Annotated in this window: 218 protein-coding genes (1 of these 218 only partly in view); 140 read left to right on the forward strand and 78 right to left on the reverse strand. The window is 57.3% G+C overall.

The features are described 5' to 3' along the window. Together kdpD and HFD92_RS12610 are read left to right on the forward strand one after the other, a co-directional pair. Positions 1 to 256 carry the 3' end of a two-component system sensor histidine kinase KdpD gene (gene kdpD / locus HFD92_RS12605; RefSeq protein ID WP_111207838.1) on the forward strand. Its footprint begins 2,420 nt before the window's first position, so 256 of the gene's 2,676 nt are visible here — the last part of the coding sequence; its start codon lies off the left edge, out of view; the stop codon is at positions 254 to 256. Positions 257 to 310: 54 nt separating this feature from the next. After that, entirely contained in the window at positions 311 to 808 is a 498-nt protein-coding gene (locus HFD92_RS12610; RefSeq protein ID WP_009087908.1) for a TIGR00645 family protein, read from the forward strand. A 93-nt stretch (positions 809 to 901) separates the two neighbouring features. Here HFD92_RS12610 and HFD92_RS12615 read toward each other — a convergent pair whose 3' ends face one another. Further along, complete coding sequence (locus HFD92_RS12615) at positions 902 to 1,858, reverse strand: LysR family transcriptional regulator (RefSeq protein WP_150030132.1); 957 nt, start codon at positions 1,856 to 1,858, stop codon at positions 902 to 904. Positions 1,859 to 1,951: 93 nt separating this feature from the next. Here HFD92_RS12615 and HFD92_RS12620 point away from each other — a divergent pair, with 93 nt between their 5' ends. From HFD92_RS12620 to HFD92_RS12635, 4 genes are all read left to right on the forward strand, one after another. Then, on the forward strand, positions 1,952 to 3,154 hold the full coding sequence (locus tag HFD92_RS12620) for an MFS transporter (RefSeq protein WP_009087904.1): 1,203 nt from the start codon (positions 1,952 to 1,954) through the stop codon (positions 3,152 to 3,154). Between the two features lie 62 nt (positions 3,155 to 3,216). Then, positions 3,217 to 4,563 carry a sodium:proton antiporter gene (locus tag HFD92_RS12625; protein WP_009087902.1) on the forward strand — a complete coding sequence of 449 codons (1,347 nt, stop codon included), beginning with the start codon at positions 3,217 to 3,219 and terminating at the stop codon, positions 4,561 to 4,563. A gap of 22 nt (positions 4,564 to 4,585) precedes the next feature. After that, positions 4,586 to 4,930 carry a hypothetical protein gene (locus HFD92_RS12630; RefSeq protein ID WP_009087900.1) on the forward strand — a complete coding sequence of 115 codons (345 nt, stop codon included), beginning with the start codon at positions 4,586 to 4,588 and terminating at the stop codon, positions 4,928 to 4,930. 167 nt (positions 4,931 to 5,097) lie between these two features. Beyond that, positions 5,098 to 6,015 carry an alpha/beta hydrolase gene (locus HFD92_RS12635; RefSeq protein WP_033736095.1) on the forward strand — a complete coding sequence of 306 codons (918 nt, stop codon included), beginning with the start codon at positions 5,098 to 5,100 and terminating at the stop codon, positions 6,013 to 6,015. A gap of 104 nt (positions 6,016 to 6,119) precedes the next feature. Here the strand turns inward: HFD92_RS12635 and HFD92_RS12640 are convergent, their stop codons facing one another. The 7 genes from HFD92_RS12640 to HFD92_RS12670 all read right to left on the reverse strand — a co-directional run bounded on the left by HFD92_RS12640 (position 6,120) and on the right by HFD92_RS12670 (position 13,172). Continuing rightward, positions 6,120 to 7,199, reverse strand: a complete 1,080-nt coding sequence (locus HFD92_RS12640; RefSeq protein WP_167429045.1) for a porin — start codon at positions 7,197 to 7,199, stop codon at positions 6,120 to 6,122. Positions 7,200 to 7,397: 198 nt separating this feature from the next. Next, complete coding sequence (locus HFD92_RS12645; RefSeq protein WP_167429046.1) at positions 7,398 to 8,144, reverse strand: glycerophosphodiester phosphodiesterase family protein; 747 nt, start codon at positions 8,142 to 8,144, stop codon at positions 7,398 to 7,400. A gap of 37 nt (positions 8,145 to 8,181) precedes the next feature. Next, entirely contained in the window at positions 8,182 to 9,285 is a 1,104-nt protein-coding gene (locus tag HFD92_RS12650) for an extracellular solute-binding protein (RefSeq protein WP_167429047.1), read from the reverse strand. A gap of 31 nt (positions 9,286 to 9,316) precedes the next feature. Further along, complete coding sequence (locus HFD92_RS12655) at positions 9,317 to 10,153, reverse strand: ABC transporter permease (protein WP_140925612.1); 837 nt, start codon at positions 10,151 to 10,153, stop codon at positions 9,317 to 9,319. Continuing rightward, a complete protein-coding gene (locus HFD92_RS12660) occupies positions 10,153 to 11,019 on the reverse strand; it encodes an ABC transporter permease (protein WP_167429048.1) in 867 nt (288 codons plus the stop codon). Before HFD92_RS12660 ends, HFD92_RS12655 begins: the two co-directional genes overlap by 1 nt. Beyond that, positions 11,016 to 12,116 (reverse strand): ABC transporter ATP-binding protein, encoded by a 1,101-nt coding sequence (locus HFD92_RS12665; protein ID WP_167429049.1) that lies wholly within the window; start codon positions 12,114 to 12,116, stop codon positions 11,016 to 11,018. The genes HFD92_RS12660 and HFD92_RS12665 overlap by 4 nt, the downstream gene beginning before the upstream one ends. 282 nt (positions 12,117 to 12,398) lie before the next feature. Further along, positions 12,399 to 13,172: an inositol monophosphatase family protein gene (locus HFD92_RS12670; protein ID WP_167429050.1), complete on the reverse strand. Its 774-nt coding sequence runs from the start codon at positions 13,170 to 13,172 to the stop codon at positions 12,399 to 12,401. A gap of 299 nt (positions 13,173 to 13,471) precedes the next feature. Here HFD92_RS12670 and HFD92_RS12675 point away from each other — a divergent pair, with 299 nt between their 5' ends. Then, the gene (locus HFD92_RS12675; RefSeq protein WP_033736475.1) at positions 13,472 to 14,602 is read left to right on the forward strand and encodes an ROK family transcriptional regulator; all 1,131 of its coding nucleotides are present in this window, start codon (positions 13,472 to 13,474) and stop codon (positions 14,600 to 14,602) included. A 62-nt stretch (positions 14,603 to 14,664) separates the two neighbouring features. Here the strand turns inward: HFD92_RS12675 and gorA are convergent, their stop codons facing one another. Next, on the reverse strand, positions 14,665 to 16,017 hold the full coding sequence (gene gorA / locus HFD92_RS12680; RefSeq protein ID WP_009087879.1) for a glutathione-disulfide reductase: 1,353 nt from the start codon (positions 16,015 to 16,017) through the stop codon (positions 14,665 to 14,667). 127 nt (positions 16,018 to 16,144) lie between these two features. Here gorA and rnz point away from each other — a divergent pair, with 127 nt between their 5' ends. Beyond that, on the forward strand, positions 16,145 to 17,056 hold the full coding sequence (gene rnz / locus HFD92_RS12685) for a ribonuclease Z (protein WP_167429051.1): 912 nt from the start codon (positions 16,145 to 16,147) through the stop codon (positions 17,054 to 17,056). Here rnz and HFD92_RS12690 read toward each other — a convergent pair. After that, on the reverse strand, positions 17,053 to 17,871 hold the full coding sequence (locus tag HFD92_RS12690) for a CPBP family intramembrane glutamic endopeptidase (protein ID WP_167429052.1): 819 nt from the start codon (positions 17,869 to 17,871) through the stop codon (positions 17,053 to 17,055). The genes rnz and HFD92_RS12690 overlap by 4 nt on opposite strands. A 14-nt stretch (positions 17,872 to 17,885) precedes the next feature. Then, positions 17,886 to 18,728, reverse strand: a complete 843-nt coding sequence (locus HFD92_RS12695) for a 23S rRNA (adenine(2030)-N(6))-methyltransferase RlmJ (RefSeq protein ID WP_009087873.1) — start codon at positions 18,726 to 18,728, stop codon at positions 17,886 to 17,888. A gap of 112 nt (positions 18,729 to 18,840) precedes the next feature. Here HFD92_RS12695 and HFD92_RS12700 point away from each other — a divergent pair, with 112 nt between their 5' ends. The 3 genes from HFD92_RS12700 to rsmJ are packed head-to-tail and all read left to right on the forward strand — an operon-like array spanning position 18,841 to position 21,838. Further along, positions 18,841 to 19,023 carry a hypothetical protein gene (locus HFD92_RS12700; protein ID WP_058956941.1) on the forward strand — a complete coding sequence of 61 codons (183 nt, stop codon included), beginning with the start codon at positions 18,841 to 18,843 and terminating at the stop codon, positions 19,021 to 19,023. Positions 19,024 to 19,034: 11 nt separating this feature from the next. Then, entirely contained in the window at positions 19,035 to 21,077 is a 2,043-nt protein-coding gene (gene prlC / locus HFD92_RS12705; protein ID WP_111207843.1) for an oligopeptidase A, read from the forward strand. An 8-nt stretch (positions 21,078 to 21,085) separates the two neighbouring features. Next, positions 21,086 to 21,838, forward strand: coding sequence for a 16S rRNA (guanine(1516)-N(2))-methyltransferase RsmJ (rsmJ, locus tag HFD92_RS12710; protein WP_046100774.1), 753 nt, complete (start codon positions 21,086 to 21,088; stop codon positions 21,836 to 21,838). A 120-nt stretch (positions 21,839 to 21,958) separates the two neighbouring features. Here rsmJ and HFD92_RS12715 read toward each other — a convergent pair whose 3' ends face one another. Both HFD92_RS12715 and uspA read right to left on the reverse strand, forming a co-directional pair. Further along, positions 21,959 to 22,201, reverse strand: coding sequence for a hypothetical protein (locus HFD92_RS12715; RefSeq protein ID WP_167429053.1), 243 nt, complete (start codon positions 22,199 to 22,201; stop codon positions 21,959 to 21,961). A gap of 305 nt (positions 22,202 to 22,506) precedes the next feature. After that, on the reverse strand, positions 22,507 to 22,944 hold the full coding sequence (uspA, locus tag HFD92_RS12720; RefSeq protein ID WP_009087866.1) for a universal stress protein UspA: 438 nt from the start codon (positions 22,942 to 22,944) through the stop codon (positions 22,507 to 22,509). Between the two features lie 413 nt (positions 22,945 to 23,357). On the opposite strand from uspA, the gene uspB reads away from it, so the two are divergent. Then, positions 23,358 to 23,693, forward strand: a complete 336-nt coding sequence (uspB, locus tag HFD92_RS12725) for a universal stress protein UspB (RefSeq protein WP_009087864.1) — start codon at positions 23,358 to 23,360, stop codon at positions 23,691 to 23,693. 35 nt (positions 23,694 to 23,728) lie between these two features. Here the strand turns inward: uspB and pitA are convergent, their stop codons facing one another. After that, on the reverse strand, positions 23,729 to 25,231 hold the full coding sequence (gene pitA, locus HFD92_RS12730; RefSeq protein WP_009087862.1) for an inorganic phosphate transporter PitA: 1,503 nt from the start codon (positions 25,229 to 25,231) through the stop codon (positions 23,729 to 23,731). Between the two features lie 243 nt (positions 25,232 to 25,474). Here pitA and HFD92_RS12735 point away from each other — a divergent pair, with 243 nt between their 5' ends. Next, positions 25,475 to 26,659, forward strand: a complete 1,185-nt coding sequence (locus HFD92_RS12735; protein WP_140029788.1) for an NAD(P)/FAD-dependent oxidoreductase — start codon at positions 25,475 to 25,477, stop codon at positions 26,657 to 26,659. Between the two features lie 7 nt (positions 26,660 to 26,666). On the opposite strand, the gene HFD92_RS12740 is transcribed toward HFD92_RS12735, so the two are convergent. Then, on the reverse strand, positions 26,667 to 27,653 hold the full coding sequence (locus HFD92_RS12740) for an aldo/keto reductase (RefSeq protein WP_167429054.1): 987 nt from the start codon (positions 27,651 to 27,653) through the stop codon (positions 26,667 to 26,669). A 293-nt stretch (positions 27,654 to 27,946) separates the two neighbouring features. On the opposite strand from HFD92_RS12740, the gene HFD92_RS12745 reads away from it, so the two are divergent. Continuing rightward, a complete protein-coding gene (locus HFD92_RS12745; RefSeq protein WP_033736089.1) occupies positions 27,947 to 28,144 on the forward strand; it encodes a hypothetical protein in 198 nt (65 codons plus the stop codon). A gap of 1 nt (position 28,145) precedes the next feature. Further along, entirely contained in the window at positions 28,146 to 28,973 is an 828-nt protein-coding gene (locus HFD92_RS12750) for a hypothetical protein (RefSeq protein WP_033736088.1), read from the forward strand. A 33-nt stretch (positions 28,974 to 29,006) separates the two neighbouring features. On the opposite strand, the gene HFD92_RS12755 is transcribed toward HFD92_RS12750, so the two are convergent. Next, positions 29,007 to 30,089: a type I restriction endonuclease gene (locus tag HFD92_RS12755; RefSeq protein ID WP_140925618.1), complete on the reverse strand. Its 1,083-nt coding sequence runs from the start codon at positions 30,087 to 30,089 to the stop codon at positions 29,007 to 29,009. Between the two features lie 508 nt (positions 30,090 to 30,597). Between HFD92_RS12755 and HFD92_RS12760 the strand changes: the two genes are divergently transcribed. Then, a complete protein-coding gene (locus tag HFD92_RS12760) occupies positions 30,598 to 31,275 on the forward strand; it encodes an SDR family oxidoreductase (protein ID WP_167429055.1) in 678 nt (225 codons plus the stop codon). 15 nt (positions 31,276 to 31,290) lie between these two features. Here HFD92_RS12760 and HFD92_RS12765 read toward each other — a convergent pair whose 3' ends face one another. Next, positions 31,291 to 32,679, reverse strand: coding sequence for a sugar porter family MFS transporter (locus HFD92_RS12765; protein ID WP_046100768.1), 1,389 nt, complete (start codon positions 32,677 to 32,679; stop codon positions 31,291 to 31,293). Positions 32,680 to 32,940: 261 nt separating this feature from the next. Between HFD92_RS12765 and HFD92_RS12770 the strand changes: the two genes are divergently transcribed. Further along, positions 32,941 to 33,597, forward strand: a complete 657-nt coding sequence (locus HFD92_RS12770; protein ID WP_009087852.1) for an epoxyqueuosine reductase QueH — start codon at positions 32,941 to 32,943, stop codon at positions 33,595 to 33,597. On the opposite strand, the gene HFD92_RS12775 is transcribed toward HFD92_RS12770, so the two are convergent. Further along, positions 33,598 to 34,101, reverse strand: coding sequence for a helix-turn-helix domain-containing protein (locus HFD92_RS12775; RefSeq protein ID WP_167429056.1), 504 nt, complete (start codon positions 34,099 to 34,101; stop codon positions 33,598 to 33,600). Positions 34,102 to 34,401: 300 nt separating this feature from the next. Between HFD92_RS12775 and HFD92_RS12780 the strand changes: the two genes are divergently transcribed. Further along, positions 34,402 to 35,433, forward strand: coding sequence for an alpha/beta fold hydrolase (locus tag HFD92_RS12780; protein ID WP_167429057.1), 1,032 nt, complete (start codon positions 34,402 to 34,404; stop codon positions 35,431 to 35,433). Between the two features lie 26 nt (positions 35,434 to 35,459). Here HFD92_RS12780 and HFD92_RS12785 read toward each other — a convergent pair whose 3' ends face one another. From HFD92_RS12785 to uxuA, 5 genes are all read right to left on the reverse strand, one after another. Next, positions 35,460 to 36,428 carry a diguanylate cyclase gene (locus tag HFD92_RS12785; protein WP_009087845.1) on the reverse strand — a complete coding sequence of 323 codons (969 nt, stop codon included), beginning with the start codon at positions 36,426 to 36,428 and terminating at the stop codon, positions 35,460 to 35,462. A 103-nt stretch (positions 36,429 to 36,531) separates the two neighbouring features. Then, entirely contained in the window at positions 36,532 to 37,509 is a 978-nt protein-coding gene (hemB, locus tag HFD92_RS12790; protein ID WP_009087843.1) for a porphobilinogen synthase, read from the reverse strand. A 126-nt stretch (positions 37,510 to 37,635) separates the two neighbouring features. Further along, positions 37,636 to 39,141 (reverse strand): glycine betaine/L-proline transporter ProP, encoded by a 1,506-nt coding sequence (proP, locus tag HFD92_RS12795; RefSeq protein ID WP_009087842.1) that lies wholly within the window; start codon positions 39,139 to 39,141, stop codon positions 37,636 to 37,638. A 435-nt stretch (positions 39,142 to 39,576) separates the two neighbouring features. After that, positions 39,577 to 41,166, reverse strand: coding sequence for an EAL domain-containing protein (locus HFD92_RS12800; RefSeq protein WP_140925620.1), 1,590 nt, complete (start codon positions 41,164 to 41,166; stop codon positions 39,577 to 39,579). A 288-nt stretch (positions 41,167 to 41,454) separates the two neighbouring features. Further along, positions 41,455 to 42,639, reverse strand: a complete 1,185-nt coding sequence (gene uxuA, locus HFD92_RS12805) for a mannonate dehydratase (protein WP_140925621.1) — start codon at positions 42,637 to 42,639, stop codon at positions 41,455 to 41,457. 147 nt (positions 42,640 to 42,786) lie between these two features. Here uxuA and HFD92_RS12810 point away from each other — a divergent pair, with 147 nt between their 5' ends. Beyond that, on the forward strand, positions 42,787 to 43,470 hold the full coding sequence (locus HFD92_RS12810) for a FadR/GntR family transcriptional regulator (RefSeq protein ID WP_167429058.1): 684 nt from the start codon (positions 42,787 to 42,789) through the stop codon (positions 43,468 to 43,470). On the opposite strand, the gene HFD92_RS12815 is transcribed toward HFD92_RS12810, so the two are convergent. Next, positions 43,459 to 44,514, reverse strand: a complete 1,056-nt coding sequence (locus HFD92_RS12815) for an AI-2E family transporter (protein WP_009087834.1) — start codon at positions 44,512 to 44,514, stop codon at positions 43,459 to 43,461. The two genes, HFD92_RS12810 and HFD92_RS12815, sit on opposite strands and share 12 nt — an antisense overlap. A 256-nt stretch (positions 44,515 to 44,770) precedes the next feature. Here HFD92_RS12815 and HFD92_RS12820 point away from each other — a divergent pair, with 256 nt between their 5' ends. Further along, a complete protein-coding gene (locus HFD92_RS12820; protein ID WP_167429059.1) occupies positions 44,771 to 45,994 on the forward strand; it encodes an MFS transporter in 1,224 nt (407 codons plus the stop codon). Between the two features lie 50 nt (positions 45,995 to 46,044). Here the strand turns inward: HFD92_RS12820 and HFD92_RS12825 are convergent, their stop codons facing one another. Continuing rightward, positions 46,045 to 46,860 (reverse strand): TIM barrel protein, encoded by an 816-nt coding sequence (locus tag HFD92_RS12825; protein WP_167429060.1) that lies wholly within the window; start codon positions 46,858 to 46,860, stop codon positions 46,045 to 46,047. Between the two features lie 420 nt (positions 46,861 to 47,280). Here HFD92_RS12825 and HFD92_RS12830 point away from each other — a divergent pair, with 420 nt between their 5' ends. Both HFD92_RS12830 and iolB read left to right on the forward strand, forming a co-directional pair. Next, the gene (locus HFD92_RS12830) at positions 47,281 to 48,786 is read left to right on the forward strand and encodes a CoA-acylating methylmalonate-semialdehyde dehydrogenase (protein WP_009087827.1); all 1,506 of its coding nucleotides are present in this window, start codon (positions 47,281 to 47,283) and stop codon (positions 48,784 to 48,786) included. 127 nt (positions 48,787 to 48,913) lie between these two features. Further along, positions 48,914 to 49,729 carry a 5-deoxy-glucuronate isomerase gene (gene iolB / locus HFD92_RS12835; protein ID WP_009087825.1) on the forward strand — a complete coding sequence of 272 codons (816 nt, stop codon included), beginning with the start codon at positions 48,914 to 48,916 and terminating at the stop codon, positions 49,727 to 49,729. Between the two features lie 76 nt (positions 49,730 to 49,805). Here the strand turns inward: iolB and HFD92_RS12840 are convergent, their stop codons facing one another. Both HFD92_RS12840 and iolC read right to left on the reverse strand, forming a co-directional pair. Further along, a complete protein-coding gene (locus HFD92_RS12840) occupies positions 49,806 to 50,648 on the reverse strand; it encodes a MurR/RpiR family transcriptional regulator (protein ID WP_167429061.1) in 843 nt (280 codons plus the stop codon). Between the two features lie 400 nt (positions 50,649 to 51,048). Then, positions 51,049 to 52,962, reverse strand: coding sequence for a 5-dehydro-2-deoxygluconokinase (gene iolC, locus HFD92_RS12845; RefSeq protein WP_009087822.1), 1,914 nt, complete (start codon positions 52,960 to 52,962; stop codon positions 51,049 to 51,051). Positions 52,963 to 53,510: 548 nt separating this feature from the next. Here iolC and iolD point away from each other — a divergent pair. The 3 genes from iolD to iolE all read left to right on the forward strand — a co-directional run bounded on the left by iolD (position 53,511) and on the right by iolE (position 57,468). After that, a complete protein-coding gene (gene iolD, locus HFD92_RS12850; protein WP_140925627.1) occupies positions 53,511 to 55,451 on the forward strand; it encodes a 3D-(3,5/4)-trihydroxycyclohexane-1,2-dione acylhydrolase (decyclizing) in 1,941 nt (646 codons plus the stop codon). A gap of 62 nt (positions 55,452 to 55,513) precedes the next feature. Beyond that, positions 55,514 to 56,524, forward strand: a complete 1,011-nt coding sequence (locus HFD92_RS12855) for a Gfo/Idh/MocA family protein (protein WP_009087818.1) — start codon at positions 55,514 to 55,516, stop codon at positions 56,522 to 56,524. A gap of 47 nt (positions 56,525 to 56,571) precedes the next feature. Beyond that, positions 56,572 to 57,468 (forward strand): myo-inosose-2 dehydratase, encoded by an 897-nt coding sequence (gene iolE, locus HFD92_RS12860; protein WP_167429108.1) that lies wholly within the window; start codon positions 56,572 to 56,574, stop codon positions 57,466 to 57,468. A 52-nt stretch (positions 57,469 to 57,520) separates the two neighbouring features. Here the strand turns inward: iolE and HFD92_RS12865 are convergent, their stop codons facing one another. Together HFD92_RS12865 and HFD92_RS12870 are read right to left on the reverse strand one after the other, a co-directional pair. Then, complete coding sequence (locus HFD92_RS12865) at positions 57,521 to 58,075, reverse strand: DcrB family lipoprotein (protein WP_009087815.1); 555 nt, start codon at positions 58,073 to 58,075, stop codon at positions 57,521 to 57,523. Positions 58,076 to 58,192: 117 nt separating this feature from the next. Further along, positions 58,193 to 58,858 (reverse strand): 7-cyano-7-deazaguanine/7-aminomethyl-7-deazaguanine transporter, encoded by a 666-nt coding sequence (locus HFD92_RS12870; protein ID WP_167429062.1) that lies wholly within the window; start codon positions 58,856 to 58,858, stop codon positions 58,193 to 58,195. 204 nt (positions 58,859 to 59,062) lie between these two features. On the opposite strand from HFD92_RS12870, the gene tusA reads away from it, so the two are divergent. Beyond that, positions 59,063 to 59,314 carry a sulfurtransferase TusA gene (gene tusA, locus HFD92_RS12875; RefSeq protein WP_046100752.1) on the forward strand — a complete coding sequence of 84 codons (252 nt, stop codon included), beginning with the start codon at positions 59,063 to 59,065 and terminating at the stop codon, positions 59,312 to 59,314. 52 nt (positions 59,315 to 59,366) lie between these two features. On the opposite strand, the gene HFD92_RS12880 is transcribed toward tusA, so the two are convergent. Continuing rightward, a complete protein-coding gene (locus HFD92_RS12880) occupies positions 59,367 to 61,655 on the reverse strand; it encodes a zinc/cadmium/mercury/lead-transporting ATPase (RefSeq protein ID WP_167429063.1) in 2,289 nt (762 codons plus the stop codon). A 93-nt stretch (positions 61,656 to 61,748) separates the two neighbouring features. Next, positions 61,749 to 62,378 (reverse strand): lysoplasmalogenase, encoded by a 630-nt coding sequence (locus tag HFD92_RS12885; RefSeq protein WP_009087807.1) that lies wholly within the window; start codon positions 62,376 to 62,378, stop codon positions 61,749 to 61,751. A 145-nt stretch (positions 62,379 to 62,523) separates the two neighbouring features. Here HFD92_RS12885 and HFD92_RS12890 point away from each other — a divergent pair, with 145 nt between their 5' ends. Further along, positions 62,524 to 62,880 carry a DUF2500 domain-containing protein gene (locus HFD92_RS12890; RefSeq protein WP_058956962.1) on the forward strand — a complete coding sequence of 119 codons (357 nt, stop codon included), beginning with the start codon at positions 62,524 to 62,526 and terminating at the stop codon, positions 62,878 to 62,880. Positions 62,881 to 62,906: 26 nt separating this feature from the next. On the opposite strand, the gene HFD92_RS12895 is transcribed toward HFD92_RS12890, so the two are convergent. After that, positions 62,907 to 63,179 (reverse strand): DUF1145 family protein, encoded by a 273-nt coding sequence (locus HFD92_RS12895; protein WP_009087803.1) that lies wholly within the window; start codon positions 63,177 to 63,179, stop codon positions 62,907 to 62,909. Continuing rightward, entirely contained in the window at positions 63,169 to 63,768 is a 600-nt protein-coding gene (gene rsmD, locus HFD92_RS12900; protein WP_009087801.1) for a 16S rRNA (guanine(966)-N(2))-methyltransferase, read from the reverse strand. Before rsmD ends, HFD92_RS12895 begins: the two co-directional genes overlap by 11 nt. Positions 63,769 to 64,000: 232 nt before the next feature. Here rsmD and ftsY point away from each other — a divergent pair, with 232 nt between their 5' ends. The 4 genes from ftsY to rpoH all read left to right on the forward strand — a co-directional run bounded on the left by ftsY (position 64,001) and on the right by rpoH (position 68,446). Beyond that, positions 64,001 to 65,701, forward strand: a complete 1,701-nt coding sequence (ftsY, locus tag HFD92_RS12905) for a signal recognition particle-docking protein FtsY (protein WP_167429064.1) — start codon at positions 64,001 to 64,003, stop codon at positions 65,699 to 65,701. Between the two features lie 5 nt (positions 65,702 to 65,706). Next, the gene (gene ftsE / locus HFD92_RS12910; RefSeq protein WP_009087798.1) at positions 65,707 to 66,375 is read left to right on the forward strand and encodes a cell division ATP-binding protein FtsE; all 669 of its coding nucleotides are present in this window, start codon (positions 65,707 to 65,709) and stop codon (positions 66,373 to 66,375) included. Beyond that, a complete protein-coding gene (gene ftsX / locus HFD92_RS12915; RefSeq protein ID WP_167429065.1) occupies positions 66,365 to 67,348 on the forward strand; it encodes a permease-like cell division protein FtsX in 984 nt (327 codons plus the stop codon). Before ftsE ends, ftsX begins: the two co-directional genes overlap by 11 nt. Before the next feature lie 240 nt (positions 67,349 to 67,588). Beyond that, positions 67,589 to 68,446: an RNA polymerase sigma factor RpoH gene (gene rpoH / locus HFD92_RS12920; protein ID WP_009087795.1), complete on the forward strand. Its 858-nt coding sequence runs from the start codon at positions 67,589 to 67,591 to the stop codon at positions 68,444 to 68,446. Between the two features lie 53 nt (positions 68,447 to 68,499). Here rpoH and panM read toward each other — a convergent pair whose 3' ends face one another. After that, entirely contained in the window at positions 68,500 to 68,922 is a 423-nt protein-coding gene (gene panM / locus HFD92_RS12925; protein ID WP_167429066.1) for an aspartate 1-decarboxylase autocleavage activator PanM, read from the reverse strand. A gap of 395 nt (positions 68,923 to 69,317) precedes the next feature. Between panM and HFD92_RS12930 the strand changes: the two genes are divergently transcribed. From HFD92_RS12930 to ugpQ, 10 genes are all read left to right on the forward strand, one after another. After that, positions 69,318 to 70,430 carry a branched-chain amino acid ABC transporter substrate-binding protein gene (locus HFD92_RS12930; RefSeq protein ID WP_009087791.1) on the forward strand — a complete coding sequence of 371 codons (1,113 nt, stop codon included), beginning with the start codon at positions 69,318 to 69,320 and terminating at the stop codon, positions 70,428 to 70,430. Between the two features lie 134 nt (positions 70,431 to 70,564). After that, positions 70,565 to 71,491, forward strand: coding sequence for a high-affinity branched-chain amino acid ABC transporter permease LivH (gene livH, locus HFD92_RS12935; protein ID WP_009087789.1), 927 nt, complete (start codon positions 70,565 to 70,567; stop codon positions 71,489 to 71,491). Continuing rightward, positions 71,488 to 72,759: a high-affinity branched-chain amino acid ABC transporter permease LivM gene (locus tag HFD92_RS12940; protein WP_009087787.1), complete on the forward strand. Its 1,272-nt coding sequence runs from the start codon at positions 71,488 to 71,490 to the stop codon at positions 72,757 to 72,759. Before livH ends, HFD92_RS12940 begins: the two co-directional genes overlap by 4 nt. Then, entirely contained in the window at positions 72,756 to 73,523 is a 768-nt protein-coding gene (gene livG / locus HFD92_RS12945; protein ID WP_009087785.1) for a high-affinity branched-chain amino acid ABC transporter ATP-binding protein LivG, read from the forward strand. Before HFD92_RS12940 ends, livG begins: the two co-directional genes overlap by 4 nt. 1 nt (position 73,524) lies before the next feature. After that, positions 73,525 to 74,238, forward strand: coding sequence for a high-affinity branched-chain amino acid ABC transporter ATP-binding protein LivF (gene livF, locus HFD92_RS12950; protein WP_033736083.1), 714 nt, complete (start codon positions 73,525 to 73,527; stop codon positions 74,236 to 74,238). Positions 74,239 to 74,816: 578 nt separating this feature from the next. After that, positions 74,817 to 76,133: a sn-glycerol-3-phosphate ABC transporter substrate-binding protein UgpB gene (gene ugpB, locus HFD92_RS12955; RefSeq protein WP_154929101.1), complete on the forward strand. Its 1,317-nt coding sequence runs from the start codon at positions 74,817 to 74,819 to the stop codon at positions 76,131 to 76,133. 57 nt (positions 76,134 to 76,190) lie between these two features. After that, entirely contained in the window at positions 76,191 to 77,078 is an 888-nt protein-coding gene (gene ugpA, locus HFD92_RS12960) for a sn-glycerol-3-phosphate ABC transporter permease UgpA (RefSeq protein ID WP_009087778.1), read from the forward strand. Beyond that, the gene (gene ugpE, locus HFD92_RS12965; protein ID WP_046100748.1) at positions 77,075 to 77,920 is read left to right on the forward strand and encodes a sn-glycerol-3-phosphate ABC transporter permease UgpE; all 846 of its coding nucleotides are present in this window, start codon (positions 77,075 to 77,077) and stop codon (positions 77,918 to 77,920) included. Before ugpA ends, ugpE begins: the two co-directional genes overlap by 4 nt. A 1-nt stretch (position 77,921) precedes the next feature. Then, complete coding sequence (locus HFD92_RS12970; protein WP_167429067.1) at positions 77,922 to 78,995, forward strand: sn-glycerol-3-phosphate import ATP-binding protein UgpC; 1,074 nt, start codon at positions 77,922 to 77,924, stop codon at positions 78,993 to 78,995. Next, positions 78,992 to 79,735, forward strand: coding sequence for a glycerophosphodiester phosphodiesterase (gene ugpQ, locus HFD92_RS12975; RefSeq protein WP_058956966.1), 744 nt, complete (start codon positions 78,992 to 78,994; stop codon positions 79,733 to 79,735). Before HFD92_RS12970 ends, ugpQ begins: the two co-directional genes overlap by 4 nt. On the opposite strand, the gene HFD92_RS12980 is transcribed toward ugpQ, so the two are convergent. Further along, positions 79,732 to 80,019 carry a DUF2756 domain-containing protein gene (locus HFD92_RS12980; protein ID WP_009087771.1) on the reverse strand — a complete coding sequence of 96 codons (288 nt, stop codon included), beginning with the start codon at positions 80,017 to 80,019 and terminating at the stop codon, positions 79,732 to 79,734. The genes ugpQ and HFD92_RS12980 overlap by 4 nt on opposite strands. 206 nt (positions 80,020 to 80,225) lie before the next feature. Between HFD92_RS12980 and ggt the strand changes: the two genes are divergently transcribed. Next, entirely contained in the window at positions 80,226 to 81,977 is a 1,752-nt protein-coding gene (gene ggt, locus HFD92_RS12985; protein WP_033736081.1) for a gamma-glutamyltransferase, read from the forward strand. A gap of 237 nt (positions 81,978 to 82,214) precedes the next feature. On the opposite strand, the gene HFD92_RS12990 is transcribed toward ggt, so the two are convergent. Beyond that, positions 82,215 to 82,709: a GNAT family N-acetyltransferase gene (locus tag HFD92_RS12990; RefSeq protein WP_009087767.1), complete on the reverse strand. Its 495-nt coding sequence runs from the start codon at positions 82,707 to 82,709 to the stop codon at positions 82,215 to 82,217. 350 nt (positions 82,710 to 83,059) lie between these two features. Between HFD92_RS12990 and HFD92_RS12995 the strand changes: the two genes are divergently transcribed. The 4 genes from HFD92_RS12995 to gntU all read left to right on the forward strand — a co-directional run bounded on the left by HFD92_RS12995 (position 83,060) and on the right by gntU (position 86,877). Continuing rightward, a complete protein-coding gene (locus HFD92_RS12995) occupies positions 83,060 to 83,755 on the forward strand; it encodes a pirin family protein (RefSeq protein WP_009087765.1) in 696 nt (231 codons plus the stop codon). A 103-nt stretch (positions 83,756 to 83,858) separates the two neighbouring features. Beyond that, positions 83,859 to 84,854 carry a gluconate operon transcriptional repressor GntR gene (gene gntR, locus HFD92_RS13000; protein ID WP_167429068.1) on the forward strand — a complete coding sequence of 332 codons (996 nt, stop codon included), beginning with the start codon at positions 83,859 to 83,861 and terminating at the stop codon, positions 84,852 to 84,854. Between the two features lie 140 nt (positions 84,855 to 84,994). After that, a complete protein-coding gene (gene gntK / locus HFD92_RS13005) occupies positions 84,995 to 85,531 on the forward strand; it encodes a gluconokinase (protein ID WP_009087761.1) in 537 nt (178 codons plus the stop codon). A 2-nt stretch (positions 85,532 to 85,533) separates the two neighbouring features. Beyond that, entirely contained in the window at positions 85,534 to 86,877 is a 1,344-nt protein-coding gene (gene gntU, locus HFD92_RS13010) for a gluconate transporter (RefSeq protein ID WP_009087758.1), read from the forward strand. Positions 86,878 to 86,924: 47 nt separating this feature from the next. Here the strand turns inward: gntU and HFD92_RS13015 are convergent, their stop codons facing one another. Next, entirely contained in the window at positions 86,925 to 87,518 is a 594-nt protein-coding gene (locus HFD92_RS13015; RefSeq protein WP_009087757.1) for a YhgN family NAAT transporter, read from the reverse strand. 217 nt (positions 87,519 to 87,735) lie between these two features. Here HFD92_RS13015 and asd point away from each other — a divergent pair, with 217 nt between their 5' ends. Further along, positions 87,736 to 88,845 (forward strand): aspartate-semialdehyde dehydrogenase, encoded by a 1,110-nt coding sequence (asd, locus tag HFD92_RS13020; RefSeq protein WP_009087755.1) that lies wholly within the window; start codon positions 87,736 to 87,738, stop codon positions 88,843 to 88,845. 101 nt (positions 88,846 to 88,946) lie between these two features. On the opposite strand, the gene HFD92_RS13025 is transcribed toward asd, so the two are convergent. Further along, positions 88,947 to 89,087, reverse strand: coding sequence for a hypothetical protein (locus HFD92_RS13025; protein WP_167429069.1), 141 nt, complete (start codon positions 89,085 to 89,087; stop codon positions 88,947 to 88,949). A gap of 118 nt (positions 89,088 to 89,205) precedes the next feature. Between HFD92_RS13025 and glgB the strand changes: the two genes are divergently transcribed. The 6 genes from glgB (at position 89,206) to HFD92_RS13055 (ending at position 99,770) form a co-directional block, all read left to right on the forward strand. Continuing rightward, positions 89,206 to 91,389: a 1,4-alpha-glucan branching enzyme gene (gene glgB / locus HFD92_RS13030; protein WP_009087753.1), complete on the forward strand. Its 2,184-nt coding sequence runs from the start codon at positions 89,206 to 89,208 to the stop codon at positions 91,387 to 91,389. Beyond that, a complete protein-coding gene (glgX, locus tag HFD92_RS13035) occupies positions 91,386 to 93,368 on the forward strand; it encodes a glycogen debranching protein GlgX (protein WP_167429070.1) in 1,983 nt (660 codons plus the stop codon). Before glgB ends, glgX begins: the two co-directional genes overlap by 4 nt. A gap of 10 nt (positions 93,369 to 93,378) precedes the next feature. After that, positions 93,379 to 94,671 (forward strand): glucose-1-phosphate adenylyltransferase, encoded by a 1,293-nt coding sequence (gene glgC, locus HFD92_RS13040; protein ID WP_009087751.1) that lies wholly within the window; start codon positions 93,379 to 93,381, stop codon positions 94,669 to 94,671. Between the two features lie 63 nt (positions 94,672 to 94,734). After that, the gene (glgA, locus tag HFD92_RS13045; protein WP_009087749.1) at positions 94,735 to 96,168 is read left to right on the forward strand and encodes a glycogen synthase GlgA; all 1,434 of its coding nucleotides are present in this window, start codon (positions 94,735 to 94,737) and stop codon (positions 96,166 to 96,168) included. A gap of 19 nt (positions 96,169 to 96,187) precedes the next feature. Continuing rightward, a complete protein-coding gene (gene glgP, locus HFD92_RS13050; RefSeq protein ID WP_009087747.1) occupies positions 96,188 to 98,635 on the forward strand; it encodes a glycogen phosphorylase in 2,448 nt (815 codons plus the stop codon). 199 nt (positions 98,636 to 98,834) lie between these two features. Next, the gene (locus HFD92_RS13055; RefSeq protein ID WP_154929094.1) at positions 98,835 to 99,770 is read left to right on the forward strand and encodes a LysR family transcriptional regulator; all 936 of its coding nucleotides are present in this window, start codon (positions 98,835 to 98,837) and stop codon (positions 99,768 to 99,770) included. Here the strand turns inward: HFD92_RS13055 and mdcH are convergent. The 9 genes from mdcH to glpD all read right to left on the reverse strand — a co-directional run bounded on the left by mdcH (position 99,751) and on the right by glpD (position 108,618). Further along, on the reverse strand, positions 99,751 to 100,653 hold the full coding sequence (gene mdcH / locus HFD92_RS13060) for a malonate decarboxylase subunit epsilon (RefSeq protein ID WP_167429071.1): 903 nt from the start codon (positions 100,651 to 100,653) through the stop codon (positions 99,751 to 99,753). The two genes, HFD92_RS13055 and mdcH, sit on opposite strands and share 20 nt — an antisense overlap. Then, positions 100,650 to 101,267 (reverse strand): malonate decarboxylase holo-ACP synthase, encoded by a 618-nt coding sequence (locus HFD92_RS13065; protein ID WP_167429072.1) that lies wholly within the window; start codon positions 101,265 to 101,267, stop codon positions 100,650 to 100,652. Before HFD92_RS13065 ends, mdcH begins: the two co-directional genes overlap by 4 nt. A 1-nt stretch (position 101,268) precedes the next feature. Then, a complete protein-coding gene (locus HFD92_RS13070) occupies positions 101,269 to 102,228 on the reverse strand; it encodes an AEC family transporter (protein ID WP_167429073.1) in 960 nt (319 codons plus the stop codon). 130 nt (positions 102,229 to 102,358) lie between these two features. Beyond that, entirely contained in the window at positions 102,359 to 103,159 is an 801-nt protein-coding gene (gene mdcE / locus HFD92_RS13075; RefSeq protein WP_167429074.1) for a biotin-independent malonate decarboxylase subunit gamma, read from the reverse strand. Continuing rightward, positions 103,159 to 103,992, reverse strand: a complete 834-nt coding sequence (locus HFD92_RS13080; RefSeq protein WP_167429075.1) for a biotin-independent malonate decarboxylase subunit beta — start codon at positions 103,990 to 103,992, stop codon at positions 103,159 to 103,161. Before HFD92_RS13080 ends, mdcE begins: the two co-directional genes overlap by 1 nt. Next, positions 103,985 to 104,284, reverse strand: coding sequence for a malonate decarboxylase acyl carrier protein (gene mdcC / locus HFD92_RS13085; protein ID WP_009087734.1), 300 nt, complete (start codon positions 104,282 to 104,284; stop codon positions 103,985 to 103,987). Before mdcC ends, HFD92_RS13080 begins: the two co-directional genes overlap by 8 nt. Before the next feature lie 8 nt (positions 104,285 to 104,292). Next, positions 104,293 to 105,153 (reverse strand): triphosphoribosyl-dephospho-CoA synthase, encoded by an 861-nt coding sequence (locus tag HFD92_RS13090; RefSeq protein ID WP_167429076.1) that lies wholly within the window; start codon positions 105,151 to 105,153, stop codon positions 104,293 to 104,295. Continuing rightward, positions 105,154 to 106,809 (reverse strand): malonate decarboxylase subunit alpha, encoded by a 1,656-nt coding sequence (mdcA, locus tag HFD92_RS13095; RefSeq protein ID WP_167429077.1) that lies wholly within the window; start codon positions 106,807 to 106,809, stop codon positions 105,154 to 105,156. A gap of 303 nt (positions 106,810 to 107,112) precedes the next feature. Then, positions 107,113 to 108,618, reverse strand: a complete 1,506-nt coding sequence (gene glpD, locus HFD92_RS13100; protein WP_009087728.1) for a glycerol-3-phosphate dehydrogenase — start codon at positions 108,616 to 108,618, stop codon at positions 107,113 to 107,115. A gap of 225 nt (positions 108,619 to 108,843) precedes the next feature. Between glpD and glpE the strand changes: the two genes are divergently transcribed. The 5 genes from glpE (at position 108,844) to malQ (ending at position 115,461) form a co-directional block, all read left to right on the forward strand. Further along, entirely contained in the window at positions 108,844 to 109,170 is a 327-nt protein-coding gene (gene glpE / locus HFD92_RS13105; RefSeq protein ID WP_009087726.1) for a thiosulfate sulfurtransferase GlpE, read from the forward strand. Positions 109,171 to 109,199: 29 nt separating this feature from the next. Further along, on the forward strand, positions 109,200 to 110,021 hold the full coding sequence (gene glpG, locus HFD92_RS13110; RefSeq protein WP_009087724.1) for a rhomboid family intramembrane serine protease GlpG: 822 nt from the start codon (positions 109,200 to 109,202) through the stop codon (positions 110,019 to 110,021). A gap of 30 nt (positions 110,022 to 110,051) precedes the next feature. Continuing rightward, complete coding sequence (locus HFD92_RS13115; protein ID WP_009087722.1) at positions 110,052 to 110,810, forward strand: DeoR/GlpR family transcriptional regulator; 759 nt, start codon at positions 110,052 to 110,054, stop codon at positions 110,808 to 110,810. 154 nt (positions 110,811 to 110,964) lie between these two features. Further along, positions 110,965 to 113,370 carry a maltodextrin phosphorylase gene (gene malP / locus HFD92_RS13120; RefSeq protein WP_167429078.1) on the forward strand — a complete coding sequence of 802 codons (2,406 nt, stop codon included), beginning with the start codon at positions 110,965 to 110,967 and terminating at the stop codon, positions 113,368 to 113,370. 9 nt (positions 113,371 to 113,379) lie between these two features. Continuing rightward, positions 113,380 to 115,461: a 4-alpha-glucanotransferase gene (gene malQ, locus HFD92_RS13125; protein ID WP_167429079.1), complete on the forward strand. Its 2,082-nt coding sequence runs from the start codon at positions 113,380 to 113,382 to the stop codon at positions 115,459 to 115,461. Positions 115,462 to 115,509: 48 nt separating this feature from the next. Here malQ and nfuA read toward each other — a convergent pair whose 3' ends face one another. Together nfuA and gntX are read right to left on the reverse strand one after the other, a co-directional pair. After that, on the reverse strand, positions 115,510 to 116,085 hold the full coding sequence (gene nfuA, locus HFD92_RS13130) for a Fe-S biogenesis protein NfuA (protein WP_009087718.1): 576 nt from the start codon (positions 116,083 to 116,085) through the stop codon (positions 115,510 to 115,512). Between the two features lie 58 nt (positions 116,086 to 116,143). After that, positions 116,144 to 116,824 (reverse strand): DNA utilization protein GntX, encoded by a 681-nt coding sequence (gene gntX, locus HFD92_RS13135; RefSeq protein ID WP_111207878.1) that lies wholly within the window; start codon positions 116,822 to 116,824, stop codon positions 116,144 to 116,146. Between the two features lie 34 nt (positions 116,825 to 116,858). Between gntX and bioH the strand changes: the two genes are divergently transcribed. Together bioH and HFD92_RS13145 are read left to right on the forward strand one after the other, a co-directional pair. Further along, a complete protein-coding gene (gene bioH, locus HFD92_RS13140) occupies positions 116,859 to 117,635 on the forward strand; it encodes a pimeloyl-ACP methyl ester esterase BioH (RefSeq protein WP_167429080.1) in 777 nt (258 codons plus the stop codon). A gap of 170 nt (positions 117,636 to 117,805) precedes the next feature. Further along, on the forward strand, positions 117,806 to 118,075 hold the full coding sequence (locus tag HFD92_RS13145; RefSeq protein ID WP_009087712.1) for a YdgH/BhsA/McbA-like domain containing protein: 270 nt from the start codon (positions 117,806 to 117,808) through the stop codon (positions 118,073 to 118,075). Here HFD92_RS13145 and HFD92_RS13150 read toward each other — a convergent pair whose 3' ends face one another. The 4 genes from HFD92_RS13150 to yjbE form a co-directional block, all read right to left on the reverse strand. Continuing rightward, on the reverse strand, positions 118,076 to 119,761 hold the full coding sequence (locus HFD92_RS13150) for an alpha-amylase family glycosyl hydrolase (RefSeq protein ID WP_167429081.1): 1,686 nt from the start codon (positions 119,759 to 119,761) through the stop codon (positions 118,076 to 118,078). 128 nt (positions 119,762 to 119,889) lie between these two features. Next, positions 119,890 to 122,217 (reverse strand): Tex family protein, encoded by a 2,328-nt coding sequence (locus HFD92_RS13155; RefSeq protein WP_140029822.1) that lies wholly within the window; start codon positions 122,215 to 122,217, stop codon positions 119,890 to 119,892. A 103-nt stretch (positions 122,218 to 122,320) separates the two neighbouring features. Further along, on the reverse strand, positions 122,321 to 122,794 hold the full coding sequence (greB, locus tag HFD92_RS13160; RefSeq protein ID WP_009087707.1) for a transcription elongation factor GreB: 474 nt from the start codon (positions 122,792 to 122,794) through the stop codon (positions 122,321 to 122,323). A gap of 179 nt (positions 122,795 to 122,973) precedes the next feature. Further along, on the reverse strand, positions 122,974 to 123,222 hold the full coding sequence (yjbE, locus tag HFD92_RS13165; RefSeq protein ID WP_009087705.1) for an exopolysaccharide production protein YjbE: 249 nt from the start codon (positions 123,220 to 123,222) through the stop codon (positions 122,974 to 122,976). 536 nt (positions 123,223 to 123,758) lie between these two features. On the opposite strand from yjbE, the gene ompR reads away from it, so the two are divergent. Together ompR and envZ are read left to right on the forward strand one after the other, a co-directional pair. Continuing rightward, positions 123,759 to 124,478 carry a two-component system response regulator OmpR gene (gene ompR / locus HFD92_RS13170; RefSeq protein ID WP_003853014.1) on the forward strand — a complete coding sequence of 240 codons (720 nt, stop codon included), beginning with the start codon at positions 123,759 to 123,761 and terminating at the stop codon, positions 124,476 to 124,478. Then, positions 124,475 to 125,845, forward strand: coding sequence for a two-component system sensor histidine kinase EnvZ (envZ, locus tag HFD92_RS13175; protein ID WP_009087704.1), 1,371 nt, complete (start codon positions 124,475 to 124,477; stop codon positions 125,843 to 125,845). Before ompR ends, envZ begins: the two co-directional genes overlap by 4 nt. Before the next feature lie 36 nt (positions 125,846 to 125,881). Here envZ and pckA read toward each other — a convergent pair whose 3' ends face one another. The 5 genes from pckA to HFD92_RS13200 form a co-directional block, all read right to left on the reverse strand. Next, positions 125,882 to 127,501, reverse strand: coding sequence for a phosphoenolpyruvate carboxykinase (ATP) (gene pckA / locus HFD92_RS13180; RefSeq protein WP_111207882.1), 1,620 nt, complete (start codon positions 127,499 to 127,501; stop codon positions 125,882 to 125,884). A gap of 367 nt (positions 127,502 to 127,868) precedes the next feature. Beyond that, entirely contained in the window at positions 127,869 to 128,735 is an 867-nt protein-coding gene (gene hslO, locus HFD92_RS13185; protein ID WP_009087701.1) for an Hsp33 family molecular chaperone HslO, read from the reverse strand. Between the two features lie 49 nt (positions 128,736 to 128,784). Next, positions 128,785 to 129,186 carry a ribosome-associated heat shock protein Hsp15 gene (gene hslR, locus HFD92_RS13190; RefSeq protein ID WP_009087700.1) on the reverse strand — a complete coding sequence of 134 codons (402 nt, stop codon included), beginning with the start codon at positions 129,184 to 129,186 and terminating at the stop codon, positions 128,785 to 128,787. A gap of 13 nt (positions 129,187 to 129,199) precedes the next feature. Next, the gene (yrfG, locus tag HFD92_RS13195) at positions 129,200 to 129,847 is read right to left on the reverse strand and encodes a GMP/IMP nucleotidase (protein ID WP_009087698.1); all 648 of its coding nucleotides are present in this window, start codon (positions 129,845 to 129,847) and stop codon (positions 129,200 to 129,202) included. Positions 129,848 to 129,903: 56 nt separating this feature from the next. After that, positions 129,904 to 132,039 carry an intracellular growth attenuator family protein gene (locus HFD92_RS13200; protein WP_167429082.1) on the reverse strand — a complete coding sequence of 712 codons (2,136 nt, stop codon included), beginning with the start codon at positions 132,037 to 132,039 and terminating at the stop codon, positions 129,904 to 129,906. A gap of 391 nt (positions 132,040 to 132,430) precedes the next feature. On the opposite strand from HFD92_RS13200, the gene nudE reads away from it, so the two are divergent. Continuing rightward, positions 132,431 to 132,994 carry an ADP compounds hydrolase NudE gene (nudE, locus tag HFD92_RS13205; protein WP_167429083.1) on the forward strand — a complete coding sequence of 188 codons (564 nt, stop codon included), beginning with the start codon at positions 132,431 to 132,433 and terminating at the stop codon, positions 132,992 to 132,994. 54 nt (positions 132,995 to 133,048) lie between these two features. Here nudE and mrcA read toward each other — a convergent pair whose 3' ends face one another. Then, entirely contained in the window at positions 133,049 to 135,598 is a 2,550-nt protein-coding gene (gene mrcA, locus HFD92_RS13210; RefSeq protein WP_009087693.1) for a peptidoglycan glycosyltransferase/peptidoglycan DD-transpeptidase MrcA, read from the reverse strand. Between the two features lie 116 nt (positions 135,599 to 135,714). Between mrcA and pilM the strand changes: the two genes are divergently transcribed. From pilM to trpS, 12 genes are all read left to right on the forward strand, one after another. Beyond that, positions 135,715 to 136,533: a type IV pilus biogenesis protein PilM gene (gene pilM / locus HFD92_RS13215; RefSeq protein ID WP_167429084.1), complete on the forward strand. Its 819-nt coding sequence runs from the start codon at positions 135,715 to 135,717 to the stop codon at positions 136,531 to 136,533. Beyond that, on the forward strand, positions 136,524 to 137,063 hold the full coding sequence (locus HFD92_RS13220; RefSeq protein WP_167429085.1) for a PilN domain-containing protein: 540 nt from the start codon (positions 136,524 to 136,526) through the stop codon (positions 137,061 to 137,063). The genes pilM and HFD92_RS13220 overlap by 10 nt, the downstream gene beginning before the upstream one ends. After that, entirely contained in the window at positions 137,056 to 137,544 is a 489-nt protein-coding gene (locus HFD92_RS13225) for a hypothetical protein (RefSeq protein ID WP_167429086.1), read from the forward strand. Before HFD92_RS13220 ends, HFD92_RS13225 begins: the two co-directional genes overlap by 8 nt. Continuing rightward, positions 137,534 to 137,914 (forward strand): DNA utilization family protein, encoded by a 381-nt coding sequence (locus tag HFD92_RS13230; RefSeq protein WP_167429087.1) that lies wholly within the window; start codon positions 137,534 to 137,536, stop codon positions 137,912 to 137,914. The genes HFD92_RS13225 and HFD92_RS13230 overlap by 11 nt, the downstream gene beginning before the upstream one ends. Further along, positions 137,856 to 139,124: a DNA uptake porin HofQ gene (hofQ, locus tag HFD92_RS13235; protein ID WP_167429088.1), complete on the forward strand. Its 1,269-nt coding sequence runs from the start codon at positions 137,856 to 137,858 to the stop codon at positions 139,122 to 139,124. Before HFD92_RS13230 ends, hofQ begins: the two co-directional genes overlap by 59 nt. Positions 139,125 to 139,487: 363 nt before the next feature. Beyond that, positions 139,488 to 140,009: a shikimate kinase AroK gene (gene aroK / locus HFD92_RS13240; protein WP_003852989.1), complete on the forward strand. Its 522-nt coding sequence runs from the start codon at positions 139,488 to 139,490 to the stop codon at positions 140,007 to 140,009. A 38-nt stretch (positions 140,010 to 140,047) separates the two neighbouring features. Beyond that, complete coding sequence (aroB, locus tag HFD92_RS13245) at positions 140,048 to 141,136, forward strand: 3-dehydroquinate synthase (RefSeq protein WP_009087678.1); 1,089 nt, start codon at positions 140,048 to 140,050, stop codon at positions 141,134 to 141,136. A 72-nt stretch (positions 141,137 to 141,208) separates the two neighbouring features. Continuing rightward, a complete protein-coding gene (locus tag HFD92_RS13250) occupies positions 141,209 to 142,240 on the forward strand; it encodes an SPOR domain-containing protein (protein ID WP_009087676.1) in 1,032 nt (343 codons plus the stop codon). Between the two features lie 93 nt (positions 142,241 to 142,333). Then, positions 142,334 to 143,149 (forward strand): adenine-specific DNA-methyltransferase, encoded by an 816-nt coding sequence (dam, locus tag HFD92_RS13255; RefSeq protein ID WP_009087673.1) that lies wholly within the window; start codon positions 142,334 to 142,336, stop codon positions 143,147 to 143,149. A gap of 67 nt (positions 143,150 to 143,216) precedes the next feature. Continuing rightward, positions 143,217 to 143,900 carry a ribulose-phosphate 3-epimerase gene (gene rpe, locus HFD92_RS13260; RefSeq protein ID WP_009087670.1) on the forward strand — a complete coding sequence of 228 codons (684 nt, stop codon included), beginning with the start codon at positions 143,217 to 143,219 and terminating at the stop codon, positions 143,898 to 143,900. Next, a complete protein-coding gene (locus tag HFD92_RS13265; protein WP_167429089.1) occupies positions 143,884 to 144,561 on the forward strand; it encodes a phosphoglycolate phosphatase in 678 nt (225 codons plus the stop codon). The genes rpe and HFD92_RS13265 overlap by 17 nt, the downstream gene beginning before the upstream one ends. Before the next feature lie 16 nt (positions 144,562 to 144,577). After that, complete coding sequence (gene trpS / locus HFD92_RS13270) at positions 144,578 to 145,579, forward strand: tryptophan--tRNA ligase (protein WP_167429090.1); 1,002 nt, start codon at positions 144,578 to 144,580, stop codon at positions 145,577 to 145,579. Positions 145,580 to 145,635: 56 nt separating this feature from the next. On the opposite strand, the gene cysG is transcribed toward trpS, so the two are convergent. From cysG to nirB, 3 genes are read right to left on the reverse strand one after another with little or no spacing between them, the layout of a single operon-like run. Next, a complete protein-coding gene (gene cysG, locus HFD92_RS13275) occupies positions 145,636 to 147,000 on the reverse strand; it encodes a siroheme synthase CysG (protein ID WP_167429091.1) in 1,365 nt (454 codons plus the stop codon). 44 nt (positions 147,001 to 147,044) lie between these two features. After that, the gene (nirD, locus tag HFD92_RS13280) at positions 147,045 to 147,371 is read right to left on the reverse strand and encodes a nitrite reductase small subunit NirD (protein WP_009087662.1); all 327 of its coding nucleotides are present in this window, start codon (positions 147,369 to 147,371) and stop codon (positions 147,045 to 147,047) included. Beyond that, a complete protein-coding gene (gene nirB / locus HFD92_RS13285) occupies positions 147,368 to 149,908 on the reverse strand; it encodes a nitrite reductase large subunit NirB (RefSeq protein ID WP_167429092.1) in 2,541 nt (846 codons plus the stop codon). Before nirB ends, nirD begins: the two co-directional genes overlap by 4 nt. 215 nt (positions 149,909 to 150,123) lie before the next feature. Between nirB and HFD92_RS13290 the strand changes: the two genes are divergently transcribed. Beyond that, on the forward strand, positions 150,124 to 151,401 hold the full coding sequence (locus HFD92_RS13290; protein WP_304623154.1) for a cytosine deaminase: 1,278 nt from the start codon (positions 150,124 to 150,126) through the stop codon (positions 151,399 to 151,401). A gap of 35 nt (positions 151,402 to 151,436) precedes the next feature. Here the strand turns inward: HFD92_RS13290 and tsgA are convergent, their stop codons facing one another. After that, a complete protein-coding gene (gene tsgA / locus HFD92_RS13295) occupies positions 151,437 to 152,615 on the reverse strand; it encodes an MFS transporter TsgA (protein ID WP_167429093.1) in 1,179 nt (392 codons plus the stop codon). 263 nt (positions 152,616 to 152,878) lie between these two features. Here tsgA and ppiA point away from each other — a divergent pair, with 263 nt between their 5' ends. From ppiA to HFD92_RS13320, 5 genes are all read left to right on the forward strand, one after another. Further along, positions 152,879 to 153,451: a peptidylprolyl isomerase A gene (gene ppiA, locus HFD92_RS13300; RefSeq protein WP_111207891.1), complete on the forward strand. Its 573-nt coding sequence runs from the start codon at positions 152,879 to 152,881 to the stop codon at positions 153,449 to 153,451. A gap of 99 nt (positions 153,452 to 153,550) precedes the next feature. Further along, complete coding sequence (locus HFD92_RS13305) at positions 153,551 to 153,721, forward strand: YhfG family protein (RefSeq protein ID WP_009087653.1); 171 nt, start codon at positions 153,551 to 153,553, stop codon at positions 153,719 to 153,721. Then, entirely contained in the window at positions 153,711 to 154,304 is a 594-nt protein-coding gene (locus HFD92_RS13310) for a putative adenosine monophosphate-protein transferase Fic (protein WP_009087652.1), read from the forward strand. Before HFD92_RS13305 ends, HFD92_RS13310 begins: the two co-directional genes overlap by 11 nt. A 41-nt stretch (positions 154,305 to 154,345) precedes the next feature. Next, a complete protein-coding gene (locus tag HFD92_RS13315) occupies positions 154,346 to 154,921 on the forward strand; it encodes an aminodeoxychorismate/anthranilate synthase component II (RefSeq protein ID WP_009087650.1) in 576 nt (191 codons plus the stop codon). Between the two features lie 81 nt (positions 154,922 to 155,002). Then, positions 155,003 to 156,223 (forward strand): aspartate aminotransferase family protein, encoded by a 1,221-nt coding sequence (locus tag HFD92_RS13320; protein ID WP_009087648.1) that lies wholly within the window; start codon positions 155,003 to 155,005, stop codon positions 156,221 to 156,223. Here the strand turns inward: HFD92_RS13320 and HFD92_RS13325 are convergent. Then, complete coding sequence (locus HFD92_RS13325) at positions 156,213 to 158,300, reverse strand: YccS/YhfK family putative transporter (RefSeq protein ID WP_167429094.1); 2,088 nt, start codon at positions 158,298 to 158,300, stop codon at positions 156,213 to 156,215. The two genes, HFD92_RS13320 and HFD92_RS13325, sit on opposite strands and share 11 nt — an antisense overlap. Before the next feature lie 57 nt (positions 158,301 to 158,357). Further along, complete coding sequence (gene crp, locus HFD92_RS13330; RefSeq protein ID WP_003852956.1) at positions 158,358 to 158,990, reverse strand: cAMP-activated global transcriptional regulator CRP; 633 nt, start codon at positions 158,988 to 158,990, stop codon at positions 158,358 to 158,360. A 303-nt stretch (positions 158,991 to 159,293) separates the two neighbouring features. On the opposite strand from crp, the gene HFD92_RS13335 reads away from it, so the two are divergent. After that, entirely contained in the window at positions 159,294 to 159,698 is a 405-nt protein-coding gene (locus tag HFD92_RS13335; RefSeq protein WP_009087644.1) for an OsmC family protein, read from the forward strand. A 589-nt stretch (positions 159,699 to 160,287) separates the two neighbouring features. Here HFD92_RS13335 and HFD92_RS13340 read toward each other — a convergent pair. The 3 genes from HFD92_RS13340 to HFD92_RS13350 all read right to left on the reverse strand — a co-directional run bounded on the left by HFD92_RS13340 (position 160,288) and on the right by HFD92_RS13350 (position 162,458). Continuing rightward, positions 160,288 to 161,157 (reverse strand): phosphoribulokinase, encoded by an 870-nt coding sequence (locus HFD92_RS13340; protein ID WP_009087643.1) that lies wholly within the window; start codon positions 161,155 to 161,157, stop codon positions 160,288 to 160,290. 61 nt (positions 161,158 to 161,218) lie between these two features. Next, positions 161,219 to 161,437: a YheU family protein gene (locus HFD92_RS13345; protein ID WP_009087640.1), complete on the reverse strand. Its 219-nt coding sequence runs from the start codon at positions 161,435 to 161,437 to the stop codon at positions 161,219 to 161,221. A gap of 4 nt (positions 161,438 to 161,441) precedes the next feature. Then, the gene (locus HFD92_RS13350; protein WP_167429095.1) at positions 161,442 to 162,458 is read right to left on the reverse strand and encodes a hydrolase; all 1,017 of its coding nucleotides are present in this window, start codon (positions 162,456 to 162,458) and stop codon (positions 161,442 to 161,444) included. Between the two features lie 58 nt (positions 162,459 to 162,516). On the opposite strand from HFD92_RS13350, the gene HFD92_RS13355 reads away from it, so the two are divergent. Further along, entirely contained in the window at positions 162,517 to 163,119 is a 603-nt protein-coding gene (locus HFD92_RS13355) for a LysE family translocator (RefSeq protein ID WP_167429096.1), read from the forward strand. 1 nt (position 163,120) lies between these two features. Here HFD92_RS13355 and HFD92_RS13360 read toward each other — a convergent pair whose 3' ends face one another. Next, positions 163,121 to 164,101 carry a LacI family DNA-binding transcriptional regulator gene (locus HFD92_RS13360; RefSeq protein WP_167429097.1) on the reverse strand — a complete coding sequence of 327 codons (981 nt, stop codon included), beginning with the start codon at positions 164,099 to 164,101 and terminating at the stop codon, positions 163,121 to 163,123. Between the two features lie 240 nt (positions 164,102 to 164,341). Here HFD92_RS13360 and tauA point away from each other — a divergent pair, with 240 nt between their 5' ends. From tauA to tauD, 4 genes are read left to right on the forward strand one after another with little or no spacing between them, the layout of a single operon-like run. After that, a complete protein-coding gene (tauA, locus tag HFD92_RS13365) occupies positions 164,342 to 165,319 on the forward strand; it encodes a taurine ABC transporter substrate-binding protein (protein WP_009087634.1) in 978 nt (325 codons plus the stop codon). Between the two features lie 9 nt (positions 165,320 to 165,328). Next, complete coding sequence (gene tauB / locus HFD92_RS13370; RefSeq protein WP_009087632.1) at positions 165,329 to 166,096, forward strand: taurine ABC transporter ATP-binding subunit; 768 nt, start codon at positions 165,329 to 165,331, stop codon at positions 166,094 to 166,096. Beyond that, a complete protein-coding gene (gene tauC, locus HFD92_RS13375; RefSeq protein WP_150030070.1) occupies positions 166,093 to 166,920 on the forward strand; it encodes a taurine ABC transporter permease TauC in 828 nt (275 codons plus the stop codon). The genes tauB and tauC overlap by 4 nt, the downstream gene beginning before the upstream one ends. Then, positions 166,917 to 167,756 carry a taurine dioxygenase gene (gene tauD / locus HFD92_RS13380; protein ID WP_009087629.1) on the forward strand — a complete coding sequence of 280 codons (840 nt, stop codon included), beginning with the start codon at positions 166,917 to 166,919 and terminating at the stop codon, positions 167,754 to 167,756. Before tauC ends, tauD begins: the two co-directional genes overlap by 4 nt. A gap of 42 nt (positions 167,757 to 167,798) precedes the next feature. Here tauD and HFD92_RS13385 read toward each other — a convergent pair whose 3' ends face one another. Further along, entirely contained in the window at positions 167,799 to 169,703 is a 1,905-nt protein-coding gene (locus tag HFD92_RS13385; RefSeq protein WP_167429098.1) for an ABC transporter ATP-binding protein, read from the reverse strand. A 112-nt stretch (positions 169,704 to 169,815) separates the two neighbouring features. On the opposite strand from HFD92_RS13385, the gene kefG reads away from it, so the two are divergent. The 4 genes from kefG (at position 169,816) to slyD (ending at position 173,149) form a co-directional block, all read left to right on the forward strand. Further along, complete coding sequence (gene kefG / locus HFD92_RS13390; RefSeq protein ID WP_009087624.1) at positions 169,816 to 170,367, forward strand: glutathione-regulated potassium-efflux system ancillary protein KefG; 552 nt, start codon at positions 169,816 to 169,818, stop codon at positions 170,365 to 170,367. Further along, a complete protein-coding gene (gene kefB, locus HFD92_RS13395) occupies positions 170,368 to 172,173 on the forward strand; it encodes a glutathione-regulated potassium-efflux system protein KefB (protein WP_009087622.1) in 1,806 nt (601 codons plus the stop codon). Between the two features lie 23 nt (positions 172,174 to 172,196). Beyond that, positions 172,197 to 172,391 carry a YheV family putative zinc ribbon protein gene (locus tag HFD92_RS13400; RefSeq protein WP_046100701.1) on the forward strand — a complete coding sequence of 65 codons (195 nt, stop codon included), beginning with the start codon at positions 172,197 to 172,199 and terminating at the stop codon, positions 172,389 to 172,391. Between the two features lie 197 nt (positions 172,392 to 172,588). Then, positions 172,589 to 173,149: a peptidylprolyl isomerase gene (slyD, locus tag HFD92_RS13405; RefSeq protein ID WP_009087618.1), complete on the forward strand. Its 561-nt coding sequence runs from the start codon at positions 172,589 to 172,591 to the stop codon at positions 173,147 to 173,149. Positions 173,150 to 173,241: 92 nt separating this feature from the next. Here slyD and HFD92_RS13410 read toward each other — a convergent pair whose 3' ends face one another. Continuing rightward, positions 173,242 to 173,460 (reverse strand): SlyX family protein, encoded by a 219-nt coding sequence (locus HFD92_RS13410; RefSeq protein WP_009087615.1) that lies wholly within the window; start codon positions 173,458 to 173,460, stop codon positions 173,242 to 173,244. Between the two features lie 269 nt (positions 173,461 to 173,729). Between HFD92_RS13410 and fkpA the strand changes: the two genes are divergently transcribed. From fkpA to bfr, 11 genes are all read left to right on the forward strand, one after another. Then, the gene (fkpA, locus tag HFD92_RS13415; protein WP_111207896.1) at positions 173,730 to 174,575 is read left to right on the forward strand and encodes an FKBP-type peptidyl-prolyl cis-trans isomerase; all 846 of its coding nucleotides are present in this window, start codon (positions 173,730 to 173,732) and stop codon (positions 174,573 to 174,575) included. 166 nt (positions 174,576 to 174,741) lie between these two features. Next, positions 174,742 to 175,464: a transcriptional regulator gene (locus HFD92_RS13420; protein WP_009087612.1), complete on the forward strand. Its 723-nt coding sequence runs from the start codon at positions 174,742 to 174,744 to the stop codon at positions 175,462 to 175,464. Then, complete coding sequence (tusD, locus tag HFD92_RS13425; protein WP_058957833.1) at positions 175,464 to 175,850, forward strand: sulfurtransferase complex subunit TusD; 387 nt, start codon at positions 175,464 to 175,466, stop codon at positions 175,848 to 175,850. The genes HFD92_RS13420 and tusD overlap by 1 nt, the downstream gene beginning before the upstream one ends. After that, the gene (gene tusC / locus HFD92_RS13430) at positions 175,850 to 176,209 is read left to right on the forward strand and encodes a sulfurtransferase complex subunit TusC (protein WP_167429099.1); all 360 of its coding nucleotides are present in this window, start codon (positions 175,850 to 175,852) and stop codon (positions 176,207 to 176,209) included. The genes tusD and tusC overlap by 1 nt, the downstream gene beginning before the upstream one ends. A gap of 9 nt (positions 176,210 to 176,218) precedes the next feature. Next, entirely contained in the window at positions 176,219 to 176,506 is a 288-nt protein-coding gene (gene tusB, locus HFD92_RS13435; RefSeq protein WP_046100699.1) for a sulfurtransferase complex subunit TusB, read from the forward strand. A gap of 124 nt (positions 176,507 to 176,630) precedes the next feature. Continuing rightward, a complete protein-coding gene (rpsL, locus tag HFD92_RS13440) occupies positions 176,631 to 177,005 on the forward strand; it encodes a 30S ribosomal protein S12 (RefSeq protein ID WP_003852912.1) in 375 nt (124 codons plus the stop codon). Between the two features lie 96 nt (positions 177,006 to 177,101). Beyond that, positions 177,102 to 177,572: a 30S ribosomal protein S7 gene (rpsG, locus tag HFD92_RS13445; RefSeq protein ID WP_009087603.1), complete on the forward strand. Its 471-nt coding sequence runs from the start codon at positions 177,102 to 177,104 to the stop codon at positions 177,570 to 177,572. Positions 177,573 to 177,665: 93 nt separating this feature from the next. Further along, positions 177,666 to 179,780 (forward strand): elongation factor G, encoded by a 2,115-nt coding sequence (fusA, locus tag HFD92_RS13450; RefSeq protein ID WP_009087601.1) that lies wholly within the window; start codon positions 177,666 to 177,668, stop codon positions 179,778 to 179,780. Between the two features lie 68 nt (positions 179,781 to 179,848). Further along, positions 179,849 to 181,033 (forward strand): elongation factor Tu, encoded by a 1,185-nt coding sequence (gene tuf, locus HFD92_RS13455; protein ID WP_009087599.1) that lies wholly within the window; start codon positions 179,849 to 179,851, stop codon positions 181,031 to 181,033. A gap of 171 nt (positions 181,034 to 181,204) precedes the next feature. Then, entirely contained in the window at positions 181,205 to 181,399 is a 195-nt protein-coding gene (gene bfd / locus HFD92_RS13460) for a bacterioferritin-associated ferredoxin (RefSeq protein ID WP_009087597.1), read from the forward strand. Between the two features lie 98 nt (positions 181,400 to 181,497). Beyond that, positions 181,498 to 181,971 carry a bacterioferritin gene (gene bfr / locus HFD92_RS13465; RefSeq protein ID WP_009087595.1) on the forward strand — a complete coding sequence of 158 codons (474 nt, stop codon included), beginning with the start codon at positions 181,498 to 181,500 and terminating at the stop codon, positions 181,969 to 181,971. On the opposite strand, the gene HFD92_RS13470 is transcribed toward bfr, so the two are convergent. Continuing rightward, positions 181,958 to 182,728, reverse strand: coding sequence for an A24 family peptidase (locus tag HFD92_RS13470; protein WP_167429100.1), 771 nt, complete (start codon positions 182,726 to 182,728; stop codon positions 181,958 to 181,960). The two genes, bfr and HFD92_RS13470, sit on opposite strands and share 14 nt — an antisense overlap. A 393-nt stretch (positions 182,729 to 183,121) precedes the next feature. Between HFD92_RS13470 and rpsJ the strand changes: the two genes are divergently transcribed. The 32 genes from rpsJ (at position 183,122) to HFD92_RS13630 (ending at position 199,770) form a co-directional block, all read left to right on the forward strand. Beyond that, a complete protein-coding gene (rpsJ, locus tag HFD92_RS13475) occupies positions 183,122 to 183,433 on the forward strand; it encodes a 30S ribosomal protein S10 (protein ID WP_001181005.1) in 312 nt (103 codons plus the stop codon). Between the two features lie 32 nt (positions 183,434 to 183,465). After that, positions 183,466 to 184,095 carry a 50S ribosomal protein L3 gene (gene rplC, locus HFD92_RS13480; RefSeq protein ID WP_006120583.1) on the forward strand — a complete coding sequence of 210 codons (630 nt, stop codon included), beginning with the start codon at positions 183,466 to 183,468 and terminating at the stop codon, positions 184,093 to 184,095. Positions 184,096 to 184,105: 10 nt separating this feature from the next. After that, positions 184,106 to 184,711, forward strand: a complete 606-nt coding sequence (gene rplD / locus HFD92_RS13485) for a 50S ribosomal protein L4 (protein ID WP_009087590.1) — start codon at positions 184,106 to 184,108, stop codon at positions 184,709 to 184,711. After that, positions 184,708 to 185,010: a 50S ribosomal protein L23 gene (gene rplW / locus HFD92_RS13490; protein WP_003850708.1), complete on the forward strand. Its 303-nt coding sequence runs from the start codon at positions 184,708 to 184,710 to the stop codon at positions 185,008 to 185,010. The genes rplD and rplW overlap by 4 nt, the downstream gene beginning before the upstream one ends. Positions 185,011 to 185,027: 17 nt before the next feature. Then, positions 185,028 to 185,849 (forward strand): 50S ribosomal protein L2, encoded by an 822-nt coding sequence (rplB, locus tag HFD92_RS13495; RefSeq protein ID WP_009087588.1) that lies wholly within the window; start codon positions 185,028 to 185,030, stop codon positions 185,847 to 185,849. Positions 185,850 to 185,865: 16 nt separating this feature from the next. Continuing rightward, positions 185,866 to 186,144: a 30S ribosomal protein S19 gene (rpsS, locus tag HFD92_RS13500; RefSeq protein WP_001138115.1), complete on the forward strand. Its 279-nt coding sequence runs from the start codon at positions 185,866 to 185,868 to the stop codon at positions 186,142 to 186,144. 13 nt (positions 186,145 to 186,157) lie between these two features. Further along, the gene (gene rplV, locus HFD92_RS13505) at positions 186,158 to 186,490 is read left to right on the forward strand and encodes a 50S ribosomal protein L22 (RefSeq protein WP_008927136.1); all 333 of its coding nucleotides are present in this window, start codon (positions 186,158 to 186,160) and stop codon (positions 186,488 to 186,490) included. 17 nt (positions 186,491 to 186,507) lie between these two features. Beyond that, entirely contained in the window at positions 186,508 to 187,206 is a 699-nt protein-coding gene (gene rpsC / locus HFD92_RS13510; RefSeq protein WP_009087585.1) for a 30S ribosomal protein S3, read from the forward strand. Positions 187,207 to 187,218: 12 nt separating this feature from the next. Further along, positions 187,219 to 187,629 (forward strand): 50S ribosomal protein L16, encoded by a 411-nt coding sequence (gene rplP / locus HFD92_RS13515; RefSeq protein ID WP_002438716.1) that lies wholly within the window; start codon positions 187,219 to 187,221, stop codon positions 187,627 to 187,629. Next, positions 187,629 to 187,820, forward strand: coding sequence for a 50S ribosomal protein L29 (gene rpmC / locus HFD92_RS13520; protein WP_003850146.1), 192 nt, complete (start codon positions 187,629 to 187,631; stop codon positions 187,818 to 187,820). The genes rplP and rpmC overlap by 1 nt, the downstream gene beginning before the upstream one ends. Continuing rightward, complete coding sequence (gene rpsQ / locus HFD92_RS13525; protein ID WP_003850147.1) at positions 187,820 to 188,074, forward strand: 30S ribosomal protein S17; 255 nt, start codon at positions 187,820 to 187,822, stop codon at positions 188,072 to 188,074. Before rpmC ends, rpsQ begins: the two co-directional genes overlap by 1 nt. 358 nt (positions 188,075 to 188,432) lie before the next feature. Further along, complete coding sequence (locus tag HFD92_RS13530) at positions 188,433 to 189,785, forward strand: 8-oxoguanine deaminase (protein ID WP_140925504.1); 1,353 nt, start codon at positions 188,433 to 188,435, stop codon at positions 189,783 to 189,785. Positions 189,786 to 190,033: 248 nt separating this feature from the next. Continuing rightward, on the forward strand, positions 190,034 to 190,405 hold the full coding sequence (gene rplN / locus HFD92_RS13535; protein ID WP_006120590.1) for a 50S ribosomal protein L14: 372 nt from the start codon (positions 190,034 to 190,036) through the stop codon (positions 190,403 to 190,405). Positions 190,406 to 190,415: 10 nt separating this feature from the next. After that, positions 190,416 to 190,730, forward strand: coding sequence for a 50S ribosomal protein L24 (rplX, locus tag HFD92_RS13540; protein ID WP_003850150.1), 315 nt, complete (start codon positions 190,416 to 190,418; stop codon positions 190,728 to 190,730). 14 nt (positions 190,731 to 190,744) lie between these two features. Continuing rightward, positions 190,745 to 191,284, forward strand: coding sequence for a 50S ribosomal protein L5 (gene rplE, locus HFD92_RS13545; protein WP_003850155.1), 540 nt, complete (start codon positions 190,745 to 190,747; stop codon positions 191,282 to 191,284). Between the two features lie 14 nt (positions 191,285 to 191,298). Beyond that, the gene (rpsN, locus tag HFD92_RS13550) at positions 191,299 to 191,604 is read left to right on the forward strand and encodes a 30S ribosomal protein S14 (RefSeq protein WP_008927132.1); all 306 of its coding nucleotides are present in this window, start codon (positions 191,299 to 191,301) and stop codon (positions 191,602 to 191,604) included. A 32-nt stretch (positions 191,605 to 191,636) separates the two neighbouring features. Further along, entirely contained in the window at positions 191,637 to 192,029 is a 393-nt protein-coding gene (rpsH, locus tag HFD92_RS13555; protein WP_003850158.1) for a 30S ribosomal protein S8, read from the forward strand. A gap of 13 nt (positions 192,030 to 192,042) precedes the next feature. Further along, positions 192,043 to 192,576, forward strand: coding sequence for a 50S ribosomal protein L6 (gene rplF, locus HFD92_RS13560; protein WP_009087581.1), 534 nt, complete (start codon positions 192,043 to 192,045; stop codon positions 192,574 to 192,576). Between the two features lie 9 nt (positions 192,577 to 192,585). Next, a complete protein-coding gene (rplR, locus tag HFD92_RS13565) occupies positions 192,586 to 192,939 on the forward strand; it encodes a 50S ribosomal protein L18 (RefSeq protein WP_003850163.1) in 354 nt (117 codons plus the stop codon). Between the two features lie 14 nt (positions 192,940 to 192,953). After that, positions 192,954 to 193,454 carry a 30S ribosomal protein S5 gene (gene rpsE / locus HFD92_RS13570; RefSeq protein ID WP_003850164.1) on the forward strand — a complete coding sequence of 167 codons (501 nt, stop codon included), beginning with the start codon at positions 192,954 to 192,956 and terminating at the stop codon, positions 193,452 to 193,454. A gap of 5 nt (positions 193,455 to 193,459) precedes the next feature. Then, positions 193,460 to 193,639, forward strand: a complete 180-nt coding sequence (gene rpmD, locus HFD92_RS13575; RefSeq protein ID WP_003850166.1) for a 50S ribosomal protein L30 — start codon at positions 193,460 to 193,462, stop codon at positions 193,637 to 193,639. A gap of 3 nt (positions 193,640 to 193,642) precedes the next feature. Then, complete coding sequence (gene rplO, locus HFD92_RS13580; RefSeq protein WP_009087579.1) at positions 193,643 to 194,077, forward strand: 50S ribosomal protein L15; 435 nt, start codon at positions 193,643 to 193,645, stop codon at positions 194,075 to 194,077. A 7-nt stretch (positions 194,078 to 194,084) separates the two neighbouring features. Then, positions 194,085 to 195,416 (forward strand): preprotein translocase subunit SecY, encoded by a 1,332-nt coding sequence (secY, locus tag HFD92_RS13585; RefSeq protein ID WP_009087577.1) that lies wholly within the window; start codon positions 194,085 to 194,087, stop codon positions 195,414 to 195,416. Positions 195,417 to 195,448: 32 nt separating this feature from the next. Then, on the forward strand, positions 195,449 to 195,565 hold the full coding sequence (gene rpmJ / locus HFD92_RS13590; protein WP_010252805.1) for a 50S ribosomal protein L36: 117 nt from the start codon (positions 195,449 to 195,451) through the stop codon (positions 195,563 to 195,565). Between the two features lie 146 nt (positions 195,566 to 195,711). Further along, positions 195,712 to 196,068: a 30S ribosomal protein S13 gene (gene rpsM, locus HFD92_RS13595; protein ID WP_003850176.1), complete on the forward strand. Its 357-nt coding sequence runs from the start codon at positions 195,712 to 195,714 to the stop codon at positions 196,066 to 196,068. A gap of 16 nt (positions 196,069 to 196,084) precedes the next feature. Then, complete coding sequence (rpsK, locus tag HFD92_RS13600; protein WP_004160563.1) at positions 196,085 to 196,474, forward strand: 30S ribosomal protein S11; 390 nt, start codon at positions 196,085 to 196,087, stop codon at positions 196,472 to 196,474. Between the two features lie 33 nt (positions 196,475 to 196,507). Continuing rightward, positions 196,508 to 197,128, forward strand: coding sequence for a 30S ribosomal protein S4 (gene rpsD / locus HFD92_RS13605; protein WP_008927131.1), 621 nt, complete (start codon positions 196,508 to 196,510; stop codon positions 197,126 to 197,128). Positions 197,129 to 197,153: 25 nt separating this feature from the next. Continuing rightward, on the forward strand, positions 197,154 to 198,143 hold the full coding sequence (rpoA, locus tag HFD92_RS13610) for a DNA-directed RNA polymerase subunit alpha (protein ID WP_003850179.1): 990 nt from the start codon (positions 197,154 to 197,156) through the stop codon (positions 198,141 to 198,143). Between the two features lie 40 nt (positions 198,144 to 198,183). Beyond that, positions 198,184 to 198,570, forward strand: a complete 387-nt coding sequence (gene rplQ / locus HFD92_RS13615) for a 50S ribosomal protein L17 (protein ID WP_009087575.1) — start codon at positions 198,184 to 198,186, stop codon at positions 198,568 to 198,570. 94 nt (positions 198,571 to 198,664) lie between these two features. Next, complete coding sequence (locus tag HFD92_RS13620; protein ID WP_167429101.1) at positions 198,665 to 199,036, forward strand: DUF1992 domain-containing protein; 372 nt, start codon at positions 198,665 to 198,667, stop codon at positions 199,034 to 199,036. Beyond that, positions 199,037 to 199,483, forward strand: a complete 447-nt coding sequence (zntR, locus tag HFD92_RS13625) for a Zn(2+)-responsive transcriptional regulator (protein WP_167429102.1) — start codon at positions 199,037 to 199,039, stop codon at positions 199,481 to 199,483. It abuts the gene before it with no gap. Positions 199,484 to 199,512: 29 nt separating this feature from the next. Further along, positions 199,513 to 199,770, forward strand: a complete 258-nt coding sequence (locus HFD92_RS13630) for an alternative ribosome-rescue factor A (protein ID WP_167429103.1) — start codon at positions 199,513 to 199,515, stop codon at positions 199,768 to 199,770. On the opposite strand, the gene mscL is transcribed toward HFD92_RS13630, so the two are convergent. The 5 genes from mscL to def all read right to left on the reverse strand — a co-directional run bounded on the left by mscL (position 199,745) and on the right by def (position 204,500). After that, positions 199,745 to 200,155 (reverse strand): large-conductance mechanosensitive channel protein MscL, encoded by a 411-nt coding sequence (gene mscL, locus HFD92_RS13635; RefSeq protein WP_009087564.1) that lies wholly within the window; start codon positions 200,153 to 200,155, stop codon positions 199,745 to 199,747. The genes HFD92_RS13630 and mscL overlap by 26 nt on opposite strands. A gap of 121 nt (positions 200,156 to 200,276) precedes the next feature. Further along, the gene (trkA, locus tag HFD92_RS13640) at positions 200,277 to 201,653 is read right to left on the reverse strand and encodes a Trk system potassium transporter TrkA (protein WP_009087562.1); all 1,377 of its coding nucleotides are present in this window, start codon (positions 201,651 to 201,653) and stop codon (positions 200,277 to 200,279) included. 18 nt (positions 201,654 to 201,671) lie between these two features. Beyond that, on the reverse strand, positions 201,672 to 202,973 hold the full coding sequence (rsmB, locus tag HFD92_RS13645; RefSeq protein ID WP_167429104.1) for a 16S rRNA (cytosine(967)-C(5))-methyltransferase RsmB: 1,302 nt from the start codon (positions 202,971 to 202,973) through the stop codon (positions 201,672 to 201,674). 49 nt (positions 202,974 to 203,022) lie between these two features. Then, a complete protein-coding gene (gene fmt, locus HFD92_RS13650; RefSeq protein ID WP_167429105.1) occupies positions 203,023 to 203,967 on the reverse strand; it encodes a methionyl-tRNA formyltransferase in 945 nt (314 codons plus the stop codon). A 20-nt stretch (positions 203,968 to 203,987) separates the two neighbouring features. Further along, positions 203,988 to 204,500, reverse strand: coding sequence for a peptide deformylase (def, locus tag HFD92_RS13655; RefSeq protein WP_009087556.1), 513 nt, complete (start codon positions 204,498 to 204,500; stop codon positions 203,988 to 203,990). 115 nt (positions 204,501 to 204,615) lie between these two features. Here def and dprA point away from each other — a divergent pair, with 115 nt between their 5' ends. From dprA to HFD92_RS13685, 6 genes are read left to right on the forward strand one after another with little or no spacing between them, the layout of a single operon-like run. After that, positions 204,616 to 205,740 (forward strand): DNA-protecting protein DprA, encoded by a 1,125-nt coding sequence (dprA, locus tag HFD92_RS13660; protein ID WP_167429106.1) that lies wholly within the window; start codon positions 204,616 to 204,618, stop codon positions 205,738 to 205,740. Continuing rightward, a complete protein-coding gene (gene smg, locus HFD92_RS13665) occupies positions 205,712 to 206,185 on the forward strand; it encodes a DUF494 family protein Smg (protein ID WP_009087552.1) in 474 nt (157 codons plus the stop codon). Before dprA ends, smg begins: the two co-directional genes overlap by 29 nt. Positions 206,186 to 206,209: 24 nt before the next feature. Beyond that, positions 206,210 to 206,758 carry a topoisomerase DNA-binding C4 zinc finger domain-containing protein gene (locus HFD92_RS13670; protein WP_046100690.1) on the forward strand — a complete coding sequence of 183 codons (549 nt, stop codon included), beginning with the start codon at positions 206,210 to 206,212 and terminating at the stop codon, positions 206,756 to 206,758. Positions 206,759 to 206,761: 3 nt separating this feature from the next. Further along, complete coding sequence (tsaC, locus tag HFD92_RS13675) at positions 206,762 to 207,334, forward strand: L-threonylcarbamoyladenylate synthase type 1 TsaC (RefSeq protein WP_046100689.1); 573 nt, start codon at positions 206,762 to 206,764, stop codon at positions 207,332 to 207,334. Between the two features lie 3 nt (positions 207,335 to 207,337). After that, a complete protein-coding gene (aroE, locus tag HFD92_RS13680; RefSeq protein WP_167429107.1) occupies positions 207,338 to 208,156 on the forward strand; it encodes a shikimate dehydrogenase in 819 nt (272 codons plus the stop codon). After that, positions 208,153 to 208,410: a DUF1488 domain-containing protein gene (locus HFD92_RS13685; RefSeq protein ID WP_009087545.1), complete on the forward strand. Its 258-nt coding sequence runs from the start codon at positions 208,153 to 208,155 to the stop codon at positions 208,408 to 208,410. The genes aroE and HFD92_RS13685 overlap by 4 nt, the downstream gene beginning before the upstream one ends. Here HFD92_RS13685 and HFD92_RS13690 read toward each other — a convergent pair. Next, positions 208,377 to 208,931 (reverse strand): gamma carbonic anhydrase family protein, encoded by a 555-nt coding sequence (locus HFD92_RS13690; RefSeq protein WP_009087543.1) that lies wholly within the window; start codon positions 208,929 to 208,931, stop codon positions 208,377 to 208,379. The two genes, HFD92_RS13685 and HFD92_RS13690, sit on opposite strands and share 34 nt — an antisense overlap. Between the last annotated feature and the right edge of the window lie 397 nt (positions 208,932 to 209,328).

The following is a 209,328-nucleotide window of genomic DNA, read 5'->3' on the forward strand; positions in this document are numbered from 1 at the left end:
GCTGGAGATCTCGGTCTGGGATGGCGGGCCGGGCATCGCTGAAGGGGACTTAAGCCGGATATTCGATAAGTTTTCGCGCGGTGATAAGGAGTCTGCCGTACCGGGCGTCGGGCTGGGGCTGGCGATCTGTAAAACCATCATTGAGAGCCACGGCGGCCAGATCTGGGCGGAGAATCGGACCGAAGGCGGCGCGGCCTTTCGTCTCTCGCTCCCCCTGCCGCCGGTTCCGGAAATTTCTGACGACGAGCTGAAATAACTTCACAGTGAATCGGTTATACTCCCGGACCTGTCTGATTACGTGTGGGATTGTATGGAACGTTTTACCGAAAACCTGATGTATGCATCGCGCTGGTTGCTGGCCCCGGTTTACATTGGACTTTCGCTGGGATTGCTGGCGCTGACGATTAAATTTTTCCAGGAAATAGTCCACCTGCTGCCCAACATTTTCAGCATTGCGGAAAACGATCTGATCCTGCTGCTGCTGTCGCTGGTCGATATGACGCTGGTTGGCGGTCTGCTGGTGATGGTGATGCTGTCAGGCTATGAGAACTTTATCTCGAAGCTCGATATCGACGAAGACAAAGAGAAGCTGAGCTGGCTGGGCAAGATGGACTCCGGCTCACTGAAGAACAAAGTGGCCGCCTCTATCGTCGCCATCTCTTCAATTCACCTGCTGCGGGTGTTTATGGAAGCGCGCAACGTCGATAATGATAAGCTGATGTGGTACGTGATTATCCACCTGACCTTCGTGCTCTCCGCCTTTGTCATGGGCTGGCTGGATAAGCTGTCGCGCTACGATAAAAAGTAAGTCATTTCCTTTCCGGCGCGCCGCTGATGCGGGCGCCTGCTCTGCCTCCTCCTCCCGCGTCTCCCTGCCCAAATCCGCTAGCTGTGTCCGCTGTTACTCCGCCCTGTCTGAGCGGGCCGGTTGTGAGGCCGGACGGGTGCCGGTCAGCTGCGGCATCACCTCTTTGATCATGGCAAAGAAGTGTTGCAGCCTGGCCGGGTAGTAACTCGCCCACGGATAGGTCAGCCACACCGGCAGCGGCGGGGCCTGCCACGCGGGCATCAGCTGAATCAGTTTGCCCTCCGCCAGATCGTCCTGCACCGCCCACGATGAGACAATCGCCGCCCCCATGCCGGCCAGTGCCGCTTTACGCACGGCGTAAAGGCTGTCGCTGCTCAGCCGCGGCATAATCGGCAGGTTCAGCGGCTGGCCGTCATCTATTTTCTGCAACGCCACTTCATTACGGTAGAAGCTGGTGAGCGCCAGCCACGGCAGATCGCCCAGCTGTTCCACCCGCTCAATCGGCGGAAACTGGTCCAGCAGGCGCGGCGCCGCCACCACGAAACGCGGCACTTCTGCCAGCAGGACCGCCACGACCGACGGATCGCTGGGCGCGCCGACCTGAATGGCACAGTCCACATTCTCCGCGATGAAGTCGGGTGTGCGGTCATTCAGCATCCACTCTATATTGAGTCGGGGGTAGCGGTGCAGATAGTCCACCAGGGGATCGATCAGCTGATCCTGACCAAAGGCGTGCGGGGCGCGAACCCGCAGCGTGCCGATGGGATCGTCACTGGCCCCGGTCAGCTCATCTTCCAGCGCATGCCACGTGGCCAGCAGCTGCCGCGCCTGGGCGTAGCAGCGTTCGCCATCATCGGTGAGCTTCAGCGCATGGGTCGTGCGCAGAATGAGCTTCAGGCCGAGCCGCTGCTCCAGGATTTGCAGCCGCCGGCTGACGGTAGGCTGGGTGGTGCCGAGCTGTGCCGCAGCGGCGGAGAGGCTGCCGCTCTCAACAATACGGATAAAAGTCTGCATCAGTTCGATGCGGTCGCTGCCACTGGAATGATTCATACGCTCCACGCATAACGGTTTTGCCTGACGTCAGTCTACCGCGTATAACCGCAATGCGCTTAAATAGCGGCACGAAATGATGAGGATGACACCATGTCAGCAATAGAAAACCCAACCCGAAACGAACCGCTCTCTGCTCCGCTGGTCTTCACCCTGGCCGCCGGGGCCGGGCTCAGCGTGGCGTCGATTTACTACAGTCAGCCGATGCTGGATATCATCAGTAAACAGTTCAGTGCGGGCATCGGCGCGGTCGGCATGGTGCCGATGCTGACGCAGGCGGGCTATGCGCTGGGCATCCTGCTGCTGGCCCCGCTGGGCGATCGCCATGACCGGCGCACGATTATCTTTATCAAGGGCCTGCTGCTGGTCGCCGCACTGCTGCTGTGTGGCTTTTCCGCGGGGCTCAGCGCGCTGCTGATCGCCAGCTTTGTGACCGGCCTGACCGCCACCGTGGCGCAGGATATTGTCCCGGCGTCGGCGGCGCTGGCTCCGGAACGCAGCCGGGGTAAAACGGTCGGCACGGTGATGACCGGCCTGCTGGTGGGAATTCTGCTGTCGCGGGTCGTCAGTGGCGTGGTGGCGGAGTATTTCGGCTGGCGCACCATGTATCTGATTGCGGCGCTGTCGGTGCTGCTGATTACGCTGACGCTCAGGCGGGTGCTGCCACGCTTTACGCCGGGCACCACCGTAAGCTATCCGCGCCTGTTGCTGTCGCTGGTGCATCTGTGGCGTCACCACCAGACGCTGCGCCGCGCCGCCCTGGCTCAGGGACTGCTGTCGGTAGGCTTCAGCGCCTTCTGGTCGACGCTGGCGTTAATGCTCAGCGATCGCTTTCATCTGGACAGCGCCGTGGCCGGGGCCTTTGGCTTAGCCGGGGCGGCGGGGGCGATGGCGGCCCCGCTGGCGGGCAGCTTTGCCGATCGCATCGGCCCGGCGCGGGTCACCCAGGCCGGTGCCGCCCTGGTGACGCTCTCTTTTGCGCTGATGTTCCTGCTGCCCGTGCTGCCTGTCCCGGCGCAGCTGGCGCTGATTGTGATCTGTACCATCGGCTTTGATCTGGGCGTGCAGGCCACGCTGGTCGCGCACCAGACGCTGGTCTATGGCCTGGCACCTGAGGCACGCAGTCGCCTCAATGCGCTGCTGTTCACCGTGGTGTTTATCGGTATGGCCAGCGGGGCGGCACTGGGCAGCCTGGCGCTGGCGCACTGGGGCTGGAATGGGGTGGTTGCGCTCTCTACCTTAGCCGGGGCGGCCGCGCTGGCGGTGCGCTTCGCCAGTCGCCACCTGAAAAACTGATCGTCTCGCCCTTCAAAAAATGTGCCAGGCTTATTGATAAACCCGAAATAAGCTGGAGCATTATGAACTTTTTAGCCTGGACAGCAGCGACGGGCGGCCTTCTGCTGCTGATGTCGCTGGCTTCCGGTTGGATTCACCGGGGGCCAGTCACCTCATTTGGTCTGTTTCTTATCGCGGGCATACTGTGCGGCCCGTGGGCGTTTGATGTGGTCCACATCGATATCGTCACTCATTCCGAGGCCGTGGCCCACATTACCGAAATCACCATGGCCGCCTCGCTGTTTATCACCGGACTCAAGCTGCGTCTGCCGTTACAGAATAACTGCTGGCACACCGGGCTGAAACTCGCCTTTCCCGCCATGCTGCTGACCGTGGCGGCAATGACCCTGCTGGCCCATTTCCTGGTGGGATTAGACTGGCCGGTTGCGCTGGCGTTTGGTGCCATTGTCGCACCGACGGACCCGGTGCTGGCCAGCCTCATCTCGGTAAACGATGCGCAGGATGATGACTCGTTGCGGGTGGCAATCTCCAGCGAAGCGGGCATGAACGACGGCTCCGCGCTGCCGCTGCTGGTGCTGGCGCTGCTGCTGTTCAATGGCGAGAGCCTGAGCGGGGGGATGCTGGCTCACTGGGGCGCGGTCGAGGTGATCTGGGCGATTGGCGCCGGGCTGCTTATCGGCTTTGTCATGGGGCAGATGATCGGTGTGCTGACGACCCGGTTGCGCAATGCCAATGGCGATGTGGCCCCCAACGATTTCCTCGCGCTGGCGCTGATCGCGCTGAGTTATTCGCTGGTGGAGTGGCTGGGCGCCTCTGGCTTCCTGGCCGCCTTTGCCGCCGGACTGGGGCTGCGCCGCGCCGAGCTGGGGGTGTTTCGTCGTCATCAGCCGGAGGATCTCTCTGATGATGAACGGGTTCTCCCCTCTGAGGCGCTGGTCAATCCCAATAAGCGGCTGGCGCACCAGGGCAATAACAATATGGTGAAGTCGATTGGGTTTGTAGTAGGCGACGCCCTCTCTTTTGGCGATACTATTGAACGTCTGCTGGCGGCTGGCATGATGGTGGTGCTGGGCGTGACGCTGGCACAGCACTGGAATATCTACGGCGTGCTGCTGGGCCTGGTGCTGTTTGTGGTGGTGCGCCCGCTGGCCGTCTGGCTGGTCACGCTGCGCGCCGGGCTGCCGCTGGGTCAGCGTCTGCTGATTGGCTGGCTGGGCATCCGCGGAATCGGCAGCCTGAACTATATTGCCTATGCCTGGACGCACGGCATGGAAGGCCCGCAGATGGAAATCATGACGAATATGGCGTTAACGCTGGTGGTCTGCAGCGTGGTTGTCCACGGCACCACCGTGTCGCCGCTCCTGAACTGGCGTCAGAAGCGCATCGAAGCCCTTCAGCGCAAAGTTTAATCCGAACAAACAGGAGTGAAGAATGAAAGTAACCCAGATTATCCTGCTGAGCCTGCTCGCCTCCGGCAGCGCGCTGGCGGCGGACGACGCTGACACCGAACAGAATGTCTACGCCAGTCAGCTGTGTCACATCGTCAGCAGTGAAAAAAAGGTCGCCAGCGCGGATCAGTATGTGGAGCAGATGAAATCTGACGTGGCGCGCAGTAAATCCTCATCGGCGATGAATCAGCCCGAATTTGATGAAGAATCGGCGCGGGAAGTCGCCAGTGCCTGGCTGCAGCTGGGTGACGATGAACGCGCCAAACTGCGCGTCAACGAACAGCAGTGTGAGCAGGCTGTGATGGCGCAGTTCCAGCAGGAAGATTAACCGGGCCGCACGGTATAAAACGCGCCTGCGGGGCGCGTTTTTTTATGGCTTTTCACCCGGCATTGCGTACATAATCGCCAGCGTCTGGCACCAGACTTGCATCTGTTGATTCTTTTGCAGCACACCGCAACGGTCTGCTCTCTTACTGGCATCACTTAACAGGCACTATGATTACGCGTCGACGCTTTATTCTCGGCACGGGAGCGCTTGGGCTCTCCATGACCACCGGCAAATTATTTGCCCGCGATGACATTATTCCCCTCTGGCCGGACGATCCGCCCGGCGGCGGTGGCCCGTCGGGCCAGCTGCACATTAACAGCAGCGGTTCGTGGTCCAATATCGTCAGCCCGGCGATCCAGCGTTTCAAACCGGAAAATCCCAACGGCGAAGCGGTGCTGATCGCCGCAGGCGGCGGCTATCGCTGGATCGGCATGGGGCGCGAAGCCTGGCCGGTGGCGCGCTGGCTGAACGCCAATGGCTACACCGCCTACGTGCTCAGCTACCGGCTGCCGCATGAGAAGTGGCAGGCGGGGCGGCTGGCTCCGCTGCAGGATGCGCAGCGTGCTATCCGGCTGGTGCGATCGTTTGAGCGCAGGGTGCATGTGCTGGGCTTCTCGGCCGGTGGCCATCTGCTGGGGCTGGCGGCGGCGCGCCCGGACTTTGAATCCTATCCGGCCATCGACCCGCTGGATGAAGTGGTGCCCGCCGTCGACAGCGTGGGCCTGATCTATCCGGTCATTACCCTGGAAGCGCCCTATCAGCACACCAGCACGCATCTGATGATGGTCGGCAAAAATGCCACCCCACAGGATGAGGCAAACTGGTCAGTGCAGAACTTTGTGACCCGGCGCTATCCGCCCACCTTCCTGGCGCAGGCGGAAGACGATCACACCTCCAACCCGTTTAACACCGAGCTGATGCGCGACACCTGTCGGCGTAATCGCGTGCCGGTTGAGCTGATTCAGATCAGCAAAGGCGGGCATGGATTTGGTCTGGGCAAAGCGGGAACGCCCGCGGCGTTGTGGGATCAGGCCTATGTTAAGTGGCTGGAAACCCCTCATCAGGCTGCGTCCCCGGCCCTGTAATGATTCCCCCTGCGGCTGACGTAAAAAAAGCTGGCATGAGCCAGCCTCGCTAAGTGCGCGTTGTCAGGTATGAAGCCATGCTGCACAAAACAGGAGCAGCCGGGTCAGAACTGATAGGTCAGGCCCAGACCGATACTGTTTTTCGTCGTAATGCCGGTGGCACGCGTAAAGTCGTTGTCCTTCAGCAGGTTAATGCGGTAGTCCACGTAGGTCAGCATGTTCTTGTTGAAATAGTAATAGGTGCCCACCGCAATATATTTCTGCATCGTCTGGCTGCCTCCGGCAAAATTCCCTGCGCCCTGCAGGTTTTCGCCACGCTGCATGACAAAACCGACAGAAGGGCGCAAACCGTTCAGGAACTGGTACTGCGCAATCGCCTCAACGTTATGGGTTTTGTCGGCGACCTGTGCCAGCTGTCCATAAGGCGTAACGTCACTGGCTTCGCCATACATGGCGGCCAGATAGAGCTGGCTGGCATCATATTTTGCAGAGGTGACCCAGGCGGTGGCATCGTCTCCCTGACCGTCAGCTTGCTGGATCAGCGTCCGTTTTGCTTTCATCCCTGCCGCCGCAATGCTCAGCCCATCGGTAATGCTGTAAGTCATGCCAGCACCGTAGCCATCCCCGTTAGCCACTTTAGCGATGGCGCGGTCATTTTTTCCCTGATACTGCAGGGTCAGCTTTAACCCACCCCACGCCGGAGAGTGCCAGGTCGCGAGGCCGGTTGAGCGTTTTGACAGGAAGTTATCGTTGGTAGTCATAGTGCCGGAACCGTAGACCGGTGCCATGTCCGTATAGGCAGAGGCAACGTACAGCACCCCAAAGCTACGGCCATAATCGAACGAGCCGAAGTCGGCCAGTTTAAGACCGGCAAACCCTAAGCGTGTGGCATTACCCGTTTGCGCGTCGCTACCGCCTTCACTGTGATTCAGCGGGAAGTTATATTCCCATTGACCATAACCGCTAAGCCGATCGTTAATTTGCGTCTCACCTTTAAAACCCAGGCGTGCGTAAGAGTTGTCGCCATCTTCTGCAATATTATCTGAGAAAACATGACGCGCATCGACTTTACCGTACAGGTCGAGTTTATTTCCATCTTTATTATAAATCTCAGCGGAGTATGCAGAAAATGAGGCCAGAAAACAGATTGCATACGGCGCGGCGGCTTTTATTTTATTGTGCATATCATCTACCCTTATCCGTTAACTTAAGCATGAGGAGGTAACCGCGCAGAGCGGCATTTATTTCACTATGACTTTCGTCTTCCAGAATGGCTAAATAATAAAGGCGTTATAGCGGCCATAAAGGTTATGGCCATTTTTATAATGAATTTCCCTGGTGTTACCGATTTATGGCTGAGAACGTCCTGAACAATTTTTTATTCAGAATGCTAAGTCGGGGATATCGCTTAATACCGTTTGCGCACCCGCATCAATATATTTCCTGGCAAGAACCGGGTCATTGATCGTGGCAATCGCAAATTCAATACCTGAACGAGCCAGCCGCTTCAGGTCTTCGTCCGTCGCGAAGTCACCCAGGAAATGCAGGATCTGGCAACCCGTTCTGGCGAGGAGCGCCTCGGGGTCTTTGGGCGGGACGCAAACTGCCAGGCCGCGCGGGACGTCAGGCATAAGCTGTGCGGCAACCTGCAGCGAAATCTCCGAGAAGCTGCTGATAAAGAGCTTCTTCTCATCTGCAGGCCACAGTGACTTCAGCTGAGCGATAGCAATCTCCGCCGTTTCCACTTCCTGTCCGGAGGTGGGTTTGATCTCCAGTTGCAGCCCGACGCCTTTATCCAGAACAAACGCCACTGTTTCAGCCAGCGTCGGCACTTTTACGCCTCTGAAAAGGTGGCCATAACACACGCCCGCCTCCAGCGATCGGATCTCATCCAGGGTTAAGTTCGCCACATAGCCTTTGCCATTTGTTGTCCGGTCCACGGAATCGTCATGAATAATGACCGGGTGTCTGTCTTTGGTGAGTTTGACATCCACCTCTATCCACGTCGCTCCATGTTCAACAGCCGCCTGAAACGAAGGCAGCGTGTTTTCCGGTGCCAGCAGCGGTGCTCCCCGATGGGCAATCAGGCGGGCATTCACTACGCGTGCAGGGGTTTTTTTTGTCGACATTCCTGGCTTTACCTTCTGTTAGGGTTTTATCGCAGGTCTACCTGAGCAAAACCTGGTTAGAGAATTCGGTTCTGACTTCATCACCCAGCGGTTTAGGCATGAACTGGGTGCCATGAACGCGCTCTTTGCTGTCGATCAGCCCGGCATCACGATTCACTTCTCTGTTTTGCGGCGTAATGCCATAAACCTGCTGGAACAGCCGCTGGGTGGTGGGCAGCGTCAGCCAGTGGATAAACAGCAACGCTGCCGCTTTATGGGGGGCATTTTGTGGTATCGCCACCATATTTCCGCCGCCGGGCATGCCGAAATCGGGGACATAGAGCCGGATGGTTTTCGGGACTTCACCGTGGTTTTCTAATCCCACCAGGTAATCTTCCCAGGCGGGAACCAGCAGGAATTCACCGCTGACCAGTCGGGTGACGCTGTCGGCGTTGGAGGCCGTAATGATGTAGTTAGGACGCTGCTGTCTGAACCAGTTCCAGGCGGGCTGGAGAGCCGTCAGGCTTTTTACATCCGCGTCGCCTTTGGTGAAATCAAAACCCGGCACCTGCGTGCGCGTCACCGATTCAATAAAGGCCGGGCCGGAACCGCCGTTTTCAACGTTGAAGCCAAATTCCTGAGGATGAGCCTGCAGGAAGGCCGTGAGCTGCGGCAGGGTTCGCGGCAACTCACTTTCTTTCAGCCGGCGCGAATCGTAGGCCAGACCGGTCTGATTGCCCCAGAATGCCACGCCATAGCCTTTACTGTCCGTTCCCTCAATGGTGTAGTTCAGGGTTTTGCCTTCCGGCAGTAGTCTGTTAATCGGGCCAAAAAACGTCTGCTGAGGCGAGACGGTTCCGAATGCGCCCCCGCCAATCGAAAACAGATCAATATCGCCCGTTTCCCGTCCGCGGTCAGCCATGAGCTTATTAATGTTGCCCTGAAGTGTGCCTTCAGACAGGGTAACGTTAATACCGTACTGTTTTTCAAACAGGCTGACCTGCTCTTTTAACCGATCCTGGTAATACCATTGATACCAGGTCAGTTTCCCCTCCTTTTTCGCCTGTCCGACAATCTGTTCCCAGTTCATCGTGTTTAAATCCTGAGCCGGGCTACAGAAAGCCCCGGCCAGCAATAATATTGCAGCAGCGAGTCTGAACATATTTTTCCCCAATAACGCGTATTAAAGAGTGTCAGCCTTTTCCCGCAAAGGAGGCGACAGGATTTTTTGTCAGTAATTTTTCTGCAATCAACATTAAAATGACATTCGGTACAACCAGCATTAAAGAAATGACCGCCGCATTGGGTCGGATAAAGTTATAACCCAGATAAGAATAGAGAATGGCAGGGACGGTAATAAAATCGGGTGAGCCCACAATAAAACTTATGGCGAACTCCTCTATGGATAACGTAAAGACAATAATTAATGCGGCAAATATTCCCGGTCTGAGGGTGGGCAGGCAGGCCACTAAAAACCGGTTCATCGCCGAAGCGCCCATATCTCGTGCCGCATCGAGCGTGTCCTGGCGTATCTGCGAAAACGACAGGGTCAGAATGCGCACGGCATAAGGCATCAGGATAATCATATGCCCCAGTAAAATGCCGCCAAACCGGCTGTGAATGCCCACCACGTTGAGCAACATGGAAAAAAACAGCGCGACGACAAAGCCCGGAACGATAAGCGGCAATAAGATCGCATTCTGTAAAAGGTGTTTGCCCGTAAACGACATTCTGCCAAACGCCCACGCGGCAGGCAGAGACAACATCAGCGTGCAGACGGAGACGGCTGCCGCCAGTAAATAGCTGTTCCTGAGCGCCTGCGGTAACGCGGTCGTGGTCCAGACCTCCACCCAGCGTCCCAGTGAGAGAACCGGCGGCAGGGCATCTGGCCATGCCCACGGATGGGTTTTATCGACCAGTGACCACAGCACGGTCAGCATAAAGGGAATAACCAGCCACAGCATAAACAGGGCGGCGATAAGGGTCATCATGACGATACGCAGCGGGGATAAGGTCTCTCTGGCTCTCATTATCTCTGTTCTCCGGCTTGTTGCAGCCACTTCGCCAGGGCGGCAAGCACGACTGCACCGACAAAAGCCGCCAGCATTAAAATCACCGCGACAACGGCCGCAAGATTCCAGCCCTGTGCGCTGATTTCAGGGAAGCGCAGCATGTATTGCGAAAGAGAGAATACGCTGGTTGGCCCCGCAACGACCTGGAAGGAAAAGTCACCCAGGGCGCCGATGAAGATCAGCACCAGCGATACCTGAACGGATCTGACAGATAAGGGCAGGATGATCTGTAACAACCGGGCACGCTTGCCGGCACCTAAATCCCGCGCGGCATTGAAAATTTCATCGCCAATCGCGCGCAGGCTGCCGGTCATGATCAGCAGCGCATAGGGAAGCTGTTTCCAGACCTGCAAAATAATCACGCCAATGCCCCAGCGGTCATTCTGCATTCTCATGGGGTGAGAGAGGATCCCCAGCCGGACCAGGCCCAGGTTAATAAAGCCCTGCCAGGAAATCAGGTTGATAAACAGCAGCGCAGCCACCAGCCCGTGTACCATCAGCGGGGCTTTGAGTAAGCCGCTCATCAGCATTGAGCCGGGGAAAGGCTTTCTCAGCCAGAGTGCCAGCGGAAGCGCCAGGGCAACGGACAGCACCGCACTGATCACGCCGATTCTGAGCGAGTAGCCTGTCGCGCGCCACAGCTGGCTGTCATTCAGAATGGTTTGCCAGTAGTGAAGCGTAAAGCGCGCCGGGGCGCCAAAATTAAACAGGCCAACGGATTGCGCCAGTGCCATGATCACAATCAGCATCAGTGTGATGATGACCGGCGCGACCGCAGGCAGAACCAGCAACCAGCAGAGCCTGTTCCGGGTGCGCGTTTTCATGAATAGCTTTCCCGTAAAAAGCGGATCTTGTCTGGCGGAAGAGAGAAATTAACGGTGTCCCCTTCGCGGATGGCGCTTTTACCGACCAGCTGGATGCACCACTGATATTCCGTTTCTTCATGGCCCAGCGGATGAACCTGGAGTTCAGAAAGGTTGCCCAGAAAACTCACCGCGCCGATCTCAAAGGCCCGCGTATTTTTTCCGGCACGCTGTTCGCTGAGTACGGCATCCTCAGGGCGCCAGAAGGTATAGACCTCGTCCGATACAGGCGGCACAGGGCTATGGATTTCCATTTCGCCCAGTACGCACGCAATGCGATAAATACCGGTGCTGTTGTCGCTCTCCAGTACGCGGGCTTTCATGACGTTAGCCTGACCGACGAAACCGGCGACAAAGCGGTTTACCGGGGAATAGTAGATCTCATCCGGCGTTCCGGTTTGCTCAATCTTTCCGGCATTCATGACCACCACAATGTCAGACATCGACAGGGCTTCTGCGCGGTCGTGGGTAACATAAATGGCGGTAAACCCATGGACGCGCTGAAGCTGTCTGATCTCCAGTCGTACCTTGTCGCGTAATCTGGCATCCAGATTTGACAGTGGCTCATCAAACAACACGATTTCCGGACGCACGGCCAGCGCTCTGGCCAGCGCGACACGCTGCTGCTGACCGCCGGATAACTGCGCTGGCAGTTTAGATAAATGGGCATTTAACGAAACCTGCGCGGCGGTCTGCGCGACGCGAACGTGAATGTCTGTTTTTTCCATCTTCCGTTGCCTGAGGCCGAACCCGATATTTTCAGCAACGGAGAGGTGAGGAAACAGCGCATAGGACTGGAAGCACATCGCCGTATCGCGATGTTCAGGTTTGACATGATGCATGTCCTGCTGGTGGATCAGGACGTTGCCACTATCAAGCGTGTAGAAGCCGGCAATAACTTTAAGCAGCGTGGTTTTGCCACAGCCAGAGGGGCCAAGCAGGGAAACAAATTGCCCTTTTCTGGCCTGCAGTGAAATGCCGTTCAGCGCGACAAAATCGTCGAACGTCAGCATGGCATTGTGAATTTCTAGCGTGTTCACGTTGAGCGGCTCCGTCATAGAGTGCCAGGGACTTTTTAATTAATGCGAGGCGCATAATAATTTGGCGTATCGGAGTTAAGCAATTTCAGGCAGGTTAAGAATTTATTAACTTTTTAAAACCTATACATAACAGTTGAGTAGGCGTTTAATTCAGAATCGTACGTTTAACACGCTAACCATTTTCATGCGTTGTGATTAATATTTGGTGCAGAGAGCCGGGTGAACGTGCATAGCGGGCAGGACAGCGGGGTCACGCTGTCCTGAAATGCCGTGATGAGGTAAGCCGGAGGCGATGCGTGGTCAGGCGGGCGTAAAACGCGGGTAAGGGATAAACCGGGCGGAAAGGCGATTCATTTCGGCTGTCCCGACACTAACATGTGTTCTGCTCTTTTCCTGTGAACCGGCAAGATGCGCATCCAGTCCCGCTGCTTTACAGAGCGCATAACCCGCAGAAACGTCCCACATGCTGCTAAAACATTCCTGATAACCGTCGACGTAACCCAGCACGCTAAAGCTTAACCCTGCGGTGGTACAGCGATAGCGCACCACATTCCAGCCGTCGTCCCGATACGCCTTTTCAATACAGAGCTGATGGGTGAAATCCCATGATTGACTGTCGCCAATCGCCACGGTTTTCAGCGCTTCGGCGACCACGGGACGTTGAAAGGGTTCGCCATTCAGATAAAGCCCTGTCTCTTTGCCGCCGCTCAGCATGAGGTTTAAAGCCGGATGGACGATCACGCCCATCACCGGCTCGCCATCGATCACATAGCCAACAGAAATCCCCCACAGGGATGAGCCGCGCAGGAAGTTACTCGTACCATCAATCGGATCAACAGACCAGTAGCTGGCGCCGGGCTCACCACCATGCTCTTCCCCGATAATGGCATCCTGTGGGAAGTGATGTTCCAGGCGCTGCCGAATCAGATTTTCCACTTCCCGATCGGCTTCACTGAAGAGATCCTGCGGCCTTTTTTCGCCGATCTCTGACTCTTTTAGCCGTCTGAAATAGTCCAGAGCCAAAAGCGAGGCCTCCTGCGCGATGCGTTCAGCAACCTTTAAGCGCGTTTCCATTGTTCACCTGATGCACAAAAAAAGTGTGTAAATGAAGGCAGAGCCCTGTGCACGGCGAAAGTGCCAGTCCGTACATAAGGCACGTTTTTAATATCATGCTCATTGCATGATATTGGAGTCTCCCCTCGTAATGTTTCACTATTATGACGCTTTTATGATCGTGTAAGGCAGGGCAGGATAGGCTGAATATCGGCACATTTAACGAAAATGCCAGGGCAGGGTCTTTAACTATTCGCTATGCATAAAAGCATGCTAGGTTGTTAACAGAAGGCATTATTAAACAGGGTGAGGAGAACGCTGTGGTTTATGGATATTCCGCTGGTCATGAAGTCGAACTTAATCGCAGTGAAAAACTCATTCTTGAGCTTGTCCGCCGCAACGATGGCATTTCCCGCTCCTCGCTGGTTTCGCAAACCATTCTGAATCAGTCATCTGTTCACCGCATTGTTGATACGCTGACCGAAAACGGCTTTCTCAGCCTGGGTGAATCGCCGTCCCAGGGAAGAGGAAAGCCCAGCCCGTCGTTATCCCTCAATGCGAACGCGCGTTATGGTTACGGCATCTCGATTAACTCAGACAGCGTGGCCGCCAGCCTGATTAATTTCCGGGGCGGCATTACAGAATACTGCGTACTGGATACGCACCCGCGCGATCCTGCCCGGACCTTACTGAATATCAGACATCACTATCTGGATACCTTAAAACAATATGGTATTTCGCCAGAAAAAGTCTGTGGGGTGGGATACAGCATGGCGGGCTTTCTTTATGAATCACGAAAGTATTTCAATCCGCCTGAACCTTTAAAAGCGTGGATGGGCATCGATCTGCATCGTGAAATTACCATGTTATTTGATCGACCGGTATGGATTGAAAATAACGCCACAACGGCGGCGCACGCTGAAGCCTTTTTAGGCGCCGGGCTGAAATATGATACGTTTGGCTATCTCTCTTTTAATTATGGTTTTGGCGGTGGCATCGTGATTAACGGTAAACCGTTCCAGGGGGCATTCGGGAATGCGGGGGAGATCAGCCGTATTTTTACGCCGGAAGAGGGCAAGCTACGCCCGGCCCTGGGGATCCTGATCGATCGGTTACGTGATGGCGGTATTGAAATCAGAGATATACGCGATCTCAATGATAAATTCGATCCGGCCTGGCCGATTGCGCAACAGTGGGTAAAAGACGTAACGCCAAATCTGCATCGGGCAATGGATGCCATGAATGCGGTGATCGATCCCGGCGCCATCATATTAGGGGGTGAAATTCCCCGTCAGCTGGGCGAGATGTTTTTAGCCATGCCGCGCACGAGCTCGGGTGAACGCTGGGGAATTTCTGCGGAATATCCCGATATTCTGCTCAGCGCCATTGAGGGGGACAGCTCGGCACTGGGTGCGGCATTGACGCCGTTGCGGGAAACCTATTTTAATTGAAGCCGTTACCCGCAGAGCAACGTGTCAGCGGGTAACGGTCAGTCATGCGCAGGGGGAGATTGCTAGCGCATGGTCACAAACTCTTCCGCTGCGGTCGGGTGGATCGCCACGGTGTTGTCGAAGTCTTTCTTCGTCGCACCCATTTTCAGCGCCACGGCGAAGCCCTGCAGCATCTCATCCATGCCGAATCCGATACCGTGAATCCCGACAATCTTCTCATCGGCACCCACACAGACCAGCTTCATGCGGCACGGCTGGCGATGCTGCGTCACGGCGGTGTACATCGCCGTAAACGACGATTTGTAGACCTTCACCTGATCGTCGCCATACTGTTCACGCGCCTGCGGCTCTGTCAGACCGACGGTGCCAATCGGCGGATGGCTGAACACCACGGTCGGGACATTGCTGTAGTCGAGATGCTCGTCCGGCTTGTTGTTAAACAGACGCTCAGAGAGGCGACGGCCCGCGGCCACCGCCACCGGGGTCAGTTCAACCGCACCGGTGTTATCACCCACGGCGTAAACGCCCGACACATTGGTGTTCTGGAACTTATCGACGCGGATGTAGCCTTTCTCATCCAGCGCCACGCCCGCGGCCTGAATATTGAGATTGTCCGTTTCAGGCTCACGGCCAATCGCCCAGACCAGGCAGTCCACGGTGTAGTCGCTGCCGTTTTCCAGCTGCAGCGTCAGGCTGCCATCTTCGTTTTTAATCACGGCTTTCGGAACGGCTTCGGTGTGCAACATCGGCCCTTCGCTGTTCATCACTTCTACCAGCGTCTCGCTGAGCAGGGGATCAAAGCTGCGCAGCGGCGCGTGTTTACGCACGAACAGATGGGTTTCCGATCCCAGCGCGTTCACCACACCGGCCAGCTCCACCGCGATGTAGCCTGCACCGATCACCGCGGTGCGCTTTGGCAGGGCGTCCAGCTCGAAGAAGCCGTCAGAATCAATACCGTACTCCGCACCCGGAATCGAAGGATGAACCGGGCGGCCGCCCGTGGCGATCAGAATATGGCTGGCTGTGATAATCTCGCCGTTGACTTCCACGCTGTGCGCATCGACAAACCGGGCAAAGCCTTTAATCACTTCGACTTTGTTTTTACCCAGCACGTTGTCATAGGAGTTGTGGATACGATCGATATAGGCGCTGCGGTTTTTGACCAGCGTGGCCCAGTCGAAACGATTCACGGTGGTGTCGAAGCCATAATCCGGCCCGTACAGATGGATAGCTTCGGCGATTTGCGCGGCGTGCCACATGATTTTCTTCGGCACACAACCTACGTTCACGCAGGTGCCGCCCAGCTCTTTGGCTTCAATCAGGGCACATTTCTGGCCATACATGGCCGCACGGTTAATTGAAGCGATGCCGCCGCTGCCGCCGCCAATGGCGAGATAGTCGAAATGTCGGGTCATTGAAGTATCCATCCGGTTGCATAAAAATTTGGGGTTGAGTGTAACGCTGTCGGTCGAAATGACGCAAAGATTGCGCCTATGATTGTAATAGGGTTCTGTTTTTTCATCGCTTTCAGGGAAGCATACCATGCACCTTACTTTTCTCGGCACCGGCGGCGGTGCGCCCAGCCTGCAACGTAACGTCACCGCCATCGCCTTCACCCGCGCACTGAGCGGGGAAACCTGGCTGTTCGACTGCGGCGAGGGCACGCAGTTACAGTTTATGCGCTCCGGCCTGAAACCGGGCAAGCTGGATAAGATTTTTATCACCCATCTGCATGGCGACCATATTTTTGGTCTGCCGGGGCTGCTCACCAGCCGCTCAATGGCCGGGTTAACCACCCCGATGACGGTCTATGGCCCGAAAGGCTTAAAGACCTTTGTTGAAACGGCGCTGGCGATCAGCGGCTCCTACACCGACTATCCGCTGAACATTGTTGAGATTGAGGCGGGCTGGACGCTGGATGATGGCGAGTTCCGGATCAGTGCCTGGCCGCTGAACCATCCGGTTGCGTGTTTTGGTTATCGCATTGAGCAGCACGACAAACCCGGCCTGCTGGATGCCGCGCGGCTGAAAGCGGAAGGGGTTCCGCGCGGGCCATGGTTTCAGCAGCTGAAACAGGGGGAATGCGTGACGCTGGAAGATGGGCGGGTGGTCAATGGCGCGGATTATCTCGGCCCGTCGACGCCGGGCAAAAAGCTGGCCATCTTTGGCGATACGGCGCCGACCGATGTCGCGTTGCAGCTGGCGGCGGATGTTGACCTGATGGTGCATGAAACCACGCTGGAGGCGGCGATGGAGGAGAAAGCCAACGGACGCGGACACTCCACTACCCTGCAGGCGGCCGACGTGGCAAAGCGCGCCGGAGCCAAACGGCTGATCGCCACTCACTTCAGCTCCCGCTATCTGGCAAAGGATATGAGCCGCCTGCTGGCCGAGTGCCAGACGATTTTCCCCCGCACCGAGCTGGCGAGCGACCTGGCGGTCTTCACCGTTTAATGTTGCAGCGCCGGATAGGTGAACAGCAGCAGATGGGTAAGATTCAGGGCAAAGTGCAGGAGGGTCGCCAGCCATAAGCGGCCGCTCCAGTGCCACGCCAGGCCGTACAATCCTCCCGCCAGGGTGGCAAAAATCACCAGCAGCACGCCGCCGGGGGCGTGCGCCAGTCCGAACAGCAGTGCGCTTAGCAGCAGCGCGGGCATCCCCCCCAGCGCCTCTCTCAGCCGCTGTTGCAGATAACCCCGGAACAGCGCCTCTTCGGCCAGCGAAACAAAGAAGAGATTCGCCAGCACAAACGCCCCCAGCCACGGCGGAAAGTGAGGCTCAATCGCCAGGCCGCCCGACAGCACGGCGCTACCGAGCAGCAGCGGAACCGCGGCGATTAACGCCAGCGCACTGAGCCAGCGAAAGCGCGGCGGGTGGGCAGGGGCGCGGAAGAGGGTGGGCAGCGCGGCCAGCAGCACAAAGGGAACCAGGGCTTTATCGAAGTTAAAGGAAAAACTGAAAGGCACGCTCTGCGCGCCAGCACGCACCTCATCAACCTGGCGGGGATTAGCAAAGCTGGGAAAGAGATGCAGAAATAACCCCATGGCAATCACAACCAGCAGGGCTTCGCTGAGGCGGTGCCGCCGGGAAGGGGCCGTATGCCAGAGACGCAGCGCGACCAGCACCCCGGTGCCGGCCAGCAACGGCAGCACCGGCCACGTCAGAACATGCTGATAGAACCCCACTCCGACGGCGAACGCTAACAGCAGGAGAGCCAGCCGTCGGGCGGGTTGCAGCGCGGCCAGCGCACCGGCCAGCAGGAGCCACATCAGGCCGGACGCACTTATTCAGGCACGATCTGGTTCACGACCGCGTGGCCGGTTCCGGCGGGCACCAGCTTCTGATGCAGCCACGGCAGCAGGGTTTCCATCTGTTGCGCCAGCTTCCACGGCGGGTTAATCACGATCATGCCGGAAGCGGTCATGCCGCGCTGATCGCTGTCAGGACGGGTAGCCAGTTCAATCTGCAGGATATTGCGGATACCGGTGGCTTCCAGATCGCGCAGCATGTGTTTGATCTGCTGACGTAACACCACCGGATACCACAGCGCAAAAACGCCGGTGCTGAAACGCTTATGGCCTTCCTGAATGCCTTTCACCACCGCCTGATAATCGCTTTTCATCTCGTAGGGCGGGTCGATCAGCACCAGACCACGACGCGACAGCGGGGGCAGCTTCGCTTTCAGCTGCTGATAGCCGTCGGCACGATCGACGCGTGCGCGCTTATCTTTGCTGAACTCGTTACGCAGCAGCGGGTAGTCGCTGGAGTGCAGTTCCGTAAGCTGCAGTTTGTCATCTTCACGCAGCAGGTGACGGGCAATCAGCGGCGAGCCGGGATAGTAGCGCAGCGTGCCACTGCGGTTCAGCGCAGCAATCGCATCAAAGTAGGGTTGCAGCAGTTCAGGCGCATCGGGCTGCTGCCAGATGCGGGAGATGCCTTCCAGATATTCGCCGGTGCGCTCGGCGTGTTCACCGCTGAGCTGATAGCGGCCCGCGCCAGCATGGGTATCCAGGTAGAAGAACGGTTTCTCTTTCTCTTTCAGCGCCGTAATGATCAGACTCAGCACGGTGTGCTTCAGTACGTCGGCGTGGTTGCCAGCATGGAAGCTATGGCGATAACTCAGCATTGTTTATCCTGTTGAATGTATAAGGTTTTAATCGATGGGAAATCAATTTGTACCAATTATTACCTCACGTATTACCCACAGAACGACGCACAGCACCCGACGCAGGAAAAGCATGAGAATCCGCGATTATATCAGGGATGGGCGGGCGATGTGCCAGAAGCGTGACAACAAATCGGGGCGCGCGATCCGGCGGTTTCTTCCTCACCTCATCCTGCCTGCCATTGATTTTCGCTACACTAAGCCGCATGTTATTGAGATTGCGTTGCGCGACCCGCTGCGCCCCATACATCCATAAAGGACTGCGCTATGACCAATCCGCTACTGACATCTTTTACGCTTCCCCCTTTTTCTGCCATCCAGCCTGAACATGTGGTGCCTGCCGTGACTGAAGTGCTCAGTCAGTGTCGCGCAGAAGTTGAGAAGGTCGTGGCGCACGGCGCGCCTTACACCTGGGATAACCTGGTTCAGCCGCTGGCTGAAACGGATGACCGCCTGAGCCGTATCTTCTCGCCGGTCAGCCATCTCAATGCCGTGAAGAACAGCCCGGAGCTGCGCGAAGCCTATGAGCAGACGCTGCCGCTGCTGTCGGAGTACAGCACCTGGGTGGGTCAGCATGAGGGACTGTATCAGGCGTATCGCGATCTGAAAGAGGGCGATCAATACGCGACCCTGGATCTGGCGCAGAAGAAAGCGGTAGATAACGCCCTGCGCGATTTTGAGCTTTCCGGTATCGGGCTGCCGAAAGAGAAGCAGCAGCGCTATGGCGAAATCGCCGCGCGCCTCTCCGAGCTGGGCTCGGCGTACAGCAACAACGTGCTGGATGCCACCATGGGCTGGAGCAAACTGATCACCGACGAAAGTGAGCTGGCCGGTATGCCAGAAAGTGCGCTGGCGGCGGCGAAAGCGCAGGCCGAAGCCAAAGAGCAGGAGGGCTGGCTGCTGACTCTGGATATCCCAAGCTATCTGCCGGTGATGACCTACTGCGACAACGCGGCGCTGCGTGAAGAGATGTATCGCGCCTATGCGACACGCGCCTCCGATCAGGGGCCAAACGCCGGTAAATGGGATAACGGCCCGATCATGGCGGAAGAGCTGGCGCTGCGTCACGAGCTGGCACAGCTGCTGGGCTTTGACTCTTACGCCGACAAATCGCTGGCGACCAAAATGGCCCAGAGCCCGTCTCAGGTGATCGACTTCCTGAATGACCTGGCCGAACGCGCCCGTCCGCAGGGGGAAAAAGAGCTGGAGCAGCTGCGCGCCTTCGCGAAAAAAGAGCATGGCGTTGAAGAGCTGAATCCGTGGGATCTCACCTATTACGGGGAAAAGCAGAAGCAGCATCTCTATACCATCAGTGATGAGCAGCTGCGCCCATACTTCCCGGAAGCGCGTGCGGTCGCTGGCCTGTTTGAAGTGGTCAAACGCATCTACGGCATCAGTGCGAAGCAGCGTAACGACGTTGAGGTCTATCATCCTGACGTGAAGTTCTACGATCTGTTCGACGAAACCGGCGAACTGCGCGGCAGCTTCTATCTCGACCTCTATGCCCGCGAACACAAACGTGGCGGCGCCTGGATGGATGACTGCGTGGGTCAGATGCGTAAAGCCGATGGCACCCTGCAGAAGCCGGTCGCCTATCTGACCTGTAACTTTAACCGTCCGGTGAAGGGGAAACCTGCGCTCTTCACCCATGACGAAGTGATTACCCTGTTCCATGAGTTCGGTCACGGTCTGCACCACATGCTGACCCGCATCGAAGCGCCTGGCGTTTCCGGTATCAGCGGTGTGCCATGGGATGCGGTCGAACTGCCAAGCCAGTTTATGGAAAACTGGTGCTGGGAGCCGGATGCGCTGGCGTTTATCTCCGGACACTATGAGACCGGCGAACCGCTGCCGAAAGCCCTGCTGGATAAAATGCTGGCGGCGAAGAACTATCAGGCCGCGCTGTTTATCCTGCGTCAGCTGGAGTTCGGCCTGTTCGATTTCCGTCTGCATACCGAATTCAACCCGGAAAAAGGCGCGCAGATTCTGGAAACCCTGCGTGAAGTGAAAAGCCGCGTGGCGGTGGTGCCGGGGCCGGAATGGGGCCGTTTCCCGCACGCCTTCAGCCATATCTTTGCAGGCGGCTATGCGGCAGGTTACTACAGCTATCTGTGGGCGGACGTGCTGGCGGCGGATGCCTATTCCCGTTTTGAAGAGGAGGGGATCTTCAACCGCGAAACCGGCCAGTCGTTCCTGGATAACATCCTGACGCGCGGCGGTTCGGAAGAGCCAATGGAGCTGTTTAAGCGCTTCCGTGGCCGTGAGCCGCAGCTCGATGCGATGCTGGAACATTACGGCATTCAGGGATAAGTCGGTTCGTGAAAATCTGTTTGCTCGATGAATCAGGCGCCGGAGACGGCGCCTTGTCACGTTTAGCGCAGCGCTGGCAGCTGGAGCAGGATGACACCGCGCTGCTGGCGCTGGTGCAGACCGCGACCCACCTTGAACTGCGTAAGCGGGATGAGCCAAAGCTGGGCGGTATTTTTGTTGATTTCGTCACCGGTGCCATGGCCCATCGCCGTCGTTTCGGCGGAGGACGCGGTGAAGCCGTCGCCAAAGCGGTCGGCATCAAAGGCAGTTATCTGCCGGATGTGGTCGATGCGACCGCCGGTCTGGGACGCGATGCGTTTGTGCTGGCGGCGCTGGGCTGCCGGGTACGGATGCTGGAGCGCCATCCGGTGGTGGCAGCACTGCTGGAAGATGGTCTGCAGCGTGGCTATCAGGATGCGGAAATCGGTCCCTGGCTGCGCGAGCGGCTGACGCTGATTCATGCGGCCAGTGCCCAGGCACTGGGTGATATCACGCCACCACCTGACGTCGTTTATCTCGATCCGATGTATCCCCATCGCCAGAAAAGTGCGCTGGTGAAAAAAGAGATGCGGGTCTTTCAGTCGCTGGTGGGGCCGGATGAGGATGCGGATGCGTTACTGGAGCCTGCCCGCCGGCTGGCCAGAAAACGCATTGTGGTAAAACGGCCAGACTATGCGCCGCCGCTGGCGGGTGTGGTGACGCAGGCCGCCGTAGTGACTAAAAGTCATCGCTTTGATATTTATCCTCCGCTCAGCGAATAACGCATGTCAGCGCGAGTGGCTTTTTCGTTTTCTGTTTTTGCTTAAAGAGCATGCCTGATAACGTTTCAGGCATGCTTCAGCCTCTCCTGTTTGCGCAATCGTACAAACAGGGTAAATAAATCAGGCCGATATTGTCGTCAGGAAGCCGGAAAAGGCGGTCAGAAAGCTTTTGGCCACGTTCAGGCCGAGGGCTCTGAAGGTCAGACTCAGTCGCTCTCCGAATGTGGTGCTTTCCTTCAGCGACGTCAGGGTGCTCTCCAGTAAACCCGAAACGTCCGTCAGTGCGCTGTTCACGTCACCCAGAAATTCAGGCAGGCCAGCACCGCTTACCGCCGCAATTTCTTTCTCGTTAATTTCTCTCATTGTTAATGTCCTTATTGATTAAATAGATCAGCTTATCTTTTTCCTGCTCTCTCTGATGTAAACAGATCGGAGAGCAGGCGAAAGATAGCGAATGGGAAAAAGGTTGCCCATAGTAAAATTGTGATAAACAGCGCGCTGCATGTAATAAAACGATTCGCATTAGCGAATCAATAATTCATTAATGTAACGCCGGTTTTAATATGATGTTCAGATAAGCGAAATGAAGCGGATAAATGCGGGGGCCGGGCAGAACCTGAAAGAGACGACAGAGAAAAGCCGGCTGACGCCGGCTTTCAGAAAAGGATTTATTCGTCGTCGGCATCGCGCAGCGGCACAATCAGCATATCGATATGCACCGTGTTAATCAGCTGACGGGCCGAAGACATCAGCTTACTCCAGAAATCCTGATGATGACCGCAGACCACCAGGTCGACGTCATACTTCTTAATGGCATCGACCAGAACCTGACCCAGGTCGCCGCTGCCGCTCAGGGTTTCACTGATCGGATAACCGGCCGCCTCTGATAACCCTTTCAGGGCAGTGTGCGTCTCTTCCGAGATACGCTTCTGCATATCCCCCAGGTTAACGTCGATCAGACCGGTGTAAAGGTCGGAGTAGTTCACGTCGACGTGAATCAGGGAAATGCGGGCATCGTACGGGCGAGCCAGCGAAACGGCCTTATCCACCAGTAACTGACTTTCGGGGGAAAGGTCTACTGCAATCAGGATATGTTTATAAGCCATGATAAAACTCCTTTCGCGAGATTAAGGATGGCATCCGGTGTTCCTGCCGCGTCACAGCTGAGCGAAATCCCTTGCGCGAGCGGGCGATGAGCGCCACCAAAGTGTCTGCCTGCGTTGCAGGTGATGTAGTTATGCCCTGAGTATAGTCTTCTCTCACCGTAAATGCTGTGGTTGCCGTCTGGCTTGTGAATAAGATCAAGGCTGTGCCGGATTTACTCGCGCCGAACGAAAATCATCGTTGGAAAAAACGTAAAGATTTCTCCTACACTGAAAAAAGGCGGTCCGATTCGCAGCCGCTCAGGGGGTCGAAAACTTTCGCAGTCCGGTGATTCAGTGGCTGGTGATGACGGCAGGTTTGCTCAGGGATTTATCGCTGGGTCAGCGACTGCGCCGCCAGTCGGGAGGGGGAGAATATGATCAGCACGGTTGCGCTTTTCTGGGCGCTTTGTGTGGTATGTATCGTGAATATGGCGCGCTATTTTTCATCTCTGCGCGCACTGCTGGCGGTATTACGGGGGTGCGATCCACTGCTCTATCAGTATGTCGACGGCGCGGGCTTTTTTACCTCTCACGGTCAGCCGAGCAAGCAGGTGAGGCTGGTGACCTATATCTGGGCTAAGCGCTATCTCGACCATCATGACGATGAGTTTATCCGGCGCTGCGAGCGGGTGCGGGGACAGTTTATTCTGACCAGCGCGCTGTGCGGACTGGTCATTATCAGCCTGGTGGCGCTGGCGATCTGGCATTAAAAAAGGGCGACCGGAGTCGCCCTTTTTAGCTGGCATTACACCAGTTTTAACGCAATCCAGTAGAGCGAACCTGACAGCACAATACAGACCGGCAGGGTGAAGACCCACGCCATCGCGATGTTCTTGATGGTCCGGCTCTGCAATCCGCCACCGTCAACCAGCATGGTACCGGCAACGGATGAGGAGAGGATGTGCGTGGTCGAAACCGGCATACCGGTGTAGCTGGCGACGCCAATCGACAGCGCGGCCGTCACCTGAGCTGACATGCCCTGCGCATAGGTCATGCCTTTTTTACCGATTTTTTCACCAATGGTGGTGGCGACACGACGCCAGCCAATCATGGTGCCGGTGCCCAGCGCCAGCGCCACAGCCATGATGATCCAGATCGGCGCATACTCAATGGTGCCGAGCAGGTCGCTTTTCAGCTTGCCCAGGAAGCGTTTGTCATCGGGCGTGGTCTCCGGCAGTTTCGCCGCCTTGTCAGCAGTGTCGGAGATGCAGAGCAGCAGACGACGCATCTGACCGCGCTGTTCAACCGTCAGCTGATCATAGCTCTGCAGGTTATTCAGCAGTCCCTGAGCACGCTGAACCGCCTGCAGCGCGCGGGCGCTGTCGCAGTGGAACTCCTGCGGGCTGGTGGCCGGCACTTCTTCCGGTGTCGGCAGCTTTGGCGGTGCCATCTGGATGATATGCGTCAGCGAGGCGCTATGCTGCTGATAATATTGCTCCAGGTGATTGACCGCATCGCGGGTGCGGGTGATGTCGTAACCGGAGGCATTCATGTTGACTACGAACCCCGCCGGAGCCACGCCAATCAGGACCAGCATGATCAGACCAATGCCTTTCTGGCCGTCGTTTGCCCCGTGCGAGTAGCTGACGCCGATTGCCGATACAATCAGGGCAATACGGGTCCAGAACGGCGGCTTCTTCTTGCCGTCGATCTTCTCACGGTCAGCAGGCGTCATATGAATACGCGCACGCTTTTTGGTGCTGCTCCAGTAGCGGCGCAGAATAAAGATTAAGCCACCCGCAATCACCAGGCCGATGATCGGCGACAGGATCAGAGAAAGGAAGATATTCAGCACTTTCGGGATGTTGAGGGCATCAACGACCGAGGTGCCGCTCATCAGGGCGTTGGTCAGACCGATACCGATAATGGCGCCGATCAGCGTATGGGAGCTGGAGGCCGGCAGACCGAGATACCAGGTGCCGAGGTTCCAGATAATCGCCGCCAGCAGCATAGAAAACACCATGGCGAGACCGTGTGCCGATCCCACATTTAACAGCAGGTCGGTGGGAAGCATATGAACAATAGCGTAAGCGACACTCAATCCACCGAGCAGCACGCCAAGGAAGTTGAATACGCCTGCCATGACCACAGCAAGCTGGGCACGCATGGCACGGGTATAGATGACCGTCGCAACCGCGTTGGCCGTGTCGTGGAAACCGTTGATCGCTTCGTAAAACAATACAAACAGCAGGGCAAGAACCAATAACAGACTCGTACTGAGGTCTAGACCAGCAAACAGATGTAGCATAAACGTTACGCCATTTTTGGAGGACATGAACGCGGCGCATTATCCGCGACAACGTGCTGTATGGGAAAGGAAAATATAGCCCTAATTTGACCTTTCGTTGTAAGCCTGACGCGTAAGTCAGCGAAAAAGGGTTAGATATTAAGCAGATACATTATGACACATTTACGGCAATTTTTTGACGCTGGCGTCTCAGTGAGCAGATCACTACAATCTGCGCCTTTCCTGTTATATGAGTGAGCTGCAGTGGAACAGTTTGACGTTATCATCATTGGTGCCGGGGCCGCAGGCCTGTTCTGTGCCGCCCAGGCCGGACAGCGGGGACGCCGCGTATTACTGCTGGATAATGGCAAGAAGCCAGGCCGCAAAATTCTGATGTCTGGCGGCGGGCGCTGCAACTTCACCAATCTCTACACGGAACCGGCGGCTTATCTGTCGCACAATCCCCACTTCTGCAAGTCGGCGCTGGCCAGATATACCCAGTGGGATTTCATCGATCTGGTTAATCGCCACGGCATCGCCTGGCACGAGAAAACCCTGGGCCAGCTCTTCTGCGACGACTCTGCGCAGCAGATTGTCGATCTGCTGATGGCCGAGTGTGACAGGGGCAATGTCACTCTGCGGCTGCGCAGTGAAGTGCTCAGCGTCACGCGCGATGAGCGCGGTTATACGCTGCAACTCAACGGCAGCACGGTGCAGGCTGAAAAGCTGGTGATCGCCAGCGGCGGCCTGTCGATGCCGGGTCTGGGTGCCTCGCCGTTTGGCTACAAAATTGCGGAGCAGTTCGGGCTGAGCGTCTTCCCGACGCGGGCCGCACTGGTGCCCTTTACCCTGCATAAACCGTTGCTGGAGCAGTTGCAGACGCTCTCTGGCGTCGCGCTGGACACCACCATCGATGCCCAGGATGGTACCCGCTTTAAAGAGGCGATGCTCTTCACCCATCGCGGGCTATCCGGCCCGGCGGTGTTGCAGATCTCCAGCTACTGGCAGCCGGGTGAGTTCGTGACGGTCGATCTGTCGCCCGCCACCCCGCTGGCACCGTTTCTGACGGCGCAGCGCGACGCCCATCCTAACCTCAGCCTGAAAAACAGTCTGGCCAAAATCCTGCCGAAACGGCTGGTGGAAGTGCTGCAGGCGCTGAACGTGGTGCCGGATGTCACGCTGAAGCAGCTCAACAGCCGACAGCAAACGGAACTGGCGCAGACCCTGCACGCCTGGCGCATCCAGCCAAACGGCACCGAGGGATATCGCACCGCCGAAGTGACGCTGGGCGGCGTGGACACCACGCAGCTCTCCTCAAAAACCATGGAGGCGCGCGCGGTGCCGGGACTCTACTTTATTGGTGAAGTGGCGGACGTGACCGGCTGGCTGGGGGGATATAACTTCCAGTGGGCCTGGAGTTCCGCCTGGGCCTGCGCCCAGGCGTTGTAACGCCCGTTTACCAGCGCTGATGCACGTGGGGCGCGATCTTCTCCTGATAGAGCTGCTTCAGCGCCGCCATCGTTTCCGCAGAGAGCGCGTCAACGCCGCTGGCACGCGCATTTGCTTCCGCCTGCTCGCGGTTTTTCGCACCGGGAATGACCACGCTGACATCGTCGTTCATCAGGATCCAGCGCAGCGCGAACAGGGCCATCGTGATGTCGCCCGGAACAAAGCGGCGAATCTCCTCAACCGCCTCCAGCGCCACCTCATAAGGCACGCCGGAAAAGGTCTCTCCTTTATCAAACGCTTCGCCATGACGGTTAAAAGTGCGGTGATCGTCAGCGGCAAACACGCTGTCGGCATGCATTTTGCCGGTCAGCAGGCCTGATGCCAGCGGCACACGGGCGATGATAGCCACATCACGGCTTTTCGCCTCATGCAAAAGCCGTTCAGCCGGACGCTGGCGGAAAATGTTGTAAATCAGCTGAATGGACGCGACGTTGGGAAACTCCAGCGCCTTCAGACCCTCTTCGACTTTCTCAACGGATACGCCGTAGTGACGGATTTTTCCGGCGGCCACCATCTCATCCATCACCGCAAACACCTCCGGGCTGTAATAGACCTCGGTTGGCGGGCAGTGCAGCTGGACCAGATCCAGCGTGTCGGTTTGCAGATTATCCCGCGAGCGGTCAATGAAATCGTTGAGGTTTTTCGCATTGTAGCCTTCAGCCACATGGGGAGAGAGGCGCCGCCCCAGTTTGGTAGCCACGAAAGGGCGTTCGCCGCCGCGCTGTTTCAGCACTTCGGCAATGATTTTTTCGGAGCGGCCATCGCCATAGACGTCGGCGGTATCGATAAAGGTGACGCCCGCATCCAGCGCGGCATGCAGTGCGGCTCTGGCATCCTCCAGGCTGACCTCTCCCCAGGTTCCGCCGATAGCCCAGGCGCCAAAGCCAATTTCAGAGACGCGCTGACCGGTACGGCCCATTGTTCGTAGTTTCATGCAAACTTTCCTCGATGCGTTTCAGACAGGGTAAGAGTACGCGGATGACCCTTGAGCTTAGTCTTTCCTGGCCGGGAGAGAGAGCCGCGTCCCCGCAGCTCAATCCAACAGAACAGGAGGCGTCTGCGACGCCAGGCCGCTGGTAACGTTGAGGTTTTCAGGAAAAAATCGCCGGAAACAACGCCTTACCGCTTCGCTAATTAGCTGATTTTAAGAAATTTCCCCTGAAATTAATTGGGCGAGAGTGTGGATTCAGTCACATACTTCTTTTTTTGACTCACAAGTGGATCGCTATGTTCAGGTTTATTAAGTCGGTCTTTGCCAGTCCCGAGAAATTTCTGCAGATCATGACCCGCCAGGATATCAACGACTCGATTGCCGAAGGTGAACGCATCATCATTGATGAAAACGGCAATATCTCGGTCAACACGCTGAGCGAGGAAGTCCACGAAGATTTTTCCCGCCATGTGAACGCGTTAAAGGGAGTCTGAGGTGGGTACCGCAATATTCATGGTCCTGATGGTGAGTGGTTACTGGTATACCAGCCGCGATCTCAACAGCCGTTTTAAAATCCGCCGCTCATCAGGCTGGGACGTCTATTTCCTGGTCGCGCTGTATGGCTGTATTTTTGTCCTGCAGGGGGTCTTTGCCACCGGCCTTGTCTGGCTGCTGCTGCTGGGCATCTCCGCGCTGGCAAATGCTGTTCAGGTTATACCGGGCGCCCATCTGAAGTGGCAGGTGGAGTTCATGAACTGGAGCTTTCTTGGCATCCAGGCTCCGGTCGTCATTATGCTGGCCTTCGCGATCCTGCTCTGTCTTTACCGCTCTAACTGGGCGGGCAGCGCACGGCTGAACGTTTCAGGCCGTAAAGATCTCTATCAGCGGCTCTCCCGATCTAACGGCGTGGAGCAACTGCTGTTTCAGTGCATGGAAGAGGGTGAACTGGCGTGGATCACGCTGAAGTCCCGCCGCATCTACATCGGCATGGTTCACGCCTCCACGTTCGAATATGAGAGCACCAAAAACATTGTGCTGATTCCGATGCTGAGTGGCTATCGCGACAGCAAGACGCTGAAGCTGGCGGTGGAGCACAACTACAGCAAATGGTATGCCGAGCATGGCATTACGCTCGACTCGACACCGAAAGATGCGATGTCGTTTCGTAAGGTAATCATGGTTGACCAGATTGAAAGCCTGTCACTGTTCGATCCGGCCAGCGCCACGGCGCTCTCAATGGGCCATCCCCAGGAAGTGGAGAAGAGCCAGGGGAATGAGAACGGCGACAGTCCGGATGATAAAAGCCGGGACACACAGGGATAAGTAAAGCCAGGAAAACATCCTGGCTTCCTGACTTTAACTGTATTGCTGTGCGGTCTCTCTTAACAGATCGGTAAAGTTGTAGATATCGTTTAGCAATGTTATCGGATGGCGGGTCTCTTTCTTCTCGCCATCAAACAACCCGATATAAAGCTGGCTCCGATTGAAATGAAGGCGGCAAATCGGCTTACGATTATTGTCGTCAATCAAAATGCCAAAATAGCTTTGGGTATCGCGAAAAGTGATACGTTGAGGTTCAATAACTTTTCTGATTATCGATTTTACGATATGAAATCCCTCAATTTCCATTTCAGTAGTAACGATGTTACTACTGTCTGCCTCACTTTTTTCGTCAGTACTGCTTTTGGAAATATCGGCACTGGATTGAGTTGATACCATGGTTCCGCCACTAATTGCCGACTTGAGTCGTTCGTTCACCTGATCATTGAGCCACTGTGTAGCAGCCTTTTTAGTCAGAACAGAAAATTGTTCTCTGACTTTTTGTGTGAGTATGCCGTCATAAACACGTGAGGCAAAAAGCTTAACGAAGTCCTCATCGGGTTCGCTGAATTGACTGGAAATCATCTTTTTTATCTGGCTGATGAATTTAAGCTCACCGGCTGCACTGACAATCGAATCAACATCAAAAGCCGTTTTAGTTAGTTTAACCAGTTCTGGCACTACGTGTTCGTCAATATCCAACAAATCCAGTTCTAAAAAAGGCTTCTCGTCCATTTTGTTTGGTGCATCGAGATCGGTAAAGAATTTATAAAGCTGGCCATTTGTTAAGATAGAAATCCGGGCATTAGTCACATGAAAGTAACGGAACAGCTGCGAAGCATGTTTAACATTCAAAGGTTCGCCAATTTTTTTACATTCAATCAGGATTTGAATTTCACCGCCCTTAGATATGGCGTAATCGATCTTCTCACCTTTTTTTGTTCCGACATCACAAATGAACTCAGGTATAACTTCTGTGGGATCAAAAACATCATATCCCAGTATCTGGCTGATGAAGGGCATGACAAAAGCGCTTTTAGTAGCTTCTTCTGTCTGAATAATTGCTGCCTGTTGCTGAATCTTAGCTGATAGACCATTGAGGTTATTGAAAATATCCATTGCTCACCCTGTTTTGTTCGACCTGAGCCGTGTGTTTGGACTTCATTAGCTTGTGTAATGAAGTTGCCGGGATGTAAAAGGATTGGGTTTGTTTTTTCTTATATTAATCAGATTGTTGATAAAGTTAGGTTATGTCGAGCTTTTCCTCAACTTCAGAATAAAGTAAGAAAAAATTATCAGAAAAAAATGAAGTTGGCTATTTAGTGAACATCGAAACGAGGTTTTTTCGCAAGAGTTGTTGAGATGAATGGAGGATTTGCCGGATTGATCCAGTATAAGTGCCAGGCCTTCATTCAGTCCCCACTAAAACATACACTCAGCCGCTACCCGATGGCGGCTTGATGCGCATTGCAATACGCGTAGCAATATTTTTTTGACAGAGGCAACCTCCTCTGCCAGCAGCGAAAAGTTACCTGACGTGCGGTGGCCCGGCGAAAAAGCACGGCGGGCCGCGCTCTGCGCCGATTTGCCGTTAAGCTTGTGATGAGACCACTAACGAGGAGTGAATATGGCTCAGCAAAATAAGGTATTGATTATCGGCGCCTCACGCGGTATCGGCCTGGCGGTGGCGCAGACGTTCGCCGGGCAGGGCTGGCAGGTCACGGCCACCCATCGCAGCGGCATCCCGGCGCAGGGCAACCGGCCCGAAATCCGCTGGCACGCGCTGGATATGACCCAAGCGTCAGCGGTGGAAGAGCTGGCTGGCCAGCTCACCGGTGAGGGGTTCGATGCCATTCTGATTAATGCCGGCATTTCCGGGCCGTCGCACCAGAGCCTGTCGCAGAGTGACGATCAGGAACTGGCGCAGCTCTTCCTGACCAATGCCATCGCGCCGGTACGCAGCGCAGAAATATTACTGCCACTGCTGAAGCCGAGTGGTGTGCTGGCACTGACCTCCTCCCAGCTCGGCAGCCTGAATGAAAACCCGGATGCGCAGATGCCGATTTATGCTGCCAGCAAAGCGGCACTGAACATGTTAAGCCGCACCCTGACCGCTGCTGTGGACGCGCAGGGCGGAACGCTGCTGACGCTGCATCCCGGCTGGGTAAAAACCGACATGGGTGGCGAAAGCGCGCCCCTGACGGCAGAAGAGAGCGCAGAAGGTATCGTCCGGCAGCTGACCCACTGGCGCGGTCGTGGAGGACATCACTACGTCGATTACGCCGGCCAGTCATTGCAGTGGTAAGCCGCGTCGGGGCGGTTACGCCCCGATATCACGCAGCGCTTTGCCCTTCATCAGATTGCGTTCGATGTGCTCCAGCGTCACATGTTTGGTCTCCGGCACCAGCATCATCGTCAGCACGATAAACACCAGATTCAGCGCGCCGTAGAACCAGAAGGTGTTGGCATTCCCCAGTTGATCGAGCAGGGTGAGGAAGGTTGCCCCTACAATCATGTTGCCGACCCAGTTGGTGGTCGTGGAGGCGGTAATCCCGAAGTCACGCCCTTTCAGCGGCTGGATCTCGGAACAGAGCAGCCAGACAACCGGACCGGCTGCCATCGCAAAGCCCACGATAAACATCAGCAGCATCGCCACCGCAAAATATTTGCGGAAGTCGGTCTCAACGCCGATGTGCAGCAGCGTACCCAGCACCCCCATCCCCACGGCCATCACCAGAAAGCTGGTGGTAAGCATGGGTTTGCGGCCCCAGCGATCCACAAAGAAGATGGCAATCAGCGTCGCCAGCATGTTGACCAGCCCGACAATCACCGTGCCCCACATCTGCTCACTGGTACTGGAGAACCCGGCGATGTTGAAGATTTTAGGGGCGTAATACATCACGACGTTCATGCCGGTAAACTGCTGCATCACCTGCAGCAGCATGCCGAGCCACACCGCGCGGCGGAAATTGCCATTCGAGCGGAACAGTGACCAGCCGCGCTGCTTCACCTGCAGGCTTTCCCGGATCTCCTCCAGCTCCTCACGGGCCTGCTCGCTGCTGTTACGCAGCCGGTCCAGAACCCGCTGCGCCTCATTAAACCGACCGTGTGCCGCCAGCCAGCGCGGGCTGTTGGGCAGAAACAGCACGCCGATAAACAGGATCACCGCCGGAATCGCGATGACCCCGAGCATGCCGCGCCAGTTACCGCTGTAGCTGAAAGCCGTGTCGGAGAGATAGGCCACTACGATGCCGGTGGTCAGCATCAGCTGATACATGGAGATCATTGAGCCGCGAATACGCTCAGGCGCAATCTCAGCCAGATAGAGCGGCGCGGTGTAGGAGGCGATGCCTACCGCCAGTCCCAGAATCACGCGCGCGCAGACCAGCGAGGTCACATCCGGTGAGAAGGCTGACCAGAGCGAGCCAATCACAAACAGCGTCGCGCCTGCCAGCATACTTTTCTTGCGTCCCAGCTTTGATGACATCCAGCCCGCCGCCAGCGCACCCAGCGCCGCGCCAAACATCATCGAACTGACCACCCACTCCTGCTGATGGTTGGTGATCTGCAAATCCTTCGCCAGAAACGGCAGGGCACCGGCGATGACGCCAATATCCAGGCCAAACAGCAGGCCGGACAGCGCAGCCATAAAACAGACGAACCAGGTAAAGCGGTTCTGCGTACTTCCCGATTTTTTTGCCGCGCCCATGCGAGTCTCCTTGCGGTAGTCCAGTGTCAACATTGTTAATGTTATGTAAACATAGTCGACGTCAGTGTGTTGCCGATCACACTTCCGGCCACTGTTACCGCTCAGTCAGACAGAGCCGCAAAATAAAGCATGAGATATCAATGAAGTGGCGACGAAGGCAAAACAGGGGCAGGGGCACGATTACACAAAGCCGCGCAGATTTTGCAACTCGTCACCGGCGGCATTACACTGCCGCTTTCCTGCTATTGATTGAAGGTGTTTATGTCTGAACCTTTCCAGCGTCAGCCGCTGCCTCTGCCGGGCGGTCATAATAAAGTCCTGCTGCACTCCTGCTGCGCCCCCTGTTCGGGTGAAGTGATGGAAGCGATGCTGGCATCCGGCATTGATTACACGATCTATTTCTACAACCCGAATATTCATCCGCTCAAAGAGTATGAGCTGCGCAAAGAGGAGAATATTCGTTTTGCTGAAAAATTTGGCGTGCCGTTTGTGGATGCTGACTACGACCGGGACAACTGGTTTGAGCGGGCGCGCGGTCTGGAGTGGTCACCGGAGCGCGGTGAACGCTGCACCATGTGCTTTGATATGCGCTTTGAACGAACCGCGCTCTATGCCCACGAAAACGGCTTTCCCGTTATGACCAGCTGTCTGGGGATTTCACGCTGGAAAGACATGAAGCAGATTAACAGCTGCGGTGTCCGTGCAGCGGCCGCTTATCCCGATCTGCTCTACTGGGAATTTAACTGGCGTAAAGGTGGCGGGTCGGCGCGCATGATCGAAATCAGCAAGCGCGAAAGTTTCTATCAGCAGGAATATTGCGGCTGTGTCTATTCACTGCGCGACACCAATCGTCATCGCGTTGCTCAGGGACGTGAGCGGATTCAGATTGGTGTGCAGTATTATCAGCCGGATGAGTGATTAACCGGCATCGCGGAAAGTGTCGGCCTGCGCATAACCGCGTGCCGGGCGCGTAACAGGGCGCACCGTGACGGCACAGCGCGGCTGAATCTCCGCGTCGGGCCGCGCGTAGCCGCACAGGGCACAGGGATTCTGCGCCTCTGCCAGCGCTGCGCTGCTCCCATTACTCAGCGGACGCTTGCGGCAGGCGCTCGGCGTGCAGCCCATCATCTGTTTGAATGAGCGGGTAAAGGATTGCTGGCTTTCAAAATGGTATTTCAGCGCCAGGCTGATAATGGGCGTACGGCTGTTTTTTAAATCATGAATACAGGCGTTAAGCTTTTTTCTGCGGATATAGCGCGCCAGCGTTTCATTATGATAGCGGGCAAAGAGTTTCTGCAGATACCATTTGGAGTAACCCGCCTTTTCCGAAATATCATCAATACTTAAACGCTGATCGAGATTGTGATTAATCCACTCAGTGATGGAGACAATTACGCTTTCATTATATTTATTGTCGTTCATAGGCACCCCCCCGTTTAACGTGCGGGCATTCTGAATTATTTATCTTAATGTGCTTATTCTTTGCGTAAAGATTCTTCAGGATTTGAATCGCAACCTCTCATGAGGTTCATTTAAACGGTGCTTATTAATAAATAAGATGAGATGTAATTAATCTGTTGGTTTTTTTGGCGGAATAAGGCGGCAACCGGCGCGGATGCAGCGCCAGCCCGGGTGAGCACTTCGCCACCGCACAGCGCATCAATAGATTTTTTTCCGCGACCTGCCAGGCTTACGACTCACCTTTAACCTGGAGAATCCCGGATGGGCCCGACATTTCTGCTGAAGAAACCGCTTGCTGTGCTGCTGACCTCGCTGGCCTTGCTGACCTTGCTGACCTCTCTCCCCACCCGTGCCGCCACAACCTATGGCGAACAGCTGGAAGGCTTTCACTACCCTTATCCTCTGCACCATTTTGATTTTTTATCGCAGCAGCAGTCGCTCAGCATGGGCTATATGGATGTGAAACCCGTCGCGCGTGCCAACGGGAAAACCGTGGTGCTGATGCACGGTAAAAACTTCTGTGGTGCCACCTGGGAAGAGACCATCCGCGCCCTCAGTCAGCAGGGATACCGCGTTATCGCGCCCGATCAGATTGGCTTCTGCAGCGCCACCAAACCCGCCCGCTATCAGTACAGCTTTCAGCAGCTGGCCGACAATACGCATCAGCTGCTTGCCCGGCTGGGTGTGGAGAAGGCGGTAATTGTGGGTCACTCCACCGGCGGGATGCTGGCGACGCGCTATGCGCTGATGTACCCGCAGCAGACGCAGAAGCTGGTGCTGGTTAATCCGATAGGGCTGGAAGACTGGAAAGCGAAAGGGGCACCGTGGCGTTCCGTCGATCAGTGGTATCAGCGGGAACTCAGGCTCAGCGCAGAGGGCATTAAGAAGTATGAGCAGCAGACCTACTACGCGGGCCGCTGGAAACCTGAATATGACAAATGGGTCGATATGCTGGCCGGACTCAACAGCGGGCCGGGGCATGAGAAGGTGGCGTGGAACTCCGCCTTAATCTACGACATGATTTTCACGCAGCCGGTGTTTTATGAGTTCGGCGATCTGAAGGTGCCGACCACGCTGATGATCGGCACGTCCGACACCACGGCTATCGGCAGCGATATCGCCCCGCCGGCGGTGAAAGCGCGGCTGGGCGATTACAGGGTGCTCGGTAAAGCGGTCGCAAAACGCATTCCGGGGGCGCGGCTGATTGAGTTTCCGGGCCTGGGGCACGCGCCGCAAATGGAAGAGCCTGCAAAGTTTAATCAGGCCCTGCTCGACGATCTGGCGCGTCCCTGACCTTTCAGCCGCGGCGGCGGCTGAGGTTATACCGCGACACGCTTCTGCTTTTTACGCTGGTACATCCGCTCATCGCTGTCGTGCAGCAGCTGTTCCAGCGACTGCGGCTGCGCCGGATCGAATTCGACGATGCCGGAAGAGAACTGCAGGTGGTAACGACGATTCAGGCTGATCGACTGCTGACGCAGATAGCAGGCAAACTGCTGTAACAGCGCTTCGCTCTGCTGCTGCGACATGCCATTGAGCAGCACCACAAACTCGTCGCCGCCCAGTCGGGCAAAGAGATCGGAGTGTTTAAACACCACCTTCATCGCGTCGGCAAAGTCCATCAGCGCCCGGTCGCCTTCGCGATGGCCCAGCGAGTCGTTGATCTGCTTGAACTTGTCGAGGTCGAGAAACGTCAGTGAGGCTGGCCGGTTTTTCATCCGGCATTCGTTCAGCACCATCTGTCCCAGGGTCATAAAGCCGCGGCGATTGGTTATCTGCGTCAGTTCGTCGCAGGTGGCGGTCTGAAAGGCGACCAGCTCCGCTTCAGCCATCGCGGCCAGGTCACGCATGGTAGCCTGATCCTCTTCATCAAACTGGCGCGGCTCGCGTCCGATGATGCAGAGCGTACCCAGTTTGGCGCCGCCTGGCGCACGCAGCGGACAGCCGGCATAAAAACGGATGTGTGGATCGCCGGTGACGAGCGGGTTGTCGTGAAAACGCTCATCTTTGTGCGCATCTTCAACAATCATGATCTCATCCTGCAGGATAGCGTGTCCGCAGAAGGAGATATTGCGCGGCGATCCCGGCGGTGCAAAGCCCTGAGCCGATTTAAACCATTGATGGTCAGCTTCCAGCAGGCTGACTAACGCGATAGGCACGTCAAACAGGCGGCGGGCCAGACGGGTTAAACGATCAAAACGTTCCTCCGCGGTGGTGTTCATGATGTTCAGCGCACGCAGCTGCGATAAACGTTGTGCCTCGTCGGCAGGAATGTCAGGTGCTTTCATCACAGAGACCTTTGTTGGTTTAGCCGAAGCCAGGTTCTGGTGTTTGCCTTTTGGCGGAGAAGAAGAGCGTGACATCGCGATCACGCTCTTTATGAGGAGGGGATCAGAGCACCTTTTGTTCGGCGAGATCAAGAGCGAAATAGCTGAAAATCAGGTCTGCACCGGCACGTTTGATCGCCCCGAGGCTTTCCAGCACCACGTTACGCTCGTCAATGGCACCGGCCGCTGCGGCAAACTTGATCATCGCGTATTCGCCACTCACCTGATAAGCCGCCAGAGGCAATTCGGTGCGCTCACGGATGTCACGCAGGATATCCAGATAGGCACCTGCCGGTTTCACCATCAGTGAATCTGCGCCCTGAGCCGCGTCGAGCAGTGATTCACGAATCGCTTCACGGCGGTTCATCGGGTTCATCTGATACGTTTTACGATCGCCTTTCAGCGCCGTGCCTGCGGCTTCACGGAACGGGCCGTAGAAGGAGGAGGCAAACTTGGTGGAGTAGGACATGATTGCGGTCTGAGTGAAGCCCGCCGCGTCCAGCGCGCGACGAATCGCCTCAACCTGCCCATCCATCGCCGCCGACGGGGCGATAAAATCGGCTCCGGCTGCGGCAGCAACGACCGCCTGCTTACCCAGGTTTTCCAGGGTGGCATCGTTGTCGACACCGTGATCGCAGAGCACGCCACAGTGGCCGTGGCTGGTGTATTCGCAGAAGCAGGTGTCAGACATGACGATCATCTCCGGCACGGTCTCTTTGCAGATGCGCGACATGCGAGCCACCAGACCGTTTTCGTTCCACGCATCGCTGCCGGTGGCATCGGTGTGGTGCGAAATGCCAAAGGTCATGACCGAGCGGATACCGGCTTTGGCGATACGCTCAATCTCATAAGCGAGACGTTTTTCCGGAATACGCATCACGCCAGGCATCGCCTGAATCGGTTTGTAGTCGTCGACCTCTTCTTCAACAAAAATGGGCAGAGCCAGATCGTTCAGGCTCAGGGATGACTCCTGGAACATTTCACGCATTGACGCGCTGGCGCGCAATCTTCTTGGGCGCTGGATAAGGGAATAATCAGACATTTTCATTCTTACGCAGGTGAAAAAAGTGACGCCAGTTTACTCCCTTTGCCCGCAGGGCATGAAGGATTGTGTGCGGTAGGGAGGGGGAAAAATGCTCTCCCGCCGGGCGGCGGGAGAGCAGAACGATTACTCGTTGATATCCGGATGCTGCTGCACCAGATTTTTACGTTTCGCTTCCAGACGGGCGATCTCTGCGTCGATATCTTCGATTTTATTCTCGATGTTATCGTGATGCTCCTGCAGAATCTCGCGCGCTTCTTCCATATCTGACGCGGCCGGTGTTGCCCCTTTCAGTGGCTTGTTCGCGGTCTCTTTCATGAACAGACCGGTAATCAGACCAATCACGGCCACGACCATCAGATAGTAGGCAGGCATGTAGAGGTTGTCGGTTGACTCAACCAGCCAGGCGGCCAGCGTAGGGGTCAGACCGGCAACCAGTACCGAGATGTTAAAGGCACTGGCCAGCGCACTGTAGCGGATGTGGGTCGGGAACATGGCAGGCAGTGACGAAGCCATCACACCGGTGAAGGAGTTCAGGATCACCGCCATCAGCAGCAGACCACCAAAAATCATGCCCAGCACGCCACTGTTGATCATCATGAAGGCAGGGATCGAGAAGACCATCAGGGCGAGACTGCCGATGATAACAAACGGGCGGCGGCCAAAACGGTCACTCATCATGCCGATCATCGGCTGAACAAACAGCATCCCGATCATGATGGCGATAATAATCATCACACCGTGATCTTCGCTGTAGTGCAGGTTATGCGACAGGTAGCTCGGCATGTACGTCAGCAACATGTAGTAGGTGACGTTTGTGGCGATGACCAGACCGATACAGGAGAGCAGGCTGCGCCAGTGTTTGGTCGCAATCTCTTTGAAGGAGACTTTCGGGCCATCCTGCAGACCTTCGCGGTCACCCTGTTCCAGCTTGTCCACGTGCTGCTGGAATGCCGGGGTCTCTTCCAGCGCATGACGCAGGTAAAGACCGATGATGCCCAGCGGCAGCGCAACGAAGAACGGCAGACGCCAGCCCCACTCAAGGAAGTTCGCTTCCCCGATAATGGAAGAGATCAGCACGACCAGACCCGCACCCAGCACAAAGCCGGCAATGGAGCCAAAGTCGAGCCAGCTTCCCATGAAGCCGCGTTTGCGGTCAGGCGAATATTCGGCCACGAAGATCGAGGCACCGGTATATTCACCGCCCACCGAGAAGCCCTGTGCCATCTTCGCTAACAGCAGCAGAATCGGCGCCCAGATGCCGATGGAGGCATAGGAGGGGATCAGGCCGATACAGAAGGTACTGACCGACATGATGATAATGGTGATGGAAAGAATTTTCTGACGACCATATTTGTCGCCCAGCATACCGAAGAACAGACCACCCAGCGGTCGGATCAGGAAGGGCACAGAGAAGGTACCCAGCGCCGCGATCATCTGAACGCCTGGCGACGCATCCGGGAAGAAGACTTTACCCAGCGCATAGGCCACAAAGCCGTAAACGCCGAAGTCAAACCACTCCATCGCGTTACCCAGAGAGGCCGCCGTGATGGCTTTACGTAAACGGGCATCATCAATGATGGTGACATCATTGATCCCAATTGGTTTTACACGCTTCCTACGCAATTTCATAGAATTACCCTGTAATGGAACACGAAAGTTCTCAACGGCGCGAGCCGGATGAATCGTACAGACCGCCACGTTGAGAAATTTAAGCATAGCCGTAAATACGCGCTGTTTTAGCGCCCGTTAACACAATAATTACTGTTGTGATTATTGCGAACAGCGACAGAGTATACCGTTTTTGTGTGATATCTGTCATGTTTGGGCTACATGTAGCCTCTTTTTGCCACTGATAAGGCTATTTATCTCCGCAAAAAAATTATCACTCTGCGTGACAATCGCCGCTTTTTTCAGCACTTGAGCGGCGATCCTCACGCTTTTCCGGACGGGAGAAATGACGGGCTGGAGGAGGGAGGGAGCGCGAAGAAGATGACCCTGACAAAAAAGATAATCGCGACGGGCCAATCGGCTATCGGCGTTCTGTCGTCAGACGCCGGTAGCCGGTCAGGTCGTAAGGGCCAGGTCCGGCTCCACGGGCTGGTCGCCCTGTTCGGCCAGCCAGGCGATCAGTCCCGCATTGTCCAGCGGGCGCGCGTAATAGTAGCCCTGAATAAAGACCACGCCGCGCTGTTGCAGATAACGGAACTGCAAGGCGGTTTCGACCCCTTCGCCCAGGACTTCCAGCTCCAGCTCATGACTGAGCTGGATAATGGCATCCAGAACGGGTGTTCTGCCCTCAAGCGACTCGATGGTATTGATAAAGCCCCGATCAATCTTGAGATAATCCAGCGTGAAGGTCTGTAAATAGCTCAGCGAACAGTGACCCGTGCCAAAATCGTCAATCGCGACTTTCATGCCGCAGTGACGCAGGTGTTCCAGTTTGCGTGCCACCGCCGCGCCCTCTTTGATCAGGCTGCGCTCGGTCAGCTCCAGCGTAATCAGGAACTGCTTATCCCTGACCTGTTCAGCAAAGTGCAGCATATCGTCGACAAAGTCAGGATGCTGCAGGTGCTCCGCCGCCACGTTAATTCCCAGATGGAAATGGGGCTCTACCTGCCAGCTCCGGACATCCTCTGCGACTAACGCCAGCAGGTGGCGGGTCAGCGGCACAATCATGCCTTCCGCTTCTGCGGCACCGATAAAAATATCCGGCCGCACGCCGTTGCCGTCCGGGGTTGTCCAGCGCAGCAGCGCCTCAACACCGACGCAGCGCTGCAGCCGGTTGTCATAGACCGGCTGATAGTGCGCCCTGAACTGGCCGCTGGCGATAGCGCGCCGGATCTCATCGCGCCAGGAAATACGTCGCTGCAGCCAGTTCGCCATTATCATCATCAGCAGAATAGAGAAGATTGCCGCCATCGGCATAATGATAAACATCACCTGACGCCAAGCCGAAATCAGCTCCGTGGGCGAGGCTATCAGCGTGACCGTCAGCGGATAGCGCTGGGAGGATGCCTGATAAATCGACGGTTTGAACCAGCTGTCGGCGGCGATTTGCGGATCGCCATAGGAGATGGGCGCACCATCACTGAAATCCATGCTGAAATGGTAGCGATGGGTGCTGCTGATGGCGCGCATAAAATCGATCAGATACTGTCCATCGATCACCGCCCAGAAACTTTCGCCGTCGGGCAGGTCGCGCACAAAAATCACGGCGGGACGCGTCGGCACACCGGCGGTACCGGCAATCGACAGGCTCCACCAGGCTTTGCCGGTGACGGGGGCATCACGCAGGATCATCGCTTTCAGCGGGGCAGGACGTGAACCATACACCGATGAACAGGCAATTTTTCCCTGCTCCATTTTACCGATAGCGCGAAAATAGGGATTAAGCGAGCCGATGCGCTGCAGCTGGTTTTCAATCTGGCTGCAGGGCACCTGATCAAACTGGCGCAGCTCGGTAATCATATTCCAGGCGCTGTCGCTCATTCTCTCCGCCTGGGATAGCAGGGTTTCTGCCGCGCTCATCTGCTGCTGATGAACGGTGTGGCGCGCATCCAGTGCGGTAAAAAACAGGCCAATAACCAGAGGCAGCAGGCCGGAGATAATAATCACCAGCCTGGCGTAGTCGCGTTTTCGTTTCAGTAGCGGCACCGCAAAATCCTCTGAATATTATTGGTGTTATCAGGAGGCGCTAATCCGCTGCGCAGAATAACATCTCTCCGGGCGGAGCAGATTAGCGTTTTTGCAATCAATCAGACTGACTCAGGTCAATTATCGAACAGTGCGTGTCATTTATGTGACGTTTGTTTTGTCTTTATTGCGATTCAGCGACACAAATTCAGCAGGCAGGACGCGGGGGATAACGGGCGATGCGCCGCGGTGGGCGAAAGACCCTGCGCCGTCACGGGACGGTCGCAGGGCGGGCGCGTGAATGAAGAATTAGTCAGTAAAAAAGATCTGCTTCAGCGCCACTTCCACCCCGCGCAGTTCAGCCAGTCCTTTCAGGCGGCCAATGGCGGAATAGCCCGGGTTGGTGCGTTTATGCAGGTCATCCAGCATCTGATGGCCGTGGTCGGGGCGCATAGGAATGGCCCGCAGGTTGCCCGCCCGACGACGGCGCTGCTCTTCGGCCAGAATGACCCTGATCACCCCCACCATATCGACATCCCCCGCCAGATGCGCCGCCTCATGGAAACTGGCGGGATTCTCTTCACGCTTCGTGGCGCGCAGATGGACAAAGTTGATGCGGTCGGCGTAGGTTTCCGCCATCTCAACCAGCGCATTGTCGGCCCGCACACCGTAGGAGCCGGTGCAGAAACAGAATCCGTTGTGCAGGCTGTCGACGGTTTCCTTCAGCCACTGCATATCTTCCTGCGTGGAGATAATGCGCGGCAGGCCCAGGATAGGACGCGGTGGATCGTCCGGGTGCACCGCCAGTTTTACGCCAGCCTCTTCCGCCACCGGCACGATGGCGCGCAGGAAGGTCGCCATATGTTCACGCAGTTTTGCTTTGTCGATGCCGTCATACTGCGCCAGCTGCGCCTGAAACTGCTCCAGCGTGTACCCCTCTTCGGCGCCGGGCAGGCCCGCGATGATATTGCGCACCAGCGTGTTTTTCTCTTCCTCGCTCATCGCGGCAAAGCGCGCTCTGGCCGCCTGCTGCTCGGCCGCGCTGTAGTCCTGCTCTGCACCCGGACGTTTTAACAGGCAGAGTTCAAACGCGGCGAACGCGTCGGCATCGAAGCGCAGCGCCTTAGCGCCGTCGGGCAGCGTCCAGGCGAGGTCGGTCCGCGTCCAGTCCAGCACCGGCATGAAGTTATAGCAGACGGTATCAATGCCGCAGGCGGCCAGATTGCGGATCGACTGCTGATAATTGGCGATATAGCGCAGGTAGTCGCCGCGCTGGGTTTTAATCGCTTCATGAACCGGAATGCTCTCCACGACTGACCAGACCAGCCCTTTTTCCGCCAGCAGGGCCTGCCGGGCTTTGATCTCCTCAACCGGCCAGATCTCGCCGTTGGGAATGTGATGCAGTGCGGTAACGATGCCGGTCGCGCCTGCCTGACGCGCATCATCCAGTGAAACCGGATCGTTCGGGCCGTACCATCGCCAGGTATGTTCCATGTTTGCTCCTTAACTGTGATGTGGCCCAGTGGTCAGGCCGCTGGACCAAGAGTATGATAGTGTGCAAAACAAGGCCGTGATCCGGATCGCAGCATCATAAACTGCATCGGCCAGCGGGCCGATTGAGCAGGACAGGAGGAGAGGACAATGACCCTGGCAGCCATTAAAACGGAGCGGCTCTACCGTCAGATAGCCAACGCCATTATGGCCGGTATCACGCGTGGTGACTTTGTCGCTGGCGGGCTGCTGCCGCCGGAGCGCGAGCTGGCAAAACAGCTGGGCGTCAGCCGATCATCCGTGCGTGAAGCGCTGATTGCGCTGGAGATGACCGGCTGGGTCGATATCCGCACCGGCACCGGGGTGTTTGTCGCCCAGCCGCTGCCGCAGGCCGGGGACACGCAGGAGAGTGAGGCCTGCAGTCTGCAGGATCTGTTGCAGGCCCGTGAAGCCTTCGAAGGGATGCTGGCGGGATTTGCCGCCCGAAACGGCACGCCGGAACAGCGGGCGGCCCTGCTGGCGCTGGCCGCTGAGCTGCAGCAGCATCAGGAAAACGATGCCGCCTTTCTGGCTAAGGACAAACGTTTCCACCTGCTGATCAGCGAGATGAGTGGCAATGATGTGCTGCGCGACCTGCTGGAACAGCTCTGGAACAAGCGCCACAGCCCCCATGTCGAGCGGCTGGAGCGCCATTTTGCTGATAACAGCTTTGCGCTGGAGATGAACGCTGACCATCAGCAGATTGCCAGCGCGATCGTGGCGGGGGATGAGGCGGCTGCCCGTCAGGCCATGGAGAACCATCTGCGGCACGTCCAGCAGCGCTTACTTGGTTAAGCCCCGCACCCGTTTAGGTCGCCCGGTGCCCAGCAGAATGGCCAGACGGCTGCCGCCGGGGGTGGTTTCCATCAGGATTTTCGTGATGCTGGTAAGCGGCACCGACAGCAGCATGCCAACCGGGCCCAGCAGCCAGCCCCAGAAGACCAGGGAGAGGAACACCACCAGCGTCGACAGGCCCAGACCCCGGCCCATCAGGCGCGGTTCCAGCATATTGCCAAACACCATATGAATGGCCGTAAACAGGGCGGCCACCATCGCAGCATCAAACAGGCTGTTCAGCAGCAGCGCCTGCAGAAAGGGCGGGATACCGGCAATGATCGGGCCGATGTTGGGAATGAAGTTGAGGATAAACGCCACCACACCCCACAGCAGCGCGAACTTCACATCCAGCAGAAAGAGCGTCAGCCAGACCGCCACGCCGGTGATCAGGCTCACCAGGGTTTTCAGCGCCAGATAGTGGGTCACCCCTTTCAGCGCTTTGTGCAGCCCGGCGATGCGAATCTTAGGATTCACCAGCGCGTTACGCATTTTGTAGGGCAGGTGATGGACCTCAAACAGCATAAAGACGACGGTCAGCACCAGCAGCACGGTGTTAGTCATCGCGCCGGAAAAGCCGCTCAGCGCCACTGTGGCCAGATTCATCATGGTGTTGGGGTCGAAATGTTTGATCAGGACGTCGGTTGAGATGTTGAGATGAAAGCCTGCGGCCAGATGCTGCAGCACCGTCATTTTCTGCTCCATGGTGGCGCGCAGCTGCGGGTAGAGATCGGAAAACTCGCTCATTGAGCTGGCGATGATGGCGCCCAGCAGCACCATGACGCAGAAGATCACCGTGATCACCAGCCCGATCGCCAGCCCGCGGCGGAAGCCACGCCGCATCAGCATCGTCACCAGCGGGTTGAGTACAATGGCAAAGAAAGCCGCCAGCAGCAGCGGGACCAGAATGTCGGACGCTGCCCGCACCCCGGCGAGGATAATGACCAGCATTGCCAGTTTGATCAGAATATTTTGTCCGATCTTTTCCCGTTGCAGCTCGCTCATTCCCTCTCCCGTGACGTAAATTGGCTGTTGACAGTGTAGCTGAAAGAAAATTAACAATCTGATTTATCAGAGAAACGGTAAAGCGCGGCGGCAGAAGGGCGTCTTAATCAGCGCCACCACACTCCACTTTCGCGGCAGGGTTTTTGTCCGGCACGCTGCATCCGGTTGACGGCGCAGCGCCGATACGTCAGCGGTGAAAGCGGGTATAGTCGACGGATAAACCTTATCATTCAGCCTAATACGAGCGGGATCTCTCATGCCTGAACAGCCTACAGTGGAACCGGCCACCCCAACCGGCAACCTCCGTCTCACGCTGCTGATCCTCTCTATTGTGGCCTATAACTTTGCCAGCTATCTCACTATCGGTCTGCCGCTGGCGGTTCTGCCGGGATGGGTACATGAGCAGCTGGGATTCAGCGCCTTCTGGGCGGGTGTGGTGATCAGCCTGCAGTATGTGGCGACGCTGCTGAGTCGCCCCCACGCCGGGCGTTACGCCGACCTCTGGGGACCTAAGAAGGTCGTGGTGATCGGGCTGGTGGGCTGCCTGATCAGCGGTCTCTGTATTCTGCTGGCGGCGCTGAGCGACTCGCCGATGACAAGCCTGACGCTGCTCTGTGTGGGGCGGGTGATTCTGGGTCTGGGCCAGAGCTTTACCGGCACCGGCACCTCGTTATGGGGCGTTGCGCGGGTCGGTTCGCTGCATATTGGCCGGGTCATCTCCTGGAATGGCATCGTTACCTATGGCGCGATGGCGATTGGCGCGCCGCTCGGCGTGGTGATCTTCCGGGCGGGTGGCCTGCTCTGGCTGTCGCTGGTCATTGTCGCTATCTGCGTGGCGGGCATTGTCTGCGCCGTGCCGCGTCCGGCCGTCAAAGCCAGCCGGGCCAGGCCGCTGCCGTTTCGTGCGGTGCTGGGAAAAATTGCCGGCTTTGGCGCGATACTGGCGATGGGCTCGGCGGGGTTCGGGGTCATCGCCACCTTTATTACGCTGTTCTATCAGGATAAAGGCTGGGAAGGTGCCGCCTTTGCCCTCTCCCTGTTCAGTGCCGCCTTTGTTGGCACGCGCCTGCTGTTCCCGAACGCGATTAACCGCCGCGGCGGCCTGCGCGTTGCCAGCCTCTGTCTGGCGGCGGAAGCTGCCGGACTCTTTCTGGTCGCGGCGGCGGGCGACCCCTGGATGGCAAAAGCGGGCGCGTTTCTGACCGGCGCCGGTTTTTCGCTGGTCTTCCCGGCGCTGGGAGTCGTCGCGGTGAAGGTGGTGCCGCAGCAGAATCAGGGCAGTGCGCTGGCGACTTACACCGCGTTTATGGATCTGTCGCTGGGCATTACCGGGCCGATCGCCGGATTTATCATGAACTATGCAGGCGTGTCGCAGGTGTATCTGCTCACGGCGCTGCTGGTCTGCGTTGCTTTTGTCTGCACGCTGCGCCTGCAACGGCGTCAGGCGCTGTCACCGGCAGCCGACGAGACTGCGCCGTAAAACGCGCCCGGGCGGGCCAGCCATCTTTTCAGCGCCTGCCAACACCGGGTTCAGACCTGCAGCAGTTCAATGCTGTGGCGGATCTGCCGTTCCGTTTCATCCGGTGTCCAGCTGTTGAGCTGGCTTGAGAAGGGCTCAAAGGCGTAGATCCCCTTATAGCCCAGCATCTCCAGCCGTTTAACCTGCACGACGCTGTTCAGCACATCGCTGTCACTCAGCATAATGCGCTCCTCATCGGTCAGCTCAGCGGTGGGCCGCCGATCTTCCACGCCCGACAGGTGCACCAGCCCAATCTGTTGCACGTCGACACCCGTGAGGAACTCCTCTTCCGCCTTTTCATAGAGATGGTGATGGAAGGTATCCAGCACCAGCTTAAAGGGTACGCCTGCGGCGGCGATGAGTCGCTGCGCCTCTGCGGCCGAGCGCAGTGAGCTGACCGGGAATCCCAGCGGCTCCACCAGCCCCTGAATGCCATAGTGTTCAAAGCGCGGCGCCAGCTGCTGCATCGCCGCCTGCGTCTCCTGAGGCGACAGGGCAATCCCCTCATTCAGTGGACACATCACCAGCGCCTTCGCACCCGTCTGCTGTGCGGTCTGCAGCAACAGCTCTGCGCGGGTCAGCAGATCGTCATCAATACGGTTAAACGGATAGAGCGCATTAATGGTGACGATATCAATCTGATATCTGTCGGTCAGGGCGCGCAGCTGGTCGGGCGTCAGATCGTCTGTCACGCTGCCACCCGGCATGTCATTACGCAACTCAACCTTGCTCAGCCCCAGGCGATGAACCAGCTGAAAAAAGGCCTCCAGCGAGAGCCGGGGAGCAATTTTGCGGTTGATACAGAAACGGGTCGGATCGATAGCCATGTGATTACCCCGAAACAGAAGAAGATTACGACTAAAGAAAACATTTATTTCATTAATAGTGAATTATGAAATGGAGATTATTGGATCTGTCTCGCATTAATTTCATATTTCGTTTCAGCCGGGTGCTGCCTTGCGGAGGCTCTCCCGCAGAGAACCGCGTCGTGATCGTCTTAAACCACGCCTGCCGGGCTAAGGATTGTTGCCACGGGCGCTCTCCGGAGGTCAGGAGCGCGCCAGGCTCAAGCCGACGGAGAAAATGCGATCTGTGCCGCTAAAAGCAAATCTTCCAAAAAGAATTATTTGAAAAATTTATTCCAATGCAATAGCTTCATAGCACGCTTTCAGCTTTGCCTGGTCAGGCAGCGCGGCAGGTCGCATGGTTCGTCTGCAGGGAACTTAACCATCTAAAGAGGCAACATCATGACAATCACAGGTAACTTTATTGGCGGCAAAATTACGTTCAGCGCCAGCAACGAAACCATTCCTGTTTACGACCCGGCAACCGGCAAAGTGGTACGTGAACTGACGCAGAGTACCGCCGATGAAGTGGCTCAGGCGATTGGCGTCGCGCATGCGGCCTTTGCCGAATGGTCGAAAACCTCGCCCCTGCGCCGTGCCCGTGTCCTGTTCAATTTTAAGGCCCTGATGGAGCAGCATCGGGACGAGCTGGCGGCGCTGATTGTGTCTGAGCATGGCAAAGTCTGGTCTGATGCGCTGGGTGAACTGACGCGTGGCATTGAAGTGATCGAGTTTGCCTGCGGCATCCCGCACCTGCTGAAAGGCGAATACTCCCCTAACGTCGGCGGCGGCGTTGACAGCTATTCGCTGATGCAGCCGGTCGGCGTCGTGGCGGGCATTACGCCGTTTAACTTCCCGGCGATGGTGCCGCTCTGGATGTTCCCGATCGCCCTGGCCTGCGGCAACACCTTTGTTCTCAAGCCACCGGCACTGGACCCCTCGGCGTCTGTGCGGATGGCTGAACTGCTGACCGAGGCGGGCCTGCCTGATGGGGTCTTCAACGTGGTGCACAGCTCAAATGAAGACGCGGAGCAGCTCTACAAAGATCCGCGTATCGCCGCCGTCAGCTTTGTCGGTTCCTCCGGCGTGGCTGAGCACATCTACAAAACTGCCAGCGCGCATGGCAAACGGGTGCAGGCGTTTGGCGCGGCGAAGAACCACGCTATCGTGATGCCGGATGCCGATCTGGATGCCACCGTCAACGCCATCATGGGCGGTGCCTTTGGTTCTGCCGGTGAACGCTGCATGGCGCTGCCGGTCGTGGTCGCCGTGGGCGATGATACCGCCGACAAGCTGATTGCCCGCCTGACCCCGCTGGTGCAGGCACTGCGCATCGGCCCCGGTATGAATCAGGGGGCTCTGGAGAATGAGATGGGGCCGGTGGTTTCAGCGGCGCACCAGAAGAAGGTGCTGGGCTACATCGACAAAGGCGAACAGGAAGGCGCGAAGCTGGTGGTCGATGGGCGTCATGTCCAGGTCGAAGGGCATGCTGAGGGATACTACGTCGGCGGCACGCTGTTTGATAACGTCACCTCTGACATGGTGATCTGGCGTGAAGAGATTTTTGGTCCGGTGCTGAGCATCATGCGCGCAGCGGATTACGACAGTGCGCTGCAGCTGGTTAACAGCCATGAGTTTGGCAACGGCAGCGCCATTTTCACCAGCAACGGTCACACCGCGCGAGATTTTGTGCAGAACGTTGAAGCGGGCATGGTGGGCGTCAACGTGCCGGTTCCGGTGCCGATGGCATTCCACAGCTTTGGCGGCTGGAAGCGCTCGGTGTTTGGCGCGCTCAACGTGCACGGGCCGGATGGCGTGCGCTTCTACACCCGCATGAAAACCGCCACCGTGCGCTGGCCATCCGGTCAGCAGACCGTGTCTGAATTCAGTATGCCGACCTTAGGCTGATTTATTTCCACGCTGGCAGGATGCGCGACCGGCAGATCACTCTGCCGGTCTTTCTGTTCGCAGGCGGGCTGCACGTCACGCCCGCGCGGCAACTGCAGCGACAACCGTGACAGAGAGGAGGATCAGGATGTCTTTACTGTCGAAAGCCCAGGCCCCTGATGCGCAGGGTCGTATTCAGCATGTGACGCCTGAACGCGCCGGCTGGCGCTATGTCGGGTTTGATGCTTATCTGCTGAAAAAAGGGGAAACCCTGCACCTTACCAGCGGGGATAAAGAGCTCTGTCTGGTGCTGGTGGCCGGACTCGCCTCGGTGAAAACCCGTCACGCGGCGTTTCCCGGGATTGGTCAGCGCATGTCGCCCTTTGAGCGCGTGCCGCCTTACTCCGTTTATGTGCCGCACGATGATGAGGTGGTGGTTTACGCGGACAGCGATCTGGAGCTGGCGGTCTGCAGCGCGCCCGGTCACGGTCATCTGCCTGCACGACTGATTACGCCCGCAGACGTGGGCGTTGAGCATCGCGGCAAAGGGCGCAATCAGCGTCTGGTGCACAATATTCTGCCCGATGACAAACCGGCTGACAGCCTGCTGGTGGTCGAGGTTTATACCAATGAGGGCGACACCAGCTCTTACCCCAGCCACAAGCATGATGAAGAGAGTGAAAACGAAACTCTTCTGGAAGAAACCTACTATCACCGTTTCGATCCGGAACCCGGCTTCGCCATGCAGCGCGTTTATACCGACGATCGCTCACTGGATGCCTGTATGGCACCTTACAATCGCGATGTGGTGATGGTGCCGCGCGGCTATCACCCGGTTGCGACGCTGGCGGGATACAACAACTACTATCTGAACGTGATGGCGGGGCCTGTGCGGCTGTGGAAGTTTACCTGGGAGAAAGATCACGCCTGGGTGAACAGCGAGAATTATCCGCGTAACACCTAGCCCACGGCGGCGTCAGAAAAGCAGTCTCTCAGCTATAAGGGCAGCGGGTCACGCTGCCCTTTTTTGCGCCCTGAAATCAGCTGGTGCTGGCGTTGTTGAGCGCCAGCGACACCGCCAGCGTCTGCGCCAGGCAGAGAGAGGCAACCTGCGAACGGAAGCCATCCACCTGGGCTTCACGCACGACAAAGCAGACGTCGCTGAAGGCGGCCAGCGGACTGACCTGGCTGTCGGTAATCGCAATCTGATGTGCGCCGCGTCGGGCGCCCATCTCCACCACTTCGACCGCTTCACGCGCATAGGGTGAATAGCTGATGGCAATCACCACATCTTTAGGATTAACGAGGCTGAGCTGCTCGGTAAACATCCCGCCCAGGCCATCAATCAAAAACGCGCGCCGCTCCAGATGACGCAGCGCGTAGACCAGATAGGAGGCGACGCTGAAGGAGCGGCGCAGGCCAATCACATAGATATTCTCTGCCTCGCTCAGCAGTTTTACTGCCTTGTTCAGCTGTTCAGGATTCACCTGCATCGCCAGCTGCTGCAGCGCCTGGCTGTTTACCATCGTAAAAACGTTGAGGATCTCCGACGGGCTCTCAGGGGCGCTGGCGTTGTCATCGGTGGATGTCTGACGGAACAGACGCGCACGCTCGGTGTAGTTGACCGTCTCTTCCATCAGGTGCTGACGAAAAACCTGTTTCATTTCGTTGAAACCGCTGAAGCCAAAAGCATTAGCAAAGCGAATCAGGGTAGAGGGGGGCACATCGGCCTGCTGGGCAATCGAGGCGACGGTATCAAACGCAATACTGTTACTGTTATCAAGAATGTAGCGCGCAACCTGTTTAAGACGTTTGCTCAGCGTTTCGTAGCGGTGACGAATATCGTCCTGCAACAGGGAAAGTTGGGTGGGATTATTGTTCATCACTTCTGCCCGAATAATTAGAATAATGGCTGTATAATGAGCGCCATAGTATCAGATGGATGGAAAATTTCATTTGTTTGCGTCAATCGCGCGGTTTATTTCATGGCTTTATGAAATGGTTCACAGATTGGCTTGAGAGCCCGGTATGCGCCTCTTCACAGGCGATAAGCGGGTGAAAACCGGCGTTAAATATCTGTGGCGGGTGAGAAACCACGGTCAGGATCTATCTGGCAGCAACGCATCAGCCAGATGAGCAGGGAACACGGTCAGAAGAGGAAAGCGTCCCGCGTCAGGGATGACGCGGGCCGAGCATGCCATGGATGGCGGGTGTCGCGTCTTTCCGATCTGACCGTGTTCCCGGCGTCTGCACTTTCTCAAAGCGGCTTTTAGCAGAACGGCATCAGGCGCGCGCCGCGCGCCAGTATTCAATCAGCCGCAGATAGTTTCCTTTGACGCGCGCAATCAGCGCCTGATCGTCCAGTTCCCCCTGCAGCCACTCGCGTGAAGGCTGACCAAAAATAGTCCGGCCCACCGCAAAGCCTTTCACCCAGGGTGCACTGGCCGCCGCGGCAAAGCCCGCTTTCAGCGTCTCTTCGGGCGCATCCAGACCCAGTAACAGAATGCCGCGACAGTAAGGGTCCTGCTGCTCAATCAGCGTGCCGATCGCCTCCCAGCACGCTGCCGACAGCGGCGGCAGTTTCCACCAGTCAGGCTGGATGCCCAGAGTGTAAAAATGGCGCAGAATGTCCACGTAATAGGCTTCATTCCTGTCCGGATTGCTCTCAGGCAGGATCACTTCCAGCAGCAGCTCATGGCCGCTTTTGTTACAGCCCTGCCAGACGTCGAGTATCAGATCATCCTGCTCTTTGCGCAGTTCTGCGCTGTCGTGAGGATGGTAAAACACCAGACACTTCACCACATGCTCAGCGGGCCAGTCGATCAGCTGCGAACCGATATTGCCATGCTCCAGACGCAGCGGACGTGAGCCGGGCTGCTCAATCGGACGGCCAATCCACCACTGCTTACCGGTAATCGCATTCAGCGCTTTCTGCCCGTAGGTGGTATCCGCCAGAATCCCGCTTTTATTCTCTAACCCCGCCTCTTCGGCAGCCTGCTGAGCGGCTTTCAGCAGCAGCAGCTTCAGCGGCGGGATCCGGCTGGCCTCCACGCCCGCCTCCTGTGCCATCTCCGCCAGCTGCTTGCGGTGGTCAAAGGCAAAAACATTCAGCTCCGGCCACTGCTGTTTGCGGGTGGTGACCCGGTGCAGATGATTCAGACGGCTGTCGAGATCGGGACGCTTCACCGCATCGTCGCGGCTCAGGAAATCATCCAGTTCGGCTTTGGTCGGCATGGCAGGTGCACAACCGTGGCGTGAGACTACCAGCGCCCCACAGGCATTGGCGTAACGGCACGCCTGCTCCCAGCCTTCATCATTCAGCCAGCCGCGCAGCAGTCCCGACATAAAGGCGTCACCTGCACCCAGCACGTTGAGCACGTCGACGCGCACGCCGGTGTGCAGGCGGGTCTCTTCCCAGCTATCCGGGATCGCTCCCTCAAACACCACGCAACCCAGCGGACCGCGTTTGCAGACCAGCGTCGCCTGACTCGCCTGACGCACATTTTTCAGCGCGGTCAGGGTCTCCGTGCTGCCACCGGCGATGTGAAACTCCTCTTCGGTGCCCACGATCAGATCGAAATAGTGCACCACTTCCTGCAACTGCTGCGTCACCTGGGAGGATTCAATGAAACGCGTTTCACCGTCACCCGGCGAGGTCAGCCCCCACAATACCGGGCGGTAATCGATATCCAGCGCGGTGCGAAGGCCGTTCTGGCGGGCAATCTGCAGCGCTTTCAGCACCGCTTCACGGGTCTGCGGGTGGGAGAGGTGGGTACCGGTCACCGCCACGGCGCGGGCTGAGGTAATGAAAGCCTCATCCACGTCATCCGGCACCAGGCCCATATCCGCGCAGTTATCGCGGTAGAAAATCAGCGGAAAAGTCTCTTCATCTTTGATGCCGAGGATCACCAGCGCGGTCAGGCGCCGCGGATCGGTAATCAGCGCATCCGTGTTACAGCCGACGCGCTGCAGTTCTTCACGCAGAAAGCGGCCATTGTGCTCATCCCCGACCCGCGCCAGCATGGCCGATTTCAGCCCCTGAATCGCGGTGCCATAGGCGACGTTGCCTGACGATCCGCCCAGATACTTCGCAAAGGAGGTGACATCTTCCAGCCGTGCTCCAATCTGCTGACCATAAAAATCAACGGCAATACGCCCGATACAAATCACATCAAGCGGCTTCTGTTGTGCATTCATACCTGTGGTTTCCTTCTGTGACTGGCAGAGCCGGCGGGCAAAACGCGCGACGTCAGATGCGCGCTGCGTTCGGGTCTGTAAGAGCCTGACTGGCGATGAGGGCAGTATGAGGAATAAAAATTCCACATTCAATGCAAAATGAAATATCCATCGCAAATTTGTGAACCAGGTAAAAAACCTGAATCTCCTCTCTCCGCCTGCGTGCTGAGAGGATGATGCCCGCTGCAGCAGGGGCGTGAAGGCGAACGCACCTGCTGGCGTGCCGTTCAGCCAGGCGGTGGCAACGGAATGAATTTTTTTATCGTACCCGGCTCATGGCTAAACGTTCCGCTTTTCACCCTCGCGACAGCCCGCCGGGGCTGTCGCAGCGGCTAAATTTGATCTCACTCGCAAAATGAAATGTTTCTTCTGTAAGCGTGTTTTATGAAAAATATATTTGTTTATAATCGCCTCACGTTTCAGTTATTCCGGTCGCCTTTTCCGCCGATGACAGCGCCTGGCGCGGTGTTACGGGAGTCGGGGTCCGCCAGCATGTAAAGGAAAAGCATATGGGCACAATCAGACTGACCACGGCACAGGCGCTGGTTAAATTTCTGGATAACCAGTTCATCGATGTTGATGGCACTGAGACGAAATTCGTCAAAGGCATCTTCGCCATCTTCGGTCATGGCAACGTGCTGGGGCTGGGCCAGGCGCTGGAACAGGATAGTGGCGATCTGGTGGTCTGGCAGGGGCGTAATGAGCAGGGGATGGCCCATGCCGCTACGGGCTTTGCCCGTCAGTCGCTGCGCCGGCAGATTATCGCCTGCAGTTCGTCAGTGGGACCGGGTGCAGCCAACATGATCACCGCCGCGGGCACCGCGACGGCCAACCGCATTCCTCTGCTGCTGCTGCCCGGCGACGTCTTCGCCACGCGCCAGCCCGATCCGGTGCTGCAACAGATTGAACAGAGCTACGACCTCAGCATCAGCACCAACGATGCGTTCCGCGCGGTCAGCAAATACTGGGACCGCGTCAGCCGCCCGGAGCAGCTGATGTCCGCCTGTATCAACGCCATGCGGGTGCTGACCGATCCCGCTGAAACCGGTGCGGTTACCCTGTCGCTGCCGCAGGATGTGCAGGGCGAAGCCTGGGATTACCCCGACTACTTCTTCCAGAAACGGGTGCACCGGCTCGATCGCCGCCTGCCCGTCGCCGCGCAGCTGGCGGATGCGCTGACCCTGATTTCCCGCAAGCGTAAACCGCTCATTATCTGCGGCGGCGGGGTGAAATATTCTGAGGCGGGTGAGGCGCTGCGCCAGTTTGCCGAGCGCTATCAGATCCCCTTTGCGGAAACCCAGGCGGGCAAGGGCACGCTGGTTTCTGACCATCCGCTGAATGTCGGCGGCGTCGGTGAAACCGGCTCGCTGGCCGCTAACCTGCTGGCGAAAGAGGCCGATTTAGTGATCGGCATCGGCACCCGCTACACCGACTTCACTACCGCCTCCAAATGGATTTTCCGCCATCCTGATGTCAGCTTCCTGAACATCAACGTCAGCAACTTCGACAGCTACAAGCTGGATGGCGTGCAGCTGCTGGCCGATGCCCGTGAGGGGCTGACGGCGCTCACCGCCGGGCTGGCATCACAGCACTACAGTAACGACTGGGGCAGCCAGATTGAAGAGGCGCAGAGCCAGCTGCTGAAAGAGACGCAGCGCGTCTATCAGGTGGCCTGGCATGATGGCGACTTTGTGCCGGAGATTGCGGATCATCTCGACCGCGACGCGGTGTTTGCTGAGTTTAACCAGCTGACCCACTCCTGGCTGACGCAGAGCAGCGTGCTTGGCACCCTGAATGAACAGCTGCCCAAAGAGGCGGTGGTGGTGGCGGCGGCGGGCAGCCTGCCGGGTGACCTGCAGCGCGTCTGGCGCACCAAAGATTACAACGCCTACCACGTCGAATATGGCTACTCCTGCATGGGCTATGAGGTCAATGCCGCGCTGGGCGTGAAGCTCGCTCAGCCGCAGCGTGAGGTCTATGCGCTGGTCGGGGATGGCTCCTTCATGATGCTGCACTCCGAACTGGTTACCTCCATTCAGGAGGGGGCGAAGATCAACGTGGTGCTGCTGGATAACATGACCAACGGCTGCATCAATAACCTGCAGATGGAACATGGCATGGACAGCTTCACCACCGAGTTCCGCTTCCGCAATCCGGAAGGGGGCAGGCTCGATGGCGGCTTTATCCCGGTCGATTTCGCTGCGATTGCCGCAGGCTATGGCTGTAAAACCTACCGGGTTACCACGCTTGAAGAGCTCAGGGCGGCGCTGGAAGATGCCCGCACCCAGACGATTTCTACCCTTATCGACATCAAAGTGCTGCCAAAAACCATGATCCACAAATATTTCAGCTGGTGGCATGTCGGGGTGGCGCAGGCTTCGCAGACCGAACGCGCCCAGGCGGTAGCGGACAAGCTCAATACGCATCTCGGCCAGGCGCGAAAATATTAATTTCAGGGCCGTATCGCGGCCCGTTTTCCTCTTCTCCGTACGAACCCTACACAGGTGTAATTATGACTTTGAAACTTGGCGTCATCGGTACAGGTGCAATCGGTCAGGAACATATTCGTCGCTGCAGCCATGTGCTGCAGGGGGCACAGGTGGTGGCGGTCTCTGACATTAATGTCGAGGGTGCGCGTGCCGCCCTGCAGCGCCTGAACATTGAAGCGGAGGTTTTCCAGAACGGTCACGACGTGATTCAGTCACCGGATGTCGAGGCGGTGCTGGTCACCTCATGGGACCCCACCCATGAAGAGTTCACCCTGGCGGCGATTGCCGCCGGAAAGCCGGTGTTCTGCGAGAAGCCGCTGGCGATGAGTGCCGAAGGCTGCCGCCGGGTGGTGGAGGCGGAGATGAAGGCGGGAAAACGGCTGGTGCAGGTCGGCTTTATGCGGCCTTACGATGCGGGCTACCGCGCGCTGAAAAAAGTGATCACCGATGGCGATATTGGTGAGCCGCTGATGCTGCACTGCGCGCACCGCAACCCGACGGTGCCGGAGAACTACACCACGCCGATGGCGATCACCAACACCCTGATCCATGAGCTGGATGTGCTGCGCTGGCTGACAAATGATGACTACAAAACGGTGCAGGTGGTCTTTCCGCGCGTCACATCGAAGACACATGGGCAGCTGAAAGATCCACAGATTGTTCTGTTCGAAACCCGGAAAGGGGTGCGCATCGACGTCGAGATTTTTGTGAACTGCGCCTACGGCTACGACATCCAGTGTGAAGTAGTGGGGGAGGAGGGCATTGCGCGTCTGCCCGAACCCTCCTCCGTGCAGCTGCGCAAAGAGGCGCGCCTGTCGAACACGATCCTGGTCGACTGGAAAGATCGTTTTATCGAGGCGTATGACGTGGAGCTGCAGGCCTTTATTAATGACATCAGAGCGGGCCAGCTGACCGGTCCTTCGGCCTGGGATGGTTTTGCCGCCTCGGTAGCCGCCGATGCCTGCATCAAAGCGCAGAACAGCGGGGCGATTGAGCCGGTAGAGATGCCGCCACGTCCTGATTTCTATCGCTGATTCAGCCCTGTATGCGGCCTCGCCGCGCTCCGTCCGGGAATAAGATGATGAACAAAGAAAAAGTGAAACTGGCGATCGCGCCGATTGGCTGGACCAACGATGACATGCCAGATCTCGGCCATGAAAACACCTTTCAGCAGACCGTCAGCGAGATGGCGCTGGCGGGCTTTACCGGCAGCGAAGTGGGCAGCAAATACCCGCGCGATCCGGCAATCCTGAAGCCGATGCTCGATATCCGCGGCATCGAAATCTGCAACGCCTGGTTCAGTACCTTCTTCGCCAACGGCGATAAAGCAAAAACCATCGATGAGTTCATCAATCACATGAACTTTCTCCATGCAATGGGGGCGCGGGTGATTGGCTGCTCTGAGCAGAGTAAAAGCATTCAGGGCACCCCGCTGGCGGTGTTTGAGCAGAAACCCATTTTCAGTGATGAGGAGTGGCAGTTAACGGCCGACGGCTACAACGAACTGGCACGCATCGCGGCAGAGAAGGGGATGCGCGTCACGCTGCATCACCATATGGGCACCGGCATTCAGACCACCGAAGAGATTGACCGCTTTATGGCCATGACTGACGATCGGGTCGGATTGCTCTATGACACCGGCCACATCTACTACTCCGAGGGGTCACAGCAGCAGATGCTGGCGGTGCTGGAGAACTACCTGCCGCGCATCTTCCATGTTCATCTCAAGGATGTACGTGATGAGGTGGTCGCGGCGGTTCGCGAGAATCACCTCTCCTTCCTGGAGGGGGTGAAAAAGGGCACCTTCACCGTTCCGGGCGATGGCGTAATCGACTTCAAGCCGGTGTTTAAAATTCTGGATGAGTATGGCTATCAGGGATGGATGGTCGTGGAAGCGGAGCAGGACCCGGCACTGGCCAATCCGTTTGAATATGCGGTCAAAGCGCGAAAATATATTCGTGAGAATGCGGGGTTATAAACAGCTCTGAGAATGCTGGCCTCCCTGCAATGCAGAGAGGCCAGCGATCGGCTTATTTCAGCGAGATGCTCTTCACGATGTTGTCAGCATCGCTCTGCGCCTGCTGCTGATTATCGCCTGGCAGCGTAATCTGCAGCGTCACCAGCTTGCCGTCGACCTTCGCCAGCACTACCGAAGACCAGGAGGTCTGGTTGTTGGCAGAGATCACCGTATCCAGCTGCTGAGCAGGCTGATCTTTCAGCGTTACCGCTTTGTTCGACACCACCTGCAGCTGCGGGTCGCGGTTACGCTGCTGCTGCTCCATACGCTGCGACAGCACATCCAGCGCTTCGCTGGTCGGCTCACCGGCAATCACGATGATGGCGCGGGCACCGGTTTCATCCGCATAGACATGCATATTGGTTGTCTGCGAACCCAGTTTGCCGCTTTTGTCTGACATGCCTGGCGGCAGTGAGAAGCTCAGTTTGCCATCCATCAGCGTCACGGTTTGCGCCGACTGACTGGCGCTGACGCCGTTGTCATTCGCCGCGTCATCTTTTTTCTGATCGCAGGCTGCTAAGCCCAGAACCAGTAAGCCCATTCCTACATATTTCACCAGGTTACGCATCAGAATCCCTTTTTAAATTTCCGGTCAGGCATCAGTACAACAGGAATCAGGCTGCAAACGCAACCTGATGATTGTCAGAAGATCTTAGCGGGTAATGGCGGAAAAATGTATGGCGGATTAGCCGAAATTTACCTGGCGGGCACTCTGGCGTTCAGCCAGACGTTTCAGCGCGGCGTTAAGCAGCACACCGTAAGCGGGCAGGAAGAAGACCATGCAGATCAGCACCTTGAAGCTGTAATCCACCAGCGCAATCTCCACCCAGTGCTGCGCCATAAACGCATCGGGACTTTTATAGAAGGCGATAAAGAAGAAGGCCAGCGTATCGCTGATATTCCCCAGGAACATGGCGCAGCCTGGTGCGACCCACCACTGCGGCAGGCGGCGCAGCCGGTTAAAGACGTGAACGTCGAGGATCTGGCCCAGCGCGTAGGCCATAAAGCTGGCGCAGGCGATGCGGGCCACGAACAGGTTGATCTCTTTCAGTGCCTGCCAGCCCTGCCACTCTCCCTGATAAAACAGCGACGAAACGCCGTACGAGATAAACAGCGCCGGGATCATCACCGCCAGGATAATACGACGGGCCAGCGGTGCGCCAAAAATACGCACGGTGAGATCGGTCGCCAGGAAGATAAACGGGAAGCTGAACGCGCCCCACGTGGTGTGGAAGCCAAAGACAGAAACAGGCAGCTGAACCAGGTAGTTGCTCGATGTGATCACCAGCAGGTGAAACAGCGACAACCAGAAAAGCGCATGCATGCGCTGACGCGAAGAAAATGCGAGCATAGTCAACCTTTTTAATGTTGGGGTGAGGGAACCCATTGCGGGACACCGTTCGGGCGGTGCCAGGCAGTTTTATGAGCAAAAAGCGGCGGCATATTACCGCGTTGTGCTTTTTATGCAATGGTTAATTTTAGCGCAATCGTTATCGCCTTGCGTCACGGTCAGCACGCGCTAGAATGAGCGCCCCTGACCTGAAGCGAGTTGAATATGAGCGATCTTTTTTCCTCTGCCGACCATCAGCTGGATGCCCGCGGCCTGCGTTGCCCGGAGCCGGTGATGATGGTGCGCAAAACCGTACGTGGCCTGCAGGAGGGTGAGACCTTGCTGATCATCGCCGACGATCCCGCCACAACCCGCGATATTCCCGGCTTTTGCCGTTTTATGGAACATGGTCTGCTGGCGCAGCAGACGGAGACGCTGCCCTATCAGTTTCTGATCCGCAAAGGGATAGCGGGATAACCCCAGCCGCACCGGCCGCTGTTATCCCCCGCGCCTGGCTGGCGCTGCGCGCTCAGTCGCGGTGGCGCAGCAGGCGCAGTGCGTTGGCCGTCACCAGCGCGGTCGCACCGGAATCCGCCAGCACCGCCAGCCAGAGTCCGGTCAGACCCAGCAGGGTCGTGACCAGAAAAATCGCCTTCAGCCCCAGCGCAATGCCGATATTCTGACGGATAATGCGGCGTGTCCGGCGCGCCAGCGCAATCATCGGGGCCAGCTGCGTGAGCTGATTCCGCGTCAGCGCCGCATCGGCCGCTTCCAGTGCCACATCGGTGCCGCTGCCCATGGCAATGCCCAGCGTTGCTGCTTTCATTGCCGGTGCATCATTGATGCCATCCCCGACCATCGCCAGCGGCTGCTGCTGACTCAGCTCACGGATAGCGGACACTTTATCGGCGGGCAGCAGGCTGGCGCGATAATCGATCCCCAGCTCGCGGGCGAGCGTCGCGGCGGCGCGCGGGTTATCGCCGGTCAGCATCAGGCTCTCAATGCCGAGCCGGTTCAGCCCCTGAATGGCCGCCACTGCATCGCTGCGCAGCCGATCGCGCAATGCCAGCGCACCCAGCGCCTCACCGTCGCGCATCAGCACCACCAGGGTGTTACCTTCCTCTTCCTGCTGCGCAATCTGCCTGCGCTGCTGTGCGGTCAGCCCTGGCGCATGAGCGGGCGTCAGCAGTCCAATCTGCTGATCTGCTACCCGGGCCCGGATGCCGCGTCCGGCCAGAACCTGCTGATCCCGTGCATCCGGCATCGCCAGATGACGCGCCTGGGCGGCCGCCACAATGGCACTGGCCAGCGGATGGGTCGCTCCCTGTTCGGCTGCGGCGCTCAGCGCCAGCATCTCCGCTTCACTGGCCGCGCCAAACCGCAGGATCTGCGTCAGCTGCGGTTTGCCCGGCGTCAGGGTGCCGGTTTTATCAAACGCGACTCTGCGCAGCGAACTCAGCCGCTCCAGCGCCGCGCCGCCTTTGATCAGCGCACCCTGCCGTGCCGCCGCCGCCAGCCCGGAGGTAATGGCCGCAGGGGTGGAGATCACCAGCGCACAGGGACAGCCGATCAGCAGCAGGGTCAGGCCTTTGTAGATCCACGGCTGCCAGTCGCCTGCGCCGAGCAGGGGCGGCCCCACCATCACCAGCAGCGACAGCAGCATCACCAGCGGCGTGTAGAGACGACTGAACTGGTCGATAAAGCGCTCGACCGGGGCACGGTGTGTCTCCGCCTCTTCAATCAGCTGCAGGATACGGTCAATAGCGCTTTCACCCGGTTCCGACACCACTTCCAGCTCCACCTGGCGATCCACGCTGGTGGCACCGGCAGGAATCGTTTCGCCGCTGGCTCGCGTGACCGGCAGTGACTCACCGGTCAGCGCGCTCTCATCGAAGCTGGCGAGCGGGCTGATTAACCGGCCGTCGACCGGCAGTCGGCTGCCCGCCGCCACTTCAATCCGATCGCCGGGGCGCAGCGCCGTGAGGGGAACTTCCGTGCGCTGACCCCGTTGCAGGCGGATCGCGGATTCAGGCCGTAACGCCATCAGGCGGGTCACCCCGCTGCGCGCTCTGGCGGCGGCATAGCCTTCCAGTTGTTCACCCAGCTGAAACAGCAGCAGCACCATCGCCGCTTCGGCGTGGGCGCCAATGATCAGCGCGCCCGCCGACGCCAGCGTCATTAATGTTTCGATGGTAAACGGCGATCCGCTGCGCAGGCGCTGCCAGGCGCCGCGTGCCACCGGTGCCAGCCCGATGAGCGTGGTCAGCACAAACAGCCGATCGCCCCAGGCGGGTGCGAACTGGCCGAGAACGCTGCTGAGCAGTACCAGCAGCGCCAGTAAAAGCAGCATCCGGTTTTGCTGCCAGCCCGGACGGGCGGCGGGAGTGACTGAGGAGGCTGATGAGGCCGTCAGCTCAAATCCGGCTTTCCTGACCGCCTGTTCGACAGCGTTCCGGACATCCTGGCTGGCGCTGACGACGAGCTTCTCACTGCTGAACAGGACGCGGGCGTCGGTGACGCCGCTTATCTGGCGCACGGCCGTCTCAATGGTGCGGGCGCAGCCGGGGCAATCCATCCCGCTGACCTGCCAGCTAAAGGGGTAACCGGCGTCTCGCCGGTCGCTTTCCTCTGCGGCGTCGGCCTCCGTGCCAGGGCTGCTGTTGCTTTCACAGCAGCAGCCTGCCGTATCAGCCGTTACGGGTGTCGCAGCATGAACAGAAAGGGAGAGGGGACGGGCCTGGCGAACCTGGCACAGCGGTTTTGCTGCAGCGTGACTGGCACGGGGTTTGCCGCAGCCACAGGCGTGATGTTGGTGCATATGACCTCCGGAGCGTAAGAAGAGCGGGATGAGCCATGCAGCTCATCCCTTATCCTACACTCTGGAGTGGACTCCAGAGTCAAGCCGCTTTTATCACACCACCCACAAGGAGCGCACGATCATAAAGTGACCGGCAAAATAGCAGGCGGCGACGATGGCGCTGTCGGCGGTGAAGCGACGACGGTAGTGAGAGACAAACCAGATGATGTTTGCCAGCAGCAGCAGCGCTGAACCCACCATGATGGAGAAGCTGTAATCCGTCGGACGGAAGAAGTACTGCTCGGTGGCGATCCAGGTCATGACCAGGGTCATGCCGATGAAGGTGCAGACGGGCCAGCGCAGATCTTCCAGTCGGCTCCACAGCACGCCAATCAGGGCGACACCGATGATCAGCAGCGTCAGCGGGATCGGCCAGAAGAAGGTCATGGTCATGCTGGCGGCGAAGCAGAGCGTATAGAGCAGATGCGACAGGAAAAAGGCCCCTACGGCATAGAGCATCTGCTGACGCGGCAGCAGCGTCAACGCATCACCGATCAGGGTTGCGATCAGCCCCGCCAGAATCAGGTAGTCCGTGGTCTGCAGCACCGGTGCCTGCCAGGCCAGACCCACCAGCAGCAGCAGGGTGACCGGTTTAAACAACCAGCGTTGCCACTGCGGGCCGCGATAGGTGGCATCGACATAGAGCCAGCCGGAGAAAAGGACAGCGAGGAAAGACCAGAGCATTGTTTCTCCCTTTTTTATTCAGAATGATGAAAGATCCCAAAATATCCCTTCCAGTTTAGGTTACGCCTCAGAGATGTGACAATCAGGCAACTCTGGTTGTATCCTTTGCTCCCTGTTTCATCATCTCCTCAGGCACAGATTCACCATGAGTAAACCCCCGCTGATTTTTATTATCGTCCTGGCGGTTATCGCCGTGCTGGCCACGCGTCAGTTCATCAAGCAACGCCGCGAAGGCGCGGTCAATGACGCGTCACCGGTGCGGGCGTTGCAGGCTGAAGTCAGAACCAAACGGGAATTTCCGGCACCCAATCGCCGTTCACGGCAGCGGGAAGTGATCGCCGGCGAAGAGATGCGGTATGAAGCCCTGTTTCATCCGCTGAACGGGGCCAGCGATATTAAGGTGCAGATTAAAGAGGCGGAGTACCATCAGCTGGATAAAGGGGCGAAGGGCGAACTGAAGATGCAGGGCACGCGCTTTATCAGCTTCACGCCCGTGCAGTAACTGGCGGGCGTGACGCCCGCCCGGCACTATTTTTTGCGCGGGAAATGTTTCTTCTGCCAGGCGACCAGCTCGAAAACCCCGAACAGAAAGACTTTGATCTGGGTGACGCGATCGATAGGCGGCGCATCTTTAGTCTGCGTGGCGCGCAGCAATACCAGCTGCAGACCGTGCATCATGATCATGAAGAACAGCGCCACGTTGATAAAGTAAGTCAGCGGTTTCGGGTAGGGATGCACCACGTTAGCCAGTAAAAATCCCCACACGCAAAGCATCAACAGACGCCCCAAATTAAGTAACATCCTGCGTCTCCTGTTGACGTTGATACAAACGATAAGCCACCTGTCCGGCTATTTTCTCGCGATAAAGATCCCACGCTGGCGGCACCGGCGGTGCGCCATTTTCCACTTCGCTCTCGACATAAATCAGCGCCTGATCGGCCAGCCAGTGATTCTGCTCCAGCAACTGCAGCGTCTGGGCCAGCAATCCCTGACGAAACGGTGGGTCGATAAACACCACATCGAAGGGTTCGCCCGGCTGCGCCAGCCAGTTTAGCGTATTGGTCTGGATGACGGTGCCGTTGCTGGCGCGCAGGGTCTGCAGATTTTTTGTCAGCTGCTGCGCCACCGGACGTTCCAGCTCCAGCAGGGTCGCCGATCCAGCATAGCGTGACAGCGCTTCCAGGCCTAATGCGCCGCTTCCGGCAAAGCAGTCGAGGCAGCGCGCCTCGGGCAGCACCGGGGCCAGCCAGTTAAACAGCGTCTCTCGCACCCGGTCGGTGGTGGGGCGCAGTCCGGCACTGTCCGGCACCGGCAATTTACGTCCGCGCCACTGGCCGCCAATGATGCGGATCTGCCCGGTTCCGCCTGTACTGCGGGGGTTTTTATTCATCTTGCTCACAACTCGTCATAATTTGTTGCGTAGTTTAACGGGCGAATCGGTGAGAAGAAACGTTAAAAAAGGGTGCTGTGGTGAGCTGGCTGGAAAGTGTTAGACTACTGAGTTGCTGAAGTCATGCATTATTCTGCGGTTTACGCCGGTCTGGCGATGACCAACTTTCATTGATTTACCCCTGGAAACCCTGCGCGACCGGGACAAAGCCATCGAGGAGTGTAGTCACACAATGGCAAAAGAGAAAAAACGTGGCTTTTTTTCCTGGCTGGGATTTGGCAAAGAGGAAGAGAAACAACCTGCAGCGGAAGAGCAGACACAACAGGTCGCAGAACCCGCTCAGCAGCAGCCAGAACAGGAAGCCCCGGCTTTAAGTCAGGCAGAAGCACAGGCGGAAGAGACGGTTGCCATTACCGAAACGGTAGCCAGCGAGCAGCATGAGGCGGACGTAACCGCGGCCGCGCCATCTGAAGCGGCACCGGCGGCGCTGGATGACGCTGAATCTGTCGTTACCGAATCTGACGCTATTACTGAATCTGCTGCACCTGAACATGACGACGCGCCGGTCATTGACGCCGACGCCGTGGTGATGCCGGTTGAGGATGCCGTCCCCTCAGACGCACCGTTAAGTGACGAGGAGCTGACGGCGCTGGCACTGGGCGATGCCGCCGTCGTTGAAACGACACCGGATGACGCCGTGGCTCCGCTGAGCGAAGCGGAGCTGACCGCGCTGGCGCTGGGTGACGCAGAGATTATCGACACGCCGCACAGCGACGCGGATGCCCCGCACAGCGAGCAGGATTCTGCCGCACGGGCAGAGGACGATACAGATACGGAAACTCAGCCCGGCGAGGCCGACGCGCCGCTGAGCGAGAAAGAGCTGACCGCGCTGGCGCTGGCCGACGCAGAGGTGATCGCTGAGGAACCGGCGGACGAGAGCACTGCTGATACCGTCAGCGATCTGCCGCTGGCTGCTGCGCCATTTATCGCCCAGGAGCAGGAGCGTCCCGCCAAAGAGGGCTTCTTTGCCCGCCTGAAACGCAGCCTGGTGAAAACCCGTCAGAACCTCGGTTCCGGTTTTATCAGCCTGTTCCGGGGCAAAAAGATTGATGACGATCTGTTTGATGAGCTGGAAGAGCAGCTGCTGATTGCGGATGTGGGTGTGGATACCACGCGCCGCATCATTACGCATCTGACCCAGCAGGCAAACCGCAAGCAGCTGCGCGACGCGGAAGCGCTCTACGGCCTGCTGAAGGCGGAGATGGCGTCGATTCTCGCCAAAGTCGACGCGCCGCTGGACGTTTCAGGCAAAACACCGTTTGTGATCCTGATGGTGGGCGTCAATGGTGTGGGGAAAACCACTACCATCGGTAAGCTGGCGCGCCAGTATCAGGCCGAAGGCAAATCCGTGATGTTAGCGGCGGGCGATACCTTCCGTGCGGCAGCGGTTGAGCAGCTGCAGGTGTGGGGCCAGCGCAACAACATTCCGGTGATTGCCCAGCACACCGGCGCAGATTCCGCCTCGGTGATCTTCGATGCGATTCAGGCGGCGAAATCGCGTGGCGTGGATGTGCTGATTGCCGACACCGCCGGGCGTCTGCAGAACAAATCGCACCTGATGGAAGAGCTGAAAAAAATCACCCGCGTGATGAAAAAGCTGGATGAGTCCGCGCCTCACGAAGTGATGCTGACGCTGGACGCCAGCACCGGACAGAATGCGGTCAGCCAGGCCCGGCTGTTTAACGAGGCGGTCGGCCTGACCGGTATTGCGCTCACCAAACTGGATGGTACCGCTAAAGGCGGCGTGATCTTCTCGGTGGCCGATCAGTTCGGTATTCCGATTCGCTACATTGGTGTCGGTGAAGGCATTGAAGATTTACGACCGTTTAAGGCGGACGATTTTATTGAGGCACTGTTTGCCCGAGAGGACTAATTAGGATGATTCGCTTTGAAGAGGTCAGTAAGGCATATCTCGGCGGACGTCAGGCGCTGCAGGGGGTAGATTTCCATCTGCGCCCCGGCGAAATGGCGTTTCTCACCGGCCACTCCGGTGCCGGTAAGAGTACCCTGCTGAAGCTGATTTGTGGCATTGAGCGCCCGAGTGCCGGAAAAATCTGGTTCAGTGGCCATGACATTTCCCGTCTGCGGAACAGTGAAGTGCCGTTTCTGCGTCGTCAGATCGGCATGATCTTCCAGGACCACCACCTGCTGATGGATCGCTCGGTCTATGACAACGTGGCGATCCCGCTGATTATCTCGGGCGCCAGTGGCGAAGATATCCGTCGTCGCGTGTCGGCCGCGCTGGATAAAGTGGGTCTGCTCGACAAAGCGAAAAGTTATCCGATTCAGCTTTCTGGTGGTGAACAGCAGCGTGTCGGCATCGCCCGTGCGGTAGTGAACAAACCGTCGGTGCTGCTGGCGGATGAACCGACCGGTAACCTCGACGACGCGCTGTCAGAAGATATTCTGCGCCTGTTCGAAGAGTTCAACCGCGTCGGCGTCACCGTCCTGATGGCAACGCATGACAGCGGCCTGATCGCCCGACGCAACTACCGGATGATGACGCTGAATCAGGGACGCCTGCACGGAGGCCACGATGGTCAATAAACGCATTAAACGTCCGGCGGCACCGAAAGCAAAGCAGCCGTCGAAGAGTAAAGCGCTGAAGGGTGGCTGGCAGGAGCAGTGGCGCTATGCGCTGCGCGGCACCCTCTCTGATATGTGGCGTCAGCCGCTGGCTACGCTGCTGACGGTGATGGTGATCGCCATCTCCCTGACGCTGCCCAGCGTCTGCTACATGGTGTGGAAAAACGTCAGCCAGGCCGCGACCCAGTGGTATCCGGCACCGCAGTTAACCGTCTATCTCTCCAAGACCCTGGATGACAGCGCAGCCGAGAATGTGGTGGCGCAGCTCAAGCAGGTAGAAGGGGTGGATAACGTCAACTACCTGACGCGCGAAGAGGCGCTGAACGAGTTCCGTAACTGGTCAGGCTTTGGCGGCGCGATGGATATGCTGGAGCAGAATCCGCTGCCCGCCGTTGCGATTATTACGCCGAAGCTCAATTTCCAGAACTCCAACACCATGCAAAGCCTGCGCGACCGCGTGACGAAAGTGCAGGGCGTGGATGAAGTCCGGATGGATGACAGCTGGTTTGCACGACTGGCCGCGCTGACCGGGCTGGTGGGGCAGATCGCGTCAATGATTGGCGTACTGATGATCGTGGCGGTGTTCCTGGTGATCGGCAACAGCGTCCGGCTCAGCATTTTCGCCCGGCGTGACACCATTAACGTTCAGAAGCTGATCGGCGCGACGGATGGCTTCATCCTGCGGCCTTTCCTCTATGGCGGGGCGCTGCTGGGCTTCAGCGGAGCGGTGCTGTCGCTGCTGCTGTCGGAAGTGCTGGTGCTGCGCCTGCAGTCGGTGGTTGCCAGCGTGGCGACCGTCTTCGGCACCACCTTCTCGCTGGAAGGCTTCTCCTGGGATGAAGCGCTGCTGCTGCTGCTGATTGCGGCGATCATCGGCTGGGTGGCTGCCTGGCTGGCCACGGTACAACATTTACGCCGATTTACGCCGCAGTAAACGCCTGCAACATTTTTTTGTTATAATGGTCCTCTGCTACCGACAGTGTATGCAGAGGATCTTTCCCCTCTTCACTTCCTGTCATCTGTGTGTAAAATATTCACTGCTATAATTGAACTTGTGGATAACTTTCACACTCTAAGTAGCACAGATTGCTTTCGGATTTCGCGCGACGTTGACTTACTGTATCGTCTGCGCAGGGAAATGTGCGGCAATTCCATTGAATTTGTGAGGGTTTGAATGACCAAAGAAATGCAAACTTTAGCTATTGCTTCTCCGGGTACCCTGGATTCTTACGTCCGGGCTGCCAACACCTGGCCGATGCTGTCGGCAGAAGAGGAAAAAGCGTTAGCTGAACGGCTGCATTACCAGGGCGATCTGGATGCAGCTAAGACGCTGATCCTGTCACACCTACGCTTTGTAGTTCATATCGCTCGTAATTACTCCGGTTACGGCTTGCCACAGGCTGACCTGGTTCAGGAAGGTAATATCGGCCTGATGAAAGCGGTGCGCCGCTTCAACCCGGAAGTTGGCGTGCGCCTGGTTTCATTCGCCGTGCACTGGATTAAAGCCGAGATTCACGAGTACGTGCTGCGTAACTGGCGTATCGTGAAAGTCGCGACCACCAAAGCACAGCGTAAGCTGTTCTTTAACCTGCGTAAAACCAAGCAGCGTCTGGGCTGGTTCAATCAGGACGAAGTTGAGATGGTTGCGCGTGAGCTGGGCGTAAGCAGCAAAGACGTACGTGAAATGGAATCGCGTATGGCTGCGCAGGATATGACCTTTGATATGTCTGCCGACGATGAGAGCAGTGAAGGCCGCTCAATGGCCCCGGTGCTCTATCTCCAGGATAAGACCTCTGACTTTGCTGATGGCATTGAAGAGGATAACTGGGACGCACACGCCGCTGACAAGCTGAGCTATGCGATGGAAGGCCTGGATGAGCGCAGTCAGCACATCATCCGCGCCCGCTGGCTGGACGAAGATAACAAAACTACGCTGCAGGAGCTGGCCGATCAGTATGGCGTTTCAGCCGAACGAGTCCGGCAGCTGGAGAAGAACGCCATGAAAAAACTGCGTATGGCGATCGAAGCGTAATACCCACAGGGGCGACAGCATGTCGCCCCTGTTGCTTTTGTCACCCCGGACTGTCACACCTCTTCCGCCATCCCCTCTGCGTCATCTGTTGCCCGTATCCAGCCGTCACTCTGCGCCCGGAAGCCGCACGCCTGCATAAATGCCGCCCGCACCTGCTGATCGTCACTGCCATCATCGGCAATCCACCAGTCCGCTATCGATCCGTTCTGCGCAATCGTCTCTTCCAGCAGATAGTGGCCCACACCGCGTCGCCGCGTCACGTCACGCACCGCCAGCCGGTGGATCTTGCCGTGCGTACCGGAGATTTCCAGCTGTAACCCCGCCAGCAGCCGATCGTTAAAGCGCGCCGCATAGAGACGATGGCGCTCATCCAGCCGCTGTTCCAGTTCCTGAATGTTCAGATCGGGCCAGACCTTGCCCAGATCGATGTGGTCCTGCGGCGTCAGCGTGGTTAAACGCTGGATAGTCAGCTTCATAACAAAAACCTCTAAAAAAGGGGAAAGTGCAGCGAAAGTATACAACCAGAGCGCCACCACATTTTCACCAATAAAACAGGTCAAAAGATGGCCTGGGTGCCAGGATAATAGGTGTAAACAGGTTAAGCCTGCGATCAACCCAGCATAATGCGCTGGCAAAGTGGTGAAAAACCGGCCATTGCCTCCAGTGTATTATGCTGTTTCACTGAGTCAATTCTGAATATGTCAGTTGATTTACAGAAGAAACATCCTGTTTAATAACCTGAAAAATAAAGCCTTATTACTAAAAAATGCCAGAAAAGTACGCTAACTCCTTCATGATCAATCAGTTTTCGACTTTATCTGGCAATGCACGCACTCACAACATACACGACAAAACAGATGGGGTAGTCAGGATGAAAATGAAAGGTCGCGCATTACTGGCGGGATGTGTAGCACTGGCGATGAGCCATGCGGCGCTGGCTGAAGATATTAAAGTGGCGATTGTTGGCGCAATGTCAGGTCCGGTGGCGCAGTACGGCGACATGCAGTTCGCGGGCGCTACTCAGGCGATTGAAGATATCAACGCCAAAGGCGGCGTTAACGGCAACAAACTGGTTGCGGTGAAATATGATGACGCCTGTGACCCGAAACAGGCCGTTGCGGTCGCGAACAAGGTGATTAACGACGGTATCCGTTATGTTATCGGCCATCTCTGCTCCTCTTCGACCCAGCCTGCGTCTGACATCTATGAAGATGAAGGCGTGCTGATGATTACCCCGGCGGCGACCGCACCTGACCTGACTTCCCGCGGCTATAAACTGATTATGCGCACCACCGGTCTGGACTCTGACCAGGGGCCGACCGCAGCCAAATACATTATGAGCGAGCTGAAGCCGCAGCGTATCGCCGTGGTACACGACAAACAGCAGTATGGTGAAGGCCTGGCGCGTTCCGTACAGGAGAGCCTGAAAAAGCAGGGCGCGAACATCGTCATGTTTGAAGGGATCACCGCAGGCGACAAAGATTTCTCTACGCTGGTGGCGCGCTTTAAGAAAGAGAACGTCGATTTCGTCTATTTCGGCGGCTACTACCCGGAGATGGGCCAGATCCTGCGTCAGGCGCGGGCGGCCGGTCTGAAAACGCAGTTTATGGGACCAGAAGGGGTGGGCAACGCCTCCCTGTCGAACATTGCCGGTGCGGCGTCTGAGGGCATGCTGGTCACGCTGCCGAAACGCTACGATCAGGTTGAAACCAACAAACCGATCGTTGACGCGCTGAAGGCGAAGAAACTTGATCCGACCGGTCCGTTCGTCTGGACCACCTATGCCGCGCTGCAATCGCTGACCACCGGCATGGAACGTAGCAAGAGCGAAGAGCCGGACGCTATCGTGAAGAACCTCAAAGAAGGGGCTGCGGTGCCAACCGTCATGGGCAACCTGAACTGGGATGAAAAGGGCGATCTCAAGGGCTTTGAATTCGGCATCTTCAAATGGCATGCCGATGGTACCTCGACCGCAGTGAAGTAAACCAGGCGGTTTTCTGGTGAGCCGGAGGCCAGCTAAGCGGTCTCCACTGACCGGCGACACGAACGCCTGGCACGCCGCTGCCAGGCGTTTTTTGTACCCCGATCGCCTGCGATCGGATAAGTAAGGGTTAAGGTATGTCCGAGCAGTTCCTCTATTTTATTCAGCAGATGTTTAACGGTGTCACCCTCGGGAGCACCTACGCGCTGATCGCCATCGGTTACACCATGGTTTACGGCATTATCGGCATGATCAACTTCGCCCACGGCGAGGTGTACATGATCGGTAGCTATGTCTCCTTTATCGTGATTGCCGCCCTGATGATGATGGGCATCGACACCACCTGGCTGATGATTGCGGCTGGCTTTGTGATGGCAGTCATTATCTCCAGCGCCTACGGCTGGAGCATTGAACGCGTGGCCTACCGGCCCGTACGTTCCTCTAAGCGCCTGATTGCGCTCATCTCCGCCATCGGGATGTCGATCTTCCTGCAAAACTACGTCAGCCTGACCCAGGGCTCACGCGACCTGGCGCTGCCGAGTCTGATCACCGGACAGTGGACGGTGGGGGAGAGCAACGGGTTTGCCGCTACCATCTCAACCATGCAGATTGTTATCTGGGTAGTGACCTTCCTGGCGATGCTGGCGCTGACCACCTTTATCCGCTACTCCCGCATGGGCCGCGCCTGTCGCGCCTGCGCTGAAGATCTGAAAATGGCCAGCCTGCTGGGCATTAACACCGACCGCGTGATCTCGCTGACCTTCGTGATCGGGGCCGCGATGGCCGCGGTAGCAGGCGTGCTGCTGGGCCAGTTCTACGGCTCGATCAACCCCTTCATCGGCTTTATGGCGGGGATGAAAGCGTTCACCGCCGCCGTGCTGGGCGGGATCGGCAGTATTCCGGGCGCGATGATTGGCGGACTGGTGCTGGGTATCGCTGAAGCGCTGACGTCAGCCTATCTCAGCACGGAATATAAAGATGTGGTTTCGTTTGCCCTGCTGATTGTGGTGCTGCTGGTGATGCCGACCGGGATTCTGGGTCGTCCGGAGGTTGAGAAAGTATGAAGACCTCGTTTATCAACGCCCTGATCGCCTCGGTAATGCTGCTGGTGCTGGCCACCTTCTTTATGGGACTGCGCCTGACGCTGGATGGCACAAATCTGGTGGTGCAGAACGCGGGCAGCGTGCGCTGGAACTGGATCGCCGCAGGCTGTGCGGTGGTGTTTCTGTTCCAGCTGCTGCGTCCGGTCTGGCAGAGCAGCCTGAAGAAAGTCTCCGGTCCGTCGCTGGTGTTGCCGGGCTTTGATGGCTCAACGCCGAAGCAGAAGCTGGTGATGGCGGTGCTGATTATCGCCGCAGTCGCCTGGCCTTTCCTGGTGTCGCGCGGCACCGTGGATATCGCCACGATGACGCTGATCTACGTGATGCTCGGCCTGGGCCTGAACGTGGTCGTGGGACTGTCGGGCCTGCTGGTGCTGGGCTACGGTGGCTTCTACGCCATTGGTGCCTACACCTTTGCGCTGCTGAACCACTACTACGGCCTTGGCTTCTGGCAGTGTCTGCCGCTCTCTGGCATCGTGGCTGCGCTGTTTGGGCTGCTGCTGGGCTTCCCGGTGCTGCGACTGCGCGGCGATTATCTGGCCATTGTGACGCTGGGCTTCGGTGAGATTGTGCGTATCCTGCTGCTGAACAATACCGCGCTGACCGGCGGACCTAACGGCATCAGCCAGATCCCTAAACCGACCCTGTTTGGCCTGGAGTTCGGGCGTACCCCGCGCGAAGGCGGCTGGGATACCTTCCACAACTTCTTTGGCCTGAAGTACGACCCCAGCGACCGTATCATCTTCCTCTATCTGGTGGCGCTGCTGCTGGTGGTGGTGACGCTGTTCGTGATCAACCGGCTGCTGCGGATGCCGCTGGGCCGCGCCTGGGAAGCCCTGCGTGAAGATGAGATCGCCTGTCGCTCTCTGGGCCTCAGCCCGACCCGCATCAAGCTGACCGCCTTTACTATCAGTGCCGCCTTTGCCGGATTCGCCGGCAGCCTGTTCGCGGCGCGCCAGGGCTTTGTCAGCCCGGAATCCTTTACCTTTGTCGAGTCCGCCTTTGTGCTGGCGATTGTGGTACTGGGTGGCATGGGATCGCAGTTCGCGGTGATTCTGGCTGCCATTCTGCTGGTGGTTTCCCGCGAGCTGATGCGCGATCTCAATGAGTACAGCATGCTGGTGCTGGGTGGCCTGATGGTGCTGATGATGATCTGGCGTCCGCAGGGCCTGCTGCCGATGAAGCGTCCGCATCTGAAGCTCAGAACCGGTAAACAAGGAGAAGAGGCATGAGTCAGCCTTTATTAGCCGTTGAAGGCCTGATGATGCGCTTCGGCGGTCTGTTAGCCGTAAACAATGTGGCGCTGGAGCTGCGTCCGCAGGAGATCGTTTCGCTGATTGGCCCTAACGGTGCCGGGAAAACCACGGTGTTCAACTGCCTGACCGGCTTTTACAAGCCAACCGGCGGCAGCATCACATTGCGTGACCAGCATCTGGAAGGCCTGCCGGGTCAGAAGATTGCGCGCATGGGCATTGTGCGAACCTTCCAGCATGTACGCCTGTTCCGTGAGATGACGGTGATTGAGAACCTGCTGGTGGCACAGCATCAGCACCTGAAGAGCGGCCTGTTTTCCGGCCTGCTGAAAACGCCCGCGTTTCGCCGCAGTGAGAGCGAAGCGCTGGATCGCGCGGCGACCTGGCTGGAGCGGGTCGGCTTACTCGACCTGGCTAACCGTCAGGCGGGCAATCTGGCCTATGGTCAGCAGCGCCGGCTGGAGATCGCGCGCTGCATGGTGACGCGCCCGGAGATCCTGATGCTGGATGAGCCGGCTGCGGGCCTCAACCCCAAAGAGACCCACGAGCTGGATGCGCTGATTGCGGAACTGCGTGGTGAACACAAGGTTTCGGTGCTGCTGATCGAACATGATATGAAGCTGGTAATGGGCATCTCTGACCGCATTTACGTGGTCAATCAGGGAACGCCGCTGGCTAACGGAACGCCGGAAGAGATTCGTAATAACCCGGATGTCATTCGCGCCTATTTAGGAGAGGCCTGAGATGGCAAATGCGATGTTAACCATTGAGAACGTCAGTGCGCATTACGGCAAAATTCAGGCGCTGCACAACGTCAGTCTTTACATCAATCAGGGCGAAATCGTCACCCTGATTGGTGCCAACGGCGCCGGCAAGACTACGCTGCTCGGCACGCTGTGCGGCGAACCGCGCGCGACCCAGGGCACCATTACCTTTGATGGCAAAACCATCACCGACTGGCAGACGGCGCGCATCATGCGTGAGGCAATTGCCATCGTGCCAGAGGGGCGGCGGGTCTTTTCGCGCATGACGGTGGAGGAGAATCTGGCGATGGGCGGCTTTTTTGCCAGCCGTCCGGACTACCTGTCGCGGATTAAGCGCGTGTATGAACTCTTCCCGCGTCTGGCGGAGCGTAAAATCCAGCGCGCCGGCACCATGTCCGGCGGTGAGCAGCAGATGCTGGCCATTGGCCGTGCGCTGATGAGCCAGCCGCGCCTGCTGCTGCTGGATGAGCCGTCGCTGGGACTGGCACCGATCATCATTCAGCAGATCTTCGACACCATTGAGCAGCTGCGCAGCGAGGGGATGACCATCTTCCTGGTGGAGCAGAATGCCAATCAGGCGCTGAAGCTGGCGGACCGGGGCTATGTGCTGGAGAACGGGCATGTGGTGCTGGAAGACACTGGTGCAGCATTACTCTCCAACGAAGCCGTCCGCAGCGCTTACTTAGGTGCCTGATGGGGCACGGCCTGGCTTGCTTGCCAGGTTCCGGTTGGGCAGTGCTCGCCATCCTCACGTACTACGTGTACGCTCCGGTGGCTGCGCGCTGTCCGCCCGCAACCTGCCTGCGCCGCCGACGGCCTGAAGCACTGGTGTGAAGGGTAGTTCCGATGGCCTTTGCCAGAGGCCGTTTCAGCTTATGGTAATCAATCCGACGTAGTAATGATGTTATAGCTGCTCAGACTGCTGACAAACCCAAATCAGTGTGAATCTGGCCGCAACAAATATACTCAACGCGCAGGGAACATGGTCAGAAGAGGAAAGCGTCCCGCGCCATGGACGGCGCGGGCCGAGCGTGTCATGGATGACAGATTTAGCGTCTTTCCGATCTGACCTTGTTCCTTGTGCATGCTCAGTCTTACAGCAACCTGGCCAGATTGTGTCAACAAAGTCGTTAGCTGCTCCGCCTTTCTTCCCTTTCGCCTGTCACCCGCCTGTCATCTGCCTGTTATTAATCCGTCATTTTCCCGTGTCATGTTACTTCGCGAACCAGAAATCCGTGATTTCACGCGTATTTACCTGCACAGGAAAATTCTATGTCCGTCGTTACCTTTCGCCGTAGCCTGATGAGCGCGCTGCTCGGTCTGACCCTCAGCGGTCATGCCATCGCCGCCACCGAGATCCCTTTCTGGCACTCCATGGAAGGCGAGTTAGGCAAAGAAGTCGATTCGCTGGCTCAGCGCTTTAACCAGACCCATCCCGATTACAAAATTGTTCCGACCTACAAAGGTAACTACGAGCAGAGCCTGGCGGCCGGGATCGCGGCAGTGCGCAGCGGCAAAGCGCCTGCGGTGCTGCAGGTTTATGAAGTGGGCACGGCCACCATGATGGCTTCACAGGCGATTGTGCCGGTGCATCAGGTTTTCAAAGATGCCGGCATCCCCTTTGATGAAAAGCAGTTCGTGCCAACGGTCGCGGGCTACTACAGCGACAGCAAAGGCCAGCTGATCTCTCAGCCGTTCAACAGCTCTACCCCGGTGCTCTACTACAACAAAGATGCTTTCAGGAAAGCGGGTCTGAATCCCGATCAGCCCCCGAAAACCTGGCAGGAGCTGGCCACGGATGCCGCTGCGCTGCGCAAGTCGGGCATGAGCTGCGGCTACGCCAGCGGCTGGCAGGGCTGGATCCAGATCGAAAACTTCAGCGCCTGGCATGCGCTGCCGGTCGCCACGGAAAATAACGGCTTTGACGGCCTGGATGCGGTGCTGGAGTTCAACAAACCGGTGCAGGTGCGTCACATCGAAATGCTGGAAGCGATGAACAAAAAAGGGGACTTCACCTACTTTGGCCGCAAAGATGAGCCGACGGCGAAGTTCTACAACGGCGACTGCGGCATCACTACCGCCTCCTCCGGTTCGCTGGCCGATATCCGCCACTACGCAAAATTCAACTTTGGCGTTGGCATGATGCCCTATGACGACACCGTAAAAGGCGCGCCGCAGAACGCCCTGATCGGCGGAGCCAGCCTGTGGGTGATGAAAGGCAAAGATGCGGCAACGTATAAAGGCGTCGCGGAGTTCATGCAGTTCCTCGCGAAACCGGAAATCGCGGCGGAATGGCACCAGAAAACCGGCTACCTGCCGATTACCACGGCCGCCTATGAGCTGACGAAACAGCAGGGCTTCTACGACAAAAATCCGGGTGCAGATATCGCCACCCGTCAGATGATGAACAAGCCGCCGCTGCCGTTCACCAAAGGCATACGTCTGGGCAATATGCCGCAGATCCGTGCCGTGATTGACGAAGAGCTGGAGAGCGTCTGGACCGGTAAACAGTCGCCGCAAAGCGCGCTGGATAACGCGGTCAAACGCGGCAACGAACTGCTGCGTCGCTTCCAGCAGCAGGTGAAGTAATCTGCCCGACAGGGCCAGTGCAGGCTGGCCCTCTCTCTTTCTGAATCAGAGTGCGCTATGTCTTCTTCTCGCCCGGTTTTTCGCACCAGCCTGCTGCCTTATCTGCTGGTGCTGCCGCAGCTACTGATCACTGCGGTCTTCTTTCTCTGGCCTGCCGGTGAAGCGCTGTGGTACTCGCTGCAAAGCCTCGATCCTTTTGGCCTCTCCAGCCGCTTTGTCGGACTGGAAAATTTCAGACGCCTGTTTGCCGATCCCTACTATCTCGATTCGTTCTGGACCACTCTGACATTCAGCGGCATGGTCACGGGGTTCGGCATGCTGTTTTCGCTGCTGCTGGCGGCGCTGGTCGATTATGTCGTGCGGCTGCGCCGCCTCTATCAGACCCTGCTGCTGCTGCCCTACGCCGTTGCGCCAGTGGTGGCCGCGGTGCTGTGGATGTTTCTGTTCAATCCCGGTCTGGGCCTCTTCAGCTACCTGCTGCACCACATCGGCTATGAGTGGAACTATGCGCAGAACAGCGGTCAGGCGATGTTCCTGATTGTTCTGGCGTCGATCTGGCAGCAGATGAGCTACAACTTCCTGTTCTTCTTCGCTGCTCTGCAGTCGATCCCGAAATCGCTGGTGGAAGCCGCCGCGATTGACGGTGCCGGGCCGGTGCGACGCTTCTTCAACCTCTCCCTGCCGCTGATTGCGCCGGTAAGCTTCTTTCTGCTGGTGGTGAATCTGATCTATGCCTTCTTCGACACCTTCCCGGTGATCGACGCGGCTACCGGCGGCGGGCCGGTGCAGGCGACCACCACGCTGATCTACAAAATCTACCGCGAAGGCTTCACCGGTCTGGACCTCTCCTCGTCGGCGGCGCAGTCGGTGGTGCTGATGCTGCTGGTCATCGGGCTGACGGTCATCCAGTTCCGCTTTGTTGAACGTAAGGTGCAATACCAATGATTGAGAATCGACGCGGGCTGGATCTCTTCAGCCACCTCGTGCTGGTACTGGGCGTGCTCACCATCCTGTTTCCGCTCTACGTCGCCTTTGTCGCCGCAACGCTGGATAACGAGGCGGTCTATCAGGTGCCGATGACGCTGGTGCCCGGCACCCATCTGTGGGAGAACGTCTCACGCATCTGGACTCACGGCGTCAACGGCAGCGGCCCGGCATTTGGTCTGATGCTGCTTAACAGCATGATCATGGCGCTCGGCATCACCTTCGGCAAAATCACCGTGTCGATGCTGTCGGCATTTGCGCTGGTCTGGTTTCGCTTTCCGCTGCGCACGCTCTTCTTCTGGCTGATCTTTATCACCCTGATGCTGCCGGTGGAGGTGCGTATTTTCCCGACGGTGCAGGTGATTGCCGATCTTAATCTGCTCGACAGCTACAGCGGGCTGACCCTGCCACTGATGGCTTCAGCAACCGCCACCTTCCTGTTTCGTCAGTTTTTTATGTCGCTGCCGGATGAGCTGGTCGAAGCGGCGCGCATCGATGGGGCCAGCGCGATGCGCTTCTTTATCGACATCGTGCTGCCGCTCTCCAGAACCAATCTGGCGGCGCTATTCGTGATCACCTTTATCTACGGCTGGAACCAGTATCTCTGGCCGCTGCTGATTATCAATGACGCCAGCCTCGGCACGGCGGTGGCGGGGATTAAAAGCATGATCTCCAGCAGCGGTTCGCCGACCCAGTGGAACGAAGTGATGGCAGCAATGTTATTAACCCTGATTCCACCGCTGGTGGTGGTATTGGTCATGCAGCGTGCCTTTGTGCGCGGTCTGGTTGAGAGTGAGAAATAAGATGGCAGGCGTAACCCTTCAGGCAGTGACCAAATCCTATGACGGTAAAAATCAGATCATTCAGCCGCTGAACGTCACCATCCGCGACGGCGAATTTATGGTGATGGTCGGCCCTTCCGGCTGCGGAAAATCGACCCTGCTGCGCATGGTGGCCGGTCTGGAACGGGTCAGCTCCGGCGATATCTACATCGATAACCGGCGCGTCACCCAGGAGGAGCCGAAAGATCGCGGCATCGCGATGGTGTTCCAGAACTATGCGCTCTATCCCCACATGTCGGTAGAGGAGAACATGGCGTATGGCCTCAAAATTCGCGGCATGGGCAAAGAGCAGATTCGTCAGCGGGTGCTCGACGCGGCGCGCAGTCTGGAGCTGGATCATCTGCTGATGCGGCGGCCGCGGGAGCTCTCCGGCGGACAGCGTCAGCGCGTGGCGATGGGCCGCGCTATCGTGCGCGAACCGGCGGTCTTTCTGTTTGATGAGCCGCTGTCGAATCTCGACGCCCGTCTGCGGGTGCAGATGCGGCTGGAGTTGCAGCAGCTGCATCGCCGCCTGCAGACCACCAGCCTCTATGTGACGCACGACCAGGTTGAGGCGATGACGCTGGCGCAGCGGGTGATGGTCATGAATAAAGGGGTAGTCGAGCAGCTCGGCACCCCGGTGGAGATCTATGAGCGTCCCGCCAGCCAGTTCGTCGCCGCGTTTATCGGCGCTCCTGCCATGAACCTGCTGAAAGGGCAGTTCAGCAGCGACGGGTCGCGCTTTAATCTCGACGCCTCGCACGCGCTGCCGCTGAGCGAGAGCAGGGCGAAATGGGCTGGCCGGCCGGTGGTGCTGGGCATTCGGCCAGAGCATATCCGGCAAAGCAGCCGCGAGCAGGGCGGCATCCCGCTGCGGGTGGACACGCTGGAGATGCTGGGTGCCGATAATCTGGCCCATGGCCGCATCGGCGACACGCCGCTGGTGGTACGCTTAGCCCACAGTGAACGGCCGGAACCCGGCACGACGCTGTGGCTGCATCTGCCGTCAGATGCGTTACACTTCTTCGATTCAACCCATGGAAAGCGTCTGGAATGAGCACACAACACTGGCCCTATCCCCGCATCGTCGCTCACCGCGGCGGCGGTAAACTGGCACCGGAAAATACTCTGGCAGCCATCGACACTGGCGCGAAGTTTGGACATCAGATGATTGAATTTGATGTCAAACTCTCGGCCGATGCGCAGATTTTTCTGCTGCACGACGACACGCTGGATCGCACCAGTAACGGCTGGGGCGTGGCGGGTCAGCTGCCGTGGGAAAAGTTATCGCAGCTTGATGCGGGCGGCTGGTTTGGCAACGCCTTCTCGGGCGAAAAGCTGGCGCGGCTGGATGAGGTGGCGGCGCGCTGCCGTCAGCATCAGATGATGGCCAACATCGAAATCAAACCCACCACCGGCAGCGAGACCGAAACCGGCCGTGCTGTGGCGCAGGCCGCGGCGATGCTGTGGCAGGATCAGACCGCGCCGCTGCTCTCGTCGTTCTCTTTTGAGGCGCTGGAAGCCGCCATGCAGGCAGAGCCGCAGCTGCCGCGAGGGCTGCTGTCCCACAGCTGGGACCCGCAGTGGCGGGAAAAGACCACGGCGCTGGCGTGCGTCTCCATCCACCTCAACCATAAAGTGCTGACCGCAGAGCGGGTTGCAGAGCTGAAAAGCGCGGACCTGAAGATTCTGGTCTACACCGTGAACAGTCCGGATCGGGCGCGGGAGTTGCTGAAATGGGGCGTCGATGCCATCTGTACCGACGCGATCGACATCATCGGCCCCGACTTCGGTTAGTTCTGATTTGAATTCTGATTCTGCTGCCCCGGCTGCGTGGTGATTACCCGCTGCCGGGCGCTGTCGCGCTGTTCCTGCATTTTACGCTGCATATCCTGAGTCTGACGCTGCTGATCCTGGCGCAGCTTCAGCTGTTGCTGCTGCTGCTGGGTCTGCATCTGTGACTGCATCCGCTGCTGGCTGGGATTATAGCCCGGCCGGTTCGGGTCATTAGTGCTGTTCAGCGTGTTCGCCTGACTGGCGAAAGGCAGCAGGGCGGCTAAAACAATCATCCACTTTTTCATCACTCCTCCTTTCTGAACGCCTCAGGGTTATGGGTGCACAACGGCGCACACCGGCTTCTGGGTCGCAACCATAAGTTTACCCGATATCACAGACCTGACTTTCAGATGTATTCCTGATTTGACTTAACCCTGACACTTTTGCTGTATTTGTAAGCACTTGCAGAAATGATAAAAAAATGTAAATAACAACACGGGATGGTGACAGGATGAAAATGCAGCAAACGGTGCGTCAGCTTAGCTGGTCGCTGGTGATGAGTTTTACCGTCGTGGCGGGCGCTAATGCCGCGCCGACGCAGGCGCCGCCCGTCTCTTATGGCGTGGACAGTGACACGTTTCACCCGGTCAAAGCGCAGCACGGCATGGTGGCGTCGGTAGACGCGATGGCGACCCAGGTCGGCGTAGAGATTCTGCGTCAGGGCGGTAATGCCGTAGATGCCGCCGTCGCCGTGGGTTTTGCGCTGGCGGTCACCCATCCGCAGGCGGGCAACCTTGGCGGAGGCGGCTTTATGCTGCTGCGCACCGCCTCGGGCCGTGCCACCGCCATCGATTTCCGTGAAATGGCACCGGGACGGGCATCGCGCGATATGTTTCTGGATAAGCAGGGCAATGCCGACAGCAAGCTGTCGCTGACCTCACATCTCGCGTCCGGCACCCCCGGCACCGTAGCGGGTCTGGCGCTGGCCGCACACAAATATGGCACTCTGCCGCTGAGCACCCTGCTGGCTCCGGCCATCCGGCTGGCGCGGGACGGCATTCCGGTTAACGATGCGCTGGCCGATGACCTGAAAACCTACGGCAAAGAGGTGCTGATCACCCATCCCAACAGCAAGGCGATCTTCTACAAGCCAGACGGCACACCGTGGCAGAAGGGCGATCGGCTGGTGCAGAAAAATCTCGCTCACAGCCTGCAACTGATTGCCCGTCAGGGGCCGGATGCCTTTTATAAAGGCGAAATTGCGGATGAGATCGCCGGAGAGATGGCACAGCACGGCGGGCTGATCACCAAAGCGGACCTGGCGGCCTATCGTGCCGTCGAGCGCAAGCCGATTAGCGGCACTTACCGTGGCTATGAGGTCTTCTCCATGCCACCGCCGTCATCCGGGGGCATTCACATCGTGCAGATCCTCAATATTCTGGAGAATTTCGATCTGGCGAAGATGGGCTTTGGCAGTGCGGATGCCATGCAGGTGATGGCGGAAGCGGAAAAATATGCCTATGCCGACCGCTCAGAGTATCTCGGCGATCCCGATTTCGTGAAGGTGCCGTGGCAGGCGCTGACCAGTAAAGCGTACGCTAAGACGCTGGCGCAGCAGATCGATGTGGCGAAAGCGCGCCCCTCCAGCGAGATCAAGCCGGGTAAACTCGACCCTTATGAAAGCAACCAGACCACCCACTTCTCGGTGGTGGATAAGCAGGGGAATGCGGTTGCGGTGACCTATACGCTGAACACCTATTTCGGCAGCGGCATTGTGGCAGGCAAGAGCGGCATTCTGATGAACAACGAGATGGATGATTTCTCTGCTAAACCCGGAACGCCTAATGTCTATGGGCTGGTGGGCGGTGAAGCGAATGCCGTGCAGCCAGCGAAACGCCCGCTGTCGTCGATGTCGCCGACTATCGTGGCCAAAGGGGGCAAAACCTGGCTGGTGACCGGCAGCCCGGGCGGCAGCCGCATTATCACCACCGTGCTGCAGATGGTGGTTAACAGCATCGATTTTGGCATGAACGTGGCGGAAGCGACTAACGCACCGCGGTTCCACCATCAGTGGCTGCCGGATCAGTTGCGGGTAGAGAAGGGCTTCAGTCCGGACACACTGCGTCTGCTGGAAGCCAGAGGTCAGCATGTGAAGGTGCTGCCTGCGATGGGCAGTACCCAGAGCATCATGATTGGGCCGGATGGCATGCTGTATGGCGCGTCTGACCCGCGCAGCATCGATGATTTAAGTGCGGGTTACTGATACAAACCTGACCCCGGTGAATCTGACAGCAATAAATAAGCTTAACGCGCAGGGAACGGGGTCAGAAGAGGAAAGCGTCCCGCGCCAGGACGGCGCGGGCCGAGCGTGTCATGGATGACGGCTTTTGCGTCTTTCCGATCTGATCCCGTTTCCTGTGCAGGCGCTGACTGACAGCGAAACGTGCCAGGGTTTTCAGCACAAAGGGCACCAGCAGGTGCCCTTTTTCATCATCACAGGTCAGGGTTTAATCCGCGCCATATAGTACGTATCGATGAGTTCACCGTCCCGTATAGCGAACCCACGCGCCGTTCCCTCAATCTCAAAACCAAATCGCTGATAAAGGGCGATGGCCGGCGCGTTGTCGACGAACACCGTCAACTCCATTCGGCTCACCTGAAGCCAGTTATCGCACATGGCGACCATTTCACGCATCAGTGCGCTGCCGACGCCCCGCTGCCGGTAACGCGCATCCACCCCCATTCCCAGTGAAGCGGCGTGACGGCGTCTGGGGCGCTCTTCCACCTTTAACGCGCTTTGCCCGACAACCTCATCATCAATGCAGGCAGCCAGCAGGTATGAATGGGGCTGAGGCGTGGCGAGGCGGGTATGCCACCCCTGCAGGGATGAATGGGGCAGGTGGAGGGTGCCGGCCTGAGTATCGGGCTGGCTATAAATGCGGTGCAGTGCAGCGGCATCTTCGGGTATAACGTGCCGGACAACGATTTCACTCATGGTCGCTCCTTTCGCCGTTAAAAACCTTTTAAACATCAAGGTATTCAATTCGTTAATCAAGTGAAAAAGTGCGAAAACCGCTTTACAGACGCGAATGATAATGATTATTATTGTCATGCGTTCCCGGGAGGTCGCCCGACAGCCTGAGAAAGCACGACATTGCTCACATTGCTTCCAGTATTATTTAGCCAGCCAGGGCGCTGGCTTTTTTTTTGCCCGCTCTCCTTCAGCCTTTTTCAGCCACTGCGCAACCCTTGTTCAACTATTTTGAACAGAGGAGTGAAGTTTTTCAGCTATCAATCAGATCGTCTCAGGCACAGACTATGAAAAAACATTGAGGAGATCTGAAAATGATTTATGTACGCAAAGCTGAAGAACGCGGTCACGCAAACCACGGCTGGCTCGATAGCTGGCACACCTTCTCATTCGCCAACTATTACGACGCGAACTTCATGGGCTTCTCCGCGCTGCGGGTAATTAATGAAGACGTGATCGACGGCGGTCAGGGGTTTGGTACCCACCCGCATAAAGATATGGAAATCCTGACCTACGTGCTCTCCGGTACGGTTGAGCATCAGGACAGCATGGGCAACAAAGAGCAGATCCCGGCAGGGGAGTTCCAGATTATGAGCGCCGGTACTGGCGTGCGTCACTCGGAGTACAACGCCAGCGAAAGCGAACCGTTGCACCTCTATCAGATCTGGATCATTCCTGAGCGTACCGGCATTGAGCCGCGCTACGATCAGCGCCGCTTCCCGGATGTGCAGGGACGTCAGCTGGTGCTCAGCCCGGATGCCCGTGAAGGATCGCTGAAAGTCTATCAGGACATGACTCTGTCGCGCTGGGTACTGGGTGCCGGTGAACAGGATAACGTGGCGATTGAACCCGGTCGTCGCATCTGGATCCAGGTCGTCAAAGGCAACGTGAGCGTAAACGGTAACGCGGTGACTACCAGCGATGCCCTCGCCATCTGGGATGAAAGCGCGCTTACGCTGGAAGCCAGCACGGCTGCAGAAGTTCTGCTGTTTGATCTGCCACCGGTCTGAGAAAACTGACGGGCGCACCCCGGTGCGCCCCGCTGGCAATTTTGTGACAGAAAAGTGATAGACTCATCGTACTTTAGCTTTCAGGGCGATCCCAGGCGCTACGATGAAGAAGAAAAGACCGGTATTACAGGACGTTGCCGATCGCGTCGGCATTACCAAGATGACCGTCAGCCGCTACCTGCGCAATCCTGAGCAGGTTTCTGTTGCCCTGCGGGATAAGATCGCGGTGGCACTGGATGAGCTGGGTTATATCCCTAATCGCGCCCCCGATATGCTCTCGAACGCCACCAGCCGTGCGATTGGCGTGCTGCTGCCGTCACTGACCAACCAGGTCTTTGCTGACGTTCTGCGCGGCATTGAAGCCGTCACGGATGAAGCGAACTACCAGACGCTCGTCGCCCACTTTGGCTACAACCCACAGAAAGAGGAGCTGCAACTGCGCTCGCTGCTGGGCTGGAACATTGATGGGGTGATCCTCACCGAACGCACCCATACCCCGGGCACGCTGCGCATGCTGGAAGTGGCGGGCATCCCGGTCATCGAGATGATGGACAGCGTTACGCCCTGCCTGGATATGGCGGTCGGCTTTGATAACGTCGAAGCGGCCCGGCAGATGACCCAGGCGATCCTCGGCAAAGGACATCGTCACACCGTTTATCTTGGCGCACGCCTGGATGAGCGTACCCTGCAGAAGCAGCGTGGTTACGAAATCGCGATGCGCGAAGCCGGGCTGACGCCGCGCAGCGTCATGATGGAAGATGCCTCTTCATTCAGTGCCGGTGGCGATCTGCTGCGTGAGGCGCAGCGTCTCTATCCTGAAACCGACAGCCTCTTCTGTACCAACGACGACCTGGCGGTCGGCGCGATGTTTGAGTGCCAGCGGCAGGGATTGCGGGTGCCCGATCAGATGGCGATTGCCGGTTTCCACGGCCATGATATCAGTCAGGTGGTAACGCCTCAGCTGGCTACGGTACTGACACCACGCGATCGCATCGGGCGCGAAGCCGCAGCGCTGCTGCTGGCACGCATCGCCGGGGAAAGCCGCGAAACGCGCATGCTGGACACCGGTTTTGAGATCAGTGAAGGCGGCAGCATCTGATTGTGACGTTTTTATGAGTCAGCTCACACTTTGATGCTTTTCCGGGTAAAAAGGTTGCCACGCTGTTAAGCGGCCAGGAGAATGAGAAACGACATTGTTATCGGTAACATTGGCAAATTCTCACCTGCCGGAGCAGAAAAATGACAACGCAATCCCCGTCGCATCACGTTTTTATCCTGATGGGCGTTTCAGGCAGCGGAAAGTCTGCCGTCGCCAATCAGGTCTCTCACCAGCTGAATACAGCCTTTCTTGACGGCGATTTTCTCCACCCCCGTGCCAACATTCTGAAGATGGCCGATGGTCACCCGCTGGATGACAACGATCGTCAGCCGTGGTTACAGGCCCTGAACGATGCCGCTTTTGCCATGCAGCGCACCCAGGCGATCTCTATCATTGTCTGTTCGGCCCTGAAGAAGCGTTATCGCGACATTCTGCGTCAGGGAAATGACAACCTGCGTTTCATCTACCTGAAAGGGGACTTCGACACCATTGAAGCCCGCCTGAAAGCGCGCAAAGGGCACTTCTTCAAGCCGCAGATGCTGGTGACGCAGTTTGCAACGCTGGAAGCGCCAGGCAGCGACGAGCCGGATGTATTGGAAGTGGATATCACGCATTCACTGGATGAGGTTGTGGCGGCTACGGTTGCGACTATCCGGGACGCTATCAGCCAGGGTTAGAGATGAATACCGCAACACTCGTTTTGACCGCAGCAGGCTCCGTCCTGCTGCTGCTTTTTCTGGTGATGAAGGCGCGTATGCACGCCTTTGTCGCACTCATGTTAGTGTCAATCGGTGCCGGACTGTTCTCCGGCATGCCTCTGGATAAGATTGCGGACACCATGCAGAAGGGGATGGGCGGCACGCTCGGCTTCCTCGCTATCGTGGTGGCGCTGGGCGCGATGTTCGGCAAAATCCTGCATGAAACCGGGGCCGTGGATCAGATTGCTATCCGGATGCTGAAAACCTTTGGTCAGAGCCGTGCCCACTACGCCATGGGGATTGCCGGTCTGATCTGCGCGCTGCCGCTCTTCTTTGAGGTGGCTGTCGTGCTGTTGATCAGCATCGCTTTTGCCGTGGCGCGGCGAACCGGGGGCAATCTGGTGAAGCTGGTTATCCCGCTCTTTGCCGGGGTGGCCGCCGCCGCTGCGTTTCTGCTGCCGGGGCCGGCTCCGATGCTGCTGGCTTCACAGATGCACGCTGACTTTGGCTGGATGATCCTGCTGGGGCTGTGTGCGGCGATCCCCGGGATGCTGATTGCCGGGCCGCTGTTTGGCAATTTCATTGCGAAGCACGTCTCCTTCAGCGCCCCGCCGGAAGATCATCAGCCGGATGTCGATGAGAACCAGCTGCCCTCATTTGGCTTCAGCCTCTCTCTGATCCTGTTTCCGCTGGTGCTGGTCGGCCTGAAAACCATTGGCGCCCGCTTCACCACCGAAGGGACCTCGCTGTATGCGTGGCTGGAATTTATCGGCCATCCTTTCACCGCGATCCTGCTGGCGCTGCTGGTGGCGATTTATGGTCTGGCTTATCGTCAGGGCATGGATAAAGAGCGGGTGATGCAGGTGTGCGGCAGCGCGCTGCAACCGGCGGGGATTATCCTGCTGGTGATTGGCGCGGGCGGCGTGTTCAAGCAGGTGCTGGTGGACTCCGGTGTGGGTCCGGTGCTGGGTAACGCGCTGACCGGCGCGGGCCTGCCGATTGCGCTGGCCTGCTTTATCCTGTCAGGTGCGGTACGGGTCATTCAGGGGTCGGCAACGGTCGCCTGTCTGACCACGGTCGGGTTGATCATGCCGGTGATTGAACCGCTGCACTATAGCGGCGCGCAGCTGGCGGCGCTCTCGATCTGTATCGGCGGCGGCTCCATCATCATCAGTCATGTGAACGATGCCGGTTTCTGGCTGTTTGGCCGCTTTACCGGGGCCAGCGAAGCGGAAACGCTGAAGACATGGACGCTGATGGAGACGATTCTCGGCACGACCGGGGCTATCGTCGGTATGATTGCTTTCGCACTGCTCTCGTCATAGGTTGAACACTGCGCTTCCCTGATCAGCAGGGCGGCGCAGTGCCTCTTCTACAACTTCAGATACGCACGGATGCCGTCCAGGAACATCTGGGTCGCCAGCATAATCAGTATCAACCCCATCAGACGCTCCAGCGCGTTGACCCCTTTATCACCCAGCAGACGCAGGAACAGACCTGACATCAGCAGAATGCCGACCGTCACGCCCCAGGCGATCAACAGCGCGCCCACCAGATGGGACATCTGATGTGGATACTGATGCGACAGCAGCATCAGCGTCGCCAGCAGCGACGGCCCGGCGACCAGCGGAATCGCCAGCGGCACCAGGAACGGTTCTTCCCCTGCCGGTAAACCAGAGCTGCTGCTCTCGGCCGACGGGAAAATCATCTTTATGGCGATAAGAAACAGGATGACGCCGCCGGAAATCGACACCGTCTCGGTGCGCAGATTTAAAAAGGCCAGAATGCGCTCGCCGGTAAACAGAAACAGCAGCATGATAATCAGGGCGATCAGCATTTCGCGGATCAGCACCACCCGCCGCCGTTTCGGCTCCAGATGCTTTAAAACCGACATAAAAATCGGCAGATTGCCCAGCGGATCCATAATTAACAACAATAATATTGTCGCCGAAATCATTTCAGTCATTGGTTTAACGCCATCCCGTCCGCCAGAAAGCGGAGTTATTAGTTACGCTGCTGAAAAAGTTAGCGTAATCGAATTAATTCACTTGCCACCAGGCCTGCATTTTGTAGAGTGAGCAGACAGAGGTAAATCCTATTATTACGCAGAGCGGCGTGAACATAGCACGCCGCTCTCTCCACTGAAATGAAAGCAGGTGAAATCTGCCTGAGACGGACACGACATGAAGAATGTAGGTTTTGTTGGTTGGCGCGGTATGGTCGGCTCAGTGCTGATGTCCCGCATGAGCGAAGAGCGCGATTTTGATGCAATCAATCCGGTCTTCTTCTCGACGTCGCAGCATGGTCAGGCGGCTCCGTCGTTTGCGGGCAAGCAGCAGGGCGCACTGCAGGATGCCTTTGATCTTGAGGCGCTGCGTGCGCTGGACATCATTATCACCTGTCAGGGCGGCGACTACACCAGCGATGTCTATCCTAAGCTGCGCGCCAGCGGCTGGCAGGGCTACTGGATCGATGCGGCCTCGACGCTGCGCATGCAGGACGATGCCATCATCATCCTCGATCCGGTCAACCACGCGGTGATCCGTCAGGGCATCGATCAGGGCATCAAAACCTTTGTCGGTGGTAACTGCACCGTCAGCCTGATGCTGATGTCGCTGGGCGGCCTGTTCGCGCAGGACCTGGTGGAGTGGGCCTCTGTCGCCACCTATCAGGCGGCGTCAGGCGGCGGCGCGCGCCACATGCGTGAACTGCTGACTCAGATGGGCATGCTGCACGACCACGTTGCGCCTGCGCTGCAGAATCCGGCCTCAGCAATTCTCGACATCGAGCGCAGCGTGACCGACTTCACCCGTTCCGGCACCCTGCCGACCGATAACTTCGGCGTGCCGCTGGCGGGCAGTCTGATTCCGTGGATCGACAAACAGCTGGAGAATGGCCAGAGCCGCGAAGAGTGGAAAGGCCAGGCGGAGACCAACAAGATCCTCGCGACCCGCAACGTCATTCCGGTTGATGGCTTGTGCGTGCGAGTGGGTGCGCTGCGCTGTCACAGCCAGGCGTTTACCCTGAAGCTGAAACGCGATCTGCCGCTGTCTGAAATTGAACAGCTGCTGGCCTCTCATAACGAGTGGGTGAAAGTGGTGCCGAATGACCGCGAGCTGACGATGCGCGAACTGACCCCAGCGGCCGTGACCGGTACGCTGACCACGCCGGTTGGCCGTCTGCGCAAACTCAATATGGGGCCGGAGTATCTCTCCGCCTTCACGGTGGGCGACCAGCTGTTATGGGGCGCAGCCGAACCGCTGCGTCGCATGCTGCGGTTGTTAATCGACTAAGAAAAATATCGCCAAAGGCCGGATTTATCCGGCCTTTTTTTTGCTTTGCAGTACGTGAAACAACCTGCCGGTTCGCTTACTCAGTGATCAGCTTCCCCTTTTTAGCGGTCGGCAAAGAATATTTTGCTTTCAGCCATGGCAACTGCTGCGACCAAGCTATGATTTAACCATGATGTGCCACAGGTTTCGCTTTTGCTTTCCGGATTAAATGGTTGTGGTACACGGCAAAACACTTTTTCCATGGAATGGCCTGACACTATTTTGCCGTCGTACGTATGGCTCAATGAAGAGCAGCGCAGATGACGCGCGACAGGCCGTGTCGCGAGCATCTCGGCTGCCAGTTATCACAGGAAGAAAGTCATGTCAGAGCTTCCCGATCGCGAGGCGATCAATGCCCTGTTTGCGGGTAATTATGCCGATCCTTTTTCGTTACTAGGGATGCACCGAACGCCACAAGGCCTTGAAGTCAGGGCGTTGCTCCCCGAAGCGCTTGAGGTGTGGGTCATTGAGACCTCTACCGGGCGCAAGCTGGCTCAACTGGCGTGTGAAGACGCACGCGGCTTCTTCAGCGGCGTGATCCCCCGCCGCAAAAATCCGTTCCGCTATCAGCTGGCGGTGAACTGGCACGGCCAGCAAAACCTGGTCGACGATGCCTATCGCTTTGGCCCGCTGCTGCAGGAGATGGATCTGTGGCTGCTGGCGGAAGGCACCCACCTGCGTCCGTACGAAACCCTGGGCGCGCATGGTGATGTGATTGATGGCGTGACCGGCACCCGCTTCTGCGTCTGGGCGCCCAACGCCCGTCGTGTTTCTGTCGTCGGCGATTTCAACTTCTGGGATGGCCGCCGTCACCCGATGCGTCTGCGCCAGGAGCTGGGCATCTGGGAGCTGTTTGTGCCGGGTGCGGTCAACGGTCAGCTCTACAAATATGAAATCATCGACGCGAATGGCGATCTGCGTATCAAAGCGGACCCTTACGCCTTCGAAGCGCAGATGCGCCCGGAGAGCGCGTCGATGATCTGCGGCCTGCCTGCGCCCGTTGAGATGAAAGCGGAGCGCAAGGCCGCCAACGGTTTCGATGCGCCGATCTCCATCTATGAAGTGCATCTGGGCTCCTGGCGTCGTCATACCGACAACAATTTCTGGCTGAGCTACAAAGAGCTGGCTGAACAGCTGGTGCCCTACGTCAAAGAGATGGGCTTTACCCATATCGAACTGCTGCCGATTAACGAACATCCGTTTGACGGCAGCTGGGGCTATCAGCCGCTGGGCATGTATGCACCGACCCGCCGTTTCGGAACCCGTGACGACTTCCGCGCCTTTATCGACAGCGCCCATGCTGCCGGCCTCAACGTCCTGCTCGACTGGGTACCGGGTCACTTCCCCAACGATGACTTCGGGCTGGCGCGCTTTGACGGCACCGAGCTCTATGAGCACAGCGATCCGCGAGAAGGCTACCATCAGGACTGGAACACCCTGATCTACAACTTTGGCCGCCGGGAAGTGAGTAACTACCTGTCGGGCAATGCGCTCTACTGGACAGAACGCTTTGGCATCGATGGCCTGCGCGTGGATGCCGTCGCCTCCATGATCTACCGCGACTACAGCCGCGTCGAAGGGCAGTGGGTGCCGAATCAGTATGGTGGCCGCGAGAACCTTGAGGCGATTGAGTTCCTGCAACACACTAACCGCACGCTCGGTACCGTGGCGTCCGGCGCGGTCACGATGGCGGAAGAGTCGACGGACTACCCTGGCGTAACGCGTCCGACAGAGGGTGGCGGGCTGGGCTTCTGGTTCAAATGGAACCTGGGCTGGATGCACGACACGCTCGACTACATGCAGGTCGATCCTATCTACCGCAAGCATCATCACAACCTGATGAGCTTCGGCATGATGTACAACTACACCGAAAACTTTGTGCTGCCGCTGTCGCACGACGAAGTGGTGCACGGCAAGCGCTCCATTCTCGACCGCATGCCGGGCGATGCCTGGCAGAAGTTCGCCAATCTGCGCGCCTATTACGGCTGGATGTGGGGCTTCCCCGGCAAGAAACTGCTGTTTATGGGCAACGAGTTTGCTCAGGGCCGCGAGTGGAACCACGATGTCAGCCTGGACTGGCATCTGCTGGAAGGCGGCGATAACTGGCATCACGGCGTGCAGCGTCTGGTGCGCGATCTCAACCACACCTATCAGTACTACACGCCGCTGCATCAGCTCGACTTCGATCCGGCAGGTTTTGAGTGGCTGGTGGTCAACGATGCGGAACATTCGGTCTTCGCGTTTGTACGTCGTGACCGCGAAGGTAACGAAATCATCGTCGTCAGTAACTTTACGCCGGTGCCGCGTCCGGGCTACCGCTTTGGGGTCAATCAGCCTGGCACCTGGCGCGAAGTGCTGAACACCGACCAGCATGAGTATCACGGCAGTGATGTGCGCAATCACCGGGTGCATACCGATGAGCAGGAGAGTCACGGACGACCGCAGTCGCTGAGCCTCAATCTGCCACCGCTGGCAACGGTATGGCTGGTGCGGGAGGGGGAATGACCATTACTGCCGGGGATCCCGAACCGCTGGGTGCCAGTTACGATGGTAAAGGCGTCAATTTCACCCTGTTTTCTCAGCATGCCGGGCGCGTCGAGCTCTGCCTGTTTGATGACGAGGGGCGTGAACAGCGTCTTGATCTGCCTGGCCGCAGCGGGGATATCTGGCATGGTTATGTTCCGGCGCTGAAGCCGGGGCAGCGTTACGGCTACCGGGTGCATGGCCCCTGGGCGCCGCAGCAGGGACACCGCTTTAATCCGGCGAAGCTGCTGGTCGATCCCTGCGCCCGCGCGGTTGAGGGTGACGTCCCGGATGACCCGCTGTTTCAGGGCGGCGAGGCGCAGCCCGATCCGCATGACAACGCGGCCATCGCGCCGAAGTCACGGGTGGTGGCGGAAGATTTCGACTGGCAGGACGATGTCGCCCCGCGCACGCCGTGGGGTAACACGGTGATTTACGAAGCGCACGTTCGCGGGCTGACGAAGCAGCATCCGGAAATTCCGGAAACGCTGCGCGGGACTTACGCGGCGCTGGGTCATCCTGTTATGGTGAACTACCTGCGCGATCTCGGCATTACAGCGCTGGAGCTACTGCCGGTGGTCCATTTTGCCAGCGAGCCGCGCCTGCTTCAGCTCGGCCTGAGTAACTACTGGGGCTACAACCCCTTTGCGCTCTGGGCGGTCGATCCGCGTTACGCCTCTGGTCAGCCAGGCGTCACGCCGCTGCAGGAGTTTCAGCAGGCGGTAAAAAACCTGCACGCCGCCGGTATCGAAGTGCTGCTGGATGTGGTGTTCAACCACACCGCCGAACTGGATGAGATCGGCCCGACGATCTCGATGCGCGGCATCGACAACGCCAGCTACTACTGGCTGGATGAGCAGGGCGGCTATCAGAACTGGACCGGCTGCGGCAACACGCTGAATATCCACCATCCGCAGGTGATGGCGTGGACCTTAGAGGCGCTGCGCTACTGGGTGCGGGTCTGTCACGTTGATGGCTTCCGCTTTGACCTTGCGCCGGTGCTGGGCCGCACACCCGATTACCGGCGTGATGCCCCTTTTTTCGATGCAATACGCGCCTGTCCGCTGCTCTCTCAGGTCAAGCTCATTGCGGAACCCTGGGATATCGGCCCTGACGGCTATCAGGTTGGCCGTTTTCCGCCACCCTTTGCCGAATGGAACGATCAGTTTCGCGACACCGCGCGCCGTTACTGGCTGCATGGCGCACTCAGCAACGGTGAGTTTGTCCGTCGCTTTGCCGCCTCCAGCGATCTCTACCAGCACGACGACCGGCCGCCCCACGCCACGGTTAACCTGATCACCGCGCATGACGGCTTTACGCTGTGGGACGTGGTGAGCTTCGAACGCAAACACAACGAAGCCAACGGGGAAGATAACCGCGACGGTCACGGTGATAACTACAGCCACAATCACGGCAAAGAGGGGCTGAACGTCAGTTTTGACGTCACGGAACGTCGCCGCCGCAGCGTGCGGGCACTGCTCACCACGCTGCTGCTGTCACAGGGCACGCCGATGCTGCTGGCGGGCGATGAGCGCGGCCACACGCAGCGCGGCAATAATAATGCTTACTGTCAGGACAACGCCCTCAGCTGGCTTGACTGGCAGGCGGATGAGAAGGGATTGGTGGGATTCACCGCCGCACTGATTCGTCTGCGCCAGCGCATTCCGGCGCTGACCGCGGATCGCTGGTGGCAGGAGGGTGATGGCAATGTGCAGTGGCTCAATGCCGGTGGCCAGCCACTGCAGCACGATGAATGGGCACAGGGGCTGCACAGATTGCAGATCCTGCTGTCTGGCCGCTGGTTAATAACAATAAACGCCACGGATACGGTGAATGACATCGTGTTACCAGACGGAGAATGGCGTGCCCTTCCTCCTTTCGCCGGGGACGACAACCCCATCCTGCTAACTGTCTGGCATGGTCCCGCACACGGGGTGTGCGTGTTCCAAAAGCAATCATAAGGAGTCAGACATGGTTAAGTTAGATAGAACAGAACACCTGATGCTGGCCCGCCAGCTCCCTACACAGACGGTTGCTCTGATCCTCGCCGGCGGACGCGGCACGCGGCTGGTCGATTTAACGGCCAAACGTGCCAAACCGGCGGTGCATTTCGGCGGCAAGTTCCGCATTATCGACTTTGCCCTCTCCAACTGCGTCAACTCCGGTATCCGGCGGATTGGCGTCATTACACAGTATCAGTCCCATACCCTGACTCAGCATATCCAGCGTGGCTGGTCGATCTTCAATGAAGAGATGAATGAGTTTGTCGATTTGCTGCCAGCGCAGCAGCGCTTTTCGACCGAGCAGTGGTATCGCGGCACGGCCGATGCCGTGACGCAGAACCTTGATGTGATTCGCCGCTATCAGGCGCAGTACATCGTGATCCTTGCCGGGGACCACATTTATAAGATGGATTATTCACGCATGCTGCTGGACCACGTGGTGAACGAGGCGAAATGTACCATCGCCTGTTTACCGGTACCGGTGCATGAAGCCACGGCGTTTGGCGTGATGGCGGTGAATGAGGAGAACATGGTGATCGACTTCGTGGAGAAACCCGCGAAGCCGCCCACCATGCCAGGTGATGACACGCAGTCGCTCGCCAGCATGGGGATCTACGTCTTCAACGCGGATTATCTCTATGAACTGCTGGAAGCGGATCTGCAGACGCCAGGCTCTAACCACGACTTCGGCAAAGATATCCTGCCGAAAGTGGTGGCAAGCGGCGAAGGTTATGCGCACTCCTTTGCGCTCTCCTGCGTCCAGAACGATGACAACGCGCCGCCTTACTGGCGCGACGTCGGGACGCTGGAAGCCTACTGGCGCGCCAATCTCGATCTGGCCTCGGTGATGCCTGAGCTGGATATGTATGACGTCACCTGGCCTATCCGTACCCACATGGAGCCGCTGCCCCCCGCGAAATTTGTTCAGGATCGTTCCGGCAGTCACGGGATGACGATGAACTCGCTGGTGTCGGGCGGCTGCATTATCTCCGGTTCGGTCGTGGTCAACTCGGTGCTGTTCCCCCGGGTTCGGGTTAACTCGTTTTGCAATATTGATTCAACCGTTCTGCTGCCGGATGTGGTGGTGGGTCGCTCGTGTCGTCTGCGCCGCTGCGTGATTGATCGCGCCTGTGAGTTACCGGAAGGCATGGTGATTGGTGAAAATCCGGATGAAGACAGTCGCCGGTTTCACCGTTCGGATGAAGGGATCGTACTGGTCACCCGCGCCATGCTGGCCAGGCTGGCCAAAGCGGGGCTGTAAGCGATAAGCGGAACTTACGCAATCGGCACGCGGAGCGTGCCGGATAACTTAATGAGGTCGAGGATGCAGGTTTTACATGTCTGTTCAGAACTTTTCCCGCTGCTTAAAACGGGCGGACTGGCTGATGTAGTCGGGGCATTACCTCAGGCGCAGATTGCGGGCGGCACAGACACGCGGGTGCTGCTGCCGGCGTTTCCTGCATTGCGCAAAGGCATACCTGATCTCCAGATGGTGACAGAGCGAGAGACATTTGCCGGTCATATACGTCTGTTATATGGTGAATTTAACGGTGTGGGCATCTATCTGATCGATGCCCCTGACCTCTACGACCGTCCCGGTAGCCCTTATCATGACGAGTCGCAGTTTGCCTATGTCGATAACTACCTGCGCTTCGCGCTGCTGGGCTGGGTCGGCTGCGAACTGGCGTGCGGGATGGATTCGATGTGGCGTCCCGATATCGTCCATGCCCATGACTGGCACGCAGGCCTTACCTGCGCCTATCTGGAAGCGCGCGGCCGGCCAGCCAAATCGGTGTTTACCGTGCACAACCTGGCCTATCAGGGACTGTTCTCGGCGCACCACATGGATCAGATTGGCCTGCCGTGGTCGTTCTTTAACATGCATGGGCTGGAGTTTTACGGGCAGATCTCCTTCCTGAAGGCGGGACTCTTCTACGCCGATCACGTGACGGCGGTCAGCCCGACCTACGCCCATGAGATTACCTCTGCGGAGTTTGGTTACGGCATGGAAACGCTGCTGGCGCAGCGGATGCGGGAAGGGCGGCTGAGCGGGATCCTCAACGGTGTCGACCCGACCATCTGGGACCCGGCCCACGACCTGCTGCTCAGCGCGCGCTACAACCGCGACACGCTGGAAGCCAAAGCGGAAAACAAACGGCAGCTGCAGGTGGCGATGGGGCTGAAGGTTGATGACAAAGCGCCGGTGTTCTGCGTGATCAGCCGCCTGACCAAACAGAAAGGCCTGGACCTGGTGCTGGAGGCGCTCCCTGGCCTGCTGGCGCAGGGCGGTCAGCTGGTGCTGCTGGGACAGGGCGATGCCGAACTGCAGCAGGGCTTCCTGGCCGCGGCAGCAGAGCATCCGGGCAGCGTGGGTGTGCAGATTGGCTATCACGAGGCGTTTTCACACCGCATCGTCGGTGGTGCCGATGTGATCGTGGTGCCGAGCCGCTTTGAGCCCTGCGGCCTGACGCAGCTGTATGGCCTGAAATATGGCACGCTGCCGCTGGTGCGCCGTACCGGCGGACTGGCAGATACGGTTAACGACAGCTCGCTGGAAAACCTGGCGGATGGGATTGCCAGTGGCTTCAGCTTTGAAGATGCTAACGCCTGGTCGCTGTTGCGGGCGATTCGCCGCGCGTTTGTGTTGTGGTCTCGCCCTTCACTGTGGCGTTATGTTCAGCGACAGGCGATGGGCATGGATTTCAGCTGGCAGGTGGCCGCACAAGCCTACCGCGATCTCTACCAGCGTCTGATGTAACTGATGGGGAAAACCGGATATGAATGCACCTTTCACTTACGCTTCACCCACGCTGACGGTGGATGCTTTAAAGCATTCGATTGCGTACAAACTGATGTTTACCATCGGCAAAGACCCCTCTATTGCCAACAAGCATGAGTGGCTGAACGCCGCGCTGCTGGCGGTTCGCGATCGGATGGTGGAGCGCTGGCTGCGCTCCAGCCGCGCTCAGCTGTCGCAGGATGTGCGACAGGTTTACTACCTGTCGATGGAGTTCCTGATGGGGCGCACCCTGGGGAATGCGCTGCTGGCGATGGGGATCTATGACGATCTCAACCAGGCCCTCGACGAAATGGGGCTGGATCTGGCCGAGCTGATGGAGGAGGAGAACGATCCGGGCTTAGGCAACGGCGGTCTGGGCCGTCTGGCGGCCTGTTTCCTCGATTCGCTGGCGACGCTGGGTATGCCGGGCCGCGGCTATGGCATCCGTTACGATTACGGCATGTTCAAACAGAACATTGTGGAAGGTGAGCAGAAAGAGTCGCCCGATTACTGGCTTGAGTATGGCAATCCGTGGGAATTTCAGCGATTCAACACCCGCTACAAGGTGCGTTTCGGCGGCCGCGTCCAGCACGAAGGGGCCAAAGTGCGCTGGCTGGAGACCGAAGAGATCCTGGCGATGGCCTATGACCAGATCATCCCGGGCTTCGACACCGACGCCACCAACACGCTGCGCCTCTGGGGCGCGCAGGCCAGTAACGAAATCAACCTCGGTAAGTTCAACCAGGGCGACTACTTTGCGGCGGTGGAAGATAAAAACCACTCCGAAAACGTTTCACGCGTCCTCTATCCCGATGACTCCACCTATTCCGGGCGCGAGTTGCGTCTGCGTCAGGAGTATTTCCTGGTATCTGCCACGGTGCAGGACATTCTGAATCGTCACTGGCGCATGCATCAGACCTGGGACAACCTGGCGGATAAGATCGCCATCCACCTGAATGACACGCACCCGGTGCTGGCGATCCCCGAACTGATGCGCCTGCTGATCGACGAGCATAAATTCAGCTGGGACAGCGCCTTTGACGTCTGCTGTCAGGTCTTCTCCTATACCAACCATACGCTGATGACCGAAGCGCTGGAGACCTGGCCGGTGGATATGATCGGCAAGATCCTGCCGCGTCATCTCAGCATTATTTTTGAAATTAACGACTTCTTCCTCAAGACGATTCAGGATCACTATCCTGACGATCTGGATCTGCTGTCGCGCATTTCGATCATCGACGAGAACGACGGTCGCCGGGTACGCATGGCCTGGCTGGCGGTGGTGGTCAGCCATAAAGTGAATGGCGTCTCAGAGCTGCACTCCAACCTGATGGTGCAGTCGCTGTTTGCAGACTTCTCCCGCCTGTTCCCGGGCCGCTTCTGCAACAAAACCAACGGCGTCACCCCGCGTCGCTGGCTGGCGCTGGCTAACCCGGCGCTGTCAGAGGTGCTGGATGAGGAGATTGGCCGCAACTGGCGCACCGATCTCAGCCAGCTGGATGAGCTGAAAGCGCAGATCGACTACCCGGCGTTTATCGAGAAAGTGGCGATTGCCAAGCATCAGAATAAGCGCCGGCTGGCCGAGTGGGTGGCAAAAAACCTGGATGTGGTGCTCGACCCGAATGCGCTGTTTGATGTGCAGATCAAGCGTATTCACGAGTACAAGCGTCAGCTGCTCAACGTGCTGCATGTGATCACCCGATACAACCGTATCAAGGCCGATCCGCAGGCGGACTGGGTGCCGCGCGTCAATATCTTTGCCGGTAAAGCGGCCTCCGCCTACTACGTTGCCAAACACATCATCCATCTGATCAATGATGTCGCCAACATCATCAACAACGATCCGCAGGTGAAGAACAAACTGAAAGTGGTCTTCATCCCGAACTACAGCGTGAGTCTGGCGCAGATCATCATTCCGGCCGCCGATCTCTCTGAGCAGATCTCGACCGCCGGAACGGAAGCGTCCGGCACCAGTAACATGAAGTTTGCCCTGAATGGCGCGCTGACGATCGGCACGCTGGATGGTGCCAACGTGGAGATGCTGGATCACGTTGGTGAAGAGAACATCTTCATCTTCGGCAATACCACGCCGCAGGTAGAAGCCCTGCGTCAGGGCGGCTACAACCCGCGTGACTATTACGAAGGCGATGAAGAGCTGCATCAGGTGCTGACGCAGATCGCGTCGGGCGTCTTCAGCCCGCAGGATCCGGGTCGCTACCGCAACCTGTTCGATTCGCTGGTGAACTTCGGCGACCACTACCAGTTACTGGCCGATTATCGCAGCTATGTGGATACCCAGGACAAGGTGGATGCGCTCTACCGTAAGCCGGAAGAGTGGCAGCGCCGTGCGGCGAAAAATATCGCCGGCATGGGTTACTTCTCGTCTGACCGGACGATTCAGGAGTATGCCGATGAGATCTGGAACATTTCACCGATAAGGCTGTAAGGCGCGCGCCGTCCATTCATCTGCTCTGCGGCCGGGAAACCGGCCGCACTTTTTTCTGCCCGTTCCGCTCCTCCCTGACCTCCGCAGATTCCGCCTTCAGCCGCAGTAAATCATCCGGCTGCGAGCCAGATCATTACAGGCTGGCGGAGAATCGCTACTATGCGGAAAAGCAAAATGACCTTACAGGCAACGGCAGCCCATGAGTGACAATATCAATCAGGAAATTACCTTCCGGAAGCTCAGCGTCTTCATGATGTTTATGACGAAAGGCAATATCGCCCGCACGGCGGAAGCGCTGGAGCTGAGCAGCGTCAGCGTGCACCGCGCGCTGCACACGCTGGAAGAGGGCATCGACTGCCCGCTGTTTATCCACAAAGGGCGCAATCTGGTGCCGCTGCCCGCCGCCTGGACGCTGCTGGACTATTGTCGCGACGTCACGGCCCTGATGGGCAAAGGCATTGAGGAGGCCCGCAAAGTGGCGGGTATCGGCGGAGGACGGCTGCGGCTTGGCACACTCTATTCGCTGACCCTGGAGACCATTCCCCGGCTGATTATGGGCATGAAACTGCGCCGGCCGACGCTGGAGCTGGATCTGACCATGGGCTCTAACCAGATGCTGCTGAATATGCTGGAAGATGATGCGCTGGACGCGATCCTGATTGCCACCCATGAGGGCGAACTCAGCGAGACCCGGTTTGATGTGATCCCGCTGTTTGAGGACACGATCTGTCTGGCGGCACCGGCCGGCGAAACGGGCAGCGGCGATGCGCCGGTCGATCTGCGTGACTATGCCGACCGCGATTTTGTCTCACTGGCCGAGGGATTTGCCACCTATGCCGGTTCGCAGGAGGCGTTTCAGATCGCGGGATTTGAACCACGCATGGTGACGAAGGTGAATGACATCTTCTCCATGATCAGTCTGGTGCAGGCGGGCGTTGGCCTGGCGCTGATTCCGGGAAGGATGCGGAAAGTCTATGAAAACAATATCCAGCTGCTGACGCTCGCAGCGCCTTACCAGATGCGGCAGCAGGTTGCGATTGTCTATTCGCATCGCCGCGAACGCGACAATGACCTGCTGGCCCTGGCGGCAGAAGGGCGCATGTATGCCCGTAACCTTACCGTTCCAGCCGTTTAGCCAGATGACCTGCCACGTCGACGCCGTTGCGTTCCAGGCTGATTGCATCGCCCTGCCAGCCCGCCTGCAGGGTCAGGCCGGTCAGCACATTGCCCGGCGGCATCTCAATCGCCAGACGGGCATCGCGCTGGTTAGCCGAGACCATAGTGTCATACCACTGCACGGTCCGCGCCATATTGAACGCCAGATCCTCCGCGATCTTCTCCGGGTCGTGGATCACCCGTGCGGTTGAGCCGCTGAGGTAAGCACAATCGGGACGGGAGAGGCGCACGGATTCAAACGCACGCGCCAGTTCTGCCGCCGGTTTGTCCAGCAGCGCGCAGTGCGACGGCACGCTCACCGCCAGTCTGATCGCCTTACTGGCGCCTGCCTCCAGCGCCTTCTGCGCCACCCGTGCCATATCTTCATCACGACCGGCAATCACTATCTGCGTTTCGGCATTCAGATTGGCAATGTAAGTCTGGCTGCCGGGCAGCAGCGTTTCCAGATGCGTCAGCGTCAGGCCGGTGATCGCCGTCAGGCCATATCCCTGCGGATAAGCCTGCTCCATCAGGTCGCCGCGCAATGCCACCAGCCGCAGGGCGTCGCTGAAATCGAGCGCACCTGACACCACTGCCGCCGGAAATGCGCCAATCGACAGACCGCTGACAATATCCGGCTTCACCCCGCGACGTATCAGCTCGTGCGCCCAGGCGACCCCGCTGATCAGCAGGCTGAGCTGGACGGCGCGGGTGTGCTGCAGCGCGTCGTCGCTGTCGAGCCTGTCAGTTTCGTCGCCCAGTACCGCCCGCACGCGGGTTAACAGCGCCTCGCCGTCAGGCAGATGCTGCAGCATGCCGGCTCGCTGGGTGCCCTGGCCGGGAAAGGTAAAGAGTATTTTCATGAGGTTTCTCTGCTCCAGGGTGAAGCGGTCAGCAGGGGGCCGGTGTCGGTTTTCAGCAGCACCTGTCCCTCGCGCAGCCACTCATTGAGGGCAAACGCACCGGCAGGCGTTTCCACCTGGGTATCCACCCGGCACGCCAGCGCGTCGGTCTGGTTCTGCCACCGTTGCAGTGCAGCCCGGTCCAGAGGGTGCGGGGCGCGGATCACCAGATCGAGATCGCTGGCGGCGTGCAGCGTGGGCTGCTGCGTCGCCAGCGCATAACCGGTGCTGCCGGTGATCCCCCAGCGCCACGGCCACTCCGCCTCACTCAGCACGATCGCCGCGCGAACCGGGGCAAAGGTACTGAAAGGGGAAGCCTGCAGCAGGGGGCGATCGGCCAGCCTCTCCGGCGTTATCACCCGGACAATATCGTCCGGATGAATCCATCCGGCGGCACGCTGCTCCCGCCGTTCACCGCGCACCCCAATCGGGATCAGGCCGGATTCGCGATGATCGCGCCGCACCACCACCGGCAGGCCGGGATGCCAGAACGTCCCGACCCAGCACGCTGAGATCGTGGCTAATGCGCTGCGGTCACGCAGCCAGAGCAGATCGTGGGGGCAGGGCGCGGTCATATTACATTCCTGATGTCAGCGTAATGAACAGGGGCAACGACAGAATAGAGAGCACCGAACTTAACAGCAGCACGGCTTCAGCATCCGGCGACTGAACGCCAAAGCGGTTGCCGAACACCACACCAAAGAAACCGGCCGACAGCGCAATCATCAGGATCGCGGTGATCGCCACCGGGCCGTTCAGCCCCAGCGCCAGCACCAGACTCCAGGCAATCACGGGCTGAATCAGCAGTTTCGCCACCGTGCCGACGCCCACGACGGCGTTGAGTTTCAGCTGACGGGCAGAAAGGATCACACCGGTCAGGAACAGCGCCGCCGCGGTGGCGGCCAGGCCCAGCGGCTTAATAGCCGAAAGCACCAGCTCCGGCATTCTGACGCCCAGCGCAGAAAGCACCACGCCCAGCAGCGGACCCCAGACGATCGGTTTTTTAACGGAGCGCCACATGAGCACCGGCAGCATGGTCAGCGTCGACCCCACATTCTCACCCGCACTGCGCGCTTTTTCCCGCTCCAGAATCAGCAGGCAGAAGGGCGTCATCAGCACCGAACCGCAGGCGATAGAGACAGCGACCGAGAGCGAGGTGGATGAGCCTTCGCCCAGCACGCTGCCCAGAATCGGCAGGCCCAGCGCCGCGTAATTGGGTAAGGCGACGGTCAGCGTCAGCACCGCCGCATCCTGTGGCGACTTTTTAAATACGCCGGTGGCCAGGAAATAGATCGCCGCATAGGTGATCCACATCGCCCCGGTCAGGACCACAATCAGCGGCGACTGCGCCACAATCCCGGCCCAGGGTGTCTGCACCGTGGCGCTGAACAGCGCGGCGGGCAGCGCAAAATCCATCACGAAAATATTCAGCAGCGAAACGTCTTTGTTATTGACCATTCCGCACTTACCGGCCCAGAAACCCAGCAGCATAATGACAAAAATAGGCGCAAGGGCATGCACAATTATATAAATCATAAATCACCTGTTATTAAGAAAGAATTTTCCAAAAAACAGCGATGTTTATAATTCTGAACACGGCCACTGCGCCGGGGCGCTGTGACACGCCCCGTCAGACCGGATTCGGCAGGTTTATTTTTTTATCGGTTTACCAGGTCGCGCGCATACGCTCGCGCACCAGGGAAGAGCTGTGACGGTTGGAGGCACCCAGACGGTTTTTCAGGCTCGGGTCCTGACGGGCATCGCCGATCGCTTTATGAAGCGCTATTTCAACCATCGCCACGTCGGCGTCAGACGGCGCATCGGGATTGCCCACGTTCAGCAGATCGGAGAGCAGACCCAGCGTGGCGAAGTTGCTCACGTCATAGGCCATGGGGGGGATGGTGGCGGCCAGTTTCTCCAGCGACTCCACCGAACGCAGCGTAATACGCGCCGCCGATGCTTTGCCCATGGCGTGAACCAGTACGCCCTGATCGTTAAGCGCAATCAGGCGGTTAGCCTGATAGCCGTGTGCCAGGAACGCACCGGACATCGCCTTGCCTACAATCAGCCCGATGACCGGATGGCCGGCCAGGCGCGCGTTAGCATAGGCACCCGCTGCGCCCGCCAGCGCCTGATGAATACCAAATGCCTCTTCACGGCGACCATAGGCCTGACTCGGCACATCGATGACCGCCACAATCGGGCGTTTCACGGCGCTGTTTTTATCCTCTTCCCGCGTTTCATTCACCACTTTTGCCAGCGTCCAGCCCTCCAGCAGACCCACTTCCCCCTGCGCGGCGCGCGGATAGTGGTTCTGAGCATCGGGCACCACGGCGATGAAGCGGACGTTTTCGCCATTCAGCTGGCCGTCAGCCACCTGAACAGAGGCGCACAGGCCACTGAGACGCTGTGCATTGGGTGCGAGTTTTTCCAGCCAGGTTGCACCGCGGCTGCTTGTCTGGGTCATTATTTCTCCTCCCGGGCGAAAAGCTGTTTGATCTGGGCGGTGTCCGCCTGCTGGCGGGTGTCGAACTGCGTCAGACGTGACAGGAAGTCGGCATAGTTGTCGCTGCGGTGCTGCGGCGGTACGCCTCTGGCAATGAAGTCATGCATCGCGGTTTTTACCGCGTTGATGCCGTCATCCACCAGCGCATCGACCAGGCCACTGGCGTAGCGGATTTCGCCCCCGGTCATGCTCCAGATAAAGGGCCGATCGCGCGAGTCATACTCTTCAATGCCCGCCTCCTGCTCAATCACCTGCGGGCCGTTCAGGCCCAGGCGCGCTTCCCGTGTCACGATCAGGTAGCTGCAGAGCGCGGCGGCAATCGACATTCCGCCGAAGCAGCCAACGGTGCCGCTGATGATGCCGATCACCGGGGTGTAGCGACGCAGATCGACAATCGCCGCATGAATATCCGCAATCGCCGCCAGGCCAAGATTCGCTTCCTGTAAGCGCACGCCACCGGTTTCCAGGCAGAGCACCGCCTGCGTCGGAATGCCGTTGCGGTTGTCTTCCGCCGCCAGCTCCAGCGCCGCCGCCATTTTCGCCCCGGAGACTTCGCCCATGCTGCCGCCCTGGAAGGTGCCTTCGATGGCGATAACCACCGCAGGCTGACCGTTCAGCGTGCCGCGTGCCACGACCATGCCGTCATCGGACTGCGGCACCACGCCCTGCGGGGCCAGCCACGGCGACATAATGCCCTCAAAGGGATCCAGCAGTTCGCGATAGCTACCGGCATCCAGCAGCGTACGGGCGCGTTCACGCGCCCGTAATTCAATAAAACTGGCGTCGTTACGCATGGCTCACCTCTTCAAAAACCTGTTCAAGACGGATACGTGCTACACCGGGTGTGGCACCGAAATCGTGGATAATCAGTTCGCCGGCCGGCAGGCCGTTGATCAAATTCAGGCGGTCAAACAGCGCCTTCCAGCGGGCGTCGCTGTTATCGAGTGAGGTGGTGATATCAACGTTCAGCGTGTCGCCCTGGGTTGCGGTGTACAGTACTTCCATGTCACCGGAACCCACGACTCCGGCCAGCGCTCTGCCACTGAGCAGGCGGTTAGCGGGTAAAGATAATGTGATGTGTTCCATAATGGCCTCTAAAAATATGTGTGTTCAGGCGAACAGACCCGATCGATAAACAGCGTCGCCGCGAGCAAATCGGCGGCTCCGCCCGGCGAGGCGTTGAGCGCCAGCATCCGGCGATCAAGCTGCGCCAGCGCCAGCTTTCCGCCCTCTGTGCGGCAGCCGCCCGCCAGCAGTACGGCTTGTGCCCCGTGCTGCATCGCCGTCAGCCCCGCCATCCCTGCCCGTGACAGCACGCAGGTATCGCTGAGCGAAGTCATGATCGCCATCAGCGCATCCAGGCGGGCTTCGCTTTCGCTGGCCCCCACCGCCCGGCTGATCAGCAGCTGCGGCAGCGCCAGCTTCATCACGTGAGGAAACGCCTGTTGCGCCTCTTCGCGTGCGCCGGGCACCCGATAGCGGTGCGTCGCTTTTAACCCTTTGCTGAACAGTTTCGGCGCTGCCCGGTCGGGCAGGCTGGCCAGGGCGGCGGCGGTGCGGGTCAGCGGGTCGGCACTGGCAGCACCGCCATGCATGGCGGCGGCACTTACCAGTAAGCCCAGCGCCCAGATCGCTCCCCGATGGGTATTCACGCCACCGGTGGCCGCCATCATCTGCTGCTCGCCGTCGCGGCCCAGACGCCCGACCGTTTCGCGCAGGGCGATATCGGCGGGACGCTGCCAGCTGTGACGGGCCAGCGCCAGAAAGGTCGGTGCCAGGCTGTGAGCGGAGCGCTCCATCAGCGCCAGGGTTAAATCGTGATGCGCGCCGTTTCCGCGACTGTCGACCAGACCCGGCTTGGGGCTCAGACGTGCTTCATCGATCAGGCAATCGCGCGCCAGCGTCGCCAGCTGGCTGGACTGCGCCTCGGCTTGAGTCTGGGACAGGAGTTTCATTTACCAGCTCCGGAATTTAGCAGGCGGGTTGTACAGACCACCGGACCATTCGACCAGGTCAGCCACGCTGCCCGCAGCCAGCAGTGAACGGGTGGCGTCGGAACGGCGGATGCCCATATCTTCCGGGTAGACCACTTTGCCGCTTTTACGCAGGGCCGCGACGCGCGCCGCATCCACACCCAGACCGATGTCGGTAATGCCCGCCACGGCGGCGACCATAGCGCGACGCTCTTCGAGGCTCTCTGCGCGATAGAGATAGGCGATGCCCTCCTCGGTCAGCACGTGGGTGACGTCATCGCCGTAAATCATCACCGGAGCCAGCGGCATCCCGGCGGATTTGGCGACATCAACCGCATCAAGGGTTTCAACGAAGGTGGGTTTTGCGCCGGCCTGGAAGGTTTCGACCATCTGCACCACCAGTTTTTTCCCGCGCTGCATCGGGTCTGGCTCAGTGATCATGTTCAGCCAGGCGGGGGTCGCGTGGCGGCGGCCGTGCGGATCGTGGCCCATATTCGGGGCGCCACCAAAGCCGGAGAGGCGGCCACGGGTCACGGTCGAGGAGTTGGCCAGCCCGTCAACCTGCAGGGTGGCCCCGATAAACATGTCGACCGCGTACTGGCCGGCCAGCTGACAGAAGGCGCGGTTAGAGCGCATTGAGCCGTCGCTGCCGGTAAAGAAAATGTCGGGACGGGCGCGGATATACTCTTCCATCCCCAGCTCGCCGCCGAAGCAGTGCACGCTCTCCACCCAGCCACTCTCAATTGCCGGGATCAGCGTCGGATGCGGGTTCAGCGCCCAGTGTTTACAGATTTTGCCTTTCAGGCCGAGCTGTTCGCCGTAGGTGGGCAGCAGCAGCTCAATCGCGGCGGTGTTAAATCCGATGCCGTGGTTGAGTGACTGCACCTGGTGTTCGGCGTAGATGCCTTTAATCGCCATCATCGCCATCAGGATATGTTCCTGCTTAATCAGGCGCGGATCGCGGGTAAACAGCGGTTCGATAAAGAACGGTTTGTCAGCAACGACAATGTAGTCGATCCAGGAGCCGGGAATATCGACGCGCGGCAGGTCGGTTTCGTCATCGACCAGTTCATTGACCTGGGCTATCACGATACCGTCACGGAACGCGGCGGCTTCCACCAGCGCCGGGGTATCCTCGGTGCCCGGACCGGTGTAGAGGTTGCCTTTGCGGTCAGCTTTGTAACCGGCAATCAGCGCCACATTCGGGCAGAGGTCAACATAGAGGCGGGAGTAGAGTTCGATATAGGTGTGGATAGCGCCGATTTCCAGCTGGCCATCCTGCAGCAGCTGCGACATGCGCAGACTCTGCGGGCCGGAAAAAGAGAAGTCGAGTTTGCGGGCAATGCCTTTTTCAAAAATATCGAGATGTTCACTGCGGCCGACGCTGGGCATAATCATGTGCAGGTCGTGAATCTTTGCCGGATTTACCTGCGCCAGGGTGCGGGATAAGAAGTCAGCCTGTTTCTGGTTATTCCCCTCCAGCACCACGCGGTCGCCTGGGGCAATTAAGTGTTCGAGGGCTTCTGTGGCTCGTTCAACAGGAATGACTTTGCCATCAAGGGGGAAGGCGGCCATACGACGCGCTTTTTCATTGCGGCGTGTGTTCCACTCCCGGGCAGGCGTTTGGCCTGTGTTCATTTCAACCTCCTGATTAGAATCGCGGTACTGACGTTTTTGCTGAACAAAGTCTGCGCGTTCTGCATACGGCGTTCAATTAAGCAAAAAAGCGAAACGTTAGATTTAAGGTAACGATGGTGAGCGGCCTGGCGGCAGGCGAAATCCGAGGCGCTGCAGGCAGGCGGGGAAGGGGGAAACGGCAGGGTGACAGGAGGAGAGCGTGCGAGGGGAAAGGGCTGCGGCACGGTTTAACCGGTTAAGTTCGCGTTCAGCCACCCATAAAAAAAGCAGGCCGGAGCCTGCTTTCTGCTTACTGCGGCCTGCTTAAGAGGCCAGCGAGAGTGCCGGTTTTGCTTTCGCGGCCAGCCACTCTGCCACGCGGGCCTGCTGCTCTTTCGTCAGCCACATACCCTGTTTGGTACGACGCCAGATAGCATCATCCAGCTCGCGAACCCACTCATGCTGCACCAGGTAGCGCAGCTCCGCTTCGTAAAATTCATGACCGAAGTTCTCACCCAGATCGTTCAGGCTTTTCGCCCCGGCTAACAGGGTTTCGGTGCTGCTGCCGTAAGTGCGTGAGAAGTGACGCGCCATGTTTTCACTGATGAACGGATAGCGACGACGCAGGCTGGCCGCATAATCCTCACGGGTGCCGGAGATGTTCCCGCCCGGCAACACGCAGTTCTTCGTCCAGGCCGGACCGGCGTTCGGATAGTACTTCGCCAGTTTTTCCAGCGCGTGCTCGGCCAGCTTGCGATAGGTGGTCAGCTTGCCGCCAAACACCGACAGCAGCGGCGCCTGGCCGTTGTCATCACGGACATCCAGCGTGTAATCGCGGGTGATCGCCTGCGGTGAGTCCGATTCATCATCACACAGAGGACGCACACCGGAGTAAGACCAGACGATATCGTCAGCAGTCAGCTGCTTTTTGAAGTGGGCGTTGAACACCTTCAGCAGGTAGTCGGTTTCGCTGTCATCAATGTTGACGTTTTTCGGATCGCCTTTGTACTCCACGTCGGTGGTGCCGATGATGGAGAACTCATCCATCCACGGAATCACAAACACGATGCGGTTATCTTCGTTCTGCAGGATGTAAGCCTGCTTTTCGGTGTGGACGCGCGGCACCACGATGTGGCTGCCTTTGATCAGGCGGATACCGTAAGGGGATTTGAGCTTCAGGCTGTCGTCAAACAGCTGCTTGACCCACGGGCCTGCAGCGTTGACCAAACCTTTCGCCTGCCAGGTGTAGGTTTTGCCGCTGTCGACATCTTCCGCTTCCACCTTCCACAGGCCGCCTTCACGCCAGGCGCGGGTCACGCGGGTGCGGGTCCGCACTTCGCCGCCGCGCTTCACCACTTCCTGCGCGTTGAGCACGACCATACGGGCGTCATCGACCCAGCAGTCAGAATATTCGAATCCGCGCGTGATCTCCGGCTTCAGGGCCGAATCCGCGCCAAAGCGCAGACTTTTACTGCCTGGCAGGCTGGTGCGTTTGCCCAGATGGTCATACATAAACAGGCCGGTGCGGATCATCCACGCCGGACGCAGGTGCGGACGGTGCGGCAGACGGAAGCGCATCGGGAAGGCCAGGTGCGGCGCCATCTTCAGCAGGACTTCACGCTCAGCCAGCGCTTCGCTGACCAGACGGAATTCATAATGTTCAAGGTAGCGCAGGCCGCCGTGAATCAGTTTCGAGCTGGCAGAGGAGGTCGCGCAAGCCAGATCCCGCGCCTCCAGCATTAACACCGACAGTCCGCGTCCTGCAGCGTCTGCTGCAATGCCGGCACCGTTGATGCCGCCGCCGATCACGATCAGGTCTTTGGTTTCCACGTCATCTCCTCCGATGTTCGGAATAGTTCACTTATGTTCGTTTTCGAGCATTATCATAGTCGCAAACCAACATTAGCGCCAGCTTTTAACCCGCTAAAAACATTTTTGCGTGATATAGCTAACATTATGTCCACCAAAAAAACAGATACCCGTAACGATTGTCAGGTTATCGGCGTGGCTTCTCGGGTTACACTACGCGCTATTGTGATGACTTTGAGAGATCCCATGGAAACGTTCGAATGTATTGATGTGCAGCAGGCGCAGGCGCGTCTGGCGCAGGGGGCACTGCTGGTCGATATCCGCGATCCGCAAAGCTTTGCGATGGGCCATGCGGCGGGTGCGCTGCATCTGACCAACACCAACCTCAGCGATTTTATCAGTCGTGCAGACCACAGCCTGCCGGTGCTGGTGATGTGCTATCACGGCAACAGCAGTAAAAGTGCAGCACAATATCTGCTGGGGCAGGGCTTCAGTGCGGCCTACAGTATTGATGGCGGTTTCGATGCCTGGCGCGCGGCCTTTCCGCAGCAGGTTGCCCTGGGCAGTGAGTAAGTGGCCGCCTGTCACACGGAGAGTTACTGATGCGCATTACCCAATTTAATCAGCCGCGCATGGCGCAGGCGTTTGTGGACTACATGGCAACGCGCGGCGTGACGCTGCGTATTGAGCATGACCAGCACTATGTCATCATGCTGGATGATGAGAGCCAGTTTTCCGTGGTCGAAAACGAACTTCAGCAGTTTCTGCATGACCCTAATCACCCACGCTATCAGGCGGCCAGCTGGCACAGCGGCAAAACCGACAGCGGGCTGCGCTATGAGCGCAGTAACATCTGGGCAAACATTCGTGAGCGCGCCGGGCCGCTGACGATGACGGTGATGGTGCTCTGTATCGCCGTCTTTATCCTGATGCAGGTGATGGGCGATCAGACCGTGATGGCCTGGCTCGCCTGGCCGGACGATGACCAGCATTTTCAGGTCTGGCGCTGGTTCAGCCATGCGCTGCTGCACTTCTCGCTGCTGCACATTCTGTTTAACCTGATGTGGTGGTGGTATCTGGGTGGGGCGGTTGAGAAGCGGCTCGGCAGCGGCAAACTCTTTGTCATTATGCTGATTTCCGCGCTGCTCAGCGGCTGGCTGCAGGCGAAATTCAGCGGCATCTGGTTTGGCGGCCTGTCGGGCGTAGTGTATGCCCTGATGGGCTACTGCTGGCTGCGCGGCGAGCGCGATCCCGACAGCGGCGTCTATCTTGAACGTGGCCTGATCGGTTTTGCGCTGGTCTGGCTGGTGATTGGCTGGTTCGGCGTCTTTGGCCTGGCCATTGCCAACGCAGCGCACGTCGCCGGTCTGCTGGTCGGGCTGGCGATGGCGCTGGTGGATACGCGTAACGTTACGCGTCGGTAAAGAGATTTTGCGGGTTAACAGGAGAGGAATGTGAAGCAGACGCAACGTCATGACGCGATTATCGATTTGGTCCGTCGTCAGGGATATGTCAGTACTGAGGAGCTGGTGGATCATTTTGAGGTCAGCCCGCAGACCATCCGTCGCGATCTCAACGATCTGGCCGATCAGAACAAAATTCAGCGCCACCACGGCGGCGCGGCGCTCCCCTCCAGCTCTGAGAACACCGCCTGGCACGATCGTAAAATGATGTGGTCGGCGGAAAAAGCGCGCATTGCTCAGCGGGTCGCCAGCCAGATCCCGGATGGGGCCACGCTGTTTATCGACATCGGCACCACGCCGGAAGCGGTGGCGCATGCGCTGCTCAACCACAGCGATCTGCGTGTGGTGACGAACAACCTCAACGTGGCGATGCTGCTGATGGGCAAACCCGATTTTCGGGTGATTATTGCCGGGGGCGAAGTGCGCACCCGCGATGGTGCGGTAATGGGAGAAGCGACGCTCGACTTCATTTCGCAGTTCCGGCTGGATTACGGCATTCTCGGCATCAGCGGCATCGATATGGATGGCTCGCTGCTGGAGTTTGACTATCACGAAGTGCGGACCAAGCGCGCGATTATTGAAAACTCCCGCTGTGCGCTGCTGGTCGTGGACCACTCGAAGTTTGGCCGCAACGCCATGGTTAACCTCGGCAATATGAGTCTGCTGGATTACATCTACACCGACAAGATGCCGCCCGCCAGCGTCATGAAGGTGATTGAACAGCATGAGGTGCACCTCGAACTCTGCTGATTCCTGCCACGCCAGCCTCCGGGCTGGCGTTTTTATTTGATTGCTGTCGCTTTTTTCCCCACTCCCGTCTTTACTTAACGATTGCTGGCTCCGCCTGCCAGCCCGTGCGCTTGCCATTTTTGCTTCACCTCATTGCGTAACAGAAGGGAGTGATATGCCGCAGCAGAAATTCAATAAAGCCCGTTTTAACGCCGCCTTTACCCGCCAGTGGCAACACCTCGGCCTCTCTTCCGCTCAGCAGATGACCCCGCACCAGGCGTGGCAGGCGGTCAGTGCGGCCCTCGCGGAACTGCTGGCCGCCCAACCGGCCCCGCGTCCGGCGCAGCAGCAGCGTCACGTTAACTATCTCTCGATGGAGTTTCTGATTGGCCGGCTGACCGGCAACAATCTGCTTAATCTCGGCTGGTATGACGAGGTGCAGACGGCGCTGGCAGAGCAGCAGTTTGATTTAACGGCGCTGCTGGAGCAGGAGGTCGATCCGGCACTCGGCAATGGCGGGCTGGGGCGACTGGCTGCCTGCTACATGGATTCGATGGCCACGGTCGGTCAGTCTGCAACCGGTCACGGACTTAACTACCAGTACGGCCTGTTCCGCCAGTCTTTTCAGGCGGGCCAGCAGAAGGAGGCGCCCGACGACTGGCAGCGCGAGCACTATCCCTGGTTCCGCCACAACGCGGCGCTGGATGTGGAGGTGGCGATGGGCGGTCGGGTCGAAAAGCAGGAGAACGGCGAGGTGCGCTGGCAGCCCGGGTTTACGCTGCGCGGTGAAGCCTGGGATTTGCCGGTCACCGGCTACCGCAATGGTGTCACGCTGCCGCTGCGTCTGTGGCAGGCGGTGAGCGCGCACCCTTTTGACCTGACGGCGTTTAATGACGGTCACTTCCTGCAGGCGGAGCAGCCCGGCATCGAGGCGGCAAAGCTGACCAAAGTGCTCTATCCCAACGACAATCATCAGGCGGGCAAGCGGCTGCGCCTGATGCAGCAATATTTTCAGTGCGCCTGTGCGGTGGCCGATATTCTGCGCCGCCACCATCAGGCGGGACGCAGCATTCACAGCCTGCCCGATTTCGAAGTGATTCAGCTCAACGATACCCATCCCACCATCGCCATCCCGGAGATGCTGCGCGTGCTGCTGGATGAGCACCAGCTCGGCTGGGATGAGGCGTGGCAGATCACCAGCCGGCTGTTTGCTTACACCAACCACACCCTGATGCCGGAGGCGCTGGAGCGCTGGGATGAGAAGCTGATGCGCTCGCTGCTGCCGCGTCATCTGCTGATCATCAAAACGATCAATCAGCGGCTGAAAAAGGTGGTGAAGCAGCGCTGGCCGGATGACAAAGCGCTGTGGCATAAGCTGGCGGTGATTGCGGACGGTCAGGTGCGGATGGCGAATCTCTGCGTCGTCAGTGGGTTTGCGGTCAACGGCGTCGCGGCGCTGCACTCCCGGCTGGTGGTCAGCGATCTCTTCCCGGAATATCACCAGCTGTGGCCGCAAAAATTCCATAACGTCACCAACGGCATTACCCCGCGCCGCTGGCTGAAGCAGTGCAATCCGGCGCTGGCCGGGCTGATTGATGAGACGCTGAAAACCGAATGGGCCAGCAATCTCGACGCGCTGATCGGCCTGGAACCTTACGCCGACGACCCGGCGTTTCGTCAGCGCTATCGCAGCATCAAGCAGCAGAACAAAGTGCAGCTGACCGACTATATCGCCCGGCACACCGGGATTATCGTCAACCCGGCGGCCCTGTTCGATGTGCAGATCAAGCGACTGCATGAGTACAAGCGCCAGCACCTCAGCCTGCTGCATATCCTCTACTGCTATCAGCAACTCTGTAATAACCCGGAGGATGTTACCTTCACGCCGCGGGTCTTCCTGTTCGGGGCAAAAGCCGCACCGGGTTACTACCTGGCGAAAAACATTATCTACGCGATTAACCGGGTGGCGGAGGTGGTGAACAACGATCCCCGCATCGGCGACCGGCTGAAAGTGGTTTTTCTCCCCGACTACCGCATCACCGTCGCCGAAATGATGATCCCGGCGGCCGACCTCTCTGAGCAGATTTCTACCGCCGGTTATGAAGCCTCGGGCACCGGCAACATGAAGCTGGCGCTGAACGGCGCGCTGACCATCGGCACGCTGGATGGGGCCAATGTCGAAATCGCTGAGCAGGTGGGCGAGGAGAATATCTTTATCTTCGGTCACACCGTGGAGGAGGTGAAAGCGCTGAAGGCCAAAGGCTACAACCCGAAGAAGGTGCGCAGGCAGAACAAGGCGCTGGATGATTTACTGAAATCGCTGGAGAAGGGCAAATTCAGCGACGGGGACAAGCACGCGTTTGACCTGATGCTGGAGAGCCTGACGAAACACGGCGATCCCTGGCTGGTGCTGGCCGATTTCCAGCCTTACATCGAGGCGCAGCAACGGGTGGAAGCCCTGTGGCGCGACCCGGAAGGCTGGACCCGCGCCGCCATCCTCAACACGGCCCGGACCGGCATGTTCAGTTCGGACCGGTCCATTCGTGACTATCAGCAACGTATCTGGCAGGCACCCCGCTAAGGAGCAGCAATGAAACAGGATTCACTTGATCAGGCCGCCCGTGCTGCGGGTATTTCACTGGATTACATCAACGTTAACGGCGAGAAAGAGGCGATCAGCGACGAAACCAAACGTGCGCTGCTGGCGGTAATGGGCGATCCGCAGGAGGCGGGTCAGTCACCGCTGCCGCCGGTCGCCGTCTTCAGCGGCAGAGGCAAACGTCAGCTGACGCCGCAGGGCCGTGGCGTCTATCGCTGGCAGCTGCAGACAGAGAAGGGCAGACTGCTCAGCGGCGAGTTAACCGCGGGCGAACCCTTTACGCTGCCCACGCCGCTGGCGCAGGGGTATCACCAGCTGACGCTCAGCAAAGGGAAGAAAAGCTGGCAGACGCGGGTCATTGTTGCCCCACGCCGCTGCTATCTGCCGCCGGCGCTGGAGGCGGGAGAGAAACGCTGGGGCGCACTGGTACAGCTCTATACCGTACGGTCTGAACAGAACTGGGGCATCGGTGACTTCGGCGATCTCGACCAGCTGCTGGTGCAGCTGGCCGCACGCGGAGGCGATTTCGTCGGGCTGAATCCGCTGCATGCGCTCTATCCTGCCAGCGCCGATTTCGCCAGTCCCTACAGTCCGTCATCACGCCGCTGGCTGAACATCATCTATATCGATGTCAGCCAGGTGGCCGATTTTCAGCAAAGCGCGGCGGCACAGAAGTGGTGGAAAAGTGCCAGAACTCAGAAGGCGCTGGCCAAAGCTCGCGAGGCGGAGCATGTCGATTATGCAGCGGTAATGGCGCTGAAGCTCGCCGCACTGCGCCACGCCTGGGCCCACTTTCAGGCCCGTGACCACGCCAGCGACGAGCAGCAATCCTGGGCTGATTTTGTGCGTGAAGGCGGTGACAGCCTGCGTTATCAGGCGGCCTACGACGGCATACAGCAGGCCCGACGGGCTGAGAATGCAAAACAGTGGGGCTGGCCCGCGTGGCCGGAAGGGTGGCGCAACAGCCAGCAGCCGGAGGTGCAGCAGTGGTGTAAGGAGCATGAAGAGGAGATCGCCTTCTGGCAGTGGCTGCAGTGGCTGGCGCAGCAGCAGTTCTCAGGCTGCTGGGCGCACAGCCAGGCGCTGGGCATGAGCGTGGGTCTCTACCGTGACCTGGCGGTTGGCGTGGCGGAAGGCAGCGCCGAAACCTGGCACGACCCGGAGCTCTACCGCCTTAAAGCCTCTGTCGGCGCACCGCCCGACCGCCTCGGTCCGCTGGGGCAGAACTGGGGCCTGCCGCCAATGGACCCGCATGTGATGCAGGCGCGCGGCTATCAGCCCTTTATCGACATGCTGCGAGCCAACATGCGTGACTGCGGTGCATTGCGCATCGATCATGTGATGTCGCTGCTGCGTCTGTGGTGGGTGCCTGCCGGAGAGACGGCGGATAAAGGCGCTTATGTCGCCTATCCGGTCGACGATCTGCTGGGGATTCTGGCGCTGGAGAGCCACCGGCTGCGCTGCATGGTGATTGGCGAAGATCTGGGCACCGTGCCGGAGGCGATAGTCAGCCTGCTGCGCAAAAGCGGCGTCTTTTCATGGAAGGTGCTCTGGTTCGAGCAGGAGAAAGATCAGCGCTATCGCGCGCCGCAGGACTATCCGCGTCAGTCGATTGCCAGTGCCAGCACGCACGATCTGCCCACCCTCACCGGTTTCTGGGAGCAGGGCGACCTGGCGCTGGGCGAGAAACTGGGCCTCTATCCGGGCGACGCGGTGAAGGCACTGCATGAGCAGCGGGCGACGCAGAAGCAGGCGCTGCTGGATGCCCTGCATCAGGCGGGGGCCCTGCCGGCTCGCAGTCAGAAAAAGGCGGAGAAGCTGGCGATGACGCCTGCACTGAACCGGGCAATCCACCGTTTTCTGGCCGACACCGACAGTGCGCTGCTGGGCCTGCAACCGGAGGACTGGCTCGGCATGACCACGCCGGTTAACGTGCCGGGCACGGTAGATCAATATCCCAACTGGCGACGTAAGCTGAGCAAAACGCTGGAGGCGATCTTTGCCGACAGGGAAGTGAATGCACTGCTGAAGGTGGTCAGCCAGCAGCGTCAGTCAGGCAGGAAAGAGAAGTAACAAGAGCGCGGCAGTCTGACTGCCGCGCTCTTATCCTGTGCGTTAACATCAGTAGAAGGAGTGTTCGCCGCGCTGATGCTCGGTAATATCCCGCACGCCTTTCAGTTCCGGGAAGGCAGCCAGCAGCTCTTTCTCGATGCCATCTTTCAGGGTGACGTCGATCATCGAACAGCCGTTACAGCCGCCGCCAAACTGCAGAATGGCGTAACCGTCATCGGTGATCTCCATCAGTGACACGCGTCCGCCGTGACCGGCCAGCTGTGGGTTGATCTGCGCCTGCAGCAGATACTCCACGCGCTCCACCATCGGCGCATCGTCAGACACCTTCCGCATTTTGGCGTTCGGCGCTTTCAGCGTCAGCTGTGAACCGAGATTGTCGGTCACGAAGTCGATTTCCGCATCTTCCAGATAAGGTTTGCTCAGTTCATCAACATACGCAGAGAGCTTTTCGAACTTCAGCTCGGTGTCAGTCGCTTCAACGGCATCAGGCGGACAGTAAGAGACGCCGCACTCCGCTGTTGGCGTACCCGGGTTAATCACGAATACGCGAATCTGGGTGCCATCTTCTTGTTTGGATAGCAGTTTAGAAAAATGTTCCTGGGCAGAGTCAGTAATTCGGATCATGTCGATTGCTCAATAGTTGACTAATTTAGTTGGTTATAATACGCCCATCAATGACGCTCTACAAGGTACGGCACAGGCACCAGACCTGCACGCTGGCCGCGCCCTGCGCCAGTAACAGACGACTGATTTCGTCGACCGTACTGCCGGTGGTGATGACGTCATCCAGCAGGGCGATATGGCGACCCTGCACCGCCATTTCAAGGCGGAAGGCATCCCGTAAGTTAGTGCGGCGCTGGCGGGCAGTGAGCTGATGCTGCAATGCTCCCCTTCGCTGGCGGGAGAGGCCGTCACGCCATTCGCACTGCAGCCAGTGCGCCAGCGGGGCAGCCAGCAGGGCACTCTGGTTGTAGCCGCGCCGCCAGCGTCGCCGCCAGTGCAGCGGCACCGGCAGCAGCAGGTCGGGACGCACTACACGACCGTGCCGCCAGACATCCAGCCAGCTTAGCAAAAGCAGCCGCGCCAGCATCACCCTGAGTGCGGTTATGTGAGAAAACTTAAGCTGATTAACCCACTCACTGAACGGCGGGCGATAGTCATTGACGCAGACCAGCGCCTGCCAGGCGGGCGGTTTGCGCTGGCAGCGGCCACAGGCAACCCGCGTCGTCCCGGCGGGCAATCCGCAGCGTGGACAGAGCAGGGGCAGCGGCGGTAATTCACGCAGACATAAGCTGCACAGACCGTGACGGGCGATCTGTAACGGCATCTGGCATAGCCAACACAGGGCAGGCATTGCTAGCATAGCGACCTCCTTATCATTTTCGGGATAGTAACTGATGACGTCGCTCTACTGGCACACCTGCGGAGAAGGAAAACGCGATCTTGTGCTGCTGCACGGATGGGGGCTGAATGCCGAAGTCTGGCAAAGCATTATTCCGCGACTCAGCCCGCATTACCGCCTGCATCTGGTCGATCTGCCGGGCTATGGCCGCAGTCAGGATGCGGGAACGCTGACGCTGACACAGATGGCAGAGGCGCTGCTGCCTGCGCTGCCCGCACAGGCGATCGTCATGGGGTGGTCTCTGGGCGGACTGGTGGCGACACAGCTGGCGCTGACCGCGCCAGAAAAGCTGGCTGCACTGATTACCGTTGCATCGTCACCCTGTTTCACCGCCACAGAGCACTGGCCCGGCATTAAACCCGAGACGCTGCAGAACTTTCAGCAGATGCTCAGCAACGATTTTCAGCGCACGGTGGAGCGCTTTCTGGCGCTGCAGACGCTGGGCACCGAAACGGCGCGCGCCGATGCACGGCAGCTGAAAGAGGTGGTGCTGTCGCAACCGATGCCGGAAGTGGCGGTGCTGGATGGCGGACTGGAGATTCTGCGTCAGGTCGATCTGCGCAGCACGTTACCGCAGATCGGGCTGCCGTTCCTGCGTCTCTATGGCGCACTCGATGGGCTGGTGCCGCGCCGGATTGCTGCAGAGATTGATGAAATGTTGCCAGCCTCGCCTTCAGTCGTTATCGACAAGGCAGCACATGCACCTTTTATTTCCCATCCAGACATCTTTTGTCAGCATATTATTAACTTTATCAGTGATTTGCCGGGATAATGAGGCTTTAAGTTGGCAAAATCGCTGGCAGCAGCAATACTTCTCTCTGTGAGCAAGGCCGCTGCAAATTTATGTGATTAGTCACGGAAATGACTATGCCGTTCCATACTGCCTTACGCGTTTAGCGGCTGCTTACATCTCACAATGGATCATGAATGAGGGTAAACATAATGAAGGTTTTTAAATGGGTTGTGGCTTCAATGATGATGGGCGCGATTTCATTTTCTGCGATGGCAGCGAAGGAAGTCACCAAAGAAGAAGTTAAATCAATGAACCTGCAGAAGATTGGCACTGTTAACACCACAGCGGAAACCACCTCGCCAATGGATGCTAAAAAAGTGCTGTCTCAGCTTGCTGACGAGAAAGGCGGTAAATACTACCTGGTGATCGCGGGTCGCGAACACGGTAAATTCAGCGCCACCGCTGAAGTCTACAAGTAATCAGCGTAGCCACATGAACTGCCAGGCATCCAGCTTAACCGGCTGGGTGCCATCCATCTTCTCTCCGCTTATCAGATCCTGCCACATACGTGCCTCAGGTAGCGGTGTCTCCACCGGCCGTCCACTGAGATTAAACACGCAGAGCAACCCTTCATTGCTGTCCGGCGAATGACGTCTGAGCACCAGCAGGGCATTTTCGCTCTCTGAGATCGTCATCGGATTATCGGGATGAAAAGCAGGCTGGCGACGGCGCAGCTGGATCAGCTGACCGAGCCGGGTATAAATCTGCTGACGCAGCCACTCTTCCCCCGCCAGCGCCGCTTCTATCGTCTGCAGATCATACTTCTGGCGATTAATCGCCCGGTTGTGTCCGGCGGCACGCACCCCATCGTAATCATTTCGCCCGCCCACAATGCTCTGGATATAGATGGCCGGCACGCCAGGGAACACCAGCAGAATGGCATGGGCCAGTAAAAAACGTTTCAGCCGCGTGGCGTCGTCGTCCGCCTCACGGTTTAACGCATCCAGATAGGTGACGTTGATTTCATACGGGCTGGTGGTGCCGTCCGGATTATTTTTGTAGGAGACCAGCGCACCCTCCAGCGCCAGGTCGCGCACCAGCGCCACAATCTCCACCTCCGACAAAATTCCGCGCGCCGGATTCAGGCCAATACCATCGTGGGACGCCAGAAAGTTAAAAAAGGTGGTGTCATTGCTGCTGAGATCCAGCGAGCTGGCCCACTGCCGCAGCGCGCGCGCCGAGCCGGTATGAATCGCATGCAGCACCAGCGGCGGCAGCGAAAACTGATAAACCATCTGCGCCTCATCGTGGCCGTTGCCGAGGTAACTGATGTTGTCCCGATGTGGCACGTTGGTCTCCGTGATAATCACCGTGCCAGGGGCGACCTGGTCGGCAATCGCGCGAAACAGCTTCACCAGCTGATGGGTTTTTTCCAGGTGAATACAGCGCGTGCCGGGCGTTTTCCACATGTAGCCGACCGCATCGAGCCGCACGTAGTCCGCGCCGCGTATCAGGTAGTCGAGCAGGACCCCGACCATGCGCAGCAGCACCTCAGGATTGGCAAAGTTCAGGTCGATCTGATCGGCGCTGAAGGTGGTCCAGATAAAGCGGGTGTCGCCATCGGCCATCTGAAAAGGGGTTAGCAGCGGCGAGGTTCGCGGACGGGTGACGGCGCTGAGGTCAGTGGCGGGCGGCATGCTGATAAAGAAATCGTCCCAGCCGGGGTCCTGCGCCAGAAAGTGACGGAACCAGGCGCTCCGCGACGACATATGGTTGCAGACAAAATCGAACATCAGCCGGGTTTCCTGATGCAGGCGGGCAACATCCTGCCAGTCACCGCACAGCGGATCAACCTGATGGTAATCAATGACAGAAAAGCCGTCGTCAGACGACCAGGGAAAGAAAGGCAGCAGGTGAACCAGCGGAAAGAGGGATTGCAGATGCTGCTGATAGAAGCGGGAAAAGGTCGTGAGCGTGGGCTTGCCGGTTTCCCGAAACTGATCGGCATAGGTGATGAGCACCACATCCTGCTCGTCCCAGTGCGCCTTGCGCGGCAGCTTGATGGCGTCGCGGGCGGTGGCGATCTCACTCAGCAGGCGCGTCAGGGTAGCCTGGGGAAAGGTGCCGGCATAAATCTTATCAATCAGATCGGTGATCGTTTCCATCGTGATTTGGATGCCACAGCAGATGTTGTTTTTATGACAGGCGTCTTTTTAGCGTAGCGTTATGACGGGGATTTTCAACCGGGGAAAGTGGCGGGAACAGGGGGCCAGCGTGCGGCCCCCTGATAAGCTTAGCGTTTTTTACCGAACGCGGCGGCCAGGGCATCACCCATCGCGCTGTTACCCGCAGAGGCGCTGACCGGACGCGGACGGCCTTTCGCGGCAGCCGGACGTTTCTCGTCACGCGGCGCGCCATTTTTCGCGCCGCCACGCGCATTGCCTTCGCCTGGCTGCTCATCGAGACGCATGGTCAGGGCAATACGTTTGCGCTGCAGATCGACTTCCATCACTTTGACTTTGACGATATCGCCCGCTTTTACCACCTGATGAGGATCTTCCACAAAGCGGTCAGAGAGCGAGGAGATATGCACCAGGCCATCCTGATGCACGCCGATGTCCACAAACGCCCCGAAGTTGGTGACGTTGGTAACGCTGCCTTCCAGAATCAGGCCCGGCGTCAGGTCGCTCAGCGTCTCGACGCCTTCTGCAAACTGCGCCGTCTTAAACTCAGGACGCGGATCGCGGCCCGGCTTCTCCAGCTCTTTCATGATGTCGGTTACGGTCGGCAGACCAAAACGGTCATCGATGAAATCGCGCGGGCTGAGATTGCGCAGGCTGCCCGCATTACCCATCAGGTCGCTCAGCGCCTGCTCGGTAGCGGCCAGAATGCGCTCGACCACCGGATAGGCTTCCGGGTGGACCGTGGAGGCGTCGAGCGGGTTATCGCCGTGATTGATACGCAGGAAGCCCGCGCACTGTTCAAAGGCTTTTGGTCCCAGGCGACTCACTTTCAGCAGCTGCTGGCGGTTGCGGAAGCGGCCATTTTCATCCCGCCAGCCGACAATGTTCTGCGCCATCATGCGCGTCAGGCCCGCGACGCGGGTCAGCAGCGGCACCGAGGCGGTATTCAGATCCACGCCGACGGCGTTCACACAGTCTTCCACCACCGCGTCGAGTTTCTTCGCCAGCTGGCTCTGGCTGACATCATGCTGATACTGACCGACACCGATCGATTTCGGATCGATTTTCACCAGCTCAGCCAGCGGGTCCTGCAGACGTCGGGCAATCGACACCGCGCCGCGCAGAGAGACATCCAGATCCGGGAACTCCTGCGCCGCCAGTTCAGAGGCGGAGTAGACGGACGCGCCCGCCTCACTGACAATCACTTTCTGCGCCGTGACCTGCGGGAACTGCTTCTGCAGATCGAGGAAAAAGCGCTCGGTTTCGCGGGATGCGGTGCCGTTACCAATCGCCACCAGCTCCACCTGATGCTTAACGCAGAGGGCCGCAACGGCGGCGGCGGCTTTCGCGGCCTGACCGGTGTGCGGATAGACGGTGTCGGTCGCGACAACCTTGCCGGTGGCATCAACGACAGCGACCTTAACGCCGGTGCGCAGGCCCGGGTCCAGTCCCATGGTGGCCCGCATGCCCGCGGGCGCGGCCATCAGCAGATCGTGCAGGTTACGGGCAAACACGTTGATCGCTTCATCTTCTGCGCGTTCGCGCACCGTGCCCATCAGCTCGGTTTCCAGATGCAGCATCACTTTGATGCGCCATGTCCAGCTCACGACCGCTTTACGCCAGCTGTCTGCCGGGGCGTTGTTCAGGCGCAGGTTCAGGTGTTCCGCAATCAGCGTTTCGCCGTGGCTTTCACGCGGCGCTTCATCAAACTGCGGGTCAGCATTCAGCGAGAGTTGCAGAACGCCTTCGTTACGGCCGCGCAGCATCGCCAGTGCACGGTGTGACGGCACGCTGCTCAGCGCTTCATGGTGGTCAAAGTAGTCACGGAACTTCGCGCCCGCTTCCTCTTTGCCTTCCACCACGCGCGACACCAGGTGAGCATTTTTCCACAGATAGTTACGCACTTTCGCCAGCAGCGCCGCATCTTCAGCGAAACGCTCCATCAGAATGTAGCGGGCGCCATCCAGCGCGGCACGCACGTCAGCCACCCCTTTGTCGGCATCGACATATTGTGCAGCCAGCTGCTCAGGGGTGTGAGACGGATCCTGCCACAGGGTGTCCGCCAGCGGCTCAAGACCCGCTTCAATCGCGATCTGTCCACGCGTACGGCGCTTCTGTTTGTAGGGCAGGTAGAGATCTTCCAGCTCGGTTTTGCTGAGGGTGGTGTTGATCGCGCGGGCGAGGTCGTCGGTGAGTTTTCCCTGCTCGTCAATCGACTTCAGAATCGACTGGCGTCGCTCTTCAAGTTCACGCAGATAGCTGAGGCGGGTTTCCAGCTGGCGCAGTTGGGTATCATCCAGCCCGCCGGTGACCTCTTTACGATAGCGTGCGATAAACGGCACGGTATTCCCTTCATCCAGCAGGCGAACGGCGGCGTCAACCTGTTCGGGACGCGCCTGCAGCTCACTGGCTATTATCTGGCTCAGAACGTTCATCATCAGGACTGTCTTGCTTTCCGGGTTGAGAAATAGCGGACAGTTATACGGATTGATGGTCAAAATTGCCAGAGACGCGGGCGGCTTTCAGCCATAATCTGAAACGTTATTGCGGGTAATCAATCGCGTTGACATACCAGAGCGCCGGACCCACTGGCGTCTCGACGGTGGCGGCATCGCCCACCTCTTTTTTCAGCAGTGCCCGCGCCATCGGTGAGTCGATGGAGATGTAATCCTTGCGGCCAAAAATCTCATCGTAGCCCACGATGCGGAAGCGTTTGAGGTCGCCCGCATCGTTTTCAATTTCCACCCAGGCACCGAAGAAGACTTTGCCATCCTGCTGAGGCGAGTAGTCAACGATGCGCAGCTGCTCAAGACTTTTGGTCAGGTAGCGAACGCGACGGTCAATTTCCCGCAGCCGTTTCTTGTTGTACTGATAGTCGGCATTTTCACTGCGATCGCCAAGGCTGGCAGCCCAGGTCACCTTTTTGGTCACTTCCGGTCGCTCTTCACGCCAGAGGTAGTCGAGTTCCGCTTTCAGCTTATCGAAGCCTTCGCGGGTAATCAGTCGGGTTTTCATGCTAATCCGGCCAGCCAAATCAAAAGAGAAACAGTGTAAGGCAAACAGGGCGCGGCAAAAAAGAGTCGGGGAAGGGGTTTTTAAAGCTAAAAACCCGCGTTGACTTCCCCGGCGGCGAAAGGGGTGCTGCTGAAGCGTAATCTGGAGCCAGTCACAGGACGCTGGCCAATAAAACAGACTTATTTTCCGGCGTGAGTCGCCGTGGTGGTCGAGGTGCCGGTGCCATGTCCGTCACCGCCGCCGCCGCCCATGGTCGCCAGCGCAACGCCCAGCAGGGCCGCGACTGCGCCAACGCCAATGGCGTCAGAGTTACCTTTAGCGGTTGAGGTTGCCGCTGCACCGGCCGCTTCACCGGTCGCTGTGGCAGCATAACCTGGGCTAACGCTGCCTAATGCCAGCGCGCTCAGCAGTAAAATCGTTTTTTTCATTGTGTAATCCCCGTTGAGACGTCGAATGGTGCCTGAGCAGTCTGGTTGAAAACGGAGAAGGCGAAAAGTTGGCTTTACTGATTGATTTATCGGACTTTAATTTCAACTGGCCTTGCTGTGAGAAGCACTGAAATTAATCCGAGATGAGGATGGCGTCCCGGGCGCTTTTGCTGGAATATTATGCTGTCTGAATGCGGGCAGGGTAGATTATCTGGAGCTTATCCATAATGATGACTCCGTTTTAAGCCAAATTAACTGCTAAGCCGCTGAATTTCTTCATCGAATAAATGCCGGTCCGCTTCTGACGCCAGCGATTCTGAGAAACAGGGCCGTTTTTTCAGATTTGCCGTATCCTGCCCTGTCGCCGGTAAAAAGGGTGAGCCTGGCCCCGAAATTGGCCCGAAATTAAATATAAGCTCCTGTTTAATATGCTTTGTAACAATTTTGGCTAGAATATAAACCATTAATGACTGTCACTATAAGGCATCTTTTTTTAACAATGTTGGCTCAGGCAATAGCGCCTTTGGGAGTTGAAAATGCAAGAGAACTACAAAATTCTGGTCGTCGATGATGATATGCGTCTGCGTGCTCTGCTTGAACGCTATCTCACCGAGCAGGGCTTTCAGGTGCGCAGTGTCGCTAATGCCGAGCAGATGGATCGTCTGTTAACCCGTGAATCCTTTCATCTGATGGTGCTCGACCTGATGCTGCCAGGTGAAGATGGCCTCTCTATCTGCCGTCGTCTGCGCAGTCAGAGCAACCCGATGCCTATCATTATGGTGACGGCCAAGGGCGAAGAGGTCGATCGTATCGTCGGGCTGGAGATCGGCGCGGACGACTACATTCCTAAACCCTTTAACCCGCGTGAACTGCTGGCGCGTATCCGCGCGGTGCTGCGTCGTCAGGCCAATGAACTGCCCGGCGCACCGTCGCAGGAAGAGGCGATTATCGCCTTTGGTAAATTCAAACTTAACCTCGGCACCCGCGAGATGTTCCGTGAAGATGAGCCGATGCCGCTGACCAGCGGTGAGTTCGCCGTGCTGAAAGCCCTGGTGAGCCACCCGCGTGAGCCGCTGTCGCGCGACAAGCTGATGAACCTGGCGCGTGGCCGTGAATACAGTGCCATGGAGCGTTCGATTGACGTTCAGATCTCCCGCCTGCGTCGCATGGTGGAAGAGGACCCGGCGCATCCACGTTACATTCAGACCGTCTGGGGTCTGGGCTACGTCTTCGTGCCGGACGGCAGTAAAGCATGAGGCGACTGCGCTTCTCGCCACGCAGTTCGTTTGCGCGCACCCTGCTGCTGATCGTGACCCTGCTGTTTGTCAGCCTGGTCACGACCTATCTGGTGGTGCTGAACTTTGCCATCCTTCCCAGCCTGCAGCAGTTCAATAAGGTGCTGGCATACGAAGTACGTATGCTGATGACCGACCGGCTGCAGCTGGAGGATGGCACGCAGCTGGAAGTGCCTCCGGCGTTTCGCCGGGAAATCTACCGCGAACTGGGGATCTCGCTCTACACCAATGCAGCAGCAGAGGAGAGCGGATTGCGCTGGGCGCAGCACTATGAATTCCTGAGTGAACAGATGGGGCAGCAGCTGGGCGGGCCCACCGATGTGCGGGTCGAGGTCAACAAAAACTCGCCTGTGGTCTGGCTGAAAACCTGGCTGTCGCCTGATATCTGGGTGCGGGTGCCCCTGACGGAAATCCATCAGGGCGACTTCTCGCCGCTGTTCCGCTATACCCTGGCGATAATGCTGCTGGCGATTGGCGGCGCCTGGCTGTTTATCCGCATCCAGAACCGGCCGCTGGTGGATCTGGAGCACGCCGCTCTGCAGGTCGGACGCGGGATTATTCCGCCGCCGCTGCGCGAGTATGGCGCGTCCGAAGTCCGATCGGTGACCCGTGCCTTTAACCAGATGGCGGCCGGGGTAAAACAGCTGGCGGATGACCGAACGCTGCTCATGGCGGGGGTCAGTCACGACCTGCGCACGCCGCTGACCCGTATTCGTCTCGCCACCGAGATGATGAGCGAGCAGGATGGCTATCTGGCCGAATCGATTAACAAAGATATCGAAGAGTGCAACGCCATCATCGAACAGTTCATCGACTACCTGCGCACCGGTCAGGAGATGCAGACCGAGCGCGCCGACCTGAACAGCGTGCTGGGCGAGGTGGTGGCCGCAGAGAGTGGCTACGAACGTGAGATCGAAAATGCGGTGATGCCGGAAGAGTTAATGCTGGATATCAACCCGCTGTCGATCAAACGCGCACTGGCTAACCTGGTGGTCAACGCCGCGCGATACGGCAATGGCTGGATTAAAGTCAGCAGCGGACGGGAACTGCATCGCGCCTGGTTTCAGGTGGAAGATGACGGGCCGGGTATTAAGCCTGATCAGCTGGCGCATCTCTTCCAGCCGTTTGTGCGCGGCGACAGTGCCCGCAGCACCAGCGGAACCGGTCTCGGCCTGGCGATTGTACAGCGTATTATTGATGCGCATCAGGGGTCGCTGGAGATTGGCGAGAGCGAGCGCGGGGGATTGCGTATTCGCGCCTGGTTACCGTTAACGGAAAATATGGCGCTGAGCCATAACAACGGCAGCAACAGCGTCTCAGGCGGATAAAACGGGCGCGGCAGGAGGACTGCCGCGCCCGTTCCGTCAGCGTTGCGGGCCCGCTTTTACCAGCGCCGCACCGGCTGCGTTATCGGTGTACTTATCGAAGTTATCAATAAAGCGCTGCGCCAGACCTTCGGCGGCGGCGGTCCACTTCTCTTCACTCTCCCAGCTGCGACGCGGATCGAGCGTCTCACTGTCCAGCTCACCCAGTGTCACCGGCATCTGCAGATTGAAGATCGGCAGGGTTTCTACCGGCGCATTATCCAGTTCACCCGCCAGGATCGCGTTGATGATGGCACGGGTATTTTTCAGCGAGATGCGCTTGCCGCTGCCGTTCCAGCCGGTATTGACCAGATACGCCTGCGCACCGGACGCCTCCATCCGCTTCACCAGCACTTCGGCATACTGCGTCGGGTGCAGCGTCAGGAATGCGGCACCAAAACAGGCAGAGAAGGTCGGTGTTGGCTCAGTCACGCCACGCTCGGTTCCGGCCAGTTTGGCGGTAAAACCGGACAGGAAATGATACTGCGTCTGCTCCGGCGTCAGACGGGAAACCGGTGGCAGCACCCCAAACGCATCGGCGGTCAGGAAAATCACCTTCTTCGCATGGCCCGCTTTTGAGACCGGCTGCACGATGTTGTCGATGTGATTGATCGGGTAAGAGACGCGGGTGTTTTCGGTTTTGCTGCCGTCGGCGTAATCCACACTGCCATCTTCGCGCACCACCACATTCTCCAGCAGCGCATTACGGCGAATGGCGCGGTAGATCTCCGGCTCAGCCTGCTCTGAGAGGTTGATGGTTTTGGCGTAGCAGCCGCCCTCGAAGTTAAACACGCCGTCATCGTCCCAGCCATGTTCATCATCGCCAATCAGCTGGCGGTCAGGATCGGTCGAGAGAGTGGTTTTCCCGGTGCCCGACAGGCCAAAGAAGACCGCCACGTCGCCCGCTTTGCCAACGTTAGCAGAGCAGTGCATCGAAGCGATGCCTTTCAGCGGCAGCAGGTAGTTCATGATGGCGAACAGACCTTTCTTCATCTCGCCGCCGTACCAGGTGCCGCCAATCAGCTGCATGCGCTCCGTCAGATTGAAGGCGACAAAGTTCTCAGAGTGCAGACCCTGCGCCTGCCAGTCCGGGTTGGTGCATTTCGCGCCGTTCATCACCACAAAATCGGGCGTGAAGTCGGCCAGCTCAGCGTCGGTCGGCTGGATGAACATATTTTTGACGAAGTGGGCCTGCCAGGCCACTTCGGTGACAAAACGCACGCTCAGACGGGAGTCAGCATTGGCACCGCAGAAGGCATCCACGACAAACAGGCGCTTGCCGGAGAGCTGCCGGGTGACGCAGCTTTTCAGCGCGTTCCAGGTCTCCTGCGACAGGGGCTGGTTGTCATTTTTGCCGGTGCCCTGGTCGTTCCACCACAGGGTATCGCGCGTGGTGTCGTCACGCACAATGTACTTATCCTTTGGCGATCGCCCGGTGAAAATCCCGGTGTCTACTGCAATCGCACCGCTCTGCGTCAGGGTGCCACGTGCAAAACCTTCGAGGTCCGGGCGCGTCTCTTCCTGAAAGAGCGTGTCGTAATCAGGGTTGTAAACCACTTCCGTGGTATCCACGATGCCCAAAGCGGCAAGGTCTTGCGAGGTCAGGCCGTTAACGCGCATTTTACTGCTCCTTAAATCGGTGTCTGTTCTGCAAAGCAGAGATAGGTTGGGATCGTACGGCCGGCTGTTGCACTGATGCGACGACGCACTGAAAAGTCACAGCGCGTCGTCACCTCAGCCTGCAGGCACAACCAGGCTTATCAGGGCTTCTGCCTCTGCCTTCCGGGCGGCTGCACGATCGCGCGCAGTTTACTCTTCTGCGTTGAGGGAAAAAGGGCAGCGATCTAAAAATGCGACTCAGGGCGCGTTAAGGCTATGTTTCGAACGTTTTAAAGATGTTATGAAAGTAAAAAAAGATAATTTGTCTGAGAAATTATGGGGATAGGAGGGGGAGAGGAAAACGGGGCGGCAGACGCCGCCCGGTGAATCAGTGCAGACGCTCGTCATTCCCGTGAGAATGGCTGCGAATCGCCGCGATATCGACTGCGTCAAACACGTAGTCTGAACCGCAGTAGTCGCAGTGCATGTCAATTTTGCCATCTTCCGCGATGATCTCATCCACCTCTTCCTTCGGCAGCGTGGTCAGCACTTCACCACAGCGTTCACGCGAACAGGTGCATTTGTAGATGACCGGCTGCGGATCATAGAGGGTGACCTCTTCCTGATGGTAGAGACGCCACAGCACCTCATTGGCCGGCAGGGTGATCAGCTCGTCGGTTTTGATGGTTTCCGTCAGGGTCGCCAGGTGGTCGAACGCCTCTTTCTCTGTCTCCTGTGCCGGCAGAACCTGCAGCAGGATACCGGCGGCACCCTGGTCGCTGGTGCGGATAAACAGCCGCGTAGGCAGCTGCTCAGAACGCATGAAGTAATCTTCCAGGCATTCCGCCAGCGTTTCACCTTCCAGTCCCACCACGCCCTGATAGCGCTCACCTTTTTCAGGGGAGATGGTGATCACCAGGTAGCCGTTGCCCACCATGCTTTTCAGGGTGCTGTCGGCCGGGATGTCGCCTTTTATGCGCGCCACGCCACGCAGCTCCTGATTATTGTTGCCGTTGATCACCGCCAGGGAGAGCGGACCGTCACCCTGCAGCTGCACGGTAATTTCACCGTCAAACTTCAGCGTGGCGGTCAGCAGGCTGGTGGCGACCAGCATTTCACCCAGCAGCGTCTTAACCGGAGCCGGATAGTCGTGGTTCTTCACGGTTTCACGCCAGGTGTCGGAGACGTTCACCAGCTCGCCGCGCACAGCGGCATTTTCAAACAGATAACGGTGCAGTTGATCCTGGACTGACATATTTTTTCTCTCACTGGAACGGGGCGATGGCGCGTCCGCGAAGACGGCATTACTCATCGCCCGATAATTTAAACTTCATCAAATCGCGACGCTCTTTTTTGTCAGGTCGCCGATCGGGATGGGGCATAGTCAGCGCATTCAGTTTGCGTGCCTGCGCCATTTTTTCGCGTTTCTCGATACTGGCATCGGTTTCGCGGTAGAGCTGCTGTGCCTCGCTGGCGGGGCGGCGCTGAGCGCTGATATTCGCCACCACCACGGTGCGTTCATCGTTGCCCTGACGCACGGTCAGTTCCGCATTCAGCTCGACGATCTTGCCGGGTTTACTGCGCTGACCGTTGTAGTGCACTTTGCCGCCTTCAATCATCTCCCGCGCAATTGCCCGGGTTTTGTAAAAGCGCGCAGCCCACAGCCATTTGTCGAGGCGAACCTCTTCGCTGCTTTTCTCTTTCATTGCTGCTCCTGACTCAGATCAGCGTCCGATAGTCGCCGGTGGCGCGGTGACGCTGAAAGATTTGCTCAGGACGACCCGAATCGGGATTTTTTACGCCTAAGCACCAGCCGATGCCCCATGACGCCGCAGCATCCAGAATCACTTCGCTGTCGTCGATAAACAGCGTGCGCGGCGCAGAAAAGCCGGTGTGCTGTTGTACCGCCTGCCACAGACGCGGGTCTTCTTTCGGATACCCAAAGGTATGGGTGGAAAGTAATAAATCAAGGTGTGGCGCTAAACCTGTCTGCGCCAGTTTGACGTCGAGATTATAGGGATGCGCGTTGGTCAGCAGGATGGTGCGCTTGCCAGCGCGACGCAGCGCCTGCAAAAAGGGCAGGGTGTCGTCACGCAGTGCGACCCGGCTGCGCATCGCCCAGGTCATGGCACGGATGTCCAGCGCCAGCGCCTCTGCCCAGTAATCCAGACAATACCAGTTTAGCGTATGGGCGACGGCCTGATACTTTTCCGTGATGATCCGGTCAGCGTCAGCCAGGGTGATACCGCGCTGCTGGCTGAGCACCGCGGGCACATGCTCCAGCCAGAAATGACGATCAAACGCCAGATCCAGCAGCGTGCCATCCATGTCGAGCAGCACGGTGTCAATTTCAGACCAGTTGAGCATCGTGGCTCTCACCCTGTAAAAAAACCGGGCGACAGGGTAGCACAGAAGGGCAGGGCTCAGAATATCGAGCGCACGCTCTGCAAAGTGCTGAGGTTATGGTTGAAACACTTGTCGTAGTAGAGCTGGATGTCGATCATGCGCTGGCGATTACGGTGCATGCGGCGCAGGGCCAGCAGTCCGTTGATCACGCCGCAGGCCAGCAGCACCATCAGCAGCAGTACGGTGCCAAGATAGCGCCACTGCGCCATGGCATCCGGTTCATTGTGCAGTGCGATGTGACGCGTGCCGTTGGCATCGGTGGTGATGCTGGTGATGATGCCGCTGGCGCTGAAAGGCGTATGCAGCAGCATGGCGGAGATGCGCTGCAGCTCATGCCACTGAGCGGGCGGATCGAGATCGAACAGTGACACGGCAGGCTGAGGCTGACTGACCAGCTGGCGACCCTCGTCACTGACGATCAGGAATCCTCCCGGCGGCGGGCTGTTGAGGTTTTCAGCCGCACGGCGGGTTTCGCGGAAAAAGAAGGTCGAGGTGGCGGTATTCACCAGGTTCTCCAGCGCTTCCGCACTGACCGGTCGCAGCAGCACGTTCATGCCGTTTAGCTGGCCGGAGTCGGCGCGGCGCATCAGCGCCTCCCAGTCTTTGGCGTTGCCCAGGTTTACCAGCGCGTTTTTCAGGCGCACGCAATCCTGCGGCTGATTACAGAGATCCTGGGTCTTCATGACCAGATCGGAGAAGTCATCCAGCAGAATCATGCCGGACTTCTGGATCGCTGACGCCAGCTGCGGGTTCAGTTTGGGATCGGTATTGGTTTCCGGGTGCAGCTGCCGGGTCGTGGTATCCAGCAGGGCGGCGGCTTTATCAATAATGTCAGATTGCGGCTGCGGCAACGGCTTCGCGTTATTCCAGTAGATGGCCGAGCAGTCGAACGGCATAAAGGCGTAACTCCGGTTGCTCTGGTAGTTATCCGGCACTGAACACATGCCAGTACCGCTCACCTTCAGGCTGTCGCCAATATTCAGGGCCACGCTGCTGAGTTTATCGACGCTGTTGACCTCCAGGCTGTCGGTGCCTCTGGCCCAGGCGAGACTGAGCTTGATCGGCATCCCGAGCGGGATCCAGGTGACCAGCAGGGTCAGCACCAGCAGCGAGCCGCAGGCCAGCACCACATTTTTCCGCCAGCGCTGAATCGGGAAATTTTTGACCTCATCCTGCAGGGATAAAAAGCGGCCCTGACGCACCACCTGACGATTAAGGTAGATCTCCACGTCGGTTACCTGACCGAGGTCGTGCGCGACATAGGGCTGCCAGTGCGCCGGATAGGCGAGATCGATAATTCCCAGCGTGATGTTGCTCTGCTCCTGGTTCGATTCGCTGAACAGACCCCAGCGCTTCGGCGCGCCGCGCAGGCAGTGGATGTCACGCATGCCGCGCTCACCCGGAATGCGATAGAGCAGCCACAGGCTGGCTGCGATCATTCCCGCACCGGCCAGCACCAGCCAGATCATCAGAGTCGTGGGCACCAGCAGGCTGAAGAAGAACAGTAAGAAAGCAAGCGAGATGATGACCCCTTCACGCGTGCCGTCTGGCCGCGACAGGCGATACTCTTCCGGGGTCTCTTTACGCACCTGCAGCAGTTCAACGTTTTCCGTTTCTGCTTTGCGGATCGAGGCGTTGGTCGACACCGGACGCATCAGCGTCGGCAGGGACTGCTGATCCACCGCGTAATCCACCAGCGAATGGCCGTTGAGCGAAATCACCAGCGGAATGGATTGGGTGCGGATTAACTCGACGTAGTTTTCGTCGGTGATGTACTGCTCCCACAGCGGCGGCAGATGAACTTCGACTTCATCCAGATAGTAACGCCATTTATGGGGATCGTCCGTTGAGAGGCCGTAGCGGGTAATGGCGCGGGTCACCGGATAGACGTTGTTGCTCTGCGCGGTCAGCGTCAGGCGTTCAGACGCGCTGCGCTTGTCGGTCGTCACGGCGGTGCGGGGCTGTTTTGCCAGTGCGGTGACATATTTGTCTACCGCCTCGCGCTCCTGAGGGGAAAGCTTACGGCAGGGCGGACTGATAAATGGCAGCGGTTTCGCCAACGGCGGACGATGCCGCATAGCGTACCAGAACCCAATACCTGCCAGGATTGAACAGGTCAGCACTATGGCCAGGATCATAAAGATTGTGCTCATGCTCTGCTCAATTCAGCCAAAATGCTGCCTTCACTTTAAACGTACGCTCCGGGGGATGCTCACTTCTGAAGAGGCATTCCGGAAGATTATATAATCCTGAGGAGTCAGACACCCGATTAAATAGTGCCAGGGAATATCTGATTAGCATTTATTAAACCCTGCCTTGTCCGAATGGTAACCGGCTCAGACTGGATTAAATATCGGTATTATCTGAAACTTATCGCAGCATATTGACTAATGCAAATTTAGTCTTAACTGATAACCAAAGGCTGTTATTCAATTGCCGGAATCTATGTAACGATATCGTTATGGTGAGACTGTCGCACAATTGCCTGGGGTTAGGTATGCTAATTCGTTCCTGATAGCCGGCGCAGAAACTTTTGAGGCTGATATGAAAATTCCAAAAAAACCTGACATCCTCAATATCACCACCGTGGCGCGTTCGCGGCTATTTACCGTCGAATCGGTCGATCTCGCCTTCAGTAATGGGGCGCGTCGCGTCTATGAGCGGATGAAGCCGTCAGAACGTGAAGCGGTCATGATTGTGCCCATTATTGATGACCATCTGATCCTGATTCAGGAGTATGCCGTCGGACTGGAAACCTATGAACTCGGGTTTCCCAAAGGGCTGATCGATGCAGGCGAAACCGTGAATAAGGCGGCGGTGCGTGAACTGAAAGAAGAGGTCGGTTTTGGGGCTGAGCACCTCACGCCGCTGGGCAAGCTCACGATGGCCCCCTCCTACTTTTCCAGCAAAATGAATATCGTGGTGGCAGAAGGCCTCTATCCCGATAAGCTGGAAGGTGACGAGCCGGAGCCGCTGATTGTTCACCGCTGGCCGCTGAGCGATATGCTGTCGCTGCTGGAGGAGCCCGATTTTCGCGAGGCGCGCAACGTCAGTGCGCTCTTTATGGCGCGCGAATGGCTGGTGAAGCAGGGGCGTCTGCGCTACTGAATAAAAAAGGCCGACTGATGTCGGCCTTTTAACAGGGTAGGTGTGCGGGTCACATCAGAACAGCTCGTGACTCTCGCCGTTGTCCATAATGGTGGTGCCCACATCATGAACGGAATACTCGGTCGGCTGGGTACCGTTGATGAAGTACTCCTGACGCGTATTGCCTCCGCCATTTGCCAGCTTGCCGGTGCTGCGGTCAATCGTGACCGTGACCACGCCATCCGGCGGCGTTAACGGCTGCACCGGTACCCCCTCCAGCGCACTCTTCATATATTCATCCCATGCCGGTTGCGCACTCTTAGCGCCGCCCTCATAGCCTGAAATCTGATCGGGAATCGCGCCGGAAAGGGTGCTGCGGCCTAAATTGCGGCGCGCATCATCAAAACCGATCCAGACGGAGGTCACGACGCCAGGGCCATAACCCGAGAACCAGGCATCTTTCGAGCTGTTCGTGGTACCGGTTTTTCCGCCAATGTCATTACGCTTCAGGTCACGACCGGCACGCCAGCCGGTTCCCATCCAGCCCGGTTCACCGAAGATGTTGCTGTTCAGTGCGCTCCTGATGAGGAAGCTGAGCGGGGTGTTGATGACATGCGGGGCATATTGCTGTTCGCCCTGCTGTGCCTGGGCCGGAACCTGCTCCAGTGCAGGCTGTGGCACCGCCTGGTTCTGATTGCTGTCTGACGCGGCCACGTTCTCAACGCTCTCTTCGTTCAGCGCCAGCGCTTTCTTCGTTTCGCCGTAGATGACCGGCAGATTGCACTGCGGACAGGCGATCTTCGGTTTCTCTTCAAAGACAATGCCGCCCTGTTCATTCTCAATCCGGGTGATGAAGTACGGGTCAATCAGGAAGCCGCCATTCGCCATCACGGAGTAGCCGCGCACCACCTGTAACGGGGTGAACGAGGCCGCCCCCAGGGCCAGCGACTCGGTATGAATAATGTTCTGCGCCGGGAATCCAAAGCGCTGCAGATATTCTGCGGCATAATCCACGCCCATGGCGCGCATCGCACGCACCATTACCACGTTTTTCGACTGGCCAAGTCCCTGACGCAGGCGAATCGGTCCATCGTAGGTTGGCGGTGAGTTTTTCGGACGCCAGTCGGCACCCGCACCGGCATCCCAGCGTGAAATCGGCACATCGTTCAGGATCGACGCCAGCGTCAGTCCGCGATCCATCGCGGCGGTGTAGAGGAACGGCTTGATGTTAGAGCCGACCTGGCGCAGTGCCTGAGTTGCACGGTTAAACATGCTCTGGTTAAAGGCGAAGCCGCCTACCAGCGCCCGCACCGCACCATCATTCGGATCGAGTGAGACCAGCGCCGAGTTCACATCCGGTACCTGGCCCAGCCACCACGCATCACCCACTTTGCGCACCCAGATCTGCTGGCCTGGCTGCAGCACCTGCGTCACGCTTTTCGGCGTCGGGCCCTGCACGGTGTCAGACTTATAAGGACGCGCCCAGCGCACACCCGCTAAGGCCAGCGACACATTGCTGCCATCTTTCATCATCACGGTTGCTTCATCACTGCGTGCTTCCGTGACCACCGCCGGATAGAGCGGGCCATAGACCGGCAGCGCACTCAGCGCTTTCTCGATCTTAGTCTGATCCCAGGCGGGCTCGCCCACCCGCCACAGCACGCTGGTCGGGCCGCGATAGCCATGACGCATATCGTAGGCGATGACGTTGTTACGCACTGAAGTCTGAGCCGCTTCCTGCAGGCGACGGGTCACGGTGGTGTAAACCTTATAGCCGTCGGTGTAGGCGTTGTCGCCGTAGCGCTTCACCATCTCCTGGCGCACCATCTCGCTGAGATAAGGGGCAGAGAAGGCGATTTCCGGGCCATGATATTTCGCCACCAGCGGCGTATTGCGTGCCTCATCATACTGCTGCTGTGTGATGTAGTGCTGATCCAGCATACGCGCCAGCACCACGTTGCGACGCGACAGGGCGCGGCTCGGCGAGTAGAGCGGGTTAAAGGTGGACGGCGCTTTCGGCAGACCGGCAATCATCGCCATTTCACTCAGCGACAGCTGGTCAACCGGCTTACCAAAATAGACCTGCGAAGCAGCACCGATGCCATAAGCCCGGTAGCCGAGGTAGATCTTATTCAGGTAGAGCTCAAGAATTTCATCCTTATTGAGTAACTGCTCAATGCGGATTGCCAGAAACGCTTCCTTTATTTTACGCATCAGGGTGCGTTCCGGACTCAGGAAGAAGTTACGGGCCAGCTGCTGAGTGATGGTACTTGCCCCCTGGGAGGCGTGACCGGAGACCAGCGCGATGCTGGCCGCCCGGAAAATCCCCACCGGGTCCACACCGTGGTGCTCATAAAAACGGCTGTCTTCGGTTGCAATAAACGCTTTCACCATCACAGGTGGCACTTGCTGCAGGGTCAAAGGAATACGGCGCATTTCGCCATACTGGGCGATCAGATCGCCGTCGGCGCTGTAAACCTGCATAGGGGTTTGCAGACGCACATCTTTCAGCGTGTTGACGTCAGGCAGCTGTGGCTCGATGTACTTGTACAAGCCATAAATCGAGCCAGCTCCCAACAGGATGCAACACACTGTAAGGATCAATAAATACTTTACGAACTTCACCTGGAGTTTCCCATCTATTGTCGTTTGAGCAGTTTATAAACAACCGCGCGGTAGTATAAAGGCAAGCCAGACGCTTTGATATGTCCATTTTCCCGGACGATAAGGAGATCGCGCGCATGGCTTTTCATACCTGGCAAATCGGGCTGGATATTCAGAACAGGCAGATGTGTGGCCTGGCCCTCCAGCGTCGTCGTGATGGCTGGCAGCTACGCCACTGGTGGCTGCAACGGCTGCCGCAAGATACGTTAAGAAACGGCGTGCTGCAATCTTCGCCTGAATTACAGGCGGTCCTGACAGCCTGGCGTCAGCAGTTGCCGCGCCGTTACTCGCTGAGGGTCGGGTTCCCCGCCCGGCTGGTGCTGCAGCGGCCGCTTCCGCTGCCCGCACAGTCACTCAGGGAGCCTGCGCTGGGGCACTACGTGCAGGTGGCCGCGCGTCGTCTCTTTCCACTGGAGCCTGACATGCTGGCGCTGGACTATCACGAGGAGGCCGGGAGCCGTCAGCTCTGCGTCACGGCGGCCCGGCGGGAGAGTGTTGACCAGTGGATGATCCCCCTGTTACAGGCGGGATTCAGGCCGCAGGTGCTGGAACTGACCACCGACGCGCTGAAGCGGCTGGCCCGGCAGGCGCGACTGCCGGGCGGCACGGTGCTGGTGCTGCAGCAGGAGGGGCGCTGGCTCTGGAGTGATGCGCAGACCGCAGCGGAGTGTGATGACGCCACCACGCTGGACGCACTGAAACAGCAGGCCTTTCCCCAGGCAACGGCCATCGCCTGGTGTGCCGCCACGCCAGCCGCGCTGCCCGCTGACGCTGTCGCGTTTTCCCCTTTTGATCTGCTTCGTTATCAGCAGCCCCCGTTGCCCGCGAATCCGGGAGCCTTTGCACTGGCGACCGGGCTGGCGCTGACCAGCGGAGATGACCCGGCGTGGCGGTAAATCTGCTGCCGTGGCGGCAGCAACGGCGGCAGCGGCAGCGGCGGCAGAGCCTGCTGGTGCTGGCACTGGTGGCGGCCGGTCTGCTGCTGCTGCTGATGCAGCAGGCGTACCGGGTCCATGAGGCGCGCCAGCAGATAGCGCAGGAGAGCAGAATGCAGCAGCAGGCGCTGGAGACACTGGCTGCGCGTTTAGCGCAGCAGAAGCAGCTGCTGGAACAGCTCGCGCTTCTGCAAAAACAGCAGGCGAAGCAGCGTGACAAGGCTGCGCAGCTGGCCGGGTGGCAACAGTTCTGGCGCGATCTGCCCGGCATGCTGCCCGATACCGCCTGGCTGACCCGGCTGGAGAAGCGCGATAACCGCCTGATCCTGGAGGGGCAGGCGCAGGATATGGCAGCAATCCGGCAGTTTCGCCAGCAGCTTGCTACCGCCGCCCTGTTGGGTCAGGTGCAGCAGGGTGGGGTCCGGCGTCAGGCGGATGGCCGCTACCATTTTTCGCTACGGGCGCAGATAGCCGGGGGACGCGATGATTGATCGCTGGTGTCAGATGGCGGCTGTTCCGCGCTACGGCCTGCTGCTCCTTCTCGCGTCGGGTCTGCTTTTGCTTATCTGGCTGCCGGGCTTACGGCCTCAGCAGCAGGCACTGGCCGCTGAACGGGCGGCGCTGTCACAGTTAACCCGAACTCTGCAGCAGCGCCAGCAGCAGTGGCGTCAGCATCCCGCCATCGCGCAGCTGCAGGCGCAGCGGGAGGCGATGCAGCGCGCTCTGACTCGCGCAGCCGCATCGGAGGGGGCTATCGACGATATTCTGGCGGGCCGCCCTCACCAGCTGGAGGCGTGGCAGCCGGATGGCCCCGCCCGCCTGCTGACGCTGCATCTGCCCTGGCAGGCGTTCCGGACACTCTTTGCTGAGTTTGCCCAAGCCTCTGCGCCATTGCCTGTGCATTTCCTGCTGCTGGCGCAGCCGCACGATCTGGAGGCGCAACTCTGGCTGGAGCCAGCCGATGCGCCATAGCCTGCTGATTCTGCTGCTGTGCTGGGGTGGTGTGCTGGCACGCGATCCCTTCCGGCCTGTTGCCGGTTCCCTGTGTCAGGAGGCGGTGGCCCCGCTCACCGGCTGGCGTCTGCAGGGGATTGCCGGGCGGGAAACCCGCTATCAGGCCTGGCTGCTTACCCCGCAGGGAGAACGCGTCACGCTGGGCAGCGACACGCCTTTTCCGCTGACGCCCTGGCAACTGGTGGCGATCACCTCCCGCAGCCTCACGCTTGCCGTGCCGGCGAGCTGTCACGCTCAGCGAACCACATTTTATTTAAAAGGATATGCGCATGTTAAGGATAGCGACCCTGCTCCTCATCAGCAGCCTGCAGCCGGTTTTCGCCGCTGACGAGGCGCCGCTCAGCCTCGCTTTTGACCACGCACCGGTAGAGCAGATTCTGCAGGCGCTGGCTGACTATCAGCAGGTCAATCTGCTGATCGCGCCTGAGGTTGAGGGGACGCTATCGCTGCGGCTGGATAACCTGCCGTGGCGTCAGGCGCTGGCGCTGGTGGCGCGGATGGCAAAACTGACGGTTATTGAGCAGGATAATGTTCTGCTGGTCTATCCGCTGCGCTGGCAGCAGGCGCAGGACGCGGCCCGGGAGGCGGAGCGGCAGGCGCAGTTACAGCAGACGCCTTTGCAACAGCGCACGGTCACACTCCGTTATGCCAGCGCCAGCGACGTTCATGCCAGCCTGCTGAGTGAACGCCAGTCACTGATGACGCCGCGTGGCAGCGTGACGGTGGATAAACGCACCAACGCGCTGCTTCTGCGCGATACCGCCGCGGCACTGAAAGAGACGGCGCGCTGGATTCAGGGGCTGGATCGGCCACTGGAGCAGATTGAACTCTCTGCCCATATCGTCACCATCAGTGAGGAGCATCTGCAGGAGCTGGGGGTGCAGTGGGGCATGCTGGCGGGAGATGCAGCGGTGACAGAGAGCCTGCATCATCCCCGGCTCGCTGTTCCGCTGGCGGTAAGTTCACCCGGTATCAGCGCGGGGATGGCGCTGGCGCGTATCGGCGGCGCCCTGCTGGATCTGGAGCTGAGCGCTCTGGAGCAGGAGAACCAGATTGAGATCATCGCCAGTCCGCGCCTCTTCACCTCGCACCAGCAGACCGCCTCGATTAAGCAGGGCACTGAAATTCCCTATGAAGTGTCGGCAGGCAACAGCGGCGCCACCTCGATTGAGTTTAAAGAAGCGGTGCTGGGCATGGAGGTGACGCCCACTATCGCCGGAAACGGCCGTATCCGGCTGAAGATCCATATCAGTCAGAATATGCCGGGACGCAGCATCCGGACCGGTGACAGCGACATCTTATCCATCGATAAACAGGAAATAGAGACTCAGGTCACGGTCAGCGACGGGCAAACGCTGGCCTTAGGCGGTATCTTTCAGCAGCAGCGAAACCGGGGAGAGAACAGGGTGCCGCTGCTGGGAAAGGTGCCGCTGATTGGCGGACTGTTTCGCCAGCAATCGGCGCAGCGTAAAAAAAGAGAGCTGGTTATCTTTATTACGCCGCGATTGGTCAGGGAAGCAGCGCTTACGACGGGATAAAACGGAAAATGAGGCCCTCGGGGTCATCTGCGTTGACGCAGAAGAGGAATTAGCTTACAAGGTTTAGCGATTTTCAATACGGTGTAACCGTCTGAACCGGATAAATCCCGGTTAACAGATCAGACAACTCCTCTGTAAGCAGCGTGGTAAAAGACGCAGCGCTGGCGCGTTACAGTTTCGCGAACACAGGCCAATTCAGAAATGGATGTGCTGAAGGCAATATAATCGGTTGCCAAACAGCCTTGAGTGTTGAGATAATTTTTCATCTGACTCTTGCTAACGCTCATGAGGTCTCAGTTCCTGTCCCGCCAGCAAAAGCTGAACGCGGGGTATCATTAACGAATTCTTAGTAATACCGACAAAATGGCAGAGAAACGCAATATCTTTCTGGTTGGGCCGATGGGTGCCGGCAAAAGCACTATTGGCCGTCAGTTGGCTCAGCAACTCAACATGGAGTTCTTCGATTCCGATCAGGAAATTGAGCGACGCACCGGAGCGGATGTGGGCTGGGTTTTTGATGTGGAAGGCGAAGCTGGCTTTCGCGATCGCGAAGAAAAAATCATTAACGAACTGACCGAGAAGCAAGGCATCGTCCTGGCGACAGGGGGTGGTTCCGTCAAATCCCGGGAAACGCGTAATCGTCTCTCCGCCCGTGGTGTTGTGGTTTATCTTGAAACCACGATCGAGAAGCAACTGGCGCGCACTCAGCGCGATAAAAAACGTCCGTTGCTGCAGGTGGACTCCCCGCCGCGTGAGGTGCTTGAAGCGCTGGCTGGCGAACGTAACCCGCTCTACGAAGAGATCGCCGATGTGACCATTCGTACAGACGACCAGAGTGCGAAAGTCGTGGCGAATCAGATTATCCACATGTTGGAAAAAAGTTGATCCAACGTTCGAAGGCTCTCTGACAGGTATTGAGCATCATGGAGAAGATCACCGTCTCACTGGGGGAACGCAGTTACCCCATCACTATCGCCGCCGGACTGTTTAACGATCCGGCTTCTTTTTGGCCGCTGACCGCGGGCGAAAACGCCATGGTGGTGACCAACCAGACGCTGGCACCGCTCTATCTTGACAGGATAACGGCGCAGCTGACGGCGGCAGGCGTAAAAGTTGATCAGGTGATCTTACCCGATGGCGAACAATATAAGACGCTGGCGGTGATGGATCAGGTTTTTACCGCACTGCTGCAGAAGCCGCACGGTCGTGATACGACGCTGGTTGCCTTAGGCGGCGGCGTCATTGGCGATCTGGCCGGTTTTGCTGCGGCCAGCTATCAGCGTGGCGTGCGCTTTATTCAGGTTCCGACCACCTTACTGTCGCAGGTGGACTCGTCGGTGGGTGGCAAAACCGCTGTGAACCATCCGCTGGGCAAAAACATGATCGGCGCCTTTTATCAGCCTGCCTCGGTGGTGATCGATACCGCCTGTCTGCAGACGCTGCCGGCGCGTGAGCTGGCCTCCGGTCTGGCAGAAGTGATCAAGTATGGCGTTATTCTCGACGGCGCCTTTTTCCAGTGGCTGGAGCAGAATATTGATGCGCTGCTGGCGCTGGATGAACAGGCGCTGGCGTACTGCATTCGTCGCTGCTGTGAGCTGAAAGCAGAGGTGGTGGCGGCTGATGAGCGTGAAAACGGTCAGCGGGCGCTGCTCAATCTGGGGCACACTTTTGGCCATGCGATTGAAGCGCATATGGGCTACGGCAACTGGCTGCACGGTGAAGCGATTGCCGCAGGTATGGTGATGGCGGCGCGCACGGCGGAACGGCTGGGGCAGTTCCAGCCGCACGAGACGGAACGCCTCATTGCCCTGTTGCAGCGTGCCGGTTTACCGGTGCATGGCCCACAGGCGATGCGTGCAGAGATGTACCTGCCGCACATGATGCGCGATAAAAAAGTTCTGGCGGGCGAACTGCGGCTGGTTCTGCCGTTGTCGATCGGCCGCTCTGAAGTGCGTGGCGGCGTGGCACATGATATGGTGCTGGCTGCAATTAACGATTGTCAGCAACCCTGAGAATAAGCAGTTGAGTGGTGACGCGGCGCGCAGGGTGCGCAGTGCGGAATGCCGCTTTACGGAGGAGGCAAAATGGATGAGTTTAAACCGGAAGATGAGTTAAAACCTGACGCCAGCGACCGCCGTCCCTCGCGCCCTCGTAAGTCGTCTACCGCAGCCAGAATACCGGTTTCGCGCCAGCGCATCATGATGGGCGTCGGGATTCTGGTTCTGCTGTTACTGGTTCTGGGGATTGGTTCCGCGCTGAACGGCCCTGATGAGAAAAAAACCGCGTCAGCGGGCACTACGCCTGCTGCGGGTGGCAGCACCGGCAGTGAGAAGAACATCGACCTGACCGGCTCCTCTTCCATGTCTGGCGCTCAGAACACGCCGGCCACCACCGACAATAATGCGGCGGCCAGCGGTGAGGCGGCGTCCGGCCAGGCGCGTGACGTCTCAATGCCACCTGTTGCCTCTACGCCGACCCAGGCTGCACCGGTTGACGCCCCAGCGAATCAGCAGCGCGTCACCTTGCCAGGCGATCTGAACAGTGCGCTGAGCAATCAGCAGCAGCAGGTCGACAGTGCGGCAATGGGCTCGCAGGGCGGCAGCTCACTGCCGACCGCGCCTGCCACCGTCAGCGGCAATGCCGGAACGGCGGCAAATCCCGTTACCGCACCGGTGACGCGTCAGACACCAGCCCGCTCAAACGCGGCCTCCCGTCCGGCGCACGACACCGCGCACAAAGCGGCGGCGAAGCCGGCAACCCGCGACAGCAAAACACATACGACGCCAGCACGGTCACCCGTCAGTTCTGCGCCCGCTACATCGGCAGCAGGCAGCAGCACGGCCAGCAAATCACTGCCAGGCGGCAGCTACACCCTGCAGCTGAGCGGCGCGTCGAAAGCAGAAAGCCTGAATGCCTGGGCGAAGCAGCAGAATCTGAGCGGCTATCACGTCTACAAAACCACCCGTAATGGTCAGGCGTGGTATGTGCTGGTGAGCGGCTCCTATGCCACACCGGCTGATGCCAAACGCGCTGTCGCCTCGTTGCCTGCAGACGTACGCGCGAAAAATCCGTGGGTAAAACCGGTCAGCCAGGTGAAGAAAGAAGCCAGTCAATAGCGGACAGGGGGCCAGTCTCTGGCCCCGTTTTAAGCGCAGATCTGCTGTCGGTCCAGCCACAGCCTCACAATAAGATGTAATTACCACGACAGCATGAAAAAAAATCGCGCTTTCCTGAAATGGGCAGGGGGAAAATTTCCCTTAGTCGAAGAGATCCATCGCCATCTGCCGCAAGGCGACTGCCTGGTCGAGCCATTTGTTGGCGCGGGTTCGGTGTTTCTGAACACCGAATTTGATCGCTATCATCTCGCTGACATCAACAGCGACCTGATTAATCTCTATAACATCGTCAAACTGCGCACCGCGGATTTCATTCGTGACGCGCAATTGCTGTTCACGCCGGAAGGAAACACTGAAGCCTGTTACTACCAGCGTCGCACCGAATTTAACCTCAGCACGGATGCCTACCAGCGCGCGCTGCTGTTCCTCTATCTGAACCGCCACTGTTATAACGGCCTCTGCCGTTATAACCTGCGTGGTGAGTTCAACGTGCCGTTTGGCCGCTATCGCAAACCCTATTTTCCGGAAGCTGAACTGTTATGGTTTGCCGAGCGAGCGCAAAAAGCGACGTTTGTCTGTGAATCGTACGATGTTACCCTGACCAGTGCCGGCAAAGGCTCGGTGGTCTATTGTGACCCCCCTTATGCGCCGCTGTCGGCAACGGCCAACTTTACGGCTTATCACACCAACAGCTTCAGCCTGCGTGAGCAGGAGAATCTGGCGATGCTGGCGGCACAGCTGGCCGCGTCAGAGCACCGGATTCCGGTACTGATTTCTAACCACGACACTGCACTGACGCGTCTGTGGTATCAGGATGCAGTGTTACATGTGGTCAAAGCCCGGCGTTCTATCAGCCGGAGCATAACCGGTCGCACCAAGGTCGACGAACTGCTGGCACTTTATCGCTAGTCTGTTTCGTCCGCGACCAACGCATTACGCCAGCCTGAGTGCTGGCGCACAACAGTGGGAGAATCGGATGAAACAATATTTGCTGGCCCCTTCAATCCTGTCGGCGGACTTTGCCCGCCTGGGCGAAGATACAGCCAAAGCGCTGGCGGCCGGAGGTGACGTGGTTCACTTCGACGTAATGGACAACCACTACGTGCCAAACCTGACCATGGGTCCGATGGTGCTGAAAGCCCTGCGCGACTATGGCATCACCGCCCCTATCGATGTGCATCTGATGGTGAAACCCGTTGATGCGCTGATCCCGGAATTCGCCAAAGCGGGTGCCACCTATATCACCTTTCATCCCGAAGCCAGCGAACACGTTGACCGCACCCTGCAGCTGATTAAAGAGCATGGCTGCAAAGCCGGTCTGGTCTTTAACCCGGCGACCCCGCTGAGCTACCTCGATTACGTCATGGATAAGCTGGATATCATTCTGCTGATGTCCGTAAACCCGGGCTTTGGCGGCCAGTCATTTATCCCGGGCACCCTGGATAAACTGCGTGAAGCGCGCCGGCGTATCGATCAGAGCGGCTACAACATCCGTCTGGAAGTGGATGGCGGTGTGAAGATCGACAACATTGGCCAGATTGCCGCCGCCGGTGCCGACATGTTTGTTGCCGGTTCCGCCATCTTCGGTCATCCCGACTATAAAAAAGTCATCGACGACATGCGCAACGAACTGGAGAAGGCCAATGGCTCATTTCACTGATATTCGCGCGCTGGCGTTTGATCTGGATGGCACCCTGGTGGATAGCGCACCCGGCCTTGCCGAGGCTATCGACCGCACGCTGAACGACCTGCGTCTGCCGCAGGCGGGCCTGGCGCGGATCTCCACGTGGATTGGCAACGGTGCCGATATCATGATGGCGCGTGCGCTGACCTTTGCGCTGGGCCGCGAACCGCAGCCGGAAGAGCAGCGCGATGCGCGGGCGCTGTTTGACCGGCACTACGCCGATACCGTGGAGGCGGGCAGTACGCTGTTTCCGCACGTGAAGCAGACGCTGGCAGCCCTTAAGGCGACCGGACTGCCGATGGCGATTGTCACCAACAAGCCGACGCCGTTTGTGGCGCCGCTGCTGGAATCGCTGGGGATTGCCGATGCGTTTTCGCTGATTATTGGTGGCGATGATGTGCCGGTTAAAAAACCGCATCCGGCCGCCATTTTTATGGTGCTTGGCACCTTTGGGGTGCTGCAGGATCAGTTGCTGTTTGTCGGCGACTCCCGCAATGATATCCAGGCGGCGCAGGCGGCAGGCGTGCCCAATGTGGCCATGACCTATGGCTATAACTATGGCGAGCCGATTGCCACCAGCCAGCCCGATTTAACTCTCGACTCTTTCGACGAACTTTTGCCCGCTCTGGGGCTGTAAATATCAGGACTTAAGTATGAAACCCATCGTTTTCAGCGGCGCACAGCCGTCCGGCGAACTGACCATCGGCAACTATATGGGTGCGCTGCGTCAGTGGGTGCAGATGCAGGATGATTACCACTGCATTTACTGCATCGTTGATCTGCATGCTATCACCGTGCGTCAGGACCCTGCCGCACTGCGTAAAGCGACGCTGGACACGCTGGCGCTCTATCTTGCCTGCGGCATCGACCCGCAAAAAAGCACCATCTTTGTTCAGTCCCATGTGCCGGAGCATACGCAGCTGAGCTGGATCCTGAACTGCTACGCCTATTTCGGTGAGCTGAGCCGCATGACGCAGTTCAAGGATAAATCCGCACGCTACGAAGAGAACATCAATGCCGGTCTGTTCGACTATCCGGTGCTGATGGCGGCGGACATTCTGCTCTATCAGACCCATCAGGTGCCGGTCGGTGAAGATCAGAAACAGCATCTGGAGCTGAGCCGTGATATCGCGCATCGTTTCAATGCGCTGTATGGCGACATCTTCAAGGTGCCGGAGCCGTTCATTCCGAAGTCTGGCGCGCGCGTGATGTCGCTGCTGGAACCGACGAAAAAGATGTCCAAGTCTGACGACAACCGCAACAACGTGATCGGCCTGCTGGAAGATCCGAAAGAGGTGGTGAAGAAGATTAAACGCGCCGTCACCGACTCTGAAGAGCCACCAGTGGTGCGCTACGACGTGAAAGAGAAGGCGGGCGTCTCTAACCTGCTGGATATTCTGTCGGGCGTGACCGGTCAGAGTATCGCCGAGCTTGAGCAGGCGTTTGAGGGCAAGATGTATGGCCATCTGAAAGGCGCGGTGGCGGATGCGGTGTCGGGCATGCTCTCTGAGCTGCAGGAGCGTTATCACACCTTCCGCAACGACGAAGCGCTGCTGGAGCAGGTGATGCGTGATGGCGCGGCGAAAGCACGCGCACAGGCGCAGGAAACCCTGAAGAAGGTGTATGAGGCGGTGGGCTTCGTTGCGATGCCGTAACGGCTGAGCAGTCAATGAAACGGCGGACATGATGTCCGCCGTTTTTATTTGTCGATTCAGAACCAGCGCAGCGTCTCGCGCAGACTGACCACGCTGCCTATGATGACCAGGCCCGGACTGCTCACCTGTCCGGCCAGACTCTCCAGCTCGCTCAGCATGCCGGTCACCACCCGCTGACGCGCTGTGGTGCCGTTCTCCACCAGCGCCACCGGCATGTCGCTGCGCATCCCGTGTCGGATCAGCTGCTGCGCTATCTCTGCGGCCTGCGTCAGCCCCATGTAAAAGACCAGCGTCTGCTGTTCCGCCGCCAGCGTCTGCCAGGCGAGGGTGCCCGTTTTCTGCAGATGGCCGGTAACCAGCCTGACGCTCTGCGCATGATCGCGGTGGGTCAGGGGAATGCCGCTGTAAGCCGCGCAGCCTGACGCGGCGGTGATCCCCGGCACCACGCTGAAAGGGATCTGCTGCTGCGCCAGCGCCTCCAGCTCTTCGCCGCCCCGTCCAAAGATAAAGGGATCGCCCCCTTTCAGCCGTACCACACGCTTTCCGCGCTGCGCCTGTTCGCAGAGCAGCTGATTAATCGACGCCTGCGGCACGCAGTGATGTCCGGCGCGTTTACCCACGAAGATACGCTCGGCATCGCGGCGTACCAGGTTCAGGACAGCATCGGAGACCAGGCGGTCATAGACGATGACGTCCGCCTGCTGAATAAGCTGTAAGCCTTTCAGGGTCAGTAGTCCGGCATCGCCCGGCCCGGCACCGACCAGCGCCACCTCCCCCTGGCGGGCCGGATCGGCGTCAAAAAGCGCGTCAGCGATCTGCTCTGCACGCGGCCTGTCGCCGTTCGCCAGCGATTGCGCCAGTCGCTCGCTGTGAAAGAAGCGCTCCCAGAAGCGGCGGCGGGCACCTGGCGCGCCATACTGCTTTTTCACCCGCGCGCGCAGGTGACCGGCCAGCTGCGCCAGCTGGCCGAGATGTTGCGGCAGCCTCGCCTCCAGCTTCTCCCGCAGCAGGCGCGCCAGCACCGGCGCCCGTCCGCCGGACGACACCGCCACCATCAGCGGGGAACGATCGATGATCGATGGCACAATCGCGCTGGCCTGCTGCGGTGCATCCACCAGGTTGCAGAAGATCTTATGCCTTTCCGCCGCTTCCGCCACCTGCTGATTGACCGCGTTGTCGCTGGTGGCGGCCACCACCAGCCAGCAGCCGTTCAGCCAGTGCGGATCGAAATGTCCCGACAGCAGCGTAACCGCACGCTGCTGTGCCCACGCCCGGAAGGCGGGCGAAAAATCAGGAGCACCCACCCGGAGTTCGGCACCGGCTTCCAGCAGCAGGCGGGCTTTGCGCTCCGCCACATCACCCGCACCCACCAGCAGACAGCGCCGGCCCTGCAGGCGGCAGAAGAGGGGGAAGTAGTCCATCAGCGATCCTTAAAAAAGCCCGCCGGAGCGGGCTGTGAAGAGAGTTACAGGCAGACTTCGACCTGTCCGGCATTGACCCGCACCGGCCAGGCGGCCACGTTGCGCGAGGCATCCTCCATACAGACACCATCGCTGAGACGAAAACGCTGCTTTTTCAGTGGGCTGGCCACCCAGAGCGCATCCTGATGTTCCGCGATAATGCCGCGCGACAGCACACTGGCCCCGGCGAATGGGTCGATATTGCTGATGGCATAGAGCTGTTCATCATCGCGTGGACGGAAGATGGCGATCTGCTCGCCGTTGACCAGCGCACAGACGCCCGTGGCGGGCAGGATCTGCGTCAGCGCGCATACCGGATGCCACTGGCTCATGATTTCGTCTCCTCTGTCAGGGTGATGGCAATACGCTCGTCGGCGCGGGCCGGCCGGTGTTGGTCGCGTTCGGCCACCCGCTGTATGCCAGGGTCGCGCTGCGGCGAGTTGATAAAGTGGGCGAAGCGCGACAGGGACGGTTCCTCTTCCAGCGTGACTTTCCATTCGCAGCGGACAGTGGCGCGCAGCGCAGCCAGCTGCTGCTCCAGCTGGCTGTTGAGACCGAGCCGGTCATCCATGATTACCGAACGCAGATAGCCGATGCCGCCCTCCATGCTCTCCAGCCACAGCGAGGTGCGCTGCAGGCGATCGGCGGTTCGGATATAGAACATCATGAAGCGGTCAAGCGCGGCGATCAGGGTCTCCTGATCCAGATCGGCGGCCAGCAGGTCGCCATGCCGCGGCTTCATGCCGCCGTTGCCGCAGACGTAAAGGTTCCAGCCTTTTTCGGTGGCGATGATGCCGACATCTTTCCCCTGGGCTTCCGCGCACTCGCGGGTGCAGCCGGAGACGCCAAATTTCATCTTATGCGGGGTGCGGATGCCTTTGTAACGGTTCTCCAGCGTCACGCCCAGAGCGAGACTGTCGCCGACTCCATAGCGGCACCAGGCGCTGCCGACGCAGGTTTTCGCCATTCGCAGTGCCTTAGCGTAGGCCTGGCCGGTTTCGAAGCCGGCGTCGATCAGCTGTGACCAGATGGCGGGCAGATCATCTTTCTGCGCCCCGAAAAGGCCGATGCGCTGTGAGCCGGTAATTTTGGTGTAGAGCTGGTAGCGTCCGGCGATCTCACCTATCGCTTTCAGTCCCTGCGGCGTGATTTCCCCACCGGGGGAGCGCGGGATCACGGAGTAGGTGCCATCCTTCTGAATATTGCCCAGGCAGAGGTCATTGCTGTCCTGCAGCGGGGCGTGCTGGGGTTTGAGCACATACTCATTCCAGCAGGAGGCGAGCAGCGAACCCACCGTGGGCTTGCAGACTTCACAGCCGTAGCCCTGGCCATAGCGGGCCAGCAGTTCATCAAAAGTTTTGATCTCTTCCACCTGAATCAGGTGATACAGCGCCTGACGGGAATACGCAAAATGGGCGCAAAGATGGTCGCTGACCGCAATCCCCTGGCGGCTGAGCTCACTGTTGAGCACCTGTGTGAGCAGCGGAATACAGCCGCCGCAGCCGGTGCCTGCACGGGTGGTGGTTTTCAGTGCAGCCACGGTGTGGCAGCCCGCCTGTACCGCCTGCACAATATCGCCTTTAGTGACGTCGAAGCAGGAGCAGATTTGCGCGCTCTCCGGCAGAGAGTCGACGCCGATAGCCGGTTTTTCGCCGCTGCCTGCGGGCAGAATCAGCGCTTCCGGCTGGTCAGGCAGCGGAATCGCGTTCAGCACCAGCTGCAGCAGGTTGCCATAGTCGCGGGTGTCGCCCACCAGCACGGCCCCCAGCAGGGTTTTCTGATCCTCACTGAGAATCAGGCGTTTATAGATCGATTTGCCTTCGTCCAGCCAGACCACGCTGCGGGCACCCGGCGTGATGCCGCGCGTATCACCAATCCCGCCGACATCGACCCCGAGCAGCTTGAGTTTCGCGCTCATGTCCGCGCCGGTAAAGGCATTGTCGCGGCCCAGCAGATGGTCGCTGGCAACCTGGGCCATTTTGTACCCCGGTGCCACCAGGCCATAGGCCCGATTCTGCCAGGCGGCACATTCACCTATCGCGTAGATAGCGGGGTCGCTGGTGCGACACTGGTCATCAATCGCGATGCCGCCGCGCGGCCCCAGCGTCAAGCCACACTGCTTCGCCAGCGCGTCCTGCGGACGGATACCGGTGGAGAAGACGATAAAATCGACCGCCAGCGTGCTGCCATCGGCAAACTGCAGCGTTTTGCCGCCCTGTGCATGATGCACAATCTGTTGGGTATTTTTGCCGGTGTGGACCCGTACACCCATCTCTTCGATCCTGCGACGGAGCTGCTCTCCGCCTTGCTGATCCAGCTGTTCTGCCATCAGCACGGGGGCAAATTCTATAACGTGGGTTTCTATGCCCAGATTTTTCAGAGCACCCGCCGCTTCCAGGCCCAGCAGACCCCCGCCAATCACCGCGCCACGTGAGCTGCGGCGTGAGCAGGCCTCAATCGCATCAAGATCCTCAAGGGTGCGGTAGACAAAGCAGTCGCTGCCGTCCGCTCCTTTAATCGGCGGGACCCAGGGATAAGAGCCGGTGGCAAAAATCAGCGTGTCGTAGCGGACCGTGCGACCGGTGCTGGAGTGGATCAGTTTCTCATCACGGTTAAGGGTGATGGCGCGCTCGCCCAGCAGCAGCGTGACCTGATGTTTCTCGTAATATCCTTTACGCACCAGCGAGAGTTCTTCTGCGGTGTGGTGGGAGAAGTAAGCCGAGAGGTGGACACGATCGTAGGCGACGCGCGGTTCTTCACAAAAGACGGTCAGCGAAAACTGGTCAGGTTCCGCTTTCTCCATTAACTCTTCTATGAAGCGGTGGCCGACCATGCCGTTACCGATAACGACGACATTGTGCTTGCTCATTTTTGCCTCAGATTTGCGATTTCTGCGGCTACAATAGCGCGCCCTTTCTGGCGCTTATTGATGTACATCAACCACCCGTCCATATACCTATTTAGGGTTAGGTGGTTGATTTGAATTGATTTTATCCGGAAGAGATAACCCGCTGATAATCCGGTATTGCCGCCGGGACGACGATTCGTGCTAGTTTTAACCAAAACCCGGATAAGGAGCTGGCAATGCGGTCACCCAAGTGGATTAACAACGTGCGTTTACCCTGGCGGGAAGGTCTGTGGCAGATCGAAATTGCCGACGGCAGGATTGTCCGCCTCTCGGCCCAGCCCCAGCAGGCGACACCGGCCGATCAGTCACTGGACGGTGAGGGCGGTCTGGCCTGTGCGCCCTTTATTGAGCCACACATTCATCTGGATACCACCCAGACCGCGGGTCAGCCCGCGTGGAATCAGTCCGGCACCCTGTTTGAAGGCATAGAGCGCTGGGCGGAACGCAAGGCGATGCTCAGCCACGAGGATGTTAAACAGCGGGCGATGCAGACGCTGAAATGGCAAATCGCCAACGGCATCCAGTTTGTTCGCTCCCACGTTGACGTCTCCGATCCCTCCCTGACGGCGCTCAAAGCGATGCTGGAGCTGAAGGCGGAGGTGGCCCCCTGGATAACCCTGCAGATCGTCGCCTTTCCGCAGGAGGGGATCCTCTCCTATCCCAACGGGGAGGCGCTGCTGGAAGAGGCGCTGCGGCTGGGTGCTGATGTGGTCGGGGCGATTCCGCACTACGAATTTACCCGCGAATATGGCGTGGAGTCGCTGCATAAGACCTTTGCGCTGGCGAACCGCTACGACCGGCTGATCGATGTTCACTGCGATGAGATCGATGATGAGCAGTCGCGCTTTGTGGAAACCGTGGCGGCGCTGGCCCATCGCGACGGCAACGGCGCACGCGTGACCGCCAGCCACACCACCGCCATGCACTCCTATAACGGTGCCTACACTTCGCGGCTGTTCCGCCTGCTGAAGCTGTCGGGCATTAACTTTGTCGCGAACCCGCTGGTCAATATTCATCTGCAGGGGCGTTTCGACACCTATCCTAAGCGGCGCGGCATTACGCGGGTGAAAGAGATGCTGGAGGCGGAGATTAACGTCTGCTTCGGCCACGACGACGTGTTTGATCCCTGGTATCCGCTGGGCACCGCCAGCATGCTGCAGGTGCTGCACATGGGCTTACATGTCTGTCAGCTGATGGGCTACGAGCAGATTGATGCGGGGCTGGATCTGATTACCCATAACAGCGCGAAGACGATGCAGCTTGCAGGTTATGGCATTCAGAGCGGCAACGAGGCGAGCCTGATCATTCTGCCGGCTGAGAGTGGCTTTGATGCGGTGAGAAGGCAGGTTCCGGTGCGCTACTCGGTGCGGCGTGGCAGCGTCGTGGCTGAAACAAAACTGGCTGAAAGTGAAATTTACTGGCGGGAGCGGGAGCGCGTAGATTTCCGGCGTTAACGAGCAGGGCGGCGATGAATCGCCGCCCTGAAGCATTAATGCGTGATGTGACCGTGCGTACGATGACGGCTGACAAAGCCGAGCAGCGCACACATGACAAACACCACCGCGTAAAGCGCGTTGGCGGTCGCCAGTGCGGTATGCACTCCGCTTTTCTCAACGATAGGCGCCGTCACTACGAAGGTCAGCATGGTGCCGACGGTGCCACAGGTCAGGATAAAGTTGACCAGCTTCGGTGAGGCGACTTTGGTCTGCAGCGAACCCAGCGTGATGATGGTGGTGTAGATCGCACTGGAGCTGAAGCCAAGAATCATGATGATCCATTTCAGCATGCCGGCATCGTTGCTGCTGACGAACCAGTACATCAGCACCGTGGCCAGACCCGCCAGCACCATCAGAATGCGCTGCAGGTCGAAGAAGCGCAGCAGGAAGCTGAAGACCCACATGCCGACCATATAGGCTGTCCAGAAGCTGCCCACCAGCTGTCCGGCATCATTGATGTTCATGCCCATGACTTTGGTGGCATATTCCGGCACCCAGGAGATGAAGCCAAGCTGGCCGAGAATGTAGCAGAGAGCCGCCACTGACAGCAGCAGCACGCCCAGACCCCATTTCTCTTTTTCCACCGTCGGGCTGTTTTCAGGCTTGCGCAGCACCGGGAACTCCACACACAGCGTCATGATGAAGATCGCGACGTAGATGAAGCCGATGCAGACGTAGACCCAGTACCACGGCAGCTGACGCGCCAGCAGGATCCCGGCCAGTACCGGAAACAGCGTGCCCGCCATGCTGAAGAAGGAGTCCGTGAACAGCAGGCGGGAACCACGCTGACGACCCTCATACAGATGGGTGATCAGGAAGGTGCCGATCGACATGGTAATGCCGCTGACCACGCCCAGCACAAACATGCAGAGGGAGAAGATGGTCAGATCGCGGCTGGTCATTAATCCGACGATCGCCAGGACCATCAGAACGAAGCCGAAAATCAGCTGGCGCTTCAGGGGCACAATCACCATCAGCCAGGCATTCAGGAAGACCGCAGCCAGAATGCCGCTGTTGAGGAAGGTGAAGGTGTTACTCATGCTGGAGACAGGGATCTGGAAATCTTTTGCGATATCGCCCATTACCATGCCGGTAACGATTACCAGTGCGCCCGTCAGCGCATAGGAGAAAAAGCTTATCCAGGTAAGGCCAATACGATTTCGGTTTGTCATGTTCTGAACCTGTTAGGGACCGGGTGCCAAAAAGTGTCAGAAAGTGTAAACGGAACTGTGATCTTAATAAACAAGCAGTGAAACTACAGATCCAAATTTCATGTGTTGTGTGATTTTAATCACGTAATTGCTGAGGGTTAACGTTTGCGTCTCGCTTTTGCGCAGGCAGCGTAAATATAGGTAAAACGCTGGCTCTTGTATTCCATGCTCTTTACACTTAATCACTTTTTTCGATCCCCACTCTCCAGGGTAAGGAACCTTTCATGTTCAAACGTACTTTAACAGCGGCCATTACCCTGTTAGCGCTCTCATCTGTTTCCGCCCAGGCGCTGGCCGCAAAAGGCGACACGCACGTTCTGCTTACCACCTCCGCCGGTAATATCGAACTCGAACTGAATAACCAGAAAGCGCCGGTTACCGTAAAAAACTTCGTTGATTACGTTAACAGCGGTTTTTACAACAACACCATTTTTCACCGCGTGATCCCGGGCTTTATGGTGCAGGGCGGCGGTTTCACCACCGATATGCAGCAGAAGCAGACCAACGCGCCGATCAAAAATGAAGCCGATAATGGCCTGCGCAACCTGCGTGGCACCATCTCGATGGCGCGTACTGCGGATAAAGACAGCGCGACCAGCCAGTTCTTCCTCAACGTGGCGGATAACGCCTTCCTCGATCATGGACAGCGCGATTTTGGCTATGCCGTTTTCGGTAAGATTGTGAAAGGCCAGGATGTGGTTGAAAAAATTTCTCAGGTGCCGACCAAAGATGTTGGCCCTTACCAGAATGTCCCGTCTAAACCGGTCGTTATCCTCTCCGCGAAAGTCCTGCCTTAACGCCTTTTGTCGCCATCTGCGGATGGCGATCGCCCGCCGCCTCCGGCAAAGCCAGAATTTGCTCTTATACTTAGGGCAAAAACCTGAGCAGGAGGCGGCATGGCGAACAAACTCACCGAAAAACAGAAGGTCACACTGTGGCAACAGCGGCGCAGCGCCAGCTATCAGGCCAGCTGTCGGCTGGAGGGCTTCACACCAAATGAGATCAGCGTGAAGAGTGACGATGCGGAAACGCGTCTGGCGTCACTGAGGAGGCAATATGGACTCTAACAGCGCCGTCAGCCAGGACCCTTACCTGTGGCAGCACGACAATGTGCTGAAAAATCTGGCCGAAATTCACGATGCCGCCCAGTTGCGTAAGGCGGAGCTGAGCTTCAGTGCGGCGCGTCTCGCCACGCTGGAACTGGGGCCCCGCAACCCCGGTTTGCCCTGGCTGCGTCAGATTCACCGCACCCTGTTCCAGGATCTCTACAGCTGGGCCGGTGAACTGCGCACCATCGATATCTGGCGCGATGAGACGCCGTTCTGTCATTTCGAATATATCGAAAAAGAGGGCAACGCCCTGATGGCCGCGCTGGAAGAGGAGAAGGGGCTGGCTGACCTCCCGCGTGACGCCTTTATCCCGCGTATCGCCCACTACTATTGTGAAATCAACATGCTGCATCCGTTCCGCCATGGCAACGGGCGGGCCCAGCGGATCTTCTTCGAACAGCTCGCGCTGCATGCCGGGTATCTGCTGACGTGGGAAGAGACCGATGCGGAGAGCTGGAAAGCGGCTAATCAGGCTGGTGTGGCGGGCGATCTGGCTCCGCTGGAGGCGGTTTTTGCGAAAGTGGTGAGTGAGGCGGCTTAACCACGTAGAATAGCGGCGCGGTTTATCATTCTGGATCAGTCATGCTGCTGCTTATCGACAACTACGACTCCTTTACCTGGAATCTTTATCAATATTTCTGCGAACTGGATGCGCAGGTTAAGGTGGTGCGCAATGACGCCATCACGCTGGAGCAGATGGCTGCCTTACCGCTGACCCATCTGGTGATCTCCCCCGGCCCCTGTACGCCTTCGGAGTCGGGGATCTCACTGGCGGCCATCCGCCACTTTGCCGGGCAGCTGCCGGTGCTGGGCGTTTGTCTGGGTCATCAGGCTATCGCGCAGGCGTATGGTGCGCAGGTGGTGCGCGCCCGTCAGGTGATGCACGGCAAAACCTCCGCCATTCAGCACACCGGCAAAGGTGTGTTCCGCAATCTCAACAATCCCCTGACTGTCACCCGTTACCATTCGCTGATCGTGCAGCGCGAGACGCTGCCCGATGCGTTCGAGGTCACCGCCTGGAGTCTGCGCGACGGTGAGCCTGACGAGATCATGGGTTTCCGCCACAAAACGCTGGCGCTGGAAGGCGTGCAGTTTCATCCCGAGAGCATTCTCAGCGAGCAGGGTCATCAGCTGCTGCGCAATTTCCTGACGCAATAAGTTGCCTTTGAGTGATTTTTTATGCATATTTTGTGATTATTATTTCAATGTTGCACAACTATCATTCAAATGGGGTCATCAATGGCGGCGGAAAAAATTGCGGTTACCCGGGAGACGTTCGATAACGTTATTTTGCCTGTTTATGCACCTGCGCAGTTTGTGCCGGTAAAAGGCAAAGGCAGTCGTGTGTGGGATCAACAGGGCAAAGAGTATATCGATTTCTCCGGCGGGATCGCCGTCACCGCACTGGGCCACTGCCATCCGGCGCTGGTGGAGGCGCTGAAAAGCCAGGGCGAAACCCTGTGGCACACCAGCAACGTTTTCACCAACGAACCGGCCCTGCGCCTGGCCAGTAAGCTGATCCAGTCCACCTTTGCGGAGCGCGTTTTCTTTGCCAACTCCGGTGCCGAAGCGAACGAAGCCGCCTTTAAGCTGGCGCGTTACTACGCCTGCAAACGTCACAGCCCTTTCAAAAGTAAGATCATCGCCTTTCATAACGCCTTCCACGGGCGGACGCTGTTTACCGTCACGGTTGGCGGTCAGCCAAAATATTCAGACGGCTTCGGCCCGAAACCGGCGGACATCGTGCATGTGCCGTTCAATGACCTGGAGGCGGTAAAAGCGGTTATCGACGATCACACCTGTGCCATCGTGGTGGAACCGATTCAGGGCGAAGGCGGCGTGATGCCCGCGACGCAGGCCTTTATGCAGGGACTGCGTGAGCTGTGCGATAAGCATCAGGCGCTGCTGGTGCTGGACGAAGTGCAGAGCGGTATGGGCCGCAGCGGCAAGCTGTTCGCCTATGAGCACTATGGTGTTCAGCCCGATATCCTGACCTCAGCCAAAGCGCTGGGCGGCGGTTTCCCGGTCAGCGCCATGCTGACCACCAATGAGATCGCCTCGACGATGGCGCCAGGCGTGCATGGCACTACCTACGGCGGCAACCCGCTGGCCTGTGCGATTGCCGAAACCGCACTCGATATCATCAATACGCCAGAGGTACTGTCAGGCGTTGAGGCGCGTCGTCAGCACTTTGTGAACGCCTTACAGGCTATCGATGCGAAGTACGATCTGTTCAGCGATATTCGCGGCAAGGGGCTGCTGATTGGCGCGGCGCTGAAACCGCAGCATGCCGGACGGTCGCGCGATATCCTCAATGCCGCGGCCGCTGAAGGCGTGATGGTGCTGGTCGCCGGCACCGACGTGATGCGTTTTGCGCCGTCGCTGATCATCGAGCCTGCTGACATCGAAGAGGGCATGAGCCGCTTTGCCACGGCTGTCGGCAAAGTGCTCAACGGCTAGCGGATTTTTTCCGTAAGTGTCTGATCAGCCAGCGGCCATGTTGTGGTCGCTGGCTCCACGCCAGCGAGGAGATGGTGTGCATGACGCTGAGATGATCGAGAATGCGTCGCACATGCTGCTCTACCACCGTTACCGGTCCTTCACTGATATTCCCCAGCTCATCCAGCAGATTAATCTGCGAACTGGCACCCTCATATTCCAGCCGCTGCTGACAGCGTTGCAGCGCGATCTCACAGGATTGCAGGTAACGTTCCGCCAGCGAGGGGGTCAGCATGGTGTGCTCACGCGCCAGAATGGTCATCGCATTGATGTGCTCGACGATAAACTGGCTGTGCGTGACCCAGAGCCGCATATCTTTCAGATACTGGGCGTTGAAACCCGGCTCCTGCATCGCCTGATTCAGCGAGTTAAACAGCGCATTGTGCGCCTGATTCACCTGCACGCGCTGATAAGCCAGCTTGCCGGGTGCCTGTTCCTCTCCCAGCAGGAGGCGCAGCGCATCCTGATAGGTTTCCAGCGCGTCATGGGCATTTTGCCGCAGTAAGCCACTCTGCCACTGCGGCCAGAGCCAGATCATGCCGCCAAAGGCGATCAGGCAGCCCATCAGCGTATCCATCAGTCGCGGCAGCAGAAACTGCGCGCCATTCAGTGAGAGGAGCTGCAGCGAGTAAACCGCAGTGACCGTAAAGCCAATCATCGACCAGCCATAAAACTGACGGGTAAAGCGATAGCTGATAAAGGTAATCGCCAGCATCACCAGCAGGACGACAGGTTCCGGCACCGCCAGACGCAATGTGGCCGCCGCGACCACCAGACCGGCAAAGGTGCCGAGCGCACGGTGCTGGATACGGACGCGGGTGGCGCTGTAGCCGTTCTGGCTGACGAACATGATCGTCATCAGAATCCAGTAGGGCTTAGGGATGTTGAAGAAGAGCGCCAGCGCGCTGCCCAGCATCAGCATGACCGCAAAGCGACCGGCAGTGCGCAGCGCCGAGGAGCGAAATGAGAGGTAGCTGCGCAGCGCCGGGAGCAGCGGCAGACGGCGCTGGCGGTCAGCCATCAGGTCGCGCTGGTAAAGCGGTTTCTGGGTGCGCAGCACCCGCGCAATGCGGTTGAAGTGATAAAGGCAGAAGTGGCCCACCGGATTGTCGGGATGCTGACGGGCGATCTTCTCCAGCGCGCCAAGCTGTTTATCCATCGCAAAACGATCGGCTAACTGGTGGTAGAGAATGGTATCGGCCAGCACCCGCAGCCGGGCTGAGATGGTTTTGGCGTTCCAGCGGATCACCGCTTCAGCATGGCTCTGCTCAACCAGTTTCTGCACCTCTTCCGGCCGGTGCAGGCTGACCGAGATGTGCTCCTGCAGATCCAGCGCCACCTGAAAGGCGCGCGTCAGCCGTTTATGGCTGTTGTCGCGGCTCGCCGACAGCATATGCATCTGCTGATAACAGGTGTTGATCAAATCGACCACTTTCTGCTGGCGAGCCAGCAGCGGCGGCAGCGCCTTCTCCGGATCGGTGAGCTGCGTCAGCAGGGTATATTTGGCGTCGCAGTAGTTCGCCAGCTCGCGGTAGATCAGGCTCAGGCTTTCGCGCATCGGCTGCTCTTTCCACAGCCAGAACCAGAACCAGTTAAACACGCCATACCAGAGGGTGCCGCCGATATAGAGCAGCGGCGGCACATAGATGGGCATGCGGCCCGTCAGGCTCAGGGTAAAAATAGCGGCGATGAGGGTGCCGGAGAGCAGGCGGCCATGCAGCGGGCTGATCTCCCCGGTGACACCCAGCAACAGGGGCATCGCAAACAGGATTAGCGGCAGCGGAACCGCATGCAGGGTAAGCCACTGGATCAGGAAGCTGCCAAGCGCAAACAGGCTGCCGCCCACAATCAGACGTTTGAAGAAGCGTTTATGCGGGGTATCGAGACCGGCAATGTTGCAGCAGGCGGGGACTAACGAGAACAGCAGACCTTTTTGCAGGTCGCCAGCCAGCCAGCCCAGCGCGACCGGCAGGCAGAGCACCAGCGTTTGCCGCAGGGCATAGTTCACTTCAGGGTGATAAATAATTCGACGCCACATCGGCTCAGCACAAACAATAACGGCGTGATGCGAACATCACGCCGTGGATGACAGGAATTAGCGGGTGCCGTAAACGACGATGGTTTTGCCGTGTGCAGAGATCAGATTCTGATCTTCCAGCATCTTCAGAATACGGCCCACGGTTTCGCGTGAACAACCTACAATCTGGCCAATTTCCTGACGGGTAATTTTAATTTGCATGCCGTCGGGATGCGTCATGGCATCTGGCTGTTTCGCCAGGTTAAGCAGAGTCTGTGCAATGCGTCCGGTCACGTCGAGGAAAGCGAGGTTACCCACTTTTTCTGACGTTACCTGCAGGCGACGCGCCATCTGCGACGAGAGTCGCATCAGGATGTCAGGGTTCACCTGAATCAGCTGGCGGAATTTCTTGTAGGAGATCTCCGCCACTTCGCACGCGCTTTTAGCACGAACCCAGGCGCTGCGCTCCTGACCTTCTTCAAACAGGCCAAGCTCGCCGATGAAATCCCCCTGATTCAGGTAGGAAAGAATCATCTCTTTGCCTTCTTCATCTTTGATCAGAACCGCGACGGAACCTTTCACGATGTAGTAAAGCGTTTCAGCTTTTTCACCTTGGTGAATCAGCGTACTTTTGGATGGATACTTGTGAATATGGCAATGGGACAGGAACCATTCGAGTGTAGGGTCTGTTTGCGGTTTGCCGAGAACCATTCGCTATTATCCTCTGTTGTAATCGTGCCCAAAATACAGGGGGCAGTTTTCCCTGTCAGGCGGTGAAAGCTTCAAGCGTTTCCTTTTCAGGAAATTATTCGGGCCGCATCAGGCGCAGTGCGCATCATTCTTCCCGGCTTCGCCATCGGGTGACGAAAAATATTTTCAGCTCTGTTTGTAGCACAGCTTTTGCCGACTGTCTTCTGTTGTCTCGCTTCAGCTAAGGGCGGATTTCTCTGGATTGCTGTTTATCAGGCGAAAGCGTACTCTGGCGACAAAACAGCGTATTCCGGAGCAAAAATCATGCAGGCAAGAGTGAAATGGGTAGAAGGGATGACATTCCTTGGTGAGTCATCCTCCGGCCATCAGATCCTGATGGATGGCAATTCAGGGGATAAAGCGCCCAGCCCAATGGAGATGGTGCTGATGGCGGCGGGCGGATGCAGCGCGATCGATGTGGTATCAATTCTGCAAAAAGGCCGCAACGATGTGGCTGATTGTGAAGTAAAACTGACCTCAGAACGTCGTGAAGAGGCGCCGCGAATCTTTACGCACATCAACCTGCATTTTATCGTGAGTGGTAAAGCACTCCAGGATAAAGCGGTCTCACGCGCGGTGGATCTTTCTGCTGAAAAATATTGCTCGGTGGCCATCATGCTGGGGAAAGGGGTGACGATGACGCACAGCTATGAGGTGGTTGAGTTGTAATAGCCGCAGGTTTTTTTAAAGTTGCTGGCTGTCCGGTGTGAGGCCGTGCCTGGATGGGGGAATTCACTTTGAGACTGTGCCTGCGCAGAAAACCGGGTCGGATCGATTTGTGGTGGTTCGCTGTCAGGCCGTGCCTGCGCAGGAAACCGGGTCAGATCGGAAAGTCGCTTGAGCCAATCCATGGCCGCTCGGCCCGCGCGATTACGCACCTCATCCCTGAGGTGCGCCCGTAGCCGGGCCAACACGTTGCGTTGTTCAAAAACGCTCCCGGCGTTTTTATCCGGGCGGCGGGACGCTTTCCTCTTCTGACCCGGTTACCTGCATGATGAGCTTTCGTGTTGCTGTCAGATTCTTTGTATGCAGGTTTTGTTTGTAGCGGCCTTACTGAAACCGGATGCGGCTACCGGACATGAAGCGAAGGGAGCATACGCCTGTAGCAAAGCATAGCGGGCCAGGAATGGCGGTTTTGCGTCTTTACGAAAGGCGTATTCTCCCTGAAGCCTGCTCAGCAGTAAGCCTTAATCCGCAGAAAAACCGGTTTTACATTTTTGCAAAAGGCATCTGCTCTCTGAGGGTTTTTGCTGACCTCTTACTCTATCCGTTTACCTTCCATCAGCCGCTTCACCAGCGGCCCCATGATCAGCTCCATCGCCAGCCCCATTTTACCGCCGGGCACCACCAGCGTATTGATGTGCGAGATAAACGACCCCTGCAGCATCGCCAGCAGATAGGGAAAGTCGATATCCTCCAGTCCCTGAAAGTGGATCACCACAAAGCTCTCATCCAGTGACGGGATAGCGCGGGCGGCAAACGGGTTCGAGGTATCCACGGTCGGGACGCGCTGAAAGTTAATATGGGTGCGGGAGAACTGGGGCGTAATGAAGTTGATGTAATCCTCCATCGACCGCACCACCGAATCCATCACTGCCTCGCGGGAGTGGCCGCGCTCGCTGGTGTCCCGCACCAGCTTCTGAATCCATTCAAGGTTAACAATCGGCACCACGCCCACCAGCAGATCCACCTGTTCTGCGACGTTATGCTGCGCGGTGACCACGCCGCCATGCAGGCCTTCATAGAACAGAATATCGGTGTCCTGCGGCAGCGGCTGCCACGGCGTAAAGGTGCCAGGCACCTGATTCCACGGCACCGCCTCATCATAGGTGTGCAGATATTTACGCGACTGGCCCTGTCCGCTTTGACCATACTCTTTGAAACTCTGCTCCAGCAGGCCAAAGTCGTTGGCCTCCGGGCCGAAATAGCTGACGTGACGTCCTAAATCGCGCGCTTTACGAATCGCCATATCCATTTCAGGGCGGGTAAAGCGGTGAAAGCTGTCGCCTTCCAGCTCCGCCGCATGCAGATTAAGTTGCTGGAAGATTTTGCGAAACGCGAGGCTGGTGGTGGTGGTTCCTGCGCCGCTGGAACCGGTCACCGCGATAATGGGATGACGAGCAGACATAGAAAAGCTCCCTGTGTGGTCGGGCAATGAGCATTGTTATCATGAAATGCCCGCCGGTGCATCAGCCGCGAAATTCTTTGCGCGGCATAATATTGACCGACTCATGCAGTTCCGACCATACCAGCACCACTTCGCCAGACTCCAGCTGCCGACGCACATCCGCGACCTTGTCGACCAGGCTGCGCTCCTGTTCGCCATAGTCGGTGCCTTCGCGCAGCACAAACGTTTCAATCAGGTTTTCGAGGGTCTCCGGGGAGACCTGTTGCCAGGGAATAATCACGCGATCAGTTATCCAGAATAGGGGCGATCCACTGGGGGATGCGCTGTTCCAGCCACATTTCGGGCTGACGTAACGTTCCACCGACAAAGCCGACGTGGCCGCCGTGTGGGCTCAGTTGATAAGTAATAGTGGCAGATAATTGGCTGCTGTGCGGGATCACCTCATCGCTCATAAAAGGATCGTCTTTCGCATGGATGATCAGCAGCGGTGTTTCGACCTGCTTCAGCCACGGCATGGCGCTGGCGCGCTGATAGTAGTCGGTCGCATCCGCAAACCCGTGGGCACGGGCGGTGATCGCGTCATCAAAATCGCGCAGTCGCCGCAGGGCTTTCAGCTGCGCCAGATTGACCGGCAGCGTATCCGGCCAGGCGTGTAGCTTGCGGCGGGCATTTTTCTTCAGTTGCGCCAGCAGATAGTACTGATAGACGCGGGAAAAGCCGCGCTCCAGTCTCAGGCTGCAGGGTTCCAGCTGCAGCGGGGCGGAGACGATCACGCCCGCATCAACCCCGGCGTCTGCACCCTGCTGACCCAGCAGGCAGCCCAGCATATTGCCGCCCAGCGAGAAACCCACGGCGGCGGTGGGCACGCGTCCCCAGCGGCGATGCAGCCACTGCAGGAAAAAGCGGGCATCGTCCGTCTCGCCGGAGTGATAGATCCGGTTCAGCCGGTTAGGCTCGCCGCTGCAGCCGCGAAAATGCATCACCACCGCCAGCCAGCCGCGCGCACGGCAGATTGCCATCAGACCATGGATATAGGGGCTGTGAAAACTCCCCTCCAGACCGTGAAACAGCACCACACGCGGCTTATGCTGCGCTGCGTGCGGATCTTCGCTCCAGGCGAGGTCGACAAAATCGCCATCCGGCAGATCGAGACGCTGCCAGTGGGGCTGGAGAGTGACATGGCGCCGCAACAGGCGCGGCAGCACGGTCTGCAGATGCGCATTACGCAGTGAGCCCGGCGGGATAAAGCGCTCATTTCCGGGTCCGGTAAATTTCATGGGGTAAAAGCTTGTCTGTTCCATATCACACTGTTAGCTTCGAAAGGTTTTTTCTTGCAGGGGTAAGGAGTACCCGATTGCCATGGAACTGAGTCTTTTCTTATCGATGTTAGGGTTTCTCTGGGTCGCTGCCATTACGCCAGGCCCTAATAATATGTTACTCACCGCCTCGGGCGCTAATTTTGGCTTTGTGCGTACCATTCCGCTGATGATTGGCATCATGATCGGCATGCAGGTGATGCTGCTGATGGTGGCCTTTGGGGTGGGTGGCCTGATCCTGCTCTATCCGTCACTGCATCTGATTCTGAAAATCGCCGGCAGCCTCTATCTGCTCTGGCTGGCGTGGAAAATTGCCACAGCCAGTTATGAAAAGCTGGAAACTGGCCAGGGCCCGGACGCGCCGATGCCGTTCTGGCAGGGGGGCGTGCTGCAGCTGATCAACCCCAAAGCCTGGCTGATGGCGCTGGGCGCAGTCGCCAGCTTCAGCCTGGCAGGGGACGCTTATCGCCATTCGATTGTCGCGATAAGCATCGGCATGTTTATGGTCAATCTGCTGTCGGGCGCAATCTGGATGGGATTCGGCGCGATGATTGGCCGCATTCTGCGCAGCCGTCGCGCCTGGAAAATCTTCAACCTCGCCATGGGGCTGCTGACTGCCGCCTGCGTGCTGTTAATCTGGCACTGAGTTAACTGGATGCGCGTTCAACGCGCGTCCAGGGCAGTACTTCGCGGACCACTGACGCGTTCGGATTACGGATCTTCTGCAACAGCAGCTGCACGCTGCGAGCGCCCAGCTGGTTCATCGGCTGTTCGATGGTGGTCAGCGGCGGATTCAGGCTGCGGGTGAACGGAATCCCATCAAAACCGACCACTGCCAGATCCTCCGGCACGCGCAGACCTGCCTCCAGTGCCGCATGCACCACACCCACCGCCAGCACATCGGAAACCGCAAACACCGCATCCGGCGGTTGCGGCAGCGCCAGCAGCTCCTTCACGGCCTGACTGCCCGCTTCAGGGGAAATTTCATCGGTATAAGCGACGCCAGACCAGGGAAACTCCAGCTCTTCCAGCGCCTGCCGGTAGCCCTTTTCACGATGATGTGAATAGAGGTAGCGCATATCGCCATTCACCAGCCCGATGCGTTTACGTCCTTTACCGGCCAGGTAATGGACGGTGTCACGCGCAGCTTCAAGATGATCGATGGTGACCGAGGAGGCGGGGATCGTCGGATCAAACTCGCAGCACTGCACCCACGGCGCACCGGCGATCAGCGCCTGCAAATCCTGCAAGCCCGACGCGGCATCCATGGTAATCACGCCATCCACCACTTTCCCGGTCAGCAAACTCAGATAGGCGGCTTCCCGCTGCAGTTGCGAAGCGGAGTTGCAGAGCAGGATGTGATAGCCATGCAGTTCGGCTTCTGCCTCTATCCCCTGCACCACGCGCGAGCAGAAGGGATTGGTGATATCTGAGATCAGCACCAGCAGCATGTGGCTTTGCGCCGTACGCAGCTGACGTGCCAGTAAGTTGGGCTGATAGTCGCAGGCAGAGATCGCCGCCAGAACTTTCTCACGCGTATCGGGCTTGACGCCAGGATGCGCGTTGAGTACCCGCGATACCGTGGCTTTGGAGACGCCAGCCAGCTGAGCGACTTTCTCAATCGACATCGGGTTACAGAGACCTTAACAGGCAATGAATGGGAACACATATCAATAACACAGGGACAATGTGAGCGCCTGACATTTTTGCTTACTTTAGCTATTTTCAGCATTTGCGATTTCTGACTTAGTTTTGCAGATAGTGATCTAAGAACTTATTTCTATTAGGGATAATTTTTAATTCCTTTATGAAACTATAGTGCGCAGAGACACTGCCCCCACGATAAAAAAACAGGGGGGAAAACGATCATGGCAACAACACGTTTCACACTTTTAGCCGCCGCGCTGGCGCTGCTGGCTTTCCGGGCTGATGCGGTGAATGTCACCGTGGCCTACCAGACTTCCGCCGAACCGGCAAAAGTGGCGCAGGCGGACAACAGTTTTGCCAAAGATAGCGGGGCCAGCGTCGACTGGCGTAAGTTTGACAGCGGCGCGGGCGTATTACGTGCGCTGGCCTCCGGTGACGTCCAGATTGGTAATATCGGTTCCAGTCCGTTAGCAGTGGCCGCGGCGCAGAAGCTGCCGATTGAAGCCTTTTTACTCGCGTCGCAGCTGGGTAATTCGGAAGCCCTGGTCGTGAAAAAGAGCATCACCTCCCCGAAAGATCTTATCGGCAAGCGCATCGCGGTGCCGTTCATCTCCACCACCCACTACAGCCTGCTGGCTGCGCTGAAACACTGGGGCATTAAGCCGTCGCAGGTTCAGCTGGTCAATCTGCAGCCGCCCGCGATTATTGCTGCCTGGCAGCGCGGCGATATTGACGGGGCCTATGTCTGGGCACCCGCGGTGAATGAGCTGGAAAAAGAGGGCAGGGTGTTAACCGACTCTTCGCAGGTGGGGAGCTGGGGATCACCGACGCTGGATGTCTGGGTCGTACGCAAAGATTTTGCCGAACAGCATCCGGAGATCGTCACTGCCTTTGCCCGCAGCGCTATCGAGGCGCAACAGGCCTACCTGAAGAGTCCCGACAGCTGGCTGAAGCAGCCTGAAAACCTCAGCAAACTGTCACGCCTGAGCGGGGTGCCGGAAGCGCAGGTGCCGGACCTGGTGAAGGGGAATACCTATCTGACGGCGCAGCAGCAGGTTGAGCAGCTGGGCAAACCGGTCAATAAAGCGATTGTCGATACCGCGCAGTTTCTGAAAGCGCAGGGCAGAGTGCCACAGGCCGATAACGACTACAGCAGCTACGTCACTTCCCGCTTCGTCGCACCACTCGTTAAACAGTAAGGAGGCATTATGCTGCGCATCGCTCACCTTAATGCACGGTATGCCGGGCAGCCGGTGTTGCAGGATATCAACCTGCAACTGGACAGCCAGGAACTGCTGGTGGTACTGGGCCCCTCCGGCTGCGGCAAAACCACGCTGCTGAATCTGGTCGCCGGATTCCTGCCGGTTGAGTCGGGCTCCATTACGCTGGATAACCAGCCGGTGACCGGACCTGGCGCGGAGCGCGGCGTGGTGTTTCAGAATGAGGGGCTGCTGCCGTGGCGCAACGTCCTGGATAATGTCGCGTTTGGCCTGCAGCTGGCCGGGATGCCCCGCCAACCGCGTGAGGCGGTGGCGCGCCGTCTGATCAGACAGGTGGGGCTGGAAGGGGCGGAGAAGCGCGCCATCTGGCAGCTCTCTGGCGGTCAGCGTCAGCGGGTGGGCATCGCACGCGCGCTGGCGACCGATCCGCAACTGCTGCTGCTGGATGAACCCTTCGGTGCGCTGGATGCGTTTACCCGCGAACAGATGCAGACCCTGCTGCTGACGCTGTGGCGTGACAGCGGTAAACAGATCCTGCTGATTACGCACGACATTGAAGAGGCGATTTTCCTCGCCAGCGAACTGATTCTGCTCTCGCCCGGACCGGGCCGCATTGTCGAGCGGCTGCGCCCCGATTTCGGCCGGCGCTTTGCCGCGGGCGAGTCGTGCCGCAGCATCAAATCCGATCCGCAGTTTATCGCCCAGCGCGAGTATGTGCTAAGCCGGGTGTTTGATCAGCGGGAGGCATTTGCATGAGCGCGCTTATCAACGACAAATCTCTGCCGGTGCGCCGTCGGCTGCGCTGGCCTTTCTCAACTGCCCTGACGCTGAGCCTGCTGAGCCTCTCTCTGCTGTTACTGCTCTGGTGGGGCGTGACCGCGCTGGGCCTGATCGCGCCGCTGTTTCTGCCACCGCCGCAGCAGGTGTTCAGCAAGCTGCTGCTGATTGCCAGCGCACAGGGGTTTATGGATGCCACGCTCTGGCAGCATCTGGCCGCCAGCCTGACGCGCATGCTGATTGCGCTGACCGCTGCTGCCGCCATCGGTATTCCGACCGGCATTCTGATGGGCCTCAGCCCGGTTGCGCGTGGACTGCTCGATCCGCTGATTGAGCTTTATCGCCCGATTCCGCCTCTCGCCTATCTGCCCCTGATGGTGATCTGGTTCGGCATCGGCGAAACCTCAAAAATTCTGCTGATCTATCTGGCCATCTTCGCACCGGTGACGCTCTCCACCCTGGCCGGGGTACGAAACACGCAGCCGGTGCGGCTGCGGGCGGCCCGCTCGCTGGGGGCTAACCGCTGGCAGCTGCTGCGCTGGGTGATTCTGCCGGGTGCGCTGCCGGAGATCCTGACCGGACTGCGCATCGGTCTGGGCGTGGGCTGGTCGACGCTGGTGGCGGCTGAACTGATTGCCGCCACGCGAGGACTGGGGTTTATGGTGCAGTCGGCCGGAGAGTTTCTTGCCACCGATGTGGTGCTGGCAGGTATCGCGGTGATTGCCGTTATCGCTTTTAGCTTAGAACTCGGGCTCCGCGCATTGCAGCGCCGTCTGACGCCCTGGAGTGGAGAACAATCATGAGTGAACGTCTTAGTTTTACCCCGCTTGGCCCCTATATTGGCGCACAGGTTTCTGACCTGGATGTCTCACGCCCCCTGAGCGATGCGCAGTTTGAGCAGCTCTATCACGGCCTGCTGCGGCATCAGGTGCTGTTTCTGCGCGATCAGCAGATTACGCCGGAGCAGCATCGTGCGCTGGCAGTGCGCTTCGGTGACCTGCATATCCATCCGGTCTATCCGCATGCGGAAGGCGTGGAGGAGATTATCGTGCTGGATACCCACCAGGATAACCCGCCGGATAATGATAACTGGCACACCGACGTCACCTTTATCGACACGCCGCCTGCGATTGCGCTGCTGGCTTCCAAGGTGCTACCGGCGGCGGGCGGCGATACGCTCTGGACCAGCGGAATAGCGGCTTACGAGGCGCTCTCTGAACCCTTTAAGCAACTGCTGACGGGCCTGAGTGCGGAACACGATTTTAAAAAGTCCTTCCAGGAGTATAAGTACCGCAAAACCCCGGAGGAGCATCAGCGCTGGCAGCAGGCGGTCGATAAACATCCGCCGGTGCAGCATCCGGTGATCCGCACCCATCCGGTCAGCGGCAAAAAAGCCCTGTTTGTGAATGAGGGGTTCACGACGCGGATCGTGGAGTTAAGTGAGAAGGAGAGTGAGGCGGTATTGCGCTTTCTGTTCGCTCACGCCACCAAACCGGAGTTTCAGGTGCGCTGGCGCTGGCAGCCCAACGATCTGGCTATCTGGGATAATCGGGTTACACAACACTACGCTAATGCCGACTACTATCCGGCGCGCCGGATTATGCAGCGGGCCACCGTCCTGGGCGACAGACCCCGTTAAGCGCACAGCCTTCTCCCTGCGGGCAGGGAGAAGGCCAGCCCGTCAGGACGCCATCATCTGTTCGAGCTGCTCCTGCGCCTCCAGCCACGCCATCTCCACCTCTTCCAGCGCCGATTTACTCTCTGCCTGACGCTGCAGCGCGGTGGTCAGATCCGCTTTGCGGCCAGGATCATAAATGGCACTGTCCGAAAGCTGAGCTTCGGCATCGGCCAGCTGGCTCTGCCATTTGCTCATCTGCTTTTCCAGCTTTTCGATCTCTTTACGCAGCGGCTGAGTCTGCGCACGCAGTTCGGCATCGCGGCGCTTCTGATCTTTTCGCGCCTGGGCGCTGTTGCCGTTGTCCTGCTTTGGCGCGGCCTCCTGTTGCGCCTGCTGCTTCTGCAGATCGCTCAGCCACTGCTGATAATCTTCGAGGTCGCCGGCAAAGACATCCACTTTGCCGTCGTGCACCAGATAGAGATCGTCCGTGGTGGCGCGCAGCAGATGGCGATCGTGCGACACCACCACCAGCGCGCCTTCGAAGTCGATCAGCGCTTCCGTCAGCGCCTGGCGCATATCCAGATCAAGGTGGTTAGTCGGTTCATCCAGCAGCAGCAGGTTAGGGCGCTGCCAGACAATCAGTGCCAGCACCAGGCGCGCTTTCTCACCGCCGGAGAAGCGTTCGGTCATTTCCGTGACTTTATCGCCGCGGAAGTCAAAGCCGCCCAGATAGTCGCGCAGCTGCTGCTCCAGCACGTTCGGCGCAATGCGCGCCAGATGCTGCAGCGGGGACTCGTCGGCCCGCAGGTACTCCAGCTGATGCTGGGCGAAGTAACCGAGCTTGATCCCTTTCGCCAGGCCAATCCTGCCCTCCATCGCCTCCAGCTCGCCCGCCAGCAGCTTAATCAGGGTCGATTTACCCGCCCCGTTGCGGCCCAGCAGACCAATGCGCGAACCCGGCACCAGGTTGAGCTTGATGGCGTCGAGAATGATGCGATCGCCATACCCCGCCGTGACCTTCTCCATCTTCAGAATCGGGTTGGGCAGGTTTTCCGGCTTGCGGAAGGTGAAGCTGAACGGGTTATCGACATGGGCAGGCGCGATCATCTCCATGCGCTCCAGCATTTTGATGCGGCTCTGCGCCTGTTTCGCCTTGGAGGCTTTGGCACGGAAGCGGTCAATGTAGCTGTGCAGATGCGCCACCTTCTCCTGCTGACTCTCATACAGCGACTGCTGCTGAGCCAGTTTGGCGACGCGCTGCCGCTCAAAGGAGGTGTAGTTGCCGGTATATTCGAACATCGACTCCTGTTCGATATGAATGATTTTGTCGACCACCGGATCGAGAAAGTCACGGTCATGCGAGATCAGGATCAGGGTACCTTCGTAACTCTTCAGCCAGCGCTCCAGCCAGATCACCGCATCAAGATCGAGGTGGTTGGTCGGTTCATCCAGCAACAGCAGATCGGAGCGGCAGATCAGCGCCTGTGCCAGATTGAGGCGCATCCGCCAGCCACCGGAGAAGTCGCTGACCGGGCGCTGCAGCTGCTCCTGACTGAAGCCCAGACCATGCAGCAGGCTGGCGGCGCGCGCATGGATACTCCACGCCTGCACCGCATCAAGCTTGCCGTGCAGCAGGGCGATCGCATTGCCGTCGTCCCGCCGGTTGGCCTCCGCCAGTTCAGCCTCAAGCTGGCGATAGTCGCGGTCGCCATCAATCACATACTCCAGTGCGGCTTTGTCCAGCGCGGGGGTTTCCTGGTTAACCCAGGCCAGCGCCCAGTGAGCAGGAAAGGTGACGGTGCCGGCATCGCTGGTGATCTCACCTTTTAACAGCGACAGCAGCGTGGATTTTCCACAGCCGTTTTTACCCACCAGCCCGACCTTCTGACCGGGATTAATGGTGGCGGTGGCATTGTCGAGCAGGACGCGGATGCCGCGGCGAATTTGTAAGGCAGAGAAGACAATCATGTAAGCGCCGTATCGTCAGAATATGTTAATTTACTGGCAACATAATGAGATTTTGCTGCGTCGTGCATGGTAGCCGAAAACCGCACCAATGACGACGCTTTGGAGGGAAAGGATGTCGCAGCCACCCCGCGTGTTACTGCTTTTTGCTCATCCGGAATTACAGGATTCCGTCGCTAACCGGATTTTGTTGCAGTCGGCGCAGGCGCTGGAACACGTCACCGTACACGATCTGTACGCCACCTATCCGGATTTTTTTATCGATATTCATCATGAACAGCAGCTGCTGCGCGAACATGATGTCATCATTTTTCAGCATCCGCTCTATACCTATAGCTGTCCGGCCCTGCTGAAAGAGTGGCTGGACCGGGTGCTGTCGCGCGGTTTTGCCAGTGGCGTGGATGGCAATGCGCTGGAAGGAAAATACTGGCGCAGCGTTGTGACGACCGGGGAGCCGGAGAGCGCCTTTAAACAGCAGGGGCTGAACCGCTATTCACTCAATGACATCATGCGGCCCTTTGAGCTGACCGCACAGATGTGCCGCATGCACTGGATGCCGCCGATGATCGTCTACTGGGCGCGTCGGCAGAGTCCTGAACTGATGAAAAATTATGCCCGCGCCTATGGCGAGTGGCTGGCAGCTCCGCTGCCGAATGGAGGGATATAGATGGAAGGGCAAACGCTGCTGACCGCCGGGGTGATTTATCTGGTCGCGGCGGTATTAATTGTACCGGTGGCGGCTCGCCTCGGGATTGGTGCTGTACTGGGCTATCTGGTGGCGGGGATCGCTATCGGCCCGTGGGGATTAGGTTTTATCAGCGACGTCGATGAGATTCTCCATTTCTCGGAACTGGGCGTGGTTTTCCTGATGTTTATTATTGGCCTGGAGCTGAACCCGGCAAAGCTGTGGGCGCTGCGCCGCTCCATTTTTGGTGTCGGCGCGGCGCAGGTCATCTTCTCTGCGGCGATTCTGGGCGGCCTGCTGTGGCTGACCGACTTTAGCTGGCAGGCGGCGGTCATCGGCGGCATCGGCCTGGCGATGTCCTCAACCGCGATGGCGCTGCAGCTGATGATGGATAAAGGCATGAACCGCAGCGAAGCGGGGCAGCTGGGCTTTTCGGTGCTGCTGTTTCAGGATATCGCAGTGATCCCGGCCCTGGCGCTGATTCCGCTGCTGGCGGGCACCGACAGCGGCCATATTGACTGGATGAAAGTCGGCATGAAGGTGCTGGCTTTCGCAGGTATGCTGGTGGGGGGGCGCTATCTGCTGCGGCCTATCTTCCGCTATATCGCCGCATCAGGTGTTCGTGAGGTCTTTACCGCCGCCTCGCTGCTGCTGGTGCTGGGCTCCGCGCTGTTTATGGATGCGCTGGGTCTGTCGATGGCGCTGGGCACCTTTATCGCGGGGATCCTGCTGGCAGAGAGTGAATACCAGCATGAGCTGGAGGTGGCGATTGACCCTTTCAAAGGGTTGCTGCTGGGCCTGTTCTTTATTTCCGTTGGCATGGCGCTCAACCTCGGTGTGCTCTATACCCATATTGTGACCATCCTGCTCGGCGTGGTGACGCTGGTGGCGGTGAAAACGCTGGTGCTCTATCTGCTGGCGCGTATTTATGGCTTACGCAGTTCCGAGCGGCAGCAGTTTGCCGGCGTGCTGAGTCAGGGGGGCGAGTTCGCCTTTGTGCTCTTCTCCGCAGCCTCTTCGGCGAAGCTCTTCTCCGGCGATCAGCTGCCGATGCTGCTGGTGACTGTCACCCTGTCGATGATGACCACGCCTCTGCTGATGCAGGGTATTGATCGTCTGCTGGCGCATCGCTTCAATGAGCCCGATGAAGAAGCAGAGAAGCACTTTGTTGAAGACGATCAGCCGCAGGTGATTGTGGTGGGCTTTGGTCGCTTCGGCCAGGTGGTTGGCCGCTTGCTGATGGCGAACAACAAACGCATCACCGTGCTGGAGCGCGACATCAGTGCGGTAAGCCTGATGCGCAAATATGGCTACAAGGTCTATTACGGCGACGCCACCGAGCTGGAGTTATTGCGCGCGGCGGGCGCTGCCAGCGCGCAGGCGATTGTGATCACCTGTAATGAACCGGAAGATGTGATGACCATCGTGCACTTATGTCAGCAGCACTTCCCGCAGCTGCAGATTCAGGCGCGCGCCCGGGGCCGTGTCGAGGCACACGAACTGCTGCAGGCCGGCGTGACGCAGTTCTCACGTGAAACCTTCTCCAGTGCGCTGGAGCTGGGACGCAAAACGCTGATGTCACTGGGGATGCATCCGCATCAGGCGCATCGCGCCCAGCAGCATTTCCGCCGGCTCGATATGCGGATGCTGCGTGAACTGATGCCCAGCCTCTCTGAAAGTGCGCAGGCGTCGCGCGTGCGTGAAGCGCGGCGGGAACTGGAAGATATCTTCCAGCGCGAAATGCAGCGCGAAAAGCGGCAGATCGATGGCTGGGATGATGATCAATAACCTTTTAAAACAGGCTGAAGCTCATGCGTAAACGTTTTATTGCTGGTGCGACATGCCCGCACTGCCAGGAGAAGGACACGCTGGCGATGTGGCGTGAAAATAGTGTCGATGTCGTGGAGTGCGTGAAGTGTGGACATCAGATGCGCGAGGCGGATAAACAGGCGCGCGATCAGGTTCGCACTAACGAGCAGGTTATCGGGATTTTCCATCCCGAGTAGCGAAGTGACGCAGCTTTTTTTACGCTTAAACTTACAGCGGGATTGAATTCCGTTACAATTGACGCCATTAACGCTGTGGTCGCAAGAGAAAGTGAAACCCCTCTTGCACTCAGCCCCGAACCTTTCTGGTTGGTGTTATTGCACGCAAGAATAGACCAATGAGACGGGATCTTAGTTCTCAACGGTTAGGAGATATCATGAAAGTAGCAAAAGACCTGGTGGTAAGCCTGGCCTATCAGGTACGTACAGAAGACGGCGTGTTAGTTGACGAGTCACCGGTGAGCGCACCGTTAGACTATCTGCACGGTCATGGTTCCCTGATTTCTGGTCTGGAAAATGCGCTGGAAAACCACGTTGCCGGCGACAAATTTGACGTGCATATCCCGGCAAACGACGCTTACGGTCAGTATGACGATAACCTGGTGCAGCGTGTTCCTAAAGATGTCTTCATGGGCGTCGACGAACTGCAGGTTGGTATGCGCTTCCTGGCAGAAACCGATCAGGGTCCGGTTCCGGTTGAAATCACCGAAGTGGAAGACGATCACGTCGTGGTTGATGGTAACCACATGCTGGCGGGTCAGAACCTGAACTTTAACGTTGAAGTGGTTGCGATTCGTGAAGCGACGCCGGAAGAACTGGCTCACGGCCATGTTCACGGTGCAGACGGTCATCATCATGACCACGATCACGGCCATGATCACGACCACGATCACGGTAAAGGCGGTTGTGGCACTGGCGGTTGCGGCTGCAGCCACTAAGTCTGACAATCGGTTAAGGCCACCTTCGGGTGGCCTTTCTTTTGGCGGCTATCCGGCGCTGGCCCGGACGGACAGGGGCCGACAGCGCGCGATCAGTAGTGTGGCGGCGGCGTCTCTTCAGACTGTGAGGCCACCAGTGAGGTTGCGTTCGCTTTGAGCTTGTCGGTTAAGAGGCGTATCTGCTCACGCATTTTACTCATCTCCAGCTCGTGCTGAACAACGGCGCTGTTCAGCTGCTCAATGGTCATCTCCTGAAAGGCCAGTTTGCTCTCTAACGTCTCCAGACGCTGTTCCCACTCAGACTGTTGCATGACCTGTTCCTCTGTTAAGGTGCGACTCAGGGCGTGATTCTACGACCTGAACGCCAGGAATCACCTGTTTTTTTCATGCCCGAAGGCGTTGCGCTTGAAAAAAGGTGGCGCGGCATCATCTCTGATGAAACTTCCCGCTGTTATAAAGGTCGGAGGTTAACCGGGTAATTACATTGTGGGAGTGTTCGACACTGCCACGTAAAGTTATAGTGTGGACCCTGAAGTCCGCAATGTTTCCCGAGGTTAGACGCTTCGGTTTTGGAGAATGGATGAAATCACTGTTTAAAGTCACATTGTTAGCTACCACCATGGCTGTTGCGCTGAATGCTCCGCTGGCTATGGCGGCTGAAACCGCTGCGGCTCCTCAGGCTGCCCCGGCTGCTGCGCCACAGTCTGCGCCTCAGGCACCGAAAAATGCGGCTTTCAAAGATGAAGACCAGCAGTCAGCCTATGCACTGGGTGCTTCACTGGGTCGCTACATGGACAACTCCCTGAAGGAGCAGGAAAAACTGGGCATCAAACTGGATAAGCAGCAGCTGATCGCGGGCGTCCAGGATGCATTCGGTGGCAAGAGCAAACTCTCTGATGAAGAGATTGAGCAGACACTGCAGGCGTTCGAAGGCCGCGTGAAAGGCGCAGCCTCTGCGAAAATGGAAAAAGATGCGAAAGAGAATGCTGAAAAGGGCACGGCTTACGCGACCAAATTCGCCAAAGAGAGCGGCGTAAAGAAAACGGAAACCGGCCTGCTCTATAAAGTTGAGAAAGAGGGCAGCGGCGACGCACCAAAAGATAGCGACACTGTGGTGGTTAACTACAAAGGTACCCTGATTGATGGTACTGAGTTTGACAACTCTTACACCCGTGGCGAGCCTCTCTCTTTCCGTCTGGATGGCGTCATTCCGGGCTGGACCGAAGGCCTGAAGCACGTGAAGAAAGGGGGCAAGATCAAGCTGGTCATCCCACCACAGCTGGCTTACGGCAAAAATGGCGTTCCGGGTATTCCGGCTAACTCCACGCTGGTGTTTGATGTTGAGCTGCTTGACATCAAACCGGCCCCAAAAGCCGATGAAAAAGCACAGGCGCCTGCGCCTGCTGCCGCAGAAAAAGCGCAGTAATCTGCTGACCGCCGCCTTCGGGCGGCGGTTTCATTTCGCCTTCACGACAAACCTCTGGCATAAGCCGACGACATTTGCCAGACTAATGCCTGCCTAACTATCCCAACATTGAGTCTGCCCATAAGCCGCTGTGACAGGCTCCAGCCATTCAGGGTGATACTCTTCAATGTCTAATCCATTCAATCCGGGTGAACTGAGCGACTTCGATCTTCTGGAGCAGCGCCCGTTCGAACAAACTGATTACGATATTCTGAAATCGTACGAGGCTGTCGTGGATGGCCTGGCGATGTTGATCGGTTCGCATTGTGAAATCGTCCTGCATTCGCTGGAAGATCTTAAGTGTTCAGCCGTTCGCATCGCCAATGGAGAGCACACGGGCCGTAAGGTCGGTTCGCCTATCACCGATCTGGCGCTGCGGATGCTGCATGATATGCATGGCGCGGACAGTAATGTTTCCCGTGCCTACTTCACGCGCGCCAAAAGCGGCGTGCTGATGAAGTCCGTGACCATCGCGATTCGTAACCGTCAGCAGCGGGTTATCGGCCTGCTCTGTATCAACATGAATCTTGATGTGCCGTTCTCGCAGATTATGTCGACCTTTATGCCGCCCGAGATGCAGCAGGTTGACTCCAGCGTTAACTTCGCCAGTTCGGTCGATGACCTGGTTATGCAGACCCTGGAGTTTACGATTGAAGAGGTCAGCGCTGACCGCAATGTCTCCAATAACGCCAAGAACCGTCAGATTGTGCTCAACCTGTATGAAAAGGGGATCTTCGACATTAAGGATGCCATCAACCAGGTCGCTGACCGGCTGAACATCTCGAAGCACACCGTCTATCTCTACATCCGCCAGTTTAAAAATGGCGATTTTCAGGGACAGGATCGCTGATGCGTTACACCCTGCTGGTGACCGGCCCGGCCTACGGCACGCAACAGGCAACCAGTGCCTGGCTGTTTGCCCGGGCACTGCTGGCGGCGGGTCATCAGCTTGAAAGCGTTTTCTTCTATCGTGAAGGGGTGCTCAACGCTAACCAGCTGACGGCACCAGCCAGCGACGAGTTTGATCTGGTGCGGGCATGGCAGGCATTGCATCAGGAGCAGGGGGTCGTATTGAATATTTGTGTGGCGGCCGCACTGCGGCGTGGAATCAGCGACCCGCAGGAGGCAGCTCGTCTGCACCTGGCGGCCAGTAACCTGCAGCCGGGATTTACCCTGAGCGGGCTGGGTGCGCTGGCCGAAGCGGCGCTGAGCTGTGAACGCATGGTGCAGTTCTGATGAATCGGGTTGCCTTTGTCTTTACCCGTGCGCCCCATGGCAGCAGCGCAGGGCGTGAGGGGCTGGATGCCGCACTGGCAACGGGCGCACTCAGCGACGATATCGGCCTGTTCTTTATCGGCGATGGAGTGCTGCAGCTTAATCTGCAGCAGCAACCTGAACGCATAAAAAGCCGTCACTATGCCGCGACGTTTGGCGTGCTGGCACTCTATGACATTGAGCAGTGCTATCTCTGCCGGACATCACTGATTGCGCGCGGACTGGACGCTGACGCCGGGCGGCTGCTGGACGTGACGCTACTGGACGCGCCGGAACTGCGCCAGCAGCTGGCCAGCTTCGATCGCATTCTGACTTTTTAAGAGGCGCAAATGCTGCATACTCTGATGCACTCTCCGTCGCACAGCGACCTCGACACGCTGTTATTAATGGCGGAAGCCGGTGATGATCTGCTGCTGCTACAGGATGGTGTGCTGGCTGCCGTGGCTGGCAGTCGGGCATGGGTTCAGCTGTCAGCCTGCAAAGCGACGCTGTGGGTTCTGGACGAAGATGTCCAGGCGCGCGGGCTGTCTGGACAAATTTCGACCACTGTGCGGTCCGTAGACTATAATGGCTTTGTCACGCTAACGATCAGGCATCCGCAACAAATGGTCTGGTAATCGGCTAAAACCTGGTTATTTCTTGACACCCTTTTGACGCAGCCCTAAAATTCTGCCTCCTCGTAATTCTACGAGGCGATTTATTACGTGTTTACGAAGCAAAAGCAAATCCAGGAGCTATTTAATGGCAACAGTTAACCAGCTGGTTCGCAAACCACGCGTCCGCAAAGTTGCAAAGAGCAACGTGCCGGCGCTGGAAGCTTGCCCGCAAAAACGTGGCGTTTGTACTCGTGTGTACACCACCACTCCTAAAAAACCTAACTCCGCACTGCGTAAAGTTTGCCGTGTGCGTCTGACCAACGGTTTTGAAGTGACTTCCTACATCGGTGGTGAAGGTCACAACCTGCAGGAGCACTCCGTGATCCTGATCCGTGGCGGTCGTGTAAAAGACCTGCCAGGTGTGCGTTACCACACCGTTCGTGGCGCGCTGGACTGCTCAGGTGTTAAAGACCGTAAGCAGGCTCGCTCCAAGTACGGCGTGAAGAAGCCAAAGGCTTAATGGTTCTCCGTTAAGTAAGGCCAAACGTTTTAAATTAAATGTCAAAATAAACTCATAGAGTTTTGGACAATCCTGAATTAACAACGGAGTATTTCCATGCCACGTCGTCGCGTCATTGGTCAGCGTAAAATTCTGCCAGATCCTAAGTTCGGATCAGAGCTGCTGGCCAAATTTGTAAATATCCTGATGGTAGATGGTAAAAAATCTACTGCAGAATCTATCGTTTATACCGCGCTTGAGACCCTGGCTCAGCGTTCAGGTAAAAACTCCCTGGAAGCCTTTGAAGTAGCACTGGAAAACGTGCGCCCGACTGTCGAAGTTAAGTCACGTCGCGTTGGTGGTTCTACCTATCAGGTACCAGTTGAAGTCCGTCCGGTTCGTCGTAATGCCCTGGCAATGCGCTGGATCGTAGATGCTGCTCGTAAACGTGGTGATAAATCAATGGCTCTTCGCCTGGCGAACGAACTTTCTGATGCTGCAGAGAACAAAGGTACTGCAGTTAAGAAACGTGAAGACGTTCACCGCATGGCAGAAGCCAACAAGGCGTTCGCACACTACCGCTGGTAACAGTCGCGTAGTTATTGTTAAACCAGCGGGCGCCCAAACGGCCAACCCGCTGGGGTTGACTAATTTTGAACGTCCGAAAAACCGAGGAATAAAATGGCTCGTAAAACACCCATTGCTCGCTACCGTAACATCGGTATCAGTGCGCACATCGACGCCGGTAAAACTACCACTACCGAACGTGTTCTGTTCTACACCGGTGTAAACCACAAAATCGGTGAAGTACACGACGGCGCAGCAACCATGGACTGGATGGAGCAGGAACAGGAACGTGGTATTACTATCACCTCCGCTGCGACCACCTGTTACTGGTCTGGTATGGCTAAGCAGTTCGAACCACACCACATCAATATCATCGACACCCCAGGACACGTTGACTTCACCATCGAAGTAGAACGTTCTATGCGTGTTCTTGATGGCGCGGTAATGGTTTACTGTGCAGTTGGTGGCGTTCAGCCACAGTCTGAGACCGTATGGCGTCAGGCTAACAAATACAAAGTTCCACGCATTGCGTTCGTTAACAAAATGGACCGCATGGGTGCTAACTTCCTGAAAGTTGTTAACCAGATGGAAGTTCGTCTGGGTGCAACTCCAGTTCCTCTGCAGCTGGCTATCGGCGCAGAAGAGAAATTCACCGGTGTTGTTGACCTGGTGAAAATGAAAGCAATCAACTGGAACGACGAAGACCAGGGTGTAACCTTTGTTTACGAAGATATCCCGGCTGATATGCAGGAACTGGCTGAAGAATGGCGCGGCAAGCTGATCGAAGCAGCAGCAGAAGCCTCTGAAGAGCTGATGGAGAAATTCTTCAGCGGTGAAGAGCTGAGCGAAGAAGAGATCAAAACTGCTCTGCGTAAGCGCGTTCTGAACAACGAAATTATCCTGGTAACCTGTGGTTCTGCATTTAAGAACAAAGGTGTTCAGGCGATGCTGGATGCAGTTGTTGAATATCTGCCAGCACCGACTGACGTTACCGCGATCAACGGTATGCTGGACGACGGTAAAGACACGCCGGCTGTTCGTCACTCAGACGACAACGAGCCGTTTGCTGCACTGGCGTTCAAAATCGCTACCGACCCGTTTGTAGGTAACCTGACCTTCTTCCGCGTTTACTCTGGTGTTGTTAACACTGGTGACACCGTGTTCAACCCGGTTAAGTCAAACCGTGAGCGTCTGGGCCGTATCGTTCAGATGCACGCTAACAAGCGTGAAGAAATCAAAGAAGTCCGTGCGGGTGATATCGCCGCTGCGATCGGCCTGAAAGATGTGACTACTGGTGATACCCTGTGTGACCCGGATAACGTCATCATCCTTGAGCGCATGGAGTTCCCTGAGCCAGTGATCTCAATCGCTGTTGAGCCGAAAACCAAAGCTGACCAGGAAAAAATGGGTCTGGCTCTGGGCCGTCTGGCGAAAGAAGACCCATCATTCCGCGTATGGACTGATGAAGAATCTAACCAGACCATCATCGCCGGTATGGGTGAGCTGCACCTCGACATCATCGTTGACCGTATGAAGCGTGAATTCAACGTGGAAGCAAACGTGGGTAAACCACAGGTTGCTTACCGTGAAGCGATCCGCACTAAAGTTACCGACGTTGAAGGTAAACACGCCAAGCAGTCTGGTGGTCGTGGTCAGTACGGTCATGTTGTTATCGACATGTACCCACTGGAGCCAGGTTCGAACCCGAAAGGCTACGAATTTGTCAACGACATCAAAGGTGGTGTGATTCCTGGTGAATACATCCCTGCGGTTGATAAAGGTATCCAGGAGCAGCTGAAATCAGGCCCACTGGCTGGTTATCCGGTTGTGGATCTGGGCGTGCGTCTGCACTTCGGTTCTTACCATGATGTCGACTCCTCTGAGCTGGCGTTTAAACTGGCCGCGTCTATCGCCTTCAAACAAGGCTTTAAACAAGCGCAGCCGGTTCTGCTTGAGCCTATCATGAAGGTTGAAGTAGAGACTCCGGAAGAGAACACGGGTGATGTCATCGGTGACCTTAGCCGTCGTCGTGGTATGCTTAAAGGGCAGGAATCTAACGCTACTGGCGTTCAGATTCACGCTGAAGTTCCGCTGTCTGAAATGTTCGGATACGCAACTCAGCTGCGTTCTCTGACCAAAGGTCGTGCTTCTTACTCCATGGAGTTCCTGAAGTATGACGATGCGCCGAACAACGTAGCGCAGGCCGTTATTGAAGCTCGTAGCAAATAAGCTACGGTTTAAATTTGAACTGATGCCTTCACCCACGTGGTGAAGGCACAACGTAAGGAATTATCGCCATGGCGAAAGAGCAATTTCAGCGTAACAAACTGCACGTAAACGTGGGCACCATCGGTCACGTCGACCACGGTAAAACCACCCTGACCGCAGCTATCACCACCGTACTGTCTAAGACTTACGGCGGCCAGGCGCGTGCATTCGATCAGATCGATAACGCACCAGAAGAGAAAGCACGTGGTATCACCATCAACACTTCACACGTTGAGTATGAAACCCCGACTCGTCACTATGCACACGTTGACTGCCCAGGCCACGCCGACTATGTGAAAAACATGATCACCGGTGCTGCGCAGATGGACGGCGCGATCCTGGTTGTTGCTGCGACTGATGGCCCGATGCCACAGACCCGTGAGCACATCCTGCTGGGTCGTCAGGTTGGCGTTCCTTACATCATCGTGTTCCTGAACAAGTGTGACATGGTTGATGATGAAGAGCTGCTGGAACTGGTTGAGATGGAAGTGCGTGACCTGCTGTCAGCCTATGACTTCCCAGGCGACGACACTCCAATCGTTCGTGGTTCTGCTCTGAAAGCGCTGGAAGGCGACGCTGAGTGGGAAGCGAAAATCATCGAGCTGGCTGAGCACCTGGACAACTACATCCCAGAGCCACAGCGTGCGATCGACATGCCGTTCCTGCTGCCAATCGAAGACGTATTCTCAATCTCTGGCCGTGGTACCGTTGTTACCGGTCGTGTTGAGCGCGGCATCGTTAAAGTCGGCGACGAAGTTGAAATCGTAGGTATCAAAGATACTGCGAAATCAACCTGTACCGGTGTTGAGATGTTCCGTAAGCTGCTGGACCAGGGTCAGGCAGGCGAAAACTGTGGTGTTCTGCTGCGCGGTATCAAGCGTGAAGACATCCAGCGTGGTCAGGTTCTGGCTAAGCCAGGCACCATCAAGCCACACACCCAGTTCGAGTCAGAAGTATACGTTCTGTCTAAAGACGAAGGTGGCCGCCATACTCCGTTCTTCAAGGGCTACCGTCCACAGTTCTACTTCCGTACCACTGACGTGACCGGTTCAGTAGAGCTGCCAGAAGGCGTTGAAATGGTAATGCCAGGCGACAACATCAAAATGGTTGTTACCCTGATCCACCCAATCGCAATGGACGAAGGTCTGCGCTTCGCAATCCGCGAAGGTGGCCGTACCGTTGGTGCGGGTGTTGTTGCTAAAGTTATCGCTTAATTGTGATATCTGCTGTGGTCGTGCAAACGGCCACTGCAACACAAAGAAAAGAGCACTTCGGTGCTCTTTTTTTTTGCCTGAAGAGCGTCATAACCCTGCAAAGGGTAGGTTTGTAATAAAAACGATTCGCATTTACACTGTGTACAGAAAATGGTCTTGAGTGATGAAAGAATGTACGTCTGCCTGTGTAATGCCATCAGTGATAAAACCCTTCGTGAAGTTGTACGGCGCTATCAGCCCAAATCCATCCAGCAACTGCGTCATTTTGTACCGGTCGGCAAACAGTGCGGCAAATGTCTGCGCGCCGCGCGGGAAATCATGGATGAAGAGATGCAGCATCCGCCACTCTATAAAGAGATCGCCTGACACACTGCCTGTGCGAATACCCACAATATCTGTCACGTTTTTTTGACTTCTTTTTAATCACATCTACGATCTGATAAAGCAGACGTGGAGGGTTAACAATGAAGGGCGATATCAAAATTATCAGTCATCTCAATAAACTGCTTGGAAATGAACTGGTTGCTATAAACCAGTATTTTTTGCATGCGCGGATGTTTAAAAACTGGGGGCTGATGCGCCTCAATGATGTGGAGTATCACGAATCGATCGATGAGATGAAGCATGCCGACAAGTACATTGAGCGCATTCTTTTTCTGGAAGGGATCCCGAATCTGCAGGATCTGGGCCGGCTGCGCATCGGTGAGGACGTTGAGGAAATGCTGAGTTCAGATCTCAATCTGGAGCTGGAAGGGGCCAAAGATCTTCGTGAAGCGATCGCCTATGCGGACAAAGTTCATGACTATGTCAGCCGTGACATGATGATTGAAATCCTGGCAGATGAGGAGCATCACATCGACTGGATCGAGACGGAGCTTGAGCTCATCCGGATGATGGGGATCCAGAACTACCTGCAGGCTCAGATCAAAGAAGCGTGAACCGCGTCTGCAGGACGAGAGTGACCCAGCCCGCAATGGCCAGGAAAGGGCCAAAAGGCAGCGGGCTGACGCCCTGCGTCCGGCCACGCAATTGCAGCAACAACACGCCTGCCAGTGCCAGCAGAGTGGCACCCAGTGCAATCCAGGGTAAGCCCTGCCAGCCACAGCAGGCCCCCAGCGCGGCGAAAAGCTTCATATCACCATATCCCAATCCCTCATACCCCCTGACCAGTCGATAGCCTTGGGCAAGCAGCCACAGGGCAACGTAGCCCGACAGTGCGCCCCATATCGCCGGGGTTTCGGTGCCAGCCAGTGTTGCATGAATTAACCCCAGCCAGAGCAACAGATAATTGAGCGGGTCAGGTATGCAGAGATGGCGACGGTCAATCAGGGCCACCATCATCAACAGAGAGGCCGCCGTGAGAATAAACAGCGCATCAGTCAGGCTGTCGAAGCTTAGCAGTACAAGTAGGCTCAGGCTGGCAATCAGCCATTCCATGACCACACTCACTGCGCCAAATGAGTAAGAGCAGAAGCGACAACGGCCTTTTAAGGCAGCCCAGCTGATCAGCGGCAGCGTATCGCGCCATAACAGAGGCTGGCGGCAGTGGGGACAGTGCGAACCGGGAAAACAGAGGGCGGCACACCACCGGGTGGGAGAAAGGGCAGGGGTAAAGCGCGCGCAGGCCAGCGAAAGAAAGCTGCCCAGCGCACCTCCCCCAGCCAGGGCAGCTAACTGAATCAGGATTAAGGTCATCTTCGGGCTCCGGCTAAACGGTCGGCCATACTTTCACCGCTTTTACACTCCGTGTCGCCCGTGTATGCCAGCTTGCGGAACCCTGTTCACAACCTGATTCACCCCCTGTCAGTCATGAGACAGGTCTGTGCGATGTATGCCTCAGGACCCGGCCACTAATTAACAGCGAAAATGCCAGCACGGGTTGCTTCCTGAACAGAATTACGTATAATGCGCGGGCCTGCAGATATTGCAGGCGCGATTCGAGCAGAATCGCAGACGGCTGACCGTTAGGCCGCCTGACAATACTCCCAATTGGGGAGTTATATGCTGAACGATTACACTCTCCCATCAATCGTAATGGGTTCGAGTAGTAATTTTTTTCGTCTATAAAAAGTTTGGAGCTCTGGTCTCATGCAGAACCAAAGAATCCGTATCCGTCTTAAAGCGTTTGATCATCGTCTGATCGATCAATCAACCGCGGAAATCGTTGAGACTGCCAAGCGCACTGGTGCGCAGGTTCGTGGTCCAATCCCGCTGCCAACCCGCAAAGAGCGTTTTACCGTTCTGATCTCTCCGCACGTCAACAAAGATGCGCGTGATCAGTACGAAATCCGCACTCACAAGCGTCTGGTAGACATCGTTGAGCCAACCGAAAAAACGGTTGATGCTCTGATGCGTCTGGATCTGGCTGCCGGTGTTGACGTGCAGATCAGCCTGGGTTAATCAGGTCATCGAGCGATTGAGAGGTTGAAACAATGATTGGTTTAGTCGGTAAAAAAGTGGGTATGACCCGCATCTTCACTGAAGATGGCGTTTCTATCCCAGTAACCGTAATCGAAGTTGAAGCGAACCGCGTTACTCAGGTCAAAGGCCTGGAGAACGATGGTTACCAGGCAATTCAGGTTACCACCGGTGCTAAAAAAGCAAACCGTGTGACCAAACCTGAAGCTGGTCATTTTGCTAAAGCTGGCGTTGAAGCTGGCCGTGGCCTGTGGGAATTCCGCACCGCTGAAGGTGACGAGTATTCTGTAGGTCAGAGCATCAGCGTTGAAATTTTCGCTGACGTTAAAAAAGTAGACGTAACTGGCACCTCTAAAGGTAAAGGTTTCGCCGGTACCGTTAAGCGCTGGAACTTCCGTACCCAGGACGCTACTCACGGTAACTCCTTGTCTCACCGCGTTCCGGGTTCTATCGGTCAGAACCAGACTCCGGGCAAAGTGTTCAAAGGCAAGAAAATGGCAGGTCAGCTGGGTAATGAGCGCGTAACAGTTCAGAGCCTGGACGTAGTACGTGTTGACGCTGAGCGCAACCTGCTGCTGGTTAAAGGTGCAGTTCCCGGTGCTACCGGTAGCGACCTGATCGTTAAACCAGCTGTGAAGGCGTAAGGGGATAGCAATGGAATTAGTATTGAAAGACGCGCAGAGCGCGCTGACTGTTTCCGAAACTACCTTCGGTCGTGATTTCAACGAAGCGCTGGTTCACCAGGTTGTTGTTGCTTACGCATCAGGCGCCCGCCAGGGAACTCGCGCGCAGAAAACTCGCGCTGAAGTAACCGGTTCAGGCAAAAAGCCATGGCGTCAGAAAGGCACCGGCCGTGCGCGTTCAGGTTCTGTAAAGAGCCCGATCTGGCGTTCAGGTGGCGTGACCTTTGCTGCTAAGCCACAAGACCACAGTCAAAAAGTTAACAAAAAGATGTACCGCGGCGCGCTGAAAAGCATTCTGTCCGAACTGGTACGTCAGGACCGTCTGATCGTTGTCGAATCATTTGCTGTAGAAGCGCCGAAAACCAAGCTGCTGGTACAGAAACTGAAAGACATGGCGCTGGAAGACGTGCTGATCATCACCGGCGAACTGGATGAGAATCTGTTCCTGGCTGCGCGTAACCTGTACAAGGTTGACGTGCGTGATGCATCTGGTATCGATCCAGTTAGCCTGATCGCCTTCGACAAAGTCGTTATGACTGCTGATGCAGTTAAGCAAGTTGAGGAGATGCTGGCATGATCCGTGAAGAACGTCTGCTGAAAGTACTGCGCGCGCCGCACGTATCTGAAAAAGCATCTAGCGCGATGGAAAAAACCAATACCATCGTTCTCAAAGTTGCTAATGACGCGACCAAAGCAGAGATCGTTGCTGCTGTTGAGAAACTGTTCGAAGTAGAAGTTAAAGACGTAAACACCCTGGTTGTTAAGGGTAAAGTTAAGCGTCAAGGACAGCGTATCGGTCGTCGTAGCGACTGGAAAAAAGCTTACGTCACCCTGAAAGAAGGCCAGAATCTGGACTTCGCTGGCGGCGCTGAGTAAGTCGGAGGAGAAAGACAATGGCAGTTGTTAAATGTAAACCGACATCTCCGGGTCGTCGCCATGTAGTTAAAGTGGTAAACGCGGAGCTGCACAAGGGCAAACCATTTGCCCCGCTGGTAGAAAAAAACAGCAAATCCGGTGGCCGTAACAACAATGGTCGTATCACTACCCGTCATATCGGTGGTGGTCACAAGCAGGCTTATCGTATTGTTGACTTCAAACGCAACAAAGACGGTATCCCGGCAGTTGTTGAACGTCTTGAGTACGATCCGAACCGCTCTGCGAACATCGCACTGGTTCTGTACAAAGACGGCGAACGCCGTTACATCCTGGCCCCTAAAGGCCTGAAAGCCGGCGACCAGATTCAGTCTGGCGTTGATGCTGCGATCAAAGCAGGTAACACACTGCCGATGCGTAACATCCCGGTGGGTTCAACCGTGCATAACGTAGAAATGAAACCAGGCAAAGGCGGTCAGATTGCTCGCTCAGCCGGTGCTTACGTGCAGATCGTTGCGCGTGAAGGTTCTTACGTTACCCTGCGTCTGCGTTCAGGTGAAATGCGTAAAGTCGAGTCTGACTGCCGCGCAACACTGGGCGAAGTCGGCAACGCTGAGCATATGCTGCGCGTTCTGGGTAAAGCTGGTGCAGCCCGTTGGCGTGGTGTTCGTCCGACCGTTCGTGGTACCGCGATGAACCCAGTTGATCACCCGCACGGTGGTGGTGAAGGTCGTAACTTTGGTAAGCACCCGGTTTCTCCGTGGGGCGTTCAGACCAAAGGTAAGAAGACCCGTAGCAACAAGCGTACTGATAAATTTATCGTACGTCGCCGTAGCAAATAATATTAGAGGATAAGCCATGCCACGTTCTCTCAAGAAAGGTCCTTTTATTGACCTGCACTTGCTGAAGAAGGTAGAGAAAGCGGTGGAAAGCGGTGACAAGAAGCCTTTGCGCACTTGGTCCCGTCGTTCAACGATCTTTCCTAACATGATCGGTTTGACCATCGCTGTCCATAATGGTCGTCAGCACGTTCCTGTCTTTGTTTCCGACGAAATGGTTGGTCACAAACTGGGTGAATTCGCGCCGACACGTACTTATCGCGGTCACGCGGCTGATAAAAAAGCCAAGAAGAAATAAGTAGGAGGAAGAGATGGAAACTTTAGCTCAACATCGCCACGCTCGTTCTTCTGCTCAGAAGGTTCGCCTTGTTGCTGACCTGATTCGCGGTAAGAAAGTGTCGCAGGCACTGGACATTTTGACCTACACCAACAAGAAAGCGGCTGTACTGGTCAAGAAAGTTCTGGAATCTGCCATTGCTAACGCCGAACACAACGATGGCGCTGATATCGACGATCTGAAAATCACGAAAATTTTCGTTGATGAAGGTCCGACCATGAAACGCATTATGCCGCGTGCCAAAGGTCGTGCAGATCGCATCCTGAAGCGCACCAGCCACATTACTGTGGTTGTGTCCGATCGCTGAGACTCTGGAGACTAGCAATGGGTCAGAAAGTACATCCTAATGGTATTCGCCTGGGTATTGTAAAACCATGGAACTCTACCTGGTTTGCGAACACCAAAGAATTCGCTGACAACCTGGACAGCGATTTTAAAGTCCGTCAGTTTTTGACTAAAGAACTGGCTAAAGCGTCTGTCTCTCGTATCGTTATCGAGCGTCCAGCTAAGAGCATCCGTGTGACTATTCACACCGCTCGTCCTGGCATCGTTATCGGTAAGAAAGGCGAAGACGTAGAAAAACTGCGCACGGTCGTCGCGAACATCGCTGGCGTTCCTGCACAGATCAATATCGCCGAAGTCCGCAAGCCGGAACTGGACGCAAAACTGGTTGCTGACAGCATCACTTCACAGCTGGAGCGTCGTGTGATGTTCCGTCGTGCTATGAAGCGTGCGGTTCAGAACGCCATGCGTCTTGGCGCGAAGGGTATTAAAGTCGAAGTTAGCGGCCGTCTGGGCGGCGCCGAGATCGCACGTACCGAATGGTATCGTGAAGGTCGCGTACCGTTGCACACACTGCGTGCTGACATTGACTACAACACCTCTGAAGCGCACACCACTTATGGTGTAATCGGCGTTAAGGTATGGATCTTCAAAGGTGAGATCCTGGGTGGTATGGCTGCTGTTGAACAACCGGAACCGGCTGCTCAACCTAAAAAGCAGCAGCGTAAAGGCCGTAAGTAAGGAGAGTCGCTGATGTTACAACCAAAGCGTACAAAATTCCGTAAGGTGCACAAAGGCCGCAACCGCGGTCTGGCGCAGGGTACGGATGTTAGCTTCGGTACTTTCGGTCTGAAAGCTGTTGGCCGTGGTCGTCTGACTGCTCGTCAGATCGAAGCAGCACGTCGTGCTATGACCCGTGCAGTTAAGCGTCAAGGTAAGATCTGGATCCGAGTATTCCCGGACAAACCGATCACCGAGAAGCCGCTGGAAGTGCGTATGGGTAAAGGTAAGGGTAACGTTGAGTATTGGGTTGCCCTGATCCAGCCTGGTAAAGTCCTGTATGAAATGGACGGCGTACCAGAAGAGCTGGCCCGTGAAGCATTCAAGCTGGCAGCAGCAAAACTGCCTATCAAAACCACCTTTGTAACTAAGACGGTGATGTAATGAAAGCAACTGAGCTGCGTGAAAAAAGCGTTGAAGAGCTGAACACTGAGCTGCTTAATCTGCTGCGTGAGCAATTTAACCTGCGCATGCAGGCAGCATCTGGCCAACTGCAGCAGACTCATCTGCTGAAACAGGTTCGCCGTGATGTTGCACGCGTTAAGACTTTACTGACTGAGAAGGCGGGTTCGTAATGACCGATAAAATCCGTACTCTGCAGGGTCGTGTAGTAAGTGACAAAATGCAGAAATCTGCAGTTGTTGCTATCGAACGTTTCGTGAAACACCCGATCTACGGCAAATTCATTAAGCGTACGACCAAGCTGCACATCCATGACGAGAACAATGAATGTGGAATCGGCGACGTGGTAGAAATCCGCGAATGCCGTCCACTGTCCAAGACTAAATCCTGGACCCTGGTTCGCGTAATTGAGAAAGCCGTTCTGTAATAAGAACCGTTTTTTCTGAGGAAACCCTCTGCTTCGGCAGGGGGTTTTTTTTTGCCTCTGCCCCGGGATTGATCCATTTGTGTCCCCGGACATGCAGATTTGATAGTGCGCACAAATTCAACAGTTTCCCGGCGGTAAGCTGCGACTCTTCAGGCGGTCTGGCCTGAATGCATCGGGCTGAACAGGCCGGTGTCGTCATAACTGTACAAGGAAATGTGCCGTGAAAATGGAGAGTCCCGATCGCTTACGGCGGTCACTGCTGAAATTACCTTTGTTTGCTGCGTTGCCTGCTATTAGCTCTGCCAAAAGCTTGCCGCTATTATCGGAAAGCACACAATATCAACCTACAGGCAATAGCATGGAACGAACTCTGTTACTGAAGAACGCCGACTGTGTAGTTTGCATGGATGCTGACCGTCGGGAAATTCGCAACGCCTCTGTTCTGATCAAAGGAAATCAGATCGTGGCGGTCGGAGAAGCCGGAGCACTACCCGATAGCGCGGATGAGGTTATCGACCTGCGTGGGCACATTGTGATTCCGGGTCTGATCAATACGCATCACCATATGTATCAGAGCCTGACCCGCGCCATTCCGGCTGTGCAGAATGGCGAACTCTTTAACTGGCTGACTCACCTCTATCCTCTCTGGCAGAACCTGACACCTGAGATGATTCGTATCTCAACGCAGGTGTCGATGGCTGAACTGATACTCTCTGGCTGCACGACCACCAGTGATCATCTCTATGTCTATCCAAATGGCTGTCAGCTTGATGACAGTATTGAGGCTGCTGCCGTTATGGGAATGCGTTTCCATGCAAGCCGGGGCAGTATGAGCGTGGGGAAATCACGGGGCGGCTTACCGCCCGATAGCCTGGTGGAGAATGAAGCGGCAATTCTGAAAGATACGCAGCGGGTCATTGAGCGCTATCACGATGATAGCCATGGTTCAATGCTACGCATCGTGGTGGCTCCCTGTTCGCCATTCTCCGTCAGCCGGGAGCTGATGAAGCAGTCCGCCGCACTGGCCCGCAGTTTCAGCGTCTCGATGCACACGCATCTGGCAGAGAACGACAGCGACATCCGCTACAGTCGCGAAAAGTTTAATATGACTCCTGCGCAGTATGTTGAGGACCTCGGCTGGGTTGGCCAGGATGTCTGGCATGCTCACTGCGTCAAACTCGATCCACAGGGTATTGAACTCTTTGCCCGCACCGGAACGGGCATTGCCCATTGTCCCTGCTCAAATATGCGGCTCGGCTCAGGCATCGCCCCGATACGCCATATGTGCGATGCCGGTGTGCATGTCGGTCTCGGCGTGGATGGCTCTGCCTCCAATGACAGCTCAGATATGATGGCCGAGGTTCGTCAGGCGATGCTGCTACAGCGTGTCGGGTTTGGCCCGGATGCCATGACCGCACGGCAGGCTCTGGAGCTGGCAACGCTGGGCAGTGCAAAAGTGCTTAACCGTAATGATGTGGGGGCTGTTGCGCCTGGTATGATGGCTGACCTGGCGGTGTTTGACCTGAATCGGCCAGGCCTGGCTGGGGCAGGGCACGATCCGGTCGCCGCCCTGGTGTTCTGTAATCCGGGACAGGTTGCTTACAGCATCATTAACGGACAAGTCCGGGTACGTAAAGGAGAACTGGCCGGAATTGAACTGCCAGCGCTGCTGCGTCAGCACAACCAGCTGGCCACAAAACTGGCAGGCTGAGACAGAAGGGCACTTTATTTGGGGATCGACGAAAAATAAGGCAGATTACATTTGCTACTGTTCGCACTATTCCCTAGAATACGCCCTCCCTGTCATCAGGGAAAATCAGCGGCTCGATTGAGAGCCGTTTATTTTTTCTACCCATCTGTGAGAACCGGTGTTACAATGCCGCGCCCTCAATTATGGGGCTTTCTAACGACCTGAGGTTTAGGTCCCGAAGTAGTAGTTGACATTAGCGGAGCACTAAAATGATCCAAGAACAGACTATGCTGAACGTCGCCGACAACTCCGGTGCACGTCGCGTAATGTGTATCAAGGTTCTGGGTGGCTCGCACCGTCGCTACGCAGGCGTCGGTGACATCATCAAAGTTACCATCAAGGAAGCAATTCCTCGTGGTAAAGTCAAAAAAGGTGATGTCCTGAAGGCGGTAGTGGTGCGCACCAGGAAGGGTGTTCGTCGCCCGGACGGTTCTGTCATTCGCTTCGATGGTAATGCATGCGTTATTCTGAACAATAACAGTGAGCAGCCTATCGGTACGCGTATTTTTGGGCCGGTAACTCGTGAACTTCGTACTGAAAAGTTCATGAAAATTATCTCTCTGGCACCAGAAGTACTCTAAGGAGCGAACAATGGCAGCTAAAATCCGTCGTAACGACGAAGTTATCGTGTTGACCGGTAAAGATAAAGGTAAGCGCGGTAAGGTAAAGAATGTCCTGTCTTCTGGTAAGGTCATCGTTGAAGGTATCAACCTGGTGAAGAAACATCAGAAGCCGGTTCCGGCTCTGAACCAGCCAGGTGGCATCGTTGAAAAAGAAGCTGCTATTCAGGTTTCTAACGTTGCACTGTTCAACGCGGCAACTGGTAAGGCTGACCGTGTAGGCTTTAGATTCGAAGACGGCAAAAAAGTCCGTTTCTTCAAGTCTAACAGCGAAACTATCAAGTAATTTGGAGTAGTACGATGGCGAAACTGCATGATTACTACAAAGACGAAGTAGTCCAGAAACTCATGACAGAGTTTGGCTACAATTCTGTCATGCAAGTCCCTCGGGTCGAGAAGATCACCCTGAACATGGGTGTTGGTGAAGCGATCGCTGACAAGAAACTGCTGGATAACGCAGCAGCTGACCTGGCAGCAATCTCCGGTCAAAAACCGCTGGTCACCAAAGCACGCAAATCAGTTGCAGGCTTCAAAATCCGTCAGGGCTATCCGATCGGCTGTAAAGTAACTCTGCGTGGCGAGCGCATGTGGGAGTTCTTTGAGCGTCTGGTCACCATTGCTGTTCCACGTATCCGTGACTTCCGTGGCTTGTCCGCTAAGTCATTCGATGGTCGTGGCAACTACAGCATGGGTGTACGTGAGCAGATCATCTTCCCAGAAATCGACTACGACAAAGTCGATCGCGTTCGTGGTTTGGATATCACCATTACCACTACTGCGAAATCTGATGATGAAGGCCGTGCTCTGCTGGCTGCCTTTGACTTCCCGTTCCGTAAGTAAGGTAGGGTTACTTAATGGCTAAGCAATCTATGAAAGCACGTGAAGTTAAACGTGCAAAATTAGCAGACAAATTCTTCGCTAAACGCGCTGAACTGAAAGCGATCATCTCTGATGTGAACGCTTCCGACGAAGACCGTTGGGATGCTGTTCTGAAGCTGCAGAGTCTGCCGCGTGATTCCAGCCCTTCACGTCAGCGTAACCGCTGCCGTCAAACAGGTCGTCCGCACGGTTTCCTGCGGAAGTTTGGGTTGAGCCGTATCAAGGTCCGCGAAGCCGCCATGCGCGGTGAAATCCCGGGCCTGAAAAAGGCTAGCTGGTAATTGTCACCAATTGAATCACGGGAGTAACACAGATGAGCATGCAAGATCCGATCGCGGATATGCTGACCCGTATCCGTAACGGTCAGGCCGCGAACAAAGTTGCGGTCACCATGCCTTCCTCCAAGCTGAAATTGGCAATTGCCAACGTTCTGAAGGAAGAAGGTTATATTGAAGATTTCAAAATCGAAGGCGACATCAAGCTGGAACTGGAACTGACTCTTAAGTATTTCCAGGGTAAAGCTGTTGTAGAAAGCATTCAGCGAGTAAGCCGTCCTGGCCTGCGCATCTATAAGAAAAAAGATGAGCTGCCAAAGGTAATGGCTGGTATGGGCATCGCTGTAGTTTCTACATCCAAAGGTGTCATGACTGATCGTGCAGCGCGCCAGGCTGGTCTTGGTGGCGAAATTATCTGCTACGTAGCGTAATCGGAGGATACATATGTCTCGTGTTGCTAAAGCACCTGTCGTTGTTCCTGCCGGCGTAGAGGTAAAACTCGACGGTCAGGTAATTTCGATTAAAGGTAAAAACGGCGAGCTGACTCGTACTATCAATGATGCTGTTGAAGTTAAGCATGCTGACAACGCTCTGACTTTCGCTCCGCGCGAAGGTTTCGTTGACGGCTGGGCGCAGGCGGGTACTTCTCGCGCGCTGCTGAACGCAATGGTTATCGGTGTTACCGAAGGCTTCACTAAGAAGCTGCAGCTGGTTGGTGTAGGTTATCGTGCTGCCGTTAAAGGCGATATGGTTAACCTGTCACTGGGCTTTTCTCATCCAGTCGATCACCAGCTGCCCGCGGGTATCACTGCAGAATGCCCAACTCAGACTGAGATCGTGCTGAAAGGCGCTGATAAGCAGCTGATTGGTCAGGTTGCAGCAGACCTGCGCGCCTACCGTCGTCCTGAGCCTTATAAAGGCAAGGGTGTCCGTTACGCCGACGAAGTCGTGCGTACCAAAGAGGCTAAGAAGAAGTAAGGTAACACTATGGATAAGAAATCTGCTCGTATCCGTCGTGCGACCCGTGCACGTCGCAAGCTCAAAGAGCTGGGTGCTACTCGCCTGGTGGTACATCGTACCCCGCGTCATATTTACGCACAGGTAATCGCCCCGAACGGTTCCGAAGTTCTGGTCGCTGCTTCTACTGTAGAAAAAGCTATCACTGAACAACTGAAGTATACCGGTAATAAAGAAGCCGCAGCTGCAGTAGGTAAAGCTATCGCAGAACGCGCAATCGAAAAAGGCATCACAGGTGTTTCTTTCGACCGTTCCGGTTTCCAATATCATGGTCGCGTCCAGGCACTGGCAGATGCTGCCCGTGAAGCTGGCCTTCAGTTCTAAGGTAGAGGTCTAAGATGGCACACATCGAGAAACAAGCTGGCGAACTGCAGGAAAAACTGATCGCGGTAAACCGTGTTTCTAAAACTGTTAAAGGTGGTCGTATTTTCTCCTTCACAGCACTGACTGTGGTAGGCGATGGTAACGGTCGCGTAGGTTTTGGTTACGGTAAAGCGCGTGAAGTTCCAGCAGCGATCCAGAAAGCGATGGAGAAAGCCCGTCGCAACATGGTTAACGTCGCGCTGACCAACGGCACCCTGCAGCACCCTGTTAAAGGTGCACACACGGGTTCCCGCGTGTTCATGCAGCCGGCTTCAGAAGGTACCGGTATCATCGCCGGTGGTGCAATGCGCGCCGTTCTGGAAGTCGCTGGAGTTCATAACGTACTGGCAAAAGCCTATGGTTCTACTAACCCGATTAACGTGGTTCGTGCAACTATCGACGGCCTGGGCAATATGAAATCTCCGGAAATGGTCGCTGCTAAGCGTGGTAAATCCGTTGAAGAAATTCTGGGGTAATCACGATGGCTAAGACTATTAAAATCACTCAAACCCGTAGTTCAATCGGCCGCTTGCCTAAGCATAAAGCCACTCTGGTTGGCCTGGGTCTGCGTCGTATTGGTCATACCGTAGAGCGTGAAGACACGCCAGCTGTACGCGGCATGGTCAACGCGGTTTCCTACATGGTTAAAGTGGAGGAGTAAGAGATGCGTTTAAATACTCTGTCTCCGGCCGAAGGGTCTAAGCACGCTACTAAGCGTCTGGGTCGTGGTATCGGTTCTGGCCTCGGAAAAACCGGTGGTCGTGGTCACAAAGGTCAGAACTCACGTTCTGGCGGTGGCGTACGTCGCGGTTTCGAAGGTGGTCAGATGCCTCTGTACCGTCGTCTGCCGAAGTTCGGTTTCACCTCTCGCAAAGCAATGATCACTACAGAGATTCGTCTGTCTGATCTGGCGAAAGTTGAAGGCGGTATCGTCGACCTGAACGCGCTGAAAGCAGCCAACATTGTCGGTGTTCAGATTGAATTCGTTAAAGTAATTCTGTCTGGTGAAGTTTCTGCACCGGTAACGGTTCGCGGCCTGCGTGTCACCAAAGGTGCTCGTGCTGCAATCGAAGCTGCTGGCGGTAAAATCGAGGAATAAGTAGCAGATGGCTAAACAACCGGGATTAGATTTTCAAAGCGCCAAAGGCGGCTTTGGTGAGCTGAAACGCAGACTTCTGTTTGTCATCGGCGCACTGATTGTCTTCCGTATTGGCTCTTTTATTCCAATCCCTGGTATTGATGCCACTGTACTTGCCAAACTGCTTGAGCAACAGCGTGGCACCATCATTGAAATGTTTAACATGTTCTCTGGTGGTGCTCTCAGCCGTGCTTCTATTTTCGCACTGGGCATCATGCCGTATATCTCGGCATCGATCATTATCCAGTTATTAACGGTGGTTCATCCAGCGTTAGCGGAAATTAAGAAAGAAGGGGAGGCTGGCCGTCGTAAGATTAGCCAGTACACCCGATACGGTACGTTGGTATTGGCCATATTCCAGTCGATCGGTATTGCTACCGGTCTGCCGAATATGCCAGGGATGCAGGGTCTGGTGATGAATCCGGGCTTTGCGTTCTACTTTACCGCTGTTGTGAGTCTGGTCTCAGGAACAATGTTCCTGATGTGGCTGGGCGAACAGATTACTGAGCGGGGTATCGGTAACGGTATTTCGATCATTATCTTCGCAGGTATTGTTGCGGGTCTTCCGCCGGCCATTGGCCATACCATCGAGCAAGCGCGGCAAGGCGACCTGCACTTCCTTCTGTTGCTGTTGGTTGCAGTACTCGTATTCGCAGTGACCTACTTTGTTATCTTCGTTGAACGTGGACAGCGCCGCATTGTGGTGAACTACGCAAAACGTCAGCAGGGTCGTCGCGTTTACGCTGCACAGAGCACACATTTACCGTTGAAAGTGAATATGGCGGGTGTTATCCCGGCTATTTTTGCTTCCAGCATTATTCTGTTCCCGGCAACGATTGCATCGTGGTTTGGGGGCGGTACCGGTTGGAACTGGCTGACAACAATTTCGCTGTATTTGCAGCCAGGACAGCCGCTTTATGTGCTACTCTATGCGACTGCAATCATCTTCTTCTGTTTCTTCTATACGGCGTTGGTTTTCAACCCACGTGAAACAGCAGATAACCTGAAGAAGTCTGGTGCATTCGTACCGGGAATTCGTCCGGGAGAGCAAACGGCGAAGTATATTGATAAAGTAATGACGCGTTTGACCTTAATCGGCGCCCTGTACATTACTTTTATCTGCCTTATCCCGGAGTTCATGCGTGATGCGATGAAGGTTCCCTTCTACTTTGGCGGTACATCACTGCTTATCGTAGTTGTCGTCATCATGGACTTTATGGCTCAAGTGCAAACTCTGATGATGTCCAGTCAGTACGAGTCGGCACTGAAGAAAGCTAACCTGAAAGGCTACGGCCGTTAATTCAGTTGGTTGAGAAGTTACGGAGAGTAAAAATGAAAGTTCGTGCTTCCGTCAAGAGATTATGTCGTAACTGCAAAATCATTCGTCGCGACGGTGTCGTACGTGTGATCTGCAGCGCCGAGCCAAAGCATAAACAGCGCCAAGGCTGATTTTGTCACATATTTTTCTTGCAAAGTCGGGTTGAGCTGGCTAGATTAGCCAGCCAATCTTTTGTATGTCAGTACGTTTCCATTTGAGTATCCTGAAAACGGGCTTTTCAGCATGGGACGTGCTTGTTTAATTATAGGAGTGCATAGTGGCCCGTATAGCAGGCATTAACATTCCTGATCAAAAACATACCGTTATCGCATTAACTTCGATCTTCGGTATCGGTAAAACCCGTTCAAAAGCCATCTGCGCTTCAACGGGCATTGCTGAAAATGTTAAGATCAGTGAGCTGTCTGAAGAACAAATTGATCAGCTGCGTGATGCAGTTGCGAAATTCGTTGTTGAAGGTGATCTGCGCCGTGAAATCACCCTGAGCATCAAGCGTCTTATGGACCTTGGTTGCTACCGTGGTTTGCGCCATCGTCGTGGTCTTCCGGTTCGCGGTCAGCGTACCAAGACCAACGCACGTACCCGTAAGGGTCCGCGTAAACCGATCAAGAAATAATCGGGGTGAGTAAATAATGGCAAAGGCACCAGTTCGTGCACGCAAGCGTGTAAGAAAACAAGTCTCAGATGGCGTGGCTCATGTCCATGCTTCTTTTAACAACACCATCGTTACCATTACTGATCGTCAGGGTAACGCGCTGGGTTGGGCAACCGCCGGTGGTTCCGGTTTCCGCGGTTCACGTAAATCCACTCCGTTTGCTGCTCAGGTCGCTGCAGAGCGCTGTGCAGAAGCGGTAAAAGATTACGGAATTAAGAATCTGGAAGTTATGGTAAAGGGTCCGGGTCCAGGTCGCGAATCTACGATTCGTGCTTTGAACGCCGCTGGTTTCCGCATCACGAATATTACTGATGTGACTCCGATCCCTCATAACGGTTGTCGTCCGCCGAAAAAACGTCGCGTATAACGCCCGTTTTTTTAGGATAGTTGGAGAAAGAAAATGGCAAGATATTTGGGTCCTAAGCTCAAGCTGAGCCGTCGTGAGGGCACTGACTTATTCCTTAAGTCTGGCGTTCGCGCGATTGATTCCAAGTGTAAAATTGAACAAGCCCCTGGTCAGCATGGTGCGCGTAAACCGCGTCTGTCTGATTACGGCGGTCAGTTACGTGAGAAGCAGAAAGTTCGTCGTATCTACGGCGTGCTGGAGCGTCAGTTCCGTAACTATTACAAAGAAGCAGCTCGTCTGAAAGGCAACACCGGTGAAAACCTGTTGGCTCTGCTGGAAGGTCGTCTGGACAACGTAGTTTATCGTATGGGCTTCGGTGCCACGCGTGCAGAAGCACGTCAGCTGGTTAGCCACAAGTCTGTTCTGGTAAACGGCCGCGTTGTTAACATCGCTTCTTATCAGGTATCTCCGAATGATGTCGTTAGCATCCGTGAGAAAGCCAAAAAGCAATCTCGCGTGAAGGCCGCTCTGGAGCTGGCTGAGCAGCGTGAAAAGCCAACCTGGCTGGAAGTTGATGCGACTAAGATGGAAGGTGTGTTCAAGCGTATTCCTGAACGTACTGATCTGTCTGCGGACATTAACGAACACCTGATCGTCGAGCTTTACTCCAAGTAAAGCTTAGTACCAAAGAGAGGACACAATGCAGGGTTCTGTGACAGAGTTTCTAAAACCGCGCCTGGTAGATATCGAGCAAGTGAGTTCGACGCACGCCAAGGTGACCCTTGAGCCTTTAGAGCGTGGCTTTGGCCATACTCTTGGTAACGCACTGCGCCGTATTCTGCTTTCATCCATGCCGGGTTGCGCGGTGACCGAGGTTGAAATTGATGGTGTACTTCATGAGTACAGCACCAAAGAGGGCGTACAGGAAGATATCCTGGAAATCCTGCTCAACCTGAAAGGGCTGGCGGTAAGAGTTCAGGGTAAAGATGAAGTTATTCTGACCCTGAATAAATCTGGCATTGGCCCTGTGACTGCAGCCGACATTACCCATGATGGTGATGTCGAAATCGTCAAGCCTCAGCATGTCATCTGCCATCTGACCGATGAGAACGCGGCTATCAGCATGCGTATCAAAGTTCAGCGTGGTCGTGGCTATGTGCCGGCTTCTGCCCGAATTCATTCGGAAGAAGATGAGCGCCCAATCGGCCGCCTGTTAGTTGACGCTTGCTACAGCCCTGTAGACCGTATCGCCTACAATGTTGAAGCAGCGCGTGTAGAGCAGCGCACCGACCTGGACAAGCTGGTCATCGAAATGGAAACCAACGGCACAATCGATCCTGAAGAGGCGATTCGTCGTGCGGCGACCATTCTGGCTGAACAACTTGAAGCTTTCGTTGACTTACGTGATGTACGTCAGCCGGAAGTTAAAGAAGAGAAACCAGAATTCGATCCGATCCTGCTGCGCCCTGTTGACGATCTGGAATTGACTGTCCGCTCTGCTAACTGCCTTAAGGCAGAAGCTATCCACTACATCGGTGATCTGGTACAGCGTACCGAGGTTGAGCTGCTTAAAACGCCTAACCTGGGTAAAAAATCTCTTACTGAGATTAAAGATGTGCTCGCTTCACGTGGTCTGTCTCTGGGCATGCGCCTTGAGAACTGGCCACCGGCAAGCATTGCTGATGAATAAACCGATCACAGGTTAAGGTTTCACTGAGAAGGATAAGGTCATGCGCCATCGTAAGAGTGGTCGTCAACTGAACCGCAACAGCAGCCATCGTCAGGCTATGTTCCGCAACATGGCCGGTTCTCTGGTTCGTCATGAGATCATCAAAACGACTCTGCCGAAAGCCAAAGAACTGCGTCGCGTAGTTGAGCCGCTGATTACTCTTGCCAAGACCGACAACGTAGCTAATCGTCGTCTGGCATTCGCCCGTACTCGTGATAACGAGATCGTGGCAAAACTGTTTAATGAGCTGGGCCCGCGTTTTGCGAGCCGTGCTGGTGGTTACACTCGTATTCTGAAGTGTGGCTTCCGTGCTGGTGACAACGCTCCGATGGCTTACATCGAGCTGGTTGATCGTCCAGAAGCTCAAGCAGAAGCAGCCGCAGAGTAATCTGCAGCAACGTAAAAAACCCGCTTCGGCGGGTTTTTTATTGCCTGAAATTCGCTACCTTAGAATGACGCTTCTATTTTTGAGGGCATCTGTTATGTGGCTGGTAGACGAACTTGCTGAACAGCACATCAAAGCGGCACTGGAAAAAGGCGAACTCAGTAACCTTCCTGGCTCTGGCAAACCGCTACAGCTGGATGATGACAGTCATGTCCCTCCGGAGTTAAGGGCAGGGTATCGACTGCTGAAAAATTCTGGCTTTCTGCCCCCCGAGCTGGAGTTAAGGCGTGAGGCGATGGAAGTCAACGATCTGATTCGCCAGCTGGATCCTGCGGATCGTGGCTATCAGGATCACTGTCACCGGCTTCAGGTGCTGGAGCTGCGCTTGCGACAGGCGGGCATGAGTACCGATTTTCTTCATGGAAACTACGCTACCGCGATACGCCACCATTTCCGCGAGGAGGAGTAGATGTTCCGCATAGGTCAGTTAGCAAAGCTTGCTGAGGTAACGCCTGACACCATCCGTTTTTATGAAAAGCAGCAGATGATGGATCATGGTGAGCGTACCGAAGGTGGTTTTCGCCTCTACAGCGAAGGCGATCTGCAGCGTCTGAAATTTATTCGCCACGGTCGTAAGCTCGGCTTCAGTCTGGAAGCGATCCGGGAACTTCTGTCAATCCGGGTCGATCCGGCACATCACACCTGCCAGGAGTCAAAAGCGATCGTTGAGAAACGGCTGGATGAAGTGGCGCAGATGATAGCGGAACTTGAGTCGATGCAGCGTTCTCTGCGTATTCTTTCGGACGCCTGTTGTGGTCGCAGCCACAGTAGCATTTCGTGCTCAATTCTGGAGGCACTGGAGCGGGGAGAGGCTTCAGATAAACAAGGGTCTTGTGATTTTACCGTAAAGGAATAGAGTATCAGACCATCTCAACAGGAGGCGTTATGAGTAAATATCAGCATACCAGGGGGCAAATCCGCGATAACGCGATTGAGGCTCTGTTACACGACCCGCTTTTCCGTCAGCGCATTGAGCAGAAACAAAAGGGTAAGGGCAGCTTCAGACGAAAGGAAAAACACAACAAGGGGCAGGGATGGGAGGGCAGTGATAAGAAAGCGTCTTATCACTGCCCTTCTTCTTTACCATTAAAAAACCGCCTCAGAGGCGGTTTGTTCACTATACGCGAGTATTCTGCTGTTTAAGCAGGTCGCGAATTTCAGTCAGCAGCACTTCTTCGTTTGAAGGTTTAGGTGCAGGCTTCTCAACTTCTTTTTTCTTGTAGAGACGGTTCATCAGTTTGATCGCCATAAAGATGGCAAAGGCAATGATGACAAAGTCGAAGATACTCTGCAGGAAGATACCATACTGCATAACGACGGCAGGCGTGTCGCCAACAGCAGGCTTGAGCACCCAGGCAAACGATTTGAAATCGACACCACCGATCAATAAGCCCAACGGTGGCATAATGATGTTAGCCACTAATGATGAGACGATCTTACCAAACGCAGCGCCGATGATGACACCGACGGCCAGATCCATCACATTCCCGCGCATTGCAAAATCACGAAACTCTTTGATTAAACTCATACTTAACTCCTCTCCTTGCCAGTGTCATAAAGTCTAACAAACCTTGCTGTTTTTTCCATAAGCGCAGCCAAACAGGTGGCTGTTTTGCCTGACTCCCCCCGACTGAAAATCAATACAGGATTTACAGGAAGAAAGGACTTGGCTGGAAGAGCCGCTCAACATCCGACACGAATTTCTTATCGGTCAGGAACATGATCACATGGTCACCCTGCTCGATACGCAGGTTGTCATTGGCAATCATCACATCATCGCCGCGCACTACCGCACCAATGATGGTACCCGGGGGCAGTTTGATATCATCTATTGCGCGGCCCACCACCCGTGATGTCGATTCGTCACCGTGCGCTATCGCTTCGATCGCCTCAGCGATGCCGCGACGCAGCGAGGAGACACCCACGATGTCCGCTTTACGGACATGGCCCAGCAGGGCAGAGATGGTGGCCTGCTGAGGGGAAATCGCGATATCGATAACACTGCCCTGCACCAGATCCACATAAGCGCGACGCTGAATCAGCACCATGACTTTTTTGGCGCCCATCTTTTTCGCCAGCATGGCTGACATGATGTTGGCTTCATCATCATTGGTGACCGCAATGAACAGGTCAACCTGCTCGACATGCTCCTCCGCAAGCAACTCCTGGTCTGACGCATCGCCATAAAAGACGACGGTATCATGAAGATGTTCAGCCAGTTCTGCGGCCCGCTGAGGATTACGCTCGATCAGCTTCACGCTGTAGTGCTTCTCCAGCTGCTGTGCCAGACCAAAACCGATATTGCCGCCTCCCACTAACATGATGCGCTTGTAAGGCTTTTCCAGCCGCTGCATTTCGCTCATTACTGCACGAATATTCTGGCTGGCCGCGATGAAAAACACTTCATCACCTGCCTCGACGATGGTCGAACCCTGGGGACGAATCGGACGGTCCTGACGGAAGATAGCGGCGACACGGGTATCGATGTGCGGCATATGCTCACGCAGGATCGAAAGCGGATTCCCGACCAGAGGCCCGCCATAATACGCTTTGACTACGGCCAGGCTGACTTTGCCTTCGGCAAAATTCACCACCTGCAGTGCGCCCGGATACTGGATCAAACGGTAGATATTATCGATGACCAGCTGCTCTGGTGAGATCAGATGGTCGATAGGAACGGCTTCCGGCATAAAAAGCTTATCTGCATCGCGCAGATAGTCCGCCGCACGAATACGGGCGATACGGTTCGGCGTATTGAAAAGCGAGTAAGCAATCTGACAGGCAATCATGTTGGTTTCATCCGAACTGGTAACGGCAACCAGCATGTCGGCGTCTTCAGCGCCCGCCTCACGCAGGATGCGCGGATGTGAACCGTGTCCCTGCACTACACGCAGATCGAACTTATCCTGCAGATGACGCAGGCGTGCCGAATCGGTATCAACGACTGTGATATCGTTGTTTTCACCCACCAGATTCTCTGCCAGCGTTCCGCCTACCTGACCTGCGCCCAGAATGATTATTTTCATCGCTTATCAATACTCATATCAGTGTGAACCCGAATTTTTTATCAGCTTAGCGTAGAAGAAACCATCTCCGCCTTCAGCATCCGGAAAGACCTGTAACCCGCTCGCCGGTGCATCCCTGAGCGGCTCCGCCTGCGCATCGTGCTGTCGCTGCAGGAAAGCCTCAATCTGCTGGTGGTTCTCTTCAGGCAGGATGGAACAGGTGGCATAAATCAGCGTGCCGCCGGGTTTAAGGTGCAGCCAGATAGCGTCCAGGATCTCACGCTGCAGCTTTGCCAGCTCAGCGATATCGCGATCGCGGCGCAGCCACTTAATATCGGGATGTCGGCGGATAACGCCGGTTGCAGAGCAGGGCGCATCCAGCAGGATACGGTCAAACTGCCGATCGCCACACCACTGCTGCGGTGTCCGTCCGTCCCCCTGTTTGACCTCCGCTTTCATGCCCAGTCGCTGCAGATTCTCATCAACGCGTTTAAGACGCTGCGCATCCACATCGACAGCCAGCACGTCGGCGTCCGGCGCGATCTCAAGGATATGGGTCGTTTTACCACCGGGGGCCGCACATAAATCCAGAATCTGCTCGCCATTCTGAGGTTCGAGCAGCAGAGCGCAGCGCTGGGCTGATAAATCCTGTACGGTCACCCAGCCCTGATCAAAGCCGGGCAACTGGCTGACCGGGGCGGGGGCATCAAGCCGCAACGCATCCGGAACATCGGCAGCCGGCTGTGCATTTCTGCCGCTTTCAGTCAGCATGGTCAGCCAGGCGTCACGTGAATGATGCTGACGGTTAACCCGCAGCCACATCGGCGGACGCAGATTATTTGCTTCGACGATATGCTCCCACTGTTCCGGCCAGGCGTGCTGCAATCGCTTAAGCAGCCAGCCCGGATGGAGATAACGTTGTGGGCCATCCTGAATGCTGGCGAGTAACGTTTCACGCTGGCGCTGAAACTGGCGCAATACCCCGTTTAATAACCCTTTCAGGCTGGTGCGCTTCAGCACCTCTGCGCCCGCGACGGTTTCAGCCAGTGCAGCGTGGGCTGGCACCCGGGTATATTCCAGCTGATAAAGTCCGACCATGATCAGATAGTGAAGAACCCGCTGTTTACCGGTCAGTGGACGTTCCATCAGTTTGCCAATCAGCGCTTCCAGCTGCGGCAGTGTGCGCAGAACACCAAAACAGATCTCCTGTACTAATGCGCTATCCTTGTCGGTGAGTTTTTTCTGGGCGGCAGGCAGAACCGTATTCAGGGATTCGCCTTTGTCCACAACGCGCTCAATCAGTTGGGCGGAGAGGCTACGCAGGTTGGTTGATTTAGTCATAGGGTTTTGTCATCAAACAAAAAGCCCGGTAAGTCACCGGGCCAGAGAGTCAGTCCAGAAGGGTTCCAGGTTCGAACCACTCCCGACGCGAGTTGAGAAGATCCTGAGCCGACATCGGTTTTTTACCGGCGGGCTGCAACTGCACCAGATTCAATACGCCCTCGGCGGTCGCGACCTGGATGCCCTGCTTATCTGCAGCGATAATTTCACCCGGTGCATGGTCGCGGTGAGGCAGTACGGTAGCCTGCCAGACTTTCACCGGCTGGTCGTCAATCGTGAAAAAGCTCATCGGCCAGGGATTAAAGGCGCGGATACAGCGCTCAAGCTGTTCTGCGGGCAGTCTCCAGTCAAGACGCGCCTCCTCTTTGCTCAGCTTCTCAGCGTAGCTGGCGAGTGCTTCATCCTGTTTTTCGGGCGAGGCCTGCTGCGTGTTGAGTAACGTCAGCGTATCCAGCAGCCCCTGCGGGCCGAGCTGGGCCAGTCTGTCATACAGAGTGGCACTGGTGTCCTGGGGGGTAATCGGGCACGCCAGTTTATGCAGCATATCGCCGGTATCTAAACCCACATCCATCTGCATGATGGTGACGCCAGTTTCACTGTCGCCAGCCCAGAGCGCACGCTGAATCGGCGCGGCACCACGCCAGCGGGGGAGCAGCGAACCGTGGACATTGATGCAGCCCAGACGCGGCATATCCAGCACTGCCCTGGGCAGAATTAATCCATACGCCACGACAACCATCACATCGGCCTGCAGGTCAGCAACCAGCTGCTGATTCTCTTCAGGTCGCAGTGACTTTGGCTGAAACACCGGAATGTCATGAGCCAGCGCCAGCGTTTTGACCGAGCCAGGCGTGAGTTTGTTGCCGCGACCCGCAGGGCGGTCGGGCTGAGTAAAGACACCGATAACCTGATGCTCAGAAGCAAGCAGCGCGTCAAGATGACGCGCTGCAAAGTCAGGAGTGCCGGCAAAAATGATTTTTAGCGGGGCAGACACGTTTATCCCTTTTTAAGATCTCAGGAAGCCTGGGCGTTCTGACGCGCCAGTTTCTCTAATCTGGTTTTGATCCGCTGACGCTTCAGAGGCGACAGATAATCAATAAACAGTTTGCCTTCCAGATGATCGATTTCATGCTGGATACAGATGGCGAGTAAGTCGCTGGCTTCCAGTTCGAAACTGTTACCGTCGCGATCCAGCGCGCGAACTTTTACGCGCTCAGCACGCGGGACAAACGCACGCTGTTCCGGAATCGACAGGCAGCCCTCTTCAATACCGGTTTCACCGCTTTTTTCCAGCAGCTCAGGGTTAATCAGGACTAAACGCTCTTCACGACTTTCAGAGACATCAATCACGATGATGCGCTGATGAATATCGACCTGCGTCGCCGCAAGACCGATGCCCTCTTCGGCATACATCGTCTCGAACATATCATCGACGATACGCTGAATGTCTGCGTTAACTTCTTTAACGGGCGCGGCGACTTTGCGAAGGCGCTCGTCAGGAAAATGTAATACCTGCAAAACTGACATAAATATCCAGATCTGTATTCGGTTAGGAAAAGATTACTGCCTCATATTGTAGACTTTCTGAGACCTGATTGACAGCATTGTGCGGCAGGAAGCCGGGGCAATCAGGGAGCAGCAAATGGACAAAATAGCGCAGTATCTGCGGCTGGCCGCGGTGTGTGGAATGACAGGAAAGCGCTGGCTGACCGTGGCGCAGCAGCTGGGCGATGCACCGGCAGACAGCGGGAAACTTATGCGGCTGGGGTTAGACGCTGTGCAGTGTCAGCAATACGCTGATCTGCCTGAAAAAACGATCACTGATGTGCAGCACTGGTTAGCGCGCAGTCCTGCCCATCATCTGATCACTGCGCTGGACGCCGCCTATCCTGCCCGCCTCAGGGAAACCAGTCGCTTTCCGCCGCTGCTTTACATCCACGGCGATCCGGCCGTCATCACTACCCCACAGCTGGCAGTCGTGGGCAGCCGGAACGGCTCACCCAATGGCCGTTACTGGGGCGAATGGTTTACCCGGCACCTGAGCCTCAGCGGGCTGACCATCACCAGCGGACTGGCGCGGGGGATTGATGGCGTTGCGCATCAGGCGGCACTGAGTACCGGCGGCAAAACGGTAGCCATATTAGGCAGCGGGCTGCAGCGGCTCTATCCCCGACAGCATGTCCGCCTTGCCGCAGAGATTGTTGAGCAGGGCGGTGCCGTGGTGTCTGAGTTTCCGCTGAACACCATTCCTCATCCGCTCAACTTTCCGCGTCGCAATCGGATCATCAGCGGCCTGAGTCTGGGCGTGCTGGTGGTGGAAGCCTCGCTGAAGAGTGGTTCACTGGTGACCGCTCGCTATGCGCTGGAGCAAAACCGCAATATTTATGCACTACCTGGCGCGCTCGGCAACCCGTTAAGCGAAGGGGTCAACTGGCTGATTCAGCAGGGGGCCCTGCTGGTGGCACATCCCAACAACATTCTGGAGGATCTGGCTGGGGCACTGAACTGGCTGCCTGTGACACAGGATGACGAAATTTATTCTGAACCAGGTGACGATGCTCCATTGCCATTTGCTGATGTGTTGGCTAACGTAGGTGATGAGGTTACACCTGTTGACGTTGTCGCTGAACGTGCCGGCCAATCTGTGCCAGTTATCTCAGCTCAATTGCTGGAACTGGAGTTAGCAGGATGGATCGCAGCTGTACCCGGCGGCTATGTCCGATTGAGGAGGGCATGCCATGTTCGACGTACTCATGTACTTGTTTGAGACCTATATCCACAACGAAGCAGAAATGGGTGTTGATCAGGACAGATTGACAGATGACCTGACGGATGCCGGGTTCCATCGTGAAGATATTTACAGTGCGCTTAACTGGCTGGAAAGACTGGCGGATTATCAGGAAGGACTGGTTGCGCCAATTTTACTGACCAACGATCCGCTCTCTATGCGTATTTATACCGACGAAGAGAGTAAACGTTTAGATGCCGAAAGCCGCGGTTTCCTGCTCTTCCTGGAGCAGATTCAGGTGCTGAATCTGGAAACCCGTGAGATGGTCATCGAACGTGTCATGGCGCTGGATACCTCTGAGTTTGATCTGGAGGACCTCAAATGGGTGGTGCTGATGGTGTTGTTCAACATCCCGGGATGTGAAAATGCCTATCAGCAGATGGAAGAACTGCTATTCGACGTCAATGAAGGTATGCTGCATTAAATTTCCTTTCATGCATTTATCGCTATGAGTAAAGCTGCACTCTTCACCGTGCGTAAACAGGATCCCTGCCCCGCTTGCGGGGCAGAACTGGTTATCCGCTCGGGTAAACATGGCCCTTTTCTGGGATGCGCCAACTATCCGGCATGTGACTACATCCGGCCCTTAAAAGGGCAGGCCGATGGCCATGTGGTTAAAGTGCTGGAGGGCCACGCCTGTCCTGAATGCGGGGCCGATAAAGTGTTGCGGCAGGGCCGTTATGGCATGTTTATTGGCTGTAGCCACTATCCTGAATGCGGCTACAGTGAAACCATCGACAAACCGGACGAAACGACGCTGGCGTGTCCACAGTGCCACGAAGGCCGGCTGGTTCAGCGGCGTTCCCGTTATGGCAAAACGTTCCACTCCTGTGATCGTTATCCCGCCTGCCAGTTTGTCGTCAACCTGACGCCCGTGGCCGGGGTCTGTGCCTGGTGTCAGTTTCCATTGCTGGTTGAAAAAAAGACAGCGCAGGGGGTTAAACGCTTCTGCGCCAGTAAAAGTTGTGGCAAAGCCATTGCTGAAGAGAATGAATAGATCATGGAAAATCAACACCTCGCCGATTCACTTGAGCGCTGCGTAGCAGAGCTGAATCGTCAGGCGGTCATCGCCTATCCCACTGAAGCCGTATTTGGTCTGGGCTGCGACCCTGACAGTGAATCTGCCGTCATGGCGCTGCTGGCGCTGAAACAGCGTCCGGTAGAAAAGGGACTCATTCTGATCGCAGCTGATTATTCCCAGCTTGAACCCTATATCTCCGATCGCGAACTCTCTGTGATCCAGCGTGAGCGCATGTTCGCCTGCTGGCCCGGCCCGGTGACCTTTGTCGTCCCGGTTCCTCCCCAGACGCCCCGCTGGCTGACCGGACAGTTCGACTCGCTGGCGATACGGGTCAGTGACCATCCGGATGTGCAGGCGCTTTGCCGTGCATTTGGTAAACCGCTGGTTTCAACGAGCGCCAATCTGTCAGGACAGCCTCCCTGCCGTACGGCAGAAGAAGTGTATAAGCAATTTGGTGAGGAGTTCCCGGTTCTGTCCGGGAAAACGGGGGGACGACTCAATCCTTCAGAAATCCGCGATGTAATCAGCGGCGAACTTATACGTCAGGGTTAACTCATGGATCAATTCGCCGTTTTCGGTAATCCGATCAGCCACAGTAAATCTCCGCTGATCCATCAGGCTTTTGCTGAACAGACTGGCATCGTTCATCGATATGGCCGGATCTGTGCGCCGGTTGACGGATTTCGCGATGCGCTGACAACCTTTTTTGCACAGGGCGGTCGTGGCGCCAACGTGACCCTGCCTTTTAAACAGCAGGCCTGGGAGTTTGCCGATCAACTCAGTGAACGCGCGGCCCTGTCCGGCGCCGTTAATACGGTAAAAAAGCTCAGCGACGGGCAGATCCTGGGTGACAACACCGATGGTATCGGCCTGTTAAGCGATCTTGAACGGCTGAAGATGATCAATGCGGGCGACAATGTTCTGCTGGTGGGCGCAGGTGGAGCGGCGCGCGGTGTGATTCATCCTTTGCTTTCGTCAGGGGTGACACTCACCGTGGTAAACCGTACCGCCGAACGGGCAGAGGAGCTGGCTGGCCTGTTCGCGAAGAGCGGCACTATCCGTGTAGCTGCGTTTAATCAACTGGCGGAACAGCGTTTCGACCTTATCATCAATGCGACTTCAAGCGGTGTAGAGGGGAAAACACCCCCTTTACCTGCAGAGCTGATCCATCCCGGCGTACACTGCTATGACATGTTCTATCAAAGCGGGCTGACGCCTTTCCTGCTCTGGTGTCAGACGCAGGGAGCGCACGCTCTGGCGGATGGTGTGGGAATGCTGGTGGGGCAGGCGGCGCATGCCTTCTATATATGGCATGGCGTGATGCCGGACGTTGCGCCGGTCATTGCTCAGCTGAAACAGGCTATGCAGCCATGAATCAGGCGATTCAGTTTCCTGACGATGAAACCTATGACGCTGAACGGGATGCCGTCTGCTTCCCGGTACTGGTTAACGGTATGCGGTTGATCTGTGCGATCAGCCGTATGTCGCTGACGTCACGCTTTGGCGAAGGGGAGGCGATGGCGCTGTTTCAGCACCATCGCTGGGATCTCGAAGATGAAGCCGAAGCGGCCATTCGTCAGGAGCGTGTTGATGCTCAGGGCTGGGTCTGGTTATCTCCCGCCAGGTAATCATTTTTCCAGCCGACATAGTTATTCGCCGAATAGCGTAATCCTTCCTTCTCCTGGTCGTTCAGCGGCCTGATCTGTCTGACCGGACTGCCCAGATAGAGATAGCCGCTCTCCAGCCGTTTACCTGGAGGGACCAGACTGCCTGCCCCAATCATGACCTCTTCTTCTACTATTACGCCATCAAGCAGAATCGAGCCCATCCCGATAAGCACACGATCGCCGATAGTGCAGCCATGCAGCATCGCTTTGTGCCCGACCGTGACATCCTCGCCAATAATCAGCGGGAAGCCTTCCGGGTTAGCGGCAGATTTATGTGTGACGTGCAGAACACTGCCATCCTGCACATTAGTACGGGCACCGATGCGAACCTGATTCACGTCTCCCCGGATGACGACCAGCGGCCAGATGCTCACGTCATCGGCCATGATGACATCACCCACCACAACACTAGCTGGATCGACCATGACGCGCTGGCCAGTTTGTGGAAAGCGATCTTTATAAGGACGTAAGGCGGAAGTCATTGTGTTCTCCTTTATTCTGTTTGCTCAGCAGCCTGATGTGATTTTAGCCAGCTGACTAGCCTATTCTGGCCTGGATCGCTGGTGATCTCATCAATCTGGATCATTTATAACCGTTCAGAAAAAAGATCCAAAAAAAGGGTTGTGCTCTGAAACGGGATCCCTATAATGCGCCTCCATCGACACGGCACACCGGCAACGGGAAACGGGTTGAAGGTTCAGGAGACTGAGCCGCCGGAGAAAAACTTCTGAAAAAGAGGTTGACTCTGAAGGAGGAAAGCGTAATATACGCCACCTCGCGACAGGACGCTAACGCACTGTTCGCACTGCTCTTTAACAATTTATCAGACAATCTGTGTGGGCACTCGCAGGATTGATATCAGCGTCTTCGGACGCACAA

The organism is Pantoea sp. EKM101V, assembly GCF_011800325.1.
Classification (GTDB): domain Bacteria; phylum Pseudomonadota; class Gammaproteobacteria; order Enterobacterales; family Enterobacteriaceae; genus Pantoea; species Pantoea anthophila.

Excerpts from the sequence above, each read along its gene's own strand:
- pitA (WP_009087862.1), bottom strand. The coding sequence starts at position 25,231 with ATGCTACATCTGTTTGCTGGTCTAGACCTCAGTACGAGTCTGTTATTG.
- HFD92_RS12745 (WP_033736089.1), top strand. The coding sequence starts at position 27,947 with ATGTTCAGGTTTATTAAGTCGGTCTTTGCCAGTCCCGAGAAATTTCTG.
- gntU (WP_009087758.1), top strand. The coding sequence starts at position 85,534 with ATGAATACCGCAACACTCGTTTTGACCGCAGCAGGCTCCGTCCTGCTG.
- HFD92_RS12690 (WP_167429052.1), bottom strand. The coding sequence starts at position 17,871 with ATGTGGCTCCTGCTGGCCGGTGCGCTGGCCGCGCTGCAACCCGCCCGA.
- kefB (WP_009087622.1), top strand. The coding sequence starts at position 170,368 with ATGGAAGGGCAAACGCTGCTGACCGCCGGGGTGATTTATCTGGTCGCG.
- fusA (WP_009087601.1), top strand. The coding sequence starts at position 177,666 with ATGGCTCGTAAAACACCCATTGCTCGCTACCGTAACATCGGTATCAGT.
- rplN (WP_006120590.1), top strand. The coding sequence starts at position 190,034 with ATGATCCAAGAACAGACTATGCTGAACGTCGCCGACAACTCCGGTGCA.
- rplD (WP_009087590.1), top strand. The coding sequence starts at position 184,106 with ATGGAATTAGTATTGAAAGACGCGCAGAGCGCGCTGACTGTTTCCGAA.
- HFD92_RS13335 (WP_009087644.1), top strand. The coding sequence starts at position 159,294 with ATGCAGGCAAGAGTGAAATGGGTAGAAGGGATGACATTCCTTGGTGAG.
- aroK (WP_003852989.1), top strand. The coding sequence starts at position 139,488 with ATGGCAGAGAAACGCAATATCTTTCTGGTTGGGCCGATGGGTGCCGGC.
- HFD92_RS13325 (WP_167429094.1), bottom strand. The coding sequence starts at position 158,300 with ATGTGGCGTCGAATTATTTATCACCCTGAAGTGAACTATGCCCTGCGG.
- hslO (WP_009087701.1), bottom strand. The coding sequence starts at position 128,735 with ATGTCAGTCCAGGATCAACTGCACCGTTATCTGTTTGAAAATGCCGCT.
- HFD92_RS13090 (WP_167429076.1), bottom strand. The coding sequence starts at position 105,153 with ATGAAACTCCTGTCCCAGACTCAAGCCGAGGCGCAGTCCAGCCAGCTG.
- HFD92_RS12785 (WP_009087845.1), bottom strand. The coding sequence starts at position 36,428 with ATGAAAGCACCTGACATTCCTGCCGACGAGGCACAACGTTTATCGCAG.
- HFD92_RS12630 (WP_009087900.1), top strand. The coding sequence starts at position 4,586 with ATGAAAGTAACCCAGATTATCCTGCTGAGCCTGCTCGCCTCCGGCAGC.
- HFD92_RS12940 (WP_009087787.1), top strand. The coding sequence starts at position 71,488 with ATGAAGACCTCGTTTATCAACGCCCTGATCGCCTCGGTAATGCTGCTG.
- pilM (WP_167429084.1), top strand. The coding sequence starts at position 135,715 with ATGGCTTTTCATACCTGGCAAATCGGGCTGGATATTCAGAACAGGCAG.
- nudE (WP_167429083.1), top strand. The coding sequence starts at position 132,431 with ATGAAAATTCCAAAAAAACCTGACATCCTCAATATCACCACCGTGGCG.
- gntR (WP_167429068.1), top strand. The coding sequence starts at position 83,859 with ATGAAGAAGAAAAGACCGGTATTACAGGACGTTGCCGATCGCGTCGGC.
- smg (WP_009087552.1), top strand. The coding sequence starts at position 205,712 with ATGTTCGACGTACTCATGTACTTGTTTGAGACCTATATCCACAACGAA.
- rplQ (WP_009087575.1), top strand. The coding sequence starts at position 198,184 with ATGCGCCATCGTAAGAGTGGTCGTCAACTGAACCGCAACAGCAGCCAT.
- ugpQ (WP_058956966.1), top strand. The coding sequence starts at position 78,992 with ATGAGCACACAACACTGGCCCTATCCCCGCATCGTCGCTCACCGCGGC.
- livF (WP_033736083.1), top strand. The coding sequence starts at position 73,525 with ATGGCAAATGCGATGTTAACCATTGAGAACGTCAGTGCGCATTACGGC.
- malQ (WP_167429079.1), top strand. The coding sequence starts at position 113,380 with ATGAAACAGGATTCACTTGATCAGGCCGCCCGTGCTGCGGGTATTTCA.
- rplP (WP_002438716.1), top strand. The coding sequence starts at position 187,219 with ATGTTACAACCAAAGCGTACAAAATTCCGTAAGGTGCACAAAGGCCGC.
- HFD92_RS13150 (WP_167429081.1), bottom strand. The coding sequence starts at position 119,761 with ATGGAAACGATCACCGATCTGATTGATAAGATTTATGCCGGCACCTTT.
- rpmD (WP_003850166.1), top strand. The coding sequence starts at position 193,460 with ATGGCTAAGACTATTAAAATCACTCAAACCCGTAGTTCAATCGGCCGC.
- panM (WP_167429066.1), bottom strand. The coding sequence starts at position 68,922 with ATGAAGCTGACTATCCAGCGTTTAACCACGCTGACGCCGCAGGACCAC.
- dam (WP_009087673.1), top strand. The coding sequence starts at position 142,334 with ATGAAAAAAAATCGCGCTTTCCTGAAATGGGCAGGGGGAAAATTTCCC.
- rplV (WP_008927136.1), top strand. The coding sequence starts at position 186,158 with ATGGAAACTTTAGCTCAACATCGCCACGCTCGTTCTTCTGCTCAGAAG.
- HFD92_RS12855 (WP_009087818.1), top strand. The coding sequence starts at position 55,514 with ATGACTTTGAAACTTGGCGTCATCGGTACAGGTGCAATCGGTCAGGAA.
- gntK (WP_009087761.1), top strand. The coding sequence starts at position 84,995 with ATGACAACGCAATCCCCGTCGCATCACGTTTTTATCCTGATGGGCGTT.
- glgP (WP_009087747.1), top strand. The coding sequence starts at position 96,188 with ATGAATGCACCTTTCACTTACGCTTCACCCACGCTGACGGTGGATGCT.
- HFD92_RS12930 (WP_009087791.1), top strand. The coding sequence starts at position 69,318 with ATGAAAATGAAAGGTCGCGCATTACTGGCGGGATGTGTAGCACTGGCG.
- rplX (WP_003850150.1), top strand. The coding sequence starts at position 190,416 with ATGGCAGCTAAAATCCGTCGTAACGACGAAGTTATCGTGTTGACCGGT.
- HFD92_RS13310 (WP_009087652.1), top strand. The coding sequence starts at position 153,711 with ATGGACTCTAACAGCGCCGTCAGCCAGGACCCTTACCTGTGGCAGCAC.
- HFD92_RS13290 (WP_304623154.1), top strand. The coding sequence starts at position 150,124 with ATGCGGTCACCCAAGTGGATTAACAACGTGCGTTTACCCTGGCGGGAA.
- hslR (WP_009087700.1), bottom strand. The coding sequence starts at position 129,186 with ATGAAAGAGAAAAGCAGCGAAGAGGTTCGCCTCGACAAATGGCTGTGG.
- iolC (WP_009087822.1), bottom strand. The coding sequence starts at position 52,962 with ATGAATGCACAACAGAAGCCGCTTGATGTGATTTGTATCGGGCGTATT.
- gntX (WP_111207878.1), bottom strand. The coding sequence starts at position 116,824 with ATGCTAGCAATGCCTGCCCTGTGTTGGCTATGCCAGATGCCGTTACAG.
- HFD92_RS12755 (WP_140925618.1), bottom strand. The coding sequence starts at position 30,089 with ATGGATATTTTCAATAACCTCAATGGTCTATCAGCTAAGATTCAGCAA.
- HFD92_RS12810 (WP_167429058.1), top strand. The coding sequence starts at position 42,787 with ATGACCCTGGCAGCCATTAAAACGGAGCGGCTCTACCGTCAGATAGCC.
- malP (WP_167429078.1), top strand. The coding sequence starts at position 110,965 with ATGCCGCAGCAGAAATTCAATAAAGCCCGTTTTAACGCCGCCTTTACC.
- iolE (WP_167429108.1), top strand. The coding sequence starts at position 56,572 with ATGAACAAAGAAAAAGTGAAACTGGCGATCGCGCCGATTGGCTGGACC.
- HFD92_RS13685 (WP_009087545.1), top strand. The coding sequence starts at position 208,153 with ATGAATCAGGCGATTCAGTTTCCTGACGATGAAACCTATGACGCTGAA.
- rplC (WP_006120583.1), top strand. The coding sequence starts at position 183,466 with ATGATTGGTTTAGTCGGTAAAAAAGTGGGTATGACCCGCATCTTCACT.
- HFD92_RS12760 (WP_167429055.1), top strand. The coding sequence starts at position 30,598 with ATGGCTCAGCAAAATAAGGTATTGATTATCGGCGCCTCACGCGGTATC.
- HFD92_RS12740 (WP_167429054.1), bottom strand. The coding sequence starts at position 27,653 with ATGAAACTACGAACAATGGGCCGTACCGGTCAGCGCGTCTCTGAAATT.
- HFD92_RS13250 (WP_009087676.1), top strand. The coding sequence starts at position 141,209 with ATGGATGAGTTTAAACCGGAAGATGAGTTAAAACCTGACGCCAGCGAC.
- HFD92_RS13265 (WP_167429089.1), top strand. The coding sequence starts at position 143,884 with ATGGCTCATTTCACTGATATTCGCGCGCTGGCGTTTGATCTGGATGGC.
- HFD92_RS12990 (WP_009087767.1), bottom strand. The coding sequence starts at position 82,709 with ATGAGTGAAATCGTTGTCCGGCACGTTATACCCGAAGATGCCGCTGCA.
- trpS (WP_167429090.1), top strand. The coding sequence starts at position 144,578 with ATGAAACCCATCGTTTTCAGCGGCGCACAGCCGTCCGGCGAACTGACC.
- tauB (WP_009087632.1), top strand. The coding sequence starts at position 165,329 with ATGCTGCGCATCGCTCACCTTAATGCACGGTATGCCGGGCAGCCGGTG.
- HFD92_RS12820 (WP_167429059.1), top strand. The coding sequence starts at position 44,771 with ATGCCTGAACAGCCTACAGTGGAACCGGCCACCCCAACCGGCAACCTC.
- ftsE (WP_009087798.1), top strand. The coding sequence starts at position 65,707 with ATGATTCGCTTTGAAGAGGTCAGTAAGGCATATCTCGGCGGACGTCAG.
- prlC (WP_111207843.1), top strand. The coding sequence starts at position 19,035 with ATGACCAATCCGCTACTGACATCTTTTACGCTTCCCCCTTTTTCTGCC.
- HFD92_RS13155 (WP_140029822.1), bottom strand. The coding sequence starts at position 122,217 with ATGATGAACGTTCTGAGCCAGATAATAGCCAGTGAGCTGCAGGCGCGT.
- HFD92_RS12660 (WP_167429048.1), bottom strand. The coding sequence starts at position 11,019 with ATGAAAACGCGCACCCGGAACAGGCTCTGCTGGTTGCTGGTTCTGCCT.
- rnz (WP_167429051.1), top strand. The coding sequence starts at position 16,145 with ATGCACCTTACTTTTCTCGGCACCGGCGGCGGTGCGCCCAGCCTGCAA.
- HFD92_RS13420 (WP_009087612.1), top strand. The coding sequence starts at position 174,742 with ATGTCTAATCCATTCAATCCGGGTGAACTGAGCGACTTCGATCTTCTG.
- glgX (WP_167429070.1), top strand. The coding sequence starts at position 91,386 with ATGACCATTACTGCCGGGGATCCCGAACCGCTGGGTGCCAGTTACGAT.
- rpoA (WP_003850179.1), top strand. The coding sequence starts at position 197,154 with ATGCAGGGTTCTGTGACAGAGTTTCTAAAACCGCGCCTGGTAGATATC.
- HFD92_RS12615 (WP_150030132.1), bottom strand. The coding sequence starts at position 1,858 with ATGAATCATTCCAGTGGCAGCGACCGCATCGAACTGATGCAGACTTTT.
- HFD92_RS13355 (WP_167429096.1), top strand. The coding sequence starts at position 162,517 with ATGGAACTGAGTCTTTTCTTATCGATGTTAGGGTTTCTCTGGGTCGCT.
- HFD92_RS13690 (WP_009087543.1), bottom strand. The coding sequence starts at position 208,931 with ATGACTTCCGCCTTACGTCCTTATAAAGATCGCTTTCCACAAACTGGC.
- iolD (WP_140925627.1), top strand. The coding sequence starts at position 53,511 with ATGGGCACAATCAGACTGACCACGGCACAGGCGCTGGTTAAATTTCTG.
- HFD92_RS12995 (WP_009087765.1), top strand. The coding sequence starts at position 83,060 with ATGATTTATGTACGCAAAGCTGAAGAACGCGGTCACGCAAACCACGGC.
- yjbE (WP_009087705.1), bottom strand. The coding sequence starts at position 123,222 with ATGAAAAAAACGATTTTACTGCTGAGCGCGCTGGCATTAGGCAGCGTT.
- livH (WP_009087789.1), top strand. The coding sequence starts at position 70,565 with ATGTCCGAGCAGTTCCTCTATTTTATTCAGCAGATGTTTAACGGTGTC.
- HFD92_RS12890 (WP_058956962.1), top strand. The coding sequence starts at position 62,524 with ATGAGTAAACCCCCGCTGATTTTTATTATCGTCCTGGCGGTTATCGCC.
- HFD92_RS12815 (WP_009087834.1), bottom strand. The coding sequence starts at position 44,514 with ATGAGCGAGCTGCAACGGGAAAAGATCGGACAAAATATTCTGATCAAA.
- nirD (WP_009087662.1), bottom strand. The coding sequence starts at position 147,371 with ATGAGCCAGTGGCATCCGGTATGCGCGCTGACGCAGATCCTGCCCGCC.
- rpsK (WP_004160563.1), top strand. The coding sequence starts at position 196,085 with ATGGCAAAGGCACCAGTTCGTGCACGCAAGCGTGTAAGAAAACAAGTC.
- ggt (WP_033736081.1), top strand. The coding sequence starts at position 80,226 with ATGAAAATGCAGCAAACGGTGCGTCAGCTTAGCTGGTCGCTGGTGATG.
- HFD92_RS12870 (WP_167429062.1), bottom strand. The coding sequence starts at position 58,858 with ATGCTCGCATTTTCTTCGCGTCAGCGCATGCATGCGCTTTTCTGGTTG.
- livG (WP_009087785.1), top strand. The coding sequence starts at position 72,756 with ATGAGTCAGCCTTTATTAGCCGTTGAAGGCCTGATGATGCGCTTCGGC.
- rplR (WP_003850163.1), top strand. The coding sequence starts at position 192,586 with ATGGATAAGAAATCTGCTCGTATCCGTCGTGCGACCCGTGCACGTCGC.
- HFD92_RS13350 (WP_167429095.1), bottom strand. The coding sequence starts at position 162,458 with ATGGAACAGACAAGCTTTTACCCCATGAAATTTACCGGACCCGGAAAT.
- HFD92_RS12645 (WP_167429046.1), bottom strand. The coding sequence starts at position 8,144 with ATGTCGACAAAAAAAACCCCTGCACGCGTAGTGAATGCCCGCCTGATT.
- trkA (WP_009087562.1), bottom strand. The coding sequence starts at position 201,653 with ATGAAAATAATCATTCTGGGCGCAGGTCAGGTAGGCGGAACGCTGGCA.
- rplW (WP_003850708.1), top strand. The coding sequence starts at position 184,708 with ATGATCCGTGAAGAACGTCTGCTGAAAGTACTGCGCGCGCCGCACGTA.
- secY (WP_009087577.1), top strand. The coding sequence starts at position 194,085 with ATGGCTAAACAACCGGGATTAGATTTTCAAAGCGCCAAAGGCGGCTTT.
- HFD92_RS13070 (WP_167429073.1), bottom strand. The coding sequence starts at position 102,228 with ATGATTTATATAATTGTGCATGCCCTTGCGCCTATTTTTGTCATTATG.
- HFD92_RS12885 (WP_009087807.1), bottom strand. The coding sequence starts at position 62,378 with ATGCTCTGGTCTTTCCTCGCTGTCCTTTTCTCCGGCTGGCTCTATGTC.
- nirB (WP_167429092.1), bottom strand. The coding sequence starts at position 149,908 with ATGAGCAAGCACAATGTCGTCGTTATCGGTAACGGCATGGTCGGCCAC.
- mdcA (WP_167429077.1), bottom strand. The coding sequence starts at position 106,809 with ATGAACACAGGCCAAACGCCTGCCCGGGAGTGGAACACACGCCGCAAT.
- rpsD (WP_008927131.1), top strand. The coding sequence starts at position 196,508 with ATGGCAAGATATTTGGGTCCTAAGCTCAAGCTGAGCCGTCGTGAGGGC.
- HFD92_RS12670 (WP_167429050.1), bottom strand. The coding sequence starts at position 13,172 with ATGGAAACGCGCTTAAAGGTTGCTGAACGCATCGCGCAGGAGGCCTCG.
- HFD92_RS13470 (WP_167429100.1), bottom strand. The coding sequence starts at position 182,728 with ATGACCTTAATCCTGATTCAGTTAGCTGCCCTGGCTGGGGGAGGTGCG.
- HFD92_RS13200 (WP_167429082.1), bottom strand. The coding sequence starts at position 132,039 with ATGAGCACAATCTTTATGATCCTGGCCATAGTGCTGACCTGTTCAATC.
- proP (WP_009087842.1), bottom strand. The coding sequence starts at position 39,141 with ATGAAATTGCGTAGGAAGCGTGTAAAACCAATTGGGATCAATGATGTC.
- HFD92_RS13080 (WP_167429075.1), bottom strand. The coding sequence starts at position 103,992 with ATGCGTAACGACGCCAGTTTTATTGAATTACGGGCGCGTGAACGCGCC.
- uxuA (WP_140925621.1), bottom strand. The coding sequence starts at position 42,639 with ATGGAACATACCTGGCGATGGTACGGCCCGAACGATCCGGTTTCACTG.
- HFD92_RS13025 (WP_167429069.1), bottom strand. The coding sequence starts at position 89,087 with ATGGAAAAAGTGTTTTGCCGTGTACCACAACCATTTAATCCGGAAAGC.
- asd (WP_009087755.1), top strand. The coding sequence starts at position 87,736 with ATGAAGAATGTAGGTTTTGTTGGTTGGCGCGGTATGGTCGGCTCAGTG.
- rpsJ (WP_001181005.1), top strand. The coding sequence starts at position 183,122 with ATGCAGAACCAAAGAATCCGTATCCGTCTTAAAGCGTTTGATCATCGT.
- tusB (WP_046100699.1), top strand. The coding sequence starts at position 176,219 with ATGCTGCATACTCTGATGCACTCTCCGTCGCACAGCGACCTCGACACG.
- HFD92_RS13055 (WP_154929094.1), top strand. The coding sequence starts at position 98,835 with ATGAGTGACAATATCAATCAGGAAATTACCTTCCGGAAGCTCAGCGTC.
- glgC (WP_009087751.1), top strand. The coding sequence starts at position 93,379 with ATGGTTAAGTTAGATAGAACAGAACACCTGATGCTGGCCCGCCAGCTC.
- rpsL (WP_003852912.1), top strand. The coding sequence starts at position 176,631 with ATGGCAACAGTTAACCAGCTGGTTCGCAAACCACGCGTCCGCAAAGTT.
- HFD92_RS12895 (WP_009087803.1), bottom strand. The coding sequence starts at position 63,179 with ATGTTACTTAATTTGGGGCGTCTGTTGATGCTTTGCGTGTGGGGATTT.
- HFD92_RS12700 (WP_058956941.1), top strand. The coding sequence starts at position 18,841 with ATGAGAATCCGCGATTATATCAGGGATGGGCGGGCGATGTGCCAGAAG.
- mscL (WP_009087564.1), bottom strand. The coding sequence starts at position 200,155 with ATGAGTTTAATCAAAGAGTTTCGTGATTTTGCAATGCGCGGGAATGTG.
- ppiA (WP_111207891.1), top strand. The coding sequence starts at position 152,879 with ATGTTCAAACGTACTTTAACAGCGGCCATTACCCTGTTAGCGCTCTCA.
- HFD92_RS13315 (WP_009087650.1), top strand. The coding sequence starts at position 154,346 with ATGCTGCTGCTTATCGACAACTACGACTCCTTTACCTGGAATCTTTAT.
- gorA (WP_009087879.1), bottom strand. The coding sequence starts at position 16,017 with ATGACCCGACATTTCGACTATCTCGCCATTGGCGGCGGCAGCGGCGGC.
- envZ (WP_009087704.1), top strand. The coding sequence starts at position 124,475 with ATGAGGCGACTGCGCTTCTCGCCACGCAGTTCGTTTGCGCGCACCCTG.
- ugpB (WP_154929101.1), top strand. The coding sequence starts at position 74,817 with ATGTCCGTCGTTACCTTTCGCCGTAGCCTGATGAGCGCGCTGCTCGGT.
- ompR (WP_003853014.1), top strand. The coding sequence starts at position 123,759 with ATGCAAGAGAACTACAAAATTCTGGTCGTCGATGATGATATGCGTCTG.
- rpsN (WP_008927132.1), top strand. The coding sequence starts at position 191,299 with ATGGCTAAGCAATCTATGAAAGCACGTGAAGTTAAACGTGCAAAATTA.
- HFD92_RS12650 (WP_167429047.1), bottom strand. The coding sequence starts at position 9,285 with ATGTTCAGACTCGCTGCTGCAATATTATTGCTGGCCGGGGCTTTCTGT.
- tusA (WP_046100752.1), top strand. The coding sequence starts at position 59,063 with ATGAGCGATCTTTTTTCCTCTGCCGACCATCAGCTGGATGCCCGCGGC.
- glpG (WP_009087724.1), top strand. The coding sequence starts at position 109,200 with ATGCGCATTACCCAATTTAATCAGCCGCGCATGGCGCAGGCGTTTGTG.
- tuf (WP_009087599.1), top strand. The coding sequence starts at position 179,849 with ATGGCGAAAGAGCAATTTCAGCGTAACAAACTGCACGTAAACGTGGGC.
- mdcC (WP_009087734.1), bottom strand. The coding sequence starts at position 104,284 with ATGGAACACATCACATTATCTTTACCCGCTAACCGCCTGCTCAGTGGC.
- HFD92_RS13015 (WP_009087757.1), bottom strand. The coding sequence starts at position 87,518 with ATGACTGAAATGATTTCGGCGACAATATTATTGTTGTTAATTATGGAT.
- HFD92_RS13225 (WP_167429086.1), top strand. The coding sequence starts at position 137,056 with ATGATTGATCGCTGGTGTCAGATGGCGGCTGTTCCGCGCTACGGCCTG.
- cysG (WP_167429091.1), bottom strand. The coding sequence starts at position 147,000 with ATGGACTACTTCCCCCTCTTCTGCCGCCTGCAGGGCCGGCGCTGTCTG.
- glpE (WP_009087726.1), top strand. The coding sequence starts at position 108,844 with ATGGAAACGTTCGAATGTATTGATGTGCAGCAGGCGCAGGCGCGTCTG.
- rpoH (WP_009087795.1), top strand. The coding sequence starts at position 67,589 with ATGACCAAAGAAATGCAAACTTTAGCTATTGCTTCTCCGGGTACCCTG.
- hofQ (WP_167429088.1), top strand. The coding sequence starts at position 137,856 with ATGTTAAGGATAGCGACCCTGCTCCTCATCAGCAGCCTGCAGCCGGTT.
- HFD92_RS12825 (WP_167429060.1), bottom strand. The coding sequence starts at position 46,860 with ATGGCTATCGATCCGACCCGTTTCTGTATCAACCGCAAAATTGCTCCC.
- tusD (WP_058957833.1), top strand. The coding sequence starts at position 175,464 with ATGCGTTACACCCTGCTGGTGACCGGCCCGGCCTACGGCACGCAACAG.
- HFD92_RS12625 (WP_009087902.1), top strand. The coding sequence starts at position 3,217 with ATGAACTTTTTAGCCTGGACAGCAGCGACGGGCGGCCTTCTGCTGCTG.
- HFD92_RS13410 (WP_009087615.1), bottom strand. The coding sequence starts at position 173,460 with ATGCAACAGTCTGAGTGGGAACAGCGTCTGGAGACGTTAGAGAGCAAA.
- pckA (WP_111207882.1), bottom strand. The coding sequence starts at position 127,501 with ATGCGCGTTAACGGCCTGACCTCGCAAGACCTTGCCGCTTTGGGCATC.
- tauA (WP_009087634.1), top strand. The coding sequence starts at position 164,342 with ATGGCAACAACACGTTTCACACTTTTAGCCGCCGCGCTGGCGCTGCTG.
- HFD92_RS13360 (WP_167429097.1), bottom strand. The coding sequence starts at position 164,101 with ATGTCGATTGAGAAAGTCGCTCAGCTGGCTGGCGTCTCCAAAGCCACG.
- HFD92_RS12775 (WP_167429056.1), bottom strand. The coding sequence starts at position 34,101 with ATGAACGACAATAAATATAATGAAAGCGTAATTGTCTCCATCACTGAG.
- HFD92_RS12770 (WP_009087852.1), top strand. The coding sequence starts at position 32,941 with ATGTCTGAACCTTTCCAGCGTCAGCCGCTGCCTCTGCCGGGCGGTCAT.
- HFD92_RS12620 (WP_009087904.1), top strand. The coding sequence starts at position 1,952 with ATGTCAGCAATAGAAAACCCAACCCGAAACGAACCGCTCTCTGCTCCG.
- rsmB (WP_167429104.1), bottom strand. The coding sequence starts at position 202,973 with ATGACTAAATCAACCAACCTGCGTAGCCTCTCCGCCCAACTGATTGAG.
- HFD92_RS13230 (WP_167429087.1), top strand. The coding sequence starts at position 137,534 with ATGCGCCATAGCCTGCTGATTCTGCTGCTGTGCTGGGGTGGTGTGCTG.
- aroB (WP_009087678.1), top strand. The coding sequence starts at position 140,048 with ATGGAGAAGATCACCGTCTCACTGGGGGAACGCAGTTACCCCATCACT.
- HFD92_RS12830 (WP_009087827.1), top strand. The coding sequence starts at position 47,281 with ATGACAATCACAGGTAACTTTATTGGCGGCAAAATTACGTTCAGCGCC.
- rpe (WP_009087670.1), top strand. The coding sequence starts at position 143,217 with ATGAAACAATATTTGCTGGCCCCTTCAATCCTGTCGGCGGACTTTGCC.
- ugpE (WP_046100748.1), top strand. The coding sequence starts at position 77,075 with ATGATTGAGAATCGACGCGGGCTGGATCTCTTCAGCCACCTCGTGCTG.
- HFD92_RS13305 (WP_009087653.1), top strand. The coding sequence starts at position 153,551 with ATGGCGAACAAACTCACCGAAAAACAGAAGGTCACACTGTGGCAACAG.
- HFD92_RS12765 (WP_046100768.1), bottom strand. The coding sequence starts at position 32,679 with ATGGGCGCGGCAAAAAAATCGGGAAGTACGCAGAACCGCTTTACCTGG.
- HFD92_RS12635 (WP_033736095.1), top strand. The coding sequence starts at position 5,098 with ATGATTACGCGTCGACGCTTTATTCTCGGCACGGGAGCGCTTGGGCTC.
- iolB (WP_009087825.1), top strand. The coding sequence starts at position 48,914 with ATGTCTTTACTGTCGAAAGCCCAGGCCCCTGATGCGCAGGGTCGTATT.
- uspB (WP_009087864.1), top strand. The coding sequence starts at position 23,358 with ATGATCAGCACGGTTGCGCTTTTCTGGGCGCTTTGTGTGGTATGTATC.
- rpsC (WP_009087585.1), top strand. The coding sequence starts at position 186,508 with ATGGGTCAGAAAGTACATCCTAATGGTATTCGCCTGGGTATTGTAAAA.
- uspA (WP_009087866.1), bottom strand. The coding sequence starts at position 22,944 with ATGGCTTATAAACATATCCTGATTGCAGTAGACCTTTCCCCCGAAAGT.
- tsgA (WP_167429093.1), bottom strand. The coding sequence starts at position 152,615 with ATGACAAACCGAAATCGTATTGGCCTTACCTGGATAAGCTTTTTCTCC.
- mdcE (WP_167429074.1), bottom strand. The coding sequence starts at position 103,159 with ATGACCCAGACAAGCAGCCGCGGTGCAACCTGGCTGGAAAAACTCGCA.
- HFD92_RS12970 (WP_167429067.1), top strand. The coding sequence starts at position 77,922 with ATGGCAGGCGTAACCCTTCAGGCAGTGACCAAATCCTATGACGGTAAA.
- ugpA (WP_009087778.1), top strand. The coding sequence starts at position 76,191 with ATGTCTTCTTCTCGCCCGGTTTTTCGCACCAGCCTGCTGCCTTATCTG.
- glgB (WP_009087753.1), top strand. The coding sequence starts at position 89,206 with ATGTCAGAGCTTCCCGATCGCGAGGCGATCAATGCCCTGTTTGCGGGT.
- glgA (WP_009087749.1), top strand. The coding sequence starts at position 94,735 with ATGCAGGTTTTACATGTCTGTTCAGAACTTTTCCCGCTGCTTAAAACG.
- HFD92_RS13385 (WP_167429098.1), bottom strand. The coding sequence starts at position 169,703 with ATGATTGTCTTCTCTGCCTTACAAATTCGCCGCGGCATCCGCGTCCTG.
- rpsH (WP_003850158.1), top strand. The coding sequence starts at position 191,637 with ATGAGCATGCAAGATCCGATCGCGGATATGCTGACCCGTATCCGTAAC.
- HFD92_RS12840 (WP_167429061.1), bottom strand. The coding sequence starts at position 50,648 with ATGAACAATAATCCCACCCAACTTTCCCTGTTGCAGGACGATATTCGT.
- HFD92_RS13145 (WP_009087712.1), top strand. The coding sequence starts at position 117,806 with ATGAAGGTTTTTAAATGGGTTGTGGCTTCAATGATGATGGGCGCGATT.
- kefG (WP_009087624.1), top strand. The coding sequence starts at position 169,816 with ATGTCGCAGCCACCCCGCGTGTTACTGCTTTTTGCTCATCCGGAATTA.
- yrfG (WP_009087698.1), bottom strand. The coding sequence starts at position 129,847 with ATGCTCAACTGGTCTGAAATTGACACCGTGCTGCTCGACATGGATGGC.
- fkpA (WP_111207896.1), top strand. The coding sequence starts at position 173,730 with ATGAAATCACTGTTTAAAGTCACATTGTTAGCTACCACCATGGCTGTT.
- tusC (WP_167429099.1), top strand. The coding sequence starts at position 175,850 with ATGAATCGGGTTGCCTTTGTCTTTACCCGTGCGCCCCATGGCAGCAGC.
- slyD (WP_009087618.1), top strand. The coding sequence starts at position 172,589 with ATGAAAGTAGCAAAAGACCTGGTGGTAAGCCTGGCCTATCAGGTACGT.
- HFD92_RS12610 (WP_009087908.1), top strand. The coding sequence starts at position 311 with ATGGAACGTTTTACCGAAAACCTGATGTATGCATCGCGCTGGTTGCTG.
- HFD92_RS13340 (WP_009087643.1), bottom strand. The coding sequence starts at position 161,157 with ATGTCTGCTCGTCATCCCATTATCGCGGTGACCGGTTCCAGCGGCGCA.
- aroE (WP_167429107.1), top strand. The coding sequence starts at position 207,338 with ATGGATCAATTCGCCGTTTTCGGTAATCCGATCAGCCACAGTAAATCT.
- HFD92_RS12640 (WP_167429045.1), bottom strand. The coding sequence starts at position 7,199 with ATGCACAATAAAATAAAAGCCGCCGCGCCGTATGCAATCTGTTTTCTG.
- HFD92_RS12655 (WP_140925612.1), bottom strand. The coding sequence starts at position 10,153 with ATGAGAGCCAGAGAGACCTTATCCCCGCTGCGTATCGTCATGATGACC.
- HFD92_RS12980 (WP_009087771.1), bottom strand. The coding sequence starts at position 80,019 with ATGAAAAAGTGGATGATTGTTTTAGCCGCCCTGCTGCCTTTCGCCAGT.
- ftsY (WP_167429064.1), top strand. The coding sequence starts at position 64,001 with ATGGCAAAAGAGAAAAAACGTGGCTTTTTTTCCTGGCTGGGATTTGGC.
- HFD92_RS12665 (WP_167429049.1), bottom strand. The coding sequence starts at position 12,116 with ATGACGGAGCCGCTCAACGTGAACACGCTAGAAATTCACAATGCCATG.
- rpsE (WP_003850164.1), top strand. The coding sequence starts at position 192,954 with ATGGCACACATCGAGAAACAAGCTGGCGAACTGCAGGAAAAACTGATC.
- rpsQ (WP_003850147.1), top strand. The coding sequence starts at position 187,820 with ATGACCGATAAAATCCGTACTCTGCAGGGTCGTGTAGTAAGTGACAAA.
- nfuA (WP_009087718.1), bottom strand. The coding sequence starts at position 116,085 with ATGATCCGAATTACTGACTCTGCCCAGGAACATTTTTCTAAACTGCTA.
- hemB (WP_009087843.1), bottom strand. The coding sequence starts at position 37,509 with ATGTCTGATTATTCCCTTATCCAGCGCCCAAGAAGATTGCGCGCCAGC.
- greB (WP_009087707.1), bottom strand. The coding sequence starts at position 122,794 with ATGAAAACCCGACTGATTACCCGCGAAGGCTTCGATAAGCTGAAAGCG.
- HFD92_RS13320 (WP_009087648.1), top strand. The coding sequence starts at position 155,003 with ATGGCGGCGGAAAAAATTGCGGTTACCCGGGAGACGTTCGATAACGTT.
- HFD92_RS13620 (WP_167429101.1), top strand. The coding sequence starts at position 198,665 with ATGTGGCTGGTAGACGAACTTGCTGAACAGCACATCAAAGCGGCACTG.
- crp (WP_003852956.1), bottom strand. The coding sequence starts at position 158,990 with ATGGTTCTCGGCAAACCGCAAACAGACCCTACACTCGAATGGTTCCTG.
- rsmD (WP_009087801.1), bottom strand. The coding sequence starts at position 63,768 with ATGAATAAAAACCCCCGCAGTACAGGCGGAACCGGGCAGATCCGCATC.
- HFD92_RS13065 (WP_167429072.1), bottom strand. The coding sequence starts at position 101,267 with ATGACCGCGCCCTGCCCCCACGATCTGCTCTGGCTGCGTGACCGCAGC.
- HFD92_RS12880 (WP_167429063.1), bottom strand. The coding sequence starts at position 61,655 with ATGCACCAACATCACGCCTGTGGCTGCGGCAAACCCCGTGCCAGTCAC.
- zntR (WP_167429102.1), top strand. The coding sequence starts at position 199,037 with ATGTTCCGCATAGGTCAGTTAGCAAAGCTTGCTGAGGTAACGCCTGAC.
- HFD92_RS12865 (WP_009087815.1), bottom strand. The coding sequence starts at position 58,075 with ATGCGTAACCTGGTGAAATATGTAGGAATGGGCTTACTGGTTCTGGGC.
- def (WP_009087556.1), bottom strand. The coding sequence starts at position 204,500 with ATGTCAGTTTTGCAGGTATTACATTTTCCTGACGAGCGCCTTCGCAAA.
- HFD92_RS12780 (WP_167429057.1), top strand. The coding sequence starts at position 34,402 with ATGGGCCCGACATTTCTGCTGAAGAAACCGCTTGCTGTGCTGCTGACC.
- HFD92_RS12715 (WP_167429053.1), bottom strand. The coding sequence starts at position 22,201 with ATGAGAGAAATTAACGAGAAAGAAATTGCGGCGGTAAGCGGTGCTGGC.
- bfd (WP_009087597.1), top strand. The coding sequence starts at position 181,205 with ATGTACGTCTGCCTGTGTAATGCCATCAGTGATAAAACCCTTCGTGAA.
- rpmC (WP_003850146.1), top strand. The coding sequence starts at position 187,629 with ATGAAAGCAACTGAGCTGCGTGAAAAAAGCGTTGAAGAGCTGAACACT.
- ftsX (WP_167429065.1), top strand. The coding sequence starts at position 66,365 with ATGGTCAATAAACGCATTAAACGTCCGGCGGCACCGAAAGCAAAGCAG.
- HFD92_RS13630 (WP_167429103.1), top strand. The coding sequence starts at position 199,513 with ATGAGTAAATATCAGCATACCAGGGGGCAAATCCGCGATAACGCGATT.
- HFD92_RS13670 (WP_046100690.1), top strand. The coding sequence starts at position 206,210 with ATGAGTAAAGCTGCACTCTTCACCGTGCGTAAACAGGATCCCTGCCCC.
- rplE (WP_003850155.1), top strand. The coding sequence starts at position 190,745 with ATGGCGAAACTGCATGATTACTACAAAGACGAAGTAGTCCAGAAACTC.
- rpsS (WP_001138115.1), top strand. The coding sequence starts at position 185,866 with ATGCCACGTTCTCTCAAGAAAGGTCCTTTTATTGACCTGCACTTGCTG.
- rplO (WP_009087579.1), top strand. The coding sequence starts at position 193,643 with ATGCGTTTAAATACTCTGTCTCCGGCCGAAGGGTCTAAGCACGCTACT.
- bioH (WP_167429080.1), top strand. The coding sequence starts at position 116,859 with ATGACGTCGCTCTACTGGCACACCTGCGGAGAAGGAAAACGCGATCTT.
- HFD92_RS13530 (WP_140925504.1), top strand. The coding sequence starts at position 188,433 with ATGGAACGAACTCTGTTACTGAAGAACGCCGACTGTGTAGTTTGCATG.
- rpmJ (WP_010252805.1), top strand. The coding sequence starts at position 195,449 with ATGAAAGTTCGTGCTTCCGTCAAGAGATTATGTCGTAACTGCAAAATC.
- tauD (WP_009087629.1), top strand. The coding sequence starts at position 166,917 with ATGAGTGAACGTCTTAGTTTTACCCCGCTTGGCCCCTATATTGGCGCA.
- mdcH (WP_167429071.1), bottom strand. The coding sequence starts at position 100,653 with ATGAAAATACTCTTTACCTTTCCCGGCCAGGGCACCCAGCGAGCCGGC.
- rplF (WP_009087581.1), top strand. The coding sequence starts at position 192,043 with ATGTCTCGTGTTGCTAAAGCACCTGTCGTTGTTCCTGCCGGCGTAGAG.
- dprA (WP_167429106.1), top strand. The coding sequence starts at position 204,616 with ATGGACAAAATAGCGCAGTATCTGCGGCTGGCCGCGGTGTGTGGAATG.
- rpsG (WP_009087603.1), top strand. The coding sequence starts at position 177,102 with ATGCCACGTCGTCGCGTCATTGGTCAGCGTAAAATTCTGCCAGATCCT.
- HFD92_RS12695 (WP_009087873.1), bottom strand. The coding sequence starts at position 18,728 with ATGCTGAGTTATCGCCATAGCTTCCATGCTGGCAACCACGCCGACGTA.
- tsaC (WP_046100689.1), top strand. The coding sequence starts at position 206,762 with ATGGAAAATCAACACCTCGCCGATTCACTTGAGCGCTGCGTAGCAGAG.
- bfr (WP_009087595.1), top strand. The coding sequence starts at position 181,498 with ATGAAGGGCGATATCAAAATTATCAGTCATCTCAATAAACTGCTTGGA.
- tauC (WP_150030070.1), top strand. The coding sequence starts at position 166,093 with ATGAGCGCGCTTATCAACGACAAATCTCTGCCGGTGCGCCGTCGGCTG.
- HFD92_RS13400 (WP_046100701.1), top strand. The coding sequence starts at position 172,197 with ATGCGTAAACGTTTTATTGCTGGTGCGACATGCCCGCACTGCCAGGAG.
- rplB (WP_009087588.1), top strand. The coding sequence starts at position 185,028 with ATGGCAGTTGTTAAATGTAAACCGACATCTCCGGGTCGTCGCCATGTA.